The sequence below is a fragment of the Achromobacter sp. FW305-C-30-7 genome, from assembly GCF_058783105.1.
Genome location: NZ_JBYSYI010000001.1, coordinates 500668 through 726373 on the forward strand (window position 1 = coordinate 500668; position 225706 = coordinate 726373).

205 protein-coding genes and 5 tRNA genes (2 of these 210 running past the window's edge) are annotated in these 225706 nt (G+C 65.8%); 88 read left to right on the forward strand and 122 right to left on the reverse strand.

The features are described from left to right. The 5 genes from AC3WOB_RS02425 to AC3WOB_RS02445 form a co-directional block, all read right to left on the reverse strand. On the reverse strand, window positions 1-342 hold the beginning of the coding sequence (locus AC3WOB_RS02425; RefSeq protein WP_013396560.1) for a hypothetical protein. The gene continues 372 nt to the left of window position 1, outside the view; the window shows 342 of its 714 coding nt (coding positions 1-342); the start codon lies at window positions 340-342; its stop codon lies off the left edge, out of view. Between the two features lie 93 nt (window positions 343-435). Beyond that, entirely contained in the window at window positions 436-2175 is a 1740-nt protein-coding gene (locus AC3WOB_RS02430; protein ID WP_492274063.1) for an ABC transporter ATP-binding protein, read from the reverse strand. A gap of 112 nt (window positions 2176-2287) precedes the next feature. Then, a tRNA-Phe gene (locus AC3WOB_RS02435) sits at window positions 2288-2363 on the reverse strand. A gap of 35 nt (window positions 2364-2398) precedes the next feature. Then, window positions 2399-4888, reverse strand: a complete 2490-nt coding sequence (locus AC3WOB_RS02440) for a mechanosensitive ion channel family protein (protein ID WP_492274064.1) — start codon at window positions 4886-4888, stop codon at window positions 2399-2401. Between the two features lie 46 nt (window positions 4889-4934). Further along, entirely contained in the window at window positions 4935-5873 is a 939-nt protein-coding gene (locus AC3WOB_RS02445) for a LysR substrate-binding domain-containing protein (protein ID WP_492274065.1), read from the reverse strand. A 154-nt stretch (window positions 5874-6027) separates the two neighbouring features. Here AC3WOB_RS02445 and AC3WOB_RS02450 point away from each other — a divergent pair, with 154 nt between their 5' ends. Beyond that, window positions 6028-7062 (forward strand): Bug family tripartite tricarboxylate transporter substrate binding protein, encoded by a 1035-nt coding sequence (locus AC3WOB_RS02450; RefSeq protein WP_492274066.1) that lies wholly within the window; start codon window positions 6028-6030, stop codon window positions 7060-7062. Window positions 7063-7095: 33 nt separating this feature from the next. Further along, complete coding sequence (locus AC3WOB_RS02455; RefSeq protein ID WP_013396555.1) at window positions 7096-7728, forward strand: isochorismatase family protein; 633 nt, start codon at window positions 7096-7098, stop codon at window positions 7726-7728. Between the two features lie 108 nt (window positions 7729-7836). Here AC3WOB_RS02455 and AC3WOB_RS02460 read toward each other — a convergent pair. Beyond that, window positions 7837-7912 (reverse strand) — tRNA-Phe (locus AC3WOB_RS02460). A gap of 302 nt (window positions 7913-8214) precedes the next feature. On the opposite strand from AC3WOB_RS02460, the gene hemA reads away from it, so the two are divergent. From hemA to AC3WOB_RS02485, 5 genes are all read left to right on the forward strand, one after another. After that, window positions 8215-9489, forward strand: a complete 1275-nt coding sequence (gene hemA / locus AC3WOB_RS02465; protein ID WP_042796220.1) for a glutamyl-tRNA reductase — start codon at window positions 8215-8217, stop codon at window positions 9487-9489. A 90-nt stretch (window positions 9490-9579) separates the two neighbouring features. Further along, entirely contained in the window at window positions 9580-10662 is a 1083-nt protein-coding gene (gene prfA / locus AC3WOB_RS02470; RefSeq protein WP_013396553.1) for a peptide chain release factor 1, read from the forward strand. Between the two features lie 8 nt (window positions 10663-10670). Then, window positions 10671-11495: a peptide chain release factor N(5)-glutamine methyltransferase gene (gene prmC / locus AC3WOB_RS02475; RefSeq protein ID WP_492274067.1), complete on the forward strand. Its 825-nt coding sequence runs from the start codon at window positions 10671-10673 to the stop codon at window positions 11493-11495. 94 nt (window positions 11496-11589) lie between these two features. After that, window positions 11590-11916: a Grx4 family monothiol glutaredoxin gene (grxD, locus tag AC3WOB_RS02480; protein ID WP_041654416.1), complete on the forward strand. Its 327-nt coding sequence runs from the start codon at window positions 11590-11592 to the stop codon at window positions 11914-11916. A gap of 7 nt (window positions 11917-11923) precedes the next feature. Continuing rightward, window positions 11924-12487, forward strand: a complete 564-nt coding sequence (locus AC3WOB_RS02485) for a UbiX family flavin prenyltransferase (protein WP_013396550.1) — start codon at window positions 11924-11926, stop codon at window positions 12485-12487. A gap of 82 nt (window positions 12488-12569) precedes the next feature. Here AC3WOB_RS02485 and AC3WOB_RS02490 read toward each other — a convergent pair whose 3' ends face one another. The 6 genes from AC3WOB_RS02490 to AC3WOB_RS02515 are packed head-to-tail and all read right to left on the reverse strand — an operon-like array spanning window position 12570 to window position 16382. Further along, window positions 12570-13610, reverse strand: a complete 1041-nt coding sequence (locus tag AC3WOB_RS02490; RefSeq protein ID WP_492274068.1) for a cyclase family protein — start codon at window positions 13608-13610, stop codon at window positions 12570-12572. 5 nt (window positions 13611-13615) lie between these two features. Further along, window positions 13616-14395: a 3-oxoadipate enol-lactonase gene (pcaD, locus tag AC3WOB_RS02495; RefSeq protein ID WP_013396548.1), complete on the reverse strand. Its 780-nt coding sequence runs from the start codon at window positions 14393-14395 to the stop codon at window positions 13616-13618. Between the two features lie 19 nt (window positions 14396-14414). Next, window positions 14415-14711 (reverse strand): YciI family protein, encoded by a 297-nt coding sequence (locus tag AC3WOB_RS02500; protein WP_013396547.1) that lies wholly within the window; start codon window positions 14709-14711, stop codon window positions 14415-14417. Window positions 14712-14723: 12 nt separating this feature from the next. Next, the gene (gene catC, locus AC3WOB_RS02505) at window positions 14724-14999 is read right to left on the reverse strand and encodes a muconolactone Delta-isomerase (RefSeq protein ID WP_013396546.1); all 276 of its coding nucleotides are present in this window, start codon (window positions 14997-14999) and stop codon (window positions 14724-14726) included. 52 nt (window positions 15000-15051) lie between these two features. Continuing rightward, window positions 15052-15696, reverse strand: a complete 645-nt coding sequence (locus AC3WOB_RS02510; RefSeq protein WP_013396545.1) for a 3-oxoacid CoA-transferase subunit B — start codon at window positions 15694-15696, stop codon at window positions 15052-15054. Then, complete coding sequence (locus AC3WOB_RS02515; RefSeq protein ID WP_013396544.1) at window positions 15693-16382, reverse strand: 3-oxoacid CoA-transferase subunit A; 690 nt, start codon at window positions 16380-16382, stop codon at window positions 15693-15695. The genes AC3WOB_RS02510 and AC3WOB_RS02515 overlap by 4 nt, the downstream gene beginning before the upstream one ends. A gap of 145 nt (window positions 16383-16527) precedes the next feature. Here AC3WOB_RS02515 and AC3WOB_RS02520 point away from each other — a divergent pair, with 145 nt between their 5' ends. Further along, on the forward strand, window positions 16528-17310 hold the full coding sequence (locus tag AC3WOB_RS02520; protein WP_492274069.1) for an IclR family transcriptional regulator: 783 nt from the start codon (window positions 16528-16530) through the stop codon (window positions 17308-17310). A 47-nt stretch (window positions 17311-17357) separates the two neighbouring features. On the opposite strand, the gene AC3WOB_RS02525 is transcribed toward AC3WOB_RS02520, so the two are convergent. The 7 genes from AC3WOB_RS02525 to ppc form a co-directional block, all read right to left on the reverse strand. Next, window positions 17358-18086, reverse strand: coding sequence for an SDR family NAD(P)-dependent oxidoreductase (locus AC3WOB_RS02525; protein WP_492274070.1), 729 nt, complete (start codon window positions 18084-18086; stop codon window positions 17358-17360). 37 nt (window positions 18087-18123) lie between these two features. Then, on the reverse strand, window positions 18124-19464 hold the full coding sequence (locus AC3WOB_RS02530) for a short-chain fatty acid transporter (RefSeq protein ID WP_013396541.1): 1341 nt from the start codon (window positions 19462-19464) through the stop codon (window positions 18124-18126). A gap of 177 nt (window positions 19465-19641) precedes the next feature. Further along, complete coding sequence (locus tag AC3WOB_RS02535; protein ID WP_492274071.1) at window positions 19642-20577, reverse strand: 3-hydroxyacyl-CoA dehydrogenase family protein; 936 nt, start codon at window positions 20575-20577, stop codon at window positions 19642-19644. Between the two features lie 270 nt (window positions 20578-20847). After that, complete coding sequence (locus AC3WOB_RS02540) at window positions 20848-23229, reverse strand: TonB-dependent siderophore receptor (protein WP_492274072.1); 2382 nt, start codon at window positions 23227-23229, stop codon at window positions 20848-20850. 198 nt (window positions 23230-23427) lie between these two features. Then, window positions 23428-24429 carry a FecR domain-containing protein gene (locus AC3WOB_RS02545; RefSeq protein ID WP_492274073.1) on the reverse strand — a complete coding sequence of 334 codons (1002 nt, stop codon included), beginning with the start codon at window positions 24427-24429 and terminating at the stop codon, window positions 23428-23430. Window positions 24430-24435: 6 nt separating this feature from the next. Then, entirely contained in the window at window positions 24436-24957 is a 522-nt protein-coding gene (locus AC3WOB_RS02550; protein ID WP_013396537.1) for a sigma-70 family RNA polymerase sigma factor, read from the reverse strand. 97 nt (window positions 24958-25054) lie between these two features. Beyond that, window positions 25055-27904, reverse strand: a complete 2850-nt coding sequence (gene ppc / locus AC3WOB_RS02555; RefSeq protein ID WP_492274074.1) for a phosphoenolpyruvate carboxylase — start codon at window positions 27902-27904, stop codon at window positions 25055-25057. 222 nt (window positions 27905-28126) lie between these two features. On the opposite strand from ppc, the gene queC reads away from it, so the two are divergent. After that, a complete protein-coding gene (gene queC / locus AC3WOB_RS02560; protein WP_013396535.1) occupies window positions 28127-28846 on the forward strand; it encodes a 7-cyano-7-deazaguanine synthase QueC in 720 nt (239 codons plus the stop codon). 70 nt (window positions 28847-28916) lie between these two features. On the opposite strand, the gene AC3WOB_RS02565 is transcribed toward queC, so the two are convergent. Continuing rightward, a complete protein-coding gene (locus tag AC3WOB_RS02565) occupies window positions 28917-30107 on the reverse strand; it encodes an MFS transporter (protein ID WP_492274075.1) in 1191 nt (396 codons plus the stop codon). After that, window positions 30104-30649 (reverse strand): GNAT family N-acetyltransferase, encoded by a 546-nt coding sequence (locus tag AC3WOB_RS02570; RefSeq protein WP_492274076.1) that lies wholly within the window; start codon window positions 30647-30649, stop codon window positions 30104-30106. The genes AC3WOB_RS02565 and AC3WOB_RS02570 overlap by 4 nt, the downstream gene beginning before the upstream one ends. Before the next feature lie 114 nt (window positions 30650-30763). Between AC3WOB_RS02570 and AC3WOB_RS02575 the strand changes: the two genes are divergently transcribed. The 4 genes from AC3WOB_RS02575 (at window position 30764) to AC3WOB_RS02590 (ending at window position 35514) form a co-directional block, all read left to right on the forward strand. Next, window positions 30764-31654, forward strand: coding sequence for a LysR family transcriptional regulator (locus AC3WOB_RS02575; RefSeq protein ID WP_492274077.1), 891 nt, complete (start codon window positions 30764-30766; stop codon window positions 31652-31654). A gap of 62 nt (window positions 31655-31716) precedes the next feature. After that, a complete protein-coding gene (locus tag AC3WOB_RS02580) occupies window positions 31717-32544 on the forward strand; it encodes an AraC family transcriptional regulator (protein ID WP_492274078.1) in 828 nt (275 codons plus the stop codon). A 107-nt stretch (window positions 32545-32651) separates the two neighbouring features. Next, on the forward strand, window positions 32652-34520 hold the full coding sequence (ilvD, locus tag AC3WOB_RS02585) for a dihydroxy-acid dehydratase (protein WP_013396530.1): 1869 nt from the start codon (window positions 32652-32654) through the stop codon (window positions 34518-34520). Window positions 34521-34632: 112 nt separating this feature from the next. Next, window positions 34633-35514, forward strand: a complete 882-nt coding sequence (locus AC3WOB_RS02590; RefSeq protein WP_492274079.1) for a LysR substrate-binding domain-containing protein — start codon at window positions 34633-34635, stop codon at window positions 35512-35514. Between the two features lie 63 nt (window positions 35515-35577). Here AC3WOB_RS02590 and lpdA read toward each other — a convergent pair whose 3' ends face one another. The 11 genes from lpdA to AC3WOB_RS02645 form a co-directional block, all read right to left on the reverse strand. Continuing rightward, window positions 35578-36975 carry a dihydrolipoyl dehydrogenase gene (lpdA, locus tag AC3WOB_RS02595; RefSeq protein WP_492274080.1) on the reverse strand — a complete coding sequence of 466 codons (1398 nt, stop codon included), beginning with the start codon at window positions 36973-36975 and terminating at the stop codon, window positions 35578-35580. An 8-nt stretch (window positions 36976-36983) separates the two neighbouring features. After that, a complete protein-coding gene (locus AC3WOB_RS02600) occupies window positions 36984-38288 on the reverse strand; it encodes a pyruvate dehydrogenase complex dihydrolipoamide acetyltransferase (protein ID WP_492274081.1) in 1305 nt (434 codons plus the stop codon). Between the two features lie 10 nt (window positions 38289-38298). Then, on the reverse strand, window positions 38299-38790 hold the full coding sequence (locus AC3WOB_RS02605; protein ID WP_013396526.1) for a VOC family protein: 492 nt from the start codon (window positions 38788-38790) through the stop codon (window positions 38299-38301). Continuing rightward, window positions 38787-40970: an alpha-ketoacid dehydrogenase subunit alpha/beta gene (locus AC3WOB_RS02610; RefSeq protein WP_492274082.1), complete on the reverse strand. Its 2184-nt coding sequence runs from the start codon at window positions 40968-40970 to the stop codon at window positions 38787-38789. Before AC3WOB_RS02610 ends, AC3WOB_RS02605 begins: the two co-directional genes overlap by 4 nt. Window positions 40971-41005: 35 nt before the next feature. After that, complete coding sequence (locus tag AC3WOB_RS02615; RefSeq protein ID WP_492274083.1) at window positions 41006-41794, reverse strand: SDR family NAD(P)-dependent oxidoreductase; 789 nt, start codon at window positions 41792-41794, stop codon at window positions 41006-41008. Between the two features lie 34 nt (window positions 41795-41828). Further along, window positions 41829-42548, reverse strand: a complete 720-nt coding sequence (locus tag AC3WOB_RS02620; RefSeq protein ID WP_447062743.1) for an ABC transporter ATP-binding protein — start codon at window positions 42546-42548, stop codon at window positions 41829-41831. After that, window positions 42545-43297 (reverse strand): ABC transporter ATP-binding protein, encoded by a 753-nt coding sequence (locus AC3WOB_RS02625; RefSeq protein ID WP_492274084.1) that lies wholly within the window; start codon window positions 43295-43297, stop codon window positions 42545-42547. The genes AC3WOB_RS02620 and AC3WOB_RS02625 overlap by 4 nt, the downstream gene beginning before the upstream one ends. Beyond that, window positions 43294-44562, reverse strand: a complete 1269-nt coding sequence (locus AC3WOB_RS02630; protein ID WP_013396521.1) for a branched-chain amino acid ABC transporter permease — start codon at window positions 44560-44562, stop codon at window positions 43294-43296. The genes AC3WOB_RS02625 and AC3WOB_RS02630 overlap by 4 nt, the downstream gene beginning before the upstream one ends. Beyond that, complete coding sequence (locus tag AC3WOB_RS02635; RefSeq protein ID WP_492274085.1) at window positions 44559-45500, reverse strand: branched-chain amino acid ABC transporter permease; 942 nt, start codon at window positions 45498-45500, stop codon at window positions 44559-44561. The genes AC3WOB_RS02630 and AC3WOB_RS02635 overlap by 4 nt, the downstream gene beginning before the upstream one ends. Before the next feature lie 170 nt (window positions 45501-45670). Continuing rightward, the gene (locus AC3WOB_RS02640; protein ID WP_492274086.1) at window positions 45671-46906 is read right to left on the reverse strand and encodes a branched-chain amino acid ABC transporter substrate-binding protein; all 1236 of its coding nucleotides are present in this window, start codon (window positions 46904-46906) and stop codon (window positions 45671-45673) included. A 42-nt stretch (window positions 46907-46948) separates the two neighbouring features. Then, window positions 46949-47767: a shikimate dehydrogenase family protein gene (locus AC3WOB_RS02645; RefSeq protein WP_492274087.1), complete on the reverse strand. Its 819-nt coding sequence runs from the start codon at window positions 47765-47767 to the stop codon at window positions 46949-46951. Window positions 47768-48007: 240 nt separating this feature from the next. Between AC3WOB_RS02645 and AC3WOB_RS02650 the strand changes: the two genes are divergently transcribed. Together AC3WOB_RS02650 and AC3WOB_RS02655 are read left to right on the forward strand one after the other, a co-directional pair. Continuing rightward, the gene (locus tag AC3WOB_RS02650; RefSeq protein ID WP_013396517.1) at window positions 48008-48745 is read left to right on the forward strand and encodes an SDR family NAD(P)-dependent oxidoreductase; all 738 of its coding nucleotides are present in this window, start codon (window positions 48008-48010) and stop codon (window positions 48743-48745) included. A gap of 105 nt (window positions 48746-48850) precedes the next feature. Beyond that, a complete protein-coding gene (locus tag AC3WOB_RS02655) occupies window positions 48851-49597 on the forward strand; it encodes a FadR/GntR family transcriptional regulator (protein ID WP_013396516.1) in 747 nt (248 codons plus the stop codon). A gap of 32 nt (window positions 49598-49629) precedes the next feature. Here the strand turns inward: AC3WOB_RS02655 and AC3WOB_RS02660 are convergent, their stop codons facing one another. From AC3WOB_RS02660 to AC3WOB_RS02685, 6 genes are all read right to left on the reverse strand, one after another. Next, window positions 49630-50967, reverse strand: coding sequence for an NAD(P)H-dependent oxidoreductase (locus AC3WOB_RS02660; RefSeq protein WP_013396515.1), 1338 nt, complete (start codon window positions 50965-50967; stop codon window positions 49630-49632). A 71-nt stretch (window positions 50968-51038) separates the two neighbouring features. Continuing rightward, window positions 51039-51599 (reverse strand): 5'-3'-deoxyribonucleotidase, encoded by a 561-nt coding sequence (locus tag AC3WOB_RS02665; protein ID WP_492274088.1) that lies wholly within the window; start codon window positions 51597-51599, stop codon window positions 51039-51041. Window positions 51600-51645: 46 nt separating this feature from the next. Continuing rightward, the gene (thpR, locus tag AC3WOB_RS02670) at window positions 51646-52176 is read right to left on the reverse strand and encodes an RNA 2',3'-cyclic phosphodiesterase (protein ID WP_492274089.1); all 531 of its coding nucleotides are present in this window, start codon (window positions 52174-52176) and stop codon (window positions 51646-51648) included. A 46-nt stretch (window positions 52177-52222) separates the two neighbouring features. After that, a complete protein-coding gene (cheD, locus tag AC3WOB_RS02675) occupies window positions 52223-52969 on the reverse strand; it encodes a chemoreceptor glutamine deamidase CheD (protein ID WP_013396512.1) in 747 nt (248 codons plus the stop codon). 284 nt (window positions 52970-53253) lie between these two features. Further along, on the reverse strand, window positions 53254-54162 hold the full coding sequence (locus AC3WOB_RS02680) for a cell division protein FtsX (protein WP_492274090.1): 909 nt from the start codon (window positions 54160-54162) through the stop codon (window positions 53254-53256). Beyond that, window positions 54159-54914, reverse strand: coding sequence for a cell division ATP-binding protein FtsE (locus AC3WOB_RS02685; protein WP_013396510.1), 756 nt, complete (start codon window positions 54912-54914; stop codon window positions 54159-54161). Before AC3WOB_RS02685 ends, AC3WOB_RS02680 begins: the two co-directional genes overlap by 4 nt. A 289-nt stretch (window positions 54915-55203) precedes the next feature. Here AC3WOB_RS02685 and AC3WOB_RS02690 point away from each other — a divergent pair, with 289 nt between their 5' ends. The 9 genes from AC3WOB_RS02690 to AC3WOB_RS02730 all read left to right on the forward strand — a co-directional run bounded on the left by AC3WOB_RS02690 (window position 55204) and on the right by AC3WOB_RS02730 (window position 67242). After that, complete coding sequence (locus AC3WOB_RS02690; protein WP_013396509.1) at window positions 55204-56220, forward strand: amino acid ABC transporter substrate-binding protein; 1017 nt, start codon at window positions 55204-55206, stop codon at window positions 56218-56220. A gap of 131 nt (window positions 56221-56351) precedes the next feature. After that, window positions 56352-57542, forward strand: coding sequence for an amino acid ABC transporter permease (locus AC3WOB_RS02695; RefSeq protein WP_041654409.1), 1191 nt, complete (start codon window positions 56352-56354; stop codon window positions 57540-57542). 1 nt (window position 57543) lies between these two features. Continuing rightward, on the forward strand, window positions 57544-58644 hold the full coding sequence (locus tag AC3WOB_RS02700) for an amino acid ABC transporter permease (RefSeq protein ID WP_013396507.1): 1101 nt from the start codon (window positions 57544-57546) through the stop codon (window positions 58642-58644). A gap of 60 nt (window positions 58645-58704) precedes the next feature. Continuing rightward, window positions 58705-59445: an amino acid ABC transporter ATP-binding protein gene (locus AC3WOB_RS02705; protein ID WP_173144228.1), complete on the forward strand. Its 741-nt coding sequence runs from the start codon at window positions 58705-58707 to the stop codon at window positions 59443-59445. A 198-nt stretch (window positions 59446-59643) separates the two neighbouring features. Further along, the gene (locus AC3WOB_RS02710) at window positions 59644-61260 is read left to right on the forward strand and encodes an acyl-CoA carboxylase subunit beta (RefSeq protein WP_013396505.1); all 1617 of its coding nucleotides are present in this window, start codon (window positions 59644-59646) and stop codon (window positions 61258-61260) included. Between the two features lie 12 nt (window positions 61261-61272). Next, entirely contained in the window at window positions 61273-62442 is a 1170-nt protein-coding gene (locus tag AC3WOB_RS02715) for an acyl-CoA dehydrogenase family protein (RefSeq protein WP_013396504.1), read from the forward strand. 16 nt (window positions 62443-62458) lie between these two features. Further along, window positions 62459-64426, forward strand: a complete 1968-nt coding sequence (locus tag AC3WOB_RS02720; RefSeq protein WP_492274091.1) for an acetyl/propionyl/methylcrotonyl-CoA carboxylase subunit alpha — start codon at window positions 62459-62461, stop codon at window positions 64424-64426. Continuing rightward, on the forward strand, window positions 64423-66237 hold the full coding sequence (locus AC3WOB_RS02725) for an acyclic terpene utilization AtuA family protein (RefSeq protein WP_013396502.1): 1815 nt from the start codon (window positions 64423-64425) through the stop codon (window positions 66235-66237). The genes AC3WOB_RS02720 and AC3WOB_RS02725 overlap by 4 nt, the downstream gene beginning before the upstream one ends. 30 nt (window positions 66238-66267) lie before the next feature. Continuing rightward, window positions 66268-67242 (forward strand): Bug family tripartite tricarboxylate transporter substrate binding protein, encoded by a 975-nt coding sequence (locus AC3WOB_RS02730; RefSeq protein ID WP_492274092.1) that lies wholly within the window; start codon window positions 66268-66270, stop codon window positions 67240-67242. A 20-nt stretch (window positions 67243-67262) separates the two neighbouring features. Here the strand turns inward: AC3WOB_RS02730 and AC3WOB_RS02735 are convergent, their stop codons facing one another. Further along, entirely contained in the window at window positions 67263-68111 is an 849-nt protein-coding gene (locus AC3WOB_RS02735; protein ID WP_013396500.1) for a LysR family transcriptional regulator, read from the reverse strand. A gap of 95 nt (window positions 68112-68206) precedes the next feature. Between AC3WOB_RS02735 and AC3WOB_RS02740 the strand changes: the two genes are divergently transcribed. The 4 genes from AC3WOB_RS02740 to AC3WOB_RS02755 all read left to right on the forward strand — a co-directional run bounded on the left by AC3WOB_RS02740 (window position 68207) and on the right by AC3WOB_RS02755 (window position 72180). Then, window positions 68207-69430 carry a CaiB/BaiF CoA transferase family protein gene (locus AC3WOB_RS02740; protein WP_492274093.1) on the forward strand — a complete coding sequence of 408 codons (1224 nt, stop codon included), beginning with the start codon at window positions 68207-68209 and terminating at the stop codon, window positions 69428-69430. Between the two features lie 13 nt (window positions 69431-69443). Next, window positions 69444-70298 (forward strand): enoyl-CoA hydratase/isomerase family protein, encoded by an 855-nt coding sequence (locus AC3WOB_RS02745; protein ID WP_492274094.1) that lies wholly within the window; start codon window positions 69444-69446, stop codon window positions 70296-70298. An 82-nt stretch (window positions 70299-70380) separates the two neighbouring features. Then, window positions 70381-71397 (forward strand): Bug family tripartite tricarboxylate transporter substrate binding protein, encoded by a 1017-nt coding sequence (locus AC3WOB_RS02750; protein ID WP_492274095.1) that lies wholly within the window; start codon window positions 70381-70383, stop codon window positions 71395-71397. A gap of 411 nt (window positions 71398-71808) precedes the next feature. Then, a complete protein-coding gene (locus AC3WOB_RS02755; protein ID WP_492274096.1) occupies window positions 71809-72180 on the forward strand; it encodes a glyoxalase superfamily protein in 372 nt (123 codons plus the stop codon). Here AC3WOB_RS02755 and AC3WOB_RS02760 read toward each other — a convergent pair. The 12 genes from AC3WOB_RS02760 to gtdA all read right to left on the reverse strand — a co-directional run bounded on the left by AC3WOB_RS02760 (window position 72177) and on the right by gtdA (window position 83255). After that, window positions 72177-72869, reverse strand: a complete 693-nt coding sequence (locus AC3WOB_RS02760) for an ABC transporter ATP-binding protein (RefSeq protein ID WP_492274097.1) — start codon at window positions 72867-72869, stop codon at window positions 72177-72179. The two genes, AC3WOB_RS02755 and AC3WOB_RS02760, sit on opposite strands and share 4 nt — an antisense overlap. Beyond that, on the reverse strand, window positions 72869-73621 hold the full coding sequence (locus AC3WOB_RS02765; RefSeq protein WP_492274098.1) for an ABC transporter ATP-binding protein: 753 nt from the start codon (window positions 73619-73621) through the stop codon (window positions 72869-72871). Before AC3WOB_RS02765 ends, AC3WOB_RS02760 begins: the two co-directional genes overlap by 1 nt. Further along, window positions 73614-74582, reverse strand: coding sequence for a branched-chain amino acid ABC transporter permease (locus tag AC3WOB_RS02770; RefSeq protein ID WP_492274099.1), 969 nt, complete (start codon window positions 74580-74582; stop codon window positions 73614-73616). The genes AC3WOB_RS02765 and AC3WOB_RS02770 overlap by 8 nt, the downstream gene beginning before the upstream one ends. Window positions 74583-74593: 11 nt before the next feature. Continuing rightward, window positions 74594-75508, reverse strand: a complete 915-nt coding sequence (locus AC3WOB_RS02775; protein WP_013396492.1) for a branched-chain amino acid ABC transporter permease — start codon at window positions 75506-75508, stop codon at window positions 74594-74596. A gap of 67 nt (window positions 75509-75575) precedes the next feature. Then, window positions 75576-76751 carry an ABC transporter substrate-binding protein gene (locus tag AC3WOB_RS02780; RefSeq protein WP_492274100.1) on the reverse strand — a complete coding sequence of 392 codons (1176 nt, stop codon included), beginning with the start codon at window positions 76749-76751 and terminating at the stop codon, window positions 75576-75578. A 29-nt stretch (window positions 76752-76780) separates the two neighbouring features. Beyond that, complete coding sequence (locus AC3WOB_RS02785) at window positions 76781-77992, reverse strand: 3-hydroxybenzoate 6-monooxygenase (protein WP_492274101.1); 1212 nt, start codon at window positions 77990-77992, stop codon at window positions 76781-76783. Window positions 77993-78010: 18 nt separating this feature from the next. Next, entirely contained in the window at window positions 78011-79363 is a 1353-nt protein-coding gene (locus AC3WOB_RS02790; protein WP_492274102.1) for an FAD-dependent oxidoreductase, read from the reverse strand. 45 nt (window positions 79364-79408) lie between these two features. Further along, window positions 79409-80398, reverse strand: coding sequence for a Bug family tripartite tricarboxylate transporter substrate binding protein (locus AC3WOB_RS02795; protein WP_013396488.1), 990 nt, complete (start codon window positions 80396-80398; stop codon window positions 79409-79411). Then, complete coding sequence (locus AC3WOB_RS02800; protein WP_492274103.1) at window positions 80391-80774, reverse strand: chorismate mutase; 384 nt, start codon at window positions 80772-80774, stop codon at window positions 80391-80393. The genes AC3WOB_RS02795 and AC3WOB_RS02800 overlap by 8 nt, the downstream gene beginning before the upstream one ends. Beyond that, complete coding sequence (maiA, locus tag AC3WOB_RS02805) at window positions 80771-81409, reverse strand: maleylacetoacetate isomerase (protein ID WP_013396486.1); 639 nt, start codon at window positions 81407-81409, stop codon at window positions 80771-80773. The genes AC3WOB_RS02800 and maiA overlap by 4 nt, the downstream gene beginning before the upstream one ends. A 17-nt stretch (window positions 81410-81426) precedes the next feature. Continuing rightward, a complete protein-coding gene (locus tag AC3WOB_RS02810) occupies window positions 81427-82125 on the reverse strand; it encodes a fumarylacetoacetate hydrolase family protein (protein WP_013396485.1) in 699 nt (232 codons plus the stop codon). A 77-nt stretch (window positions 82126-82202) separates the two neighbouring features. Then, on the reverse strand, window positions 82203-83255 hold the full coding sequence (gtdA, locus tag AC3WOB_RS02815; protein ID WP_013396484.1) for a gentisate 1,2-dioxygenase: 1053 nt from the start codon (window positions 83253-83255) through the stop codon (window positions 82203-82205). Between the two features lie 167 nt (window positions 83256-83422). Here gtdA and AC3WOB_RS02820 point away from each other — a divergent pair, with 167 nt between their 5' ends. Both AC3WOB_RS02820 and AC3WOB_RS02825 read left to right on the forward strand, forming a co-directional pair. Further along, window positions 83423-84358 (forward strand): LysR substrate-binding domain-containing protein, encoded by a 936-nt coding sequence (locus AC3WOB_RS02820; RefSeq protein WP_013396483.1) that lies wholly within the window; start codon window positions 83423-83425, stop codon window positions 84356-84358. Further along, complete coding sequence (locus tag AC3WOB_RS02825) at window positions 84358-84903, forward strand: hypothetical protein (protein WP_492274104.1); 546 nt, start codon at window positions 84358-84360, stop codon at window positions 84901-84903. The genes AC3WOB_RS02820 and AC3WOB_RS02825 overlap by 1 nt, the downstream gene beginning before the upstream one ends. 512 nt (window positions 84904-85415) lie before the next feature. Here the strand turns inward: AC3WOB_RS02825 and AC3WOB_RS02830 are convergent. From AC3WOB_RS02830 to AC3WOB_RS02840, 3 genes are all read right to left on the reverse strand, one after another. Continuing rightward, window positions 85416-86894 carry an efflux transporter outer membrane subunit gene (locus AC3WOB_RS02830; protein WP_013396481.1) on the reverse strand — a complete coding sequence of 493 codons (1479 nt, stop codon included), beginning with the start codon at window positions 86892-86894 and terminating at the stop codon, window positions 85416-85418. 75 nt (window positions 86895-86969) lie between these two features. Further along, window positions 86970-90185, reverse strand: coding sequence for an efflux RND transporter permease subunit (locus AC3WOB_RS02835; protein ID WP_492274105.1), 3216 nt, complete (start codon window positions 90183-90185; stop codon window positions 86970-86972). Between the two features lie 25 nt (window positions 90186-90210). Continuing rightward, window positions 90211-91407, reverse strand: a complete 1197-nt coding sequence (locus tag AC3WOB_RS02840; protein WP_492274106.1) for an efflux RND transporter periplasmic adaptor subunit — start codon at window positions 91405-91407, stop codon at window positions 90211-90213. Between the two features lie 382 nt (window positions 91408-91789). Here AC3WOB_RS02840 and AC3WOB_RS02845 point away from each other — a divergent pair, with 382 nt between their 5' ends. The 3 genes from AC3WOB_RS02845 (at window position 91790) to AC3WOB_RS02855 (ending at window position 94884) form a co-directional block, all read left to right on the forward strand. Beyond that, the gene (locus AC3WOB_RS02845; protein WP_207468077.1) at window positions 91790-92857 is read left to right on the forward strand and encodes a LysR family transcriptional regulator; all 1068 of its coding nucleotides are present in this window, start codon (window positions 91790-91792) and stop codon (window positions 92855-92857) included. 153 nt (window positions 92858-93010) lie between these two features. After that, window positions 93011-94111: an AI-2E family transporter gene (locus AC3WOB_RS02850; protein WP_013396477.1), complete on the forward strand. Its 1101-nt coding sequence runs from the start codon at window positions 93011-93013 to the stop codon at window positions 94109-94111. A gap of 5 nt (window positions 94112-94116) precedes the next feature. Then, the gene (locus AC3WOB_RS02855; RefSeq protein WP_013396476.1) at window positions 94117-94884 is read left to right on the forward strand and encodes a phytanoyl-CoA dioxygenase family protein; all 768 of its coding nucleotides are present in this window, start codon (window positions 94117-94119) and stop codon (window positions 94882-94884) included. 2 nt (window positions 94885-94886) lie between these two features. Here AC3WOB_RS02855 and AC3WOB_RS02860 read toward each other — a convergent pair whose 3' ends face one another. Then, window positions 94887-96359, reverse strand: a complete 1473-nt coding sequence (locus tag AC3WOB_RS02860; RefSeq protein WP_049797873.1) for an MFS transporter — start codon at window positions 96357-96359, stop codon at window positions 94887-94889. Window positions 96360-96456: 97 nt separating this feature from the next. Here AC3WOB_RS02860 and AC3WOB_RS02865 point away from each other — a divergent pair, with 97 nt between their 5' ends. From AC3WOB_RS02865 to AC3WOB_RS02880, 4 genes are all read left to right on the forward strand, one after another. After that, entirely contained in the window at window positions 96457-97347 is an 891-nt protein-coding gene (locus tag AC3WOB_RS02865; RefSeq protein ID WP_492274107.1) for a helix-turn-helix transcriptional regulator, read from the forward strand. Window positions 97348-97438: 91 nt separating this feature from the next. Then, the gene (locus tag AC3WOB_RS02870; protein ID WP_492274108.1) at window positions 97439-98332 is read left to right on the forward strand and encodes a DMT family transporter; all 894 of its coding nucleotides are present in this window, start codon (window positions 97439-97441) and stop codon (window positions 98330-98332) included. Between the two features lie 77 nt (window positions 98333-98409). Continuing rightward, complete coding sequence (locus AC3WOB_RS02875; RefSeq protein ID WP_013396472.1) at window positions 98410-99171, forward strand: PadR family transcriptional regulator; 762 nt, start codon at window positions 98410-98412, stop codon at window positions 99169-99171. Between the two features lie 25 nt (window positions 99172-99196). Next, window positions 99197-100012 carry a siderophore-interacting protein gene (locus AC3WOB_RS02880; protein ID WP_013396471.1) on the forward strand — a complete coding sequence of 272 codons (816 nt, stop codon included), beginning with the start codon at window positions 99197-99199 and terminating at the stop codon, window positions 100010-100012. A gap of 40 nt (window positions 100013-100052) precedes the next feature. Here AC3WOB_RS02880 and AC3WOB_RS02885 read toward each other — a convergent pair whose 3' ends face one another. Next, window positions 100053-100931 carry a LysR family transcriptional regulator gene (locus AC3WOB_RS02885; protein ID WP_013396470.1) on the reverse strand — a complete coding sequence of 293 codons (879 nt, stop codon included), beginning with the start codon at window positions 100929-100931 and terminating at the stop codon, window positions 100053-100055. Window positions 100932-101034: 103 nt separating this feature from the next. Between AC3WOB_RS02885 and AC3WOB_RS02890 the strand changes: the two genes are divergently transcribed. Next, on the forward strand, window positions 101035-101895 hold the full coding sequence (locus AC3WOB_RS02890; protein ID WP_207468090.1) for an isocitrate lyase/PEP mutase family protein: 861 nt from the start codon (window positions 101035-101037) through the stop codon (window positions 101893-101895). A 10-nt stretch (window positions 101896-101905) separates the two neighbouring features. On the opposite strand, the gene AC3WOB_RS02895 is transcribed toward AC3WOB_RS02890, so the two are convergent. After that, window positions 101906-104782 carry a WG repeat-containing protein gene (locus AC3WOB_RS02895; protein WP_492274109.1) on the reverse strand — a complete coding sequence of 959 codons (2877 nt, stop codon included), beginning with the start codon at window positions 104780-104782 and terminating at the stop codon, window positions 101906-101908. Further along, on the reverse strand, window positions 104779-107913 hold the full coding sequence (locus tag AC3WOB_RS02900; RefSeq protein WP_492274110.1) for a WG repeat-containing protein: 3135 nt from the start codon (window positions 107911-107913) through the stop codon (window positions 104779-104781). Before AC3WOB_RS02900 ends, AC3WOB_RS02895 begins: the two co-directional genes overlap by 4 nt. A gap of 325 nt (window positions 107914-108238) precedes the next feature. On the opposite strand from AC3WOB_RS02900, the gene AC3WOB_RS02905 reads away from it, so the two are divergent. Beyond that, entirely contained in the window at window positions 108239-109480 is a 1242-nt protein-coding gene (locus tag AC3WOB_RS02905) for an MFS transporter (protein WP_492274111.1), read from the forward strand. Between the two features lie 7 nt (window positions 109481-109487). Here AC3WOB_RS02905 and AC3WOB_RS02910 read toward each other — a convergent pair whose 3' ends face one another. After that, a complete protein-coding gene (locus tag AC3WOB_RS02910) occupies window positions 109488-109868 on the reverse strand; it encodes a cupin domain-containing protein (RefSeq protein ID WP_492274112.1) in 381 nt (126 codons plus the stop codon). Between the two features lie 83 nt (window positions 109869-109951). Between AC3WOB_RS02910 and AC3WOB_RS02915 the strand changes: the two genes are divergently transcribed. The 4 genes from AC3WOB_RS02915 to AC3WOB_RS02930 all read left to right on the forward strand — a co-directional run bounded on the left by AC3WOB_RS02915 (window position 109952) and on the right by AC3WOB_RS02930 (window position 113366). After that, on the forward strand, window positions 109952-110176 hold the full coding sequence (locus tag AC3WOB_RS02915) for an Arm DNA-binding domain-containing protein (protein ID WP_013396464.1): 225 nt from the start codon (window positions 109952-109954) through the stop codon (window positions 110174-110176). A gap of 11 nt (window positions 110177-110187) precedes the next feature. Beyond that, on the forward strand, window positions 110188-110736 hold the full coding sequence (locus AC3WOB_RS02920) for an ureidoglycolate lyase (RefSeq protein WP_207468095.1): 549 nt from the start codon (window positions 110188-110190) through the stop codon (window positions 110734-110736). 103 nt (window positions 110737-110839) lie between these two features. Next, complete coding sequence (locus tag AC3WOB_RS02925) at window positions 110840-112339, forward strand: DUF1254 domain-containing protein (RefSeq protein WP_492274113.1); 1500 nt, start codon at window positions 110840-110842, stop codon at window positions 112337-112339. Window positions 112340-112436: 97 nt separating this feature from the next. Next, the gene (locus AC3WOB_RS02930; protein WP_492274114.1) at window positions 112437-113366 is read left to right on the forward strand and encodes a LysR family transcriptional regulator; all 930 of its coding nucleotides are present in this window, start codon (window positions 112437-112439) and stop codon (window positions 113364-113366) included. Window positions 113367-113375: 9 nt separating this feature from the next. Here AC3WOB_RS02930 and AC3WOB_RS02935 read toward each other — a convergent pair whose 3' ends face one another. From AC3WOB_RS02935 to kce, 3 genes are read right to left on the reverse strand one after another with little or no spacing between them, the layout of a single operon-like run. Continuing rightward, complete coding sequence (locus AC3WOB_RS02935) at window positions 113376-114194, reverse strand: SDR family oxidoreductase (protein ID WP_492274115.1); 819 nt, start codon at window positions 114192-114194, stop codon at window positions 113376-113378. Between the two features lie 22 nt (window positions 114195-114216). Further along, window positions 114217-115416: an ABC transporter substrate-binding protein gene (locus AC3WOB_RS02940; RefSeq protein ID WP_492274116.1), complete on the reverse strand. Its 1200-nt coding sequence runs from the start codon at window positions 115414-115416 to the stop codon at window positions 114217-114219. A gap of 29 nt (window positions 115417-115445) precedes the next feature. After that, complete coding sequence (kce, locus tag AC3WOB_RS02945) at window positions 115446-116381, reverse strand: 3,5-dioxohexanoate:acetyl-CoA acetone transferase (protein ID WP_207468101.1); 936 nt, start codon at window positions 116379-116381, stop codon at window positions 115446-115448. Between the two features lie 338 nt (window positions 116382-116719). Between kce and AC3WOB_RS02950 the strand changes: the two genes are divergently transcribed. From AC3WOB_RS02950 to AC3WOB_RS02965, 4 genes are all read left to right on the forward strand, one after another. Further along, a complete protein-coding gene (locus AC3WOB_RS02950; RefSeq protein ID WP_492274117.1) occupies window positions 116720-118228 on the forward strand; it encodes a xylulokinase in 1509 nt (502 codons plus the stop codon). 84 nt (window positions 118229-118312) lie between these two features. Then, entirely contained in the window at window positions 118313-119254 is a 942-nt protein-coding gene (locus AC3WOB_RS02955; RefSeq protein ID WP_492274118.1) for an ABC transporter permease, read from the forward strand. A 19-nt stretch (window positions 119255-119273) separates the two neighbouring features. Further along, window positions 119274-120236 carry a sugar ABC transporter substrate-binding protein gene (locus AC3WOB_RS02960; protein ID WP_492274119.1) on the forward strand — a complete coding sequence of 321 codons (963 nt, stop codon included), beginning with the start codon at window positions 119274-119276 and terminating at the stop codon, window positions 120234-120236. 12 nt (window positions 120237-120248) lie between these two features. Continuing rightward, entirely contained in the window at window positions 120249-120989 is a 741-nt protein-coding gene (locus tag AC3WOB_RS02965; RefSeq protein ID WP_013396454.1) for an ATP-binding cassette domain-containing protein, read from the forward strand. A gap of 85 nt (window positions 120990-121074) precedes the next feature. On the opposite strand, the gene AC3WOB_RS02970 is transcribed toward AC3WOB_RS02965, so the two are convergent. The 6 genes from AC3WOB_RS02970 to AC3WOB_RS02995 all read right to left on the reverse strand — a co-directional run bounded on the left by AC3WOB_RS02970 (window position 121075) and on the right by AC3WOB_RS02995 (window position 127308). After that, the gene (locus tag AC3WOB_RS02970) at window positions 121075-121356 is read right to left on the reverse strand and encodes a peptidylprolyl isomerase (protein ID WP_006385706.1); all 282 of its coding nucleotides are present in this window, start codon (window positions 121354-121356) and stop codon (window positions 121075-121077) included. 290 nt (window positions 121357-121646) lie between these two features. After that, on the reverse strand, window positions 121647-122180 hold the full coding sequence (locus AC3WOB_RS02975; RefSeq protein WP_492274120.1) for an HNH endonuclease: 534 nt from the start codon (window positions 122178-122180) through the stop codon (window positions 121647-121649). A gap of 178 nt (window positions 122181-122358) precedes the next feature. Continuing rightward, window positions 122359-124254 (reverse strand): DNA/RNA helicase domain-containing protein, encoded by a 1896-nt coding sequence (locus tag AC3WOB_RS02980; RefSeq protein ID WP_492274121.1) that lies wholly within the window; start codon window positions 124252-124254, stop codon window positions 122359-122361. Window positions 124255-124283: 29 nt separating this feature from the next. Then, entirely contained in the window at window positions 124284-124673 is a 390-nt protein-coding gene (locus AC3WOB_RS02985; RefSeq protein ID WP_437340749.1) for a nucleotide pyrophosphohydrolase, read from the reverse strand. A 203-nt stretch (window positions 124674-124876) separates the two neighbouring features. Continuing rightward, window positions 124877-126322: a M81 family metallopeptidase gene (locus AC3WOB_RS02990; protein WP_492274122.1), complete on the reverse strand. Its 1446-nt coding sequence runs from the start codon at window positions 126320-126322 to the stop codon at window positions 124877-124879. A gap of 11 nt (window positions 126323-126333) precedes the next feature. Then, window positions 126334-127308, reverse strand: coding sequence for a tripartite tricarboxylate transporter substrate binding protein (locus tag AC3WOB_RS02995; RefSeq protein WP_492274123.1), 975 nt, complete (start codon window positions 127306-127308; stop codon window positions 126334-126336). A 192-nt stretch (window positions 127309-127500) separates the two neighbouring features. On the opposite strand from AC3WOB_RS02995, the gene AC3WOB_RS03000 reads away from it, so the two are divergent. Beyond that, window positions 127501-128421, forward strand: coding sequence for a LysR family transcriptional regulator (locus AC3WOB_RS03000; protein WP_492274124.1), 921 nt, complete (start codon window positions 127501-127503; stop codon window positions 128419-128421). Between the two features lie 32 nt (window positions 128422-128453). Here the strand turns inward: AC3WOB_RS03000 and AC3WOB_RS03005 are convergent, their stop codons facing one another. Then, window positions 128454-129470 (reverse strand): amino acid ABC transporter substrate-binding protein, encoded by a 1017-nt coding sequence (locus AC3WOB_RS03005; RefSeq protein WP_492274125.1) that lies wholly within the window; start codon window positions 129468-129470, stop codon window positions 128454-128456. A gap of 140 nt (window positions 129471-129610) precedes the next feature. Between AC3WOB_RS03005 and AC3WOB_RS03010 the strand changes: the two genes are divergently transcribed. Then, the gene (locus AC3WOB_RS03010) at window positions 129611-130735 is read left to right on the forward strand and encodes an FUSC family protein (protein ID WP_492274126.1); all 1125 of its coding nucleotides are present in this window, start codon (window positions 129611-129613) and stop codon (window positions 130733-130735) included. Window positions 130736-130744: 9 nt separating this feature from the next. On the opposite strand, the gene AC3WOB_RS03015 is transcribed toward AC3WOB_RS03010, so the two are convergent. Together AC3WOB_RS03015 and AC3WOB_RS03020 are read right to left on the reverse strand one after the other, a co-directional pair. Next, a complete protein-coding gene (locus AC3WOB_RS03015; protein WP_492274127.1) occupies window positions 130745-131593 on the reverse strand; it encodes a DMT family transporter in 849 nt (282 codons plus the stop codon). Between the two features lie 122 nt (window positions 131594-131715). Beyond that, a complete protein-coding gene (locus tag AC3WOB_RS03020; RefSeq protein WP_492274128.1) occupies window positions 131716-132624 on the reverse strand; it encodes a LysR family transcriptional regulator in 909 nt (302 codons plus the stop codon). A gap of 95 nt (window positions 132625-132719) precedes the next feature. Here AC3WOB_RS03020 and gstA point away from each other — a divergent pair, with 95 nt between their 5' ends. Next, window positions 132720-133334, forward strand: coding sequence for a glutathione transferase GstA (gstA, locus tag AC3WOB_RS03025; protein ID WP_492274129.1), 615 nt, complete (start codon window positions 132720-132722; stop codon window positions 133332-133334). A gap of 104 nt (window positions 133335-133438) precedes the next feature. Further along, complete coding sequence (locus AC3WOB_RS03030; protein ID WP_492274130.1) at window positions 133439-134428, forward strand: Bug family tripartite tricarboxylate transporter substrate binding protein; 990 nt, start codon at window positions 133439-133441, stop codon at window positions 134426-134428. A 132-nt stretch (window positions 134429-134560) separates the two neighbouring features. On the opposite strand, the gene AC3WOB_RS03035 is transcribed toward AC3WOB_RS03030, so the two are convergent. Continuing rightward, the gene (locus tag AC3WOB_RS03035; protein ID WP_492274131.1) at window positions 134561-135388 is read right to left on the reverse strand and encodes a helix-turn-helix domain-containing protein; all 828 of its coding nucleotides are present in this window, start codon (window positions 135386-135388) and stop codon (window positions 134561-134563) included. A gap of 197 nt (window positions 135389-135585) precedes the next feature. Between AC3WOB_RS03035 and AC3WOB_RS03040 the strand changes: the two genes are divergently transcribed. Continuing rightward, window positions 135586-137010 (forward strand): cytochrome P450, encoded by a 1425-nt coding sequence (locus AC3WOB_RS03040; RefSeq protein ID WP_492274132.1) that lies wholly within the window; start codon window positions 135586-135588, stop codon window positions 137008-137010. Between the two features lie 326 nt (window positions 137011-137336). Here the strand turns inward: AC3WOB_RS03040 and AC3WOB_RS03045 are convergent, their stop codons facing one another. The 3 genes from AC3WOB_RS03045 to AC3WOB_RS03055 form a co-directional block, all read right to left on the reverse strand. Continuing rightward, window positions 137337-137966, reverse strand: a complete 630-nt coding sequence (locus AC3WOB_RS03045) for an HAD family hydrolase (protein WP_492274133.1) — start codon at window positions 137964-137966, stop codon at window positions 137337-137339. A 251-nt stretch (window positions 137967-138217) separates the two neighbouring features. Beyond that, window positions 138218-138302: transfer RNA gene (locus AC3WOB_RS03050), tRNA-Leu, on the reverse strand. Window positions 138303-138469: 167 nt separating this feature from the next. Beyond that, window positions 138470-139858, reverse strand: coding sequence for a uracil-xanthine permease family protein (locus AC3WOB_RS03055; RefSeq protein WP_013396438.1), 1389 nt, complete (start codon window positions 139856-139858; stop codon window positions 138470-138472). A gap of 172 nt (window positions 139859-140030) precedes the next feature. On the opposite strand from AC3WOB_RS03055, the gene AC3WOB_RS03060 reads away from it, so the two are divergent. The 4 genes from AC3WOB_RS03060 to AC3WOB_RS03075 all read left to right on the forward strand — a co-directional run bounded on the left by AC3WOB_RS03060 (window position 140031) and on the right by AC3WOB_RS03075 (window position 145300). Further along, complete coding sequence (locus AC3WOB_RS03060) at window positions 140031-141434, forward strand: DKNYY domain-containing protein (RefSeq protein WP_492274134.1); 1404 nt, start codon at window positions 140031-140033, stop codon at window positions 141432-141434. A gap of 172 nt (window positions 141435-141606) precedes the next feature. Continuing rightward, a complete protein-coding gene (gene htpG, locus AC3WOB_RS03065) occupies window positions 141607-143505 on the forward strand; it encodes a molecular chaperone HtpG (RefSeq protein WP_492274135.1) in 1899 nt (632 codons plus the stop codon). Between the two features lie 263 nt (window positions 143506-143768). Continuing rightward, window positions 143769-144038, forward strand: coding sequence for a helix-turn-helix domain-containing protein (locus AC3WOB_RS03070; RefSeq protein WP_207469482.1), 270 nt, complete (start codon window positions 143769-143771; stop codon window positions 144036-144038). Further along, the gene (locus tag AC3WOB_RS03075) at window positions 144035-145300 is read left to right on the forward strand and encodes a type II toxin-antitoxin system HipA family toxin (protein WP_492274136.1); all 1266 of its coding nucleotides are present in this window, start codon (window positions 144035-144037) and stop codon (window positions 145298-145300) included. Before AC3WOB_RS03070 ends, AC3WOB_RS03075 begins: the two co-directional genes overlap by 4 nt. Before the next feature lie 19 nt (window positions 145301-145319). Here the strand turns inward: AC3WOB_RS03075 and AC3WOB_RS03080 are convergent, their stop codons facing one another. From AC3WOB_RS03080 to AC3WOB_RS03105, 6 genes are all read right to left on the reverse strand, one after another. Further along, the gene (locus tag AC3WOB_RS03080; protein WP_492274137.1) at window positions 145320-147470 is read right to left on the reverse strand and encodes an acetate--CoA ligase family protein; all 2151 of its coding nucleotides are present in this window, start codon (window positions 147468-147470) and stop codon (window positions 145320-145322) included. A 17-nt stretch (window positions 147471-147487) separates the two neighbouring features. Beyond that, on the reverse strand, window positions 147488-148483 hold the full coding sequence (locus AC3WOB_RS03085) for an acrylyl-CoA reductase family protein (RefSeq protein WP_492274138.1): 996 nt from the start codon (window positions 148481-148483) through the stop codon (window positions 147488-147490). A gap of 18 nt (window positions 148484-148501) precedes the next feature. After that, window positions 148502-149671 (reverse strand): acyl-CoA dehydrogenase family protein, encoded by a 1170-nt coding sequence (locus AC3WOB_RS03090; RefSeq protein WP_492274139.1) that lies wholly within the window; start codon window positions 149669-149671, stop codon window positions 148502-148504. 3 nt (window positions 149672-149674) lie between these two features. After that, window positions 149675-150649 carry a tripartite tricarboxylate transporter substrate binding protein gene (locus AC3WOB_RS03095; RefSeq protein WP_492274140.1) on the reverse strand — a complete coding sequence of 325 codons (975 nt, stop codon included), beginning with the start codon at window positions 150647-150649 and terminating at the stop codon, window positions 149675-149677. 28 nt (window positions 150650-150677) lie between these two features. Continuing rightward, a complete protein-coding gene (locus tag AC3WOB_RS03100; protein WP_013396429.1) occupies window positions 150678-151661 on the reverse strand; it encodes a Bug family tripartite tricarboxylate transporter substrate binding protein in 984 nt (327 codons plus the stop codon). 63 nt (window positions 151662-151724) lie between these two features. After that, on the reverse strand, window positions 151725-152891 hold the full coding sequence (locus tag AC3WOB_RS03105) for an acyl-CoA dehydrogenase family protein (protein WP_013396428.1): 1167 nt from the start codon (window positions 152889-152891) through the stop codon (window positions 151725-151727). 193 nt (window positions 152892-153084) lie between these two features. Between AC3WOB_RS03105 and AC3WOB_RS03110 the strand changes: the two genes are divergently transcribed. The 3 genes from AC3WOB_RS03110 (at window position 153085) to AC3WOB_RS03120 (ending at window position 156036) form a co-directional block, all read left to right on the forward strand. Beyond that, window positions 153085-153882, forward strand: coding sequence for an IclR family transcriptional regulator (locus AC3WOB_RS03110; RefSeq protein ID WP_492274141.1), 798 nt, complete (start codon window positions 153085-153087; stop codon window positions 153880-153882). Next, window positions 153872-154645, forward strand: coding sequence for an IclR family transcriptional regulator (locus AC3WOB_RS03115; protein WP_492274142.1), 774 nt, complete (start codon window positions 153872-153874; stop codon window positions 154643-154645). Before AC3WOB_RS03110 ends, AC3WOB_RS03115 begins: the two co-directional genes overlap by 11 nt. Before the next feature lie 191 nt (window positions 154646-154836). Next, a complete protein-coding gene (locus AC3WOB_RS03120; RefSeq protein ID WP_492274143.1) occupies window positions 154837-156036 on the forward strand; it encodes an MFS transporter in 1200 nt (399 codons plus the stop codon). 77 nt (window positions 156037-156113) lie between these two features. Here the strand turns inward: AC3WOB_RS03120 and AC3WOB_RS03125 are convergent, their stop codons facing one another. From AC3WOB_RS03125 to AC3WOB_RS03140, 4 genes are read right to left on the reverse strand one after another with little or no spacing between them, the layout of a single operon-like run. Further along, window positions 156114-157424: an MFS transporter gene (locus tag AC3WOB_RS03125; RefSeq protein WP_492274144.1), complete on the reverse strand. Its 1311-nt coding sequence runs from the start codon at window positions 157422-157424 to the stop codon at window positions 156114-156116. 46 nt (window positions 157425-157470) lie between these two features. Continuing rightward, entirely contained in the window at window positions 157471-158619 is a 1149-nt protein-coding gene (gene dgoD / locus AC3WOB_RS03130) for a galactonate dehydratase (RefSeq protein ID WP_013396423.1), read from the reverse strand. Next, on the reverse strand, window positions 158616-159269 hold the full coding sequence (locus tag AC3WOB_RS03135) for a 2-dehydro-3-deoxy-6-phosphogalactonate aldolase (protein ID WP_492274145.1): 654 nt from the start codon (window positions 159267-159269) through the stop codon (window positions 158616-158618). The genes dgoD and AC3WOB_RS03135 overlap by 4 nt, the downstream gene beginning before the upstream one ends. Window positions 159270-159278: 9 nt before the next feature. Then, entirely contained in the window at window positions 159279-160280 is a 1002-nt protein-coding gene (locus AC3WOB_RS03140; RefSeq protein WP_492274146.1) for a 2-dehydro-3-deoxygalactonokinase, read from the reverse strand. Window positions 160281-160610: 330 nt separating this feature from the next. Here AC3WOB_RS03140 and AC3WOB_RS03145 point away from each other — a divergent pair, with 330 nt between their 5' ends. After that, window positions 160611-161429, forward strand: a complete 819-nt coding sequence (locus AC3WOB_RS03145) for an IclR family transcriptional regulator (RefSeq protein WP_492274606.1) — start codon at window positions 160611-160613, stop codon at window positions 161427-161429. Window positions 161430-161446: 17 nt separating this feature from the next. Here AC3WOB_RS03145 and AC3WOB_RS03150 read toward each other — a convergent pair whose 3' ends face one another. The 4 genes from AC3WOB_RS03150 to AC3WOB_RS03165 all read right to left on the reverse strand — a co-directional run bounded on the left by AC3WOB_RS03150 (window position 161447) and on the right by AC3WOB_RS03165 (window position 163843). Next, entirely contained in the window at window positions 161447-162067 is a 621-nt protein-coding gene (locus AC3WOB_RS03150; RefSeq protein ID WP_207469504.1) for a glutathione S-transferase family protein, read from the reverse strand. 17 nt (window positions 162068-162084) lie between these two features. Further along, window positions 162085-162663: a 1,6-anhydro-N-acetylmuramyl-L-alanine amidase AmpD gene (ampD, locus tag AC3WOB_RS03155; protein WP_013396418.1), complete on the reverse strand. Its 579-nt coding sequence runs from the start codon at window positions 162661-162663 to the stop codon at window positions 162085-162087. 72 nt (window positions 162664-162735) lie between these two features. Continuing rightward, complete coding sequence (locus AC3WOB_RS03160) at window positions 162736-162999, reverse strand: PP0621 family protein (protein WP_013396417.1); 264 nt, start codon at window positions 162997-162999, stop codon at window positions 162736-162738. Window position 163000: 1 nt separating this feature from the next. Beyond that, window positions 163001-163843, reverse strand: a complete 843-nt coding sequence (locus tag AC3WOB_RS03165) for a cytochrome C assembly family protein (RefSeq protein WP_013396416.1) — start codon at window positions 163841-163843, stop codon at window positions 163001-163003. Window positions 163844-163949: 106 nt separating this feature from the next. Here AC3WOB_RS03165 and ffh point away from each other — a divergent pair, with 106 nt between their 5' ends. Continuing rightward, window positions 163950-165353, forward strand: a complete 1404-nt coding sequence (gene ffh / locus AC3WOB_RS03170; RefSeq protein WP_492274147.1) for a signal recognition particle protein — start codon at window positions 163950-163952, stop codon at window positions 165351-165353. Window positions 165354-165587: 234 nt separating this feature from the next. On the opposite strand, the gene lysM is transcribed toward ffh, so the two are convergent. The 5 genes from lysM to trmB all read right to left on the reverse strand — a co-directional run bounded on the left by lysM (window position 165588) and on the right by trmB (window position 168653). Beyond that, window positions 165588-166034, reverse strand: coding sequence for a peptidoglycan-binding protein LysM (gene lysM / locus AC3WOB_RS03175; protein ID WP_013396414.1), 447 nt, complete (start codon window positions 166032-166034; stop codon window positions 165588-165590). Between the two features lie 42 nt (window positions 166035-166076). Further along, window positions 166077-166394, reverse strand: a complete 318-nt coding sequence (locus tag AC3WOB_RS03180) for a hypothetical protein (protein WP_013396413.1) — start codon at window positions 166392-166394, stop codon at window positions 166077-166079. A gap of 281 nt (window positions 166395-166675) precedes the next feature. Next, window positions 166676-166876, reverse strand: a complete 201-nt coding sequence (gene thiS / locus AC3WOB_RS03185) for a sulfur carrier protein ThiS (protein WP_013396412.1) — start codon at window positions 166874-166876, stop codon at window positions 166676-166678. 14 nt (window positions 166877-166890) lie between these two features. Then, the gene (pip, locus tag AC3WOB_RS03190) at window positions 166891-167829 is read right to left on the reverse strand and encodes a prolyl aminopeptidase (protein WP_492274148.1); all 939 of its coding nucleotides are present in this window, start codon (window positions 167827-167829) and stop codon (window positions 166891-166893) included. Next, window positions 167829-168653: a tRNA (guanosine(46)-N7)-methyltransferase TrmB gene (gene trmB, locus AC3WOB_RS03195; protein ID WP_492274149.1), complete on the reverse strand. Its 825-nt coding sequence runs from the start codon at window positions 168651-168653 to the stop codon at window positions 167829-167831. The genes pip and trmB overlap by 1 nt, the downstream gene beginning before the upstream one ends. Before the next feature lie 185 nt (window positions 168654-168838). On the opposite strand from trmB, the gene AC3WOB_RS03200 reads away from it, so the two are divergent. Continuing rightward, window positions 168839-168912: transfer RNA gene (locus AC3WOB_RS03200), tRNA-Gly, on the forward strand. A gap of 70 nt (window positions 168913-168982) precedes the next feature. On the opposite strand, the gene AC3WOB_RS03205 is transcribed toward AC3WOB_RS03200, so the two are convergent. Further along, entirely contained in the window at window positions 168983-169441 is a 459-nt protein-coding gene (locus AC3WOB_RS03205) for an Lrp/AsnC family transcriptional regulator (RefSeq protein ID WP_013396409.1), read from the reverse strand. Between the two features lie 180 nt (window positions 169442-169621). On the opposite strand from AC3WOB_RS03205, the gene AC3WOB_RS03210 reads away from it, so the two are divergent. From AC3WOB_RS03210 to AC3WOB_RS03230, 5 genes are all read left to right on the forward strand, one after another. Then, window positions 169622-170581: a LysR family transcriptional regulator gene (locus AC3WOB_RS03210; RefSeq protein WP_013396408.1), complete on the forward strand. Its 960-nt coding sequence runs from the start codon at window positions 169622-169624 to the stop codon at window positions 170579-170581. Window positions 170582-170795: 214 nt separating this feature from the next. Further along, complete coding sequence (gene metC / locus AC3WOB_RS03215; protein WP_492274607.1) at window positions 170796-172016, forward strand: cystathionine beta-lyase; 1221 nt, start codon at window positions 170796-170798, stop codon at window positions 172014-172016. 40 nt (window positions 172017-172056) lie between these two features. Continuing rightward, the gene (locus AC3WOB_RS03220; RefSeq protein WP_013396406.1) at window positions 172057-172992 is read left to right on the forward strand and encodes a 4-hydroxy-tetrahydrodipicolinate synthase family protein; all 936 of its coding nucleotides are present in this window, start codon (window positions 172057-172059) and stop codon (window positions 172990-172992) included. 130 nt (window positions 172993-173122) lie between these two features. Next, complete coding sequence (locus AC3WOB_RS03225; protein WP_013396405.1) at window positions 173123-173902, forward strand: SDR family NAD(P)-dependent oxidoreductase; 780 nt, start codon at window positions 173123-173125, stop codon at window positions 173900-173902. Window positions 173903-174010: 108 nt separating this feature from the next. Further along, window positions 174011-175030, forward strand: a complete 1020-nt coding sequence (locus AC3WOB_RS03230; RefSeq protein ID WP_492274150.1) for a Bug family tripartite tricarboxylate transporter substrate binding protein — start codon at window positions 174011-174013, stop codon at window positions 175028-175030. A gap of 84 nt (window positions 175031-175114) precedes the next feature. Here AC3WOB_RS03230 and AC3WOB_RS03235 read toward each other — a convergent pair whose 3' ends face one another. Continuing rightward, entirely contained in the window at window positions 175115-177433 is a 2319-nt protein-coding gene (locus AC3WOB_RS03235) for a molybdopterin-dependent oxidoreductase (RefSeq protein WP_492274151.1), read from the reverse strand. Window positions 177434-177684: 251 nt separating this feature from the next. On the opposite strand from AC3WOB_RS03235, the gene AC3WOB_RS03240 reads away from it, so the two are divergent. Next, a complete protein-coding gene (locus AC3WOB_RS03240) occupies window positions 177685-178941 on the forward strand; it encodes a D-amino acid dehydrogenase (protein WP_492274152.1) in 1257 nt (418 codons plus the stop codon). 69 nt (window positions 178942-179010) lie between these two features. On the opposite strand, the gene AC3WOB_RS03245 is transcribed toward AC3WOB_RS03240, so the two are convergent. The 3 genes from AC3WOB_RS03245 to AC3WOB_RS03255 form a co-directional block, all read right to left on the reverse strand. Beyond that, window positions 179011-179973, reverse strand: coding sequence for a bifunctional GNAT family N-acetyltransferase/nucleoside diphosphate kinase regulator (locus AC3WOB_RS03245; protein WP_492274153.1), 963 nt, complete (start codon window positions 179971-179973; stop codon window positions 179011-179013). Window positions 179974-180065: 92 nt separating this feature from the next. Then, complete coding sequence (locus AC3WOB_RS03250; RefSeq protein WP_492274154.1) at window positions 180066-180563, reverse strand: hypothetical protein; 498 nt, start codon at window positions 180561-180563, stop codon at window positions 180066-180068. Between the two features lie 202 nt (window positions 180564-180765). Next, window positions 180766-181830, reverse strand: coding sequence for a GlxA family transcriptional regulator (locus tag AC3WOB_RS03255; RefSeq protein ID WP_492274155.1), 1065 nt, complete (start codon window positions 181828-181830; stop codon window positions 180766-180768). A gap of 91 nt (window positions 181831-181921) precedes the next feature. Here AC3WOB_RS03255 and AC3WOB_RS03260 point away from each other — a divergent pair, with 91 nt between their 5' ends. From AC3WOB_RS03260 to AC3WOB_RS03290, 7 genes are all read left to right on the forward strand, one after another. After that, window positions 181922-182707 (forward strand): alpha/beta fold hydrolase, encoded by a 786-nt coding sequence (locus AC3WOB_RS03260; RefSeq protein WP_492274156.1) that lies wholly within the window; start codon window positions 181922-181924, stop codon window positions 182705-182707. Window positions 182708-182734: 27 nt separating this feature from the next. After that, on the forward strand, window positions 182735-183718 hold the full coding sequence (locus AC3WOB_RS03265; RefSeq protein WP_492274157.1) for a Bug family tripartite tricarboxylate transporter substrate binding protein: 984 nt from the start codon (window positions 182735-182737) through the stop codon (window positions 183716-183718). 167 nt (window positions 183719-183885) lie between these two features. After that, window positions 183886-184866 (forward strand): Bug family tripartite tricarboxylate transporter substrate binding protein, encoded by a 981-nt coding sequence (locus AC3WOB_RS03270; RefSeq protein WP_492274158.1) that lies wholly within the window; start codon window positions 183886-183888, stop codon window positions 184864-184866. Further along, on the forward strand, window positions 184863-186110 hold the full coding sequence (locus AC3WOB_RS03275; protein WP_492274159.1) for a CaiB/BaiF CoA transferase family protein: 1248 nt from the start codon (window positions 184863-184865) through the stop codon (window positions 186108-186110). The genes AC3WOB_RS03270 and AC3WOB_RS03275 overlap by 4 nt, the downstream gene beginning before the upstream one ends. Further along, window positions 186107-187270: an acyl-CoA dehydrogenase family protein gene (locus tag AC3WOB_RS03280; protein WP_492274160.1), complete on the forward strand. Its 1164-nt coding sequence runs from the start codon at window positions 186107-186109 to the stop codon at window positions 187268-187270. Before AC3WOB_RS03275 ends, AC3WOB_RS03280 begins: the two co-directional genes overlap by 4 nt. Before the next feature lie 11 nt (window positions 187271-187281). Beyond that, window positions 187282-188289: an acyl-CoA dehydrogenase family protein gene (locus AC3WOB_RS03285; protein ID WP_492274161.1), complete on the forward strand. Its 1008-nt coding sequence runs from the start codon at window positions 187282-187284 to the stop codon at window positions 188287-188289. A gap of 24 nt (window positions 188290-188313) precedes the next feature. Beyond that, entirely contained in the window at window positions 188314-189099 is a 786-nt protein-coding gene (locus AC3WOB_RS03290; RefSeq protein WP_492274162.1) for a crotonase/enoyl-CoA hydratase family protein, read from the forward strand. A gap of 57 nt (window positions 189100-189156) precedes the next feature. Here the strand turns inward: AC3WOB_RS03290 and AC3WOB_RS03295 are convergent, their stop codons facing one another. From AC3WOB_RS03295 to AC3WOB_RS03320, 6 genes are all read right to left on the reverse strand, one after another. Continuing rightward, window positions 189157-190482: a M20 metallopeptidase family protein gene (locus AC3WOB_RS03295; protein WP_492274163.1), complete on the reverse strand. Its 1326-nt coding sequence runs from the start codon at window positions 190480-190482 to the stop codon at window positions 189157-189159. 53 nt (window positions 190483-190535) lie between these two features. Then, window positions 190536-191738 carry an amino acid aminotransferase gene (locus tag AC3WOB_RS03300; protein ID WP_492274164.1) on the reverse strand — a complete coding sequence of 401 codons (1203 nt, stop codon included), beginning with the start codon at window positions 191736-191738 and terminating at the stop codon, window positions 190536-190538. A 44-nt stretch (window positions 191739-191782) separates the two neighbouring features. Next, on the reverse strand, window positions 191783-192694 hold the full coding sequence (locus AC3WOB_RS03305) for a fumarylacetoacetate hydrolase family protein (protein ID WP_492274165.1): 912 nt from the start codon (window positions 192692-192694) through the stop codon (window positions 191783-191785). A 40-nt stretch (window positions 192695-192734) separates the two neighbouring features. After that, the gene (locus AC3WOB_RS03310) at window positions 192735-193721 is read right to left on the reverse strand and encodes a Bug family tripartite tricarboxylate transporter substrate binding protein (protein WP_492274166.1); all 987 of its coding nucleotides are present in this window, start codon (window positions 193719-193721) and stop codon (window positions 192735-192737) included. A gap of 107 nt (window positions 193722-193828) precedes the next feature. Next, entirely contained in the window at window positions 193829-195400 is a 1572-nt protein-coding gene (locus AC3WOB_RS03315) for a diguanylate cyclase (RefSeq protein WP_492274167.1), read from the reverse strand. A 137-nt stretch (window positions 195401-195537) separates the two neighbouring features. After that, window positions 195538-196452 (reverse strand): LysR family transcriptional regulator, encoded by a 915-nt coding sequence (locus AC3WOB_RS03320; protein ID WP_492274168.1) that lies wholly within the window; start codon window positions 196450-196452, stop codon window positions 195538-195540. Between the two features lie 143 nt (window positions 196453-196595). Between AC3WOB_RS03320 and AC3WOB_RS03325 the strand changes: the two genes are divergently transcribed. Next, the gene (locus AC3WOB_RS03325; RefSeq protein WP_492274169.1) at window positions 196596-197615 is read left to right on the forward strand and encodes a Bug family tripartite tricarboxylate transporter substrate binding protein; all 1020 of its coding nucleotides are present in this window, start codon (window positions 196596-196598) and stop codon (window positions 197613-197615) included. Between the two features lie 10 nt (window positions 197616-197625). Continuing rightward, complete coding sequence (locus tag AC3WOB_RS03330) at window positions 197626-199230, forward strand: gamma-glutamyltransferase family protein (protein WP_492274170.1); 1605 nt, start codon at window positions 197626-197628, stop codon at window positions 199228-199230. A 162-nt stretch (window positions 199231-199392) separates the two neighbouring features. On the opposite strand, the gene AC3WOB_RS03335 is transcribed toward AC3WOB_RS03330, so the two are convergent. Next, window positions 199393-200079, reverse strand: coding sequence for a LytR/AlgR family response regulator transcription factor (locus AC3WOB_RS03335; RefSeq protein ID WP_492274171.1), 687 nt, complete (start codon window positions 200077-200079; stop codon window positions 199393-199395). Window positions 200080-200192: 113 nt separating this feature from the next. On the opposite strand from AC3WOB_RS03335, the gene AC3WOB_RS03340 reads away from it, so the two are divergent. After that, entirely contained in the window at window positions 200193-201272 is a 1080-nt protein-coding gene (locus tag AC3WOB_RS03340; RefSeq protein WP_492274172.1) for a sensor histidine kinase, read from the forward strand. 15 nt (window positions 201273-201287) lie between these two features. Here AC3WOB_RS03340 and AC3WOB_RS03345 read toward each other — a convergent pair whose 3' ends face one another. From AC3WOB_RS03345 to AC3WOB_RS03370, 6 genes are read right to left on the reverse strand one after another with little or no spacing between them, the layout of a single operon-like run. Further along, window positions 201288-201707, reverse strand: a complete 420-nt coding sequence (locus tag AC3WOB_RS03345; RefSeq protein ID WP_492274173.1) for an Lrp/AsnC family transcriptional regulator — start codon at window positions 201705-201707, stop codon at window positions 201288-201290. A gap of 14 nt (window positions 201708-201721) precedes the next feature. Beyond that, entirely contained in the window at window positions 201722-202462 is a 741-nt protein-coding gene (locus AC3WOB_RS03350) for a maleate cis-trans isomerase family protein (RefSeq protein WP_492274174.1), read from the reverse strand. Then, on the reverse strand, window positions 202459-203262 hold the full coding sequence (locus tag AC3WOB_RS03355; RefSeq protein WP_492274175.1) for an ABC transporter ATP-binding protein: 804 nt from the start codon (window positions 203260-203262) through the stop codon (window positions 202459-202461). Before AC3WOB_RS03355 ends, AC3WOB_RS03350 begins: the two co-directional genes overlap by 4 nt. Before the next feature lie 2 nt (window positions 203263-203264). Beyond that, complete coding sequence (locus AC3WOB_RS03360) at window positions 203265-204242, reverse strand: ABC transporter substrate-binding protein (protein ID WP_492274176.1); 978 nt, start codon at window positions 204240-204242, stop codon at window positions 203265-203267. A 23-nt stretch (window positions 204243-204265) separates the two neighbouring features. Then, a complete protein-coding gene (locus AC3WOB_RS03365; RefSeq protein ID WP_492274177.1) occupies window positions 204266-205021 on the reverse strand; it encodes an ABC transporter permease in 756 nt (251 codons plus the stop codon). Between the two features lie 57 nt (window positions 205022-205078). Then, window positions 205079-206239 (reverse strand): M24 family metallopeptidase, encoded by a 1161-nt coding sequence (locus tag AC3WOB_RS03370; RefSeq protein ID WP_492274178.1) that lies wholly within the window; start codon window positions 206237-206239, stop codon window positions 205079-205081. 104 nt (window positions 206240-206343) lie between these two features. Here AC3WOB_RS03370 and AC3WOB_RS03375 point away from each other — a divergent pair, with 104 nt between their 5' ends. Further along, window positions 206344-207234 (forward strand): LysR family transcriptional regulator, encoded by an 891-nt coding sequence (locus AC3WOB_RS03375; protein ID WP_492274179.1) that lies wholly within the window; start codon window positions 206344-206346, stop codon window positions 207232-207234. Between the two features lie 31 nt (window positions 207235-207265). Here AC3WOB_RS03375 and AC3WOB_RS03380 read toward each other — a convergent pair. After that, window positions 207266-207340: transfer RNA gene (locus AC3WOB_RS03380), tRNA-Cys, on the reverse strand. Window positions 207341-207508: 168 nt separating this feature from the next. On the opposite strand from AC3WOB_RS03380, the gene AC3WOB_RS03385 reads away from it, so the two are divergent. Both AC3WOB_RS03385 and ptsJ read left to right on the forward strand, forming a co-directional pair. Beyond that, window positions 207509-209773, forward strand: a complete 2265-nt coding sequence (locus tag AC3WOB_RS03385) for an Orn/Lys/Arg family decarboxylase (RefSeq protein ID WP_492274180.1) — start codon at window positions 207509-207511, stop codon at window positions 209771-209773. Between the two features lie 132 nt (window positions 209774-209905). Then, on the forward strand, window positions 209906-211201 hold the full coding sequence (gene ptsJ, locus AC3WOB_RS03390) for a MocR-like B6 salvage transcription factor PtsJ (RefSeq protein ID WP_492274181.1): 1296 nt from the start codon (window positions 209906-209908) through the stop codon (window positions 211199-211201). Between the two features lie 12 nt (window positions 211202-211213). On the opposite strand, the gene asd is transcribed toward ptsJ, so the two are convergent. From asd to AC3WOB_RS03405, 3 genes are all read right to left on the reverse strand, one after another. Next, the gene (gene asd / locus AC3WOB_RS03395) at window positions 211214-212062 is read right to left on the reverse strand and encodes an archaetidylserine decarboxylase (RefSeq protein WP_492274182.1); all 849 of its coding nucleotides are present in this window, start codon (window positions 212060-212062) and stop codon (window positions 211214-211216) included. 195 nt (window positions 212063-212257) lie between these two features. Beyond that, complete coding sequence (locus AC3WOB_RS03400; protein ID WP_492274183.1) at window positions 212258-212830, reverse strand: redoxin family protein; 573 nt, start codon at window positions 212828-212830, stop codon at window positions 212258-212260. 60 nt (window positions 212831-212890) lie between these two features. After that, window positions 212891-213436 carry a carboxymuconolactone decarboxylase family protein gene (locus AC3WOB_RS03405; RefSeq protein ID WP_492274184.1) on the reverse strand — a complete coding sequence of 182 codons (546 nt, stop codon included), beginning with the start codon at window positions 213434-213436 and terminating at the stop codon, window positions 212891-212893. Between the two features lie 122 nt (window positions 213437-213558). On the opposite strand from AC3WOB_RS03405, the gene AC3WOB_RS03410 reads away from it, so the two are divergent. The 4 genes from AC3WOB_RS03410 to AC3WOB_RS03425 all read left to right on the forward strand — a co-directional run bounded on the left by AC3WOB_RS03410 (window position 213559) and on the right by AC3WOB_RS03425 (window position 216365). Then, entirely contained in the window at window positions 213559-214425 is an 867-nt protein-coding gene (locus AC3WOB_RS03410; protein WP_492274185.1) for an AraC family transcriptional regulator, read from the forward strand. Window positions 214426-214537: 112 nt separating this feature from the next. Further along, window positions 214538-215380 (forward strand): YggS family pyridoxal phosphate-dependent enzyme, encoded by an 843-nt coding sequence (locus tag AC3WOB_RS03415; RefSeq protein ID WP_013396368.1) that lies wholly within the window; start codon window positions 214538-214540, stop codon window positions 215378-215380. A gap of 5 nt (window positions 215381-215385) precedes the next feature. Then, window positions 215386-215658, forward strand: a complete 273-nt coding sequence (locus AC3WOB_RS03420) for a hypothetical protein (RefSeq protein WP_013396367.1) — start codon at window positions 215386-215388, stop codon at window positions 215656-215658. An 11-nt stretch (window positions 215659-215669) separates the two neighbouring features. Further along, complete coding sequence (locus AC3WOB_RS03425; protein WP_492274186.1) at window positions 215670-216365, forward strand: glutamine amidotransferase; 696 nt, start codon at window positions 215670-215672, stop codon at window positions 216363-216365. A 12-nt stretch (window positions 216366-216377) separates the two neighbouring features. Here the strand turns inward: AC3WOB_RS03425 and AC3WOB_RS03430 are convergent, their stop codons facing one another. The 3 genes from AC3WOB_RS03430 to AC3WOB_RS03440 form a co-directional block, all read right to left on the reverse strand. Then, window positions 216378-217121, reverse strand: a complete 744-nt coding sequence (locus AC3WOB_RS03430) for a GntR family transcriptional regulator (protein ID WP_492274187.1) — start codon at window positions 217119-217121, stop codon at window positions 216378-216380. Window positions 217122-217154: 33 nt separating this feature from the next. Further along, on the reverse strand, window positions 217155-218132 hold the full coding sequence (locus AC3WOB_RS03435; protein WP_492274188.1) for a Bug family tripartite tricarboxylate transporter substrate binding protein: 978 nt from the start codon (window positions 218130-218132) through the stop codon (window positions 217155-217157). Window positions 218133-218239: 107 nt separating this feature from the next. After that, window positions 218240-218686, reverse strand: coding sequence for a cupin domain-containing protein (locus tag AC3WOB_RS03440; RefSeq protein ID WP_492274189.1), 447 nt, complete (start codon window positions 218684-218686; stop codon window positions 218240-218242). Window positions 218687-218860: 174 nt separating this feature from the next. On the opposite strand from AC3WOB_RS03440, the gene AC3WOB_RS03445 reads away from it, so the two are divergent. Further along, a complete protein-coding gene (locus AC3WOB_RS03445; protein ID WP_492274190.1) occupies window positions 218861-219742 on the forward strand; it encodes a dihydrodipicolinate synthase family protein in 882 nt (293 codons plus the stop codon). Continuing rightward, window positions 219739-220704: a Bug family tripartite tricarboxylate transporter substrate binding protein gene (locus tag AC3WOB_RS03450; RefSeq protein WP_492274191.1), complete on the forward strand. Its 966-nt coding sequence runs from the start codon at window positions 219739-219741 to the stop codon at window positions 220702-220704. Before AC3WOB_RS03445 ends, AC3WOB_RS03450 begins: the two co-directional genes overlap by 4 nt. 10 nt (window positions 220705-220714) lie before the next feature. Here AC3WOB_RS03450 and AC3WOB_RS03455 read toward each other — a convergent pair whose 3' ends face one another. Together AC3WOB_RS03455 and serC are read right to left on the reverse strand one after the other, a co-directional pair. Then, a complete protein-coding gene (locus AC3WOB_RS03455) occupies window positions 220715-221620 on the reverse strand; it encodes a LysR family transcriptional regulator (protein ID WP_492274192.1) in 906 nt (301 codons plus the stop codon). A gap of 54 nt (window positions 221621-221674) precedes the next feature. Then, on the reverse strand, window positions 221675-222757 hold the full coding sequence (gene serC / locus AC3WOB_RS03460; protein WP_492274193.1) for a 3-phosphoserine/phosphohydroxythreonine transaminase: 1083 nt from the start codon (window positions 222755-222757) through the stop codon (window positions 221675-221677). A gap of 131 nt (window positions 222758-222888) precedes the next feature. On the opposite strand from serC, the gene pdxR reads away from it, so the two are divergent. Continuing rightward, entirely contained in the window at window positions 222889-224385 is a 1497-nt protein-coding gene (gene pdxR, locus AC3WOB_RS03465; RefSeq protein WP_492274194.1) for a MocR-like pyridoxine biosynthesis transcription factor PdxR, read from the forward strand. 6 nt (window positions 224386-224391) lie between these two features. Here the strand turns inward: pdxR and AC3WOB_RS03470 are convergent, their stop codons facing one another. Next, a protein-coding gene (locus AC3WOB_RS03470) for a serine hydroxymethyltransferase (protein WP_492274195.1) crosses the window boundary here: on the reverse strand, window positions 224392-225706 show its 3' portion. 8 nt of this gene lie beyond the right edge of the window; the window shows 1315 of its 1323 coding nt (coding positions 9-1323); the start codon falls outside the window, past its right edge; it ends in the stop codon at window positions 224392-224394.

The window sequence follows — 225706 nt, forward strand, 5'->3', positions numbered from 1 at the left end:
GCCGGGCCAGAGGATCAGTTGCTTCAGTGGCGGCAGCGCTTCGTGCAGCAGCATCCACAGGATCACGCCGCCGAAGGCCGCGGACAGGAACGAGAACACCAGCAACTTGCCTTTCGCGGCCTTGAGTACCAGGGGGCCTGGATAGCGTGCCAGCAACGTCGAGGCTGAGCGCGACTCACGCTGGAGCAGTTGCGGCCATATCTGCAGGACCGCGGTCACGGCGCAGACGCCGAAGAACAGCGTGACGGGAATCCCCGCCTCGGCGCCGTCCCGGATCATTTGCGAGCCCAGGAAAACAAACACCACGCTGATCGTCAGGCAGACATAGGCCAACAGGTTCATCCGCTTGCGTCCGGGCTGGCGCTGCGCTGCGTGGGAGGTGGGCGGCTGAGTCATGGCTACGGAGTGTAGGGGCTTGGCTGACGGGGCTTTCTATCAAGGTTGATGCCGGGACAATACTTCATCGCGCGGCCCCGCATCCACCACGCGCCCGGCTTCCATCACTACGATGGTGTCGAAGCGGTTGAGCAGGCTGGGGCGGTGCACCGAGGCCACGATGCAAGCCGTCGGGAAGGCGGCGTACATGCGGTCGAACACCCGACCCTCCGCTTGCGGGTCAAGCGCGCTGGTGGGTTCGTCCAGCAGCAGCAAGGAACTGCCTTGCGCGGCCAGCGCGCCGCGCGACAGGGCCAGGCGTTGGCGTTGCCCGCCGGACAGATTGCTGCCGCGTTCATTCATCGGGCTGGCCAGGCCATCGGGCATGCGTTGCAGCACTTCGTCGAACACGCCGGTATGCACGGCGGCTTGCAGCGCCTGCGCATCGGCAGGTTCGCCGAAGGTGAGGTTCTCCTGCACGCTGGCTTCGAAGACTTCGGCCTCTTGCGGAATCAGCGTGGCCAGCGCGCGCAGTTCGGTCCAGTCCACGGGCTTGCCGTCGCGCAGCAGATCGCCCTGTTGCGGCGGATAGAGTCCGGCAAGGGTACGCAGCAGCGTGCTCTTGCCGCCGCCGCTGGCGCCGATCAGCGCGACGCGCGAACCGCGGCGCAACACCAGGTCGACGCCGTGCAGGCCGCCGCGTCCTTCGTCCGAGTAGCGCCAGGTGGCGCCGCGCAACTCCAGGGTCTGCCACGGCGCGTCGGGCTGGACCGCGGGGACGGCGGCTTCGGGATTGCCAGGGGCCTGCCAGATGGGCTCGGCGCTGCTGTAGTCGGTGTGCATGCGCGCGAAGCTCTGGAAGTTGGAGGCAATGGCGCTGACCACGGACGCGGCCTGCTGGGCGTACTGATAGATCATGAAGATAGTGCCCAGCAGCAGGGCTTGCCCGGGCTCGCGGTGCCGCAGCACATACTCCACCACGAGGATCCAGGTAAGGCACATGCCCGCCAGGTCGACTACGCACCACTTCACTTCGTTGATCCACAGGGCGCGGCGCAAGGGTTGCATGACCGCCTCCAGGCGGCGGCCCAGGATCTTGCGCGAGGCGGCTTGCAGCCGCAGGCCGATCACGGTGCCGGCATTGCTGACGAAGTCGAGCAGCGCGGCGACGTAGCGGCGTTCCTGGTCGTTTTCGGAACGGGCCAGCCGCATCAGCGCAAGGTCGAAGCGCAACGTGACGAGGGCGATAATCAGGTAACCGCTCACGGCGATGAGGCCGCTGACAGGCGACAGCAGGCTCAGCGCCACCAGAGGGCCGATGAAGTTCAAGGCGCTGTGCAGGTAGCCGTACATGCTGCGGGCGAAAGCCGACAGCGCGCGGCTGGATTGCAATACCCGATGCTGCAGGTCGCCGGAATGCCTGCCGTCGCGCCAGGTCAGCGGGGCGGCCGCGATGCGGGCATAGAGATCGTCGGCCTGCCGTTGGCGGACATGCACGCCTACGTTGCCTTCCAGGACGCGTCCCGGGCCGTGGAACACCCAGGACATCATGTAGCTGCCGACCAGGAACAGGATCCAGAGGCCGGCGGTGGACATGTCGTTTTGCTGCAAGGCGTTGATGGCGTGGGAGGCCAGCCAGGGCAGGGTCAGCTTGACCAACTGCGCGCCCGACAGCAGCGCGATGGCGCCCATCAGCTGCCGCCGCGCGCCGTCGGCATAGTGCCAGAGCGCGCGACACAGCACGAGCGCCGCGCGGCCCATGCCGATGGAGGAGGACGGGGAAGAGGAATCAGGCGTCATCGCGTGGAGGGGAAGTCAGGGGTGGCACGGCGTGACTATGCTATCCGACAAACGCCGCCGCGCACCAAAGCAAAAGGCCCCGCCAAAGGCGGGGCCAGCTGCTTGAATTCATTGGTGGCCTGGGGCGGAATCGAACCACCGACACAAGGATTTTCAATCCTCTGCTCTACCGACTGAGCTACCAGGCCAACGCGAAAGTCCGCCACTATACACAATATCCGCGTCATGTGGGAGGCGGCCCGCCATCCGGCGCGGCGCGGCGGGCTTGCGCGAGGACGGCGCAAGCTTCCGGAGAGATGCTGCGCAGGTGCAGGTCGGTCTGCGGATAGGGTATCCCGATGCCGGCCTGCGTCAGCGCCTCGTACATCCGCGACAACATGTCGCTGCGGATGGACATCCACTGGTCGAAGTCCGGCGTCCAGGCGCGGATGCTGAAATCCAGGGTGCTGGCGCCGAAGCCCATGAAGAGCGCGATGGGCGCCGGCTGGGTGGAGACGCCCAGGGTGCCACGCGCCACCGAGCCCAGCAGTTCGATGGCCTGCGCGGGGTCGGTGCCGTAGGCCAGGCCCAGGTTGATTTCGATGCGGCGGTTGCGGTCCAGCATGGTCCAGTTGGTCAGTTTTTCCGAAAGCAGGGTGCCGTTCGGGACCACCACGTCGGCCCCTTCAAAGGTCCTGATGCGGGTTGCGCGCATGCCGATCTCGCGCACCTGTCCGGAGGTCTCGCCGATTTCCACCACGTCGCCCGGCTGGATGGGACGTTCGAACATCAGGATCAGGCCGGACACGAAGTTGTTGACCACGTTCTGCAGGCCGAAGCCTATGCCCACGCCCAGGGCGCCGAGCACCAGGGCCAGTTGGCTGGTCCTGACGCCGGCGGCCGACAGCGCCACCGCCAGGCCCAGCAGCAGCACCGAGTAGTAGGTCAGTGAGGCGATGCTGTTGCCCACGCCGCGCGGCAGGGGCATGCGGGCCAGCACTTCGTCGTGCAGCACCAGGCGGATCGCCCGCGCGGCCCAGAACGCGATCACCACGGAGATTGCGAACACCAGGATGTTGCCCAGACTGATGGTGATGTCCCCGAGCGCCAGCGTGTACGACAGTACTTTCGTCGTGACGGCATAGGTGCCGCGCAGAATGCGGAAGCGGTCCATCGTGTAGAGGGTCCAGCCCACGACGGCGCTGGCCATCACCAGGCGGATCAGCAGTTGCACCAGGGGCGGGGCGTGCTCGCGCGCGATGCGGAAGCGCGACACGCCGGGCCGGGCCAGCAGCAGCTGCAGCAGGGTGACGATGATGGTGACTCCGGCGTAGAGCATCAGGCCGAAGTAGCCGCTGCTGATGACGGCGCTGGTCAGCATCTCGGCCATCGACAGGTTGCCGATCAGGTTGGAGACGCCGGCAATGGCCAGCAACGCCACGGCGACCCAGGCGCCGGCACGCACGGCCTTGTGCAGCCGGCTGGGCGCCTGGGCGTTGCCGCGGCGCTGGGCGCGGGCATGCAGCCAAAGCGCCGTTGCCAGGGCCAGCAGGGTGATGGCGAGGTTGTGCAGCCGGTACAGCGTTTCGCTGGCCAGGAAGAAAATGCCCAGCCGCTCCGCCAGATACAGGCCGGTGATGGCGTAGGGCCACAGATCCAGTTGCTCGCGCGCGGTCGGCGGCAGCAGGCGCAGCACGGGCACGACCGCCAGCAGCAGCGCGATCTGCAGCACGATCAGCGGCGCATCCGACTCCAGCAGCTGCACTCCCATCATGGCCAGCAGCAGCCAGGCGGACAGCGGGCGTCCCAGCACCCTTGCGGCCGTCTGGCTCATTTCACCGGCCCGGATCGCGTGGCGGCTGTGCCAGGCCAGCCAGAGCAGCAGCGGCAGCAGCACGACCTGCAGCACATGCAGGGCCAGCTGGTTGCCGGTGTCGGCCGCGGCGTACTGGCGGGCGAAGCGCAGTTCCATGTCCAGGCCGGAGCGTAGATAGGCCATCGCATCGCTGCGCGCGGTCGGCGTGAAGGTAGCCGCCCATAGCGGGGGCGCGTCCAGTTCAAGCAGGCGGGCGTCGATGTAGTTGATGGCATCGGCCACCGCGCGCTGCCCGGACTGGATGCGCTCTTCGACGGCGTTGGCGCGCTGGCCCAGCGCGATCTGGCGGCCCAGCGGCACGGACAGCGCTTGTTCGGCCCGGACCAGTTGGGCGATGACGGAGTCGATCCGGCCGGTCAGGGCCGGCGGCAGGTCGGCGGCGCCGGGCGCGGTCTTGAGAGACTGCCAGGCATCCCGGCGGCGCGCCAGTTCGGCGGCGTCGCCGGCATAGGCCGCGGTCGCCTGGCGCATGTCCTCCTGCCAGGCCGCGAAACGGCGCGCGTCGAACATCCAGTGCCGCTCCAGGCTTTCCAGCCGCATGATGGGCAGGCTGCGCAATTGGGCCGGCTGGAACTGCTGGAGCTTTTCGTCGACGGACCGGGAAATCGATTCCAGGCGCGGCGCCAGCAAGTCGGTGGGGTCGGCGCCGGTGACGCGCTCCATGACGCTTTCGGCGTAGCGGTGATCGGTGTCCGCTCGCAGCGGGATTTCCGCCACCAGGATAGCCTGGACCTGGGTGGAAACGGGGGCGGGGCGGGGCGGCGACGTCGCGGCGCTTTGCGCGTGCGCGGGGCCCAGCAGGCAGGCCAGCAGTGCAATCAGACCGAAAAGCGCTTTTGCTCTTGCTGTTGCGCGCATGTCGCGGCTCCGGTGGATGGATGCGGCGGGCTACGGGGAGGGCGTCTTACGATATCGCGGAAGGGCGGGCCAGGGAAAGGGGCGCGGGTATCGACTGCCTGGCCCATTGATGGAGCGCGGCGGCAAATCCCAGCACGACCTGGCGGTCTTCGTCGGATCGGCGCATGAGATAGACGCTGGACGAAATCTGCGGCATGTCTTTTTCATGTGCAAGTTCGCAGATCGCGACGGCATCGGCGCGCAGGCGTGCAATCGATTCGGGGACGATGGAGATCCCGAGTCCGGCGGCCACCAGATTGACCACGGCGGGCACTTCCACGACCTGTTGGACGATCTGCGGCTCGAAGCGCGAAAACAGGCAGGCCTGATACACCGAGTCGGCAAAGATGGACGACCCCAGGCGGAAGAACACGAAATCTTCGTCTTTCAATTCCTGCAGGCGCAGCCGCTTGCGGCGCGACAGCGGATGGCCTGGTGGCAGCACGACCACCGACGAGTCGTGCCATAGCAGCTCGGCGGCGAATGTCGGATCGTCAGGGATGCCGCGCGAGAGGCATAGATCCAGGCGCCTGTCCTGCAGCCCTGTCAGTTGATCGGACGGGGGCATTTCCTTCAAGGCCACGTCCACCTGCGGCCGCTCCTGTCGGAACTCGCGGATGAACTGGGGCAAGGTGCCGAGGAAGTGCGAGCCGGTCAAGCCCAGCGTCACGCACCCTTCCAGGCCCTGCGCCACGCGCTGTACCTGAAGCCTGGCCTCGTCCAGGCGATCCAGCACGGCGCGGACGTGGGGCAGCAGCACGCTGCCCGCTTCACTGAGCTGGACGCTTCTGCTGGTGCGTATGAAAAGACGGACGCCAAGGTCGTCCTCCAGATTGCTCAGTTGCTGGCTGAGCGGAGGTTGCGAAATGTGCAGCTTCCGGGCCGCTTTGGTAAAGCTCTGTTCTTCCGCAATCGCCGCAAAGTACCGAAGCTGCCGCAAGTCCATGGCTGGGCATCCCGTCCAATTTATCTGGAAACACTATAGATGATTCCTTAATTCGTATTGGACGATATCGATCTCGATGCCGAGAATTGCCATCAAATGATTCGCTCCAGGCAGCTGGACGCGGACGATAAACACAAAGAATGGGGAGCGGACAATGAACCTGGTTGTTTCAGTCGCGGCATGGAAGTTCCATTTCAACCCGAACAAACTGGTCAAGATGAAAAAGATACTGAGTTTCTCTGCGCTGATTCTCGCCCTGAGCCTTGCCCATGCTGGCGCCGTCCACGCGCAAGGCTATCCGTCGAAGGCCGTCACGGTCATCGTGCCGCACGGACCAGGAGGGGCCAACGATGCGGTCGCCCGGCCTTTTGCCCAAAAAATCGGCGAGCGTCTGCATCAGACCTTCGTGGTGGAGAACCGAGCGGGTGCGGGCGGCAATATCGGTATCGGCGTCTCGGCGCGCGGCAGCCAGGACGGCTACAACCTGCTGCTGACCGTGGGCAGCAGCTATACCATCAGCCCGTTCGTGTACAAGTCCGTGCCATTCGATCCCAAGAAGGACTTCGAGCCCATCGGCTTGGTGGCGACGGCGCCTTATGTCTTGGTCGTGAACCCGGAGCTGCCGGTAAAGACCGTGCAGGACCTGATTTCGTTGGCGAAAAGCAAGCCTGGCCAACTGCACATGGCCTCCGCGGGCAATGGCACGCTCGATCATCTGCTGGGCGAAATGTTCAAGCGGGCCGCCGGGGTCGACATGATGCACATTCCCTACAAGGGCGCCTCCGCCGCCAACACGGACATGGTGTCCGGCCGGGTGTCGGTGACTTTCACCAGCTGGCCCAGCGTCATGTCGTTCGTCCATGCCGGCAAGCTGCGCCTGATCGCGGTTGCATCGTCCGAGCGCTCATCGTTGCTGCCGGACGTGCCGACCATCGCGGAGACGGTGCCGGGCGTGGCGGCCATGTCGTGGTATGGCCTGTTCGCCCCGGCCGGCACCCCGGCGGACGTGGTCGCCACGCTGCGCCAGGAAACCTCGAGCGTGCTTGCGGACAAGTCGTTTCAAGCCAACTTGAAGGCCCAGGGGGCGGTAGCGGCGAATACCACGCCCGCTCAGTTCTCCGAGCTGATCGATACCGACCTGAAGACGTGGTCCGGAATCATCGAGCAGACCGGCGCCCGGATCGAGTGACCGCCGCCAAATTCTTTTGTTTTGGAGTTTTGCATGAGTAGCGCAGCGGAAAACTACAAGGGCGTATGGGGGCATCGAGTCGGGTTTGGCGACAAGGCGGCATTGCTACTCATCGACTTCGTGCAAGCCTATACGCTTGAAGAATCGCCCATGTTTGGCGCGGGCGTCGTGGCCGCGGTGGCGCATAGCGCGGAGATCCTGCGCGCGGCGCGGGATGCCGGAATGATGGTGATCCACACAACGATCACGCACCAATCCCACACGCTGGCCGACGCCGGCGCCTGGTATCGCAAGTCGCCCATCCTCGAACTGTTCAAACACGCGCCCTACAACGAGTTTTGCGGCGGCTTGGAACCCTTGCCCGGCGAGATCGTCCTGCACAAGCAGTACGCCAGCAGTTTCTTCGGCACCAGCCTTGCCAGTACGCTGACGGCTTCCAAGGTCGACACCCTGATCGTGCTGGGATGCTCCACCAGCGGCTGCGTGCGCGCGACGGCAGTGGATGGCGTGCAGCACGGCCTGAACGTGATCGTGGTGCGGGAGGGAGTGGGGGATCGCCATCCGGACCCGCATGAAGCCAATCTTTTCGATATCGACAGCAAGTATGGGGACGTGGTGTCCAAGCGGGCCGCACTCGAATTCATCCGCGCGCATCGGGCGGCGTAGGGGGGTCTGACTGCCGCCAGAATGCCGGGCGACGGACCGATATCGGCGACCAAAACAAAAAGCCCCGCCGTAGTGGATACGGGGCGGGGCTCGTTGCTTGAATCTTTTTGGTGGCCTGGGGCGGAATCGAACCACCGACACAAGGATTTTCAATCCTCTGCTCTACCGACTGAGCTACCAGGCCAACGAAGTCCGCAACTATACACAATTTTTGAGGCTTGCGCCAGTCGGGGGAGAAAATCTTGGATATCGCCTTGCCCTGCCGGATCGCCGCATGAATCCTGGGCCAAATTGTTGGGCGGATGGCACGAAAGGTGCGACCCAGGGTCGCGGCCCTGGGGTGAAATGGCCTGGGGATAACCCGCGGGGGTATAATGATTAGCGGTCTGACGCTGCTCCCAGGTTGAATTTCCCCTGCTTGCCGCGCCTCGTTCTTAGTGGCAGTACTTAACGCTTACGCGCGGATGGCCCGGCCATCCTTCCCACATGTCGGTAGCTGTCCTTGCCTTCGGTCTGAATCACACGTCCGCGCCGGTTTCGGTCCGCGAGCGTGTTTCCATGCCCGTCGATCTGGTGAAGCCCGCGCTGGAAGGCTTGCGTTCGGCGTTTGGCGGCTCGGTACGCGAAGCCGCCATCCTGTCCACCTGTAACCGCACCGAAATCTATTGCGCCGCTGACGGCCACGTGGCGGATCAACTGCCCGCCTGGCTGGCGGATTACAACCGCCTGGACGCCGGCACGCTGCGCCCGCATCTCTACCGCCATCACCAAGATGACGCCGTGCGCCACGCTTTCCGCGTGGCCAGCGGCCTGGATTCCATGGTGCTGGGCGAAACCCAGATCGTGGGCCAGATGAAGGACGCCGTGCGCGCCGCCGGCGAAGCCGGTTCGCTGGGCACCTTGCTGCACCAGATGTTCCAGCGCACCTTCTCGGTGGCCAAGGAAGTGCGGTCGCAGACCGCCATCGGCGCGCAGTCGGTGTCCATGGCCGCCGCCGCGGTGCGCCTGGCCGAGCGCGTGTTCGGCAATCTGGACCAGGCCCGCACGCTGTTCATCGGCGCGGGCGAAATGATCGAATTGTGCGCCACGCACTTCGCCGCGCAGCGTCCGCGCAGCATGGTGGTGGCCAATCGCACGGCCGAACGCGCCGAGGTCCTGGCCAACCGGTTCGCGGCCAGCACCATGAAGCTGTCGGACCTGACGGACCGCCTGTCCGAGTTCGACGTCATCGTTTCCTGTACGGCAAGCTCCCTGCCCATCCTCGGTTTGGGGATGGTGGAACGGGCCACGCGCCTGCGCCGCCACCGCCCCATGGTCATGATCGACCTGGCCGTGCCGCGCGACATCGAACCCGAAGTCGGCCGCCTGGACGACGTCTACCTGTATTCGGTGGATGACCTGGGCCGCCTGGTGCAGACCGGCACGGACGCGCGCCGCGCGGCCGTGGTGCAGGCCGAAGCCATCATCGAAACCCGCGTCCAGGGCTTCATGCACTGGATGCAGTCCCGCGAGGTGGTGCCCGTCATCCGCGACCTGCACCAGGCCGCCGAAGACGTCCGCAGCGCCGAGTTGGAACGCGCCCGCCGCCTGCTGGCGCGGGGCGAATCGCCGGAAGCCGTGCTCGAGCAGCTGGCCCACGGCCTGACGCAGAAGTACCTGCACGGCCCGCTGGCGGCGCTGAACCGCAGCGAAGGCGACGACCGCAAGCAGCTGCTTGCCTGGATGCCGCGCCTGTTCCCCGGCCGCGACTCCCGCCGTTAGCGATTCTGCCCCACGTCCCGCCTCCTGGCGGGCGTTCGTCTTTTGGGCGCCCGCTATCCGCTTTCCCGTTTTTCTTTTTGGTCATTCCCCATGAAATCTTCCATGCGCAGCCGGCTGGAGCACCTGTGTCACCGCCTCATTGAGGTCGACGCGCTGCTCGCCGAACCGGAAACCGCGTCCGACATGGACCGTTTTCGCAAGCTCTCGCGCGAACGCGCGGAACTGGAACCCGTGGTCGAGGCGTTCACCGCTTTCGCCCGCACGGAGGATGATCTGGCCGCGGCCCAGGAAATGCTGTCCGACCCGGATCTGAAGTCCATGGCCGAGGACGAGATCAAATCCGGCCGCGCCAAGCTCGAAGAGCTGGAAGCCGCGCTGCAATTGCTGCTGCTGCCGCGTGACCCCAATGACGGGCGCAGCCTGTTCCTGGAAATCCGCGCGGGCACGGGCGGCGACGAAAGCGCGCTGTTCTCGGGCGACCTGCTGCGCATGTACACGCGCTACGCTGAACAGCGCGGCTGGCGCGTGGAGCTGATGTCCGAGAGCGCGTCTGAACTGGGCGGCTACAAGGAAGTGATCGCGCGCATCGACGGCGACGGCGCCTATGGCCGCCTGAAGTTCGAATCCGGCGCGCACCGCGTGCAGCGCGTGCCCGCCACCGAGGCGCAGGGCCGCATCCATACCTCCGCGTGCACGGTGGCCATCATGGCCGAAGCGGACGAGATGTCGGAAATCGTCATCAACCCCAATGATTTGCGCATCGACACCTTCCGCGCCAGCGGCGCGGGCGGGCAGCACATCAACAAGACCGATTCGGCGGTGCGCATCACCCACTTGCCGACCGGGCTGGTGGTGGAATGCCAGGACGACCGCTCGCAGCACCGCAACAAGGACAAGGCCATGCAGGTGCTGGCCGCGCGCCTGAAAGACAAGGAAACCCGCGAACGGCAGAGCAAGGAAGCCGCCGAGCGCAAGAGCCTGATCGGCTCGGGCGACCGCTCCGAGCGCATCCGTACCTACAACTTTCCGCAAGGCCGCGTGACCGACCACCGCATCAACCTGACGCTGTACAAGCTGCAGCAGATCATGGAAGGCGATCTGGAAGAGTTGACCGGCGCGCTCATCGCCGAACACCAGGCCGAGCAGCTGGCGGCCCTGGGCGACGACATCTGAGCCCGGCCATGACGCCGCCCCAGCTGAAAAGCCTGCTGCTCGACACGCGCCTGCCCCGCCTGGAGGTGCGCATGCTGCTGGAGCACGTGCTGGCCAAGCCGCGCGCCTGGCTGCTGGCGCACGATACCGACCCTCTGCTGCCCGAGACCGCCGCCGCCTACGAAGCCCTGGCCCAGCGGCGCCTGGCCGGGGAGCCGATGGCCTACCTGCTGGGCCACCGCGAATTCATGGGTCACCGTTTCCGCGTGACCCCGGACGTGCTGATTCCGCGCCCGGATACCGAGGTGCTGGTGGAAACCGCGCTGGAATGCCTGGCCGGCCTGGCCGCGCCCGCAGTGCTGGACCTGGGCACGGGTAGCGGTGCGATCGCCATTTCCATTGCCCTGGCGCGCCGCGACGCGCGGGTGATGGCGTCCGACCTCAGCGCGGCCGCGCTGGCGGTCGCCGCCGCCAACGCCTGGGATCTGGCCGCGTCCGTGCGCCTGGTCGAAGGCAGCTGGTATGACGCCGTGCCTGCAGGCGAGGGTTTCGACCTGATCGTGTCCAATCCGCCCTATGTGGCCTGCGACGACCCGCACCTGGACCAGGGCGACGTGCGTTTCGAGCCGCGGGGGGCGTTGACCGACGGCGCGGGCGGGCTGGAAGACCTGGCTCGCATCGTCCAGGGCGCCGGCCGCCACCTGAAGCGGGGCGGCGCCCTGTGGCTGGAGCATGGCTGGGACCAGGCGCAAGCCGTGCGCGACCTGCTGGCCGCGGCCGGATTCCAGGACGTGCACAGCCGCCGGGACCTGGCCGGCATCGAACGTATTTCCGGCGGCCGGCTGCCCGCCTGAGCGCATTCCCGGCGGGACGCCCGGGGTATCCGGGCGAATTTTCCCGCTGTACCTATAATTGGCGTATTCCGTTATGCCTGTCCAAGAGACCACCATGAGCGACGTTCAAGAATTCATCCGCGAAACCGTGACCCAGCACCCCGTCGTGCTGTTCATGAAGGGCACCGCCCAATTCCCGCAATGCGGCTTTTCTGGCAAGGCCATTCAGATCCTGAAGGGCTGTGGCGTGAAGAAGCTGGTCACCGTCAATGTGCTGGAGGACGACGAAGTCCGCCAGGGCATCAAGGAGTTCTCCAGCTGGCCCACGATTCCGCAGCTGTACGTGGCTGGCGAGTTCATCGGCGGCTCGGACATCATGAACGAGATGAACGAATCCGGCGAACTGAAGACGCTGCTGGATCAATCCGGCGCAACGGCCTGATCAGCCCATGCGGCGACTGGTCATCGGCATCACGGGCGCCACGGGCGCCCTGTACGCGGTGCGCATGCTGCAGGCGTTGCGCGGCGTGGACGATGTCGAAACGCATCTGGTGGTGTCGGCATCCGGCGTGCTGAATATCAAGCACGAGCTGGACGTCGGCCGCCATGATGTCTATGCCCTGGCGGACCACGTGCACAGCGTGCGCGACGTGGGCGCCACCCTGGCCAGCGGCGCGTTCCAGACTGCGGGCATGGTGATCGTGCCATGCTCCATGCGCACGCTGGCAGCCGTGGCCCATGGCCTGTCGGATAACCTCATCACCCGCGCCGCCGACGTCACCCTCAAGGAACGCCGGCGTCTGGTAATGATGGTGCGCGAGACGCCGTTCAACCTGGCGCATCTGCGCAACATGACCGCCGTGACCGAAATGGGCGGCATCGTGTTTCCGCCGCTGCCCGCGTTCTACCACCGGCCCGCTTCCATTGAAGAGATGGTGGACCATACCGTGGCGCGCGTGCTGGAGATGTTCGATATCGTGGTGCCTGGCCCGCATTGGGAAGGCATGAAGTAACGATCGCCGCAGGACAAAAAAAGAGCTCCAAGTCTGGAGCTCTTTTCATTTGCGCGATAAGCGCTTGCGCGGTGCGCAGCAATCACACCGTCGCGATCGGCGTGACCGGCGACCCGATCGCATGCGGCAGGCGCAAGGGCGGCGCGGTCAGCATGAAGTGATGCCGGCCGTTGGCGTGCAGCCAGTCGGCCAGGTCCTTCAGGTACCAGAGTTCCGCCAGCGGCAGGCCCAGCTTGAACAGGCAATGGTGGTGCAGCGGCAGCATGGCGCGCGGGCCGGTCTTTTCGCGCGCGGGATAGGCTTCCACGGCGTAGTTGTCGGCGCAGATGGCGGCGATGCCGCTGTCGGTGATCCATTGCAGCAGCGCCTGGTCGGTGCCGTCCAGCGCCGCGCCGTAGGTGTGCAGCGTTTCGGCGTCGGGCGTGCCGTTCATGGCGACCACCGCTTCGGCATAGCCGGTGCGCAGCACCAGCATGTCGCCGGGTTCAACGCTGATGTTGTCGGCCTTCAGCACGTGCATCAGTTCCGCGTGGCCGATCAGCGTGCGGCCGGGGCCGTAGTGGCGGAACAGGTCCACCAGCACGCCGCGGCCCTGCATGCCTTTCTGGGCCAGGTTTTCCACGCCCAGCTTCAGCGCCGCGGACGGGCCGCCGCTGTTGCAGCCGCAGCCGGTATGGTCGCCGTCGGCCGGGCCGATGATGTCCACGCCGGCCTGGTAGCCGTTGTAGTAGCGCAGTTCGGGCTTGCCGTCGCCGTCGGCGTCGAACAAGGCGCCGACGTGGGCCAGCGCGTCCCATTGCGTCGAATACTGCATCGACAGCAGCACCTGGTCGTCGCTCAGCACGTCGACCGCGTCCGGGTTGACGTTGCGCAGCGGGAAGTTCAGGTACGGCGTGTCCGCCAGGCGCGTGGGGCTCAGCTGCGGCGGATGGCGGCGCGGGTTGAGCACGTTGCCGCCGGGCAGGTCCAGCGGCAGCGACAGGCAGAAGGTCTTGCCGGTGCGGATTTCGCGCGCGCCTTTCAGGACCTGTTCTTCGGTGATGAGGTTCAGGCGGCCGAGTTGGTCGTCGGGTCCGAAGTCGCCCCAGTTGGAGCCTTCGGGCCGGTTTTTCCAGCGCTGCATGCCGTTTACCCCTTCAGGAAGTCGACGACCGTGCGGGTGAAGACTTCCGGTTGCTCCCAGTTCGAGATATGGGAGGTGTTCATTTCAAAGTAGCGCGCGCCAGGTATGGCTGCGGCCAGCTCTTGGCCTTGGGCCGGCGTGGCGGCCAGATCGTGCGTGCTGCTGATGACCAGCGTGGGCGCCTTGATCGAGGCCACCTGTTCGCGGAAGTCGGCGTCGCGCAGCGCGGCGCAATTGCCCGAGTAGCCGGCGTCCGGCGTGCGGCGCAGCATGTCGATCAGCACCTGGGTCAGTCCCGGCTCGGCGGCGCGGTAGCTGTCGGTGAGCCAGCGTTCGACCAGCGTGGGCGCCATCTTTTCCAGGGTCTGTTCGGCGACCGCGGCGATGCGGGCGCTCCAGCCTTCGGCCGAGCCGATGCGCGCGGCGGTGTTGCACAGGATCAGCTTGTCCAGCAGCTCGGGACGCGCCAGCGCCAGCCACAGGCCGGTGGGGCCGCCCATCGACAGGCCGCAGAAGTGCGCGCGCTTGATGTTCAGATGCGCCAGCAATTCGGCGACGTCGTTGCCCAGCTGTTCGAAGCTGTATTCGCCTTCGGGGATGGACGATTTGCCGTGGCCGCGGGTGTCGTAGCGCAGCACACGGAAGTGCTTGCTCAGTTCGGGAATCTGGCGGGCCCACATGTCGGAGCAGGTGCCCAGCGAGTTGGAGAGCACCAGCACCGGCGCATCCGCGGGGCCATCGATGACGTAGTACAGCCGTGCCTGGCTGAGATCGGCGTAAGACATGTGGGTTTGTTCCTTGCGATTACAGATGGCAGACGCCGTCGAGGTAGGCCTTGCGCCAGCGCGTGATGGTCACGCGCTCGAACAGGCCGGCCAGGGAGAATGGGTCGGCATCGATGAACTGCTGCGCGGCTTCGCGCGTTTCCAGGGCGACGATGTACAGGCCGCCGCCGGCATCCTTGCCGTCGTCCTGCAGCTTGGCGCCGCAGGCCAGCAGCAGTTGCTTGTTCGTGTCCAGGTATTCCAGGTGCGCGGCGCGATGCTGCTGACGCACTTCCTGGTGGCCGGGCTTGTCGAAGGTTTCGATGATGTAGGGCATGGACTGCTCCTGTCAGATCGCCGAGGGGTGGCGCGCCAGCGCCGTGACGTTGATATCCATGTACGGGAACAGGGGCAGCGAGGACAGCAGCGCGTGCAGTTCATCGTTGCTTTCGACGTCGAAGATGCTGACGTTGGCGTAGCGGCCGGCCACGCGCCACAGGTTCTTCCACTTGCCGTCGCGTTGCAGCTGCTGCGCCAGGGCCTTTTCGTCGGCCTTCAGCTTGTCGGCGCGCTCGGCGGGCATGTCGACGGGAAGATTGACTTGCATTTGAACCATGAACAACATGATGACTCTCTCCTGTAAAGCCGCTCCGGCCCTGCCGGAGCGCGCACAAAACTCAGCGGGAAAACTTCAGCGGCAGGCCAGTCAGGCGCAGCAGCTCGTCGGCGGTGGTGTCGCCGAACATGTCGATGACGGTCACGCCGTCGGCGCGGATGTCGAACACCGCCACGTCCGTGTACACGCGCGACACGCAGCGCACGCCGGTCAGCGGATAGGTGCAGGCTTCGACCAGCTTGCTCTGGCCTTCGCGGGTCTGCAGTTCCATCATCACGAAGACGTCCTTGGCGCCGATGGCCAGGTCCATCGCACCGCCCACGGCGGGGATGGCGTCGGGCGCGCCGGTGTGCCAGTTGGCCAGGTCGCCGTGTTGCGACACCTGGAAGGCGCCCAGCACGCAGATGTCCAGATGGCCGCCGCGCATCATCGCGAAGGAGTCGGCGTGGTGGAAGAACGAGCAGCCGGGCAGTTCCGTCACGGGCTGCTTGCCGGCGTTGATCAGGTCGTAATCTTCCTCGCCCTTGGCGGGGGCGGGACCCATGCCCAGCATGCCGTTTTCGGTGTGCAGGATGACTTCGCGGTCGGCCGGCAGATGGTTGGCGACGAGCGTGGGCAGGCCGATGCCCAGGTTCACGTAGGCGCCTTCGGGAATGTCCTGCGCCACGCGGGCGGCGATCTGGTCGCGGGTCAGTTTGGTGCTCATTGCTGCTCCTTGGCGGCCGGGGTGGCTGCGATCTGCACGACGCGTTTGACGAAGATGCCGGGGGTCACGACGGTTTCGGGGTCCAGCTCGCCCAGTTCAACCACTTCGCGCACCTGCGCCACGGCTACGCGCGCGGCGCTCGCCATGATGGGGCCGAAGTTGCGGGCGGTCTTGCGATAGACCAGATTGCCCCAGCGGTCGCCGCGCTCGGCCTTGATGAGCGCGTAGTCGGCGTGCAGCGGATATTCCAGCACGTACTGGCGGCCGTTGATCTCGCGGATCTCCTTGCCGTCGGCCAGCGGCGTGCCGTAGCCGGTGGGCGTGAAGAACGCGCCGATGCCGGCGCCGGCCGCGCGGATGCGTTCGGCCAGGTTGCCCTGCGGCACGAGTTCCAGCTCGATCTTGCCGCTGCGGTACAGACCGTCGAAGATCTGCGAGTCCACCTGGCGCGGGAACGAACAGATGATCTTGCGCACGCGGTTGGCGCCCAGCAGGGCGGCCAGGCCGGTGGTGCCGTTGCCGGCGTTGTTGTTGATGATGACCAGGTCCTTGGCGCCCTGCTCGAGCAGGGCGTCGATCAGTTCCATGGGCTGGCCGGCAGTGCCGAAGCCGCCGATCATGACGGTGGCGCCGTCGGGTACGTCCGCCAGGGCGGCCGCCGCGCTTGCAACAAGCTTAGAAATCATGATGTTTGCTCATAGGTGGCGTGTCATAATTTGTTCTTAATTAGAACTTTCGTTCTTCTGAAGAACATCGTTTCATGGGGATAAGCCGAGCGTCAAGGCGAGCCGGCGCGGCGCAATCCCCATTTACTCTTTTTGCGGTAGACGGATGGCCGAGCAAGATACCCAGCAACCCAGCGACAGCTACGTGCAGTCCTTCGCGCGCGGCTTGTCCGTGATCCGGGCCTTTGGCCCCGACCGTTCGCAGATGACGTTGTCCGAGGTCGCCGCGGTGACCGGGCTGACTCGCGCCGGCGCGCGCCGCATCCTGCTGACGCTGGAGCACCTGGGCTACGTCACCGTCGACGACCGCAAGTTCGCGCTGACCCCGCGCATCCTGGAACTCGGCTACGCCTACCTGTCCGGCACGCCGCTGTGGAACCTGGCGTTGCCGTACATGGAAGAAGTGGCCGAGCAGACGCGGGAGTCGTGTTCCGTTTCGGTGCTGGAAGGCGCGGACATCGTCTACATCCTGCGCCTGTCCACGCACAAGGTCATGACCATCAACCTGGCCGTGGGCAGCCGCCTGCCGGCCTGGGTGACGTCGATGGGCCGCGTGCTGCTGGCGGGGCTGACGGAGGCGGAGTTGGACCGGGTGCTGGCGCTGAGCCAGATCCAGTCCTACACGCCGCACACCGTTACCGATATCGCCGAACTCAAGCGCGTGCTGGCTGGCGTGCGCGCCGACGGCTACGCCTGCGTCGCGCAGGAACTGGAACCGGGGCTGCAGTCGGTGGCCGTGCCCATCATGGACCGCAGCGGCCGCGTGATCGCCGCGATGAACGTCAGCGGCCATGCCAATCGCTTCACGCGCGAGGAGATGCTGGCGGCTTTCCTGCCGCCGTTGCGCCGCGCGGCCGACCAGATCAACCACGCCTTGCTGCGCCGCTAGGCGAGGCAGGGAGGGGAAGAGGGCGGCCGGGGTGCGCATGGCTGGCCTCAGATCGGCGCGACGCCCAGCGTCGTGCCGCCGCAGACATACAGCATCTGGCCGGTGACGAAGCCGTTGTCGGGAGACAGGAAGAACATCGCCGCGCGCGCCACGTCCTCGGGCGTGCCCAGGCGCTTGACCACGATGCTGTTGATGATGCGTTCAGTCTGCGGCGCGCCTGCAGGATTGCTCTTGGTGAACAGATCGGTGGCGATGGGGCCGGGACCGATGGCGTTGACGGTGATGCCGTCGCCGCCCAGTTCCATGGCCAGCGTGCGGGTCAGGCCCACCAGGCCGGCCTTGGTGGCCGAATAGACCACGCGGTCCGGCTTGCCCAGCGCGGCGCGCGACGACATGTTCACGATGCGGCCGAAGCCGGCCTCGCGCATGGCGGGCAGGGCGGCCTGCACCAGGATCAGCGCGGTGCGCAGATGCAGATTGACTACGTAGTCCAGGTCCGCCAGCGTGGCCGTGTCGGCCGTGCCGGGACGGGTGGCGCCAGCGTTGTTGACCAGGCCCACGATGTTGTAGGCCTCCGTCACTTCGCGGGCGACTTCCTGGGTGCGCGCTTCGTCGGTCAGGTCAGCCTGATATGACACCAGCCCCGCAGGCGGATTTTCGGGCAGCTTGTAGTCGATGTTGACGACCTTATGGCCCGCATCCAGCAGCATGCGGATAATCGCCGCTCCGATCCCGGCGCTGCCGCCGGTCACGAGATACGCAGTAGGTTTGCTCATATCAGTTCCCTTTTTCCAAAGTCAGCGCGTACGGGGCTCAATGCGTCAAGTAGCCCCAGAGCAGCACGGCGGTGATGTGGATCACGCCGACCCACAGCATCATGATGACGGTATAGCCCATCACGTCGCGCAGCTTGAGCTTGGACAACGCCAGCGCCGGCAGGATCCAGAAAGGCTGCACCAGGTCGTTCCAGGCGTTGCCCAGCATGACGGCCATGGTGGTCTGGTTCAGCGCGCTGCCGATTTCCTTGGCGGCGTCGATCATGAACGGACCCTGGATGACCCAGTGGCCGCCGGCCGACGGCGCGAAGAAGTTGATGACGAACGAACTGATCAGGCCCCAGAACGGCAGCGATTCGGGCGTGGCCACGTCGACGAACACTTGGGAGATCGTGGTGACCAGGCCGGAAGCGGCCATGATGGCCATGATGCCGGCGTAGAAGGGGTACTGCAGGATGATGCCGGAGATCGTCTTGATGCCTTCAGTCAGCTTGGCCACGTAGGCGGCCGGCGTGCCCAGCAGGATGATGCCCAGGAACAGGATGATGAAGTTGATCAGGTTCAGGTCCAGCGAGCCGCCGTCCATGAAGTGGAAGGTCACGTAGGCGATGCCCAGCGCGCCGATCAGCAGGCTCAGGATGCGGCTGTTGTTCAGCTTGGAGGCGATGGTGCCCTTTTCCAGCATGTCTTCGGCGGCGTTGGACGTGTTGGCGTCGCGATCGATGGCCGGGTCCACTTCAACGATCTTCTCGCCCTTCTTCGGGTGCAGCCAGGCATTGAGCAGCGGCAGCGTCACGATGATGACCAGGCTGGTGATCAGCATGGGCACCGAGAAAATGGTTTCCGACAGCGGGATGGTGCCCATCTGCTTGGCGGTGGGGTGGTTGGGCGTCGCCACCAGCACGGGAATACTGGCCGACAGGCCCAGGCCGTACATGGTGAAGCCGCTGTACGCGGCAGCGATGATCAGCGGGTAGTGCACGCCCTTGACCTTGAGCGCCAGCTTCTTGGCGACGATGCCGCCGATGACCAGGCCGAAGCCCCAGTTCAGGTAGCTGCCAATGCCGCCGACCAGCGTCGCCACGATGATGGCGGTATGCGGCTTGTGCACGTGGCTGACGATGCGGTTGAGCAGGCGGTCGGTGAGCGGCGCGGTGGCCAGCACATAGCCCATTGCCAGGATCACGGCCATCTGGGTCGTGAAGGCCAAGAGGCTCCAGAAGCCGTTGCCCCAGGCGCGGGTGATGTCGCCGATGCCCTTGCCTTCGACGCCCATGGCCAGCAGCACGGTGAGCAGGGTCAGCGCGATCGCGAAGACGAAGGGATCGGGCAGATACTTGCGCATCAGCTCGGTAAAGAATGAAGCCAGTTTATTCATGATGCTTCCTACAAACTCCGGTCAGGCTGTTTTTTCGCGTCTTGCGCCGCCCGGCGCCGGGTGTCGGCGGGGGCGGGTGGGACGATTGCTTTCTTTGTGTGGTTGGGCTTGTGGCCCGCTGGCGCTGGTGGCGGGAAGCCCCGCGCCTTATGTAGTGAATGCTTGCTGGCGGAACCGTCAGGAGCCGCTGGCCTTGCCGTTGAGCCACGCGGCCAGTTCGCCCAGCGCGGCGCTTTTCTCGCGCAGCACGCGTTCGCGGCGCTCGGGGCTCCAGGTGTAGAAACCCTGGCCGCTCTTGGCGCCGATCTGGCCGCTTTCGACCTTGCTCTTCAAGAGCTCGGAGGGGTCCGTGCGGTTTTCCAGGTCTTTGTAGAGATAGCTGGCGATCGCGTAGTGCACGTCGATGCCGTTCATGTCGCGCTGTTCCAGCGGACCCGACAGCGCCAGGCGGATGCCCAGGCTCCACTTGACCACTTCGTCGATGTCTTCCGCGCTGGCCACGCCTTTCTCCAGCAGCGAGATGGCCTCACGGGCCAGGGCGTGCTGGATGCGGTTGGCGATGAAGCCGGGGATATCCTGGCGCACCAGCACCGGGCGCTTGCCGGCATGACGCAACGTGGCCATGACCCGGGCGACGGTGTCTTCAGAAGTGCCGTCGTTGCGCACCACTTCCACCAGCGGAATCACGTCGGCGGGGGTGAAGAAATGGGTGCCCACGAAGCGGTCGCGGCGCACCACCGCGCTGGCGATGGCGTTGATGGACAGGCCGGAGGTGTTGGTGGCGAAGAGGGTGTGCGCCGGGCACAGGGAATCCAGCTTGGCGAAGATGCCGCGCTTGAGCTCCAGGTTTTCCGGCACGGCCTCGATGGCCAGGTCGCTGTTGCAAGCCGCTTCCAGCCCGGGCGCGACTTGAATGCGCTGCATCGCTTCCTGGACGTTGCCGGGAGCGTAGACATTCAGCTGGCGGTCTATGGTCTGCAGCGCGCGCTCCAGCGCGCCTTCCATCGGGTCGATCAGGACGACGTTCAATCCCTTCGAGGCGAACAGCGCGGCGATGCCGCTGCCCATGGCGCCTGCGCCGACGATGGCGAGATTCTTGAGGGGAGTATCCATGATGGTTCGCTCGGTGCTGACTGACACGCCGGGCTTGCGGGCGGCACGTGCGGAACCAGGGTGCTTTCTGTCTCTTCCGGAGTGCCTTCCTGTGCGCCTGGCCAGAAAAATCGTTTTGTTCTATATACGAACATTTGTGCGTATATAGAATTTCTGAAAGAGATAGTACTAAAAGTCGCGGGGGGCGGACAAATGGGGGATTTTTGGTGTCCGGCAGGTGGACGGAGGGCCGGCCCGGACTCTGGTGAGAGCGTGGGCCGGTCTCTTGCCTTACCAGCGATAGGAGGCGGTGCCTATCACCCGGCGCGGCTCGCCGTAGAAGCAGCCGTAGGTGCAGCTGCCGATATACGTCTTGTCGGTCAGGTTGGACGCGTTCAGCGCGAACTTCCACGGCCCCGTCGCGTAGCTGATCATGGCGTCGAACAGCGTGAAGGACGGCACCTCCACCGGCATGCCGTGCGCCATGCCGCGGGTGCTGCCCACATAGCGTATCCCCGCACCGATTCTCAGGCCCGGCAGGCCGAAGTCGCCGAAGCCGTAGTCGCCCCATAGCGAGAACTGGTTGTAGGGGACCGAATTCAGGCGCCTGCCTTCCTCGTCGGGCAGCAAGGGGCTGGCCTTGAGCGTGCGCGCGTCGGTGTAGGCGTAGGCGGCGATCAGGTTGGCATTGCGGCCGATGCGGGTGCGCGCTTCCAGTTCCAGGCCGCGGGTTCGCGCCTCGCCGGCCTGTATCTGGTAGGACGTGTCCAGGGGATCGGTCACGGTCATGTTCTTGCGGGTCAGTTGGTAGACCGCCGCCGAGAGCATGGTGTCCGAGCCCGCAGGCTGGTAGCGCAGGCCGGCTTCGTATTGCTGGCCGGTGGTGGGCTGGAAGCGGCTGCCCTGGCGGTCCTGGCCGCTGGTGGGCTCGAACGATTCGCTATAGCTCAGGAATGGCGCCAGCCCGTTGTCGGCCAGGTAGACCAGGCCAGCGCGGCCAGTGAAGGCCTTGCTCTTTTCGCCGTCCGCATATTTTTCGTCGGTGAAGAAGTTGCGTTCGTCGACCGTAACCCAATCCTGGCGCCCGCCCAGCAGAACCACCCATTTGTCGGCGATCTTGATCTGGTCCTGAAGGTAGATGCCCAGGCGCTTCATGTCGGTGATGGAGGAAGATCCGGGGAAGGGCGCGACGGGGCCCAGTGGCGCGCCGTAGACGGGATCGTAGAGGTCGATGTTGTTGTTGCTGCGGATATAGCGTTCGGTTTCGTGCTTGGGCAGCGAGTAATCGATGCCCGCCAGCAAGGTGTGGCGCACCATGCCGCTGCCCACTTCGTATTGCAAGGACGTATCGGAGATCAGCGCGGAGGAACGGTCCCAGCGCGGCATTGCCCCTCGGTCGGCGGTCCAGCGCTGGTCGGGCGCGAGTTGCCAGATGTCGGTGGAGTGATAGGTGCTGTCCGCATGGAAGTAGCGCGCGCTGTTGCGCAGTTTCAGCTGGCTGTTGAAGGCATGTTCGAACAGATAGCCGATCGAATAGCGCTCCATGTTGAATTTATCGAAGCCAGGCTCGCCGGTAAAGCGGTTGCGGGGAATCTTGCCGTTGACGTTGGGGAGCACCGTGCCTTGCGCCGGCAGGCCATAGACGTAGACGGTATGGTCCTTCTGGTACTCCGCAAGCAGTGTCAGCGAGGTGGCGGCGCTGGGCTGCCAGGTGATTGCAGGCGCGATATAAGTCCTGTCGTCGGGCACGTGGTCAATGAACGTATCGCTGTCGCGCAGCAGGGCGGTCAGGCGGTATGACCATTTGCCTTCCTCGTCCAGCGCCCCGCCGAAGTCGCCGGATATCTGCTTGCGGCTGTAGTTGCCCGCTTCCACGTTCAGTTCGCGCAGCGGCTCGATGGTGGGGCGTTTGCTTACCGTATTGATGATGCCGCCTGGAGATGCCGAACCGTAAAGAACGGACGATGCGCCCTTGAGGAACTCGATCCGCTCCAGCCCGTAGACCTCCTGCCGTCCGTTGTAGATGTTCACGGTGTACAGCATGCCGTCGCGATAGTAGTTGCCCAGATTGCTGCGGAAGCCTCGCAGGAACAGGCTGTCGGATGTGCGGTCCATGCCTTCGGCGCGGCTGACGCCCGCCACGTAGCCCAGCGCATCCTGAATGCTCTGCGACTTCAGCGTGTCGATTTCTTCCGCGCCCACGACCGAGATGGATTGTGGCGTTTCGATGATGGGCGTGTCGGTGCGGGTGCCGGCCGCGCTGAGCCGGGCGGTGTAGCCATGTAGCGGGCCGGTGGCGGTTTCCGCAGCCTGCGCGGTGACGGTCACCGCTTCGAGCGTGGTGGCGTCCTGGTGTGACGCCGGAGCGCGGCGCAGGGTGTAGCTGCCGTTGCTTTCCCGCAGGGCCTGCAGGCCTTGGCCGCGCAACAGTTCGGCGTAGCCTTCGCGCACCGAATAGCTGCCGGACAGGCCGTTGCTGTGCTTGCCATGCAGCAAGGTGGCGTCCATGCTCAGCTCGACGCCGGCTGCACTGGCATAGGCATTGAGCACCTGGCTCAGCGGGCCGCCGGGAATGTCGTAGCTGCGCCTGGCCTCGGCGCTTTGCGCCTGCGCGGCGGCGGGGGCGGCCGGGATGAAGCAGAGCGCTGCGCTGAACGACAGCGCCAGACGCATCAGACGGAGCGTTGCGGGGCGCGGCGTTGGCACTATTGACGCGTAGGTACGCGACGTGGAATGAGGATGACGGGACATGAGGCGATGCCTTGGGGTTCGTGCTGGAGAAGTAGGGGGTTCACCCTGTATCCCGAGCAAGAAGGCCGGATCCGCAATCGCCGCCTGAGAAAAGTTGTAACGGCCGCTGCCGGCTGGCCATCATTCAGCGGCCTGCACCGTCACCCAATATCGCGTCCGGTAGGTCACGGCCACCGGAAGAGCCCGCGTCAGGTTGTCCAACGCCCGGTCCGTGTCACGCACGGAAAAGACGCCGCTGACGAGCAGGCCCGCAACGTCGGGATCGCAGCGCAGCAGGCCCGGCCGATAGCGCGCCAGTTCGGCCAGGAATTCGTCCAGGCGCATGGCATCGGCCACCAGTATTCCGCGACTCCAGGCTGCCGCGCTTTCCGCCGCTGGGCTGGGAGCGGCGGCCCCGATCGCGGAAAAGCGCGAGCCCTGGCCGGCCTGAAGCAGGACCGCCCGGTCCGGCGCGCTGGCGGGACGGATTTCCACGGCGCCTTCGAATACGGCCACGCGGGACGTTTCGGCATCGTCCCTGACCGAGAACCGGGTTCCCAGCGCCTGGATGGAACCGTGCCGGCTGCGCACCCGGAACGGCCGGGGCATGGCGGCGGGATCCGGCGCGGTCGCAATCAATATCTCTCCGGCGCGCAGCACCACTAGGCGTTCGTCCTCGGAGAATCTCAGGTCGATGGCGGTGGCGGTCGACAGCGTCACGCTGGAGCCGTCCGGCAGGGTGATCGCCCGTATTTCCCCTGTGCCGCTGCGGTAGTCGGCCGTGGCGGCTTGCCAAGAGTCGGTGCCGCGCAAGACATAGCCCATGCCCGCGATCGTCGCGCCCAGCCCCAGCAGGCCAATCGCGCGGCGCCGTGAGGCGCTGGCCGGCCGCTGCCGCAAGGCGTGGCTTGCGGCCTGCGGCGATACGCTGCCAAGCTTGTCTTCGAACGCCTGCAGCCGTTGCCAGGCCAGTTCATGGTCCGCATGCTGCGCGCGCCAGCGGGTGCATGCGGCTTGGTCCGCAGGGTTTGCGTCGTCCGACCACAGGCGCGCCATCCATTCGGCCGCCTGCTGCACGATGCAAGGGTCGATGGCGCGATTGGGCGCCTGCGGCGTCGGCGGAATGGCGGGCGAGGCGGGCATGCGCGGTCAGCCGCCAGGAGCCGCGTGCTGGGCCAGGTAGCAGGCCACGAGCGCGGATGCCACGTACTTTTCCACCGACGATACCGACACGCCCAGCCGAGCCGCGATATCGCGGTAGCTCAGGCCGTCCAGCTTGCGCAAGAGCAGTGCTTCGCGAACCTTGGCCGGCAGGCTTTGCAGCACGGCGTCGATCTCGACCAGCGCCTGGACCGCCAGCGCGCGGGCCTCCTCCGATGGCGCAAACGCCCGCGGCAGGTGGGCCAGGGTTTCCAGATAGGCGGCCTCGAGCTGGCGGCGGCGGTAGAGGTCGATCACCAGGCCGTTCGCAACCTGCGCCAGGTGTTGGCGGGACTGGTGCGGCTCGGGCAGCCGGCCAGTATGCAGGATGCGCAGATACGTATCGTGCGCCAGATCCGCCGCGTCGAACGCATTGCCCAGCCTGCGGCGCAGCCAGCTTCTCAGCCAGCTGTGATGATCGGCATACAGGCCTTCGATGCCCTGCTGCGCTGCGGATTGGTTGGTCGACATGCGGGCCCCTGCAGCGCCCCGAGGCGGCAAAAATGGCGCGGGTTAAAGATGAGAATCGGACTCATTCTATACCGCGCGCCATTGTGCCAGCAATGCGCTAACCCGAGTTGCGCAGCCCCGCCGCAATCCCGTTGATGGTCAGGTGGATGGCGCGCTGCACGCGCTTGTCGACCTCGGCCTCGGGATGCTTCTGTGCCGCGCGGTGGCGGCGGATCAGATCGATCTGCAGGTAGTTGAGCGGATCGATGTAGGCGAAGCGCTCGCGCAGCGAGGCCTGCAGCGTGGGGTTGTCGGCCAGCAGCTCGCGCTGGGTCAGCAGCTTGAGCATGGCCAGCGTGCGGCCATGCTCGGCGCTGATGGCGCCGAAGATGCGTTCGCGCAAGCCGCGTTGCGGCACCAGCTGCGCGTAGCGCGCGGCAATCGCCAGGTCGGACTTGGCCAGCACCATTTCCATGTTGGACAGCAGCGTGCGGAACGCGGGCCAGTCGCGCGCCATTTCGCGCAGCTGGGCCAGGCGGCCGCGGCGCGAGCGGGGCGCATCGGGTGCGCCGGTTTCCAGATAGGCCTCGATGGCCGAGCCCATGCCGTACCAGCCGGTCAGCATCAGGCGGCATTGCGCCCAGGAAAAGCCCCAGGGGATGGCGCGCAGGTCTTCGATGTGCTGGCCCTTCTTGCGCGAGGCGGGCCGCGAGCCGATGTTCAGGCCGGCGATTTCGCTGATGGGCGTGGCGGCGAAGAAATAGTCGGCGAAGCGTGGGGTGTCGTAGACCAGGCCGCGGTAGGTGCGCTGCGCGGTATCCGACATGAACGACATGGCGGGGCCGTGCTGGGCCATGTGCGCGTCTTCCGCGCTGGTGGCCTCGGCGCGCGGCGCCAGGCTGGATTCCAGCACGGCGGCGACCAGGAGTTCCAGGTGCCAGCGGCCGACCTCGGCGTCCTTGTACTTGCTCTGGATGACTTCGCCCTGCTCGGTCAGGCGGATCTGGCCGGCCACGGTGCCTGGGGGCTGCGCCAGGATGGCATCGAAGCTGGAGCCGCCGCCGCGGCCCACCGAACCGCCGCGGCCGTGGAACAGGCGCAGGCGCACGTTGCGGGCCGAGAACACGTCGACCAGCGCGCGTTCGGCCTGGTACAGCGACCAGTTGGACGTGAGGAAGCCGCCGTCCTTGTTGCTGTCCGAATAGCCCAGCATGACTTCCTGCGCGCCGTTCTGCGCCAGCTTCACGCGCTGGCGGATTTCTGGCAGGTCCAGCCAGGCGGCCATGATGTCGGCGCCGCGTTCCAAGTCGGGGATGGTCTCGAACAGCGGCACGACCATCAGGCCGTCTTCGGGCTGGATGTCCTGGCCGGCGGGGGCGATGAGGCCGGCTTCCTTCTGCAGCACCATGACTTCGAGCAGGTCGCTCAGCGTTTCGGTGTGCGACACGATGGTCTGGCGCACGGCCTGCTTACCGTAGCGCGCGCGGCCGGCGGCGGCGGCGCGCAGCACCGCGAGTTCACGCGTGGTGTCTTCGCTGTAGGCGATCCAGGGCGAGGCCAGCGGACGCGCCTGCGCCAGTTCGGCGCGCAGCAGTTCGACGCGTTCCTCTTCGGTCAGCGCCAGGTAGTCCAGCGGCTTGCCGTTGCGCTGGGTGCCGGCGAGGGCGAACAGTTCGGCCAGCGCGCGCTCGTGCACGTCGGAGCTTTGGCGCAGGTCCACCGTGGCCAGATGGAAGCCGAACACTTCCACGGCCTGCTGCAGTCCTGCCAGGCGCAGCTTGCCGATGGGGGCGCCGTGGTGGGCGGCCAGCGAGGCGGCGATCACGGCCAGGTCTGCGGACAGTTCTTCCGGCCGTTCGTAGGCGCTGGCGGCGACGGTGCTGCGCCGCGCCAGGTTCTGGCCCGTCAGGCGCTGCGCGGTGGCGGCCAGGCGGGCGTAGACGCCGACCAGCGCGCGGCGGTACGGTTCGTCGCGGCGGTGGGGCGAGTCGTCGCCGCTGGCCTCGGCCAGCGCCAGCAGTTCGGCGTCGACGCCGATCAGCAGGGTGGTGACGGACAGTTCCGCGCCCAGCGCGTGGACCTCTTGCAGATAGTGCTCGAACAGCACGGTGGCCTGGCGCAGCAGCGCGCGTTCGAGGGTGCTGGCGTCGACGTTGGGGTTGCCGTCGCGGTCGCCGCCGATCCAGCTGCCCATGCGCAGGAACGGCTCCAGCGGCGCGGGCGGTGCGGCGAACGGTTTGGCGGATTCGCGGGTCAACAGCTTGGACAGGTCGCCGTACACGCGGGGTATGACTTGCAGGAAGGTGCTGCGGTAGTACGACAGCGCGTTCTCGATTTCGTCGGCGACCGTCAAGCGCGTGTAGCGCAGCATGCGGGTCTGCCACAGCGTGGCCACGCGGCCCAGCAGGGACGCGTCCAGGTCGGCCAGCTCGTCCGGGGTGAGGGTGCCCTCGCGCTGGATCAGCGCGGCGGCGATCTCGCGATGCACGTCCAGCGTGCTCTTGCGCTGCACTTCGGTGGGGTGCGCGGTCAGCACCGGCATCACGCAGGCCTCCGCCAGCAGGCGGCGGATGCGCGCCACGCCGACGCCCTGGCGGCCCAGGGTCTGCACGGCTTCGCGCAGGCTGCCGCGCTCCGGCGCGTCGCTGGCGATGGCGCGGGCGCGCTGACGGCGGTTCTGGTCGCGGTCTTCGGCGATATTGGAAAGATGCAGGAAGTAGCTGAAGGCGCGCGCCACCGAGTTGGGGTCGCTGCCTTGCAGGCGCTTGACGCGTTGTTCCAGCAGCTTGCCGTCGGCGTCGTTGCCTTCGCGACGGAATTTCACGGCCGTGCGGCGCAGGGTTTCGATGGTGTCGAAAACGCGTTTGCCCTCGCATTCTTCGATGACGGTGCCCAGTAATCGGCCTAACAGCCGGATATCGTGACGCAAGGGTTCTGCTGAATCGGACTGCGGGCGCATGGCATTCATCTGGCGGGGATCCGTCGAGGCTGCTGAGAGAGGGGAAGAGGCGGGAAAGAAGGGGCGTTGCAGGAAAACCGGAAAAAAGAATCAGGAAGATTTTACGCAGACTTTTAACGGCGACCGCCTGGGGCGCTTTAAAGTCCGCCAGCAGCGTGTTTACACTAAAGGCTGGCTGTTCCCTGTCCGTACAAGCCTGCCGTCCCTTCGTCTTTCCAGAAGCCCCCTTTTATGCAAAATCATCAACGTCGCGCGCTCGTGCTGTTTTCGGGCGGCCAGGATTCCACCACTTGCCTGGCCTGGGCGCTGGAGCGCTATGCCCATGTGGAAACCGTGGCGTTCGATTATGGCCAGCGGCACCACATCGAATTGAGCGCGCGCCTGAATGTGCTGCGCGACATCCGCAACAACTTTCCCGACTGGGCGCCGCGCCTGGGCGAGGACCATCTGCTGGACCTGAAGGTGCTGGGCCAGGTGGGCGACACCGCCATGACCAGCGACCGCGCCATCGAGATGCAGGCCAACGGCCTGCCCAATACCTTCGTGCCCGGCCGCAACCTGCTGTTCCTGACTTTGGCCGCCGCGCTGGGCTATCGCCGCCAGTTGGACGTGCTGGTGGGCGGCATGTGCGAAACCGATTTCTCCGGCTATCCCGATTGCCGCGACGACACCATCAAGGCGCAGCAGGTGGCGCTGGGCCTGGGCCTGGGGTCCAGGGTCACGATCGAGACGCCGCTGATGTGGATCGACAAGTCCGAAACCTGGGCGCTGGCGCATCAACTGGGCGGCGACGCGCTGGTGGAAACCATCGTCGAGGAAAGCCATACCTGCTACCTGGGCGAACGCGGCGCGCGCCATGACTGGGGCTATGGCTGCGGCGAATGCCCCGCCTGCAAGCTCAGGAAAATCGGCTGGGAAAAATGGGTGGTGGCTTCCGCCGCCGAAGGCTAGGACTCGGCGGCTCCGGGCACCGCGCGCCGTGGCGCGGCGGATACCGGGAGCGGATCGCGCGGCCGGCGCTTCAGGCGAATGCCGCGCGCGTCCTTCGTATGAACTTCCACCGCAGCGCGAACGCCGCCGCGCAGATCGCCGCGGCCAGTCCCAGCGACAGCGCCATCGCGCCGCGCGCGCCGTGGCTGTCCACGATGTAGGCATAGGCCACCGGCGAGGCGGCGGTGAGCAGGAAGCTGGGGATCAGCAGCGAGCCGACCAGCGTGCCATAGCTGCGGAAGTCGAACAGCGCCAGCGGCAAGGTGCCGCGGGTAATGGTCAAGAGGCCGTTGCAGGCGCCATAAAGCAGCGCATAGGCAGCGGTGGCGTAGAGGTTGCCGCCGGACAGCAGCGCTAGCAGAAAGCAAAGCGGCAAGATCGCGCACACCGCCAGCGTCAGCGTCAGCGGATGCAGGCGCGAGCCCAGCGCCACGTCGGCCAGGCGCGCCGCGAACTGGCCGACGCCCCACAGCGCCGCCACGCTGACCGCGGCGGCCGCGGCCAGGCCCAGGCCCGACAACAGCGAAATCAGATGGGCCGCATTGCCCGCTGCCAGGAAGTTGGTCAGCATCGCGATCAAGGCGTACAGTGCGCCCGCCAGCCGGCGCTCGGCGGCGTTGCGCGTGAGGCCGGCGGAAATCGGGTCCTTGCCGCCTGCTGCTGCGGTGTAGCGTTCGCGCGGCAGCGCCAGGTACAGCGGCACTGTGGCCAGCGCCAGGCCGGCATAGGCCAGCACCGCGCCGCGCCAGCCCAGCCAGCCTGACAGCGCATGGCCCACCGGCCACATCACCGTGGACGCGAGCCCGCCGAACAGCGTGATCTGCGACATGGGTCGGCGTGCCGAGGGGCCGGCCGCGCGCGCCAGCGAGGCGAAAGCCGCGTCGTACAGGCATAGCCGCATGCCCACGCCCAGCACGGCCCAGGCCAGGAAGTACAGAGGGATGCCGTGCGCCATCGACAGGCCCGCGCAGCCCAGCGCGCCCAGCACCGCGCCCACGGGCATGACGCGGTGGCCGCCCCAGCGGTCCACGGCCGCGCCGGCCAGCGGCGACACCATGGCCATCACTACGATGGCCGCTGAAAAACCGCCGTAGACCGTGGCGGCGTTCCAGCCCAGGTCGGCGGCGATGGCCGGCCCCAGGGCGCCGATCAGGTAATACATCACGCCCCAGCCGACCAGTTGCGTCAGCCCCAGGCAGACGATGGCGCGCGGCGCGATCACGGCCGTTGCGGCGGCGTGGCGTCGCCTTCGCCCAGCGCGCGCTGCATCAGCACGGTATCGCGCCATTCGCCATGCTTGTGTCCCACCGAGCGCAAGGTGCCGGCGGGATGGAAGCCCTGGCTGGCGTGCAGCGCCAGGGAAGCGGCGTTGCGGCTGTCGCCCACCACGGCCAGCATCTGGCGCCAGCCGGCGGCGGTGCAGCGCTCGATCAGCGCGGCCAGCAGCTTGCCGCCTATGCCCAGGCCGGAGCGGCCCGCCTTCACGTACACCGAGTCCTCCACCGTGTGCCGGTAGGCCGGGCGCGGGCGGTACGGGGTGACGTAGGCGTAGCCCACCACCTCGCCGTTGATCTCTGCGACCAGATACGGCATTTCCTTTTCCAGCACGGCGGCGCGGCGCTGGCGCATGTCCTGGATGGACGGCGGATCCAATTCGAACGAGGCCGCGCCGTGCTGCACATGGTGCGCGTAGATGGTCTTGATGGCGGGAAGATCGGCTTCCGCGCTGTCGCGGATGAGGATGGTGGGGGCGGGGGACGACATGAGCAGGCCGTGGCAATGGGAGTGAAGAAACAAGCCGCCAGTGTCGCGCAAGCTTATTTATTAATAAAGCTTTGGTCTATTATGATTTTCATAAATAAAACTTTGGATAGAGCGATGCGCGGCCTCAACCTGGACCATCTGCGCACCTTTGCGCTGGTGATCGAACTGGGCAGTTTTTCCGCCGCCGCGGAGCGGGGCGGCGTGACCCAGCCCGCCGTCAGCCTGCAGATCCGTCAGCTGGAGCGGCGCTTCGGCCTGAAATTGGTGGAACGCATCGGCCGCCGCGCCGGCCCGACCGCGGCCGGGCTGGAACTGCTGGAGCACGTGCGGGTCATCGACGCCGCGCTGGGGCAGGCGGAACTTGCCATGACCGCGCATGCGTCCCAGGTGTCCGGCCGGGTGCGCCTGGGCACCGGCGCCACCGCCTGCACCTATCTGCTGCCGCCTATCCTGGCTGACCTGCGGCGCCGCTTTCCCGCCTTGGACATCGTGGCGAGCACCGGCAACACAGCCGACATGCTGCGCGGACTGGAGAACAACACGCTGGACATCGGCCTGGTCACCTTGCCCGCGCCGGGACGCATGTTCCAGGTTACGCCGGTGCTGGAGGACGAGTTCGTGGCGATCTTTCCCGCCCGCGATGCGGCCGCCATTCCCGCCGCCGCCACGCCGCAGGCGCTGGCGCAGCTGCCGCTGGTGCTGTTCGAGCCCGGCGCGCGCACCCGCCGTCTGGTGGACGACTGGTTCGAGGAAGCCGGCGTGGCCGCCAAGCCCGTGATGGAACTGGGCAGCACCGAGGCCATGAAGGAGATCGTGGCCGCCGGCTTGGGCTGCGCCATCCTGCCCAGGCTGGCGGTGTCGGGCGCGGGCCGGCGCCAGGCGCTGGAAGTGCGGTCGCTTGCGCCACGGCTGTCGCGCAGCCTGGCCATCGTGCTGCGGCGGGACAAACCCCTCAGCCGGGGCCTGCGGCACTTGCAGGAGTCATTGCTGGCGCTGCGCGGGTGAAGTCCGGGTGTGGGTACACTGGCCAGACCATCCCACGCCATTTCAATCGCAATCGTCGCAAAATGGACAAGCCCGACCCCGCGGCCCGCACCCGCGCGCCCTATAAGCCCGCAGATCTGGACCTGTTTCCCTATGAATCCTCGCGCCGGCCCGTGGCCGGGCTGGCGGTGGACTACGAAGATGGCCACCGCGTCCGCCGCCACCGTCACCGCCGCGCCCAGCTGCTTTATGCGATCTCCGGCGTGATGGTGGTGGATACCGACGCCGGCATCTGGGTGGTGCCGCCCACGCGCGGCGTCTGGGTGCCGGCCTGGGTCTCGCACGGCCTGCGCATGAGCGGCGAGCCGCGCATGCGCACGGTCTTCGTGGAGCCGGGCGCGGCCGCCCATCTGCCGGCGGAATGTTGCGTGCTGTCGATTTCTCCCTTGCTGCGGGAGCTGATGGTGGCGGCGGCCGAAGTGCCGCTGGACTGGGCGCCCGACACGCGCGACGGCCGGCTGATGATGTTGCTGCTGGATGAGCTGCGCCAGGAGCCGGTGTTGCCGCTGCACCTGCCGCAGCCATCCGAGCCCCGCCTGGCCCGCATCTGCCGCGCCATCGTGCGCCATCCGGAACGCCAGGATGGCGCGGCCGACTGGGCGCGCGCGCTGGGGGTGGACCCGAAGACCGTGCACCGCCTGTTCCTGCGGCACACCGGCATGACCTTCGGCCGCTGGCGCCAGCAGGCGCGGCTCTTGGCGGCGATGGAGCGGCTGGCGCGCGGCGAGCGCGTGCTGGAGGTGGCGCTGGACCTGGGTTACGAAAGCCCCAGCGCCTTCGCAGCCATGTTCCGCAAGGCCGTGGGCGAGCCGCCCAGCGTCTTCGCGGCCCGCGGCATGGCGTCCGCCTGATGGCCGCTGCGGCGTCCCGGGCGCGGCCGGCGGACGGACGGGTCCGGAACCAGCGTATTATTTAACGTTTTGCCGCCTACGCTAACAGCTACAGCCCGAGACAAACCATGCCGCACTACCGCTCCCGCACATCGACCCACGGCCGCAATATGGCCGGCGCCCGCGCCCTGTGGCGCGCCACAGGCATGAAGGACGACGACTTCGGCAAGCCGATCATCGCGGTAGTGAACTCGTTCACGCAGTTCGTGCCGGGCCACGTGCACCTGCGCGACCTGGGGGCGCTGGTCGCCAAGGAAATCGAAGCCGCGGGCGGCGTCGCCAAGGAATTCAACACCATCGCCGTGGACGACGGCATCGCCATGGGCCACGGCGGCATGCTGTATTCGCTACCCTCGCGCGAACTGATCGCCGACTCGGTCGAATACATGGTCAACGCGCATTGCGCCGACGCCATGGTCTGCATCTCGAACTGCGACAAGATCACCCCGGGGATGCTGATGGCCGCCATGCGCCTGAACATCCCGGTGGTGTTCGTGTCGGGCGGCCCGATGGAAGCGGGCAAGGTCAAGTCGCCCACCGACGGCAAGGTCATCGCCAAGATCGACCTGATCGACGCCATGATCAAGGCCGCCGACCCCAAGGTGTCGGATGCCGAAGTGGCTGAAGTCGAACGCAGCGCCTGCCCGACCTGCGGCTCCTGTTCCGGCATGTTCACCGCCAACTCGATGAACTGTCTGACCGAAGCCATCGGCCTGGCCCTGCCGGGCAACGGCACCATCGTCGCCACGCACGCCTGGCGCAAGGGCTTGTTCGAGCAGGCCGGCCGCCTGGTGGTGGATCTGTGCCGCCGCTATTACCAGGAAGAGGACGAGTCGGTCCTGCCGCGCAGCATCGCCACCAAGAGCGCGTTCCAGAACGCCATGGCGCTGGACGTGGCCATGGGCGGTTCGACCAACACGGTGTTGCACCTGTTGGCCGCGGCGCAGGAAGCCGGCGTGGATTTCACCATGGCCGACATCGACCGCATTTCGCGCAAGGTGCCGTGCCTGTGCAAGGCGGCGCCCGCCACCGACAAGTACCACATCGAAGACGTGCATCGCGCCGGCGGCATCCTGGGCATCCTGGGTGAACTGGCGCGCGCGGACCTGCTGGACCTGTCCTGCGGCAACGTGCACAGCGGCACGCTGGGCAATGCGATCAAGCAATGGGACGTGGCCGGCGGCGCCGGAGAGGAAGCGCAAAAGTTCTACCGCGCGGCGCCTGGGGGCATCCCGACCACGGTGGCCTTCAGCCAGGACGCAACCTTCCTGACGCTGGACACCGACCGCAAGACCGGCTGCATCCGCAGCAAGGAAAGCGCCTATTCCAAGGACGGCGGCCTGGCCGTGCTGTACGGCAACCTGGCTGAGAAGGGCTGCATCGTGAAGACGGCCGGCGTGGACGAGTCGCAATGGGTCTTCACCGGCCGCGCGCGCGTCTTCGAAAGCCAGGACGACGCCGTGGAAGGCATTCTGGGCGACAAGATCGTCGCGGGCGACGTGGTGGTGATCCGCTACGAAGGCCCGAAGGGCGGCCCGGGCATGCAGGAAATGCTGTACCCCACGTCGTACCTGAAGTCCAAGGGCCTGGGCAAGACCTGCGCGCTGTTCACCGATGGCCGCTTCTCGGGCGGTTCGTCGGGCCTGGTGATCGGCCACGCTTCGCCGGAAGCGGCGGAAGGCGGCACGATCGGGCTGGTGGAAGAGGGCGATGTGATCGAGATCGATATCCCGAACCGCAAGATGCATCTGGCGGTGTCGGACGAGGAACTGGCGCGCCGCCGCGCGGCGATGGATGCTCGTGCTGATGGCTGGGAGCCGGTGGGACGCGAACGTGTCGTGTCGCAGGCGCTGCAGGCCTATGCGGCCCTGGCGACGTCGGCGGATCGCGGCGCGGTGCGGGATTTGTCGCAGCTGAAGCAGAAGGGCAAGCGCTGATTCTCGCTTGCTGATGCATGAGAAGGGCGGCGCTTTCAGGCGCCGCTTTTTTTTCGCTTCATTCAGGGCTGTTGCCCTCTATACAATCGATCCACAAACCAAGGAGCCAGCCATGTCCCTGAACTCAGACGCGCTGCGGCTCTTCCTGGGCGTAGTGGACGCGGGATCCCTCAGCGCCGCCGCAGAACTGCTGGGCCACACTGCCTCGGGCGTCAGCCGGGGCCTGTCGCGTCTGGAGGAAGAACTCGGCGTTACGCTGCTCAACCGCACCACCCGGCGCATGGACCTGACCGAAGAGGGCAAGCATTTTCTCCCCAAGGCCAGGCACATCGTCGCGTCGCTGGACGAAGCCGAGGACTGCATGCGCATGGTGCATCAGCGTCCGGCGGGCCGCTTGCGGGTGGATGCGTCGGTGCCGGTCATGCTGCATTGCGTGGTGCCGCTGGTGGCGGAGTTCCGGCGCGAGTATCCGGCGATCACGCTCGAGCTCACCAGCAATGACCGCATCGTCGACCTCATGGAACATCGCACCGACGTGGCGCTGCGCATGGGGCCGCTGACGGACTCCACCCTGCACGCGCGCCCGCTGCGGCCGTCGCCGCGCTGGGTGATGGCCAGTCCGGACTACATCGCCCGGCGCGGCGCGCCGGAGACGGTGGAGGATTTGGCCGCGCACGAGGTGCTGGGCTTCACCCAGCCCGAAAGCCTCAACGTCTGGCCCTTGCGCCACGCCGGCGGATCCAGCTATCTGGCGATGCCGACGCTGGCGACTTCCAGCGGCGAAACGCAGCGGCAACTGGCGGTGCGCGGCGTGGGCATCGCCTGCCTTTCCGACTTTGTGGTGCGCGAGGACGTCAAGGCCGGCAGGCTGGTGAAGTTGATGGAGGCCGCGCACACGGACTACCTGCAGCCCATGCACGCGGTGTATTACCGCAACACGCAGCTGTCGCGCCGTATAGCCTGTTTCCTGGACTTCCTGGCGGCGCGGATCTGAGTCCGCGCCGCGTGGCGGTTTGCGCCTGCGACCTGCGCAAGCAGGCCCCGGGGCAGGCAGGTCCTAGGCGTGCAAGGCGCGGCCAAACGCCGACAGCACCGATTCGTGCAGCGTTTCCGACAGGGTCGGGTGCGCGAATACCGTGTGCATCAGGTCTTCCTCGGTGGCCTCCAGCGAAGCCGCCACGCCGTAGCCCGTGATCAGCTCGGACGCTTCGGGGTGGATGATGTGCGCGCCCAGCAGCTCGCCGCTCTTGGCGTCGAACACCGTCTTCACCAGCCCCTGGTCCTCGCCCATGGCGATCGCCTTGCCGTTGCCGGCGAAGGTGAACTTGCCCACGCGGATGTCGCCGCCGGTCTTGGTGGCGTGTTCGCGGGCGCGGGCTTCGCTCATGCCGATGCTGGCGACCTGCGGATACGAATAGGTGCAGGCCGGAATGCGCAGCGGATCGATGGGATGCGCGGGCTTGCCGGCGATGGCTTCCACGCACAGCACGGCTTCGTGGCTGGCCTTGTGCGCAAGCCACGGCGCGCCGGCCACGTCGCCAATGGCGTAGACGCCGGGCTCGCCCGTGCGGCACAGGCCGTCGGTCACGATATGGGTCTTCTCGATTTTGACGCGGGTCTGCTCCAGGCCCAGGTTCTCGACGTTGCCGACGATGCCGGCGGCGACGATAACGCGGTCCACTTCCAGTTCGCTGCGCTTGCCTTGCTGATCCAGCGCCACTATCACGCCGGTTGCGGTCAACGAGGACGAAGTCACGGCGCACTGCGTCAGCACGCGTATGCCTTGCTTCTCGAAAGCCTTGCGAGCCAGCGCCGAGATTTCCGCGTCTTCCTGCGGCAGGATCTCCGCAGTCATGTCGATCAGCGTGACCTCCGCGCCCACGGCGCGGTAGAAACTGGCGAATTCCGCGCCGATGGCGCCGGCGCCCACCACCAGCAGCGACTTCGGGATCTCGGCCGGGACCAGCGCCTGGCGGTAGGCCCAGATCCGTTCGCCCAGGGGCAGCGCCGGCAGTTCGCGGGCGCGCGCGCCCGTGGCCAGGATGATGTGCTTGGCCGACAACGTGTTGCCGTTGTCCAGCGCCAGGCGGCCGCCGCCCGCCAGCTTGGCGCTGGCGGCGAACACGGTCACGCCGTTCTTCTTCATCAGGTGCGAGACGCCCTGGCCCAGGCGGCCCGCCACCTTGCGCGAACGCGCCACCATGGCGGCCAGGTCCGGGCGCGCTTCGCCCGCGCCCGCCACACCATAGTGAGCGGCCTCGCGGCAGGCGCGCAGCACGGTGGCGCTATGCAGCAGCGCCTTGGTGGGGATGCAGCCCCAGTTCAGGCAGATGCCGCCCAGTTCGGCGCGTTCCACCAGGGCGACCGACATGCCCAGTTGGGCCGCGCGGATGGCGGCGACGTAGCCGCCGGGGCCACCGCCCACCACGACGAGATCAAAGGTAGTCTTGGTCATGGCGGGGCTCACAACAGGATGCGCACGGGGTTTTCGATCAGCGTGCGGAAGGCGGCCAGCCAGCGCGCGCCCACCGCGCCGTCCACCACGCGGTGGTCTGCCGACAAGGTCACCGTCATGACGGTGGCGACGGCCAGTTGGCCTTCGCTGTCCACCACCGGGCGCTTCTCGGCCGCGCCCACCGCCAGGATGGCGGCCTGCGGGGGATTGATGATGGCAGCGAACTGGCTGATGCCGTACATGCCCAGGTTGCTCACGGTCAGCGAGCCGCCGGTGAATTCCTCGGGTTTCAGACGGTTGATCTTGGCGCGGCCGGCCAGTTCGACGATTTCACCCGCGATGGCGGACAAGGACTTCAGGTCCGCGTCGCGCACGATGGGCGTGACCAGGCCGCCATCGGTCGCCACCGCCACCGAGATGTCGGCGCCGGCGTGGTACTCGACGGCATCTTCATGCCAGCTGGCGTTCACTTCCGGCACTTCGCGCAGGGCCAGCGCCGCCGCGCGCACGATGAAGTCATTGACCGAGAGCTTTACCGAGCCGCCCTGGTTGGCTTGCGCGCGCAGGGCCAGCAGCGCGTCCATCCTGCAATCCACCGTCAGGTAGAAGTGCGGCACGTTCTGCTTGCTTTCCGTGAGGCGGCGGGCGATGGCGCGGCGCATGCCAGTGTGCGGGATGCGGCGTGCGGCTGGACGGCCGGCCAGCGGCGCGGTTGCGGCGGCCGGAGCGCGGTCGCGGGCCGCTTCCACGTCGCGGCGCACGATGCGGCCGTGCGGGCCGGTGCCGGTCACGCCCAGCAGGTCCACATGCCATTGCGCGGCCAGGCGGCGCGCCAGCGGGCTGGCGAACAGGCGTCCGCCAGGAACAGCTGCGGTGCCTGCGGCAGCGGGTGCCTGAGGCGCGGCTGCGGCGCTCGCAGAAGCCGAGGTGGCAGCGCTGCTGGCCGAAGCCAAAGCCGGGGCGGCGACAGGGGCCGGGCCAGCGCTGCCAGCAACAGCAGCCGCAGGTGTTGCCGCGGGCTGCGCGGCGCCGGCTACGGCCAGCGCGCAGTCGATAGCCGTAGCGTCTTCACCCTGGACCAGCAGCACGCCGATCACGGTGTTGACCGGCACCGAGGCCGCGCCGGCCTGGACCACGATGCGGCCCAGTACGCCGGCCTGCTCGGCATTGATTTCGACGATGGCCTTCTCGGTTTCGATTTCCGCCAGCGCCTCGCCCACGGCGACGGTGTCGCCTTCTTTCTTGAGCCACTGGTGCAGCGTGCCGCCCGAGGTGTCGGCCGCAACGGAGGGGAGCTTGATAAGGTGTGCCACGTTGTTCGTCCTATTCTGCGGCGCCGGCCAGGTCGGGCCGGTAGGTGGCGGGATCGTCGTATTCGACCAGTTCCAGCACATTGCCTTCGGGGTCGCGGAAGAACGCCAGCCAGGTGCCGGGGCGCACTTCCATCGGCGCCGGCTTGCTGTCGAACACCACGCCCTTCGCTTCCAGTCCGCGCACCACGCCGGGCAGGTCGCGCACGATGAAGGTCAGGTAAGTGGCGCCCTGGCGGTCCAGGATGGCCGCGCCGCGCGCGGCGGCCTCGGGCGCGGCGGCGGGCTGCAACAGCTTGATGCGTTCGCCATAGCTGGTCTGCAGCCGCGCCACGTCATAGCCGTGGCGTGTCAGACCGGTGGCCTGGGCCTTGTCGGCCGGCACGCTGACGCGGTTGACGAGTTTCAGGCCCACCACCTCGGTGTAGAAGGCCAGCAGCGCGTCCAGGTCGGCGCAGCAGATGCCAACTTCCATCGGCACGGTCATGTGCAGGGCTGTGCTCATGCCTGTTCTCCCATGTCGGCCAGCACGTCGGCCAGGCCGGCCATCACTTCCTCGGTATCGGCGAAGGCCGCGCGCTCCAGCACCTTGGAGATGCTGGGCGAGGCCTCGCCGCCGGTCACGCGCTTGACCGGCTGATCCAGCCAGTCGAAGTAGCGGCGCTGGATCTCGTCGGACAGCATGGCGCCGTAGGACGTGCCGCGCGCGCCTTGCTCCACGATCAGCACGTTGTTGGTCTTCATGATGCTGGCGCCGATGGTGTCCCAGTCCAGGCTGGCGCGGTCCAGCGTGCGCAGGTCGATGACCTCGGCGTCCACGCCCGCCGCTTCGGCGGCCTTGAGCGCGCGGCTGACCATGGACAGGTAGGTCAGGATGGTGACCTTGCCGCCCGCGCGGCGCACGCGAGCCTTGCCGAACGGAATGGCGTAGTCCAGGTCGTCGATCGGCACCTCGCCCGAGGACGCATACAGGTCGACGTGCTCGATCACCAGCACCGGGTCCTTGGAGGCCAGCGCGGTGTTCATCAGGCCCACGTATTCATAGGGAGTGGACGGCGCGACCACGCGCCAGCCGGGCGCGGTGGCGAAGATGCCAGCCGGATCCATGGAGTGCTGCGAGCCGTAGCCCGTGCCCATCGCGACCTTGGTGCGCAACACGAAGGGCACGTTGATGTCGCCGCCGAACATGTGGCGGGCCTTGCCGATCTGGTTGAAGATCTGGTCGGCCGCGACCCACATGAAGTCGGGGTACATGAATTCCACGATAGGCCGGTAGCGGCCGTCCATGGCCAGGCCGCCGCCCAGGCCGGCGAAGGCGTTCTCGGAAATGGGGGTGCCCAGCACGCGGTCGGGATACTTGTCCTTCAGGCCGCGGGTGGCGCCGTTGGTGCCGCCCTTCAGGCGGTGCACGTCTTCGCCCAGCACCACCACGCCGGCGTCGGTTTCCATGCGGCGGTCCAGCACGTCGGCCACCGCGTCCACGAACTTGCGCTCGGCGGACTGGCCGGCGTGGTCGGCGGCTTCCTGGTAGCGCAGGCCGGCCAGTTCCGAGCCGTCGCTGCGCAGGCCTACGTCGCGGAAGTCGGGACTGGGCCAGAGGTCGGCGCGCACGCGGCGCTTGCCGCCGTCGGCGGCTTCGGTCAGGCGGCCGGACACATCCTTCATCACGTCCTTGCAGCGCTGGCGCAGGGCGTCCACTTCGGCTTGCGTGATCAGCTTGCGGCCGATCATCTCTGTGGCGATCTTGTCCAGCGGATCGCGGCGGCGCCATTGCGATTCTTCATCCTTGCTGCGGTAGCCGAAGGCGCTACCGGGGAAGGGGCCGTTCTGGTGGAAAAAGCGGTACACGTCCACTTCGACGATGGTGGGACCGTTGCCGGCGCGCATGTGCGCCACGGCTTCGGACATGGCCAGGTGGACCGCCAGCGGATCCATGCCGTCCACCTTCCACGAGGGGATGTTGAAGGCCAGGCCGCGCGCCGACAGGCGCGGTTCGGCGGTGGACTCTTCCACCGTGGTGGACACGGCGTAGCGGTTGTTCTCGATGAAGAAGCACAGCGGCGTCTTCCAGGCCGCGGTCAGGTTCATGGTTTCCAGCACCGAGCCGATGTTCACCGCGCCGTCGCCGAAATAGGTCACGGCGACGCGGTCGGTGCCGGCGTGCTTGTGCGCCCAGCCCGCGCCGGCGGCCAGCGGCACGCCGCCGCCGACGATGGCGTTGGTGCCCAGCGCACCGGCTTCTAGCCAACGCAGGTGCATGCTGCCGCCGCGGCCGCGGCAATAGCCCTGGGCCAGGCCCATGATCTCGGCCAGCGTCTTCTGCAGGACCTCGTCGATGGCGGGCGTGAGCGGATTGCGCGGGTCCAGGCCCAGCGGCGCGACATGCTGCAGCGCCTTGGCCAGGAACTGGTGGTGGCCGCGGTGCGAACCGTTGATCTGGTCGCCGGCGCCCAGCGCCAGCACCGAGCCGACCGCGCCGCCTTCCTGGCCCACGGACGAATGCGCCGGGCCATGCACCAGGCCTTCGGCGGCCAGGTCCAGCACGGCCTCTTCAAAGGCGCGGATCCAGTGCAGCTGGGTCAGCATGGTGCCGAGCAGGGCGGGATCCGCCTGTTGCCAGTCCTTGGCGTCTACCGTCAGTTGCCGCCAGGGCGCCTGGGGCTCGAGCGGTTGGTGGGTGGCCATGAATGAATCTCCAGAGATGTGTATGTGTCTTGCGATTAGAGGTAGCTGTAGCGGCTCCAGCCGCCGTCGGCCACCAGGGTGTGTCCGTTGATGTAGCCGGCCTGGCGCGAGGCCAGGAACACCGCCAGGTCGGCCATTTCGGCCGGTTGCGCCAGGCGCCGCAGCGGCGTGCGCTGCTTGAGGCGTTCGGGGTCCAGGCGGCCGCGCGCGGCCAGGTCGCGCACCAGGTCCGTTTCCACGTAGCCCGGCGCCAACGCGTTGACGCGCACGCCCATCGGGCCCCATTCCACGGCCAGGGTCTCGGTCAGCAGCACCACCGCGCCCTTGGTGGCGCAGTAGGCGGCGCGGTCGGGCGCCGCCACCACGCCGTACATCGAGGCCAGGTTGATGATGGTGCCGACGCCGGCGGGCACCATGCGGCGGCCGGCGGCCTGGGCGCACAGGAACACGCCGGTCAGGTTGATGTCCACGGCGCGGCGCCATTCGTCCACGGTGACTTCCAGCGTGGGCTTGTTGGCCGAGACGCCCGCGTTATTGACCAGCACGTCGATGCGGCCCCAGGCCTGTTCGATCTGTGCGAAAGCCTGCTCGACGGCGTCAGCGTCGGTGACCGAGGCTTGCACGGCCAGCGCCTCGCCGCCCAGCGCGGCCAGGCCGGCGACGGCTTCATCCAGGGCGGCCGCGTCCATGTCCAGCAGCGCCACGCGCGCGCCTTGTCGCGCGAACGCCTGCGCCGTGGCCAGGCCTATGCCCTTGGCGCCGCCGGTGATGACGACGCTCTGGCCGCGCAGGTCGGGATGGATGACTTCGGGAGTTTGGTCCAAGATGTTTGCCTCTTAGCGATGTATTTGCCGGCGCTCAGACCGCCAGCCATTCCTGGACCACGTCCTGGCGCTCATGCAGCTGCGCGGGAGGTCCTTCGAAAACGATGCGGCCGTGGCCCATCACGCTGACGCGGGTGGAGACCTTCAGCGCGATGGTCAGCTTCTGTTCCACCAGCACCACGGACACGCCGCGCTTGTGGATGTCGCGGATCACGTCGGCGATCACTTCCACGATCTTCGGCGCCAGCCCTTCGGTGGGCTCGTCGATCAGCATGACCTTGGGGTTGCCCAAGAGCGAACGGCACATGGTCAGCATCTGCTGTTCGCCGCCGGACAGGTTGCCGGCCTTGGTGCCGCGGCGTTCCTTCAGGCGCGGGAAGTAGTCGAACATCTGCTCGGTCGACCAGTAGGGCGCGTCCTCGCGCTTGGGCTGCTCGCCCATGCGCAGGTTTTCGTCCACGGTCAGGTTGGCGAACACCTCGCGCTCTTCCGGCACGAAGCCCAGCCCGGCGCGGGCGATCTCGAAGGGGCGCTTGTTGGTGATGTCGCGGCCTTCAATGGCGATGCTGCCGCCGGTCACGTCCACCAGGCCCATGATGCTTTTCATGGTGGTGGAGCGGCCGGCGCCATTGCGGCCCAGCAGGCTCACGACTTCGCCGCGGCCCACGGTCAGGTCGATGCCGTGCAGGATGTGGCTCTTGCCGTAGTGGGCGTGCACGCCTTGCAGGCTCAGCAAGGGGGATTGCGTCGTCATACCGTTTCCTCTCCCAGGTAGGCTTCGCGCACACGGGCGTCGCCGCGGATGTCGGCCGGCGTGCCGGTGGCGAGGATTTCGCCGTAGACCAGCACGCTGATGCGGTCGGCCAGCGAGAACACCACCTGCATGTCATGCTCCACGATCAGCAGCGTGCAATCGCGGGTCACGTCCTTGATGAGTTCGACCGTGTAGTCCACCTCGTGCTGGGACATGCCCGCCATGGGCTCGTCCAGCAGGATGACCTTGGGGCGCGAGGCCAGCGTCATGCCGATTTCCAGCGAGCGCTGCTCCGAATAGTTCAGGTCGCCGGCGGCGGTGTCCTGCTTGGCGGTCAGGCGCACTTTTTCCAGCAGGCGGTCCACGTCTTCGTTGACGGCGCGGTTGCGGGCGATGGGACGCCAGAAGTTGTAGACCAGCCCATGCATGCGCAGCACCGCCAGCCGCAGGTTCTCGCGCACCGACAGGCGCGGGAACACGTTGGTGATCTGGAACGAGCGGGCCAGCCCCAGGCGGTTGATGCGTTCCGGCGGCAGGCCGCCGATAGAGCGCGCGCGCAGGCTGATGTCGCCCGACGTTGGCGCGAACGAGCCCGACATCAGGTGGAACAGGGTGGACTTGCCGGCGCCGTTCGGGCCGATGACGGCATGGCGCTCGCCGGCCTCGATCTTCAGGTTCACGCCGCGGATGATCTGTGCGTCGCCAAAGGACTTGCGCACGTCGGTCAGGGTCAGGATCTCGTGGCTCATTGTGCGGCCTCCAGCGCGGGAGCGGCTTGTTCGTCGTCGCGCCACAGGGCCAGCGCCCAGCGGCAGGCGGCCAGGCCCACGGCGAACAGCGCCAGCGGAATCAGCCAGGTCGATGGCGCCAGCGGCGCCCAGTCGTGGCCGAACAGCGGAATGTCGGGCCAGCCGGCCTCGGGGTTCATTGCCAACAGCGAGCGGTAGTCGCGGGCGAACATGCGTTGCAGCAGTTCCACCGTGAAAACCGTGGCGCAAGTCAGCAGCAGGCCGCCCGCCACCGAGACCGCCGCGCGCGGCAGCCAGTTGCCCAGGCCGCGTTCGCGCAGCGAGCGGGTGGCGCCCTGCACCAGGCCGACCAGGCCGTCCGGCACGAACAGCATCACCAGCACGAACAGGATGCCCTGGTACAGCAGCCAGGAGCGGGTGATATCGGCCAGCGTCTGCGACAGGAAGGTCAGGATGGAGGCGCCCAGCACCGGACCGAGGAAGGCGTTGACGCCGCCGATGTAGGCGAACAGCACCGCGTCGGTGGACAGCTTGACGTCGAACAGCACATAGTTGCCGGCCTCGATGTTCAGCGCCTGCAAGCCCCCGGCAATGCCGGCGAACATGGCCGACAGCGCGAACACCAGCGTCTTCAGCGTATGCGGGCGATAGCCCAGATAGCGCAGGCGGTTGGCGTTTTCACGCAGGCCCAGCGTCAAGCGGCCCAGCGGCGTGCGCGTCAGGCCATACAGCGCCGCCAGCGACACCAGCACCCAGGCCAGCACCAGGAAATAGACCTCGATGTCCGAACCGAAAGTAAAGCCCCAGGCCGGCATGCGCATGGCGGATACGCCCGCCTCGCCGCCGAACACGCCCTTGAGGTGCGGCGCCAACGCGTGCAGCAGTTCCGCCAGCGCCAGCGTGATCATGGCGAAGTACACGCCGGCGCGCATGGTGGCGAACCAGCCCGCTACCAGGCCGAACAGCAGGCCCGCCACGCCTCCAGCCAACGGCATCAAGGGCGTGGGCAGGAGTCCCGCACCGCCCAGCGCGTTCATGGCGTGGATGGTGGCGAAGGTGCCCACGCCGAAGTAGGCGGCGTGGCCGAAGGACAGCATGCCGCCCTGGCCGGCCAGCAGATTGAAGGCGCAGGCGAACAGCGCGGCGATCAGCATCTGCACCGCCGCCACCAGTTGGCCCGGGGGCAGCAGCCAGGGCAGCGCGCAGAGCGCGGCCACGCACAAGGCCAGGAGGAAGATTGTGGAAGCGCGGCGGGTCTGGCTCATGCCTGCTCTCCCTTCAGGCCCGAGGGCTTGACCAGCAACACCACCAGCATCAGCAGGAAGGGCAGGGTGGCCGCCAGGCTCGAGACCTTGACGGTCATCAGGCCGCCCACGCTCTCGGCCCATTCACCGGCGCCGAACAGGCCGAACAAGGACGCCAGGCTGGCGTCGATGCCCACCGAGAAAGAACTGATCAGGCCGATCAGCAGCGAGGCGATCATCGCGCCTTCGAGCGAGCCCAGGCCGCCCACCACCACCACCACGAACACCAGCACCCCCAATTCCAGCGCCATGTTCGGATTGGTGGTGTAGAAGGCGCCGGCCACCGCGCCGGCCAGGCCGGCCATGGCCGCGCCCACGCCGAACACGCTCATGAATACCAGCGGCACGTTATGGCCCAGCGCTTCAGCCATGCGCGGACGGTAGATGGCCGAGCGCACCACGATGCCCACGCGGGTGCGCGACAGCAGCAGATAGATCACGGCGAACATCGCCAGCGACACGCCGCCCATCAGCAGGCGGTAGAACGGATAATCCGCGTCGAACACGCGGAAGGCCGCGAAGTTGAGGAACTGCGGCACGCGGTAGTCGACCGGAAAGTCGCCGTAGAACAGCTTGATCAGCTCGGCCACAATGAAGGCCAGGCCAAAGGTCACCAGCAGTTCCTGCGCGTGGCCGAACTTGTGGACGCGGCGCAGGAAGTAGCGCTCCACGCCCATGCCGAGCACGCCGGCGATGACGGTGGCCAGGACCAGCGCGGCCCAGAAGCCGGTGACGGGCGTCAGGGTGTAGGCGGCATACGCGCCTATCATGTAGAACGAGGCGTGCGCGAAGTTGAGCACGCCCATCATGCCGAAAATCAGTGTCAGGCCTGCCGACACCATGAATAGCAGCAGGCCGTAAATCACGCCGTTCAACAGCGAGACGGTAAAGTATTCCATGTCCGCTCCAGGATTCTTGCGCTAAGACGACGGACGTCTTGCGAGCGAGTGCGCACCGAGGTTTTTCCGGCCCGCGCCGGGGGTGCGCTTATTGATCTGCGACGAAGGCTGATGAGGAAGCGCGTCCGGAGCGCCATGCGCAAGCTGGCGTCGGACGCGCTTGCGGCCCATCAGTTCGGCCGCTGCATCTTGCAGGTTGCCTGCGCCGGCGCCGACACCTCGGCCGCGGCCAGCACCTTGACCGGCTCGAAGCCCATGTCGGTGCCGTCGGCCTTGTACTTGGCGTTCTTGCCGACCTTGGACACCACCATGGGCAGCTGCACCTGGTGGTCTTCGGCGCGCATCGTGTAGGTGCCCAGCGACGAGGTGTAGGTGACCTTCTCCAGCGCGCCGGCCAGTTGCGGCACGGACAGCTTGCCGTCTTGCGGCTTGACCTGCTTGAGCGCCTCGCCCAGGAAGCGGATGCCGATCACGGTCTGCGGCTCGGTGTAGCTGGGGTAGTGGCCGGTCTTGGCCTTGTAGTCCTCGGCGAACTTGGCGCCTTCCTCGCCTGCGGCTTCGATGTTGTAGGGGTGGGCGATGTAGTGGCCCAGCGCGACCTCGCCGGCGTTGGCCAGGTTGCCCACCTGGTCCAGGAACACGGTGGCGAAGCGGACCTTCAGGCCTGCGGCCTGCGTGGCCTTCATCAACAGCAGCAGGTCGTTGGACCAGTTGCCGGTGATGACGGTGTCGGGATTGGACGAGCGGATGCGCGCGACGTAAGGCGCGAAGTCCTGGATCTTGTTGACTTCGTGCAGCGTCTTGCCGACCACTTCATAGCCGTACTGCTGGGCGAAGCGCTCGGTCGCGCCTTCCATGTCCTGGCCCCAGGAGTAGTTCTGGTTGATGGCGTACACGCGCTTGCCCAGCGTGCCGTCGGCCGACATGACGGAAGCCAGCGCCTTCACCCGCAAGTCGGCGTTGGTGGCGAAGCGGAAGTGATAGAAGTGGCACTTCTGGCCGGTCAGCTCCAAGGCTTCACCGCCTACGTTCAGGAACACGACCTCCTTGCCGGGGTTGCGCAGGTTGTGCTTGCGCACGTCTTCCGTCAACTGGCCGGAAATGGCCGACGACGAACCTTGCACCAGGATCTGCACGCCTTCGGCCGCTGCCGCGCGGAAGCGGTCGGAGGCGCCGACCGGGCCGCCCTGGTTGTCGAACTCGACCAGCTCCAGCGGCTGGCCGTTCCAGCCGCCGGCGGCGTTGATGCGGTCCAGCTCATATTTGACCGCGGCGCGGAAAATCAGGCCGGTCGAAGCCTGCGGGCCGGACAGCGTTTCGATCAGGCCGATCTTGACGGGCGCGGCCTGGGCCGATGCGGCGATGCCGGCCAGGCACAGCAGGCCGGTGGTGAAAGCCAATTTCATGCGTGTCTCCTCCGTGGGACGGGAGTGTGGTGAATTTGTGGATCAAGCACGCGCGCTGGCGGACAGGCGCGCCTCTTCTATGCCCAGGAAGCGGGCAATTTCGGCGATCTGTCCTTCCAGCATGTACAGGCCCGGATGCGTGCGGCAGCCGTGCGCGGCGGCGGTGCGCAGCAGGGGCGTGTCGACGCGGCTCATGACGGCGTCGGCGACGACGGTGCCGGCGGCAAGCGCGTCCAGCTGGAAGGGCAGGGGATCGGTGTCGTTCAGGCCCAGCGAGGTCGCGTTGATGGCGATGTCGCAGGCTTCGGGCGCGGCGCCGGCCACGCTGATGGCCAGGCCGGGGTATTGGCGGGCGAGATGGGCGGCAAAGGAGACCGCCTTGTCGGCGCTGCGGTTGTACAGGCGCAGGCTGGCGGGACAGGTGTCGGCGATGGCGCAGGCGATGGCCTTGCCCGCGCCGCCCAGGCCGGCCAGGTAGACATGGCGGCCGGCCGGATCGTGGCCCTGGCTGCGCAGGCCGGCAACGAAGCCCAGCCCGTCGAAGTTGCCGCCGGTGAGCACGCCGTCGCGCAGGCGCACCGCGTTGACCGCGCCGCTCAATTGGGCCGAGGGCGTCAGCGCGTCGCACAGGGCGGCGGCGTTCTCCTTGTGGGGCACCGTCACCACGATGCCGCCCAGGTTGGCCAGGCCGCGGATACCGGCGAACAGGCCGGGCAGGGCGTCGGGAGCGACGTGGAACGGCACCATGACCGCGTCCACGCCGCGCTCGCGCAGCAGGGCATTGAGCCGCTGGGGCGTCTTGACGTGCGCGATCGGGTCCGCCGCTATCGCGAAAACGGTAGTGCTGCCGGTGATTTCCACCTGATTGTCCCCTGCCTGGGCGGCGGCTTGCCGCCGTGTCGTTGCCGACTCTCTTGCCTGAAAGCGTCAGTTGCTTTACGCTTTCGGAATAAGTTGTCAGGCAACTTTATTAAGTTGTCCGATAAATCATAGGGCAAGCGTTTTTCCCGTGTCAAGCGGCCGTTTCGGGAGTCCAATCGGAATGTCCGCAGCGGCCGCAACGGCGCTCAGTTCGCGTAAGAGAGTGCTTCAGGAGACAGAATGATTTCGTTCGAAGGAAAGGTTGCCGCCATCACCGGCGCAGGCAATGGCATCGGTCTGGCGACGGCGCGGCTGATGGCGGCGCATGGCGCCCGGCTGGTGCTGACCGACATCGACAATGCGCGCCTGGAAGAGGTCGCGGCCGAACTGGACCCCAGTGGCCAGCGCGTCTACACGCGTGCGCTGGACGTGTCGGCGTCTGCCGATTGCGAACGCGTGTTTGAAGCCGCAGCCAAGCATTTCGGCGGGCTGGATCACCTGGTGCATTGCGCCGGCATCTACCCGGAGCAACTGGTCAAGGACACCAGCGACGAGGCCTGGCGCACGCTGATGCGCGTGAACCTGGACGGCACCTTCTATGTGTGCCGCGCCGCCCAGCGTCACTTGCGCCATGACGGCTCCATCGTGCTGCTGACCTCGCTGGCGGCCCAGCGCGGCAGCTATGCGCATGCGGCCTACTCGGCCTCCAAGGGCGCGGTGCAGAGCTTCACGCGCAGCCTGGCGCTGGAACTGGCGCCGCAGATCCGCGTGAACGCGGTGGCGCCGGGCATCATCGCCACCTCCATGACCCAGGACCTGATCGGGCAGAAGGGCGCGCAACTGCTGGAAAGCACGCCGCTGCGCCGCTACGGCACGGCCGAGGAAATCGCGGGTTCCATCGCTTTCCTGTGCTCGCCGCTGGCCGGCTTCGTCACGGGCGAGGTCATGCAGGTCAACGGCGGCATCTATATCGCGTAAAGTCCCAGGATGGCGCGGCCGTCCATGCCGTGGCCGGCCTGCCAGGCATTCCCATAAACAAGAGGCGGCGCGCCTGCGCCGCCCGCAAGTTTCCACCATTCGACCATGCAGCCCAACCAAGAACAGGATCCGCCGCGCGCCGCGCCCAAGAGTTCGCTTTCGGCGGCGCTGGGCGATGCGCTGGCCGAGCAGATCCGCCAGGGCGTGCTCGCGCCCGGCGATCGCCTGCCCACGGAAAAGCAGCTGACCGAAACCTATTCGGTCAGCCGCGCCGTCGTGCGCGAAGCGCTGGCGCGCCTGAAGTCCGAAGGCCTGATCACGTCGCAGCAAGGCAGCGGGGTGTTCGTCGACCCGAACTTCCAGAAGAACGCCTTCCGCATCGCCGCGCCCACGCCGGGCGACAACCAGGAGCTGGAACACATCCTGGAGCTGATGCTGTCCATTGAAGTCACTGCCGCGCGCTACGCCGCGCAGCGCCGCACCGACGCCGACCTGAAGAAGATGCGCCAGGCGCTGGTGGGCATGGAATATGCGCTGCTCAACGACAAGCTCGGCGACGAAGAGGACTACCAGTTCCACCATGCCATCGTGCAGGCCACCCACAACCCGCATCTGGTGGCCTTGAACGATTACCTGGAAGCCAATGTGCGCCGGGTCATCCGCAGCGCGCGCAACAATACGGCGCGCATGTATGCGGAACGCATGGCTGCGGTGCAGAGCGAGCATCAGGCGATCTTTGCGGCCATAGACGCGGGCGACCCGGATGCCGCCGGGCGCGCCGCCGACCGGCATTTGCGTAATGCCGCGGATCGCCTGCGCCTGTTCCAGGCGGAACGGCCGGCGCCGGTCTAAGGCGGTGGACCGATCCGCCGCGCGGGCGCACCCTAGGCGAAGGTCTGCTCCATTTCGCGGCGGAACTGCACCGCCGTGGAGCTATTGTCGTACTCCACGTCGCTCCAGCGGATCGCCTGCGATTGCCGCACCGGGTTCTTCAGCTTGACCTGGTGCGACAAACCCAGCGGCAGATAGCCCTCATCCACCGAATCGCGCGCCGGCATCAGCCGGCCGTATACCGTGTAGCCGCCTTCGCCGTCCAGGATCTGGCCGGCCGGCAGGTCGCGCTTGGCGGTGGCGACGACGTCGCCGTGCCAGCCAGCGGGCGCGCCGGTGGGTTCGCGCCGCAAGCCCACGCTGGCCACGCTGATGCCCAGTTCCAGGCCTATCAGGTGGTACGGCTTGTACATGGCGGTGTAGTTGCCGCTGGGGTCCGTGACCAGTCCATATTCCTTGAAGCAGCGGCGCACGTAGTCGCTGTCGGCGGCCAGGGTCACGTACACGCCCCAGCGCAGGTCGCGGAACACCGGGCGGCCGTCGCGTTCCAGGGACGAGATCACCTCGACCTGCCCGCGGTGGTGCAGGATGCCGCCGTTTTCGCGCGGACGCAGCACGCGCGCCAGGTCGTCCACGCCGCAGGGCGGAAAGTGCAGGCCGGAAGGCGAGGGCAGCAGCCCGGTGGCGTTGGAGACCGCAGCCATCTCGATGGCGCTCTTGGTGCCGTCCAGGAAGCTGTTGAACATCTGCGCGTTGAAGTCGCCCGCCGCGACCATTTCGGCGGTGAAGCCGTAATAGGGCCAGACGGTGTCCGGCGTCGAAGTATGGAACTCGGGCAGGTACTTGGTGCCCTTGCCCGCGGCCATGACCTCGAAGCCGCTGGCGCGGGCCCAGTCCACCATTTCGCAGATCAGGGCGGGCTGGTCGCCGTAGGCCAGCGAATAGACGATGCCGGCTTCGCGCGCGCGCCGCGCCAGCAACGGGCCGGCGAGCGCGTCGGCCTCGACGTTGACCATGATGATGTGCTTGCCGTATTCGCAGCAGGCCAGGACATGGCTGATGCCGGCGGCGGCCTGGCCGGTGGCGTCGATGACGATATCGACGTCGGGGCTGGCGATCACGGCGTGAGGATCGTCGCTGAAATAGACCTTGCCGTTCTTCAGCGCGTCATTGGTGCTGCTGGCGTTAAGTGCGCTGGCCGGCCAACCGACCCTGGTGAGCGCCGCGCGGGCGCGGTCGGGCGCCAGATCGGCCACGGCAACCAGCCGCATCCCCGGCGTGCGCGGGGCCTGGCTCATGAACATCGCGCCGAACTTTCCGGCGCCCAGCAATGCAACACGCAAAGGCTTGTGGTCGGCTTCTCGCTGCTTCAGCAGGCGGTGCAGATTCATGGTGCAGGCTCCTCCAGGGTGGGGGGTACAGCAACACAGAATAGTCCCAAATTACGGCAGCTGAACAGGACTCACTCATCTGCCGTATATAGCTCTCCGGCCAGCACGTTGCGCCAGTTCTGCCAGGTGATGCGGGGGCGGTCCGACACCTCGCGGTTGTAGGGGGCGTCGAACAGGATGTGCTTCCAGCGAGGCTTCACCGCGCCTTCGATCAGCGGCTTGTCGTCGATCAGCAGATGGCCATGCACCAGGGTCTTGTCCTTGGTCAGGATCAGCCGGTTGGTGGCGTCGCGTCCCAGGTGCTTTTCCACCCACAGGTATTTTTCCGCCACGCAGTTCTCGAACTGTGACAGGGGCGAGGAGCAGATGCGCACGTCCATGCCCAGCGCCAGCAGTTCCTTCACGGCGTCCAGCGCGCCGGGTACCGGCGGCAGGTCGCGGATGAAGCCGGGCGCCGTGTAGATGGCTTCGGCCATGCCGCGCAGCTCGGGGGCGTAGTCCTGGCGGATGTAGAAGGACTTGCGGTTCTCGAACGCCACGGGCGGGATGTCCGGATGGCGCGCGCGCCAGGCGTCGATGAAGGCGTGTTCGAAATCGGCGAGCACGCCGTCTTGGTCCAGCAGGATGATCATGGCGATCCCGGGGGGTGGCAACCGGCTGATTGTGCCAGAGGGGGCCTCAGGCGTTCTGCGGCCGCGACTGCGCCACGATGCGGTAGCGGCTGCCGCCCGATTGCGATTCCGATGCCACCAGCACCATGCGGTCGTAGCGCCAGGGCAGGGGAGCGGGCGTTTCGGCGGGCGGGCTGGCGTGTTCGATGTTGCGCAGCAGGGTGACGTGCGGGCGGAAGGGCTGGGGCGGCGCGGCCAGGCCGAAGCCCGACAGCCAAGACCAGAGTTCATCGTGGGCAGCCTGCAGGCCCGCGGGCGTGTCGCCAGGGCCGGCCCACAGGATGCGCTGGCGGCCGAAGACGCCGTAGCGGTCCAGGGTCATGTCCTCGGGCGCGAGACGCCGTTCGGGTGTGGCTGCGGCCAGCTCGTCGGCGAGCGCCGCGTCCACGGGTCCCAGGAACGCCAGGGTCAGGTGCAGGGTTTCCGTGCGCATGGCGCGTCCGCCGCAACCGGGCCGAGCCTGCTCTGCCCAGGCCGCGAGCTGGGCGGCCAGCGAGGGGGCAGGCCACAGGGCGAAGAACAGACGGACGGTGGACATGCGCCGATTGTAGGGGCGCATGCGGCGCAATGCGCGTCGGCGCGGTTCAGTCGCCGGCGGTCTCGGCGCGGCGCCGACGCGTCAGCGCGGTGTCGAAGCGTTCCACGCCGGGGCGGACCGGACGGTCGAAGCGTTCGACGCCGGGCCGGGCCGGGCGGTCGAAACGCTCCACGCCGGGCCGGGTGAAGCGCTCGACGCGCTGCGGGCTTTCGGTCTTGGCCTGCACGCTCTGGGCGGCCGCCTGTTCGCGCTTGGCGATGATTTCCTCGGCGCGCTGGTGGTGCGGCGCCATCTTGCGGACCATCACCCGGCCGTCGCGCGGGAAGTAGTTGATGCGGCGCGCGTGCACGTCGCCCAAGTCCTGCGCCTTGACGGGAATGCCTTCGGTCTTGAGATAGCTCAGCACGAACTGGCCGTTGCGTTCGCCGATGTTCATCTGCTGCATGGCGGACAGCACGGCGCCGCCGCCGAACACCTTGGCTTCGAGCCGGTCGCGCACTGCGCCGGCCTTCAGCAGTTCGTTGATCAGCACTTCCATGGCGAAGGCGCCGTAACGCATGGTGGCCGAGGCGGGCGACTGCATGTCGCCTTCCGGCAACATGAAATGGTTCATGCCGCCCACGCCCGTGATCGGGTCATGGATACAGGCGGCGACGCAAGACCCCAGGACGGTCGAGATCATCAGGTCTTCGTTGGTGACGTAGTACTCGTTGGGCAGTACTTTCACCGCCTGACACTGGAACGCGCTGTCGAAATAGTGGCGCGTCGCACGGGCTTCAAGACGGGCGGCCATGGGACTCGATTAAGGGCAAGAACAGCGATTTGGACACGAAGTTGGCAGCTCGAGACAGAAATGTATCAAAGTATGTAAGAAAATGTCGCTTTATTCTTGCATACTCAAGCTTCCAGCGGGTGAACGGCTGTGTAACCGACGCAGTAATGTGTCCTGTTTTTGCCGCCTGGCCCGTAGCCGGTCGCCCGCTGGCAGGCATGCAGGCATCCTACACAGGCGGGCGGAAGTCGTTCCCCGGATCACGGGGAGGAAGGGGCTTTATACGGAGCTTTAGGCGCCGCGCGTCAGAAGCGCGTGCTGCGGGTGACCGACCAGCGCGCCGACAGGGCGCCCAGGGCGGCCGAGGCGATCACCGCGCCGATCAGCACGGACGGGCCGGGCAGGTGCAGGGCGAACTCGGCCCCGTAGCTGCGGGCCAGGCCGACCAGGGCGTCGTTCAGCGGCGACAGCGCGACCGCCGCCACGCCTATGGCCAGCAGCGAAGCCACCGCGCCAGACAGCGCACCCAGGTACAGGAAGGGGCGCCGGACGAAGGATTCCGTGGCGCCCACCAGCCGGGCCACGCCGATTTCCTCGCGTTGCGAAAGCGCCTGCATGCGCACGGTGTTGAAGACGGTCGCCAGCACCACCACCGCCACGCAGGCGGCCAGGAAGCCCAAGCCGATGCGGGCAAAGCGCAGGATGGCCTCCAGGCGCTGCACCCAGGCGCTGTCCAGCTGCACCAGGTCGACATGGTTCCATTGCTTCCAGGACGCCGCCAGCTTGTCGGCCCGGCCGGCCAGGTTGTCGCCGTCGGCCAGCGTCACCACCACCGCGTCCGGCAGCGGGTTGCCCGGCAGTACGGCCAGCGCCTGCTGCCATGCGGGGTTGGCGCGCAGATCCGCCAGGGCGTCCTCGCGGCCCACCACGCGCACGGCGCGGATATCGTCCTTGTATTCGTCCTGGATGCGCTTGGCCACGTCCGCGGCGGCGCCCGAGGGGGCATCCACGCGCATGAAGACGGTGACTTCGGGGGTGACCGACATCTGGCGCGCCACCGGCTGGACCGAGACCAGGATGGCGCTGCCTAGCAGCGGCAAAGCCAGGGCCAGGGCCATGACCAGCAGGTTGGCCAGGGACGAGAACGGTTGCTTGATCAGGCGGCGCAGGGTGACCAGGAGCGCGTAGCGGTGTTGCCGCAGCCAGGCGTTCATGCGGACTCTCCCGGATAGGCCCGGCCGGGCGCGGCGCCCGGCTGCCCGGTGCCGGCTAGTCCTGCGCCAGTCTCAGGCTGGGCCGTTCCGGCGCCCTGGGAATCAGCGAACTTGCCCGGATCGATGCGCAAGGTGCGGGTGGCGTAGCGCGCCATGAGGTCCTGGTCGTGCGAGGCGATCAGCGTGGTCACGCCGACGCGGTTGAAATCGCGGAACACATTCATGATGCGCTGCGCGTTGTCGTGGTCGAGGTTGGCGGTGGGCTCGTCGGCGATCAGGATGGCGGGCCGGTTCACGATGGCCCGCGCGATCGCCAGGCGCTGCTGCTCGCCGCCGGACAGCTCGATCGGATTGAGGTCTTCCTTGCCGGACAGCCCCACCTTGTCCAGGGCGGCGCGGGCGCGCGCCGCGGCCGAGTTCCAGGCATGGCCCGTGACCGCCAGCGGCAGCATGACGTTTTCGAACGCGGTTCGGTCGAACAGCAGGTGCGTATCCTGCAAGATGACGCCCACGGCGCGGCGCAGGTACGGCCGGGCGCGGGCGGGCAGCTTGTCCAGCCGCTGGCCGTTGACCTGGATCGACCCCCGGCTGGCGGGCTCCAGCCCGCCGATCAGCTTGAGCAAAGTGGACTTGCCGGCGCCGGACGGCCCGGATACGAAAACGAATTCTCCCGCGCTCACGCGGAAGTTGATGTCGGCCAGGATATTGCGGCCGCGACCATATGATTTGAATACGTGCTGGAATTCGATCATGGCGGCTGTCAGATGAAGCCGCAATAGTAACTCGGGGACACTAAGGTGGCCTAAACCGCCCGGAGGAGGCGCGGATAAATCTTTACGCGCAAGGCGTCTGGCGGCGTTTGTCCTGGCGCAAAGAGCGTCCCTTTTTTGTCGGGAAACAGCGTTTCATTTCATCCAGTGTCCCTATATTTCAAGGGAATTCCCGGATGCGCCGCGAGTGGCGCGGACGCTACCATCCGCCCCATACGTGGACCCAACCCGGCCTGCGTGCGACTTCGCTTTATCCCACACGGAGAACACGATGAAAGTACTGAAACTCGCTGCTGTCGGCGCCGCCCTGTTTGCTGCATCCGCGGCCGCCAATGCGGGCGCAACCTTCGATAACGTCAAGAAAAAAGGGTTTGTCCAGTGCGGGGTTTCGACGGGCATTCCGGGGTTCTCCATCGCTGACAGCAAGGGCGAATACAAGGGCATCGACGTCGACCTGTGCCGCGCCATCGCCTCGACCATGTTCGGCGATGCCACCAAGGTCAAATTCACTCCGCTGAACACGCAGCAGCGCTTCACCGCCCTGCAATCCGGCGAAGTGGACGTCCTCACCCGCAACACCACCGTCACGCTGACGCGCGACACGACGCTGGGCCTGATCGGCGTGGGCGTGAACTACTACGACAGCCAGGGCGTCATGGTCTCCAAGGACCTGAACGTCAAGAGCGCCAAGGAACTGAACGGCGCCACCATCTGCGTGCAGCCCGGCACCACCACCGAACTGAACCTGGCCGACTGGTTCCGCGGCCAGAAGATCGAATTCAAGCCTGTCGTGATCGACAAGTACGACGAAATCATCCGCGCCTTCTCGGCCGGCCGCTGCGACGCCTTCACCACCGACAAGTCGCAACTGGCTTCCACCCGCACCACGCTCGAGAACCCGGACAAGTTCGTCATCCTGCCGGAAGACTTCTCCAAGGAGCCGCTGGGCCCCATGGTGCGCCAGGGCGACGAGCAATGGTTCAACATCGTGCGCTGGTCGCTCAACGCCATGCTCGAAGCCGAGGAATACGGCATCACCAAGGCCAACGTCGACGAAATGGCGAAGAGCCCCAACCCCAACATCCAGCGCATCCTGGGTGTGACCCCGGGCATGGGCAAGAACCTGGGCGTGGATGACAAGTGGGCCTACAACATCATCAAGAACGTGGGCAACTACGGTGAAAGCTTCGAAAACACGCTGGGCAAGAGCAGCGCAATGAAGCTGGAACGCGGTTTGAACGCTTCCTACAAGAATGGTGGCTTGATGTACGGCTGGCCGGTGCGCTAACACACGGCTGCCTGGAAAAACGGAGCCTGGTGCTCCGTTTTTCCTCTCCCGCCTTCGGGCGGGTGGCAGGAGTGGGTGGCGCGGCCTCGCCGGCTTCGCCGCCCGGTATTCCGACTTCTGTAGATTCACTCATGAATACTCCCAATAAAAGCGCGCCTGCATCGGCCCCTCCCCGGCGTCTGAACTGGAACGATCCCGGCGTACGCTCCGTGGTCTACCAGGTGCTGGCGCTGGCCGCGGTGGCCTGGGCCGTGTGGTTCCTGGTTTCAAACACGCTGCACAACCTGTCCGTGCGCAATATCGCCACGGGCTTCGGCTTCCTGCAACGCGAGGCCGGCTTCGCCATCGGCGAAACGCCCATCGCCTACAGCCCCTCCGACACCTACGGCCACGCCATCCTGGTGGGCCTGCTCAACACGCTGCGCGTGGCCGTCATCGGCATCGTGCTGGCGACGATTCTCGGCACGCTGATCGGCATCGGCCGCCTGTCCAAGAACTGGCTGGTCGCCAAGATCACGTCGGTCTATGTCGAAGTGATGCGCAACGTGCCGCTGCTGCTGCAGCTGTTCTTCTGGTACGCCCTGATCACGGAAAACATGCCGGGTCCGCGCCAGGCGCATAATCCGCTGCCAGGCGTGTTCATCTCCAACCGCGGCCTGAAGGTGCCGGGGCTGGAAGGCAATTCGCTGGACTGGATGCTGGGCGGTCTGGGCCTGGCCATCGTGGCGATCATCTTCCTGGGCCACTGGGGCAAGAAACGCCAGGAGGCGACTGGCCGGGTGTTCCCGCTGGGCCGCGCCGCCATCGGTTTGCTCATCGGCCTGCCCATCGTCGGCTGGCTGGCCAGCGGGGCCTCGCTGACCTTGGACATGCCGGTGCTCAAGGGCTTCAACTTCTCGGGCGGCCTGACCTTGTCGCCGGAGTTTGCCGCCTTGATGGCGGGCCTGGTGGTCTACACCTCGGCCTTCATCGCCGAAGTGGTGCGTTCGGGCATCCAGGCGGTCAATACTGGCCAGTGGGAAGCCGCCGGTTCGCTGGGCCTGCGCCGCAAGCAGGTGCTGCGCCTGGTGGTGCTGCCGCAGGCGCTGCGCGTGATCATTCCGCCGATGACCAGCCAGTACCTGAACCTGACCAAGAACAGTTCACTGGCCGTGGCCATCGGCTACCCCGACATCGTGTCGGTGGTGAACACCACACTGAACCAGACCGGCCAGGCCATCGAAGGCATTCTCATCATCATGGGCGCCTACCTCACGGTCAGCCTGTCGATTTCGATATTCATGAACTGGTACAACAAGCGCATCGCGCTGGTGGAGCGTTGATATGAGCAGCACTACGCATATCCCCGCCGAAGGGCTGCCGCCACCCAGCACCCATGTGGGTTTCTGGGCATGGCTCAAGTCGCGCCTGTTTTCGTCGCCGCTGAACATCCTCATCACGGTGTTGCTGGCCTGGTTCCTGCTGATGGCGGTGCCGGCGCTGGTGGAGTGGGCCTTCATCAAGGCGAACTTCTCCGCGACCAACGCGCAGGAGTGCCGCGCTTCCGGCGGCGCCTGCTGGGCGTTCATCATCGAGAAGCACCGGCTGATCCTGTTCGGCACCTATCCGTTCGACGAGCAATGGCGTCCGCTGATCGCAACCGTCATCCTGGTGGCGGTGATCGTCTGCAGCGGCATCCGCCGCTTCTGGAACTGGAAGCTTGCTGTCATCTGGACCGTGGGCCTGACGGCCGTGGCGCTCCTGATGTGGGGCGGCGTGTTCGGCCTGTCCTACGTGGAAAATGCACGCTGGGGCGGCCTGCCGCTGACGCTGATTTTGTCCACGTTCGGCATCGCCTTCGCCTTCCCCATCGGCGTGCTGCTGGCCTTGGGCCGGCGCTCCAAGATGCCGGCCATCAAGGCGCTGTGCGTCGTGTACATCGAGCTGATCCGCGGCGTGCCGCTGATCAGCCTGCTGTTCATGTCCTCGGTGATGCTGCCGCTGTTCCTGCCGGAAGGTTTCTCCATCGACAAGCTGCTGCGCGCGCAGATCGCGATCATCATGTTCGCGGCGGCGTACATCGCCGAAACCGTGCGCGGCGGCCTGCAGGCGATCCCTAAGGGCCAGTACGAGGGCGCGGATTCGCTGGGCCTGAACTACTGGCAGCAGATGCGCAAGATCATCCTGCCGCAGGCGCTGAAGATCGTCATTCCTCCGCTGGTCAGCATCTTCATCGCGCTGTTCAAGGACACCTCGCTGGTGGTGATCATCGGCATCTTCGACCTGACGCTGGCGGCCAAGGCGGCTTTGTCCGACGCGGCATGGCGCGGATTCGGGGTGGAGGCGTACCTGTTCATTTCGCTCATCTACTTCGTCTTCTGCTTCTCCATGTCCAAATACAGCCAGGCGCTGGAAAAACGCCTGGCCACGGGACACGCACGCTAGAACTTTGCAGCGCGTCCGCCTCGGGCGGGCGCGCACCGCGATACTTACGGGAGTACAGGCATGTCTGATGCCATCATCAAATTGCAGGACGTGAACAAGTGGTACGGCCAGTTCCACGTGCTGCGCAACATCAACCTGGACGTCGCGCCGGGTGAACGCATCGTGGTGTGCGGGCCGTCGGGTTCGGGCAAGTCCACCATGATCCGCTGCATCAACCGCCTGGAAGAGCACCAGAAGGGCCACATCATCGTGGACGGCACGGAGCTCACCAACGACCTCAAGCACATCGAGACCATCCGCAAGGACGTCGGCATGGTGTTCCAGCACTTCAACCTGTTCCCGCACCTGACGGTGCTGGAGAACCTGACGCTGGGCCCCATGTGGGTGCTGAAGAAGCCGCGCGCCGAAGCCGAGGCCACGGCCATGAAGTACCTGGAGCGCGTGCGCATCCCGGACCAGGCCAAGAAATTTCCCGGCCAGCTGTCGGGCGGCCAGCAGCAGCGCGTGGCGATCGCGCGTTCGCTGTGCATGAGCCCCAAGATCATGCTGTTCGATGAGCCGACTTCCGCGCTGGACCCGGAAATGGTCAAGGAAGTGCTGGACGTGATGGTCACGCTGGCCCAGGAAAGCGGCATGACCATGATCTGCGTGACCCACGAAATGGGCTTCGCGCGCAAGGTCGCCAATCGCGTCATCTTCATGGACCGCGGCGAGATCATCGAGCAGAACAGCCCGGACGAGTTCTTCGACAATCCGCAGAACGAGCGGACCAAGCTGTTCCTGAGCCAGATCCTGCACTGACTGCCGCTTGATTTTCCGAGAACCCGCCACCGATGTGGCGGGTTTTTTTTGCGCCGTCGCGGGCGCCGATACTTAAATGATTCTAATGTGTCCGCGGACGAGTTCTTGATTGTGCGGGCGCGTCGGGTACCCCATCATAGGTTCACGCGTCGGGTTTGCCGGACGCTCCCCGGAACCCGACATAAGGCGCTCGCAACCATGGCCGATCTGGAATCCCGCCTCGACAGGCAATCTCCCGCCTATCAGCGCAACCGCGAACAGATGCTGGCGCTGCTTTCGGAGTTGGCGCAGCTGGAGCAGCGGGCGGCGGACCGGTCGGCCCAGGCGGCGCCCGCATTCCGCAAGCGCGGCAAGCTGCTGCCGCGGGAGCGCCTGGCGGCGTTGATCGACCCTGGCAGCCCGTTCCTGGAATTGATGAAGCTGGCCGGCTATTGCGGCATCGAGGATCCGGATCCCGCCACCAGCGTGCCCGGTGCCGCCATCATCGCGGGCGTGGGGGTAGTGTGCGGCGTGCGCTGCATGATCGTTATCAATGACGCCGGCATCAGCGCGGGCGCCATGCAGGCCATGACGGCCCAGAAGGTCATGCGCTGTCAGGAGATCGCGCTGGCCAATCGCCTGCCTTTCATCCAGCTGGTGGAGAGCGCGGGCGGGAATCTGAAAAAGTACCGGGCGGAACGCTTCGTCCATGGCGGCGGCATGTTCTACAACCTGGCGAAACTATCCGCGGCGGGAATCCCAGTGGTCTCCCTGGTGCATGGATCGTCCACCGCGGGCGGGGCGTATCTGCCGGGTCTTTCCGACTACGTCGTGATGGTGCGCAATCAGGCGCATGCCTTCCTTGCCGGTCCGGCCCTGTTGCAAGCCGCCACGGGAGAGATCGCGACCGAAGAGGAACTGGGCGGGGCGGCGATGCATGCGGCGGTATCGGGGCTTGCCGATTACGTTGCCGAAAACGACCGCGAGGCCATCCTGCAGGTGCGCGACATCGTGAGCGCCTTCGGTTGGGCCGAGCGAGAAAGCACGGAAGCCGGCGCGCCGCCGCTGCACGACATCCAGGATCTGCTGGGCATCATGCCAGCCGACTACCGGATGCCGGTGGACATGCGGGAGGTCATTGCGCGGCTGGTCGATGGATCCGAGTTCCACGAATTCAAACGTGACTACGGCGTGGCCACGGTTTGCGGCTATGCGGCGCTGTGCGGCACGCCAATAGGCTTGCTCACCAACAATGGCCCTCTCGATACCGCAGGCTCGACCAAGGCCGCGCAGTTCATCCAGCTCTGTTCGCAACTGGGGCGGCCCATCGTGTTCCTGCAAAACATCACGGGCTTCGTGGTGGGCCGGGCGCACGAGGAGGCCGGGATGATCAAGCATGGCGCCAAGCTCATCCAGGCGCTGTCCAACGCTGACGTGCCGCGCCTGACCATACTTTGCGGCGCGTCCTTCGGCGCCGGCAACTACGGCATGTGCGGCCGCGCGTTCAAGCCGGACTTCCTGTTTTCATGGCCGAACGCCAGGACCGCCGTGATGGGGGGCGAGCAGGCCGCCATGACCATGCGGCGCGTTGCGGAAAACAGCGCCAGGCGGGCGGGTACCGAACCAGATCACGCCGGCCTGGAGGCGGAAAGCCAGGAAATCGTGCGGACATTCGAGTTGCAGTCTTCCGCCGTGCATACCAGCAGCCTGCTGCTGGATGACGGCGTGATAGACCCGCGCACCACCCGGGAAGTGCTGGAAGTAGCGCTGGCCGCATGCACGCGGTCGGCAAAACGCGACCTTCATCCGATCCAGTTCGGCGTCGCAAGATTCTAACGAGGAGATTCCATGTTTACCCATGAGCACATCGCGCTGCAGGATGGCGTACGCCAGTTGATCGGGCGGGAGATCAATCCCTACCTGGATCAATGGGAGGAAGAGCAGATATTCCCTGCCCATGAGGTCTTCAAGAAGCTGGGCCGGGCGGGCTTTCTGGGAGTGAACAAGCCCACGGAGTTCGGCGGCATGGGGCTGGATTATTCCTATGAAATCGCGTTCTGCGAGGCTATCGGCTCGGTGCGTGCCGGCGGCGTGGGCATGGCCATCGCGGTGCAGACCGACATGGCCACGCCGGCCCTGGCGCGCTTCGGCAACGATGCCGTGCGTGAACAGTTCCTGCGGCCCTCCATCGCCGGGGATTACGTGGCCTGCCTGGGCGTATCCGAAACCGGGGCTGGGTCGGACGTGGCTTCGCTGAAGACGACCGCCCGCAAGGATGGCGACGACTACGTGATCAGCGGTTCCAAGATGTGGATAACCAATGCTACCCAGGCCGACTGGATGTGTTTGCTGGCCAACACCAGCGACGACAAGCCGCACCGCAACAAGTCGCTGATCTGTCTTCCGCTGAAGCAGGAAAACGGCAAGCCGGTGCCTGGCGTCACGATGAACAAGATCAAGAAAGTGGGCATGTGGTCCTCGGACACCGCGCAGGTTTTCTTCGATGAAGTGCGCGTGCCGCAGCGCTACCGCATCGGGGAGGAAGGCATGGGCTTTACCTACCAGATGCGCCAATTCCAGGAAGAGCGCCTCAGCGGCGCGACCCGGCGCGTCACGGCCCTGGGCGATGTGATCAACGACACCATCGACTACACGCGCCAGCGCCTGGTCTTCGGTAAACCGCTGCTGGACAACCAGGCGGTGCATTTCCGGCTGGCGGAGCTGAAGACGGAAGTCGAGATGCTGCGCGCCATGGTCTATCGCGCGGCCCGCGTGCATATGGACGGCGGCGACATGACGGAGCTGGCATCAATGGCCAAACTCAAGGCGGGGCGCCTGTGCCGCGAGGTCACGGATTCGTGCCTGCAGTACTGGGGAGGCATGGGCTTTACCTGGGAAAACGCAGTGTCGCGCGCCTGGCGCGACCTGCGCCTGATTTCCATCGGCGGCGGCGCTGACGAGATCATGCTCACCATCATCTGCAAGCACATGGGCATCTTGCCCGCACGCGCGGCGTGACGCCGCAAAGGTGGACATGATGAGATTCGATACCTTGCTGGTGGCCAACCGCGGTGAGATCGCGTTGCGCGTGATCCGCGCGGCGCGCGCCTTGGGCCTGCGCACGGTCGCGGTGTACTCGGATGCCGACGCGGAATCACGCCATGTGCGTGAAGCCGACATGGCGGTGCACGTAGGCGCGGCGCCGGCTCAGGCGAGCTATCGCAATGTGGACGCCATTCTGCGCGCTTGCGCCGCCAGCGGCGCGCAGGCGGTGCATCCCGGTTACGGGTTTCTTTCAGAGAACGCCGACTTTGCCCGCGCGGTGACGCAAGCAGGGCTGACTTTCGTAGGGCCGTCGGCCGAGATGATCGCCTTGATGGGCAACAAGGCTCGCGCCAAGGAAGCGCTGCGGCACGCCGACGTGCCGACGGTGCCGGGTGCGCAAGGCATCGCGGATGACCGTGAACTGTCGGCGCGGGCGCGCGCCATAGGCTACCCGGTCTTGCTGAAGGCCGCGGCCGGCGGGGGCGGGCGCGGCATGCGCCTGGCGCAGGACGACACCGATCTGGCGCAGGCGCTGCCGTTGGCTCGCTCGGAAGCGCTGGGCGCCTTCGGCTCGGATGAACTGATCCTCGAAAAGGCGATCCAGGCGGCGCGCCACGTCGAGATCCAGGTGCTGTGCGATGAACACGGCAGCGTCGTGCATCTGGGCGAGCGCGACTGTTCGCTGCAACGGCGCTATCAGAAGCTGGTCGAGGAAAGCCCATCGCCCGCGGTGTCGCCGGAGCTGCGCGCACGCATGGGCGCCGTGGCGGTGCGTGCCTGCCAGGCGATCGGCTACGTCGGCGCAGGCACGCTGGAGTTCCTGCTGGACGAACAGGGCAATTTCTACTTCATGGAAATGAATACCCGGCTGCAGGTCGAGCACGGCGTGACCGAGCTGGTTACTGGCATCGATCTGGTGCAGTGGCAACTGAGGGTGGCGCAGGGCGAAATGCTGGATTTCCGGCAGGAGGATGTGCGCAGCCACGGCCATGCGATGGAGTTGAGGGTCTGCGCGGAGGATCCGGCCGCCGGCTTCATGCCGCAGGTCGGTTCGGTGCTCAGGTGGATCGAGCCCCCCGGCCTGCGCGTCGACACCGCGCTCGAGGACGGTCTGGAGGTCACGCCGTATTACGACTCCATGTTGGCCAAGTACCTGGTGTGGGGCGCAACGCGGGACGAGTGCATCGGTAAGCTGACGCGGGCCTGCGAAGCCGGGGGCTTGCTAGGGGTCCGTTCCAACCTGCATTTCCTGGCGCGGGCGATCAACCATCCGGATTTTCGCGACGGCGGCGTGGCGACGACCTTCGTGGGAGGCCAGGACATGGCGTCGGCGTATTGGCGGGCGGAGCCTTCGGCGCATGCGTTGGCCGCCGCGGCGCTCGCACTGGCGGATTGGCCCGCGGGAGGTGCCCGGCCGGGCCTGGCCGCGGCCGGTGACGTGGCCTTGGACGATACCTCGGACGGCAACTCGCGGTTGCTGCACATTGTGCAACAGGCGGATGGCGGCCTGTCGGTCCGGGCTTGGGAAGGGCATGTTGCCGAGGGCGAGTGCAGAGAGATCAGGATTGACGCTTTGCATCGCCGCGATGGCGAAATGGCGTTGGTCCTGGACGGCCTGCGCCGGAGCCTGCGGGTGGCCAAGGATGCGGCGGCCGCCGTGTGGGTGCAGGACGGCGCCAGCGTTTGGCGCTTCGTGCGCGCCACGCGCTTTGCCGGCCGCGAGGACCAGAGGGACGGGCACGCTCGGCTGTTGCGCGCGCCGATGAGCGGCAGGGTGATCAGTGTCGACGTCCGTGACGGAGACAGCGTGACGGCGCAGCAGACGGTGCTGGTGCTGGAGTCCATGAAGATGGAAATGTCTATCGCGGCAGGCGGCGCGGGCGTGGTGGCAAAGCTTGCCGTCACTGCCGGAGATCAGGTCAGTACTGGACAGGCATTGATGGAGGTGCAGCCATGAGCGCGAACGACAGCGAGAGCCGGACGCGGCGGCGCAAGGAGCCCGTGCATATCGGATGCGCATCGGGATTCTGGGGGGATTCCCAGATCGCGATTCCGCAGCTGCTGACGGCCGGCAAGCTGGATTACATCGTTTTCGATTATCTGGCGGAAACGACGATGTCGATCCTGCAACGGGCACGCATGCGCAGCCCAGAGCTGGGCTACGCCACCGACTTCGTCAGCGTACTGCGCCCGCATTTGCAGACCTTGCTGGCGCGCGGCGTGCGGCTGGTGTCGAACGCCGGCGGCTTGAACCCGCAGGCTTGCCGCGACGCCATCCTGGCTTTCGCCCGCGAACAGGGCCTGGCGCCGCGCATCGCCGTGGTCACTGGCGACGACGTGGCCGAGTTGCAGGCGGAGTTTACCGACGCCCAGGGCCGGCCCCTGCCTGGCCTGGACGGCTTCGGGCCGCTGTTGTCGGCCAATGCCTATCTCGGCGCCTATCCCATCGTTCAGGCGCTGGCGCAGGACGCCGATATCGTGATTACGGGGCGCGCGGTGGACAGCGCCAGCGTGCTCGGCATAGCGATACATGAGTTCGATTGGACCTACTCGGACTATGACCGCCTGGCACAGGCCAGCCTGGCCGGCCACCTGATCGAATGCGGTCCGCAGGCGACCGGCGGCCTCTTCACGGACTGGGAGTCGGTGCCGGATTGGGCGAACATAGGCTATCCGATCGTGGCGCTGGATTCGGGGGGCGGGTTCGACCTGACCAAGCCGCCGGCGACCGGAGGCCTGGTCAGCCGTGCCACGGTGGCCGAACAGCTGCTGTACGAGATCGGCGATCCCGCGGCGTACGAGCTTCCAGACGTGGTCTGCGACTTGCGGCAGGTGTCCATCCGCGAGACGGGACCGGACCGGGTGCGCGTGGAGGGCGCACGCGGACGCGCGCCGTCCACGCGCTACAAAATCACTGCCACCGGGCACGCCGGCTATCAGATCGGCATCATGATGGCGATCCGGGGGCCGCGGGCGCGCGCAAAGGCCTTGCGCACCGCGGAGGAATTGCTGCGGCGCACGCGCAAACTGCTGGCGTTGCACGGCTTGCCCGATTACGCCTCCACCGTGGTTGAGCTGCTCGGGGCCGAGGCCATGTATGGCGGCAATGCGCGCGCGAGCGACAGCCGCGAGGTGATTCTGCGCATCGCTGCCGCGCACGCCGAACGCAAGGGTCTGGAGTTCCTGCAGAAGGAGTCTGCTTCGGCCGGAACGTCGATGGGGCCGGGCACGCGCAGCCACTTCGGCGGCCGTTCCGATATCCAGGCCATCATCAAGACGGGATCGTTCTATATCGCCAAGCAGTGCGTGCCGATCTGGCTTCATTGCGGCGACGTCAATGCCGAGGTCGCCGTGCCCGAGAACGGCGAGGACGGCCCATTCCCGCAGCCTGGCCTTTCCCACCCTGTACCCGCTGCCGTCGCAAGCCCGGAGGGCGTCTTGCGGGTGCCGTTGGCGAGGCTGGCCTACGCCCGCAGCGGCGACAAGGGGGACGATTCGAACATAGGCGTGATCGCGCGTTCCGAGACGTACTGGCCGGTGTTGTTGCGCGAGCTGACCCCCGAGCGGGTGCGCGAGTATTTCAGCCATCTGGTGCAGGGCGAGGTGCTGCGTTTCGAGCTGCCGGGAACGGGGGCAGTCAATTTCGTGCTGCGGCGCGCGCTGGGCGGTGGAGGTTCGTCCAGCCTGCGCTCGGACCCCTTGGGCAAGTCGTACGCCCAGATGCTGCTGGACCTGGAAATTCCTTGTCCCGGCGAAATCCTGCGATAGCGGGAGTGAAAGGATGGGAGGAGACTACAAATGGAACAGACCCGCAGGGCATTCATGCAATTGGCCGGGGCCGGCGCTTTGCTGGCGGTGTGCGGCGCGGGCCGCGCGCAACCGCTGGACAAGACCGTCCACGTGACCGCGGCGTATGGCGCGGGCGGCGCGACCGACACCATCATCCGCTATGTGGCGGACCGGATCCGGGACAAGGTAGGGAGCCCGATCATCATCGAAAACCGCCCGGGCGCCGACGGCAATATTGCAGCCGAGTACGTGCTGCGGCAATCCGGCGACGGCTACAACCTGCTGGTGTCCGGACCGTCAACGCATGCGGCCAACGCCAGCATCTACAAGTCGCTGTCCTACGATCCGGAACGTGACTTCACTCCGCTCACGACGCTGGCGACCGCGCCGTACTTCCTGGTGGTCAATCCGCAGCGGGTACGGGCTGAAACCCTGTCGGCGTTTGTCGCCGCCGCGCGCGACGCCCAATCGAGCCTGAGCTTCGCCAGTGCGAACGTGGGTGGACGCATCGCGGGCGAGCGCTTTCGCGCGATGTCCGGCATCAAGGCGGTGAACATTCCGTACCGCGCCAGCACGCAAGCCATGACGGACCTGTTGGGCGGCCAGTACGACTTTTATTTCTGTGATGCGGTGACCGCGTCGCCGCAGATGCGCGCCGGCAAGATCCGCGCCCTGGCGGTGTCCACCGCGGCGCGGGTGCCCGCTTTCCCGGATGTGCCGACCGTGGCGGAACTTGGCTACGCCGGCTTTGACGTGTCGTCGTGGATTGCGATCTGGGCTGCGGCCGCTACGCCGCCAGAGGTTTCCAGGCGGCTGGCGGAATGGATCAACGGGGCTCTCGACAATCCGGAGGGACGGCAGTTCCTCACGGACCGGGGTTTGTTGCCGCAGCCCGGCTCACCCGAGATCCTGCGCGCGATCCAGCGTCGCGACACGGTGGAATGGGGCAAGGTGATCGTGGCGGCGGGTATGCGGCAGCCATAGCGTATACAGGCAGGTGGCGATCAGGGCGGGATGAAGAGTTCGCTGAGCTTGCGGGCGCCGTCCGGGCAGTCGCCGGCGCGCATGTAGAGATGGTAGCTGGCGGAGGGAAGCACGGGTAGGCCGAGCTCTTCCCCGACGACCTTGAGGCCGGGCGTGAGCATTTCGATGGTGCGCGGCGTGATGCCCAGGCCGGCCCGCAAGGCGGCGCGCACGCCGGCCAGTGTGGGCGTCTGGAACGCGTTGCGCCAAGGGCGGTTTTCCTGCTCCAGGCGATTCAGTGCCATACGTCGGAAGACGCAGGGCGAATCCACCAGCACCAGAGGCAAGGGGTGATTCTGTTGATGATGAAAATGTGTGCCGGATATCCACACCACAGGCGAGGTCCGGAACGTGATGCGGGGGAACTCGTCGAACTGTTCGAGTTCGAGCAGCAGGTCGATGTCGCCGCGCCGCAGCGCCGATGCCAGCCAGCGGCTGCGATTGACCTGAATCTCGATACGCATGCCGGGATAGGTGCGCGCGCACAGCGCCAGATAATCGGGCAGGATGGTATCGACGGCATCCGCGCAGACGCCGATGCGGGTGGGGGCCGCGAAGACGCTTTGATTCATGGCGCGGCAGGTTTCGTCATTGAGCGCCAACATGCGGCGCGCGTACTCGCGCAGGCGCACGCCCTCTTCGGTGAGGCGCTTGTGCCGCCCTACCCGCACCAGCAATTTGCAGTCCAGCAGCCGCTCGAGCCGCTGCATCTGTTGCGAGACCGCGGCCTGGGTGCGGAAGACCTGGTCGGCCGCGCCCGCGAAGTTCTCGCGGTCGGCCACCGCAAGAAAGGTCCTGAGCAAGCCTATGTCCAGATCGCGCACCACCATGAGGTTTCCTTGTGTGCCAGCGTACCCCGGCGATTATCCGGGCGCGCGGGTGCCGGGCACAAGTCCAGCCTTTCCCCAAGTCCATGGAGATTGCCGTGAATTCCGTCATCGATCCGAACCCATTGCACAAAGTGTATGAAGGTCTGCGCGTACTCGATCTGTCGCAGGGCATCGCGGGGCCTTATTGCGCGCAGATACTGGGCCAGATGGGCGCGCGAGTGACGAAGGTCGAGCCATTCCATGGCGACTGGGGGCGCAGCATGGGCGTGCCGCGCGCAGGCTTCAGCGCCATCGCGCTGGCTTTCAACCGCGGCAAGCGCAGTGTTGCCCTGGACGCGCAGACCGACGCTGGGCGGGATGTGCTGCACCGGCTGGCGGCGCGCGCCGACGTGGTGGTGCAGAGCTTCCGTCCCGGCGTGGCGGATCGCCTGGGCGTGGGCTACGCGACGCTGCGCGACATCAATCCGCGGCTGATCTACGCGTCGATCTCGGGCTTCGGCCTATCCGGTCCTTACGTCGATCGTCCCGGCACGGATTCCGTCGTACAGGCGCTCACGGGGCTGACCACCGCGAATTGCGACGGCGCGGGACTGCCTCAGCGGGTCAAGCCATTTGTCGGCGATCTGTCCTGCGGCGTCTATACCGCCAATGCGATCGGCGGTGCCCTGTTCGCGCGAGAGCGTGGGCAAGGGGGGACGCATATCGACGTCAGTCTGCTGGCGACCATGGCGGCATTGCAGAACAGTTCATTGATCGACCATGCCTTGCGTGGCGGGGAGCCGGCCACCAGCGTGACATATCCGCAAGGGATTTTCAGTACGGCAGACGGCTATGTGCTGGTGTTTGCGATGAACAACGCGATGTTCGCCGCGATTTGCCGGGTGATCGGGCGGGATGATTGGCTGAAGGACCCGCGCATGGACACGCCGCAGCACCGCATTCAGGTGGGGGACGAGATAAACGCCGGCGTGGCGCAGGCCTTGCGCCTGCGTTCTACCGCTCACTGGACGCAAAGCTTCCGCGAAAACGACATTCTGTATGGCGAGGTCAAGGACTACGACCAGTTCCAGGACGATGAACAGGTGCGCCATCTGGGCCTGGTCCAGACGCTCTGCCAGCCGGGACTAGGCGGCGTGCCATTTGTCGGCCTGCCGGGTGTGCGTCCGGGCGTTGGCGCGGCCGATGATCGGGTGCCAGCGGTGGGCGAAGATACGCACGCGGTGCTGCGGGAGCTGGAATACTCGGCCGCGGATATCGCGGCCCTGGCGCAGGACGGAATCATTCAGCAGGCGGCGGCTCCGGCCGTCGCGGCGTATTGAAGGAGCGGCAAACATGAATCTGGCGCAATCTGGCGTAGCAGCTGGCTCGCCGCTGTTGACCCGGCGGGACGGGGCCATTTTCCACATGGTTCTCAATCGGCCCGAGGCCCGCAATCCGCTGGGGGCCGAAATGGTCGAACGGCTGGAGGACGCGTTGAGTCAGGCCGAAGACGACTCGGCGGTCAGGGTCGTGGCGGTTAGCGCCGCAGGCCCGGCATTCAGTGCCGGGGGCAACCTGGGCAATATCGCGGATCGGATCGCGGCCAGCCCCGACGCTGATGGCCGGGACCCGATCGCCGCAGGCAATCGCCGTTACGGGCGTTTCCTGGAGCGGTTCGCGGGCAGTTCCAAGATCACCGTGGCCCTGGCGCAGGGAGCCGCCATGGGAGGCGGCGCCGGCCTGGTCTGCGCCGCCGATCTGGCGGTCGGCGTGCGCGATGCGCGTTTCGGCTTTCCGGAGGTATCGATCGGCCTGGTGCCGGCGCAGATCCTGCCTTTCGTTGCAGCCCGCGTCGGCCTGCAGGCGGCCCGCAGGATGATGTTGACCGGGGACCGCATAGACGCCGATGCGGCGCGTTCGATCGGCTTGCTGGACTATGTGTTCGACGCCGGGCCGAGCTGGGACGAAGGCATCGCGCAGGTGCTGCGGCGTTGCGTGGACGCCGCTCCGCGCGCTGCCGGCCAGACCAAGCGCATGCTGCGGGGCCTGTTCGGCCAGCAACGCTGGCACGAAGAGGAACTGGGCGCCTATCTGGACGCGGCGTCGCAGCACTTCGCCAGGCAATTGCGTACCGAGGCTGTCGAGGGCGTTGCGGCGGCCAAGGCCAGGCGGCGCCCGGACTGGGACGCGGTGCCGCCTGCCGGCTAGTGGGTGGTAGCGCCTTGTTACTTACTTGCCCGGCTGCGGTATGCTACGGACCGCGATCAATCCGAAGCGAGGAGAACAAATCATGACGCAGACCCCCCGCAGCGCTGTGCGCCGCGCCCTGTTGCAAGGCGCCGTGGCGCTGGCCGCCACCCTGCCTTTCGGCGCCCCGGCGCTGGCCCAGGCCACCGATTTCCCGACCAAGCCGCTGCGCTTCGTGGTGCCTTATCCGCCTGGCGGCCCGCTGGACACCATGGCCCGCATGCTGGCCGAGAAGGTGCGCGGTTCCCTGGGGCAACCGGTCATCGTGGAGAACCGTTCGGGCGCGGGCGGCAATATCGGCGCCGATCTGGTGGCCAAGGCGCCGGCCGACGGCTACACGCTGGTGATGGGCGCGGTCGCGACCCACGCCATCAATCCCTGGTTGTTCGCCAATCTGCCGTATGACCCGGTGAAGGATTTCGCGCCGGTGACCATCGTGGCTTCGGTGCCCAATGTGCTGGTGATGAACGTTGAGTTCGCCGAGAAGAACAAGATCGAGAAGCTGGCCGATCTGATCGACTACGCGAAGAAGAATCCGGGCAAGCTGAATTACGGTTCGGGCGGCAACGGCAGCGCGGGCCATCTGTCGGGCGAGCTGTTGAAGGCGCGCGCGGGGATCAATGTCGAGCACATTCCTTACCAGGGCGCGGCGCCTGCGCAGTTGGCGCTGCTGTCGGGTCAGTCGGATTTCATGTTCGACAACCTGGCGGCTTCGGCGCCCTTGATCAAGGACGGCAAGGTGAAGGCGTTGGCCGTGACGACTGCCAAGCGTTCGTCGCTGCTGGCGGATGTGCCTACGGTGGAGGAGTCGGGGATCAAGGGTTTTGACCTGGGGACCTGGTTCGGGGTGTTCACGACGGGCGGCACGCCGGCGCCGGTGGTGGCGAAGCTGAACAAGGCTTATGCGGATGCGATGCAGCAGGCGGATGTGAAGCAGCGTCTGCTGACGATGGGGTCTGAGGCTGCGCCGATGACGCCTGAGGCGTTTGGTGAATTTGTGAAGAGTGAGAAGGCGAAGTATCAGGAGATTGTGAAGATCTCGGGTGCTAGTTTGAATTGAGTTTGTTTGTTTTTGGGGCGTCTTGAGTTGCCTGTAGTCTTGGGTTCTTGAGACGCCCGTCGCGTCGGCGGCCTGCGGTGTGCGGGGCTGCGATTGCGGTCCGGAGCGTTCGCTCCGGACTTCCCCGTCGTCATCTTCGTCACCGCCTGCGGCGGTTCCTTCAGATTCCCTCGGGCTTATCGACGCCCCGCACACCGCAGGCCGCCGACGCGACGGGCTCTGGTGTTTGGATCATGACGTCCGCTGGGGCGGCCGGCGTGCTTAGGGTTCTTGCCGTCATTGTTTGGTGATGGCGGGTCTTGCGGGGCCCGCCCCAGGCCGGCCGCGCGGGCGGCCTTTTGGGGCTTACGCGATGTCTTGCGTCGTGATGTTGCTATGCTGATGGTCCTCCACCTATCGCCGAGGGCCGTCATGCACCTACAAGCTGCCATTCCCATCCTGCGCATCTTCTCCGTGGAGAAGGCGCGCGAGTTCTATCTGGATTTCCTGGGGTTCGAGTGGGACTGGGAGCATCGCTTCGAGCCTGGCATGCCGTTGTACGCACAAGTGCATCGCGGTGACCTAGTGCTGCACCTGAGCGAGCACCATGGCGATGCCACGCCGGGATCCGCGGTGTTCGTGCGGATGCGGGGCGTGGACGAGTTCCAGGCCGAGGTGAACGCCAAGGGCTATGGCTATATGCGGCCGGGCGTGGAAGAGATGCCGTGGGGGCGGGTGATGGATGTCATTGATCCGTTCGGCAATCGGCTGAGCTTCTGCGAATCGTCCGACCAGACGCCCTAGACGCCCAGGTAGCGCTGCGCCAGTTCCGGCTGCGCGGCGAGTTCCGCGGGGCTGCCTTGCCAGACGACGCGGCCTTTTTCGAGGACGTGGTGGCGGTCGACCAGGGTCGCCATTTCCTTCAGATTCTTGTCTATCACCAGGATGGTCTGGCCTTCTTCCTTCAGGCGGCGCAGGCAGTTCCAGATTTCCTGGCGGATGAGCGGCGCGAGGCCCTCGGTGGCTTCGTCCAGGATGAGCAGGCGCGGGTTGATGAGCAGGGCGCGGCCGACGGCCAGCATTTGCTGTTCGCCGCCGGACAGGGTGCGGGCGGATTGGGCGCGGCGTTCCTTCAGGCGGGGGAACAGGTCGAAGACACGGCCGACGTGCCAGCCGGCGCGGGTATTGCGGGCGGTGGCGATCAGGTTTTCTTCCACCGACAGCGAGCCAAAGACGCGGCGGCCCTCGGGTACCAGGCCTATGCCCAATTGGGCGATGCGGTGCGGGGCGTGGCCTTCTATGGGCTGGCCGTCGAGCAGGATGCTGCCGCCTTGCGTGGGCAGCATGCCCATGATGGTTTTCACGGTAGTGGTCTTGCCCATGCCGTTGCGCCCGATCAGGGATACGACCTGCCGTGTGGCGATGTCCAGGTCCACACCGAACAGCACTTTGCTGGCGCCGTAGCCGCCCTGCAGTTGTTTGACTTGCAGCATCAGTCCTCCTCGCCCAGATAGGCGGCGCGCACGTCGGGGTGATGGCGCACCTCGTCGGGCGTGCCGGTGTAGATGGTCTTGCCGTAGACCAGCACGGTGATGCGGTCGGCCAGGGCGAAGACGGCGTCCATGTCGTGTTCGACCAGCAGGATGGCGTAACGTCCCTTCAGCTCTTGCAGCAGCGCGGTCATGCGTTGTGATTCTTCGGCGCCCATGCCGGCCATGGGTTCGTCCAGCAACAGCAACGAGGCATCGAGCGATAGCGCCATCGCCAGTTCCAGCTGGCGCTTTTCGCCGTGCGCCAGTTCAGATACCCGCACGTGGGCGCGACCGCCCAGGCCGACGCGTTCCAGCGCCTCTCTGGCGGGCTGCCGCAGCTGGGGCTGGCGGCGGGCGTTTTTCCACAGATTGAAGCCGCCTGGGCTGTGCGCCTGCACTGCCATGGCGACATTGTCCTCGGCGGTGAAGGCGGGATAGAGCTGGCTGATCTGGAACGAGCGCGCCAGCCCGGCCGCGGGCCGCTTGTGGGCGGGCATGCGGGTGATGTCGTGGCCGTCCAGCAGGATGGCGCCCGCGTCGGGCAGGATTTCGCCGCTGATCTGCGACAGCAGCGTGGTCTTGCCCGCGCCGTTGGGGCCGATGAGCGCGTGCAGTTCGCCGGGGCGGACCTGCAGATTGACGCCCTGCGTCGCGCGCACGGCGCCGAAGGATTTCTGCAGCTCGCGGATTTCCAGCTTGGGGTGATCAGTCATGATGCTTGCCTCCCACCAGCCAGCCATAGACGCCGCGCTTGCCGAACAGCACCACCAGCACCAGCACGGGGCCCAGGATCAGCATCCAGTGTTCGGTCCAGGCGGTGGCGACCTGTTCCAGGCCCAGGTACACGGCCACGCCCAGTACCGGACCGAAGATCGAGCCCATCCCGCCCAGGATCACCATGGCCATGAGTTCGCCGGACTTCTGCCAGGCCGACATGTCGGGGCTGACGAAGAGCGCGTAGTTGGCCCACAGCGCACCCGCCAGGCCGGTACCCGCGGCCGACAGCACGAAGGCGGTGAGTCGGTAGCGCAGCGGCGCGAGGCCCAACCCGATGCTGCGCCGCGGGTTCTGCTTGATGCTCTGCAGCGCCATGCCGAAGGGCGAGTTGACGATGCGGCGGCATGCCAGCACCCAGGCCGTCATGAGCGCCAGGCAGACGTAGTAGAAGGTGATCGGACTGTTCATGTCCAGGCCGGGCAGGGTATTGCGCGCGTCGATGGACAGGCCGTCGTCGCCGCCATAGACCATCAGGCCGACCAGGATGAAGTACAGCATCTGCCCGAACGCCAGCGTGATCATGATGAACTGCACGCCCGAGGTGCGCAGCGACAGGAAGCCCACTACCAGGCCCGCCAGCGCGGCGCTGGCGACTGCCAGCGGCCACATCACCAGCGCGGCGTTGCTGCCGCTCCAGCCGAACAGCGTGTCGCCCTGGGCCAGGTGAAAGCCCGCGATGCCTATGACGTAGCCGCCCAGTCCGAAGAAGGCCGCATGGCCGAAGCTGACCATGGCGCCGTAGCCCAGGATCAGGTCCAGGCTGACGGCGGCGATGGCGTAGATGAGGAAGCGGGTCATCAGGTTGATCAGGAAGCTCTCTCCCGTGGCTGAGGCGATGGCCGGCACCAGGGCGAACAGCAGCAGTCCGATCGTGTTGACGATGATTTTTCTGGTCATGGATATCGTTCCTATCGCTGCGCCGGCACCAGGCCGCGCGGCTTGAACAGCAGCACGATGGCCATCAGGATGTAGATGCTGGCCGAGACCAGGCTGGAGCTTGCCGAATCCGACAGCTCGGGCGGCAGCAGCCGCGACATCCAGAACGGAATGTAGGCGCGGCCCAGCGCATCGGTCATGCCTATCATCAGCGAACCGACCAGCGCGCCGCGCACCGATCCCACGCCGCCCACCACGATGACCACGAAGGTGGTGATGAGGATGCGTTCGCCCATGCCGATTTCAACCGCCAGCAGCGGCGCCGCCATCACGCCCGCAAAGCCGCAGAGCAGGGCGCCCAGCGTGAAGATCAAGGTGAACAGACGCTGGATGTTCACGCCCAGCGCGTCGACCATTTCGCCGTCGTCGGCGCCGGCGCGCACCAGCATGCCGACGCGCGTGCGGGAGATCAGCAGCCACAGCCCCAACGCCACCAGCACGCCGGCGCCGATGAAGGCCAGCCGCATCAGGGGATAGTTCAGGCCTGGCAGGATCTCCACGGAACCCGACAGGAACGGCGGGATGTCCATGAAGGGCGGGCTGCGGCCGAACAGCACTGTGACCATCTCGTTGGTGAACAGCGTCAGGCCCAGCGTGGCCAGCACCTGGTCCAGGTGGTCGCGGCGGTACAGGTGGCGGATCACCAGCAGTTCCACCACCAGGCCATAAAGCGCCGCGCCCGCCAACGCCGCCAGCAACGCGGCAGCGAAGGACCCGGTAGCGGCGGCCGCGCTGGCGGCGCAGAACGCGCCGACCATGTAGAACGAGCCGTGCGTCAGGTTGATGACGTTCATGATGCCGAACACCAGCGTCAGGCCGGCTGACAACAGGAACAGCAAAGCGCTGTACTGCAGGCCGTTGAGGACCTGCTCCAGGAACATCAGCATGGGGACTCCTTGTGGAGTGAGCCGGCAGCCGGCGGACTGCGCGCAATCCGCCCGGCGCGGCGCGGACTTACATCTTGCAGTCGACGGCGTGCACGTCGGTGTGGTCGCGGGCGATGACCTTCAGGTTCTTGTAGACCAGCTTGCCGTCGGGGCCGGCTTCGATGTGCAGCAGGTACCAGTCCTGGATCGGGTGCTGGTTGGGGCCGAACTTGAACTTGCCGCGCACGCTGGGGAAATCGGCACGGCGCAGCGCGTTGCGGAAGTCGTCGGCGCGGCCAGTGATGTCGCCATTCACGGCTTTCAGCGCCGAGCCGATCAGGTTGGCGGTGTCGTAGGCCTGCGCCGCATAGGCGGTGGGCGCGCGGTTATAGGCTTTGGTGAAGGCGTCGACGAAGTGCTTGCTTTGCGGATTGTCCAGGTCCGCGCTCCACAGCGAGCTCAGGTAGAAGCCCTTGCCGGCGTTGCCGGTCGCGGCCAGCATGCGGTCATCCATCGAATAGATGGGCGTGATCATGCGGATCTTGTCGGCCAGGCCTGAGTTGGCGAATTGCTTGGTCAGATTGATGCCGGCGCCGCCCGGATGGAACTGGAAGATGGCGTCGGGATTGAGCGAGCGGATGCGAGCCAGCTCCACCGAAAAGTCGGCCTGCTCCAGCTTGGTGTAGATCTCGTCGGCGATCTCGCCCTTGTAGGTGCGCTTGAAGCCGGCGACGGCATCGCGTCCGGCCTGGTAGTTGGGCGCCATGATGACCACGCGCTTGGCGCCCAGTTCATTGGCGGCCAGGCCAGCGGTGTCGGCGTAGGAGTCGTTCTGGAACGCCACCGAGAAGTAGTTCGGGTTGCAGGCCTTGCCGGCATAGTTGGAGGGGCCTGCGTTCAGGCTGACGTAGAACGCGCCCGCGTTCAGCACGGTCGGGCCGACGGCCGCCATGACGTTGGAGAAGTTGATGCCGGTGAACAGCCGCACTCCGCCCTGCACCATCTTGTCGGCGATCTGCTTGGCGTTGGCGGGTTTGAGTGCGTCGTCCTCCACGCGCACATTGACTGGCACGCCGCCCAGCTTGCCGCCGCCTTCCTTTACGGCCAGCATGAAGGCGTCGCGCTCGTCTTCGCCGATGTAGCCGGCGGGCGTGGACAGGGTGCCGATGAAGCCGATGTCCACCGGCTTCTGTTGCGCGCCGGCCGCGAACGCGGTCAGCGCAAGCACGAGGGCGGTGCTGCCGCGGATTGCGGTTTTTCTCATGGTTGTCTCCTTTGGTGCCTGCATTTTTTCTATTGAGAGGATTGCCCCGCGAGGCAGTTTTCCACCTTCCAGCCGTACAGCCACTGCAACGCGTCGTAGAACTGGGACTGGCTGCGGCCGGTCCACAGCATGTTGCGCACGGTGCGTTCGACGCCCCGCGCGTGATACAGCCTGCCCATCTCCCGCGTCGACCACACCACGCGCGCGCTGCGCGGGATGCGGACGGATTCGTACAGGCGGAACGCGGCCTTCAGGTCGTGCCCGCAATGCTTCACGGCCTCGCCCAGCGTCACCGCGTCTTCCAGCGCCATGCAGGCGCCCTGGGCCATGTACTGCGTCATCGGATGCGCGGCATCGCCCAGGATGGTGACCCGGCCCTGGCCCCAGCGTTCCACGGGCTCGCGGTCGGCGGTGGCCCAGCGCTTCCAGGACGTGGGGCGGTCCAGCATCTGGTGCGGACGCGGGTGGATGCCCTGAAAGTAGGACAGCACCTCTTCCTTGCTGCCCTCGCGCACGCCCCATTCTTCCTGTTCGCGGCTATGGAAGGTCACCACCAGGTTGTATTGCTGGCCGCCGCGCAAGGGGTAGTGCACCAGATGGCAGTGCGGGCCGGCCCACAGCACGGGGGCGTTGATGCGAAGTTCCTCGGGCATGTTCTCGCGTTCGACCACGGCGCGGTACACCACGTGGCCGGTCACGCGCGCCGGGTCGCCCACCATGCGTTCGCGGATCACGGACTTCACGCCGTCCGCGCCCACCACTGCGTCGGCGCGGTAGCGGTTGCCCTGCGTGTCGACCACTTCCACGCCCTGGTCGTCCTGCGACATGGAGGCGATCTGGGTAGAGGTGCGGAAGCTGATCAGCGGATTCTGCTGCACGGCCTCCAGGATGGACAGGTGGATGTCGGCGCGATGGATCACGGCATAGGGGCCGCCGAAGCGCTCGCGGAAGGCCTCGCCGGTATCGATGCGCACCACCTCCTTGGCGTCGACCGCGTCCATCATGATGATGTGGTCGGTGAACACGGCGCGGCTGCGCGCGGTCTGGCCCACGCCCAGCGCGTCCAGCGCGGCGAAGGCATTGGGGCCGAGCTGGATGCCGGCGCCGATCTCGCCGATGTGGGCGGCCTGTTCCAGCAGCTGCACCGCGATGCCTTGCCGGGTCAGCGCAAGTGCGGCGGCCAGGCCGCCTATGCCGCCGCCCACCACGATCACCGATTTTCCTGTCTGCGTTGCGTTCATGTGTAGTCTCCGCGCCATTCAGTCCTGGCCGCCCAGGAACACGCCTTGCTTCACCAGTTGCGCCTGCAGGGCGGGGATGGGGACGTCGCCCGGCGCGATGCCGGCGCGCAGCGCCATCGCGGCGGCCGTGCCCGCCGCCTCGCCCATGACGAAGCAGCTGCCGCTGACGCGCGCGGCCGACTGGCCTTCGTGCGTCATGGAGGCGCAGCGTCCCGCTACCAGCACGTTGCCGGCCACGCCCGGTGCGCGCTTCGGCACCATCATGCGGAATGGCAGCTGGTTGTAGCCGCGCGATTCCGGGATCGGCGGCCAGAGCCATTGCACGTCGCCGGCCGTGTGCATTTCCAGTGGCCAGCCGTTGACGCCAATGCTGTCCGGAAAGTCGGCACAGCCCAGCACGTCGTCCTTGCTCAGCATGGCTTCGCCCACGATGCGGCGCGTCTCGCGTATGCCCAGCTGCGGGGCGATGTCCAGCACGTAGGCATTTTCGAAACCCGGCACCTTGGCGCGCAGGAAGGCCAGGTACTGCACGATCTGGCGACGGCCTTCGAGCTCGCCGGCGGACAGGGAATTGGCGTCGGTGCCGTCGGCCGCGCTGCCGTCGGCGTTGGCCAGCTGGGTCACGTTGACCCGCCATTCGTAGTCGTGCTTTTGCGGGCGCACGATGGCGCCGCGGCGCGGGAAGGTGAATTCGCCGCTGGCCGCGGCCTCGTCCATCAGCTGCGGGATGGCCTTCCAGGCTTCCTGGGCGCGGGCGCCGTCGACGTTGCCGACCTTGAACATCAGCGTGGGATAGAGCATGCCGCCGTGCTCGTCGCCCTTCTCGAAGGGCAGGCCGCCCCACTGCGCGATGTCGGCGTCGCCCGAGCAATCGATGAAGATCCGGGCGCGCACCGCGCAGCGGCCGGATTTGGTTTCCAGGAACAGCGCGTCGACGCTGCCGTCCGCGCCGCGTGCGACGCCGGTAGCCAGGGCATGGAACAGCACCTGTGCGCCGCTGGCCTGGACCAGACCGTCGGCGGCGCACTTGAAGGCCGAGATGTCGTAGGCCTGGGCGTGGATCTTGCCCAGGATCAGATGCGGATCGTTCAGCCCGTCCAGGGCGCGCATGCGGTCCAGCAATTCGTCCGTCATGCCGTGGACGACTTGCCGGATGTTGCCGCGGATGTTCGCATGCAAGCCGCAGAAGTTGGATACGCCGGCCGCCGTGCCCATGCCTCCCAGGAAGCCGTAGCGTTCCACCAGCAATACGCTGGCGCCGTTGCGCGCGGCGCTGGCGGCGGCCAACAGGCCGGCGGGGCCGCCGCCGAGCACGACGACGTCATACTCGCCATAGATCGGGACCTGGCGGGCGGGTTCGGTGATGAGCATCCGATGTTCTCCTTGCTTGGATTGCGCCGCGAGGCGGGCTGTGGGTTACTGGCCCTTGATGCCCAGCTTCTTGATCAGCGGCTCCCAGCGCTTGAGCTCGTCGTCCATGTAGGCGCGGAACTCGGCGGGCGTGGTGGCGGCGGGATCCATGAACTGCGCTTGCAGGCGCTTGGTGACCTCGGGGTCGCGGATGGCCTGGATCAGCGCATCGGACAGCTTCTTCTGGATGTCGGCCGGGACCTTGGATGAGATCACGAAGCCGATCCACGCCGAGCCTTCGATGCCTTGCACGCCGACTTCGGCCAGTGTCGGGATCTCGGGCAGCAGCGCGGAGCGCTTGGACGAGGTGACGGCCAGCGCCTTCAGGCGCCCATCCTTGACCATGGGCATCACGGCGATGGGCGGCAGCGCGGCGAACTGCGTGTCGCCGGACAGCAGCGAGGTCAGGGCGGCGGGCGACGAGGGATAGGGCACGTGGGTGGCGCGCGCGCCGGTCTGCTGCAGCATCAGTTCCACGGCCAGGTGCGACACCGTGCCGGCGCCGGTGGACGGGAAGTTGTACTTGTCCGAGTTCTTCTTCAGCGCGTCCAGCAATTGGCCGATGTTGGCGATGCCGGCGGAAGCGGGCACGACCAGCACGTTGGGCTGGTGCACGGCCAGCGTCAGCGGCGACAGGTCGGTCGCGGGCGCATAGGGCAGCTTGTCGAACAGCAACGTGTTGTTGACCAGCGGGCCGGTGATGGACACGCCGAAGGTGTAGCCGTCGGGCTTGGCATTGGCGATGGCATAGGTGCCGATATTGCCGCTGGCGCCCGGCTTGTTCTCGATGACGATGGTCTGGCCGAGGATGGCGCCGGCCTTCTCGCCGACGATGCGCGCCACCTGGTCGGGGCTGGAGCCAGGGCCGAAGGGCACGATGGCCTTGAGCGGCTGGGCCGGCCAGGCCTGGGCTTGCGCGGCTGCGAGCGGCGTCAGAGCGGCCAGTCCCAGGATCAGTGCATGGACAGCGATACGGCGCGCGCAGGGCTTATGCATGGGTGTCTCCGACATCCTTCATGGTGTTGAAGTAGTTTTGTTCGTTGGCGATGAAGGCCGCGACCATGGCGCGGTAGGTGGCGTCCACTACCTGGTCCAGGTTGGCGAAGCCCTGGTTGTGGCGCTCGGCCAGCAGCCGCGCTTTTTCGAAGACCTGTGCCTGGCGGGCAGGGGCGCTCACCTGGAAGGCGTCGCGCTTGAAGCGCGCGGCGTCCTTTACGTACATGGCGCGTTCGGCGATCAGTCGCACGATCTCGTCGTCCAGCCGGTCGATGTTGGCGCGCACGTCCGCCAGGTTGGCGCACAGCGGGCGGTAGGACGGATCGGTGTATTCGCGCAGCGGCGCGCCCTGGGTGTCGGGTTCCTGGTTGCTCACTTGGCGTAGTCCGGTTGCTGGGTGGGAGCGGCCTGCTGGAAGGCGGGCTGCGCGTTGCAGTGTTCGTACACGCGGAGTGCGCGTGGGTAGGCGGACAGGTCGCAACCCATGCGCTGGGCGTTCGCCACCTGCGGCACCAGGCAGCAGTCCGCCAGCGTGGGCGCGTCGCCGTAGCAGTAGGCGCCGTGGCCGTGGCGCACCAACAGCGCTTCCACGGCCGTCATGCCTTCGCGTATCCAGTGGTGGTACCAGGCGTTCTTCTGTTCCTCGCTGGCGCCCAGCACGTCCTGCAGATAGCGCAGGATGCGCATGTTGTTGACTGGATGGATGTCGCAGGAAATAGCGTCGGACAGCTCCAGCACGCGGGCGCGCTCCAGCGTGCCGGCCGGGATCAGGCGCGGTTCCGGATGGGTGGCGTCCAGGTAGTCGATGATGGCCAGCGACTGCGACAGTTGGGTGTCGCCGTCGATCAGCAGGGGCACTCCCGCGGAAGGATTCTTGGCCACATAGTCCGGGGCGCGCTGTTCCTGCTTGCGCAGGTTCACAGGCAGGTACTCGTAGGGCAGGCCCTTGAGCGCCAGCGCGATGCGCACGCGGTAGGAGGTGGAGCTGTTGAAAAAGCTGTGCAGTTGCATGCGGTTTCCTGGCAGGTTCACACCATCTGCACGCTGAGCGTGCCCAGGCCGTCCACGCCGCCGACCATCTTGTCGCCGCGCACCACCGGACCCACGCCTTCGGGCGTGCCGGTGTAGATCAGGTCGCCGGCTTCCAGGCGGAAGTACTTGGACAGGTAGGCGACGGTCTCGGCGACGGACCAGATCAGCTTGCCGATGTCGCTACGCTGCTTGTCGGTGCCATTGACCTGCAACCAGATGGCGGCCTGGTCGATGCCATTGACCGTAGCGGCGGGATACAAGGGTCCGATGGGGGCGCTCAGGTCAAAGGCCTTGCCCAGTTCCCAGGGCCTGCCGGCTTCGCGCATCTTCATCTGCAGGTCGCGACGGGTCATGTCCAGGCCCACGGCATAGCCCCATACGTGTTGCAGCGCTTGTTCAACGGGGATGTTGGCGCCGCCCTTGCCGATGGCGGCGACCAGTTCGATCTCATAGTGCAGATTGGCGGTCTCGGAAGGATAGGGCAGCGACAGCGTGCTGCCTTCGGCCACCGGCACCACGGCATCGGCCGGCTTGCAGAAGAAGAACGGCGGTTCGCGGTCCGGGTCGAAGCCCATTTCGCGGGCGTGGGCGGCATAGTTGCGGCCGACGCAATAGACGCGGCGCACGGGGAAGCTGTCCTGGCTGCCAGCGACAGGCACGGCGACGGGGGCGGCGGGATCGAAGACGAAAGACATGGGTCACCTTTGATGAATGCGGGGCGGAGCCTGGCATGGCCCCGGCCTGAAACGGAAGAAGAAGGAGAGCGCCGGCTTCAGCCGACGCGCGCTTCGCGCCACACGCCCAGCGCGTCCTGCACCGGGCGGTCGGAATAGCTGAACAGGGTGGCGTCGTCCAGCGCGGCCAGCTGCACGGGCTGCCAGGATGGGGCAACGAAGACGTCGCGTGGGCCGAAATGGAATTCCTGGTCGCCGATGCGGGCGGTGCCGCGGCCCTCGACCACGCTGTAGACGGTGGAGTCGGTGCTGCGGTACGTCTTGCCCTGGAAGCCGGCCGGCAGGAATTGCATGAAGGTCGCCATGGTCGGCATGGGATAGCCGCCGGTGGCCGGATTCAGGTAGCGCAGCTTCACGCCGTCCCAGGGGTCCAGTTCGCCATGGCGGTAGAGCTGGTCCAGCGCTTCGCGGCTGCGCTCGTAGGGGTAGTTGAAGATGGGCGAGGTGCCGCTGGCGGTCTGATGGCGCACGGGCGCCATGTTGTGGCCGTAGCGCGCCATGCTGTCGCCCTCGGGGCGGGTCACGGGCTGCGTGGCCGAGGGATAGTTTTCGGCGAAGCCCGCATCCAGGAAACGCAGCAGCGGGATGTCCAGGCCGTCCAGCCACACGACGGGTTCGCCGCCTTCGGCGGTCTCGGCGTTGCCATGGTCATGCCAGGTCCAGGACGGCGTGATGATGAAGTCGCCGGGGTGCATGGTGGTGCGCTCGCCGTTGACCGCGGTATAGGCGCCGCGGCCTTCGACGATGAAGCGCAGCGCTGACTGCGTGTGGCGGTGGCTGGGTGCGATCTCGCCAGGCAGGATCAGCTGCAGGCCGGCATACAGGCTCTGGGTGATGCTGGCCTGGCCGGGCAGGCCGGGATTCTCCAGGATGAGCACGCGCCGCACGGCTTCTTCCGCCGTGATCAACGAGCCGGACGCCATGACGTCGTCGCGCACGTCCTCGTACTTCCAGATGGCGGGGACGCAACGCGGCGCGGGCTCGCGCGGCACCAGGTTGTGCAACGACTCCCAGAGGGGGGCCATGTGCTTTCTGGCGATGCGTGCGTAATAGGCGGCGCGGTCGGCGCCGGGGGTGTGGCCGTCGGGCATGCTTGTCTCCGGAATGTCCGGCTGGCGCCGGCTTCGCGTGGCCGCCGCTAGGTTCGCGGCTGGTCCTGATATGGAGACGATTATGCGTAAGGAGCTATGTGTTTTGAAATGAAATTATCTTATTATCCATATCAATAAGAATATACATAGACGAGACGAGGGCCTGCATGGACTGGACCCACCGGTTGCGCCTGCGCAATCTGAAAATGCTGCTCAGCTTGGCCCAGACCCGCAACATCAGCCATTCGGCGGCGATGCTCAACACGACGCAGCCGGGTTTGTCCAAGTGGCTGAAGGATCTGGAAGACGATATCGGGCTGCCGCTGTTCGAACGGCACGCGCGCGGCTTGCGGCCCACGCCGCATGGCGACGTGCTGATCACGCATGCCCAGCGGGTGGAAGCGCAGCTGGACCGCGCCAGCGCGGACATGGCGGCGCTGCGCGAGGGCGGCGGCGGCCGGGTGGTGATAGGCGCATCGGGGGCGTCGGCGTCAGATACGGTGCCGCTGGCGGTGATGAAGCTGCTGGAACGCATGCCGCAGGCGCGGGTGAAGCTGGTGGAGGGCACGACCGATCTGCTGCTGGCGCAGTTGGCGCAGGGCGACCTGGACATTGTGGTGGGGCGTTCCGCGCCTGAGCATCACGATCCGGCCATCCGGTTCGAGGCCTTGTACCTGGAACCCATACACCTGGTGGCGCGGCCGCGCCATCCGCTGTTCGCGATCGAGCAGCCGTCATGGCCGGATCTGCTGTCCTACCGCTGGATCCTGTGGCCCAAGGGCACGCCCATCCGCAATGCGGTGGACGCGGCGCTGGCCGCGGCGGGGCAGGCGCCGCCGCCAGACCATGTCGAATCCAATTCGGTGACCATCAATCTCACGCTGATCAACAACAGCGACATGATCGGCGTGGCTTCGCATCGGGCGGCGCTGCGGTTTTCGCAGATGCGGGCGATGCGGATCATTCCGGTGCGTCTGTCGGGTTTCGGGTCGGTGGCGATGTACTGGCGCGAGGACGCGTTCAGGCCGATTGCGGTGGAGGAGGCGATGGCGGCGTTGCGGAACACGGTGGCGGAACATGCGCCTGGCGCGGCGAGGTCTTGATGGACGCGCCGCGAGCGGGGCTGAATGCGTTGATCGCGCAGTGCCGCAAGCTGGAGGCGGCGTTGCCGCAGCAGGACGGGCCAGCTATGTCGGCGGCGATGCATCGCTTCGTGGCGGAGATGGATGCGCGTCGCGCGCCGCCGGGGATGTGGTCGCCGCTGGTGTTGGCGGTGCTGGTGATGACGGGCGGGTTGGGCGTGGGGATAGGCGTGCTGAGCCTGTTGCTGCGCGTGGCTGGACCGGCGCTGGCGGCGTTTGCGCTGGTGCTGGTTTGCGCGGCGACGGCTTTGGCGTTGGCTATCGGCGTGGTGGCGTTCATGGGCGGGCACGCGTTCGGGCTGGTGGTGCTGAAGCGGCTGGCCTTGGGGTTGATCGCTGTCGGCTTTCTGGGGGTGATTGCCTGGACGCAGGGGGATGTGCGGGCTGTCGGGCCTGTGGTGGCTTTGCTGGCGGGGTTGGGGGCTTGGCTGGTGCTTAATAGCAATGGGTTTTATGTGTTTGCTGGGTATCAGATGGCTCGTCGGTATATGGAGCGTGGGGGGTGAGGGGGTTGTGGGGGCGTGTGGGCTCTTGAAGCGTTCGTTGCGTTCTTGTGGCGCCTGTTGCGTTTCTATGGCGTCTGTCGAGTTCTTGTGACGCCTGTCGAGTTCTTATGACGCCTGTCGCGTCGGTGGCCTGCGGGGCGCGGGGCAACGATTGCGGTCCGGAGCGTTCGCTCCGGACTGCCCCTGCCTCATCCTCGTCACCGCCTGCGGCGGCTCCTTCGGATTCCGTTGGGCTTATCGACGCCCCGCGCCCCGCAGGCCACCGACGCGACAGGCTCCGTCGGTTGAAATCTTCAGGGACGCTGGGGCGGGTGGCGTGCTTGGCGTTCTGGCCACGGATAGTGGGTGTTGGCGTGTCTTGCGGGGCCCGCCCCAAAAGGCCGCGCGGGCGGCCTTTTGGGGCATACGCTTTGGCTTGTTGTCGCGGTTGTGGTTGGTTGCCGTTGCAATTGCCTGCGCTTTTATTTTGCCCTTGCCCTTGCCCTTGCCCTTGCCCTTGCGGGCCTTGCTCTTTACTTGGCCGCCACCGTCTCTGGCGGCACCGGGTTCTCCCAGCCGCCGCCGATGGCGCGGATCAGGCCTACGGCGGAACGGGCTTGTTCGCCGTTCAGTTGTACCGAGACGCGCTGTTGCAGCAGCACGCTGCGGTCGGCTTCGATCACGTCGAGGAAGCTGATGGAGCCTTCGCGGTATTGCGTGTGCGAGAGTTTTGCGGCGCGGGCGGCAGCGTCGACGGCGGCGTCTTGCGCCTTGGTCTGGTCGGCCAGGATGCGCAGGTTGGCCAGGTTGTCTTCCACTTCGCGGAACGCGTTCAGCACGGTCTGGCGGTAGACGGCGACGTCCTCTTCGTAGACGGCGCGGGCGCGGTCCAGGCCGGCCTGGCGGCGGCCGCCGTCGAAGATGGGCATGGAGAGCGCGGCGCCGACCAGCGGGCCCAGCAGGAAGGTGCGGCTGGACCACTGGAACAGGTTGCCCAGGTCCGAGGACTCGTAGCCGAAGGCGCCGGTGATGTCCAGGCGCGGGAAGAAGGCGGACTTGGCCGCGCCCACGCGGGCGTTGGCGGCGGCCATGGCGCGTTCGGCGGCGGCGATGTCGGGGCGGCGTTCCAGCAGGGTGGACGGCAGGCCGGCCGGGATCGATAGCGCGACCTTTTGGATCGGCTGTGGGGGCATGGCGAAGTCCGCGGGGGCGCGGCCCAGCAGCACGGCCAGGGCGTGTTCGGAGGCGGCGCGGCGGCGGTCGATGCCCAGGGCTTCGGATTGTGCGCTGGCGAGTTCGGCCTTGGCGCGGGCCAGGTCGAGTTCGCTGATGTCGCCGGCGTCGTAGCGGCGCTGGATCAGTTGCAGGGTGTCGGTGCGCAGCTTGACCGTCTGGCGGTAGAGCTGCGATTCGGCGTCCTGTTCGCGCACCAGGAAGTAGGTGGTGGCGACGTCGGCCTGCAGGGCCAGCAGCACGGAGCGGTAGAGCGCTTCGCTTTGCTGGGCGTCGGCGCTGGCGGCGTCGTAGGTGGAGGCGACGCGGCCGAACAGGTCGGCTTCGTAGGACACGGCGCCTTGTGCCCGCCAGGTGGTGACCGGGCTGGTCGAGGTGCCGTCCGGCAAGCCTTGCGACACGGCCGAGGGGCGCTGGCGGTTGGGGCCGAAGGCGGCGTCCAGGTTGGGGAAGAAGCCGGCGCGGGCTTCGCGTTGCAGCGCGCGCGACTGAGTCAGGCGGGCGGCGGCGGCCTGCAGGTTCTGGTTGGCCTGCTGGGCTTCTTCCTGCAACTGGTTCAGGCCTTCGTCGCCGAATACCTTCCACCAGGCGCCGCGCAGCGCGTCTTCCGACGGCTCGGCGGTCTTCCAGGTGCCGGCTTCGGAGGCGGGCAGGGCGGCTTCCTTGAAGGCCGCGGGCACCGCGGCCGAGGGCCGTTCGTAGGTCGGGCCCACCGCGCAGCCGGCTAGCACGAGCAGGACGGCAAGCAGGGCGGAACCGCGGGTCAGTCTTTTGATCATGATAACTATTCTCTTGTGGGCGCCTCCCGCCGCGGGGGCGGGAGGCGCTGGCTATGCTTCTTCTGGTCTGCCGGCTCAGGTCTGGTGCTGCGTGGAGGGCGGTGCGTTCGGGTCCAGGTGCGGCACGCAGACCGGGGCTTCGTGCGGCGCGGCGGAGTGCAGCTTCTTGCCGCCCAGCGTGCGCAGCAGCACGTAGAACACCGGGGTCAGGAACAGGCCGAACAGGGTCACGCCCAGCATGCCGAAGAACACGGCGATACCCATGGCCTGGCGCATTTCAGAGCCTGCGCCCGAGGACAGCACCAGCGGTACCACGCCCATGATGAACGCGATGGACGTCATCAGGATGGGGCGCAGGCGCAGGCGGCTGGCCTCGATGGCGGCTTCCAGCGGGCTGCGGCCGTTCATTTCCAGTTCGCGGGCGAATTCCACGATCAGGATCGCGTTCTTCGCCGACAGCCCCACCAGCACCATCAAGCCGATCTGCGTGAAGATGTTGTTGTCGTTGCCGGTCAGGTAGACGCCCGTCAACGCGGCCAGGATGCTCATCGGCACGATCAGGATCACGGCCAGCGGCAGGGTCAGGCTTTCGTACAGGGCGGCCAATACCAGGAACACCAGCAGCACGCTGATCGGGAACACCCACAGGCCGGCGTTGCCCGCCAGGATCTGCTGGTAGGTCAGGTCGGTCCATTCCATCTTCATGCCGCGCGGCAGGGTCTCGGCGGCCACGCGTTCGGCCGCGGCCTGGGCCTGGTCGGACGAGTAGCCGGGCGCCGGACCGCCGTTGATGTCGGCGGCGGTGTAGCCGTTGTAGCGCACCACCATTTCCGGACCAAAGGTCTGGTTGACCGTGACCAGCGAGGACAGCGGCACCATTTCGCCGGCGGCGTTGCGGGTTTTCAGTTGCAGGATGTCGTCGGCGTGCGCGCGGAATTGCGCGTCGGCTTGCGCCCGCACCTGGAAGACGCGGCCGAAACGGTTGAAGTCGTTGACGTACATCGAGCCCAGGTAGATCTGCATGGTGTCGAACACTTCCGTCACCGGCACGCCCAGCTGCTTGGCCTTTACGCGGTCCAGGTCCACGTCCAGCTGCGGCACGTTGATTTCATAGCTGGAGAAGGCGGGACCCAGTTCCGGTGTCTGGCGCGCCTTTTCCAGGAAGGCTTGCTTGGCCTTGTCCAGTTCGGCGTAGCCGGCGGCGCCGCGGTCCTCGATCTGGAACTTGAAGCCGCCCAGCGTGCCCAGGCCCATCACGGGCGGGGGCGGGAACACGGCGATGAACGAGTCCTGGATGGCTGCGAACTTCTGGTTGAGCGAGCCCGCGATGGCGTCGCCTGACAGCGCCGCGCCCTTGCGTTCTTTGAAGGGCTTGAGCGTGACGAACACGATGCCGGCGCTGGAGCTGTTGGTGAAGCCGTTGATCGACAGGCCGGGGAAGGCGATGGTGCTCTGCACGCCGGGCTCCTTCAGGGCGATGTCGCTCATGCGGCGGATCACCGCTTCGGTGCGGTCCAGCGAGGCGCCGTTGGGCAGCTGCGTGAAGGCGATCAGGTACTGCTTGTCCTGCGCGGGCACGAAGCCGCCAGGCACCAGGTAGGAGACGCCGATGGTGGCGGCCACCAGCACGGCGTACACGCCCATGGCGCCGGCCTTGCGGCGGATCACGCTGGCCACGCCCGTGCCGTAGGACTCGGACGCGCGGCCGAACATATTGTTGAACCAGTTGAAGAAGCGGCCGAAGACGCGGTTCATGCCACGGGTCAGCCAGTCAGGCTTGTCGTGATGGCTCTTGAGCAGGATGGCCGACAGCGCGGGCGACAGGGTCAGCGAGTTGAAGGCCGAGATCACCGTCGAGATGGCGATGGTCATGGCGAACTGCTTGTAGAACTGGCCGGTCAGGCCCGTCATGAAGGCCAGCGGCACGAACACCGCGCACAGGGTCAGCGCGATGGCGATGATGGGGCCGCTGACTTCGCGCATGGCGCGGTAGGTCGCGTCGCGCGGACTCAAGCCCGCCGCGATGTTGCGCTCCACGTTTTCCACCACCACGATGGCGTCGTCCACCACGATGCCGATGGCCAGCACCATGCCGAACAGCGAGAGCGCGTTGATGGAATAGCCGAACATCAGCAGCAGCGCGAAGGTACCCACGATGGACACCGGCACCGCCAGCAGCGGGATGATCGACGCGCGCCAGGTCTGCAGGAACAGGATCACCACCAACACCACCAGGGCGATTGCTTCCAGCAGCGTGGTCACCACGGCTTCGATGCTGGCGCGCACGAATTGCGTGGGGTCGTATTCGATGCGGTATTCCACGCCGGGCGGGAAGTCCTGCTCCAGTTCGGCCATGGCGGCGCGCACCTGGCTGGACACGTCCAGCGCGTTGGCGCCGGGCGACTGCATGATGCCCATGCCGACGGCCTGCTTGTTGTCCAGCAGCGAGCGCAAGCCGTATTCCTGCGCGTCCAGTTCGACGCGGGCCACGTCCGACAGATAGGTCACGGCGCCGTCGGGCGAGGTCTTCAGGATGATGTCGCGGAATTCCTCTTCGCTTTGCAGGCGGCCGCGCGCATTGACGTTCAGCTGCAGCGGCACGTCGCCCAGCGTCGGGGACGCGCCGATGACGCCGGCGGCGACCTGCACGTTCTGCTCGCGGATGGCGTTGACGACCTCGGTGGCGGTCAGGCCGCGCTGGGCGACCTTTTGCGGGTCCAGCCAGACGCGCATGGAATAGTTGCCCGAGCCCCACACCGTCACTTCGCCCACGCCCGTGATGCGGGCCAGCCGGTCCTTGACGTTCAGGATGGCGTAGTTGCGCAGATAGGTGATGTCGTAGCGGTCATTGGGCGAGATCAGGTGCACCACCAGCGTCAGCGTGGGCGAGCTCTTGGCCGTGGTGACGCCCAGCCGCTGCACGTCCGGCGGCAGGCGCGGCAGCGCCTGCGACACGCGGTTCTGCACCAGCTGCTGGGCCTTGTCCGGATCCACGCCCAGCTTGAAGTTCACCGTCAGCGTCAGGTTGCCGTCGCTATTGGCTTGCGACTGCATGTACAGCATGTCCTCGACGCCGTTGATGGATTCCTCCAGCGGCGAGGCCACGGTTTCGGCGATGACCTTGGGGTTGGCGCCCGGATACTGCGCGCGCACGACCACGGACGGCGGCACCACTTCCGGGTATTCGGAGATGGGCAGCTGGAACATGGCCAGAAGGCCTGCCAGCAGCACCAGGACCGACAGCACGCCGGCGAAGATCGGCCGGTCGATGAAGAATTTCGAGATATTCATGAACGTTCTCGTTAGACGCGCCGGCTTAGTTCAGCGTGGCCGAGGCGGTCTTGACCGGGTTGCGTTGGGCCGCAACCATGGGGACGACGGTGGGGGTCACGGCATCGCCGGGACGGATGCGCTGCAGACCGTTGACGACGATGCGTTCGCCGGCGGCAAGGCCCGAATCGACCACGCGCAGGCCTTCCTGGTTGGCGCCCAGCTTGATCTGGCGGTAGACGGCGTGGTTCTTGTCGTCCAGCACCAGCACGTAGCGCTTGTCCTGGTCGGTGCCGATGGCTTTTTCGTCGATCAGCACGGCCTGGCGCGGGTCGCTGCCGCCCAGGCGGACGCGGGCATACAGGCCGGGCAGCAGCATGCCGTCGGCGTTGTCGAATTCGGCTCGCACGCGGATCGTGCCGGAGGTGGTGTCCAGGCGGTTGTCCACCGATTGCACGACACCGGTGCGCGAATAGCCTTCCTCGTTGGCCAGGCCCAGTTCCACCGGCACGGCGCCGCTGCGGCCGCTGCGCGCGGGGTTCACGTAGCGCAGGAAGGTCTGCTCGTCCACGTCGAACGAGGCGTACATCTTGGAGACCGACACCAGCCGGGTCAGCGGCACCGACGCGGCGCCGGCGGCCACCACGTTGCCCACGGTGACCTCGGCGCGCGACACGCGGCCGGCCACGGGGGCTTCGATGCGGGTGTAGCCGAGGTTCAGCTTGGCATAGTCCAGCGCCGCTTGCGCGCCCTGCAGGTTGGCGGCGGCTTCGCGCGCGGCGTTCTGCTTTTCCTCGAAATCGCGGCGAGCGATGGCGTTGTCGGTCAGCAGGCGCTGGCCGCGGGCCAGTTCGGTGGCGGTGTACGAGGCGCGGGCCTTCGCGGCGGTCAGCGCGGCGGCGGCGCGGTCCACTTCGGCGGCATAGGGGCGCGGATCGATGGTGAAGAGTACGTCGCCCTTCTTGACGATGCTGCCGTCCTGGAAATGCACGGCGGTGAGGGTGCCCGACACCAGGGGACGGATGTCGACGCGGTCGATGGCTTCCAGGCGGCCGGAGTAGCGCTGCCAATCCACGATGGTCTTGTTCAGCACCTCGGCTACCTCGACCGGGGGCGCGGCGGGGGCGGTCTGCGCCTGGGCGGCGTTGGCGCCGGCGGGAGCACGGAACAGGGCGTAACCGCCGCCGGCGGCGATGACGGCTGCAAAGACGGCGAGCACAGCAATACGATTGCGCGAAACCATGGTGTTTCCTTGAGAGATGATGGGGCGAAAGCGCGCTTGCCTGGGTGAGCCTGGGGGCGGGAGGCGGCTGTGGCGGTCTGGGCAGGCCTGCCCTCAGGATCCGGTGAAAATGCTGCGATGCAACATGTAATGCGGCTGCGCATTCCAGGCAAAGGCGCCTGGTTGGGCGGGTCTTTGCGGTTACCGGAATCTGAGGGTAGGCATGCCCTTTGACGGCGCCTGGCGGCAAGGGCACTTCAAGATGGTTTGCATTCTGAGCGGTTTAGGGGGGCGGATAAACCCGTATGTTTCGGCAACACTAGTCGTCAAGGTCGACTAATCAACGCCGAAAACGGGTTATGCTCCGTCCACACCGACTATTTCCCAAAAGGACACCGTCGCCATGGACCGTTTTCAGGCTATGCAGGTGTTTGTGCGCGTCGTCGACGCCAACAGCTTCACGCGGGCGGCCGACAGCCTCTCGCTGCCGCGCACCACCGTCACCACCATCATCCAGAACCTCGAACGCCTTTTGGGCGTGCGTCTGCTCAACCGAACCACGCGCCGTATCGGCCTGACGCCCGACGGCGCCGGCTATTACCAGCACTGCGTGCGCATCCTGGCGGACGTCGAGGAAACCGAGGCCTGCTTCCAGGAAGCGGCCCTGCGTCTGAAGGGCAGGCTGCGCATCGACGTGCCGACCTGCATCGGACGGCTGATCCTGATTCCCTCATTGTGTGATTTCCACGACAAATACCCTGACGTGGAGCTGGTGCTGGGCTTGGGCGACCGTCCGGTCGACATGGTGCAGGAGGCCGTGGATTGCGTGATCCGCGCCGGCGACCTGGAAGATTCCAGCCTGGTCGCGCGCCGTATCGGCACGCTGCAGACCGTGACCTGCGCATCCCCCACCTATGTGGCGCGCCACGGCCTGCCGCAGACCATCGACGAGCTGCGCGACCATCACGCCGTGCACTATTTTTCCAGCCGTACCGGCCGCAATTGCGCCTGGGACTTCAGGGTCGACGGCAAGCACCAGGAAGTGGAAATGAAGGGCGTGGTGTCGGTGAACGAGGCCGGCGCCTACCTGGACTGCGGGCTGAAGGGCTTCGGCCTGATCCAGACCGCCCGTTACATGGCGCTGCCGCACCTGCAATCGGGCGAGCTCATCGAAGTGCTGCCGCAATGGAAGCCCAGCCCCACCGCGATCTCGGTGCTGTACCCGCAAAGCCGCCAGTTGTCGCCCAAGGTGCGCGCCTTTGCCGACTGGACCGCCGAATTGTTCGCCAGCTGCCCGCTCTTGAGCGGCCGCGACGAGACCGATCCGGCGGCCGCCAACTGCGGCGTCTACGCGCGCCAGGTCAGCCAGGCGAACACCCTGGCGTCCACCGCGCCCAGGCCGGCGCTGGAGGAATACCTGCCGCCGCGCCGCCGCAGCGCGCGCGAAGAGGCTGCCGAGTACGCTCTGTAAGTAGTGTCTGGCACGGAGGGCGGATCCGCCCTCCGCCCAGGGGGACACGGGAAACCCCGTAGTAAATACAGGCCTTGTGTCCCTCGATTTGCATGAAACGTCTGTATAGTCCGACAGTCAAAGCCTACAACGCCCTTACTGTCGATCCGCTCCATGCAGCCTGTACTACCCGCTTACCTGATCGCCCGTTGGCTTTTGTTGCTCGTGCTGCTGGCGGGGGTGTACTTCCTTAGCGGTTTCCTGGTCCCCGCGCTCGCCGCACTCATCATCGGCCTGGCCAGCTGGCCCCTGTATCAACGTCTGGTCGCCCGCTGTGGCGGCCGCACCGCGCTGGCCGCCTCGCTGGCGCTGCTGGTGGTGATCGTGGTGCTGATCGTGCCGATGTCGCTGGCGCTGTCCTACGCCATCAAGGAAGCCAGCACCTTCTTCGCCTGGGCCATCGCGGCCAACCGCCATGGCGTGGACGTGCCCAACTGGATCACCTCCATGCCCGTGGTGGGCGAGCGCCTGGGCCAGTACTGGGAGGCCTATATCGGCCAGCCGCATGCGCTGGGCGCCCTGGTCGAGGCCGTCAGCGGCGAGCATCTGGGCAATATCTACCGCATGGTCCTGGCGGCCACGGGCAACGTGTTCCAGTTGTTGCTGACGGTGCTGTTCATGCTGATCACGCTGTTCTTCGTCTACAAGGACGGCATCCGCATGGTGGCCCAGCTGGACGTGCTGGGCGAACGCATCCTGCCTGCGCGCTGGCAGCGTTTTTCGCGCGTGGTGCCGGCCACCATCAACTCCACCGTCACCGGCATGGGGCTGATTGCCTTGGGCGAAGGCCTGGTGCTGGGCATCGCCTACTGGGTGGCGGGCGTGCCGTCGCCGGTGCTGCTGGGCGTGGTCACGGGCTTCATGGCGCTGATACCCGGCGGCGCGCCGCTGTCGTTCACCTTGGTGTCGCTGTATCTGGTGGGCTCGGGCCACTTGGTGGCGGGCATCGCCCTGATGGTCTGGGGCAGCGTGGAACTCTTCATCGTCGACAAGACCTTGCGCCCGCGGCTGGTGGGCGGGCCGGTCAAACTGCCTTTCCTGCCGACCTTTTTCGGCCTGGTGGGCGGCGTGAAAACCATGGGCATCGTCGGGCTGTTCGTAGGTCCCGTGCTGATGGCCCTGCTGGTGGCGGTGTGGCGCGAATGGGTGCACCATGAGGTACAGGAACGCGATGCCGCCCGTATTAATCCTCCCGCCCAACCCCCCGCAACCTGAATGCCATGTTGTTGCCTGATGATCAGATAGCCGTCCTGCGCGAGCAGGGCTTCGTGGTGGCGCGCCAGTTCGCCAGCCCGGAACAGGTGGCGGCGCTGCGCGCCGTCGCCGAACGCCATTTGCGCGAACACATCGCGCCCATCGAATACGAAGCCGACCTGCGCTACCCCGGCGCGCCCGAGTCGCGCGCCGCCGAAGGCGGGCAGACCGTGCGCCGCCTGCTGAGCGCCTACGCCCGCGATCCCTTGTTCGCGCAATGGGCCACCGATGCCCGCATCGGCCAGTGGCTGGGACGCTACTTCGGCGAAACGCCGGTGCTGTCCACCGTGCACCACAACTGCGTGATGACCAAGCGCCCGGCCTACGGCAGCCTGACGGGGTGGCACCAGGACATCCGCTACTGGTCGTTTTCCGACACGGATCTGGTTTCCACCTGGCTGGCGCTGGGCCCGGAAACCCGTGCCAACGGCGGCCTGTCGTTCATCCCAGGTTCGCACGCTGCCGCCTTTGCGCCTGAACAGTTCGACCCGCAGAAGTTCTTCCGGGACGACGCGCCCCAGAACGCCGAATGGATCGCGCGCGCGGTCTGTCCGGAATTGCAGGCAGGCGATGTGGTGTTCTTCCATTGCCGCACCCTGCACGCGGCCCAGGGCAACAGCAGCGACCGTGTGAAGCTGTCGCTGGTGCACACCTATCATCCGCAGTCCTGTCATCCGCTGCCGGGCACGCGCTCGGCCAGCCAGCCGGGCGTGCCGCTGGCTTCGGCGGTCTGAGTTCAGCGGGGATACTGGCCTGATCCAGCGTCGCGCGCGGGGCGCCCTAGCCACCAGAGCAGGGCCACCGCGATCAGTATCGCCGCGACGTTGAACTGCAGGGCGCTGGCGAAGGCCCGCGCATGGCTTTCGGCCTCGCCGGCATCGGCATAGGCGTCCAGCGTGCCGACAAACAGCATCCCCGCCGCCGACACGCCCAGCGCCGCGCCCACCTGCTGCAAGGTCGATACGACGCCCGCCGCCATGCCGGCATGGCGGTCTTCCACGAGGCCCAATGCCAGGTTCACCAGCGGCGTGTTGACGGCGCCTTGCGCGGCTCCCAACCACACCAGCGCCGGCAACAGCGACCACGGCGCGAGGCTGGCGCCGGCCGCGCCGACCTGCAGCATCAATGTCGCCGTGGCGCCGCCATACAGCAACGCGGCCAAGGCGATGGCGCGCGTGCCGAAACGTGCGACCAGCCGCGGCGCCCACATCGATCCCGCCACGAAGCCCAAGCTGGCGGGCGCGAAGATCAGGCCCGCCGTCAGCGCGTCCAGCCCGAAGCCTGTCTGCACCAGCAACGCGTAGCAAAGAAACATCGCGCTGGTGGTGGAATACACCAACATCACCAGCAGGCAGCCCGCCGCGAAGCGCGGCTGCGCCAGCAAGGCCATGTCGACCAGCGGCGCGCCGCCGCGGGCCGCGATGCGGCGCTGCATGCGCACGAACAGCGCCAGCGCGGCGACCGCCGCCACGCCGCAAGCCAGCGTCCACGCGGGCCAGTGCCGCGTCGGACCTTCGATCAGCGCCAGCAACAGCAGGGCCAGTCCCGTGCCCACCAGCGCCGCGCCAGGCCAGTCCATGTGCGCGCCCGAAGGCTCGCGCGATTCCGGAATGTGGCGGGCCAGCCGCCATGCCAGCAGGCCCAGCGGCACGTTGAGCAGGAAGATGCTGCGCCAGGCCAGGCCGAACAGGTCGGCGTGCACGATCCAGCCGCCCAGGACTTGTCCCGCGATGGCCGCCAGTCCCAGCGTCATGCCCAGCAGGCCGAAGGCGCGCCGCCGCTCGTGGCCCTGATAGCTGACGCGGATCAGCGCGTAGACCTGCGGAAACAGCATGGCCGCCGCCATGCCTTGCAGGACGCGCGCGGCGATCAGCGTGTCGGCCGTGGGGGCAACGCCGCACAGCGCCGAGGCCAGCGCGAACCCCGCCATGCCCAGCATGAACAGGCGCCGCCGGCCGTGGCGGTCGCCCAGCCGGCTGCCCGCGATCAGCAGCACGCCGTAGGCCAGTTCGTAGGCGGCGATGATGAAGCTGATCTGCGCGAAGCTGGCGGACAGGGTGGACTGCATGCTGGGGATGGCGACGTTCACCACGAACAGATCGAAGATCGTGATGAAGCCGCCCGACAGCAGCACGGCCAGGCCCAGGCGGCCCATGGCGGGTTGCGGAGCAGCTTGCAGGCCGGGGCAGGGGAGTGTGGAGGAAGTCATGGAAAGCGCCATCGAAACAAGATTGGGCGCTATTCTGGAGAGGCTTTTAGCCTTATACAATTTAGCTACTTATGCTATTACTGGGTGCAATAGACTCATGACCGCTACCGAAGCCCCGAAGCGCCTGGCGCGCACCCGCGCGGATCTGTCCGAGTTCCTGCGGCTGCGCCGCGAACGGCTCAGTCCCGCCGCAGTCGGGCTGCCTGCGGGAGGCCGCCGGCGCACACCGGGATTGCGTCGCGAGGAAGTCGCCGCGCTGGCCGGCGTGGGCTTGGCCTGGTACACCTGGTTCGAACAAGGCCGCAACATCAGCGTGTCGGCCGGGTTCCTGGAAAACCTGGCGCGCGTGTTGCAGCTGGACGCCGCCGAGCGTCGCCACTTGTACCTGCTGGCGCACCAGCGTCCGCCATCGGAACCGGGCCGCACCTGGTGCACAGTACCTGCGCAGGTCCGCCGCCTGATGGACGATCTGCCGGCGCGTCCCGCCTATATCCTCAACCTGCGCTGGGACGTGGTGGTGTGGAACGCGGCCGCGGACCGCGTGTTCAATTTTTCGGCGCAGGCGGAGGGCCGCAGGAACCTGCTGTGGATGCTGTTCGCCGACCCGGCGATGCGCGAACTGTTCGTGGACTGGCCGGCGCAAGCGCCCGCCATGCTGTCTACCTTCCGCCGCGATTTCGCCAGCGCGGGCCAGGCGCCGGATGTGGCGGAACTGGTCGACGAACTGGAATGCGTGTCGCCGGATTTCAAAACCTGGTGGCGCGAACACGATGTGCATGGGGCTTGTATGGGCCTGCGCAGCCTGTGCCTGCCGTCTTTGGGCGAGTTGGCGTTCGAGCATTCCACCTTATCGGTCGACGAGAGCCGGCATCTGCGGCTGGTGGTCTACGCGCCCGCGCCGGATGAAGCCAAGGCGGCGGCTTTCGAACGCTGGCTCATGAGCGGCGCGGCGACCGGATCCCAGCCCGCCCGTGGCACCAGGGAATAGGCGCGGCGTGGGTCTACGGCGCCGCGGCGGGCGGCTCCTATAGTCGGATCTGCTTCCTATTGCCACGTCCTCGCGGACGTCTCCGCCGCTCATGTCCACCGCCGCGCTTCCCCGCCGCCACGCCTTGCTGCTTTTGGTCGTGGTGGTGCTGGCCTGGGGCTTCACCTGGATCGTCAACAAGCAGCTGCTGCAATACATGACGCCCATCTGGGCAGCTGCCGCGCGCACCATTGTGGGCGCGGCAGCGTTGCTGGTGCTGGGCCTGGCGCTGCGCCGCGTGGCGTGGCCGGTCAAGGCCGACATACCAGTGATCCTCAGCGTCGGGCTGCTGCACATGGGCGCCTTCGCCGCGCTGGTCAGCCTGGGCATGCTGTATGTGCCGGCGGGCCGCTCTGCCGTGCTGGCCTACACCACGCCGCTGTGGGTAATGCCGGGCGCCTGGCTGTTCCTGGGAGAGTCCGTGGGCCGCGCCCGGCGCCTGGGCCTGACGCTGGGCCTGCTGGGCCTGGTCGTCATCTTCAATCCGCTGGGTTTCGACTGGGGTAGCCGCGATGCGCTGGTGGGTAACGGCCTGATCCTGCTGGCGGCGCTGTGCTGGGCAGCCAACATCGTCTACGTGCGCGCTCACCGTTGGGTGACGCCGCCATTCGAACTGGCGTTCTGGCAGGCCCTGCTGGCCTCCGCTGTGCTGTCGGCGGTGGCCTACACGACCGAAGGCGCGCCACAAATGGCGTGGAGCGCCGACCTCGCATGGCTGCTGGGCTATGCCGGCGTGTTCGGCATCGCGGTGGCGCACTGGGCTGCCGTGAATGTAAATCGTGCATTGCCGGCGGGCGTGACTTCCATCGGACTGTTGGGCGTGCCCGTGTTTGGTCTGCTGTGCTCGGCCGTGTTCCTGCATGAACCGGTCAGCGCCTCGCTGCTGGCGGGCATGGCCCTCATCGTGGGAGGCATCGCTGCAGGCGTGATCGAACGTCGCGCTTGACGACCGGACTATCGCAGATATATCGTAAGATATAGATCTTAAGATATAGATCTTGCGATAGACACCGGAGGTAAACCATGCGTGATGCCCAATTCCTTACCGCATTCGTGCGCCGTGCCCGCCAGAAGCCGGAGGGCCGCCACGATCATTCCCATCCCCATCATTCCCATGCGCACCATCGCCACCACGGTGAGGGCCATGGCCACCATCAGCGCCACGCTGGCGCGGGCGGCGACTGGTTCTCCGGTCCGGCCGACGAGCGCGGCGAGGGTGGCGGCTTCGGCGGCGGTTTCGGCGACGACGGGCGCGGCTGGACCCGCAGCCGCAAAGTCAGCGCCGACGACCTGCAGTTGATGCTGCTGGGCCTGCTGGAAAAAAATCCCAGCCACGGCTACGAACTGATCAAGGCGCTGGGCGCGCTCAGCAACGGCTTCTACACGCCCAGCCCCGGCATGGTCTATCCCGCGCTGACCTATCTGGAAGAGTTGGGCTACGCCACCGTCGAGCAAGAGGGCGCGAAGAAACGCTATCACCTGGCCGAGCCGGGCCGCGCGCACCTGGACGGCAACCGCGAACGCCTTGCGCTGATGTTCAACAAGCTCAAGCACGTGGCGCGCAAGATGGACTGGATGCGCCAGGCCTGGAGCGGCCAGCCGCGCACCGTCGGCCCGGAAGGCGAAGACACCGCCACGGGTTGGCTGCCGGAATTCGTGGCCGCGCGCCAGGCGCTCAAGCGCGCGCTGCTGGACCGCACCGACGCCTCGCCCCAAGAACAACGGCGCATCGCGGCCATCCTGGCCCGCGCCACCGCGGAAATCACGGACCCGAGCTGTTCCTGATTCCGATTCTTTTCCTGGAGTATCCATGACCCGCAACGACCTGAATGTCGAACGCGTCCGCCACGACCTGAAGATGCGCACGCTGACCGTGGCCAGCGTCGAACGCATTGCCGGCCTGCTGGCCCGCGTCACTTTCACCGGCGACGACCTGCAGGACTTCGTGTCCGCCTCGTTCGACGACCACGTGAAGCTGTTCTTTCCCGCCGATCCGTCCTTGCCGCCGGCGCTGCCGGTCGTAACCTCGGACGGCATCAAGTTCCCCGAGGACGCGCCCAAGCCCGCCGCGCGCGATTACACGCCGCGCCGTTTCGACACGGCGCGCAGGGAGCTGGACATCGATTTCGTGCTGCATGGCGACGGTCCCGCGTCCACCTGGGCGGAACAGGCCGAACCCGGCCAGCAACTGGGCATAGGCGGCCCGCGCGGTTCTTTCGTCGTGCCCAAGGGCTTTGACTGGCACGTGCTGATCGGCGACGAAACCGCCTTGCCCGCCATTGCCCGCCGCCTGGAAGAATTGCCGGCCACCGCGCAGGCGCTGGTGCTGATCGAAGTGCCGCAGGCCTCCAACGAGATTTCGCTGCCTACCCAGGCCCAGGCTTCCGTGCGCTGGCTGCATCGCAACGGCACCGCGCCGGGCTACAGCACTCTGCTGCTGGAAGCGGCGCGCGAACTGAAACTGCCGCCGGGCGAAGGCTATGCCTGGGTCGCCGCGGAATCCGCCGCCGCCAAGGCCTTGCGGGAAATCATGGTGGCGCAGCACGGCATCGACAAGAGCCGCATCCGCGCCGCCAGCTACTGGAAGCGCGGAGCGGTCGCCGTGCACGAGTCGCACGAAGGCTGAGTCCGGTCTCGATTCGTCGGCGGGCGCGGGGGCAAGGTCCTCAGTCGCCGGCCAAGGCCAGCAGATTGCGCACGCGTCCACCCGCACCCTGCTCGCGCACGGCCAGGCCCAGCACCGCGCGCGGCCAGTCCAGCGCGAAGGGGCGGTACACCACGCCGTCGGGCCGCAGATGGCGCAGCGATTCCGGCACGATGGCCACGCCCATGCCGGCGGCGACCAGGTTCACCGCTGACGACAGTTGCGGCGCGCGCTGGCCGATCTGCGGATTCAGCCCATGTTGGCGGCAGGCCGCCATGATGTCGGCGCTGAGCCCATAGCCGGACTTGCGCGAATACAGGATGAAGCGCTCCTGCTCCAGGTCGGCGGGCGCGAGCCGCTTGCGCCGCGCCAGCGGGTGGCCTAGCGGCAAGGCCACCACCAGCGGTTCTTCCGCCAGTTGCGTGAATGCCAGGCCGCCATCCAGCGCAAAGGGTGGACGCACAAAGGCCGCGTCGATGGCGCCGCTGCGCAGCTGCGCCACCAGCGTTTCGCTGTCGCCTTGCGACAGCGTCATCTCCACGTCCGGATACTGCTGCCGGTACTGTCGTATCAGTTCCGTCACCACGCCGCTGAAGGACGCAGATTCCGTGAACCCCAAGGTGAGCTCGCCGACTTCGCCGCGCGCGGCGCGCTGCGCGGTCAGCACGGCGGCCTGGGCGCGTTGCAGGATGTCCTGCGCGCAAACCAGGAAGGCGCGGCCGGCGTCGTTCAGCGCGACGCCGCGCCCCATACGGTCGAATAGCGGCGTGCCGACTTCCTGCTCCAGCTGGCGGATCTGCTGCGACAGCGGCGGCTGCGCCATGCCCAGCTGTTCCGCCGCGCGCGTGAAGTGCTGGGCCTCGGCGGTGGCGACGAAGTAACGCAGATGGCGCAGTTCCATATCTGTACTTTTAAAGTATTGATTATCAATTTTCCATATATTGGACATTCTATTGCGACGCGCCGATCATGCATACATCGACGACATCCGCAAAGGAATCCACATGACTGCCCCCATCAAACCCAGCACCCTGTTGCGCCAGCACCTGGCCCGCGACATCGTCGTGGCGCCCGGCGCCTATGACGGCATGTCGGCGCGGCTGGTGGCGGCCGCGGGCTTTTCCGCCGTCTACGCCAGCGGCGGCGCGATCGCGCGCGCGGCCGGCTATCCGGACATCGGGCTGCTCAGCTTTACCGAGGTCATGGACCGCGTGGAGAAGATCGTGGACGCCAGCGGCCTGCCGGTGGTGGCCGACGCCGACACCGGCTTCGGCGGGTCGGCCAATGTGGAGCGCACGGTGCGCATCATGGAACGCGCGGGCGTGGCGGCCTTCCACATCGAAGACCAGTCCTTTCCCAAGCGCTGCGGCCATCTGGACGACAAGAGCCTGGTGGATGCCGAAGAAATGTGCCGCAAAGTGCACATCGCGCGCCAAACATTGAGCGACCCCGACGCGCTGGTGATCGCGCGTACCGACGCCATCGCGGTCGAGGGTTTCGAGGCCGCGCTATCGCGTGCCGAGCGCTACCTGAAGGCGGGGGCGGACATGATCTTCGTGGAAGCGCCCGAGACGCTGGAGCAGATCCGCGCCATCGCCGAACGCCTGCCGGGCCTGAAGCTCATCAATATGTTCTACGGCGGCAAGACGCCGCTCACGCCGCTGGCCGACCTGGCGGCCATGGGCTACCGCCTGGCGATCATTCCGTCGGACCTGCAACGTGCCGCCATCCACGCCATGCAGGCCACGCTCGCGGCGATCAAGCAGACCGGCGACAGCAGCGCGCTGGCCGATCAGCTCACCAGCTTCAAGGAGCGGGAAGAGATCGTGCAGACGCGCCGCTATCTGGCGCTGGACGCGCAGTAGGCGCGCGGCGCTAGCGGGCGCAGCGGCTGGGCAGGCTCAGCGGCCACAGCCGCTGGTCGTGCGAGCCGTACAGCATGCGCACGCCGCATTCGATTTCCACGCGCGCCACCTGCTTGCCGGCGGGATCGATGATCATCGACTTCTCCAGCGTGGACACCACGGCGCGGCCATTGTGGAACGGCGCGACCGCCCGGTAGTCGGCGGCGATCACCAGCTTGCCCTGGGCGTCCACATAACCGTAGCCGCTGTCGATGCCGACCGGCGCCAGGCCTTCGCGCAGCAGGCCCAGCGCGTCGAACGCGGGCCCGACCAGTGCGCCCTTGCCGTCCACCGCGCGCATGCCCCGGTTGGACACGCGCGCCACGGCGCGTCCTTCGGAGTAGGCCGACGCAACGCCCTCGACGGAGAGCCGCTTCTTGCCGTCCAGGCCGGTGTAGTCGGTCATCTCCCGGTTGCCCGCGTAGTAGTGCCGCAGCAGCATGTCGGAGCCCAGCGGCCAGCGCCATTCGCCCGCCGGCAGCGTGGTCACGGTCTTGCCCTGGTCGTCGATCAGGCGCGGACCGTCTTCGCCCGTCAGCAGGGCGCGGGCCGGTTCGCCGCGGAAGGAGCCGGCGGTGGCGGCCAAAGGCGCGATCTGCCATTGCCCCTGGCTGTCCAGATAGCCGATGCGCGGTCCGCGCCGCAGCACCGTCCAGTCGCCCATGCGCAGGTAGTTCGCGTCCTCCATGTCCACCGCTTCCGAACCGTCCGGGGTGATGGTCCAGCGGTGCTTGTCGTCGCTGGCCGCGATTGCGCCGTCGCTATCCACGCCGACCGAGAGCTTGGGCCGGAAGGCGGTCAGCGCGCGGCCCTCGGCGTTGAAGACGGCGGCGGGACGCTCGTACTCATTCTCCTGCGGGCCGGCCTGGCGGAGCTTCCAGATGCGGGCGGTGATGCGTTCGGCGCTATGGTGGCTGGGAGCCACGATCCACTTGCCCTGCAGGTCGATGATGCCGACGCGATCTTGCCCCAGCGAGGCGATCGCCTGACCGTCCTGGAACAGGCCGATGTCCAGGAACGCGGGCGCGGCGAGCTCCTTGCCGGCGACGAAGTCGTACAAGCCCCAGGGCGAGCCCTCCGCCGCGGTCTTGAGGAAGCGGACCACGCCGGGGGCGACGATCTGCGCTTCGAAGAAGTCGCGCGGCAGGTCATAGGTCTTGCCGTCGCGGTCCAGCATGCGGCTCACGCCATCGGCGTACGCCGGCGCATAGCCGTGGCGGAAGGGTCCGATGTGCTGCTGCGCGGGCAGGTCCATGGGCTTGCCCATAGCATCCAGCAGCAGCAGGCCTGCGTCGGTCTGCGCGGCGTAGCGTAGTTGCTCCGCCTTGAGTCCCGCGGCTTCTGCCTCGGCTTGCGCGCCATAGTCATCCTCGGATCCATCCAGCGGGACGATGTTGCTCCAGGCCGGATCGGAGGCAATGCCGCCGTCGGCCAGCAGCAGGCCGGCGCCGCCCTCGTCGCACTGGCAGTGGTCCTGGGCCAACAGGCCCAGCGCGCTGCCGGGAATGTCCAGCGGCAGCTCCCTGAGCGAGCGGCTCTTGGCGGCCTCCACCGTTTCGGGCTTGAGCAGCGCGCGGCCCTCGTCGTCCAGCACGTTGAGCAGTTCGCCTTCCTGTTTGAAGACCCACAGCTTGCCCTGGCTGACCACCATCCTGCCGGTGTCCTTGAGCCAGGCGGGAGCCGTTCCGCCGTGCAGCCAGTTGCCCATCGGCGTCAAGAGGCCCACGGGTACGCGTTCCTCGTTCGAGAACAGCACATAGCCTTTCTGGTCTTCAGCCACGATCAGGCCCGCGCCCAGCGTCAGCGGCTCGGCGCGTCCCGGCACCAGCGCCATCTGTTTGTCGCCGGAGGGGTAGACGATGGCGTCGCCGTAGCGCTGCGATCCCTGCGCTTCGGCGGACTTGAGCGTAATGACGGGCTTGCCGTCGCTGTCCAGCACGGCATAGGAGCCTCGGCCGAGTTCGGCGCTCCAGAATGCCGGGGTCACGGGCATCATGCTGCGGTAGCCCTGGTCCGCGCCCACGGTCTTGCCATCCGCGTCCAGCAGCAGCGCCTCGCTTTCGCGATAGGCGACGGCCATCGAACCGTCTTCGCCCGGCACCGAAATATCCTGGTAGTCGGGTTCCAGCACCCACTTCCAGTCCCGGTCCACCAGGCCGTACCGGCCTTCCGCATTAATGGCGATGTACAGGCCGTTGCCATAGGACTTGACGAGGCTGACGCCGACGTCGTTGTAGCGGCGCTCGCCCGTGCTGGAGCGGTATTCCGGCTTGTACTCCACCGTCGCCAGCGCCGGCACGCCCGCGCCCAGATGCAGCGATTGCACGCCTTCGTCCATTGGTTCGCCCACCGGCTGGCCCTTGCGGTCGATCAGTAGGTAGCGGCCGTCCAGTATGGCCACGGTCAGGCCGATCTCGGCATAGTCCTGCACGGCGTCGTAGCGCGGCGGCACTGCCATCCGGCCTTTGGTATCGATGAAACCCCACTTGCCTTTCCATTTCACTGCGGCCAGGCCGTGGCTGAAGTCGCCCACCGCTTCGAAGATGGGCGAAATCGCCAGCCGGCCGTTCTGGTCCAGGAAGCCCCAGGCATGGCGGCGCAGCGACTGATCGCGTGGCACGCGGTCGATGTTCACCAGCGCGGACGGCAGCAGCACCGCGGCGCGCTGGTCCGCCAGCGCGCGGATGCAGCCGTTGGCGTAGGGGCTGACATCATCATCGACCGTGAGGCTGTAGGGCTTTTCCTCGATGCAGTATGAATTGCCGAACTGCGCATGCGCCGACAGGGACGCGCCCAGCGCGGCCAGGGCGCAGGCAAGGCGGGTGGTGCGTATCGCGCGTGACTTCATGGTTGTTTCGCTTTGGCGTTGTCGGGGGCGAGTTCGAACTTGTCGGCCACGGGGCAATCCATTTTCTGTTGCGGCCAGGTGATCCTGCCTTGGTCGTCCAGGATCGTCACGGTGTCGCACACCACGGTAAACGTGGCGATGGGCACGCCCTTGGTATCGATGTACTGCGTGTTCCGGCCCTGGTGGTTGCTGCGGACCAGCGCGCGTTCCTCGCTGAAGTTTCCTGCCCAGGTAAAGACGGGCGGGATGGCATAGCGTCCCGTCAGGTCGATGTAGCCAAATAGCTTGCCGGAATACTGCAGGCGGCGCGCCACGGCCAGGCCGTTGTTCAGCGGGCCCAGCGTGTCGAAGTGCGGTCCCACGATACGCTTGCCGCTGGCGTCGATGAAGCCGTTCCTGCCGTTGCCCGAGGCGTTGCGGTAGGTCGCCACGCCTTCGTTGGCATGGCGGTCTTCCACGCTATAGGTGCCATCGATGCGGGTGATCTCGCGGCCCTGCAGGTCCGTCATGACGCTGACCGAGTTTTCCGAATCATGGAACACGATGCGCTGCATGGAGGCCAGCGGCGAGCCGTCGCCCCGCTTGGGCAGCACGGTCTTGCCGTCCTGGTCGATCAAGCGGTAGCCGGACCCGGTGTAGGCGCGCGCCAGCCCCTCGGGCTGCGCGAAGAAGGGATTGAACTCGCCGTAGATGGCGGGAACCTTCAGGTTGCCGCGGGCATCGATGGCGCCTTCGCCGTCTTCGTGTTCGATGTAGAGCCAGTGCTGGTACAGCTCCTTGCGCTCGGCCCGGCTGTCGGATACGCGCGTGGCGCTGCCCTTGGCGTCGAACACCACGGTTCCGCCGCCTGCCAGCGTGCCCAGGTAGCGCCCGTCCTTCAATCGCTCTGGCTTGCCGGTCACAAGCTCGCTGGCTTTGCCGCTACGCAGGTTCACCAGGCGGTAGGTGGTGTCGAAAGAGCTGCGGGAGCGCTGTCCGGAGGCGTTGTCCTCGATCAGCATGAGGCCATTGCCCAGGTACTCCAGTTTGTACGAGCTTTCCTGTGTGGCGGGCACTACCCACTTGCCCTCGCGGTTCATCACGCCCCAGCGGTCCTGGTGCTGGACCTTGGTCCAGTCGTCCTCGAACTTCTCCATGCTTTCGTATACGGGCTTGACCGCCGGCGCGCCCCGGGCGACGTTCCAGATGCCCCAGCGGTTCTCGCGGTTTTCGTCCGGCGCGCGGTACTGGATAAGTTCGCCGTCGAAATTCATGGCGCCGTCCAGCACCTCGGTTGGAACTTGCGCGGCCTTGCCATGGGCGTCGATCACCACGCTGTCGTCGCTGCGGCTGCGAGCTCCGCCTGCCAGCGCGTAAGCGCCGCGGAACGGGCGGATGACGCTGTAGCGGGGCGGCACCGACCAGTTGCCGTCGCCATCGATGGCGCCATACTTGCCATTGACGGTGCGCACCGGCAATGGCATGGACGCGTCATAGCTGGAGATGTCCTCCCAGTCCGGATTGGTCACGATCTTGCCCTTGGACGTCAGGATGCCGAGAGGCTGCTTGTAGTCCAGGGGCTGCAACAGGGCCAGCGGCAAGCTGTCCGCGGTGGCGCGGCCGCGGGTCGACTCGCTGGCGGAAAAGGCTCTGATGTCGTAGTCCTGCAGGCGCGCGACGGTGTCGGCGTCCAGCAGCGGCTTGCCTTCGCGCGTATAGATCTGCAGCAGACCGCCGCCAGCATCGGGCGACGCATCGGCGCTCGTCGCTTCTGCTGCGGCGGCCCCGGTGATGTCCACCGCCGCCGTGGCTGCGTCCATCGCGGCGGGCGTGGCGATGTCGACCGCCACGGTCGCGGCTGCCGAGGCTTCGGTTGCCGCCGCGACTGCTTCTGCCGCGCTCGCGTCCTGCGAGGCGATCGTGGCATCGGCCGAGGCCTCGACTGCCTCTCCTGGTCCATCTTCGTCGGAGACTGCGGCAGTACCGGCGGCTGCGGCATCACCCGTCATTGCCGCGGCATCGGCTGCCGCTTCCGCTGCCGCTTCCGCTTCAGCCGCCATGTCCTCCGCGCGTGGCGCCAGCGCGGCGGTCACCCAAGCCTGTCCGTTGCTGATCTGCACCCGGCCATGGCGCGCGTCTATCTTGCGGAACTTGCCGGCGGGATCGATCAGCAGCACGGCCTCGTCATCGATCATGACGCGCCAGCCATCGCGTTCATCCAGGCCGATGTAATTGCCCTTGAAGGCATGCTGCACCCCTAGCTTGGCGTTCAGCAGCAGCGCCTTGCCCGCGCCTTTTTGCTTGACCAACCACAGCCCGGGCCCTGCCAACTGCACGTCCTCGTAGCGCTGCCCATGGATGGACTTGCCGCTGGCATTCACGAACTCCCAGCCTTGCTCGCGGTTCACCGCCAGCACATCCCCATCGCGCAACGCGGGTTGGCGGGCGCGCAGCACGTCCGGCGCGATCGCCCAGCGGGCCTGCTCGTCCAGCAGGCCCCACCAGCCGCCGTAGCGTGAATCGCGCAATTGGGCGGGCAGGTAGCCGCCGCTGGGCGCGGCCAGCGCCATGACGCCGGCGGGCAGCGTCGCCGCCTTGCCGGTCTCGGTGTTGAACAGGCGCGGCGGCATGGGCATTTCCATCGATGCCAGTTTCTGCCCGCGCTGGAAGCCCCAGGAGCGCGTGCCCAGCTCGAAGGTCTTGACCACCTTGCCGCTGCGGTCGATCAGCACGTCTTGCCCTTGCTCCTCGGCCAGCGCGGTGCCTTCGGCATTGAAACCCGTCGCTTCGGTAAAGCGCGGCTTGATGGCCCACTGCCCCTGCTTGTCGATATAGCCCCAGAGCCCGTCCTGGCTGGCGGCCGCCAGACCGTTCTGGAAGGATTTGACTTCCTGGAAAGCTGGCGCGATGGCCATGCGGCCTTGCTGGTTGAGATAGCCCCAGCGTCCCGAGTCGTCGTCGGCCGATCCCGTCAGTACGGCCGCCAAGCCCTCGTGGAAGGCCAGTTGGCATTCCAGGTCGGCGCCGTTGTATTCGTTGAGGCCGGGGGCACAGCGGTCCAGCCAGCCGGCCTGGGCCGCGCCGGGGATGGCGGGCAGGGCAGCCAGCGCCACGGCCAGCGCCAGCGGTTTGAGGGCGAGCGGGGTCTTCATCGTGCAGCAGCGCGGGTTGCAACCGCGCAAGCGTAAAGGCCGGGCTGGGCGTGCCACATGGTCGTATGCCTGCCAAGAAAGATGGGAAGGCAGCACTGTAACCAGCGGCAGCAGGCAATTAGGCGGTAAATGTAACTGTCGAAAACAAACCGTTAAAAACACGGCCATCCGAGCTTGCATGGCGCCGATTCTGGGCGCAGTCCTGACATTCCTGCAAAGCATGCAGCGGACAAAAAATAATCGGTTGATGCGCGCACGCGCCGGCCCTGTAATGGACGCCGGTGCCTGCCCGCACGGAGGCGACGATCCATAGCCGAGGTCCGCCATGCCCGTCCTGCGCAAGTCTTCCCTGGATGCCTCCCAACTATTGCTGCTGGTCCTGGCAGGCGGCGTCATCATGGGCCTGGCGCTGGGCGTGCGTCACGTGCAGGGCCTGTTCCTCCTGCCTGTCACGATGGACCGCGGCTGGAGCCGCGAGACCTTCGCCATGGCGCTGGCGGTGCAGAACCTGACCTGGGGCGTGGCCCAGCCCTTTACCGGCATGATTGCCGACCGCTACGGCTCGGCCAAGGTGATCGCGGGCGGACTGGTGTTCTATGCCCTGGGGCTGGCGGGCATGGCGCATGCCGCCACGCCCGCCGGGTTCCTGTGGACAGCGGGCGTGTGCATAGGCATCGCGCTGTCCGGCACCGCATTCGCCGTGATCTACGGCGCGCTCAGCCGGCTGGTGGCGCCTGAACGCCGCAGCTGGGCACTGGGCGTGGCGGGCGCCGTGGGCGGCCTGGGCCAGTTCACCATGGTGCCGGCCGCGCAATGGCTGATCAGCGGCTGGGGCTGGGTCGCGGCCCTGCTGTCGTTCGCGCTGGTGTTGCTCGTGCTGCTGCCCCTGGCGTTGCCGCTGCGCGAGTCTCCCGGCCGGGAGCAGGGTGTGGCGTCCGGCGAAGCAGGGCTGTCCATGTCCGCGGCCATACGCGAGGCCTTCGCCCAGCCCGGCTTCTGGCTGCTGAACCTGGGCTTCCTGGCCTGCGGCTTCCAGCTGGCCTTCATCGGCACGCACCTGCCCGCCTACCTGATGGACAAGGGCCTGCGCGCGTCCGACGCGGTGGCGGCGTTGGCCATCATTGCGCTGACCAACGTCATGGGCACCTACGTCTGCGGCGTCCTGGGCGGACGCCACCGCCGCAAGTACCTGCTGGCCGGCATCTATCTGCTGCGCACGGCCGCCATCGCGCTGTTCGTGCTGCTGCCGCTGTCGTCATGGACCGTGTACGTGTTCGCGGCGGTCATGGGCTTCGTCTGGCTGGGCACGGTGCCGCTCACCAACGGCTTGATATCCCAGGTGTTCGGCGTGCGCTACATCACGACCCTGTTCGGTTTCGTGTTCTTCGGCCACCAATTGGGATCCTTCCTGGGCGTGTGGCTGGGCGGGGTGGTGTTCGAGGCCACCGGCTCCTATGACCTGATCTGGCTGGGCGCGATGGCGCTGGGCGTGCTGTCGGCGGCGCTGCACTGGCCGATAGACGACCGCGAGATCCGGCGGGTCCATGCCGCGGCCGCGCCCGGCTGATGGCGGCTTACAGCGGCCGGTGCTGCGTGCCCGCGCCCATGGTGATGTGCAGCATGCGGCAGGAGCCGGCCACCTTGAGCGTGTGCCAGATGCCCTTGGGGACCACATAGGCATCGCCTGCCTGCATCCGCACGGCCTGTTCGCCTGTCGGCCATTCCAGCCGCAGTTCCGCCGCGCCCTCGATCAGGCGCAGGACCTCGTCGGCCTGCGGGTGCATTTCCCATTGCGGCCAGTCCGTCTCGAAGGAATATTCGGACACCAGCCAGCCGCGGCCGAATCTTTCCAGTTCCTCTTCCGACTGCGACCAGAAGGCGTTGCCGCCTTCGACGGCGGAGCAAGTACCCGAGGCGTCCAGCAGGAGATAGTGCGACGACAGATTGGTAGTCATGTTGCGCTTCCTGGCGTGAAGGATGTCGGGCCAGTGTAAAGCGATATCATGTGCATCTTCATCGGCTATAACAGGAGAGGGCGATGCGCCAGGGATTCGACGGGGTCAGGCCCGCATCCGAGTCTTCCATCGAGATCGGCTTCTTCCATGAAGGCCGGCATTGCGTGGAACGCATCCGGGCCAAGCCCACCGCCGCCAACCTCAAGCGCGCCGCCGACCGCCGGGCCGCCATCCTCGAGGCCATTGCGCGCGGCGAATTCGACTACGACGCCGAGTTTCCCAAGCGCGGCGGCGCGACCAAGCCATAACAGGGTTCCGCATGACGAGCGACAAGCAGCTGGACATCAACGATCTGACGCCGGACGCCTTCCGGGCCTACGGCTGGATGCTGGGCAAGCCCATGCCGGACGGCAACGGCGTGCCGTTGTTTTCCAACCCGGCCACCGACTTCTGGCAAGAGCATCTGTTCAACACGGGCGCGGGCGGGGACGCAGAGCTGTTGTGGGTCAACTACCGCAGCCAGTCCTTTGAGATCTCCAGCCTTGAAAAGCACCTGCTGACGCAGCAGGCCATCGTGCCGCTGACCGGCGAGATCATCCAGGTGGTGGCGCGCAGCGCGGCCGACGGCAGCCCCGATCTGGCCAGCCTGATGGCATTCCGCGTGCCGCAGGGGCAGGGCGTCTGCATGCGCCCGGGCTGCTGGCACGCCACGCGCGTGACGGATGAGGAAGTCACCTGCCTGATGCTGACCCGCCGGTCCACCACTGTAGACCTGATTCAGCACCTGACCACGGACGCCGCCGCCAGCGAAAGCGCGATCGTGGCGATTCCCCTGCAGCGGCTCGAAGGCCAGACCCAGGCGGCTTGAGCGCATCCGGGGAAATGTGCCAGAATTCCCCGGAAATTCCCGCCTCGCACGCGACGCTGCCTTCAGCGGGCGCCGCCAACATCACGCAGTGTTGGAGCAATGAATGCGCGACCGTCAGACTGGCATCGAGTTCTTGCGCGCGACCCGCCTGCTTCTTGCGGCACTGCTGATCGGCAGCGCGGCAGGATGCGCCATCCATTCGCAAGATTTCAGCGGCTCGCAATCGGTAGGCATCGACGGCGTCACGGCGCAACAGGCGCGCGGCATCGCCCGCGAAGCCTATCTCTACGGCACGCCCATGGTCGCCAGCTACCAGACCATGCATGCCTTCAGCATCGACAAGAGCAACCCCCAGTACAAGGGGCCGTTCAACACGGTCAACAACGTCGCGCGCGTCTTCACGCCCGAAGACACCGCCTTCGTCACGCCCAACGCCGACACGCCATACACGTTCGCGGTGCTGGACCTGCGCGCCGAACCCGTGGTCATCACCGTGCCTGCCATGGAGCCGCGCCGCTATTTCGTGCTGCAGCTGATGGACCTGTACACCTACAACTTCGCCTATATCGGCAGCCGCAGCACCGGCAATAACGGCGGCCGGTTCCTGGTCGCGGGCCCGCGCTGGAAGGGCAAGACGCCGGCCGGCATCACCAAGGTGATCAGGTCGGAAACCGACCTGGTCAACCTGGTCGGGCGCACCCAGCTCTTCAGCGCCGGCGATCTGCCCAACGTCAAGCGCATCCAGTCGCGCTACAAGATCCAGACCTTGTCGGCCTTCCGCAAGCAGCGCGCGCCCGCAGCGGCGCCGGCCGTGGACTGGATCGCACCGGAACCGCCCGCGCAGATGCGCAGTTCGCTGGAGTTCTACAACCAGCTTGCCTTCCTGCTGCAGTTTGCGCCGGCCCATTCTTCCGAGCAGTCATTGCGCGAACGCTTTGCCAGCATCGGCCTGGAACCCGGCCGGCAATTCGATTTCAACGGCATGAACCCCGCCTTGCGCCGCGCCTTGCAGGAAGGCATGCACGACGGCCAGAACGACATCGACAAGAACCGCGAGGCCCTGAACGGCAAGACCGACGGGCTGTTCGGCGACCGCAACACACTGAAGAACGATTACCTCGCGCGCGCCACCGGCACGCAGGTCGGCATCGGCGGCAACAGCCGCGAGGAAGCGCTCTATCCCGTGCTGGAGAACGACAGCACCGGCCAGCCGCTGGACGGCCGCAACAAGTACACCCTGCGCTTCGCGCCGCGCAGCTTGCCGCCAGTCAACGCGTTCTGGTCCATGACCATGTATCGCCTGCCCGAGCAGTTGCTGGCCCCCAATCCGCTCAAGCGCTATCTGATCAATTCCTCCATGCTGCCGTCGCTCAAGCGCGACCGCGACGGCGGCATCACGATCTACCTCCAGTCGGAGTCGCCGGGCAAGGGCAAGGAAACCAACTGGCTGCCCGCGCCGGCCGGGCCCTTCATGGTCACGCTGCGGTACTACTGGCCCAAGCCGGCGCTGCTGGAAGGCAAGTGGACTTCGCCGCAGATCGAACGCGCCAGGCAGGCGCCCCAGGCGCGCCCGGCGCCTTTCCCGCCCCAGGTTCGACACTAGAGGCCGTCTGGGCTACAAGAAGGCCTCGCGCAGGCCAGTCATCGCCATCCGGGCAGGCGCAGTCGGGTAGACGCCCACACAGGGAGCCTCGCGCCGCATGAAGCGCAATTTCAATATTCACGACCTGCGCATTTTCTACGCGGTAGTCATGACCGGATCGACCCGCCAGGCCGCGCAGTCCATGCATTTGACGCAGCCGGCGGTCAGCCACGCGATTTCCCGCCTGGAAGGCGCGACCGGCGTGCAACTGTTCGACCGGTCGCACAAAACCTTGCGCCCCACCGAGGCGGGCGAATACCTCTACAGCGAAGCGAAGTTCGTGCTGGACGAGCTGGTCCGCATCGACGAGGCCCTGCACAGCATCGAACAGTTCGGCGGGCGCGGCCTGCGCATCGCATCCTCGCCCGCGCTGGCGCTGGGCTACGCGCCCGATGCCGTGCGACGCTATCTGGACGTCAACGGCACCCGGCCTTTCTCCATCGATATCGAATCGTCCGTGCAGGCCATCAGCGCGGTCGAGACCATGCGCGCGGACTTCGGCCTGGGCGCGGTCGAGCGCGACAGCGCCCGGCTGGCATTCACGCCGTTCTTGCGCGCCGACGTCATGGCCATCGCGCATCGCGACCATCCCCTGGCGGCGCGCGACACCATTGCAGCGGCCGATATCCCGCCAGACACCTACGTAAAGCCCTTGTGGTCCGACTATGTGGTCGCACAGGGCGACATCGCGGATTCGCTGCTGCTGAGTTCCGGCATGCGGGCGCACATGTCGCTGCTGCCCGGCACGGTTCGGGCGGTCCAGGGCATCAGTTTGGTCAACGCTTTATCCGCGTGGGATATCGTGGCGGCCTATCCCGATCTGGTCGCCCGGCCGCTGGCTTCGCGGCAGTGGTTCGATTTCTATCTCATTACCCGCAAGGAGCCGCGCAACCAGGACCTGGCCGAGCGATTGCTTGACGCCTTGCGCGCCACGGCACAGGCGCGCCGCCAGGGCGTCTACGCGCAAACAGTCCAGCTGCTGGCGTAGGGCGCGGCCTCAGTCCGCCGGCGGCTGCCAGGGCAGCGATTGCAGGTCGCCGTCTATGCTGATCGCCTGGCCGCTGATAATTGCCCCGAACGGGCTGGCCAGGAACAGCGCCATATTGGCGATGTCCGCCGCCCGCACGAACTGCCGCAGGCTCACGCCGGACAGTTCCAGCTGGGTCTCCTCGGCTACCGTCAGACCCATGTTTTTCGCGCGCGCCTCGATCACGCGGTCAATGCGCGGCCCCGCCACCAGCCCGGGCAGCAGTGCGTTGACGCGGATGCCATGGCCGCCCAGCTCGATCGCCAGCGAACGGGTCAGCCCCACCACGCCCCATTTGGTCGCTGCGTAGGGCGTGCGCATGGGTATGCCCATGCGGCCTGCCACCGAGCTGATGTTGATGATGCTGCCGCCACCGGCAGCGCGTAGCGCCGGCAACGCATGCCGCACCGTGTGGAACTGCGATGCCAGATTGATGTCCAGCGTCGCGTCCAGTTCTTGCGGTTTGATGTCCGCGATACCCGCGGTCGGGCCGGCTATGCCGGCATTGTTGACCAGCACGTCCAGGCCGCCCAGCTGCGCCAGCGCTTCCTGCATGTAGCGGTCGATCTCGTCGCGCCGGCTCACGTCGGCGCGCGAGCTGGGGTAAGGGCAGGCCGCCAGCGCCTGTTCGTCCACGTCGCAGACGTGCACCTTGGCGCCGCGTTCGGCGAATGCGGCGGCGATCGCCGCGCCGATGCCGGCCGCGCCCGCGGTCACGATGACGCGTTTGCCGGAAAGATCCACCGGAAGCGCGGAAATGTCCGCCGGGGCAGCGTTCTTCACAGTCATGCCAGATCCTTGTGGTTGCGGTTCAGGGCTTCATCAGGCGGCAGGTCGATTCCGCGGGGGTGGTATAGACCTGGTCGCCAGGCACCCGGGCCACCAGCTTGTAGTAGTCCCAGGGCGCTTTGGATTCCGCCGGCGTCTTTACCTGCATCAGGAACATGTCGTGCACCATCAGGCCATCGGCGCGGATCTTGCCGTCCTTCACGAAGAAGTCATTCACCGGATTCGCCTTCAGCCATTTCATGACAGTATCGCCATCGGTGCTGTTGGTGGCTGCCACGGCCTTCAGGTATGTCGTGGCGGCGGAATAGTCGCCGGCCTGCAGCATCGAGGGCTTTTTCTTCATGGTGGCTTCGAAGCGCGAGGCCCACTTGCGCGAGGCGTCGTCCTGGTCCCAGTACCAGGCCGTGGTCAGGTACATGTTCTGCGCGGCCTGCAGGCCCAGCGCGTGGACGTCGGTGATCAGCACCAGCAGGCCGGCGATCTTCATCTTCGGCGTCAGGCCGAATTCATTGGCCGCCTTGACCGCATTGCTGGTGTCGCTGGCCGAGTTCGCCAGTCCCAGCACCGACGCGCCAGATGCCTGCGCCTGCAGGATGAAGGACGAGAAATCCGCCGCGTTCAGCGGATGCCTGACCCGCCCCTTGACGGCGCCGCCGTCGGCCTGCACCACGGCCGAAGCATCGCGCTCCAGCGCATGTCCGAAGGCGTGGTCCACGGTCAGGAAATACCAGTTCTTGTCGCCTTCCTTCATCATCGCGCGCGCCGTGCCGCGCGCCAGCGAGACCGTGTCGTAGACGTAGTGCACGGTGTAGGGCGTGCATTGTGAATTCGTCAGTTCGGAAGCGCCCGCGCTCACCACGAAGAACGGCGTCTTCTTTTCTTCGGCCACCTTCGCCATCGCCAGCGCCGCCGCCGAGTTCGCGCCAGCGATCAGCATGTTCACGCCTTTCTGATCCAGCCATTCACGCGCCCTGGATGATGCGATGTCGGCGCGATTCTGATGGTCCGCCACCAGCACCTCGACCTTCTTTCCTGCCACCACGCCGCCCAGGTCCGCCACGGCCATTTTGATCGCCTCGGCGCCACCAGGGCCGTCGGCGTCCGCCGACAGGCCGGACATATCGGTAATGAAGCCGATACGGATCACGCCGTCGTCGGCCTGCGCCGCGCCGGCCATTCCCAACAGCGCAGCCACCGCCGTCGCGCACAATGTTCTTTTCATGTCTCTCTCCCCACCGGATAGGATTTCGGTCAGAACGCGACGTTGTCGCGGCCCTTCAGTTGCAGCGTCTCGCGCGCCTCGTCGGGCGTGGCAATTTGCAGTGACAGGTCTTCCAGGATGCGGCGAATCCGCCGCACCTGGTCGGCATTCGAGCGCGCCAGCTCGCCCGGCCCGTCCCACAGCGAATCTTCCAGCCCCACGCGCACATTGCCGCCCATGGTCGCCGCCATCGTCGCCAGTGGCGTCTGTTTGCGTCCGGCGGCAAGTACCGACCAGATGTAGTCGTCACCGAACAGCCGGTCCGCAGTGCGCTTCATCATCATCACGTCTTCGGGATGCGTGCCGATGCCGCCGCGTATGCCGAACACGGACTGGATCAGGAATGGCGGCTTGAGCAGCTTGCGGTCCACGAAATGCGCCGCGGTGTACAGGTGTCCGATGTCGTAGCACTCGATCTCGAAGCGCGTGCCGTTGTCGCCGCACGAGGTCAGGATGTGTTCGATGTCCTTGAAGGTGTTCTTGAAGATCAGGTCGTTGCTGCCTTCCAGATAGGGGCGTTCCCAGGCGTGCTTGAATTCCTTGAAGCGCTCCAGCAGCTCGTACATGCCGAAGTTCATCGAGCCCATGTTCAGCGACGCGACCTCGGGCTTGAACTGCAGCGCAGGCGCCATGCGGTCGGCGATGGGCAGTACGGGAGAACCGCCAGTCGTGATGTTGATCACCACGTCCGAGCCATTCTTGATGCGCGGCAGGAACTGCGCGTACAACGCGGGATCCTGGGTCGGCTGCCCGGTATCGGGCTGGCGCGCATGCAGGTGCACGATGGCCGCCCCGGCCTGGGCGGCATCCAGCGCGGATTGCGCGATCTCATCGGGCGTGACGGGCAGATGCGGCGACATCGACGGCGTGTGGACCGATCCGGTGATGGCGCAGGTGATGATGACCTTGTTCCTGGACTGTTTCATGGGCCTCGGGCTGCGCGCTTGCGCATGCGGTTCTAGTGGTTTTCATGGCCCCGGCTGTCTCCTCCGGGTGTGGGCCATTCTGTCCCAGGCCCGCGGCCCGTGTCACCTGAACAGAAATAATCAATTGATAGGATTTCCGGTGCTGCGGTGCAGCGACGAAGGGGGCCGGCGCTGCGCGGGATTCCTGACAGGACTACAATTTGCCTATGCCGGAACGCCCGTTCCGACGGCCATCCGATCACGCAGAAGTCGCCTCCCATGCTTGATATCCAGACCCTCCGCCCGCTGCGGGCCATGCAGCCCGGGCGCGGCCAGATCCGCCTGATGCAGGTGCCGGCATGAGCTACGTCCTGGCGGTGGATCTCGGCGGCACGCGCTTTCGCGCCGCACTGGTGGACGCGCGCGGCGGCATCGCGCATTCGTGTTTCATCGACAGCCCGGCGCGCGCCAGCCTTGCCGCTCACTCCGGCTGGGACGAGATCGACGCCGACGCCTGGTGGGGCGGGCTGCAAGCCCTGGCCGATGCCCTGGCGGCGCAGGCGGAAGCCGCTTTCGATGCGGTGGAGGCCATTGCGATTTGCGGCGTCACGCGCACGCAGGTCTTCATCGACGCGCATGGTGCCGCCATCCGGCCTGCGATCACCTGGCGCGATACGCGCGCGGCGGCGGACGTAGGCGCGTGGCTCGCGTCCATGCCGTCTGCCCATCCCGAACATGCGCAGATCAACGCCTTTCATCCTTGGGCGCGCCTGGCCTGGCTGCTGCGCGCCGAGCCTCAGAATGCGGCTCGGGTGCGAGTGGTGCTGGAACCCAAGGACTATCTGAATTTCCGCCTGACCGGACGCGCCGTGAGCGACACCGTGTCGATGGCGCGGCTGGCGGCGGCCGCGACGGCAGCGCCTGAATGTGCCGATCTGCTGACGGCGGCGGGCGCCGATCCGGCCTGGGTACCGCGCCTGCTCGATCCGCTGGAGGTCGTCGGCGCCGTGCAGGCGGGCCTGCCGGGCGCGCTGGCGCGACTGTCTGGACGCCCCGTGGTGGCCTGCGCCAACGACACCTGGGCGGCCGTGGCCGGCCTGGGCGCCTTGCGGCCGGGCTATGCCTACAACATCTCCGGCACCACCGAAGTCTTCGGCGCCGTGGGCGCCGAGCCGGTGCAGGCGCAAGGCCTGATGACGGTGGACTGGGGCGGGGGCCATCACCAGATCGGCGGGCCGGGCCAGAACGGCGCGGACACGGTGGCGTGGCTCCTGCCCCTTTTAGGCCGCCTGGGCGACGAAGGCATGGCCGGCGTGGGCGAGGCCATGGACGCCTTGCTGGACGCGCCACGCGACCCGCAGCCGGCCCTGTTCCTGCCCTATCTGCAGGGCGAGCGGGTGCCTTACTGGGATCCGCATCTGCGCGGCGCCTTCCTCGGTTTGAACCGTCGCCACGGCCCCGGCGACCTGGCCTGGGCCGTGCTGGAAGGCGTGGCCTTCCTCAACCGCATCGTGCTGGAACGCGCCGAAAGCGCGCTGGGCGGCCCCGTCGGAGAAATCCGCTTCGGCGGCGGCGCGGCGTCCAATGCCCAGTGGTGCCAAGTCAAGGCGGACATCTGCGAACGTCCGCTGGTGGTCGGCCAGGCCGAGCAGCCTGGCGTTCTGGGCGCGGCGGTTGCCGCGTGGACGGGCGTGGGGCGCTACGGCAGCTTCGCGGCCGCCCAGGACGCGCTGGTGCGCGTGGCGCAACGCTACGAGCCGCAAGCCGAGCGGGCCCATGCCTATCGCCGCATGTACCACCAGTTCCGCGCCGCGGAAGCCGCGCTGGCGCCGGTATCGCGCGCGCTGGCCGGCATCGACATGGGCTGATGGCCCGGGTATAAACTACGACGCCATCAGCGGGGCGCAGCCATGCGCCCACATAACAAACAAAACGCAGCAAGGGTCGAGTCGATGCGCGGCATCCTGGAGAAGTACGGCACGGCAATCGCGGGATTGGTCCTGGTGGGCTTTTTCGCATTAGCGGCCCCGAATTTCGCGGCGCCCAACAATCTTCTGAACATCGCCAAGGAAACCAGTTTCCTGGCCATCATCGCCATCGGCTTCACGCTGGCGCTGGTCACGGCCGAACTGGATTTGTCCGTCGCGGACGTCGCCAGCCTGGCGGCCGTCGTCACTGGCGCCTTGGTGCATACCGGTCAGCCGGTGCTCCTGGCGATAGGCGCGGGCCTGGGCGTGGGCCTCTTGTGCGGGCTGGTGAATGGCGTCGCCGTCACGCGACTGCGCGTGCCTTCGCTTATCGCCACCCTGGGCATGGCCGCCATGGCGCGCGGCTTTGCCTTCATGCTGACCGACGGCGTGTCCTATGTGGGCCGCTGGCCCGCGGCCTTTACCGATCTGGCCCGTGGCAAGCCTTTCGGCATTCCCGCCCTGGTACTGTGGATGCTGGGCGCCGTGGTGCTGGCGTTCTTCCTGGTCAAGTGGACCCGCACAGGCGCCCGCATGACGGCCACCGGCGAGGCCGGCGAATCCGCGCGGCTGGCCGGCATCAACATCCGCGCCATGAAAAGCATGGGCCTGGCCCTGTCCGGCCTGTGCGCGGGCCTGGCGGCCGTGCTGCTCACGTCCAGCCTGTCGTCCGCCGCGCCCAATATGGCCGGCGACTACTTCCTGTATGCGATTGCCGCGGTGCTGCTGGGCATGACCATGTTCAATCCCGGCCACGCCAACATACCCGGCACGCTGGTTGCCGCGCTGATCCTGAAGGTGCTGGGCAACGGTCTGGTCCTCATGGGCGCGCCGTACTACGTGCAGGACATCGTCCTGGGCTTCATCATCATCGCGTCGGTCGCGGTGTCATCGGCCGTGCTGAAGAAAGCGGCTTTCAAATTCTGATCGGAAGGGGAAGATAACCATGCGTAAATCCTTGATGCGCAATCTGCTGTTGGCCGCGTTTTCCGTGCAGGCCCTGGCCATGGGCGCCGCCGCGCACGCCTTCGACGTGGGCGTGGTCGCGTTCCAGATGTCCTCGGAAACCCATGCCCGCGTCGCCAATGCCGCTGCCGAAGCCGCCCGCGCCAAAGGTTGGACGGTCACCCAGTTGAACGCTGAAGGGTCGCTACCCAAACTGGCCGAACAGCTCGACACCCTGGTCAACAAGAAGGTCGACGCCATCGTCATCGCCATGGGCAAGCCCGTCGAAACCGATGCGCAGCTGCAAGCCGCGAAAGAGAAAGGCATTCCCGTCGTCGGCGTGATGTCGGGCGTCAGCCCCCACATGCTGTTCGACGTCGAGGTCAACGAATACGCTACCGGCGCCCAGTCCGTGCTGTACCTGCTGGGCAAGATGGGCTACCAGGGCAACATTCTGTCCGCGCGCTTCGACGGCAACTCCGGCACCCGCATCCGCGGCAAGATGCTGGACGCCGTCCTGACTGAGAACACCGCGGTCAAGGACCTGGCCAAGTTCAGCATGGCCCGCACCCAGAGCTGGCGCGACGACGTGCGCAACGGCATGCAGGCGTTGCTGCTGCGTCACCAGGGCCAGTTCAAAGGCATCTGGGCCTCGTTCGACGGCCAGGCCTATGTCATCGACGATCTGCTGCAGGCCCAGGGCATGAAGAAGGGCGACATCACCCTGGTGTCCGTCGACGGCAGCCCGGAAACCTACCGCCGCATCGCTGATCCCAACAGCCTCATCACCGCCACCATGATGATTCCCTTCGAGCAAATGGGCACCAAGGCCATCTACGCCATCGACCGCATCGTCGTGAAGAAGGAGCCCAGGGAAACCATCGCCGCCGGCCCCTACCTGTTCATGGACTCGGTCCTGGTCGACGCCAGCAACGTCCAGAAATTCCTGCAACCCGCCAAGTAAGAGCCCGCAGCCATGACCGCCGCGTTGTCGCTACGCCAGATCAAGAAATCCTACGGCGCCGTCGAAGCCCTGAAAGGCGTGGACCTGGACGTGCCCCAGGGCAAGGTCATGGCCATCTGCGGCGACAACGGCGCGGGCAAGTCCACGCTCATCCGCATCATCTCCGGCGCGCAGGAACCCAGCGGCGGCGCGATGAGCCTGAACGGCAAACAGGTCGTGTTCGGCTCGCCCCACGACGCCCTGGTGCAAGGCATCGCCACCATCTACCAGGACCTGGCCCTGGCTCCGCGCCTGTCTATCTGGGAGAACATCTTCATGGGCGCCGAACTGGTGCGCCGCGTGGGTCCGCTCAGCATCCTGGACAAGCGCCGCATGGCCCAGGACGCGCGCGGTTACTTGCAGCGCCTGTCCGTGCCCATCGACGACATGGACCGGCCCGTGGAACGCATGTCCGGCGGCCAGCGCCAGGCCGTCGCCATCGCCCGCGCCCTGCGCTGGGACGCCCGCGTCGTCATCATGGACGAACCCACCGCCGCGCTGGGCGTCAAGGAAACCGCGCTGGTGCTGAACCTGGTGCGCAAACTGCGCGAGGAAGGCCGCACCGTCATCCTCATCAGCCACAACATGGCCGACGTGGTGGCGCTTGCGGACCGGGTCGCGATCCTGAAGAGCGGCGCCAAAGTCATCGAGCGCGACGTGGCCGGACTGGACGCGGATGCGCTGGCGCATATGGTGATGACGGGCAAGGAATAGATTCCTGGCTCGTCTTTCGAGCAGACAAAATAAGGCCGCCGCCAGACTCTTCTGGCGGCGGCCTTTTAGCGTGCAGCAGCGGGACTTAGTCCTTGCGGCTGGTCACTTCAACCAGGTGGTAGCCGAACTGCGTCTTCACCGGACCCTGGACTTCGCCGACCGGGGCGCTGAACACCACGGTGTCGAATTCCTTGACCATCTGGCCCGGACCAAACGTACCCAGGTTGCCGCCGTCGCGCGAGGACGGGCAGCTGGAGTTTTCCTTGGCCAGCTGAGCAAAGTCGGCGCCGTTTTCGATGGCGGTCTTCAGTTCGTTAGCCTTGGCTTCGGTGGAGACGAGGATGTGACGGGCGGAGGCTTGTGCCATTTGAGGGCTCCTTGCGGACTTGAATTGGGGAGGGGGAGAGTAACGCATTTGAGGGGATTACGCGGCTAGCGTACCTCAACTACGTTGTTCAACCGTGTAACACTTGAGCCGATGCGCACAGGATATGTGACATAACCTGACGTACTACGAGCCAAGTAGTCTGATCTTCTTTTGCAGTATTCAGTGGTCGGGGGTGGGCGGCCGATTTGAATCTTAGTGCCCTGTGCCTCTTGAGCAAGCTCACAATCGGGAATGGCGGAATTTCCTGCAGATAAAAAGCAGGCTATTTTTCACGCGTTGGTACGCACTAATTCTCGCAATTCTTGCATCGTAAGCCAGTCACGCCTGGCGTGAACGATGCGATGACAGTTTGCGCAGAGCAGGGCGAGGTCTTCAATATTGCTGCGGTGATCATCCGCTACGGTATGTAGTGGCTTCGTGTGGTGGGCATCGATCAGGCCCTCGCCTCTTGGTCCATAAACAGTACTGAAGTCAAAACCACAGGCTTCGCAGGCAAGCCGGCCATGTTTCTTGAGCGCTGCTTGCTTCGCTTTCCGGACCAGTTCCCTATTTCGTTCGCGATAGCGATGTAAGCGAGTCAGGATGCGGCCTTCGGGGGCGTCACAGGCTTCCTCGTCTTCCAAATCTAGAATGTCATCGCGGCTAGATCCTTTCCGGATAGCGTTGCTGACCTGAGCCAACTGGGCTGCATTCGAGGCAAAGAGATTCCATACGACAGATTCGTCCTTATTGCCTCGCGTCAAGCCCTTCTTTCCAGTATCAATGTACAAAGGGTCCAGGCGCCGAAAGTTCATCAGCTTCATATACACACCGTTGACATTGCGGTACGTATCAGACTTTGGTCGGCCTAGCGCTCCAGCCATTCTGTTCAACAATTTCGATAGCTCGATGACCTCAGGGCTTTCGTGTCCAGGCAGGGAGGACCGATGCTTCACGTAGAGGTCCAGGGCGAGGATCAGTTCGTCTCTTGACCAAGGTGGATTACGCATACTTGACCGTTCGCGATACTGTCTCGGAAGTGACGCCAATTCGCTGCCGAAAGTACTCTCTGGTTTCCTCGTCAGTACAGAAGACGTAGCATCCTTTCATGCCCCGCGTCATGAGAGTCCTGTACGTATTCTTGATAATTAGATCTACTTCCGCCTTGACATGAAGCCCTTCGGTTTTAAGACGGGTCTTGTAGCCACGGATTGACTTGTCGTGGCGATCGCGCGCCTCTGGCGTCGTAAAAATCGCGCCGTTACGCACGATCAGGTCTGGGCCGATGATGACGCCGATATAGTCGACTTCGAGCCCTTGGCACGTGTGAATGCACCCAACCTGCTCGATGGACTCTGGGGCAACGATCCAAAGACTACCGTCGGTGTCGAGGTTCCATTTCCGCTTGTAGCGTTGACCGATTTCAATGTCGAACGCCTTGGAATCCTTCTTGCTTCTCCAGGGCCAACAGTAGCCGGCGACGACACGTGCCTTATTTTGGAAGTTTTTGGCTTCAATAGCTGCGTGTAGTTCTTCCGCAGTGTCGAATACCTTGAACTCATATCCAGAGGTATCCAGAACTTCATTTGCGGTCGGGCGGACATCCAAGGTGTTATCCAACCAGGCCAGATACCCATCTGAGCCACTGCAACGAAATTGCGAGCTGAGTTGGTACTCTTCGACCGTCGCGCCTTTGGCTTCGGCGAAGTCTCGGATCGCGCGCTTGCTTCCGATATCGCTCAGCGTGACTCGTTGATCTTCGTCGATGAGGAAAATGGCGCAATTGGAAGCCTCGATCAGCTCCATCACTTGATTTTCGCCGAGGTTGCCGTATAGCCCACTCTTTTCGTTGAGGCGGTGGGCCTCATCCACGACGAGAAAGTCAAACTTATTCTTTTCAACTTCGAAAAAATTCCCAGATCCGGAAAACATGGTGCCGTACTTGCTGCGTGTGATTGAACCTGCGAGGCGGGATTCATACACTTTCCGGGGAGCTGCATTCTTTGATACGTACTTGCCAACCAAGCCAAGTCCAGTTAGTTGCACCAAGAGATTGATGGCGAGCACCGATTTTCCTGTTCCGGGTCCGCCTTCAATAATTACTACGCGGGGACGATCGGACGATGCCGTTCGGGCAGCCGCGAGAGCCGTCTCGTAGATTTCCTTTTGTTCATCAATCAGTACGAATTCGGGCTGAGCCTTGAGCAGCCCTGCGAGTGCCTCTGCGAGAGCTTTGGAGGGGCGTACTCGACCGTTAGCTAGTTCATGCAGTACGGCCTTTCCGTCACCACAACCAATATGGTCTTTGATGAATTGACGCAGGCGATTCCGCTCTTCCGAGCCCTTCAGAAAGAGGGGAGCCTTGGCTAGATATCCAGCGTAGTGGTCGGAATCGATGATTCCATCTTGGATGTAGTTGTGAAGATAGGCGCAGGGGAGAATCGAGATGCCGCCAGCGTAGACGGCTTCATTAAAGCCCTCCAGCAGCGTTGCGTAGGACCAGGCTTGATAGGAGGGATGCACCACCTCGCGTAATCCGCCTCCCAACAGCGTGGTTACCATGGCATCCTTCGTAGTGGCTGACGCGGTCTGCCATCGCTTCAGTTCAACGAGGATTGCGTTTTTTTTGCCAGTGCTGTCCTTGCCCGTCAGTGTTACGTCAATGCGCTTTCCTGATTGCGGGATATGTAGTTCCACAGCTACGCCGACGTCGTTAGGTATGGCCTCGTCGCGCAAGACTCTTGCGATATTTCCTAGAGATTCCTTCCAGGACTGAAACTCGCTATCTCGAACGGATCGTCCAGTCGCTGCCTTGTAGCGGCTCAGAATGACGTCTTCGATGTCATTGTGGTCGTTGTCGAACAAAAACTGTTTCTTGTCTGCTTCGTAAACGATCATTTTTTTTCCACCGCGAGTTGCGGCTCTTCTTAGAGTTCGTTGTATTTCTTGCTGGAGCCCTTGGCTTTCTCCGCCGGATACTTCTGCGCGTTCTTCAGTAGTTTCTGGGTGACGGCTTCGTTAAGGTCGACACCCAGCGCGGATGACAACCGAACCAAATAGAGCAGTACGTCCGCGAGCTCGTCCTTGACGGCTTCTGCGGTGGCGGGGTTCGTACCAGCGGCCTTTGAATCCGCTTCGGTCATCCATTGGAAGATTTCGGACAGCTCGCCGACCTCCCCGGTCAAAGCCATAACCAGATTTTTGGGGGAGTGGAACTGTTCCCAGTCGCGGTCCTTGGCGAACTTGTCTTGCGCTGCGCTGAGGCGTGCGATATCGATCAGGGGTTCGCCAGACTTTTGGTCGCTGATAGCCTTCACAGCCTTCCTTTAGTCCGATATTTGATCTAGGGACACATGTTACTCGGTCTTACCCGAGTTGAACGAAAGGAAAGCCAATACCGCTGGGTCTGAGGCTTTTGGACCGTCAGCTAGGGAAAGCGACTTTGATGTCGTAATGCAATTGGCGGACATTCCCAGGAGAACGCCCGCCAATATCCAGTCGGTATGTGTTGACCAGCTCTTTATGCGTCAATCGGCCATTTAGGCCTTTCCACCCGTCGATACACCAACCCCCTCAAATCCAACGCCGCCGACCCCGGCGCATCTGCAAACACCAAAGCCCGCGCCACCTTGGCGAACGACGCCTGGAAGTGCTGCGCCGACTTCACCACGATCAGCGCCTTCTCCTCCAGCCGGCAGCCGAGCTGGGTGAAGACATCGATATCCATGGCCTGGGCCCGTACCGTGATCAGCACAATCTCAACGCCATCCGCCTCGACCAAGGCGGAATTCCCTACGACAGCGGGCGATCCAGACAAGCCCGTCATGACCATGTCCGGCACCAGCGCCCTGACCGTGCACATCAGGTCCAGCGGTTCCCCTGACAGGGGGCTGATCTTGCCCCCAATGCGCAAGGGCAAGCGCGCGCCGACGCCAGCGCTGAAAGCTATGCGGACGGCGATGGGGTCCCACATGGGGCCTATCGCCACATTGCGCATGCCGCGTTCCAGCAGACGCCGCAGCAGGAAGGTTGAGTCGCCCGCGCCGCCGCCGCCGGGATTGTCGGCCGCATCGGCGATGACGACAGGCGTTGCGCCGTATGCCAGAGCCTGGTCGATGGCTTCGTCCGGTTTGGGATAGACAGGCGTCAACACTTCGCGCATGCCTATCAGCTCGTCAGCCAGACGCCGCGCCAGTTGCTGGGCGGCCGGGGCGTCACCATCGGCATAGACCAGCAGCTTGGTCCCCATGTCTGGCACGTCGCCCCAGGCGAAGCTGTGCACCACGGAAATGGAAAGGATGCCGTCTTTGCCCTCCAGCGCGCTGATGCGGTCGATGTAGCCGCGCGCTGGTTCCTGCAGCGTGCGGATGGTGACGACCATCCCGCAGTCAACGACGGCGGCGACAGGCGCGATACGGCGCTCGACGATGGCCGCGCAGAAGTCCACCAGTTCCAAAGCGCGTTCGCGGATGTCGGTGTGGGGATATTCCTTGTACGCGACCAGCATGTCGGCGTTGGCCACCATGGCCTCCGACAGGTGGCAGTGCGGATCCAGTTCCGCGCCCACCACGACTCCGGGGCCGACGATCTTGCGTATCCGCGTCAGCAGGTCGCCTTCGCAGTCTTCATAACCATCGGCCACCATGGCGCCGTGCAGGCCCAGCACCACCATGTCGACGGGCAGGGCCTGCTGCAGGTCGCGCAGCAGTTCATCACGCAGCGTTTCGTAAGCATGGCGGGTGGTGACGCCGCCGGGTTGGGCGCCGGCGGCCATGCCTTCGATCACGGTCCAGCCGTGTTGCGCGCCGCGCTGGCGCGCTGCCCACAGGGGGCCGCTGAAGATGGTCATCTCGGGAGGATGGGTGCCGGCGGGGTAATAGCCCCGGTCGGAAAAATCATCCAGCGAGGTGGGCAGCGGAGCGAACGTATTGGTCTCCGTCGACAGCGAACCGGTGAAAACGCGCATGGTACGAGTGCTTAGTCCGCGGTGGCGCCGGATGCCTTGACCACGTCGGCGTACTTGGCGATTTCGGAAGCGACGTGCTGGCGCAGCTCTTCAGTCGTGCCGCCGCCGGGCGTGGCGACCATGCCGGCGAGCTTTTCCTGGATGTCCTTCTCAGCCAGGATCGCGTTGACTTCCTTGTTCAGCTTTTCCACGATGCCCGCGGGCGTGCCGGCCGGCGTGAACAGCGCATACCAGGACGTCATCTCGTAACCCTTGACGGTGGCGTCGATGGTGGGGATCTCGGGCGCGAAGGGCTGGACGGTAGCGCTGGTGACGCCCAGTGCGCGCAGCTTGCCGCCCTGGATGAGCTGCATGACGGAAGGCGCGGTGTCGAACATCACCTGGATCCTGCCGGCCATCAGGTCGGTGAGGGCGGGCGCGCTGCCCTTGTATTGCACGTGCTCCATTTCCACGCCGGTCATCATCTTGAACAGTTCAGCCGACAGGCGGGTCGACGAGCCTGCGCCGGACGAGGCGAAGAAGATGTTCTTGGGGTTGGCCTTGGCGTAGGTGATGAACTCCTGCACGGTCTTGGCCGGCACGGTGTTGTTCACCACCATGATGTTGGGGAAGCGCGTCAGCAGCGCCACCGGCGCGAAGTCCTTCTGGAAGTCGAAGGACAGTTCCTTGTAGAGCGACACGTTGATGGTGCTGGCGTTCGAGCCCAGCAGGATGGTGTAGCCGTCGTTGGGCGAGCGCGCCACGGTGGCGGCGGCGATGTTGCTGGCGGCGCCGGGGCGGTTCTCGACCACGAAGGTCTGGCCCAGCTTGTCCGACAGGCGACCAGCGATCAGCCGCGCCACGGCGTCGGACGAGCCGCCAGGCGCATAGCCGACCACGACCTTGACGGGCTTGTTGGGGTAGGCGGCTTCCGGCGAGGCGAATGCGGCCTGTTGACTGAACACGCTCAGGGTTGCGGCAGCGAGGATCGAAGCGAAGAGTTTCATGCTTTAAGGCTCGAAATGGGCGTTACCTCGCATTGCCGCCGCCGCTGGTTTCCAGCTTGCGGCTCGCAACCGAGCGGATTTGAAAGTACGCGCATTATTCGCAATCGCAGCCCTGTAAATCAATGTAAGCTGAGAGGAAGTTTGTTGCTAAAAAGGCAACGATTTGAAGAAATCGTAGAAAAGGGGACAAGCATGGACGGAGGTTTGAGCGCGCGGCGCCTGCAATACTTCTTCGAGGCGGTGACGACCGGATCGGTGCGCGGCGCAGCCGAGCGCCTGGGCGTGGAACCCTCCATCGTCAGCCGCCAGATCCAGCTGTTGGAAACGGAGCTGGGCGTGGCGCTGCTGGAACGCAAGGGCCGCGGCATCGTGCCCACCGATATGGCCGCTATCGTGATGGATCACTGCCGCGACCGGCAGGCCAGCGAGCAGGCCCTGCGCGCCCGGCTGGACGAGGTCAACGGCTTGCAACGCGGCGATATCCAGATCGTCACCAGCGAGGGATTCGTGGATATCCTGATGAGCGGCGTGGTGGACGAATTCTGCCGACAGCATCCCGGCGTGCGGGTGTCGCTGAAGGTGGCAGGCGCTTCCGACGCGGTGCGCGCCGTGGTGCACGACGACGCACATATCGGCGTGGTGTTCGGCGCCCCGGCGGACCCTGGCATACGCGTGGTCCACACGCGCAATCATCCGCTGTGCGTGATCGCGTGGCCGGATCATCCGCTGGCGCGGCAACGCAAGCGGCCGACGCTGAAGGACGTGGCGAGCCATCCGATCGCGCTCATGGGGCCGGGGTTCGGTCTGCGCCAGTTGATCGAGATGGCCGAGCTCTCGGAGAACATCGTGCTGTCGCCCAGCTTCATCGCCAACTCGATCGTGACTTTGAAGCGCTACGTGGAAAGCCGGCTGGGGCTGACCTTCACGTCGGCGAATTCGGTGGTGAAAGAGGTCGCCAGGGGCGAGCTGGTGGCGTTGCGCACCACCAATCCCATCTTCGAGGCGGCGCAGACGCGGCTGATCGTGCGCGCCAATCGGCCGCTGACCAGTGCGGCAAGAGGGATGCTGGAAAGAATCCAGGCATCGCCGTTGTTCCACGGCGCGAAGCCGTAGCGGGCGATGCCTGGCAAGGTCTTGCTGCGTGCTTAGCGCACCGGCCAGCCGTACATCAGCCCGCCATCGCGGTAAGAAGCGTTCAGGCCGCGCGGCAGCTTCAGCGGGCTGCTGGGGCCCAGGTTCTTCTCAAAGCTCTCGCCGTAGTTGCCGATGTGCTTGATGATGTTGTAGGCCCACTTGTCATCCACGCCCAGGTTCTTGCCCATGCCCGGGGTCACGCCCAGCAGGCGCTGCACGTTGGGGTTAGTGCTCTTGAGCATTTCGTCGACGTTCTTGGACGTGATGCCGTATTCCTCGGCTTCCAGCATGGCGAACAGGGTCCAGCGGACCACGTTGAACCATTGCTCGTCGCCCTGGCGGACCATGGGGCCCAGCGGCTCCTTGGAGAAGTTCTCCGGCAGGATGTCGTACTTTTCCGGGTTCTCCAGGTTGCTGCGCGCCGCGGCCAGCTGCGACTTGTCGCCGGTGAAGGCATCGCAACGGCCCACCGCGAAGGCGCGGATGATCTCGTCCAGTCGTTCCACGACCACGGGCTTGAAGACGATGTTCTGTGAGCGGAACCAGTCGGCCAGGTTCAGTTCGGTGGTGGTGCCGGGCTGCACGCAGACCGTGGCGCCGTCCAGTTCCTTGGCGCTTTTCACGTTCAGGGACTTGTTCACCATGATGCCCTGGCTGTCGTAGTAGTTCACGGCCACGCCGATCAGGCCCAGCGTGGTGTCGCGGGTCAGCGAGAGCGTGGTGTTGCGGGGCAGGACGTCGACTTCGCCGGACTGCAGGGCAGTGAAGCGCTGCAGCGCGCTGACGGCCATGATCTTGGCCTTGGAGGCGTCGCCGAACATGGTGATGGCCAGCGCGCGGCACAGGTCCACGTCCAGGCCGATCCAGCCGCCCTTGCTGTCGTTCACCGAGAAGCCGGCAACGCCGGTGGACACGCCGCATTGGACGAAGCCCTTGTTCTTGACCGCCTCGAAAGTCGCGCCGGCGTGGGCGGTCAAGGACGAAATGAGTAAGGCGGTGCCTGCCGCGGCCAGTTTGAGTGCTTTCATGGATGTCTCCGCGCCGTACGGCGCATTTGTAGCGATCAGCCGAAGGCTGAGGTGCGGCGAATGGTAGCCAGCGGCATAAGGGGGGAGAATCAGGGAATTCCCGTTAAATCCGTCGAGCGGAATTTTCCACAGGCCCGTCCATGAACAAGAACGAAGAATCCTCCGGGCGCGGCCCCGCTGCATGGCGCGGCTACGCCTGGGCCAAGGCGCGCTTGCTGGGCGTGTGGCGTGAACTGATCCGGGTCAACGCCAGCGATAGGCCCTGGGAGATGCCCCTGGCCGCGGCCCTGTCGTCAGGGCTGCCCTTGCTGGTGGGCGCCTATTTCGGGCGTATGGATTACGGCCTGATGTCCAGCCTGGGCGGCATGGTGTTCCTGAGCCTGCCCAATTCCTCGTTGCAGCACCGCATGATGATGCTGCTGGCGGCGTCCTTCGGCATGGTGGCCTGCTATGCGGTGGGCGCGTTGACGCAGTTCTGGCCCACGGTAATGCTGTTGGCGCTGACCTTCATCGCCATGGTGGTGAACATGGTCTGCCGCTGCTACCGGCTGGGGCCGCCGGGCAGCCTGTTCTACATCATGGCAACCGCGATCGCGGCCTACACGCCGGGGAGCGTGCAGGAAATCCCCACACGCGTCGGCATGGTGGCCTTGGGTAGTCTGGTCGCATGCCTGGTGGCGTTTGTGTACTCCCTGCACATGACGCGGGTCGCGCCGCCGCCGCCCGAAACCGCGCTGCCCAAGCCCACTTTTGATTTCGTGGTCTACGACTCCGTCATCATCGGCCTGTTCGTGGGCGTGTCCCTGCTGGTGGCCGAACTGCTGCAATTGCCGCGGCCCTATTGGGTTCCTGTCAGCTGCCTGGCCATCATCCAGGGCGCGACATTGATGGCAGCCTGGAACCGCCAGCTGCACCGTATCCTGGGCACCGCCGTGGGCCTGTGCGTGGCATGGGCCTTGTTGAGCCTGCCGCTGAACGTATGGACCCTGAGCCTGGTGATGATGGCGCTGTCGTTCGGCATAGAAACGCTGGTGGTGCGCCACTATGCCAGCGCCGTGGTGCTGATCACGCCGCTGACGATCTTCCTGGCCGAGGCGCCGCACCTGGGCCAGGGCTATCCTGCGGCCGTCATCGAGGCGCGCTTCCTGGATACGGTGGTCGGTGCGTTTATCGGCGCCGTGGGTGCGGTGTTGCTGCATAACCAGCGCATCCGGCCGCGCTTGTCGCGCTGGATGCGGGCGGTGCTGCCCAGGCGCGTGAATTGAAGCGGACTGTCAGGCGGTCCGTTTCTTGACCAGCACCACTAGCGCAATACCCAGCAGGATCAGCACCGAAGCCGTCATCAGGATGGCGGTCACCGGCTCATCCAGGAACAGGGTGCCGCCGAACGCCGTCAGCACCGGCACGCTGAGCTGCACTGTCGCGGCGTGGGTCACTTTCAGCCCCTTGAGCGCCGCGTACCAGAAGACATAGCCCAGGCCCGACGTCACCGCGCCGGACGCCACGGCATACGCCACGCCCGCCGCGTCGTAGCCCACGCCCGAGGTCAGGCCATGCAGGAAGAACAGCAGCAGCGCGACCGGCGCGGCGCGGATGAAGTTGCCCGCCGTAGCGGACGCTGCGTCCCTGGCGCTGCGGCCCAGCAACGAATAGGCGCCCCAGGCGATGCCGGCCGCGATCATCAGCAAGGCGTGGAACAGCGGCGGTGCGCTGACGCTGGGCAGCATCAGGATCACCAGGCCGGCCACCGCCAGGCCTATGCCCAGCCCCTGCGTGATGCTCAGCCTCTCGCCGATGAAGAACCCATACAGGATCATGCTGATCTGGATCGACGCGAACAGCAGCAAGGCGCCAGTGCCCGCCGGGATCTGGGTGTAGGCATAGGCGAAGGCCAGGGCATAGGCCAGCAGCGCCGAGGCACCATTCCAATTACCTTCCAGCTGCCTCGTCGGCTTGCGCAAGCGCAACACAAGCCACAGCACCAACGCGCCGGAAGCGATGCGGATGGCGACAAAGGTGGCGGGGTCGATCGCGGTCTGCTTGAGCGCAAGGCGGCACAGCAGCGAGTTGCCGGCGAAGGCGAGCATGGAGAGCAGGGTGAGCGCGTACAGGCGGGGTGTCATGGCGCGGTGTTTCCCTTGGGCGGCGCTTCGGCGATCGTGTCCGGAAAAAGCGGGATGGAACGATGATCAGATCGTAGCGCGGAGTTTCGGCTGGCGGTTGGGATACACGCGAGCGATTCGTCTTAGCGAGTACGTACTTTGGCCGAAGCTTTTGAGCTAAGGGCGTGGGCGGCATGCTGCCACAGCGCGCCCACCGCCGCGGATTGCCGTCCGGCGGCGGAGCGCACCAGTCCGAACTCCCGGCGCGCCGCAGGGCTCAGCGGCAAGGCCCGCAACTGGCGCATGTCCGCAGGCAGCGTGGACTCGGGAACCACCGCGGCGCCCATGCCCTCCCGCACCAGCGCGCAGGCGCTGGCCCAATCGCGGACCGTGACGCGGATGTCGTTGAGCTCCAGCCCGGCCTTGCGGGCCAGGCTCAGGCCATTCACGGCGCAGCCGCCGGTCGCCAGAATGAACGGTTCATCGACCAGCTCGGCCAGTGCGATACCACGCGATGATGCGCGGCGGCTGAGCGCATGCGTGCCGGGCAGCAGCGCCATCCAGCGGTCGCGGCCCAGGATCAGGGCTTGCCTGTGCGTTGCGGGATTCATCACGACGCCCAGATCGATGGCGCCGCGCGACAGCCATTCCTCGACTTCTTCATCCGTGCCCTCCAAGGCCACCACTTCGATGCCGGGGTGACGCTGCCGGAAGCCGTGCAGGAGGGGCGGCAGCAGCGTCGAGATGACCGAGGGAAAGCTGCCCAGCCGGATGCGGCCCTGGCTCAGTCCCTGGCTGTCGTCGGCCAGTGCGCGGATGGACTCCAGGTGAGACAGCATCCCGCGGGCGTGATCGATGACCTGTTCGCCCAGCGCCGTTACCGCCACTTCCTTGCGGGAACGGGTGAAAACCTGGAGCCCCAGCGACGCTTCCAGTTGCGCGATGGCCTGGCTGGCGCCGGATTGGGTAATGCCCACGCGCTCGGCGGCGCGGGAAATGTTGCCTGTGTCGGCCGTCGCGACCAGCAAGCGCCAATGTCCCAGGTTCAACATATTAAGTAGCTGAGCTAATGATAGGAAAGTGGAGCATTAATTTTACCTGCGCCCGGCGGCGCGAGAGACTTCCCCGCTGTTCCCTCGGAGATGCCATGAAGCTCTATTACGCCCCGCATACCTGCTCGTTGTCGCCGCACATCGTGCTGCGTGAACTTGAATTGCCCTTTGAATTGGTCAGGGTGAACAACCAGACCAAGCAGACCGAGGACGGCCGCGATTTCCGCACGATCAACCCCAAAGGCTATGTCGCCGCGCTGGAGCTGGACGACGGCGACGTGCTCACGGAAGGGCCGGCCATCGTCCAGTATCTGGCTGACCTGCGGCCCGACATGAAGCTGGCGCCGCCCAATGGCACGCGCCAGCGCACGCGGCTGCAGGAATGGCTCAACTTCATAACCAGCGAGATCCACGCGGGTTCGGCGCCCCTGTTTCAGTCGGCCTTGCCCGAGGCCGCCAAGCTGCATTTCCGCGAACGGCTCTTCAAGCGCTTCGATTATCTGGACGGCATTCTGGCCGAGAGCGCCTATTTACTGGGCCAGCAATTCAGCGTGGCGGATGCCTATCTGTTTACGGTGATGGGGTGGTGCCGGTTCTTCGGGATTGAACTGGACCGTTGGCCGTTCCTGGCGGCGTATGCCACTCGTATTGGGGAGCGTCCGGCAGTGCTGGCGGCGCTGAGGGCGGAAGCGCAGGCCATCACGGTTTGAACGAAAGAAAGGCGCAAGACTGCAACTTCACTCGTTAAGTTGTAGTCTTGCGCCTTTCATCACATAACGTGGCCGCGCAGCGGCCGATCAAGGAGGAGAGAAATATGACGATGCTATCCGGCGCCAAACTGGGCAGGGCGGTATTGGGGATGACGCTGACTGCCGTGGCGTTTGCCGCATCGGTTTCCAATGCGCACGCGGATGACTATCCTACGCAGCCGATCAAGCTGATCGTGCCCTTTGCCGCCGGAGGCGGCAATGACGGGATCGCGCGCCTGCTGGGTCAGTTGCTGTCCGATGGCCTGAAACAGCCCGTGGTGGTGGAGAACCGCCCCGGCGCTGGCGGCAAGCTGGGCGTGGAGCAGGGCCTGAGGGCTGCGCCCGATGGCTACACCCTGACCTTGATTTCCAATAGCTATTCCGTCAATCCCAGCCTGTACAAGCTGCCGTTCGATCCGGTGGAGGACATGACGCCGATCGGCATGATCGCGCGCGCGCCTTTCTTCGTATCGGTCAATCCCGGCGTGCCGGCGGACAGCCTGGGTGATCTGGTGGCCCTGGCCAAGAAGAAACCGGGCGGCTTGACCTATGCCTCGTCCGGCACCGGCGGGATATCGCATCTGGCGATGGAGGCCTTCCTGAAGACGGCCGGTATCACCATGGTCCACATTCCCTACAAGGGGTCCGCGCCGGCGTTGACGGACACCGTCTCGGGCCAGGTCAACGTGATGCTGACCACGGCGGGCTCGACGCTGCCTTACCGCGAAGACAAGCGCCTGAAGGTGCTGGCAGTGACCTTGCCGCAGCGCGTGTCCTCGGCGCCGGATATCCCCACCGTGCGCGAGGCCGGCGTGCCGTACGACGTGACGGTGTGGTACGGCATCATCGCACCCAAGGGCGTGCCGCCGCAGGTGCAGGCCAAGCTCAACGCCGCGATCAATGCGGCGGTTGTCATGCCCGAGATGGCTGATCGGCTCAAGGCCACCGGGGAGGCAGCCGCGCCGGGCAGCCCGCAGGATTTTCGCGATCAGATCGTGAAGGAGATTTCTTTGTGGGGTGAGGTGGTGCGCGAGGCGGGCGTGACCGTTAATTGATTTCCTCTGCCGCTTGGGCCCCGGCCCAGGCGGCAGAGGGGCCGAAGATGCTTCTATGGTGTCGCCGATCATAAGTACTTCTTCGGGCTGGCACGCAATACCCTCGCAGAGGTATCGGTAGATACCGGCGTACTAGACCCAGAGTCGATAGATCCAGAACGATTCGTCCTCAACGAAGCGCCGAGCAAACTCGGCCGGAGGAAATCCAGTTATACGTTTTACTGCCCGACTTAGATGGGCTTGGTCTGCAAATCCTGCTTCCAGTGCAAAAGCAGCCCAATCCAGCCATTCAATAGACTCTTGACGATCTCGCGCTGCGAAGAAGGCTTTTTCAGTACCGACAAGTGACTGCCATTCGCGTAGAGATCGGCCGCTGAATGCTTTGATACGACGCTCGACCTGTCGAATGCCACGACTGCGTTGCCATTCATTTGCTTGGCGGGCTAGTCCGTCGACCCACTGACGGCCCGCCCCTCTCAAGATGTCTATTGTGGAGTGGCGTGGATGTGATGGCCGCCAGCGCGGTTCAAGATATCGTTCGATAATTTCCAGAGTAACTTGATCGTCATCGGAATTAACCAGAGCGTCAAGCATCTCAAACCAAGTCGATCCAAGTATCCGGCGGGCGCAAATAGCTCGGTCTTGAATCATGGATACATCTATCTGGAACAACTCCGTCGCCGTGCTTATAGGGAAGTAAATCATTCCGCCGCGGCCACTTCCCCTAGACCAGCTTACTGTCGGTCCTGACTGACTGCCAGAAATCAAGACATCGGTGTCAAAGCGTCGCCACTCAGTCCCATAGTCGTTTCGGGTCACAAGACCGAAGTCGGTGTTGCTGTACCAAGAGAGGCAGACGAACGGGGATGCGGGGAAATGCGAGAGGCGCTGTGCATCGCTAAGAGTGATACCACAGGTGTTTCGACTAACCACTGCCACAATGGCATCAGACAGTGCCATCGGTGCTGGATATAGTTGCGCCAGAGAGTCTTGTGTTCCGGTCGCTACGCGAGGGGCTCGATCAATGAGGGCAGGAACAAGGATCTGATTTGATTGGCAATCCATGGGTCTACGAGGCTGGGTGTGGAATCACTTCGGGACTTAAGATGTCGTTTCGATTCAAGACGTCTTGGGCAAATTGGCATGTAGTACTGCCTATGAAAAAAGATGCCCCCTCCTCATGTCCTTTCGAATCAACTGGTAAGTCTGATTCTCCCCTATCCCCGCGACAGTTTGAAGCGGGAGAGTGGCCTCCTGGCCCGTCATCAGGCGTCACAGGTTGGCGTCTGTCCAGAAAGATGTCTCACAACATGCTCGACACACTTTCTGAATGGAAACAGGCCTTTGGCAATGTGTTTCATCTGCGAATTTGGCCTGAGAATTTCATAGTTCTCACAGATCCGGAGTTGGCGCGTGAACTACTTGTGAATCACCACGATGCTCTAATTCGCTGGGAACGCGGCATTCGTGTCTTTGCAAAAGTGCACGGGCATAGTGTGATCATAGCTGAGGGTGAGAAGTGGATTCAGAAGCGCCAAGTCATGCAGCCGAACTTCACCCCTAGAACACTGCAAAGCACTGTTCCGTCCATCATTGGTGCAACGCGAGATGCACTTGATTCCTGGCCCCCCAATAATGATCTCTGGCCCATAGAGAGCGCGCTTACTTCATTGACCATGGACGCGATCATCCGAACAATGTTCTCCACCGAAGTTGGCGACGAGGCTAGGCAAGCGGAATGCGCTGTTCGTGTTTTGGGCAAGGTGGTAGATGCCGAATTCTTCTCGTTAGTAAATTGGCCCGACTGGGTGCCATGGAAACGAGGCAAGAGGCGGGCAATTCAAGAGTTGGATGAATTGATCGAGCGCCACATGAAAGAGAGGCTACAAGCACCTGAGGAAAGCTGGCCAGACGATTTGCTGTCCCGTCTGTTGCGTCTGCAACAGACCAATCCGTCCAATTGGTCGTACAAGGATATTCGCGATGAATGCATGACGACGTTCCTCGCCGGACATGAAACAACCGCGGCAACGCTAACTTGGTGGGCATGGTGCATGGCTTCGAATCCAACTATGCAGGAAAGGGCTCGGACTGAAGTTGCACAAGTGTTGCAGGGCGAAGCGCCTACGATGCAAGCACTCCCTGAACTGTTTTATCTGGCGCGAACACTGGAAGAAACGATGCGCCTATACCCTGCTGCACCAGCACTCATGACCCGTCGTGCTGTCAGGCCTGTGAGCTTGGGTCCATGGCAGTTTCCACAGCGCACGCTGTTTATGCTGCCCATACAGCTAATGCAGCGGGATTCAAGTTGGTTTACTGATCCACATGATTATTGGCCGGATCGGTTCAGTGAAGATCCAAGACGTGTACCGCGGGGCGCGTATGCGCCATTTGGGTTAGGCCCACGTGTGTGCCTCGGGCAGCATCTTGCAACGGCGGAAATGAAGGTAATGGCAGCCATGATCTTGCAGCGGTGGACATTGTCAATTCCCGCTGGCATGAAATCACCACGTCCAGTGCAACAGGTGGCACTCAGGCCGGATGAGCCGCTGCATCTCTCACTCAGATCAGTTCAGTAGCAGTTCATCCTGCGGCATTTCATCAACGCGACATGGGCCAGCCGTTCCGCCAGATCGCTTCGAGCTTGGTATTGCTCATGAAGTGTGGGAAGTCTGGGTGCCTGTATTCCCAAGGCCGGCGGACAATCTCTAGCGTGCCTTCTGCGAGGCGGTGGATAGTCAGCGGGCCGCGGCTTGGCCGGGCCCGTGAAGATTTGATGCCGGTTCGGGAATATCCGTTCCACGCAGTCCGTGGGTCCGGACTTGCACGATACGGCCGCACATGGGCACCTCCAGCAGGAGATCCGGGTCAGCTCAGACTACGCCGTTGACTCATAGGCTATTCATCAATAGCGAGCAGCCAGGATAGTCAGCACGTCATTCAGCGAATCCACCGATTCACTTGAACGCGTCGCCGTCGCGTGCCTGTCCAAGTGGTACCCATGCATGCCAAATTTCCGAGGCCCAACCATATCGGCTTCAATGGTGTCGCCGATCATAAGTACTTCTTCGGGCTGGCACGCAATACCATCGCAGAGGTATCGGTAGATTTCGGGCTGTGGCTTCACGGCGCCGGCTTCGTATGACCAGGCGCAAAAATCCGGTTGGACGGGCAGCAAATCCAGTACCGGAGGCCCATATGGCGCTGCGAGGTTGGAGCAAAGCGCTATTTTGATTCCTCGATCTTTCAAAGCGGAAAGAGTCGGGGCAGCATCAGCGAATAGCGTGATTGATTGGATTTCTTCAAGCAATTCGGCTTCCAGGGCGCGCATGTTCTCTTCGCTGACCATGCCGCCGAACAAGCTGGCTGTCTGTCTCAGGTCTATCGCATTGCTCATCGCCCGGACGCCGTCGTCGCTCTGGCGCCGGCGGCCCGCCTCATGCAGCAGGCGGACCAGCTTTCGGAACGGGCGGGTGGGCCGTTCTATGCGGACCAATGTTCCAAATACGTCGAATGCTACGGCCTTGATTGCCATCGAACCTCCAGCTTGTCAGAGTAGGCTTGCACTGCGCGGTCGGTAGTCGGAACCAACCTTGTTGCGAGGAAATTCTAGCGGCTGAATTTGGTCCAAGTCCCGCTATCGTCCGCCAGTGTGGGGCGTATACGTTGCACGTATTGGAGAGCGTCCGCGCGTGGAGCGTTGAAATGAACACGTGCGTAGGCCGCGTGCGGCATTTCGCCACGAAAAAAGCCGTTGACGGCGAACGTCAACGGCTTTTTGAATTCTGGTGCCCGGGGCCGGAATCGAACCGGCACGCCTTGCGGCGGGGGATTTTGAGTCCCCTGCGTCTACCAATTTCACCACCCGGGCTAGGAGGTCGCGGACACGTCCAGATGACGGTCGCGGGAGAAGCGAAGACGGCGATTATATGCGGTCTTTCATAAATTGTCAGGCGGCCTTGGACCGGACCTCTGTCAGGGAGCCGGTTCCACCCGCAGGCGGGGGCCAGAACCAGTTCCCTGAGGAGCCCGGCAGCCTTACCTTTTCTCAGGCAGGAACCAGTTCATCACCAGCGCGCAGATGCCGCCGGTGGCCACGCCCGACTCCAGCACGCTCTTCACGGCATGGGGCAGGTGCGACAGGATTTCCGGCACTTGCGACACGCCCAGGCCCAGGGCCAGGGACACGGCGATGATGAGCAGCGCGCGGCGGTCCAGGTGGATGCCGGCCAGGATGTTGATGCCGGACGCGGCGACCGCGCCGAACATGACCATGGCGGCGCCGCCGAGCACGGGTTCGGGCACGGCCTGCAGGATGCCGGCCACGGCCGGGAACAGGCCCAGCAGGATCAGCATGCCGGCGATCCACACGCCGACGTGGCGGCTGGCGATGCCGGTCAGCTGGATCACGCCATTGTTCTGCGCGAAGACCGAGCTGGGGAAGGTGTTGAACACGCCGGCCAAGAGCGAGTTCGCGCCGTTGACCAGGACGCCGCCCTTGATGCGCTGCATCCACAGCGGGCCTTCGACGGGCTGCTTGGAGACCTTGCTGGTGGCGGTGACGTCGCCGATGGCTTCCAGCGACGTGACCAGGTAGATGATCAGCATGGGCACGAACAGCGCCCAGGAGAAGCCCAGGCCGAAGTGCAGCGGCGTGGGGATCTGGAACAGGGCGGCTTCGCGGGCGCCGGTGAAGTCCAGGCGGCCCATGTAGGCGGCGGCGATGTAGCCGACGGCCAGCGCCAGCACCAGGGCGGTGCTGCGCACCCACACGACCGGCACGCGGTTCAGCAGGATGATGGTGCCCAGGACCAGGCCGGACAGGGTCAGGTTCTCGGCGCTGGCGAAGGTGCCGTTGCCCATGGCGCTGTAGCCGCCGCCCATGCTGATGAGGCCGACCTTGATCAGGGTCAGGCCGATCAGCAGCACGACGATGCCGGTGACCAGCGGGGTGATCAGGCGCTTGACGAAGGGCAGGATGCGGCTGATGCCCATTTCAACGAAGGAGCCGGCGATGACCACGCCGAAGATCGCGGCCATGACAGCTTCGACCGGGGTGCCTTGCTTGACCATGACCGAGCCGCCGGCGATCAGCGGGCCGACGAAGTTGAAGCTGGTGCCCTGCACGATGAGCAGGCCGGCGCCCAGGGGGCCGAAGCGCTTGCACTGGACGTAGGTGGCGATGCCGGAAATGACCAGCGACATGGACACGATCAGGGTGGTGTCGCGGCTGCTGACGCCCAGGGCCTGGCAGATCAGCAGGCCGGGGGTGACGATGGGAACCAGGATGGCCAGCAGGTGCTGCAGGGCGGCGACGAAGGCGACGGGAGGCGCGGGGCGATCGTCGGGACCGTAGACCAGGTCAGGGCTGGGGTCGGCGTCGGATGAGCCGTGGGGGGCGGGTTGGGTCAGGGAGGCGGGTTGCATGGCGGATGGGCCGGCCAGGGTCGGGGTAGGGGAGGAAAGTGCGGGATTTTAGCGGGGAAGGCTCCGCGGCGTCCGGGGACGGACCGGGAGTGGGCCGGAGACGGGACCGGGCTCGCTGCCGCTGGTTAGAATCCCTGGTCGCCAATCAAAGGCAGGTCAGCCCCGCCATTCCATGCAAAAACGCGTCAAATGGGCCGTGATCACGCTGGTCCTGATCATCGCCGCGCTGCCGATGTTCCTGCTGTTCTGGCTGATGGACGGCGACGATTTCGCGGCCGTCGACCGCGGGCAGTCCTACGGCAGCAGCATCTATAAGAATTATCAGGGCGGCGTTTACGCCGCCGTTCCCAGCAACGGCTATTACCGCATGGACGAGGCCGATCCGGCCAGTTTCGCGGCCTTCGATACCGGGGCTTTCGATGGCAGGCAGGCGGCCAGGGACCAGCGCCACGTGTATTGCGGCAACCAGGTCCTGCCGGGCATGAAGCCGGCGCCTGCGCGTTACCTGGGCAACAGTTATTTCAGCGATGGCGCGGTCACGTATTTCTGTTCGATGCACAGTGTGCGCAACGAGGAACTGGGCATGCTGGACGAGTTCTGGCAGAAGGTCCTGTACCAGGCGGATGCCGGCCCCAAGCCACAGACCTATCTGTATCCGTTCGTCGCGCTACCGGCCAGCGCCCGGTCCTACCGGCCGCTACTGGACCGCGAGCTGGCCACCGACGACGAACGTGTGTACTACCGGGGCCGCGAAATGCCGCAGGCAGAGCCGGCCTCGCTGCGCCGCCTGCCAGCGGGCAGGGATGGCGACGTGCGGTCCAGCGACGATTTCTTCGCCGATGGCCGCCGCGTCTATTTCCACGAGCAGTTGCTGCCGCTGTCGGACGATCCCGCGCTGTACACCTTCATGGTGGGCGACCTGTACCGCCAGCCCTATCTCCGTGATCCGCGCGACGGCATGGTGTACGTGGGCGCGCAGCCCTTCGACGCGGCGCATGCGCCGTACCGGCTGCTGAACGAGCAGGGGCGGCATGTGTACCACGCGCTGTTCGCGACCAAGGACGGTATCTATTTCTACAACACGCAGACGCGGCAGGTGGAACGGGCTGGAGACGATCCGTTGGCTTCGGACACATACACCGCCCTGTCGCCCTACGTGTACACGGACGGCAGGCAGACGTTGTTCCTGCAGGCGCAGGAAGCCTGGGCCCGCAACTCGCGGGGCAGCGGCGGAGGGCTGGTGTCCCGTTCCACGCTGATCAACCAGCTGACGGATGCGCCGGCTGGGGAATGGAACAAGCGCGGCGTGGTTTATCACAACTTCGGCACGGTCTGGCAGAAGGGAGAGAAACTCTATTACCTCGACGAGTTGGGCCCTTCGCAGCTGATTTTCCATTCGATCTATCAGATCCAGGACCGCAGCACGGCGGATTTCCTGCTGCGCTCGCAAGAGACGCGGCAGATCACGGCCGCCGACATTCGCAAGCTGATCCGGGCCGGCAAGCTGGCGGTGCCGCAGCATGAAACCGTGCTGGAGGCGAAAACACGCTACCGCAAGGTGTTCTCGATTTTCTGAGGCGCCGCCCCTCCCCGAAATGGGGGGCTACGACCGGCTGGGGGAATTTCCGCCCGCCCTTGAAAACACGCCATTGGCCCCCACATCAATAGGGTTTCCCGGCGGCCGCGCGGGCCAGATGTCCCGGCAGCCAATCAATGTCCCCAATTTACTTACCTAGCCACGTAGAACTATGAGCCAAACCGCCACGCCTTCCACGTCCGAAACCCTGGGGTTCCAGGCAGAGGTGAAGCAGCTGCTGCACCTGATGATCCATTCGCTGTACAGCAACAAGGAAATCTTCCTGCGCGAGCTGGTATCGAACGCATCGGACGCCTGCGACAAGCTGCGCTTCGAGGCCATCGACCAGCCCGAACTGCTGGAAGGCAATGGCGAACTGGCCATTACGGTCAGCTACGACAAGGCCGCGCGCACCATCACCATCTCCGACAACGGCATCGGCCTGTCGCGCGATGAGGCCGTGGCCAACCTGGGCACGATTGCGCGTTCCGGCACGCGGGAATTTTTCTCGCAGCTGACCGGCGACAAGCAAAAGGACGCGCAACTGATCGGCCAGTTCGGCGTGGGTTTCTATTCCTCGTTCATCGTGGCCGACAAGGTCACGGTGGTCAGCCGCCGCGCCGGCGCCACGGACGCGATCCAGTGGGAATCGGACGGCCAGGGCGAATTCACCATCGCCGCCGCTGAAAAAGCCACGCGCGGCACGGACGTCACGCTGCATCTGCGCGCTGACGAAGACGAATTGCTCAACGGCTGGAAGCTGCGCGAGATCCTGCGCCGCTATTCGGACCACATCTCCCTGCCCATCCGCATGGCCAAGGAAGAGTGGGACCAGGAGAAGGGCGAGCAGGTCAAGACCGAAGAACTGGAAACGGTGAACCAGGCCAACGCGCTGTGGGCCCGCAGCAAGTCCGACGTCACGGAAGAGCAGTACCGCGAGTTCTACAAGACGGTGTCGCACGATTACGACGACCCGCTGACCTGGACCCACAACCGCGTGGAAGGCCGCAGCGAATACACGCAGCTGCTGTACGTGCCCAAGCATGCGCCCATGGACATGTGGGACCGCGACGGCCGCCACGGCGTGAAGCTGTACGTGAAGCGCGTCTTCATCATGGACGATGCCGACCAGCTGCTGCCCTCATACCTGCGCTTCGTGCGCGGCGTGATCGATTCGGCGGACCTGCCGCTGAACGTGTCGCGTGAAATCCTGCAGGAAAGCCGCGACGTGCGCGCGATCCGCGAAGGTTCGGCCAAGCGCATCCTGTCGCTGCTGGAAGACATGGCGGAGAACAAGCCGGAAGACTACGCCACGTTCTGGTCGGAGTTCGGCCAGGTGCTGAAGGAAGGTGCGGGCGAGGACTCGGCCAACCTGGAACGCATCGCCAAGCTCATGCGCTTTGCGTCGACGCAGACGGGCGACCAGGCCCAGACCGTGTCCTTCGCCGACTACGTGTCGCGCATGAAGGAAGGCCAGGACAAGATCTACTACGTCACGGCGGATACCTTCGCCGCGGCCAGCAACAGCCCGCATCTGGAAATCTTCCGCAAGAAGGGCATTGAAGTCCTGCTGCTGTCGGACCGCGTGGACGAATGGATGCTGTCCTACCTGCGCGAATTCGACGGCAAGTCGCTGGTCTCGGTGGCCAAGGGCGGCCTGGACCTGGCCGAGCTGGCCGACGAGGAAGAAAAGAAGCACCAGGCCGAAGTGGCCGAGGACTTCAAGCCGCTGGTCGAGCGTCTGCAGAAGACGCTGGAAGATCAGGTCAAGGAAGTGCGCGTGACCCTGCGCCTGGTGGATTCGCCGGCTTGCGTGGTGGTGGGCCAGAACGAACTCAGCCCGCACCTGCTGCGCATGTTGAAGGCCGCCGGCCAGGAAGCCCCCAACGTCAAGCCGGTGCTGGAAATCAACCCCGAGCATCCGTTGCTGGCCCGCATCCGCGCCGCCGAAGATGGCGAGTTTGACCAGTGGGCGCGTCTGCTGCTGGATCAGGCGCTGCTGGCCGAAGGCGCGCAAATTGCCGACCCGGCTGCGTTCGTGAAGCGGCTGAATGCGTTGCTGCTGAAGTAAGCGGGACGCGTGCTTGAAGACGAAAAGGCGCCTTGGGCGCCTTTTTTTCGTCCGGGGCACCGCTCCATGGACGATGGCCACAAAATTACCGACCGGTAATTTTGTGTGAAAATCAGGCCTGGATCGAAAAAATTATTCCCGTCCGGTAATTTTTCGGGCTGAGAAAACCGTACTGCGGTAAATTTTTCCCGATCGGTAATTTTTTTGCCACGCCGATCATATTATTGCCCTAAAATTACCGAACGGTAATTTTGGAGGCGCTCATGCCCGCGAACGATATTCCTGCCGCGCTTGCAGGCGGGGCCGGCGTAACGATCCGCACCTCGACCGAACTGGGCGAGCTGGTGAAGGCCGTCCGGCGCTCGCAGGGTTTGCTGCAAGCTGACCTGGCCGGTCTGTCCGGCACCGGCAACCGCTATGTGGTGGATCTGGAGCGCGGCAAGCCCACGCTGCAATTGCAGAAGGTGCTGGACATGCTGGATCTGCTGGGCCTGGAAGTGCAGGTGGCGCCCAAGCGCCCGAGGCTGCCATGACCGCCGCCGATGCGCTGGACATCTATCACGCGGACCGCAAGGTCGGCCGCTTGTTCGACGAGCGGCCGTTGCGCTTCGTGTATGACGACGCCTGGCTGAATTGGGCTGGCGCGCACGCCATTTCGCCATCGGTGCCTTTGCGCAGCGGCGATCATGCGGACGATGCGGTGCATGCATTCTTTGAAAACCTGTTGCCCGAAGGGCATGTGCGCAAGTTCCTGCAGGTCAGCCGCCATGCCACCACGGTCTTCGGCCTGTTGCGCAGCGTGGGCGGGGACACCGCCAGTGGGTTGACCATATTGCCGCAAGGCGAGCGGCCCGCGCCGGCGCGCCACCGGCCTGCGACGTGGCAGGACGTGGCAGTGCGCTTGCAGGACGTGGTTGTACCCGCGTTGGCGGCTGAGAACGCCGAGGGCGCCCGCATTTCTCTGGCCGGGGCGCAAGACAAGCTCCTACTGACGGTCATGCCCGATGGTTCGCCGGCGATCCCCGAGGGGGCGGCGCCGTCCACGCATATTCTGAAGCCGGATATTCGCGGCCTGGACGGCGTTTGGTCGTCGGCCTTGAACGAGACGCTGGTCATGCAGCTGGCCGCCAGAATGGGCCTGGGCGTGGCGGAAGTCCGCTATCAGCCCGATACGCACGCATGCCTGATTACCCGGTATGACCGCAAGCCTGACGACAAGGGCGGCTTGCTGCGGCTTCATCAGTTGGATCTCTGCCAGCTGGCCGGCAAGCCGTCCGACGTGAAGTATGAGTCCGACGGCGGTCCATCGTTGCAGCAATGTCGGGAGTTGTTGGGAGGCATGGGCATCGGCGCCGCGGATTTGAAGCGTTTCCTGCAATGGATATTCTTCAACTTGTGCGTCGGCAACAACGATAGCCATGCCAAGAACCTGTCCGTGCTGCAGACGCCGGACGGCCTGTACCGGCTGGCTCCGTTTTATGACCTGATGTGCACGGGTATGTACTCCGGGCTGGCTCGCAATTTCGCGTTTGCGATTGGCGGCGAAATGAAGCCGGGCAGCATCGACGCGGAACATATCGCGGCCATGGCCAAGGAGTTGGGCTTTGCCCTGCGCTACGTCAGGGCGGTAGGGGAGTCCTTGGTGGTTGCGCTTCCCGCGGCATTGGACGAGGTGCAGGCAGGGCTGATGGCGCAGGTGTCGGAGGGCGCGGAGCGCACCCTGATCGAGCGCTTGGGGCGCTGGATCAAGGCCAACACCCGCAAGCATGCCAAGCGGTGGGCAATGGACGCGTAGCCGCTCGTGGCCGCATGGGTTAGACCGTCTGGGCAGTTCCCCCGGCCCGTATCACTACCGCATCCAGCGCCATGGCGCCTTGCCCCTCAGGTAGCGCCAGCAAGGGATTGATCTCCACCGAACTGAAGTCCGCGCTACGCGCGTGGGCGAAACGGGACAGAGCCGCCAGCGCGTCGGCCAGCGCATCGATGTCGCAAGGGGGCGCGCCGCGCGCGCCTTGCAGCAGCGCGTAGCCCTTGATCTCGCGGATCATCGCCATGGCCTCGTCGCGGCCGAAGGGCGCGAGGCGGAAGCTCACGTCCTTGAGCACTTCGACGAAGACGCCGCCCAACCCGAACATGACGACCGGGCCGAAGATCGGATCGCAATGCACGCCGGCGATGCATTCCACGCCCTTGGGCGCCATGGGGGCGACGAGCACGCGATCGATGCGGGCGTCGGGCCGGTGCTGGCGCACCGAGTCCATGATGTCGGCGTAGGCGCGCCGCACGGCGTCTTCGCCGCGGATATTGAGTTTCACGCCGCCCACGTCGCTCTTGTGCGTGATGTCGGGCGAGACCACCTTGAGCACCACGGCGACGCTATCGCCCGAGGCGTCGCGGCCGGTTGCGCTCATGGCGGCGACGGCCCGCACTGCGGCGTCGGCGTCGGTGGCCAGCGTGCAGGGAGAGGCGGGCAAGCCGGCTTGGCGCAGCAGCTCCATTGCCTGAACTTCGTTATAGGCGTCCAGCAGTGGCGGCGTGTCGGCTGACTGGGTTGCGCGATCTTCCTCAGCCTTGTCGTGATCCGGATTGGCCGCCAGCCCGGCCACCGCGCCTATCGTGCGGATGGCGGCGCTGGGATCGGGGAAAACCAGGCAGCCCAGCTGTTCCAGTTCGCGGCGGCGCGCGGGTGGGAACAGCGCGCTGATCGCCAGCGGCACGTCCGGATGGCGGGCCTGCATCTGCCGCGCGAAGGCTTCGAAGGTGGGCCACAGGATTTCGGATGATCCAGCGGCGGCCAGGAAGACGGCCAGGGCGTCATAGCGGCCATCGGCCAGCATGTCGTCGGCGGTGGCCAGCAGCAGCCCAGGTTCGGACACGGCCTGGCCGGTGACGTCCACCGGGTTGCGGCCGCTGGCGAAGGGCACGCGCTCCAGCAGCCGCGCTTGCGCGTCGGCGGCGGGCTCGGGCAGCGCCAGGCCGGTGTCGGCGGCTTCGTCGGCCATCAACGCGCCGACTCCGCCGGAGATGGTGAAAATGCCCAGACGCCGGCCTTGCGGCGGCCGTTTCCAGGTGTCCAGCGCGTAGCCCAGGTTGAAGAATTCCTCGATGGTGCGCGCGCGCAGAGCGCCGTACTGGCGGAATAGCGCGTCGTACACGGCGTCGTCGCCGGCCAGGGCAGCGGTGTGCGAAGCCGCGGCTTGCGCGCCGGCCTGGGTGCGGCCGATCTTGGTGACGACCACGGGCTTGCCCGCCGCGCGCGCCGCGGCCAGCGCGCGGCGCAGCTTGGCGCCGTCGCGGCAGCCTTCCATATAGGCCATGATGACGCGGGTATCGGCGTCGCGCGCCAGCCATTCGATGCAGTCGGCGACGTCGATGTCGGCCTCGTTGCCGGTGCTGATCCAGTGCGACAGGCCCAGGCCGCGTTCGCGCGCCATGCTGTAGGCATAGGCGCCGAACGCGCCGCTCTGCGACACCATGCCGATGCCGCCGGGGGCGACCACGCCGTTGGCCGGCGCGGGCGAGAAGGTGGCATAGACATTGCGCCGCACGTTCATGAAGCCCAGGCAATTGGGACCCAGCAGCCGGATGCCGCGCTCGCGCGCGATGGCGCAGAGTCGTTCCTGTTGCCCGGCGCCGTGTGCGCCGGTCTCGGAGAAGCCGGAGGTGAACACCACGGCCGCGCCGACCTGGCCGGGCCGGGCGCGCTCCAGCGCCTGCGCGGCGTGGGCGGCCGGCACGGCCAGGATGGCCAGGTCCACGTCCGCGTCCAGCGCGTCCAGGCCGGATATGGCGGGGAGCCCGGCGATGATGTCCGCGCGCGGGTTGACGGGAATGATGCGGCCGCCGTAGCCGTGCTGCAGCAGCAGGCTGATCGGCATCGCGCCGATCTTGCCCGGCGTGGCCGAGGCGCCGACGATGGCGATCGCTTGCGGATCGAAGAGGCGGGACAGGGAAGTGTCGGTCATGATGTGGCGATGAAGGATCAGGAGAAACGCACGACGCTGCGGCCGGTGCTGCCGCGTTCGAGCATGGCGGCTAGTGCCTGGGGCAGTTCGCGGGGTTCGATGACGCGCGCGATCAGGTCGAGATGCGCGGGGCGGTATTCGGCGGCAAGCTTGTTCCATACCTGGCGCCGCAGCGGCATGGGGCTGTTGGCGTTGATGCCCAGCAGTTTGACGCCGCGCAGGATGAAGGGGATGACCGAGGTGGGCAGTTCCGCCCCGCCCGCATTGCCGAAGGCGGCGGCCACGCCGTCCGGCTTCAGGCTGGCCAGGGCGTGCGCCAGCAGCGGGCCGCCCACGGAGTCGACCACGCCCGCCCAGCGCGCGCTCATGAGCGGCTTGATGCCGGCGGACAGGTCGGGCGGGGCCATCACCTCCTGCGCGCCCAATGAGCGCAGATAGTTCTCCGCATCCGGCTTGCCGGACATGGCGCAGACGCGGTAGCCGCGCTGGCTCAGGATGTCGATGGCGACGCCGGCAACGCCGCCGGTGGCGCCGGTGACCAGCACCTCGCCGTGCTCCGGCGTCAGTCCGCAGTGCTCCATCCAGTGCAGCGACAGCGCGGCGGTATAGCCCGCGGCGCCCAGCACGGCGGCGTCGCGCAGCCCGATGCCGGCGGGCAGCGGCAGCACCCAGTCATGGCGCACCCGCGCGTACTCGGCGTAGCCGCCGTCGCAATCCACGCCGATGCCGAAACCGTGCACCACCACTTCCTGGCCGGGCGCCAACGACGGGTCGGCGGAGTGCACCACGGTACCCGAGAGGTCGATGCCGCCGATGCGCGGATACTCGCGGACGATGCCGCCGCGCCCCGCCTGGGCCAGCGCATCCTTGTAGTTCAGGCCGGCATAGGCCACCTTGATGAGCGTGTCGCCCGCGGATAGCTGGTCCGCGGTCAGGGTGTCGTAGCGGCCTTGCGGGGGTTGGCCCGTTGCGCCCGCGTGCAGGCGGTAGGCCTGGAATTCGGGGTGTTCCATATTCGTCTCCTTGGGGGCTCAGGCTTGCGCCAGCAGCCGGCGCGCCAGCGTGGCGCGGTGCAGTTCATTGGCGCCGTCATAGATGCGGAAGGGGCGCATTTCCTGCCAGACCATGGCCACGGGCGTGTCGTCGGACAGGCCTGACGCGCCCATCATCTGCACGGCGCGGTCGGCCACGCGGTTCACGGCTTCGGATACGAAGACCTTGGCCATGGCGCTGTGCTGCTTCACCGACAGGCCTTCGTCCATGCGGCCGGCGCAGTCCAGCGTCATGAGGCGGGCGGCGTGCAGGTCGATGTGCGAATCCGCGACCATGGCCTGGATCTGCTGCAGGTCCGCCAGGCGCGAGCCGAAGGAGTCGCGCTGCACCACATAGGCTTGCGCCGTCTCCAGCGCGCGCCGCGCGCGGCCGATGTAGCGCATGCAATGCGACAGGCGGGCGGGTTCCAGCCGCAGCTGTGCATATTCCAGGCCACGGCCGGGCTCGCCCAGCACGGCCTCGTCGCCGACCTCGCAGTCCTGCAGCAAGATCTCGGCGTGGCCGCCGATCTGGTAGCCCGTGACCATGCCGATGTCGCGCACCACGCGATAGCCCGGCGTGTCGGCGGGCACCAGGAACAGCGTGACGCCGGCTTCCGCCCGCGCCAGCACCAGCGCGAAATCCGCGCCCACGCCGCCGCTGATGAATTGCTTGTGGCCGTTCAGCACCCAGCGCGCGCCGCGCCGCTCGGCGCGGGTACGCAGCATGGACGGATCGGAGCCGGCGCCGGGTGCGGGTTCGGTCATGGCGAAGCAGGCGCGCTGCTCGCCGCGCACCAGCGGCGCGAGGAAGCGTTCCTGTTGGGCAGGGTTGCCCAGGCGCAGCAGCGTCAGCATGTTGGGCTGGTCGGGCGCGGCGCAGTTCAGCGCGGCGGGCCCCAGGAATCCGCGTCCCGCTTCCTCCAGCACCTGCGCCAGCGCGCGCCAGCCCAGCCCCAGTCCGCCCCATTCCTCGGGCAGCTGCGGCGCATACAGGCCGGCCTCGCGGGCCTGGGTGCGCAAGCGGGCGACGCAGCTGTCCAGCGCCGCTACGTCGCGGGCGATGGCGGGGGACTCGGCCGGTATTGCGACCTCGTCCACGAAGCGGCGCACGCGTGCGCACAGGTCTTGCAGGGCGTCGCCGCCGGCATGTTCTTGCTTGGACTGCATGGTTTATTCCTCGATCTTCACGCCGGCCTGCTTGACCACGGCGCGCCATCTGTCGGTTTCGTCGACGATGTGCTGGCCGAAGGCTTCGGGCGTGCCGCCGGTGGCTTGCATGCCCAGCCCGGCGAAGTAGCTGCGCACTTCAGGATCGGCCAGCACGCTGTTGAGCTGCCGGTTTAGCAGGGCGATCACGTCCTTCGGCGTACGCGCCGGCGCCATCACGCCCCACCAGGACGAGGCCGCCAGCGGCACGCCCAGCTCGGCCAGCGTGGGTACGTCGGGCATCTCGGGATTACGCGCCTGCGCGGCAATGGCGACGGCCCGCAGGCGGCCGGCCTTGACCTGCGCAAGAACCGGCGCCAGATTGTCGAAGCTCAGCTGGACCTGTCCGCCGACCAGCGCGGTGGCGGCTTCGCTGCTGCCCTTGTAGGGAATATGCCGCAGCGCGATGCCGGTCTGGTGCGCGAACTGTTCGCCCGCCAGATGCGGAATGCTGCCGGTGCCGGCCGTGGCGTAGGTCAGGCCCTGCTGCTGCGCGGCGGCGCGCTTGAGGTCTTCCAGCGTGCGCCAGGGGCTGGCGGCCGGCAACAGCAGGTAGACCGGCACGTCCGTGGCCCACGCGACCGGCGCAAGATCCTTCTTCACGTCGTAGGGCAGCTTGGCGTACAGCACGCTATTGGTCGCCAGGTTGGCCGTGCCCATCAGCAAGGTATATCCGTCGGGCGCGGCGCTGGCGACATAGGCTGTGCCGATCTGCGTGGCGCCGCCGGGCTTGTTTTCGACCACCACGGGCTGGCCCAGCAAGGGCGCCAGCTTGCGGGCGATCATGCGCGCCGCGGTGTCGGTGCCGCCGCCGGCCGCATAGGGCACGATCAGGCGCACCGGCTTGTCGGGGTAGGCAGCGGCCTGCGCGTTCCCGGCCGTGGCCAGTATGGCGGCGGCCGCGCACAAGGCGTGCAGCGTTCGGATGAAGGATGGCATGGCAATCTCTCCGCGATGGACCGATGGACTATTGGATGCGGGTGCCGGTGGACTGCACCAGCTTGGCCCACCAGGCGGTTTCGTCCGCGATCTGCTTGGCGAATTCGGCCGGCGTGCTGGCCAGCGGTTCGGCGCCCAGCTCCTGGAAGCGCGCGCGCAACTGCGGGTCCTGCAGCGCCTTGACCACGGCCGCGTGCAGGCGCTCGATTACCGCCGGGTCGGTGCCGGCGGGCGCCATCAGGCCCTTCCAGGCCATCACCACAAAGCCCTTCTGGCCGGCCTCGTCGAAAGTGGGGATGTCGGGCGCGGCGGTGGCGCGCTGGTCGCTGGGCACGGCCAGCGCGCGCAGCCCGCCGGCCTTGACCTGCGGCAGCAGGGCCGGCATGTTGTCGATCATGAAATCGATGTGGCCGGCCACCAGGTCGGTGATGGCGGGGCCGGAGCCTTTGTATGGCACGTGCTCGGCCTGGATGCCAGTCTGCTGCTTGAGTAGTTCCCCGGCCAGCTGGGCGGGCGAGCCGTTGCCCGGCGAGCCGAAGGACAGCTTGCCGGGGTTGTTGCGCGCGTATTGCAGGAACTCCTGCAGCGTCTTCACCGGCATCGATTTCGTCACTACCATCAGGTTGTGCTCGCGCTCCAGGCAGGTGATGGGCGCCAGGTCCTTGGCCGGGTTGAACGGCATGTTGGCGTACAGGCTGGGATTGACGACCGTGGGTCCCGCCGCCGCCAGCAGCAGCGTGTAGCCGTCGGGTGCGGCGCGCGCCACGAAGTCGCCGCCGATGTTGCCGCCGGCGCCGGGCTTGTTCTCGACGATGACGGGCTGGCCCAGGATGGGGTGCAAGGCCTCGGCCAGCAGGCGTCCCAGGATGTCGGTCGAGCCGCCCGGCGCGAACGGCACGATCAGCCTCACGGGCTTGTCGGGGTAGGCGGCCGCGGCTTGCGGCGGCAGCGCGGCGCAGGTGAGGGCGGCGGCCATAGCGCCGATCCACTTCGGCAGGTGCTTGTGCAGCATGATGGAAGTCTCCTTTGGTTTGATGGGCCGCCGGCTTCTTGCGGCTGCGGTCCCGGTAGTGCCCTAGCGGCCGGGCGTGTAGCCCGCCTGGGTCAGCGTGTGGCGGGCGATATTCAATTGATGGATCTGGCTGGTGCCTTCGTACAGGCGGAACAGGCGCACGTCGCGGTAGAAGCGTTCGATGCCATGGTCGGCGATGTAGCCATAGCCGCCATGCATCTGCACGCAGCGGTCAGCCACGCGGCCGCACATTTCCGACGCGAAGTACTTGCAGATCGATGCATTCAGCGTCACGTCCGCGCCCGCGTCGCGTTCGCGGGCGGTTTGCAGCACCAGCGCGCGGGCGGCCTGGATCTCGGTCTGGCAATCGGCCAGCATGGCCTGGATCAGCTGGAAGTCCATCAGCGGCTTGCCGAATTGCTGGCGCTCGGCCACGAAGCGCAGCGTGTCGTCCAGCATGCGCATGGCCGGGCCTATGCACAGCGCCGCCAGATGGATGCGCTGCTTGTTCAGCACCTTCATGGCGGTCTTGAAGCCCAGGCCTTCCTGGCCGCCGATGATATTGGCAGCGGGCACGCGGCAGTCCTGGAAATGCACGGAGGACACGGGCGATCCGGCCTGGCCCATCTTGTCGTAGGGCTGGCCGGTGGACAGGCCCGGCGTGCCGCGCTCCACGATGAAGGCGGTGATGCCCTTGGCGCCGGGCGCTTGCGGATCGGTGCGCGCCATGACGGTGAACAGGCCCGCCAGCGGCGCATTGGTGATGAAGCACTTCTCGCCGTTCAGCACATAGTGGTCGCCGTCGCGCACGGCGGTGGTGCGCAGGGCGGTGGCGTCGGATCCCGCCTGCGGCTCGGTCAGGGCGAAGCAGCCGGTCAGTTCGCCGGACGCCAGCAACGGCAGGTAGCGGGTTTTCTGTGCATCGGTGCCGTCGGCCACCAGCGCTTCGGAACCGATGCCGGTATTGGTGCCGACCCGGGCGCGGAATGCCACCGAGCATTGCGACAGCTCCATGGCCGCCAGGATCAGCTCTTCGGTCGTCATGCCCGCGCCGCCGTATTGCTCCGGGATGGAGTAGCCGAACAGCCCTTGCGCGGCCATGCTGGCGACCAGGTCCTGCGGCACCTCGTCCAGGCGGGCGACCTCGGCTTCGCGCGGCGCCAGTTGCTCGCGCACGTAACGGCGCAGCGATTCGAGGAATTGCGGGAAACCGTCGGGGTCCCTGATCATGGCTAGTCTCCGTTTCATCATGGGCGCTGATGCGTGCCGCGCCGTGTTGAATCCAGGCTAGCAAAAGGCTGCGGGATTTGAGACAAGTGTTTCGATATCTTGAACGTGACGCGTGCTGGCAGGGCGACCGCTGCTCTATGATTCTCAGGAACGGGCCGCGCATTCCGCGCGTCCCGGGATCAGGATCGCGACTATGACCACCAGCCCGGGCGAGCGCCATGCCGACCCCGCCTTCGCCACCACGCTGGCGCACGGTTTGTCGGTGCTGCAGGCCTTCCGGCACGGCGAACCCGCGCTCAGCAACCGCGAACTGGCGGACCGCACCGGCCTGTCCAAGGCCACGATTTCACGGCTGACCACCACCCTGATGCAGCGCGGCCTGCTGCGCTACGACGCGGGCCTGCGCCGCTATCGGCTGGGTACCGCGGTGCTGTCGCTGAGCTATCCGCTTCTGGCCAGTATCAAGGTCCGGCAACTGGCGCGTCCGCTGATGAAGCGGCTGGCGGACGCCGCGGGCGGCTCGGCGTCGCTCGGCATGCATCACGGTCTGAACATGGTGTATGTGGAAACCTGCCGCGGCCATGACGCCGTGTCGTTCCGGCCGGACATCGGCGCTTTGCTGCCGCTGCTGCCTTCGGCCATGGGGCGCGCCTGGCTGGCGCAGGCGCCGGCCGACGAGGCCGAACCCGTGCTGGCGGCGCTGCGGCGCCAGGACCCGGCCGTGTGGCGCCGCCACGCGCCGGACTGGGAGCAGGCGCGCCGCGACTACGCCGAATACGGCTATTGCGTGGGGCAGGGCGATTGGCACTCGGACGTGCACGCGGTGGCGGTACCCATGCGTACGCGCGTCGACGGCCAGGCGCTGGTGTTCAATTGCGGCGTACCCGTCACGCGGCTGCGCCCGGGCGACCTGCGCGGCCGTATCGCGCCGCGCCTGTTGACGCTGGTGGCGCGCGTCGAAAAAATGCTGGAGCGTCAGCATGACGAGTGACCAGGACCGCGAATTCACCACCACGCTGGCGCGCGGCATCGATATCCTGGCCTGCTTCCGGGCTGACCGGCCGGTGCTGGCCAACAAGGACTTCGCGCAGCAGACCGGCCTGTCGCGTAGCGCCGTGGCGCGGCTGACCCACACGCTGGTCGAACTGGGTTTTTTGCAACGCGAGGGCGACCCGGCGCGCTACCGGCTGGGCGCCTCGGTGCTGGCGCTGAGCTATCCGCTGCTGGCCAGCATGCAGATCCGGCAGTTGGCGCGGCCGTTGATGAAGCAGTTGGCCGACCATGCGCGGGGCGCCGTGTCCCTGGTGGTGCGCGACCGCCTGCAGATGGTGTACGTGGAAACAGCAAGGTCCAACGAGGCCTTGCAAACCCGACCGGACATAGGTGCCTCGCTGCCCTTGCTGTCCAGCGCTGCCGGCAAGGCGTGGCTGGCGCGAGTCTCGGATGAAGAGCGGGCCGTCGTGCTGAACCAGCTGCGCGTGGCGGATGCACGCCACTACGAGACCCACGTTCCCAATCTGGCGGCCGCGCGCCGCGACCTGGAACGCAAGGGCTATTGCGGCAACAACCTGGAGTGGCGTCCGGACGCCTACGGCTTTGCCGCGCCGCTGGGGCGGCCTTACCAGTCGCTGCTGTATGTCTTCAATTGCGGCGTGCCGGCGGGCGACGGTCCTTACCGCGAGCGCGCGGCCGACATCGGCCCGCGGCTGGTCGCCTTGGCGCGCGAGACGGAAAGGCTGTTGGGGCTGGCCTAGCGTTCCTGGGGGCGTCCGGGATTCATGACTCCAAGTCAAAAGTGTTTCGCTGTTTCCTACCTTTTTCCGCAAGGATCGCAGCGGCATACTGGGCGCCTGCCTTCCGATCGGACCTTTCCCGCGCCCCGGCCATCCGCGCCGGCCCGCTCCCGAAACACCCCGGTCGGCGCAATCGAACCCAAGGAAACCACATGCATCCCCAGGACTCCCAGCCGGTGAAGGCCGGCCTGCCATTGTTGGCGCTCGCCGTCGGTGCCTTCGGCATCGGCGTGACCGAGTTTTCTCCCATGGGCCTGTTGCCCGTCATCGCCGAAGGGGTGGACGTGTCCATCCCCAGCGCCGGCATGTTGATCAGCGCCTACGCCATCGGCGTGATGGTAGGCGCGCCGCTGATGACGCTGGCCCTGTCGCGCTGGTCGCGCCGCAACGCGCTGCTGGTGTTGATGGCGATCTTCACGGTGGGTAACGTGCTTTCCGCGCTGGCGCCCAACTACACGACCCTGCTGCTGGCACGTCTGGTCACCAGCCTGAACCATGGCGCCTTCTTCGGCCTGGGTTCGCTGGTGGCCGCCAGCGTGGTGCCGCGCCACAAGCAGGCCAGCGCCGTTGCTACCATGTTCCTGGGGTTGACCATCGCCAACGTGGGCGGGGTGCCGGCCGCCACCTGGCTCGGGCAGGTCATCGGCTGGCGCATGTCATTCGCCGCGACCTCGGTACTGGGCCTGATCGCGATGCTGTCGCTGTGGTTCGCGCTGCCGGCGGGCGAGGCCGGACGCCGTCCCGACATCCGCCGCGAGCTGGCCGTGCTGAAAAGCCCGGTGGTGCTGGTGGCCTTGCTGACCACGGTGCTGGGCGCGGGCGCGATGTTCACGCTCTACACCTATGTGGCGCCGACCCTGGCCGAACTGACGGGCGCCTCGCCCAACTTCGTCACGGCGATGCTGGTGCTGATCGGCGTCGGTTTCACCATCGGCAATACGGTGGGCGGGCGCTTCGCCGACCGTTCGCTGGACGGCAGCCTGATCGCTTTCCTGGTGCTGATCATCGCGGATCTGCTGGCGTTCCCGTGGCTGGCGGCCACGCCGGTCGGCGCCGCCATTGCACTGCTGATCTTCGGCTTCGGCACATTCGCCGTGGTGCCGCCGCTGCAGATGCGTGTCATGCGCGCCGCCACCGACGCGCCGGGCCTGGCCTCGTCGGTGAACGTGGGCGCCTTCAACCTGGGCAACGCGGTGGGCGCGGCGGCTGGCGGGGGCGTGATCTCGGCGGGCATGGGCTATGCCGCGGTGCCCGTGATCGGCGCCCTGATCGCCGCGGCCGGCCTGGGCCTGGTGCTGTGGCAGCGCGCCAGCAACCAGCGCCAGCGGAAGCTGGCCATGCAAGGCTGCTGAGGCGGCGATGGACGCCAAGTAAAAAAGGGCGCCTGTGCATGCAGGCGCCCTTTTTCCATGCCGGGAAACCGGAACGATCAAGCCTCGATCCGCTCCACCTTTCCCACCAGCAGGATGTACGACAGCGCGCCCAGCAAGGCCAGCGACGACACATACACAATGGCCGGCGCGAAGCTGTCCTTGGTCACCAGGAAGCCGATCACAATGGGCGTGCAGATCGACGACAGATTGCCGACGAAGTTGAACACGCCGCCCGTCAGTCCCAACAGGCGTACGGGCGCCAGCGTCGACACCAGCGACCAAGTGATGGACGCCAGCCCGTTGCCGAAGAAAGCCACCGCCAGGAAGAAGATCACCCAGGGTGTGGAATCGGTGAAGTTCGCGCCGATCATCGAGGTGGAGATCAAGAGTCCCAGGATGATGGGCAGCTTGCGCGCCAGGCCGATGGTGGCGCCGCGGCGGATCAGAAAGTCGGACAGCACGCCCGAGCACAGCACGCCGACGAAGGCCGCCAGGAACGGCACCGACGCCAGAAAGCCGGACTTGATGAAGTCCATGCCGCGGTACTTCACCAGGTAGGTGGGGAACCAGGTCAGGAAGAACCACAGCGTGGAGGTCAGGCAGAACTGGCCCAGGTACACGCCCCACAGCTTGCGCTTGCTCATGACCAGGCCCAGGTCGTTCCAGTTGAAGGGGGCCTTCTTTTCCTTGACGCTGCGGTCCAGGTCGACCACCCCGCCGCCTTGCTGGATCAGCTCGATTTCCGCCGCATTGGCGCTCTTGAACTGGCGCGGCTCGCGGTAGATCATGAACCACAGCACGCCCCACACGATGCCCAGCAGCCCGGTGCTGACGAACACCATGTGCCAGCCGTAGTGGTGTTGCAGCCAGGCCAGCACCGGCGTCAGGAACGCCAGGCCGACGAACTGGCCCGAGGTATAGAAGCCGATGGCGGTGGCGCGTTCGCGTTCCGGGAACCAGGTGGTGACGACGCGGTTGTTGATCGGATAGGCCGGCGCTTCCAGCGCGCCCACGGCCAGGCGCAGCACGAACAGGATCACGAAGCTGCCGGCAAAGCCCATGAAGAACGTGGCCGCCGACCACAGGATCAGCGCGGCGGCGTACAGCACGCGCGGCGATACGCGGTCCACCAGCCAGCCGCCGGGGATCTGCATGGCGGCGTAGGTCCAGCCGAAGGCCGACAGGATCAGACCTTCATGCACCGTGTCCAGGCCGAACTCGTCCTTGAGCGCCGGCGCGGCGATGGACAGGTTGCTGCGGTCCAGGTAGTTGATGACGACGGTGATGAACAGCATCACCATGATGAGGTACCGGCTGCGCGTGGGGCGCTGGGCGCTCTGCAGGCCGGCGTGCGTGGCTGTGGACAAGGGCTGTCTCCTCTTTCTCTTTATCTATCGGCGGATGGCGGGCGGCTTACCATTCGGCGAAGCTGCCGTCGGCGTGGCGCCAGACCGGGTTGCGCCAGCGGTGGCCCACGGCGGCGCGTTCCTTCACGTATTCCTCGTTGACCTCGATGCCCAGGCCGGGGCCTTGCGGAATCGCGACCATGCCGTCTTCGTAGGCAAAGACTTCGCGATTGCTGACGTAGTCCAGCAGGTCGTTGGCGGCGTTGTAGTGGATGCCCAGGCTCTGTTCCTGGATGAAGGCGTTGTAGCAACCCGCGTCGATCTGCAGGCAGGTGGCCAGCGCGATCGGGCCCAGCGGGCAGTGCAGGGCCAGCGCCACGTCGTAGGCTTCGGCCATGGCCGCGATCTTGCGGGTTTCGGTGATGCCGCCGGCGTGCGAGGGATCGGGTTGGATGATGTCCACATAGCCTTCGGACAGCACGCGCTTGAAGTCCCAGCGCGAGAACAGGCGTTCGCCCAGCGCGATCGGGGTGGAGGTCAGCGGCGCCAGTTCCTTCAGCGCTTCGTAGTGTTCGCTCAGCACCGGCTCTTCGATGAACATGAGCTTGAACGGATCCAGCTCTTTCATCAGCACCTTGGCCATGGGCTTGTGCACGCGGCCGTGGAAGTCCACGCCTATGCCCACATTGGGGCCGACTGCGTCGCGCACGGCAGCCACGTTCTCCAGGCACTTCTCGACCTTGTCGAAGGAATCGATGTACTGCAGTTCTTCGGTGCCGTTCATCTTCACGGCGGTGAAACCGCGTTCCACGGCGCTCTTTGCGGCCGCGGCGGTGTCGGCGGGGCGGTCGCCGCCGATCCACGAGTACACGCGGATGCGGTCGCGCACGTTGCCGCCCAGCAGTTGCGATACCGGCACGCCCAGGTGCTTGCCCTTGATGTCCCACAGCGCCTGGTCGATCCCGGCCAGCGCGCTCATGTGGATGGCGCCGCCGCGGTAGAAGCCGCCGCGGTACAGCACGGTCCAGTGGTCTTCGATGTTGCGGGGGTCTTTGCCGATCAGGTAGTCGGACAGTTCCTCGACGGCGGCGGCCACCGAATGCGCGCGGCCTTCGACGACGGGCTCGCCCCAGCCGACGATGCCTTCGTCCGTTTCAATCTTCAGGAAGCACCACCGCGGCGGCACGATGTAGGTGGTGAGCTTGGTGATCTTCATGCTTGGGTCTCCTGGGCGGGATAGGCGCGTTGCCAGGCGGCGATGAATGCGCGCGCGTTCTGGCCGATGGCGGCGGCCGACAGGCCGGGTTTGTACAAGGCGGAGCCCAGGCCGAAGCCGCTGGCGCCCGCCTGGGCGTAAATGGCGATGTTGTCGGGCGTGATGCCGCCCACGGGCGCCAGCGCGATAGGCGGGCGCAGCACGGCGCGCCAGGCTTTCAGCACGGCGGGGCCGAGCTGCTCGGCCGGGAACATCTTCAGCACGTCGGCGCCTGCCGCCAGGGCCGCGTAGGCTTCGGTGGGCGTGGCCACGCCGGGGCAGGAGGCCATGCCTAGCGCTTTGGCCGCGCGGATCACGGCGGCGTCGCTGTGCGGCATGACGATCAGTTCGCCGCCTGCCTGCTGGACCCGGGCGCAGTCCTCGGGATCCAGCACGGTGCCGGCGCCGATCAGGCAGTCGGTGGGGAGCGCCGCGCGCATGGCGCGGATGCTGTCCAGCGGGTCGGGCGAATTCAGCGGCACTTCGATCAGGCGGAAGCCCGCGGCATAGAGTTCCAGCCCTATGGCTTCGGCCTCGGCGGGCGTGATGCCGCGCAGGATGGCGATCAGGCCGCAGTGGGCCATGGCGGTTTGCAGACCAGGATGGTTCATGTTCGGTTCCTATTCTTTGGAAGGCGAGGCGACCAGCCCGGCGCAGACGGCCAGGTGCCAGAGGCCGCGCTCGGTGGCGTTCTGCGCCTGCTCGGGCGTACCCAGGCCGTAGTGCTGCATGGCCTGGATGTAGCGGCGGCACAGCGCGGGATCGCCGCAGAGCACGATGCGGGGCAGTTCGCCCTGCTGTTGCAGCATGTCGGCCAGCGCCGCGATTTCATGGCCGATGAGCAGGCCCGACAGATAGTCGGCTTGCGACTCGGGCGCCAGCTCACCGGTCAGGCCGAGCGCGCGCGTGCTGAAGATGGTGGACAGCACGCCGGCGCGGCCGGCGGGCGCGCCGGCCACTTTCAGGCCGCGCTCGAAGGCGGCCATGTCGGCGCTGGCGGCGTCGGCCATGGTCCGGCCCAGGATGGTGTGGCCGCGCAGCGCGGCATAGACCTCGCCGGTCATGAAGGTGTCGAAGTGCGTGACGCGGCCGCGGCGGGCGCTGACCCACTTCGAATGCGTTCCGGGCAGGCCGATCAGGACGCTGTCGGCGCTGCGGGTCGCCTGGTCCGCCATCACGCCGACGACCTGGGTCTCTTCGCCGCGTATCACGTTGGGCAGGCCATGGCGCTGGATCAGGCCGGGCACGATATGCAGGGAAGTGCCAGCCTCGCGTTCGACCTTGGTCAGCAGCGTCCCGATGCGCTGCAGGTCGACGGGCACGTCCAGGTAGGCGGCTTCCTTCCAGCCCTGGGCGCTGCCGACCATGCCGCAGGCGATCACCGGCAGCTTGGGCTCGGCTCGCAGCCAGTCGCCGCAAGCTTGTTCGAAGGCCAGTTCGAAGCCCGACAAGGCGGTGGTGGCGGCGCCGTCCTGCAGCGGCTGCGGCAGGCGCATGATGCCCCAGGGCAGGTGGCGCGTGTCCAGCGTGCGGCCGGCGGCATCCAGCCGGTAGGCGCGCAGGGAGGAAGTACCCCAATCCAGCGCGATGAGCGCCGCGCGGGCGGGAGATCCGGTAGTCATCAGAAGCTGTCTCGTTTCCGGCCGCAAATCCGGCTGCGGACGCGCGGTGAGGCTGGCGCGGGGCAGAGGTTTTGCGGACCTTGTTGTCTGATGCCCGCAGGACGTTGGGAGCGCGCGGCGGGCGATGGGAAAAATTCTAGATCAGCGCTTGAAAAATCTCAAAATATAGAATTAAATCCCACATACAGGGAATAATGACTGGTGGTAGTCGATTCGCCATCCTGCGCCCTTTCTGGGGCACCGCCCGGAAAGCGCGCCTTTTCCCGGCATCCGGCCGCGATCTTGGCGGTTATGCTTGCACTCGTCCTCTTTGTCGCCGACCCCGTTTTCATGACCACCTTGCCGACTCCTGACCGCACGCCCACCTTGGATCCCGATGCCGCCGCGCCCGCAGGCACGCAGACGCTGATGCGTGGCCTGGCGGTGGTGCAGGCGGTGGCCACCGGCGCGCGCGACCTGAAGGAAATCTGCGCCCGCATCGGCGTGGCGCGCAGCACCACGCACCGCTTGGCCAGCTGCCTGGTGCAGGAGCGCTATCTGCGGTCCTTGCCTGGCGTGGGTTATGTGCTGGGGCCCAAGCTGATCGAACTGGGCTTCCAGGCGCGCGAGGCCTTCCCCATGGCGACGCTGGCGCGTCCCTACCTGGACGGCCTGGCGGAACAGACGGGCGACACCATCCATCTCGCCGTGCGCGACAACGACGAGGTCCTGTACCTGGAAAAGATCCCCGGCAAGAAGGGGCTGGAAATGCGCTCGCGCGTAGGGCACCGCATGCCGCTGGCCGCCACCGGCGTGGGCAAGGCGCTGCTGCTGGATACCGAAGAGCCGCAATGGAAGGCGCTGTACCGCGTCGGCGCGCCGGTGTCGTCGCGCGCGCCCGGCGGCAGCCAGACCTGGGAGATCTTCCGCGACCGCATGCGCGACTATGCCGCCAACGGCTATGCCTTCGACCTCGAAGACAACGAACCGTCGATCCGCTGCGTGGCGGCGCCGGTGCGCGACGCCTCCAGCGGCATCGTCGCCGCCATCAGCGTATCGAGCACGGTGCCCTACATGTCGCTGGAGCGCATGCGCGACATGGTCGCCGTCGTGCAGGGCGCGGCGGCGGGGATTTCAGCGGAACTGGGGTGGAAGGTGGACCGCGGCTGAGGCCGCGGCCCCGCGCCTTATTCCAGCGGCAGCGTCAGCACGCCCTGCGGGGCTGGACGCATCATGACGCGGCGATACCAGGCCGATAGCGCCGGCGTGTCGGGGCGCTCGATCGGCAATGCCAGCCAGCGGTGGGCGGAGCAGACCAGGGCGATGTCGCCCATGGTCAAGTGGCGCCCGGCGATGAACTCGCGGCCTTGCAGGGCCTGGTCCAGGATCAGGGCGCGCGCATTGGAACGCTTGACCGAGTTTTCAATCGCGGCCTGGTCGCGCTTGGCCTCGGGCGTGCGGATCAGGCCCAGGAAGGCCGGACCCATGACGCCCTGCCATTCGGTGGCTTGCCAGTCCATCCAGCGGTCGGCGTCCGCGCGCATGCACGCGTCTTCCGGCCACAGGCTGCCCGCGCCGTAGCGCGCAGCCAGGTAACGCACGATAGCGTTCGATTCCCACAGCACGAAGCCGCCGTCGTCGATGACGGGCACCGTCCGGTTGGGATTCAGCTTGGCGAACTCGGGCGTGTCGACCACGCCGAACGGGCCGCCGGCCTGCGTGAAGGAATGCGGCAGGGCCAGTTCGCGCACCGCCAGCATGACTTTCTGAACGTTGACGGAAGTCAGGCGTCCCCAGATCTTCAACATAACCATTCCTTGTAGTGTCAGACGGGCGGCAACTGCCGCCGTGCAAAGCCGCTGTCGCGCGCAAAGCGCGTCCAGTTGAAAGCGGGCCCGGGGTCGGTCTTGCGCCCCGGCGCGATGTGCTCGTGGCCCCAGGCGGCGGCAAGAGGATAGCGCGCGCGCAGCGCCGGCGTCAGCTTGCGCAGCGCCAGGTACTGCGGTTCGGCATAGGGCAGGGTATCCGTGCCTTCAAGCTCTATGCCGATGGAGAAGTCGTTGCAGCGTTCGCGGCCCGCATGGCGCGACACGCCTGCGTGCCAGGCGCGCTCGTCGGTGGCGACGAACTGGATGATGCTGCCGTCGCGGCGGATGAAGAAATGCGCCGACACGCGCAGGCCGCGCAGCCGTTCCAGCCAGGGATGCGACCCGTAGTCCAGCGTATTCAGGAACAGCCCGGCAACTTCAGGACCGCCGAATTGCCCGGGCGGCAGGCTGATGTTGTGCAGCACCAGCAGCGACACCTGCGCGCCGGCGGGGCGTGCGTCGCGGTTGGGGGAGGGCATGAGCGAAACACCCGGGGCCGGCGCCAGCCAGCCATGACGATCCAGAAGCAAGGCCATGGGAAGAGAGCATGCGTGTGGTTTCCAACACGCATTATGCCGTGCGGGGCGGCAAGCCTCTAATCGGGGGGCTCAGTGCCTGGCGGGACCCAGGCGCGCGTGTTCCGCGCTGCACCAGGTCTGGCCGTTCTGCTGCAAGGCCTCGGAGCGGGGCAGATGAATGCCGCAGTGGGCGCAGCGCACCATGGATTCCAGCGGTTTGGGTCCGCCCGCGCCAGTCTTGGCCTTTTTGGCGTCCTGCGCGCCGGCCTGGCGCGCGGCCGCCATGCGTCCGGCCAGGCGGGCCACGAACAGCACCAGGATGATCAGAACGATCCAGAACAGCAACTTGCCCACTTCAACCTCGATGCAGAATCATTTCCAGCACGAACCGGCTGCCGGTATAGGCCAGAATCAGGAACCCGAAACCCGTCAGCGTCCAGCGCAGAGCGACGCGGCCGCGCCAGCCCCAGATGTGGCGTCCGGCCAGCAGCACGCCGAAAGTCAGCCAGGACAGCAGGGTGAAGACGGTCTTGTGGTCGAACGGCAGGATCTTGCCCGTCAGCTTCATGGAAGCCACCGAACCGGTGCCCACGGCCAGCGTCAGTACGACGAAGCCGATCCAGATGATGCGGAACAGCAGCTGTTCCTGCACTAGCAGCGGCGGCTGGGAATCCAGCACTCGGCCGACGATGCTGCGTTCGGCGGGAGCTTCCAGCGGGCGATGCAGGTGGCGGTCCAGCAGCGCCATCATCATGGCGTGCAGCGCGGCGATGGTGATCAGGCCGTAGGCCGCCAGCGCGATCAGCAGATGGACGCGCAGCCAGGCGTCATTGGCATGGGGCACGAACTGCCCCTGCGGGAAGAGCGCGGCCAGGCCGCTGGCAAGGGTGGCGGCGGGCAGCAGCAGCAATTGCAGGCCGTCTATGCGCACCAGCAGGCTTTCCAGCCAGAACACCACCATGCCCAGCCAGATGGCCGCGGACAGGGCCAGCGCCCAGCCTATGAACAGGTGCTGGGCTCCCAACATCGATTGTTGCAGCCCGATTCCATGCAGAACCAGGGCTCCCAGCAGGCACAGACGGGCGATCTTGCCGGTCTGTTCTACGCCGCCGCCGCGGGCCAGGCGGATCCAAAGCGACCCTCCCAGCACTGCGTACGCCAAGGCAGCCGCCGTGTGAAATACAATGCCTAGTGACATAGAAACCGTTGTCTGGATGGGGCCTTGGGGCGCATGCCGCCCGAAAGCGCAGAATCCGCGCCTGCGGCCACCGTTCAATCAACTAGTTTAAGCGGAAACGCCTCTCATGCTCGATAACCTAACTCAACGCCTGTCGCGCGTCGTCAAGACGCTGCGAGGGGAAGCCCGCCTGACCGAGGCCAACACCCAGGAGATGCTGCGCGAAGTGCGCATGGCGCTGCTGGAAGCCGACGTGGCGCTGCCCGTCGTGCGCAAGTTCGTCGCGCGGGTGAAGGAAAAGGCGCTGGGCGAAGAAGTCGCCAGCAGCCTCAGCCCCGGCCAAGCCCTGGTGGGCGTGGTCCACAAGGAACTGACGTCCCTCATGGGCGGCGACCTGGGCGCCGACTCCGGCGAACTGTCGCTGGCCGTGCAGCCGCCTGCCGTCATCCTGATGGCCGGCCTGCAGGGCGCCGGCAAGACCACCACCACCGGCAAGCTGGCGCGCTGGCTCTCCGAAGGCCAGCACACCCAGCACGGCCGCAAGACCGGCAAGAAGAAAGTGCTGGTGGTGTCCGCCGACGTGTATCGCCCGGCCGCTATCGACCAGTTGAAGAGCGTGGCGGCGCAGGTGGGCGTGGACTTCCTGCCGTCCGACCCCAGCCAGAAGCCCGAGGACATCGCCCGTAACGCGGTGGACCACGCGCGCCGCCATCACTATGACGTGCTGATCCTGGACACGGCCGGCCGCCTGGGCATCGACGAGGCCATGATGCGCGAAATCCGCGCGCTGCATGACCTGGTCAAGCCGGTCGAAACGCTGTTCGTGGTTGACGCCATGCAGGGCCAGGATGCGGTCAACACCGCGCGCGCCTTCGCCGAAGCGCTGCCGCTGACCGGCGTGGTGCTGACCAAGCTGGACGGCGACGCCCGCGGCGGCGCGGCCCTGTCGGTGCGCCACGTCACCGGCAAGCCCCTGAAGTTCGTCGGCGTCTCGGAAAAGCTGGACGGCCTGGAGCCGTTCTACCCCGAGCGCATGGCGCAGCGCGTGCTGGGCATGGGCGACATCGTCTCGCTGGTCGAGCAGGCCCAGAAGAACATCGACATCGCCGAAGCCCAGAAGCTGGCCGCGAAGATCAAGTCGGGCAACAAGTTCGACCTGAACGACTTCCGCGACCAGCTCGGCCAGGTGAAGAAGCTGGGCGACATGGGCTCGCTGCTGGAAAAGCTGCCCGCGCAGTTCCAGCAGGCCGCAGGCCAGCTGCAGGGCGGGCAAGCTGAAAAACAGCTGCGCCGCACCGAAGGCATCCTGAATTCCATGACGGCGGCCGAACGCGCCAAGCCCGAACTCATCAAGGCCTCGCGCAAGCGCCGCATCGCGGCCGGTTCCGGCGTGCCGGTGCAAGAGGTCAACCGCCTGCTGGCGCAGTTCGAGCAGATGCAGGGCATGATGAAGCAAATGAAGAAGGGCGGCATGGCCAAGATGATGCGCGCCATGGGCGGCATGAAGGGAATGGGCCGCTTGATGAAGTGATGCCCCACGGCGCGCGCACTGCGTGCGCTTGCTGTGCCCCCCGCCGCACTCGCTTCGCTCGCTTGCTGCCCCCCAAGGGGGCGCTTTTTCCCCGGGGCGGCCCGGCGGGAAAAGACAAAAAAATGGCCAGACATTGCGTCTGGCCAAGTAATCGCGGCTAGCAGGGGGCGCCTGCCGCGATGCAAGCCGGAAAGCGCATGGGTGCTTTCCAGCTTGTCCGATTTCCGTCAGTGATCAGGACAGGGGCGGGATGCGCAGCACCTGGCCCGGGTAGATCTTGTCGGGGCTGGTCAGCATGGGCTTGTTGGCTTCGAAGATCAGGTTGTTCTTGGCGCCCTGGCCCTTGCCATACTGCGCTTCGGCAATCTTCCACAGGTTGTCGCCCTTCTGCACCGTGTACATCTTGGCTTCCGGCGCGGCCTGTTTCACCTTCAGTTGGTTGTCCACCTGGGCCACGCCCACGGTGTTGCCCAGCGCCAGAGTGATCTTCTCTGCCGCTTCCGTGCTGAGGGCCTCGCCCGCCACCGTGACCTTGTCGCCATCGACCGAGATCTGCAAGCCGTCGGCATTCAGGCCGTGCTTATCCAGCTCTTTCTTCAATTCGTCCGCCGTCGCGGCCTTGGCCTCGCTGGCGCCGAAGAGCTTTTCTCCAACGTCCTTGATGAAATTGAGCAGACCCATAGTGTTTCCTTTATCTATGTTGCGGTGAGAAAACCAGTGCCTTCAGGGCTTTTGGCCCATGAACATTTTGCGCACGATGCCGGCGATCAAGGTCAGTACGGCGCCACCCACGCCGCCGCCGACCACGCTGCTGGCGATCGCGGAAAGATCCAGTCCCGTATTGCTTGCTGCAACCGCGTCGGCTCCCGCGGTGATCATCGGGGCTAGCCAGGAACCGCCCGCCAGGCCGCCGATGGCGCCCGCGATGGTGTTGCCCAATGGACCCAGATTGAACTGCTGGAGCATCTTTCCCAAGCCATTGCCCCCGGCAGCGCCGGCGACAAGCTGGATGATCAGGTTGATGATGACTGCGGTGTTCATGATGCCTCCTCTGCCCATGAGGGCGATGTGCAACGCTAGAACAACTGCAAGACAAGAGTACGAAACCAGCAGGAACGATTATGACTCGCACATTCCCCGCGCGACGAGGGGTTAACGTGTAACAGGTTGCTAGCCTGTTGGCAGACTACGCAAGAATGCTGGTCAGTTTGCAGGGAACGCACCGCGGCGGGCCTAAACCGCATCCGGCGCGCGGCTTCATGCGACAAGGGCCGCTATCGCAGCGGCCCTTGTCTGTACAGCTTTTCAGTGCGGCGCTGGCGTCAGCCGCCGCCCACGGCCACGACGATCTCGATCTGGTCGCCGTCCGTCAACGCGGTCTGCTCATGTTGGCTCTTGGGCACGATTTCGCCGTTGCGTTCCACCGCCACGCGCTTGCCGGCATAGCCCAGGGCCTCCAGCAGTTCGTTCACGGTCGTGTCCAGCGGGAACTCCCGTGCGTCTCCGTTCAGGGTGATGTGCATGCAGGTCTCCTCAGTTATCGCGCATAGCCGTCGGTGGCCGCGATCAGCCGCGCCAACGTGCCGGGTTCGTCAAACGCATGGCCCGCGTCCGGGACCAGGTGGAATTCGGCCTCGGGCCAGGCGCGGTGCAGGTCCCAGGCGGTGCGCGCCGGCGTGCAGACGTCGTAGCGGCCCTGCACGATGGTGCCGGGTATGCCGCGCAGCTTATGCGCGTCGCGGAGCAATTGGCCTTCTTCCATGAAGCCGCGGTTCACGAAGTAGTGGTTCTCGATGCGGGCGAAAGCCAGCGCGGCGCGGTCGGCGGCATGGCTTTGCTGATGGCGCGGGCTGGGCAGCAGCGTGATGGTGCTGTCCTCCCACTTGCTCCAGGCCTTGGCTGCGCGCAACTGCTCCGCCGGATCATCACCCGTCAGACGCTTGTGATATGCCGCCACCAGATCGCCGCGCTCATCTTCCGGAATCGGCGCCAGGTACTCTTCCCAGCGGTCGGGGAACAGCCACGACGCGCCCTCTTGATAGAACCAGTGGATCTCCGAGCGGCGCAGGCTGAAGATGCCGCGCAGCACCAGCTCGCTGACGTGGGACACGTGCGTTTCCGCATAGGCCAGCGCCAGTGTCGACCCCCAGGAACCGCCGAACACCAGCCATTTTTCCGCGCCCATGACCTCGGAGCGCAGGCGCTCGATGTCGGACACCAGATCCCAGGTCGTGTTGTTCTCCAGGCTGGCATGGGGCAGCGAACGGCCGCAGCCGCGTTGATCGAACAGCAGCACGTTATAGCGCTGCGGATCGAACAGCTGGCGATGCACGGGCGAGCAGCCACTGCCGGGTCCGCCATGCAGGAACACGGCGGGCTTGCCCTGAGGATTGCCGCAGAGTTCCCAATAGATCTGGTGGCCGTCGCCAGTGTCCAGGGTGCCTTGGCGGTAGGGTTCGATGGGCGGGTATAGCATCAGGCGACTCGCTTGAAGATAAGGTCCCAGACGCCGTGGCCCAGGCGCAGGCCGCGGTTCTCGAATTTGGTGAGAGGGCGGTAATCAGGGCGCGGCGCGTAGCCGTCCGCGGTATTGGCAAGCTGCGGCTCGTTGCCCAGCACTTCCAGCATCTGCACCGCGTAGTCTTCCCAGTCGGTGGCGCAATGGATGTAGCCGCCCGGCGCGATGCGGCTGGCAAGCAGCGAAATGAACGCGGGCTGGATCAGGCGGCGCTTGTGGTGGCGCTTCTTGGGCCACGGATCGGGGAAATAGATATGCACGCCGGCCAGCGAATCGGGGGCGATCATGTCGCGCACCACTTCCACTGCGTCGTGCTGGATGATGCGCAGGTTCGGGATGCTGGAGTCTTCAATGCGGCGCAGCAGCGAGCCGACGCCGGCGTTGAACACCTCCACGCCCAGGAAGTTGTCGCCCGGACGCGCCAGCGCGATTTTCTCGGTGGTTTCGCCCATGCCGAAGCCGATCTCCAGCACCGTCGGCGCCTGCCGGCCGAAAGCGGCGGCGGGATCCAGGCGGCGCGGCGCATAGGGGATGGACCATTGGCCCATCAGGCGCTCCAGCGCCGCCAGCTGGCCCTGGGTGATGTGGCCGCGGCGATGCACGAAGCTGCGGATATGGGTCGCGCCGGGGCTGTTGGGGGCGTGCGCGGTACTGGCCAGCGCCGCCTGGGTTGTCGGGGAAACGGCGGCCTGCACGGCCTCGCCGCCAGGCGTCGCGGGGGTGCTTGCGGCAGCCGGGGCCGGGGCGGTCGCAGGGTTGTTTTCGGGGGTGTTCGTATTCATAGCCCGGATTGTAGTGGCAGGTCCGGCGCGCCGCTGTCGCCCAGATGCACTAAATTGGGGACATATTTAATCCGTGTAGGCCGAGGCCCGTCGGAGTACGGCGGCGGCAGGCATCCGGCAATGAAAAAAGGCGCGCTATAATCGCCGCCTCTGCTTCGGCTTTGCGCCGAGGGCACGACACCCGAGCGGGTGTAGTTCAATGGTAGAACGGCGGCTTCCCAAGCCTCAAGCGTGGGTTCGATTCCCATCACCCGCTCCAATACGCTCCACATCCAACCCGTCGCTTTGGGATGCCAATCCCTAGGGCAGGGGCTTGCCGCGCTTGCGAATCAAAGATGGTCCAGCGGCAACGCCGTGGTGTACTTGAGTTCCTCCATGGCAAAACTCGAACTGACGTCAAACAGTTCAGCGACCTGGATGAGCTTCTTGTAGACGAAGTCGAACCCCGCGATATCGGGCACCACCACCTTGAGAAGGTAGTCGGTGTCGCCGGTCATCCGATAGAACTCCATGACCTCGGGCATATCCTTGACGCCGAGCGAGAATTTTTCAAGCCAATTGAGGTCATGGCGATTCGTCTTTATCGAGACGAACACCGTCACGCCCAGCCCCGCCTTATTGTTGTCCAACAGGCAAACCTGGCGGCGAATCAGGCCGGACGCCTGCAAGTGCTGAATCCGCTTCCAGCACGCGGTCGGCGACAGGTGGACCTGTTCCGCGATTTCATTGTTCGAGAGGCGCGCATCTGTCTGAAGCAACGCGAGGATGCACCGATCTTTCTTGTCCATGGCTCACTCAACTTACCCTCCCTTTTGCGCGGCGAACATATCCAGGATGCCGGTGCTGCCGCGCGGTTCGGAGGCCAAACCTGAGGTCGATGTTATAGGCGGCCTCACCTCGGGGCGATACAATTCATCGAGCCAAACCTACAAGAAATTTTATATTTGAACCGGCAAGCCGGAGGCGCGATGCAAGAGGTGGACCTTACTCTCACGCAGACTTTTTTCCTCGTCGCACAGGAGGGGACCTATTCCGCCGCGGCGCGCCGGCTGAACATCACCTACCAGTCGGTGGCCAATCACATCCGGCGCCTCGAGCAGCGCGTCGGCGAGAAGCTGGTGATCGCTGGGCGCGGCGCCAAGTCGATCAAGCTCACGCCGCGCGGCACCAGCCTTTACCGGCTGCTGGCGCCGGAATTCGATGTCATGCTGACGCGCCTGGGCAGCCTGATCGATAAGGAGCGGCCAGTCATCCGTATCGGGATGCCGCACGCGATCTTCTACTACCTGCTGCCGCCGGTGCTGACGAAGTTTCGGCGGATGTATCCCAACGTCGAGATCGTTGGCTACGAAAAGGACGTTTCGCTGCCGGAACTGATACGCAACGGCTCGCTGGATGTCTGCTTGAGCGAGCGCTATTTTGGCGATACCGTGATTCCGCAACGCGTTATCTGCCACTATCAGCCGGCGCTGGCGTTCCCGTCGAACTGGCCCGCGCCAGCCGATGAAAAGGCGGTTCCGGAATGGGCGCTTGGACGGCCGCTGGTGACATATGAACCCGGCCAGATGCTCCGCAATATTGCACTGGACTATTTGTCGGTCGGCAACGAGCAGCCCAAGGTCGCGGTGTCTACCTCGACCAGCATGAGCGTCAAGCGTTGCGTCGATGAAGGGCTGGGCTTCGCATTGCTGCCCACCTGGTGCATCGACGAGTCGGATCGGCGCCTGAACTGCATCGCGCTTCCCAACGCGCCGAGGATTCCCATCTATTTCGGCGAAGCCATGTTCCTGAAATCGAATCCGTTTGTCCGTACGCTGCACAAGCTTTGCCTGGAGATTTTTCCCACCACCATCGAAGAACGCGCGGGCCGGTGGAGCTCGCTCAACGCAAGCAGGCCGAAACGCACGCGCTCCGCAGTGCGAAGCTGAGGCCTTTCTTCCGTGCCGGGCCTGACCCGGCATAGCCAGTCCGCCTGCGTCAGATTGTCAGGATTCGGCGGTGATTATTTTTCTCTTTTTGCCTCCGAAAGGGGTAAAAAATCGAAGAGTTTTCACCCACTATCCTCATAGACTTGATCACGTCATCAGTGGTCACCGACTTCCCGTGGAAGCGCTGGCCGTGCATCCACGGAGATTGAAGTTCATGAGGGAAAGCACTCAACTCGTCAGCGCAGGCCGGCATCCGGAACGTTTTGGTGGCCTGGTGAATACCCCCATCTGCAGGGCATCGACGATACTCGCGGGGAGCATGGCGGAATGGGAAGGCATGAAGCGCGCTCGCGCCGCGCAAGAGCCGGGCGCCACCACCTATGGCCGCTATGGGACCGCCACTACCCACGCGTTCGAGGAGGCCATGGCTGCCCTGGAAGGCGGCCACCGCTCGTTGGTCTTTCCCTCGGGCCTGGCGGCCATTGCCACGGCGCTCACCGCATTGCTCAAGGCCGGCGACCATATCCTGGTGTCGTATAGCGCCTATTCCCCGACCCGCTCTTTCCTCGATCGCGTGCTTAGCCGTTTCGGGGTCGACGTACAGGTCTACGACCCTGCTTGCGGCAAGAGCATTGAATCGCTCATGCGGCCCAATACACGTGTCGTATTTGTCGAATCGCCGGGTTCCGAAACACTCGAAATCCAGGACATTCCTGCCATCGCGGCAGTCGCGCACGCGCACGGCGCCTTCGTCGTCATGGACAATACCTGGGCCACGCCCTTGTTCTTCAAGGCCTTCGAGCATGGCGTCGATGTGTCCATCCACGCCGCGACCAAGTACATCGTGGGCCATTCGGATGCCATGCTAGGCGTGGTGACCTGCAACCAGGCCACCTGGCCCAAGGTCAAGGAAACGACGCAGGAAATGGGCCAGACGGCCAGCCCTGACGATATCTTCCTGGCGCTGCGCGGGCTGCGCACCTTGGGCGTGCGGCTGCAAAAGCATATGGCGTCGGGAATCCGCGTGGCCCAATGGCTGGAGCAGCAGGCCGAGGTCGAGGCCGTGGTGCATCCAGCGCTGCCGTCGCATCCGGGTCACGCCATCTGGAGGCGTGATTTCAAAGGGGCGAGCGGCCTATTCACAGTGGTCCTGCGCGCAAGCGATGACGAATCAGTGACCGCCTTTGTCGATACGCTGCATCATTTCGGAATCGGCGTGTCCTGGGGTGGATATGAGAGCCTGGCCATACCGTTCAGTCCGGGTAAGCACCACGGCGATCGCTGGCCTCACAAGGGCAAGGCTGTACGCATGCATGTGGGGCTGGAAGACCCGGAAGACCTGATCGCCGACCTGAAACAGGGTTTGGCTGCGATGGTTGCCTGCCAGGAGGCGCAGCAGCAAGATAATCGGAACGAAGTCGCCCGCTCGGCTTGAGCCTCACCCATTTTTGACTCGGCCATTATTGGAGATATACATGAGCAAGATGAAGATCACCGGGTCCTTCGTGGCCCTGATTACCCCGTTCAACAAGGACGGCAGCCCCGATTACGAAGCTTTCCGCGAGCTGCTGAAATTCCAGGAAGACAACGGCACCAGCGCCGTGCTCATCATGGGATCCACGGGCGAGGTTTCCATGCTGTCGCAAAAAGAGCGTCAGGACATCATCGTGGAAACCGCGAAGATGAAGACTGGCAAGATGAAGCTCTTCTATGGCTGCACCGGCAACAACACCGAGGCGACCATGGATTACCTGCGTTTTGCGAAGGCCAACGGCGCCGATGGCGCCATCCTGGCCGCGCCCGCCTACATCTGCGCCTCCGAATCGGACATCGAAAGCTATTTCCTCGAAATCGCCGACGCCACCGACCTGCCGCTGGGCATCTACAACAATCCGCCGCGCGTCAAGAGCGACCTGCACTGGGACCAGCTGCTGCGCATCTTCAAGCACCCGAACTACGTGGTCCACAAGGAATCCACCACGCGCGTGGGCCAGGTTGCGCAGGTGCTGTATGGCGCGCCCGACGTGTCCGTGATGTGCTGCGATTCGCCCAACCTGGGCCTGGTCGTGCCGACCATGAGCCTGGGCGGCCATGGCACGGCCAACATGACCGGCAATATTGCGCCGGCAGAGTTGACCGAGATTTCCCAGCCCTGGACGTCGCCCGAGGTCAGCTTCAGCTTCCGCGAGTCCTATTTGCGCAATCTGCAATTGCTGCACTACTCGTACTCGGCCATCAATCCCGTGGCCATCAAATCGCTGATGAAGGCCGTGGGCCTGCCGGCAGGCGAACTGCGCAAGCCGCTGCGCGCGCTGGAAGGGGAGCCCTTGCTCAAGGGCCTGCGCGCGGTCAAGGCGCTGGGCCTCGACAAGAAGTACGGCTGGAATTCGCTGCAGCTGAAGGCCGCGTGATCCGTTGCTGGACCAGTCCGGAAAGGACGTGCGTCGGAAGATTGTCCGCCCTGCGGCTTCCTGCTGACTGACCGCCTTTCCGGCCATTTCATGGCATGGCTCGGGCTGCGCCTTTGCAATAGGAAACGCTATGGATTTGGGAATTCGAGGCCGCCATGCGCTGGTTTTCGGCGGCAGCAAGGGAATGGGCCGCGCCTGCGCCCAACAGTTGGCGAGCGAAGGCGTCAACGTGACCATCGCGGCGCGCACGGAAAGCACGCTGGCCCAGGCAGCTGATGAAATCACGGCGGCCACGGGAACCCGGGTCCGCTATGCGGTTGCCAATATCACCACGGATGAAGGGCGGATGGCAGCGCTTTCGGTGTGCCCCGCGCCCGATATCCTGGTCAACAATGCGGACGGGGCGCCGCCCGGTGACTTTCGCCAGTGGACCCAGTCTGATTGGCATGCAGCCCTTGATGCCATGGCCCTCGGGCCGATCGACATGATCCGGCGGGTCGTTGACGGCATGATGGAACGCCGCTTCGGCCGCATTGTGAATATCGTTTCTCGCAGCGTCAAAACGCCGCAGCTTGAACTCGGGCTTTCCAACGGTGCGCGCTCCTGCCTGGTGGGTTTTGTTGCGGGCCTGGCCCGCCAGACGGTGCGGCACAACGTCACCATCAACAATTTGCTTCCAGGCGTCTTCGCCACTGATGCGCAGCGGCATCACATAGAAGGAATGCTGGAGCCAGGCGGCAAGAGTTTTGAACAGTTGTGGACGGAGCGCGGATCGAACAATCCTGCTGGACGCTACGGTGAGCCCGAGGAATTGGGCGCGCTTTGCGCATACATCTGTGCGGCCCAATCCGGCTATATATGCGGACAGAATATCTTAATAGACGGTGCCGCCTATCCAGGCACCTACTGATTCGCCTACGATCATCCCCGCTTTCCACACCCCCCTCCTTCATGGATTGCGGGTCCGGGGAGGGGAGCGGTACTCGTTGCCCAACCATTTTCAATGAGATCGTTCGTCATGCGTAATACCCCATTTAGTTCTCGCCGCTATTGCATGAAAGGTATTGCGGCCGTTGTCGGTGGCTTGGCCGTGCTGGGTTCGGTACAGGCGCAATCGAAGCCGGAAGCCTCCTATCCCAGCCGCCCGATTACCATCGTGGTGCCTCATCCTCCTGGCGGTTCTGTCGACGGCCTCGCCCGCATATTTGCCGTGAAGCTAGGCGAGGAACTGAAGCAATCGGTCATCATCGACAACAGGGCGGGGGCGTCCGGGATGGTGGGTGCAGGCGTGGTCGCGCGTTCAGCGGCAGATGGCTATACGCTGTACCTGAATGCCTCGATCCACAACATCAACCCGTTGCTTTATGGGAAGAAGATGACCTTCGACGCAGTGAAGGACTTCACTCCCATCAGCGGTCTCGCCCAGGGCGCATTGATATTCAGCGTGAACAACGATGTCCCTGCGAAGACCGTGCAGGAATTCGTCGGCGTGGTGAAGGCTGCTCCCAATAAATACAATTTTGCAACCACGGGCTTTGGCTCGGCGGGGCACCTCGCCATTGCGCAGTTCGCATATGAAGGCGGGCTTTCCGATCTGAAGATTCCGATCGTCCTCTATAAAGGCGGCGGTCCCGCCTTGACCGATTTGATCGGCGGGCAGGTTCACGCGCTGGCCGATCCGATGCTCTCCTCGCTGCCCATGGTCAAGTCAGGCAAGATACGTGCGTTGGCCGTAACTGGCGACAAGCGCAGCCCCTTGCTTCCGGACGTTCCGACGATGCGCGAAGCCGGGCTGAAGAGTTTCGAGTTTTATTCCTGGTACGGCTTGTGGGCGCCAGCCAAGTTGCCGGAGCCGATACTCAAGAAGTTGGAAGTCGCCACGCAGAAAGTCATGACGTCCGCCAGCATGAAGGAGCAACTCGATAACCTCGGCTTTGAAAGCTCCTACAGGAACAGCGCGGACTTCACGCAGTACATCCAGGCCGAAACGGACAAATACAGCGCCATCATCAAGCAGGCCAATATCACCGCGGACTGAGGCTATTTTCCATGAACCAGAGCGCCCCATCGAGGGGCGCTCTGAGCGCCGCGGCAACGGCGCGTCCGGCCTTGGACCAGATGGTTATGCGGCGCGATCCGATTTGACGATTGCCGGTATCTCCAGAGCCCGGACCAAAGGCGCAGCTTCTTCCCAACGCATCACCTCGACCAGCGCGGACTGGGCGCTGCTTCCCTGAGTTAAGCGGGAAGTGCCCACGTCGATGGTCAGCACGTTGGGGTTGCCGTGTATCTCCAGATTCGCGTCGGCAGCGTCAAACCATGCTCCCGTAGGCAGGGCCACCACGCCAGGCTTGAGGTCGGCGTCGATAACCGCGGTTGCAAGGCACGCGCCGCGGTCGTTGTAGACCTTGACGAGATCATGTTGGCCGATGCGCCGCGCTTGCGCATCCGACGGCGAGATGCGCAGCGCTTCCCGGCCATTAATCTTGAGATCCACCGATGTCTTGCCGCCATCCATTTGGGAATGGAGCTTGCCAGCGGGCTGCGGGGTGAGCAGGTGCAGCGGCCACCGGGCTGCCTTGGGTGATCCAAGCCACTCGTCCGGCGTCAGCCAGCAGGGGTGGGGCGGACAGTCGGCATAACCGAATCCGGCGATTTTCTTGGAATACAGCTCGATGCGACCCGACGGCGTACGCAGCGGGTTTCCCTGGGGATCGCGACGGAACTCTTCGAACAGCACAAATGGTCTTTCAGGCTCGGGTATGTCCACGAAGCCCCGGCTCCAGAAAGCGTCGAACTCAGGGGCCATATAGCCACTGTCGCGCCATTCCTTAGCCATGGCTTCGTAGATATGCCGCACCCACTCCATCTCGCCACGGCCTTCGGTAAAACCATGTTCATAGCCGCCCAGCGCGGCCAGTTCCCGGTATATGTCGAAGTCATTGCGGCTGGAGCCGATCGGCGCCAGGGCCTGGTGCATGGCGAATACGTGGCGATCCCGGGTCGATCCGCCGATGTCATTTCTTTCCAGCGTGGTGGTCGCCGGCAGCACGATGTCCGAGCGGCGCGCCATGGGCGTCCACCAAATCTCGTGAGCAACTATCGTTTGCGGCCGGCTCCATGCGCGGCTGAATCGATTCAGGTCTTGCTGATGATGGAAGGGATTGCCGCCGGCCCAGTACACCATCTTGATGTCCGGATAAGTACCTTCGCGCCCATTGAATTCGTAGCGCTGGCCAGGATGCAGCAGCATGTCGGTGACCCGGGCAACAGGAATCACCGAGCCGGTCGGATTGCGCCCCGATTCCATGGCGGGCCCCGCAATCTCCATGCGCGGGTTTCCGGCTCCATTCATGGAGGCATGTCCAAATGCAAAGCCCCCGCCGGGCAGCCCGATATGCCCCAACGCAGCGGCAAGCGCAATGCTTGCCCAGTACGGCTGTTCGCCGCGATGAGCGCGTTGCAATGACCATGCGCAAGTCAGCATGGTGCGAACGTTGCGTGCCTGGCGCGCGAGCGCGCGGATCGTCTCGGCCGGGACATCGCAGATCGCCTGGGCCCATTCGGGCGTCTTGGGGGTTCCGTCTGTCTTGCCTTCGAGATAGTCGCGCAAGGCCGGAAATCCAACGCAATGGAGCTGGAGGAACTCCTCGTCCTGGATGCCATCGGCGATCAGCGCCTGCATCATTGCCAGCATCAGGGCGGCGTCCGTGTTGGGACGAATGGGAATCCAGCGCGCGCGCACGCCGGCAGGAACATCCCCCCTGGTTGGGCTGATGACCACGAGCTCCATGCCCGCCGCCACCGCCCGTTCGAGCTGCCCGGGCACGGGATGGTCGCCGGCGCCGCCTGACGTGATCTGAGTGTTGCGTAACGGCATGCCGCCGAATGCGATCAATAGCCGCGTATGGCTCGTGACACTGTTCCAGTCTGTCACACGGCCGGTCACCGGCGTATAGGTGCCGATCACATGGGGCAGCAGGAACTGTGCAGTGCCCCAGCTGTAGTTCCCCGCCTGATTCGTAAAGCCGCCGCCGGCATTCAAGAACCGGTGCGTCTGGGTGCGTGCATGGTGCAAGCGGCCCGCCGATGACCAGCCATATGAGCCACCAAAGATGGCCTCGCTGCCATGCTCCGTCCTCACGCGCTGGAGTTCCGAATGGACCGCTGCAAGGGCTTCGTCCCAACTGACCTCGACGTAGTCGTCACGTCCGCGCTCGCTCCCGTCGCACAAGTGCCGATCGCGCAGCCATCCCTTCCGGATAGCTGGCCGATTCACCCGTAGCGGCGAGTGGACCATGGCAGGCATCGATTGCAGGATGCCCGAGGGCGCGCTGTCATGGGCGAACGGCTCGCAATCGATCAGCCGGCCGCCTTGTGTGACCGCGGTGAAGGCGCCCCAGTGTGAGAGCGAGGGGAAGCGGCGAATCTGTTCAGTCATGATTTGACGAGGTTCTGGCCCAGGGCTCGCGCATTTCGAGGATCCGGACCGATTGCGGATATTCAACGCGCCATTAATGCTAACAACACCGCCGGTGAATTTTCTTTCCATTCGCGCGGATTGGCGTCAGAACAATGAAATAAATTTCACTTCGGCACCCTTTATTCTTGAATCCGGTCAGGCGCGACGCCGCCGGTTTTCGCCTTCCGACTACGCCCCAGATATCACGATAGACCCAGACAACCACGCCCATGAAAGTTCTCATCCTCGGATCCGGCGTAGTCGGTGCCGCAACGGCCTACTATCTCTGCCGCGAAGGCCACGAAGTCGAAGTCATAGAGCGCCACTCGGCGGCAGGAATGGAAACAAGCTTCGGCAATGCGGGTGGTTTGTGTCCGAGCTTTGCAGCGCCATGGGCCGCGCCGGGAATGCCGATCAAGGTATTGAAGATGGCGTTGAAGGCCGATGCTCCGGTGCGCTTTTCGCTTTGGCCGGAATTTGAAAGGCTACGTTGGACCAGGCGATGGCTGATGGAATGCAATGCGCCGCGATTTCGCGTCAACAAACTGCGCATGCAGCGCGTGGCCCACTATAGCCTCGCTTGTCTGAAACAGCTTATGGCCGAAACGCAGATAGCGTTCGATTTTCATGCGGGCGGCGTGTTGCAGCTATTCCAGACCGAAGCGGAGTGCCAGTACGGCAATATTGCCGCCAGCGCATTGAAGGAATTCGGCATTCCCCACGGCGTGTTGAACGGACGCGATGCGCTGGCGATCGAGCCAGCCTTGCGAGACGCCACCGCCAAGATCGCGGGCGGCCTTCATTTGCCGTCCGATGCCTCCGGCGATAGCCACATTTTCTGCCAGGCATTGACCGCCTGGCTTCAGCGTGCAGGCGTGAAGTTCCGCTTCGACACCGATGTGCGGCGATTGCTGCATGAGGGCGGTCGGGTGGTGGGCGCCGAGTCCTCAGGCGGCGTACTGAAGGCCGATGCCACGGTTGTCGCCTTGGGCAACCAGGCTCCGGCATTGCTTGCGCCGCTGGGGATCAAGCTTCCCATCTATCCGCTCAAGGGCTATTCCATTACCGCGCGGGTGACCCATGCTGATCAAGCGCCCAATATGTCGGTCATGGATGAACACAATAAGGTAATGATTTCCCGACTGGGCAACAGAATCCGCGCGGCGGGCATGGCCGAACTGGTTGGCCACGACTTGTCATTGAAGGCAGGCCGCAAGGATGTGCTGGTCCGAGCGGTGCGTAGCCTGTTCCCAAATGGAATCGACTACGCGAACGCCACGTTTTGGGCGGGCCTGCGCCCCATGACACCGGATGGTCCCCCCATACTCGGAATCTCTGGTTGGGACGGGCTGTTTCTCAATAGCGGCCATGGCTCGAACGGCTGGACCCAGGCTTGCGGAACCTCCCGAGTCGTCGCGGATCTGGTGTGCGGTCGCAAGCCTGAAATCGACCTCGAGGGACTCACGATTGAGCGCTTTCGTCGGTAGCATGCCGATTCAACGCTGGCACTTTCCGGTTCAATCGAGGACCTGCGCGGCTGAGCGGCGAATACCGGTCTACAGGTGGAAATCGCCCGCGGCTTCCGGCTGGTAAAGCACTTTCCTGATCCCGATCCGGCGAGTCCGGTCCGAAATCCTCCAGTCGATGGCATCCCCCTCCTGATAGCCCAGGATGGCGGCGCCGACGTCGGAACACACGGAAAACTTTCCGGCGCTGCTGTCTGCGTCTTCAGGGTAGACCAGGGCCACTTCCATTTCTTCACCGTCCAGCTGCAGCAAGGCCCTGGAGTTCATCGTGACCACGTTCCGCGCCACCTGCTGCGGCGTGACGACGATGGCTCGCTCAAGCTCGTGCTCGAGTTCGACAATAGTCGGCCCCTGTTCGAGTTCTATCAGACTCTTGAGCCGGGCCTTGTCGATTTCCGTGATGTAGATATCAGTGGAGTCGCCAACGGCGCCTTCGCGCAAGAGCCGGAGATAGCGCCCCGCAGTCATGGAAAATGACTTCAGCGTCGGCGTTTCGCTTTCAAGCAGAAAGCCGGTGCGCAGAAAGGTCTTCAGCGAGCGCGCGTTGTCCGGGTGGATCTTGGCGATGAGCTTCTGGGCCCGCATATCGAGGAAGGCCAGTTTCATGCCTTCGCGGATCGTGCTGGCGCCGAGGTTCCGACCCCAGTTGTCGCAGTCTCCGATGACTAGGACGATCTCGCAGTCCGTGCCGGTCTTGACGAGGCGGACAAAGCCCACCGGGACGTCGTGCCGGTCATAGGCCATGAAGAACCGGCCACCCTGGTTGAACAGATGGGTCAGGATCGGCAGCTGAGTCCGATCGATGGCTTGCTCGATGAAGCGGGAAACATGGCGCGAATCGCTCAGGTAGCAGGTCACGCGCTCATCTTCCAACCAATCCATCAGCGTCAGCGCGTGTGTCCGGGTAATTTCCGGGCACAACGAAATGAAAGGCTTGTTCATCTTCACCACACTAATTTGTAAAGGATGAAAGCCCTTCATGGCGATGGCCATGACGGTTCTTTCGGCAAACCGCGCATTTTAGGACGGAATGCGGATGGATGCAGGACAGGCCGGAATGGCTGTCGCTGGTAAAGCCGGGGGCTTCAGATGGAATAAACCCTGCGCCGGCGCATGATCCATTGCCAGGAATCCACGAACAGCTTTCCCGACGCGGAAAAAGCGATCAGCACGGCCACGCCGGCAAGCGTGGGCCATTCCTGCGCCCAGGAATGCTCGAACACCAGGACGACGAGCAGGTGCCCCAGCGCGGCCATCAATGGCGCGCCTACTATCCATCCCGCGAGAAACCAACGGTCGTAACGGGTAAAGACCTTCGCGAAACTGAGGTGATAGGCCACACGTGCGACGTAATAGGACAACACCAGAGTCAGGAAAATGAGCGCGATGCCGGCTAGCGTAAAGTCTTCGGATACGCTGACCTTGTGCCAGCCTTGAAGTATCGGGTCGCCGATCAGGATCCATTGGCTGACGGGCGGATCGAAGTGCGCGATCGGAACGATCCCGACACTGCGTGCAAGCCACGCCAATCCGTGGAAGCAATACCAGGAAAAGGTGATCGAAGCCGCCCCGCCGAGGAGCATACGCAGCCTATGGCTAGCCACCGCTGAAACTCCCATAGTGTTCAAGGTTCCCTGAGTATTCCACGTGCAGTCCCGGCCTTCTCAGTAGTCGGTTTTCGTCGTGGCACGCGCTACGTATTCTTGCATGCCACATTGCCGTCCAGGACTCGACATGCGACTTCCGGAACTTGCCGAGGCCAAAAGTTCCGCTCTCGCGGGACCCTTAATCCTCGCTCCCATACCGCTCCATCTTCCACCGCGCCCGCGGCCCCCGCTGCGTGTACTCGCGCCGGTAATCCGCCGGCGTCAGGCCGAACTTGCGCTTGAAGGCGCGGCGGAAGGCCGCGACATCCAGATAGCCGCAGTCATTGGCAATGTCCTCCACCGAGCGCAGCGTCACTTCCAGCCACATCTGGCTTTTCCGCATCCGTATGTCAGTGAGGAACTCATGAGGCGTGATCGTCAGATGCATCCGGAACAGGCGCGCCAGGGTTCTTTCGCTGACGGCCGCATGCTGCGCGGCGTCGCCGATCGTCACCGCTTCCTGTGCATGCGCCAGCAGCCATTGCGCCGCACGATATAGCGGGCTGTCGCGCGTGAGGCCGCTGACTTTCTCGATCGGCAGCGTCGAGGCGATGAACTGCCGCGCGGGATCGAAGACAAGCTTATCGCGCGACGCGCCGGCCAGTCCGGCGATCCCAGTGCGTTCCATCAGCTCAAGCACGCAGTCATAGGCCAATGAAGGCGTCCCGGCCAGCAGGATGCGCTCGTTGGCCCAGACAATCGGATCGTTGGCGATGGCCAGGTCCGGATGGGCGCGCGCGAAGCCCGACTGGTACGCCCACTGCACCGGCGCCTGCATCTTGTCCAGGACGCCTGCCGCCGCAACCAGCCAGACGCCGGTGCCGATCGCGCAAACGTAGCGCCCGTCCGCCACCGCGCCGCGGATTTCGCGCAGCACCGCTTCGTTGCTTGCCACGCTGGCGCGCAACTGAGGCACTGAAACCGTTTCCAGCGGCGGCACCAAGATGGCGCGCTCCATTGCCCGATCCGGCGCGCCCGGCGGCATGAAGCACAGGTGTTCGGCCTCCGGTTCCTGCGCCGCCATCAAAGGGTCGTAAACGCAGGACCAGGTCACGACATGCCCGGAGGACTGCCCGCTACGGCTGCGGGCGATGCCGTTCGCGGTGCGGAAAGTATCTATCGCGGCATGGACGGGGCCGTTCAACCTGCCGGCAGGCTGCAGCAGGTCTACATGCAGAGGGTAGTTGTCTGGAGCGGCACCCATGATGTCTGTTTGGAGCGCGGTCTTTCCGCAGAGGATCGAACAAAATCAACACGCAAATATTAGATCAACCGACCCCTCCGAGGAGCCTTTCGTGCCTTACGCCATCGCACCCGACGACACCCGCATCTACTACGAAACCTATGGCGACGGCGCGCCCGTCCTATTCATCCATGGAGGCGGCGGCAACACCATATGCTGGTATCAGCAGGTGCCGTTCTTCGCCAGGAACTACAAGGTCATCGTGATGGACCTGAGGGGGTTCAAGAATTCTCCCTGCGCCCCGGAGCGCAACCATCCGCGCCATTACCCCGTCGACGTGCTGGCCATACTGGATCAGGAAGGCATAGGCAAGGTAAACCTCGTGTGCCAGTCGCTGGGTGCATGGGCCGGGCTGCCGCTGGCCGTGAAGCACCCCGGGCGCGTCCAGACGCTCTTCATCAGCGGTTCGCCGACGCCGGCCTATTCACCCGAGACCTGGGAAATCCTGCGCAAGGCCGGCAAGACCTTCGATGACGGCCGCCACGACCTGCGCAGCAAGAGCATCGGCTGGAACCGCAAGAACGTCGAAGCCCGGCCCGAGATGCTGCATCTGTACGGTTGCATCAAGGCACTCAATCCCAAGGGCTTCCTGGCGCTGACCATGCAGGCCGACGACGTCAAGATCCATCCTGTCGAGTTCGAGGGCTACCGCGTGCCGACCTTGATGACGGGGGGAAGCCACGACGATTTTCTCACGCCGGAAAGCCACCATCTGGTCGCGAGACTGCTGCCAAGCAGCCAGAAATACACCTTTGAAGACTCGGGCCACTCTCCGTACTTCGAAACGCCGGACGAATTCAATCGCGTGGTGCTTGAGTTCCTGGACGCGCACAACTAGCTCCCGATGCTGCAAGGAGGAGACAAAATGACTGCCATTAAAAGAACATTGGGATTCGGGCTGGCATGCGCCATGGCGCTGGCTAGCGTCGGCGCCATGGCGCAAGCCGGCTACCCGAACCGGCCTATCCGCTGGATCGTTCCCTCTCCCGCGGGCGCGCCTATCGACGCCATCGGACGCAAGCTGGGCGAACTGATGTCGGCGCAACTCGGCGCGCCCATCGTGATCGAAAACAAGCCCGGCGCCGGCAGCACCATCGGTGCGACTGAAGTCGCGCGCGCCAAGCCGGACGGCTATACCTTGATGCTGAGCGTGGGCGACGCGCTCATCTCTTCGGTCGTCACCATGAAGGTGCCTTACGACCCGCAGCGAGACTTCACCTTGATCAGCAAGATTGCCGCCTCCGGTCCGGTGCTCATCGCCAACAAGACGATGCAAGCCAGCGATCTGACTGGGGCGGTCGAGGAAGCGCGGGCAGCACAGATTCCCCTGGCCTATGGGTCATACGGCCCAGGCTCATACCCGCAACTGATCATGGAGAGCCTGGCCAGGCAGTCTTCGGCAACGTTCATCGAAGTCCCATACAAGGGTTCGCCGCCGGCAATGACCGATCTGCTGGGCGGGCAGTTGGCGTTTACCTTCACTTCCACCAGCATTGCCGCGCCCATGATCGCGGACGGCAAGGTCAAGGCCATCGCTGTCATCGGCGACAGGCGCTCGGCGCTGCTGCCGGAGGTCCAGACCTTCGCCGAAGCGGGATACGACGCCTTCATATTCAAGAACAAGGCCTGGGTCGGCTTGAGCGGCCCGGCAGGCATGCCCGCGGATGTGGTGCAAAAGCTCGCGACGGCCGCGCAGCAGGTGGTGCGCGATCCGGAGTTCGGCAAGTATCTGGCAAACATCGGTTTTGATGCCGTAGGCAATTCGCCGGAGGAATTCCTGCGGGAGTACCGGGAGGAATATGCGGTGGTGCCAAGGCTGATCAAGGAGCTTGGCGTGACGGCGCATTGATCATCGGACGCCCTCCGGATATCTGGGTCTGCTGATATAGATTCAATATCGAATATCAAATTCTTAATATTAGACAGACCCATCAAGCACGCCTAAAGTCATCCACTGGACCACCAGGCCAGGACCGCCGCCTAGAGCGGCCGGCCTTCCACCCAAAGGAGACTTCCATGCTGCACCGCAGACAAATGCTGACGGCCGTGTTGGCTGCCGCGTTGCTTGGCGCCGCCGGCCATCAGGCCGTGGCGCAGGCCGAAACCTTCCCCTCCCGTCCGATCAAGTTCGTCGTGCCGTTCGGCCCGGGCAGCGGCACCGATACCTCGGCCCGCTACTTCGCTCGTCAGCTGCAGGAACTGACCGGGCAGCCTGTGGTAGTGGAGAACAAACCGGGCGCCAATGGCTTCATCGCGGTGAAGAACGCGCTGTCCGCGCCGGCGGACGGCTATACGGTTTTCATCGGCAGCAATTCGACGCTGGCGGTCAATGCGGCGCTGTTCAAGACGCTGCCCTATGACCCCGTCAAGGATTTCGCGCCGCTGACCATGATGATGCGCTCGCCCGCCATGCTGGCCGTCAGCCCCCAGGCGTCGTACAGCACCTTGAAGGACCTGATCGCCTATGCCCAGGCCAATCCGGGCAAGGTGAATTTCGGCGCCGGTTCGGCGGGCTATCAACTGATGGGTGAATTGCTGAATGACAGCGCCAGCCTGAAGACGGTCCATGTGCCGTTCAAGGGCGCAGGCGACGCCATCATGGCGGTGGCCGCGGGCACGGTGGACTACACCTTCGCCGAAGTCACCGCGGTGCAGGAGCTGGCCAAGGACGGCCGCGTGAAGGTGGTAGCGGTGGCGTCGGATCAGCGTGTCGGGACTTCGCCCGACGTGCCGACGGCGGCAGAGGCCGGCTTGCCGGGATTCGAGGCCTATACCTGGGTCGGCGCGATGGTCAGCGCCAAGACGCCGGCCGAGCAGACCGAGCGCCTGGCCGAGCTGTTCACCCGCATCTCCAAGATGCCCGAAACCCGCGCCTTCTATGAACGCCTGGGCGCCACGCCGATGACGGGCGGCCCCTCGCAGATGCGCGAATTCCAGCAGAAGGAGATCGCGCTCTGGCAGCGCATCGTCAAGAAGGCGAACGTTCCCCAACAATGAAGGAAGAGGCGGCCATGACGGCACCAGCCCTGCAGAATGTGAAGGTACTCGATCTGTCGCGCGTGCTGGCCGGCCCCTGGGCCGCCCAGACGCTGGGCGACCTGGGCGCCGAAGTGATCAAGGTGGAGCGGCCGGGGACGGGCGACGACACCCGCGCCTGGGGGCCGCCCTACGTGACCGATCCGGCCGGACAGTCCACCGGCGAGTCCGCCTATTACATGTGCGCCAATCGCAACAAGCAGTCGGTCAGCATCGATTTCACCAAGCCGGAGGGGCAGGAGCTGGTGCGGCGGCTGGCGCAGCAATGCGACGTGCTGATCGAGAACTTCAAGACCGGCGGACTTGCGCAGTACGGGCTGGACTACGCCGCGCTGAGCCAGCTGAATCCCAGGCTGGTGTATTGCTCGGTCACGGGCTTTGGCCAGGATGGTCCGTATGCGCAGCGCGCGGGCTACGACTTCCTGATTCAAGGCATGGGTGGCCTGATGAGCATTACGGGCCACCCCGACGGCATGCCCGGCGGCGGGCCCATGAAAGTGGGCGTGGCGCTGACCGATATTCTGACGGGGCTGTACGCCAGCACCGCCATCCTGGCAGCGCTGCAGGCGCGTGAGCACACCGGGCGCGGCCAGCATATCGATCTGGCCCTGCTGGACGTGGGCGTTGCCTGCCTGGGCAACCAGGCCATGAACTACCTGTACGGCCAGCAGGCGCCGCGTCGCATGGGCAATGCGCATCCCAATACCCTGCCTTATCAGGATTTTCCGACGGCGGACGGGCACATGATCCTGGCCGTGGGCAACGATGGACAATTCGCGCGGCTGTGCGTCGCCATCGAACGGCCGCAGTGGGCCGAGGACGAGCGCTTTGCGCGCAATGCGGCGCGGATCGCGCATCGCGATGCGTTGATCGAAGGCTTGCGCGCCATCACCGTCACCCGCAGCACGCGCGAGTGGATCGATCTGCTGGAACAGCATGGCGTGCCTTGCGGCCCCATCAATACCGTTGCGGACGTGTTTGAGGATCCCCAGGTCCAGGCGCGTGGCCTGAAGATGAGCATGCAGCACCCGCAGGCCGGTGAAGTGCCGCTGGTTGCGAGCCCCATCCGCCTGTCGGATACGCCGGTGAGCTACCGCCACGCGCCGCCGCAGTTGGGCCAGCATACCGATGCCGTCCTGGCCCGTATTCTGGGCCTGAGCGCGGACACCCTGCATACGCATCGAACCAATGGAGTCCTGGGATGAGCAGCCTGAATTCACTTGCCTTGCCGCTGACGCGCATTCCGCCCGAAGACGAGGCCTTGCGCCCCGCCGTCCGCGCTTTCCTCCAGGAGGCCGTGCGCGACATGCCGGCGCATATCCGGGCGCGTTCCTGGGGCGGCTACGACACCGCCTTCAGCCGCAGTGTCGGCGAGCGCGGCTGGATCGGCCTGACCCTGCCGCGCGAGTATGGCGGCGGCGGACGCAGCGCCTTCGCGCGTTATGTGCTGGTGGAAGAGTTCCTCAACGCTGGCGCGCCGGTCGGGTCGCACTGGATCGCGGACCGGCAGAGCGCACCGCTCATTCTCAAGTACGGCACGGAAGCGCAGAAGCGCTTCCATGTTCCTCGCATCTGCCGCGGCGAGTCTTTCTTCTGCATAGGCATGAGCGAACCGAACTCCGGGTCGGACCTGGCCAGCGTGCGCACGCGCGCCATGCCGAACGACCGCGGCTGGCTGCTCAATGGGCAGAAGATCTGGACTACCAACGCCCATCACTGCCAGTACATGATCGCCCTGGTGCGCACCTCGGGCGGGCCGGAGGACCGGCACAAGGGCCTGTCCCAGGTCATCGTCGACCTGTCCCTGCCCGGCGTGACGGTTCGGCCTATCGAGGACCTGTCGGGCGACAGCCACTTTTGCGAAGTGTTCTTCGATAACGTACAGCTAGGCGCTGATGCGCTGGTGGGCGCCGAAGGGCAGGGCTGGGAGCAGGTGACGGCGGAACTGGCGTTCGAGCGCAGCGGTCCGGAACGGCTGTACTCCAGCATCGTGCTGTTCGATCAATGGCTGGATTATGCGCGCCTGCCGGCCAATCGCACGCCCTCGGCCCAGCGGCTGGCCGGCAAGGTGTTGGGCCAACTGACGCCGCTGCGGGCCATGTCGGTATCGGTGCAGGAGAAACTGACGCGCGGCGCCAGCCCCATCGTGGAGGCGGCGCTGGTCAAGGAACTGGGCACCACGCTGGAGCAGATGATCCCGGCCTGGATCGCGGAAGATCTGTACTCGCGCGAGGTGGAGGACATACCGGTGGAATTGCTGATGACGCTGAAGTACGTGACGGAGGCCTCACCCTCGTTCTCCTTGCGGGGCGGCACCCGCGAGATCTTGCGCGGCATGATCGCGCGCGGCCTGGGCCTGCGTTGAAGGAGCATGACATGAGCGATAACGATCTGTACGCCGATGCTGCGCGCCAGGTGTTGGCGGACCATTGCACGCCGCAGGCGGTGCGCGATATCGAGGAGGGCGGCGATTCGGCTCGCGGGCTCTGGCAGCAGTTGGAGGCCGCCGGCCTGGCCGATGCGCTGCTCGGCGAAGACGACGGTGGCTCCGGGTTGAACCTGGACCAGGTGTTCGGTGTGCTGGAGCAGTGCGGGGCGCACGCGCTGCCCTTGTTGCTGGGCGAAACCATGATCGCACGAGCGCTGCTGCCTGCCACGCAGCGGCCGGCAGGCAGCATCGCCTTGGCGCGCGGCCAGCAACAGGCCGACGGCGCTTGGCTGTGCGCGCTGGTGCGTGGCGGCCGGGTGGCCGACAGCGTGCTGGTGCAGGCTGACGGCGTCTGGCGCCTGCTGGACGCCGGGCAGGCGCGACAGGATCCGCACGTGCTTGCGCTGGACGCGGCCATGCGCTGGGAACCGGCGCAGGTCGAGGCAGCGCCGCTCGTAGCGATCGACGCTGCCATCGACATCCGGACCTTGCAGGCCTGCGTGGTCGCGCCGCAGATGGCCGGCGCGCTGGGCAGCGTGCTGGAACGGACCTTGCAGTACGCCAATGAGCGCCAGCAGTTCGGCCGACCCATCGGCAAGTTCCAGGCGATCCAGCATCAGCTGGCCGTCATGAGCGAGCATGTCTGCGCTGCGCGCATGGCGGCGCAGCTGGGTTGCCATGCCGAGGGCGTGGCGCCTGACCGGCTGCGGGTAGCGGTCGCCAAGGCGCGTTGCAGCGAGGCGGCGCTGGTGGTGGCCGAGTTGGCGCATGCGGTGCACGGCGCCATCGGCTTTACGGAAGAATACGATTTGCAGCTCTACACGCGCCGCCTGCATGCCTGGCGCCAGACCGCAGGCAGCGAAGCGTACTGGCAGGACGTGGCCGGAGAGGCGCTGTTCGCGCACGCAGGGCCGACTCTGGACCTGGTGCGCGCGATTACCGATGTTCCGGCATAAGCCCGGGTTACAGGAGATTCTGGCATGGCCTTTTTGCAGATAGAACGCGACGGCGGCATCGTCGTCGCCACCATGAACCAGCCGGAAACACGCAATGCGCTGACCGGCAACACCGCCATTGAAGAGATCGTGCAGCTGTGCGCCGACATACGGCAGGACGCAGACGTGAAGGTACTGATCCTGACGGCCGCGGGACCTATCTTCAGCTCGGGCGGCAACGTCAAGGACATGCGCCGCTTCTTCGACGACGCGCTGACGCCAGAGCGGATCTGTGAAGAATATCGCCAGGGCATCCAGCGCATTCCGCTCGCATTGCATGGCCTGGACGTGCCCGTCATCTGCGCCGTCAACGGCCCGGCCATCGGCGCCGGCCTGGATATCGCCTGCATGTGCGACATCCGCATCGCCGCCGATACGGCCACCTTCGCCGAGAGCTTCGTGCGCGTCGGCATCGTGCCGGGTGATGGCGGCGCGTGGTTGCTGCCGCGCGCGGTGGGCATGGCCCGGGCTAGCGAAATGGCTTACACCGGCGAGGCCATCAGCGCGCAGGATGCGCTGGCCTTCGGTCTGGTCAGCCGGGTGGTGCCCGCGGCGGAACTGCTGCCGACCGCCAAGACGCTTGCCGCGAAGATAGCCGCCAATCCGGGCGGCGTCATGCGCATGACCAAGCGTTTGCTGCGCGAAGGCCAGCAAAGTAGCTTGGCATCCTTGCTGGAACTGTCCGCCAGCTATCAGGCCCTAGCCCATAAGACCGCCGAACACCGCGAGGCGGTCACCGCCTTCATTGAGAAGCGCGCGCCGCGGTTTTGAGTGGCGGCACGGTCGTTGGCGTGACGTGTCGGCAGTCCAGGGCTTGGGGCGTCCTTCCTACTGCTTGTCCATATACGTCAGCGCGGAAGCCACCAACGCCCGCACGCCAACGCGCAGCGCGCTTTCATCAATGGCGAATTCCGGTGAATGGTTGGGCGCGCCGCCCTTGTCGCCATAAGGCGAGGCATTGATGAACCAGAAGACCGAAGGCACTTTGCCGCTGACGCCATAGGCGCCGAAGTCCTCGCTGCCGGTCGATGGCGCCGGCATTTCGACGGCCTTGCCGGCCCCGGCTGCCGCCTGCCATGCTGGTATCAGGCTGCGAGTCAGCGCTTTGTCGTTGTCGACGACCTCGTAGCCCGTGTATATGTCGACCTTGGATTTCAGGCCATAGGCTTGCGCAATATGCTCGGTTCGCGTGCGGATGGCCTCGTGCACGATGCCTTGGTTCCGCGATGACAGGGAGCGCACGGTGCCTGCCAGTTCAGCGTTCTCCGGCAGGATGTTCGGGCGCCGCCCGCTTTGCAGCATGCCGATGGACAGCACGGTGACGCCGTCCGATTGATCCACCTTGCTGCTGGTGATGCCTTGCAGCGCCAGGGTCAGTTCGGCTGCCGGCACAAGCGCCGGATTGGCGGTCCATGGTCTGCCGCCGTGACCACCCTTGCCATGCAGCGAGATTTCGAAGCGGTCGCCGCTGGCCATGGTGGGTCCGGCCCGATAGGCGATGGTGCCAGTTGGGGCGCCGGCGCCTATGTGCTGGCCGAAGACCACATCCACTTTGGGATTCTCCAGCACGCCCTCCGCGATCATGGCCTTCGCGCCGCTGGGCTCTTTGTCGGGCCCCCATTCCTCGGCCGGCTGGAACAGGAAGACGATGGTGCCGGGCAGTTCCTCGCGCATGGCCGACAAGGCGCGGGCCGCGCCCAGCAACATCGCCACGTGAGTGTCATGGCCGCAGGCATGCGACACGGACACCTGCTCCCCGCGCCAGGTGGCCTTGGCTTGGGAGCGGAACGGCAGATCATTGCGTTCCTCGACGGGCAGGGCGTCCATGTCGGCGCGCAGCGCCACCACGGGCCCCGGCTTGCCGCCCTTGAGCACGGCCTTTATTCCAGTGCGCGCTATCCCGGTCTCGATGGTGATGCCGGGCATGGCGCGCAAGGCGTCGGCGATGTACTTCGCCGTTTCGGTCTCCTGATACGACAGTTCCGGATGCTGGTGGATGTGGCGCCGCCATGCGATCACGTCAGGCTCGGTCTGGTCGGCCCGTTGCAGGCCGTTCTGCAGCAGGTCGGCGCCGGAGGCGGCGACGGGCGAGGCCAGGACCATGCCTAGCGTCATTCCGAAACTTGCGGCGAGAAGCCGGGAGGGTGCGGTCATGCCTTGCTCCAATCGAATGGTCGCCTCGGGCCCCGGGGCGATGGGAAGAATGCTCAGCTTCGCGCGCAGGCCGCGATGGCGCGTGCGACGTGATCGATATTGCCGTCGGTCAGGCCGGCGACGCAGAGCCTGCCGGACTTCAGCAGGTACACGGCATGCTCGCGGCGCAGCGATTCCACCTGCTGAGGACTGAGCCGCATGTAGCTGAACAGTCCTTGCTGCCGCTCGATATAGTTCCAGGCATCGGGGGCGCCGGTCAGTTGCGCCAGTGCGTTGGACAGGCGCGCGCGCAGGCCCACAAGCCGTACGCGCATCTGTTCAAGCTCTTCGGCCCAGAGTTGCCGCAGCGCGGGATCGTTCAGGACGGAAGCAACCAGCGCGGCGCCAAAAGTGGGAGGCGTTGAGTAATTGCTGCGTATCAGCAGCTTGAGCTGGCCCAGCGCGCGGTCCGCGGCGGCCGCGTCGTGGCACACGATATTCAGGGCGCCGCAGCGTTCGCCATACAGGGAGAAATTCTTGGAGAAAGAGCTGGCGATCAAACACTCCACGCCGGCGCGCGCCATCGCCCGGATGGGCTCGGCGTCCGCGTCCAGGCCGAGTCCGAATCCTTGATAGGCCAGGTCGAAAAACGGAATCAGGCCCTGGCGCGCAAACAGTTCGGTCAGCGCCTGCCACTGGTCTGGAGACAGGTCCACGCCCGTGGGGTTGTGGCAGCTGGCGTGCAACACGACGATGGAGCCGGCAGGCAGGGCTTGCAACGCGTCATGCATCTGCGCGAAGCGGACAGTGGCGGTCGCGGCGTCGTAGTAGGGGTACTCATGCACCGTGAAGCCCGCCTGGCGAAAGATCTGGTCGTGGTTCTCCCAGGTCGGATCGCTGACCCAGACCGCTGCTTCGGGGCAGGTACGGCGCAGCAGGTCGGCGCCGAGCCTCAAGGCGCCAGTGCCGCCCACACTTTGCGCCGTCACCACGCGCGCCGGCGCCGGGCCGTCGGCGCCGAGAACCAGCGATCTGGCGGCGTCACGGTATGACGCCGAACCGGGAATGGGCAGGTAGGGATGCGGCTTTCCCGCCTGGATGAGCGCTGCACGCGCCTGGCGCACGGCGCGCATGACGGGGATGCTGCCGTCCGCGTCAAAGTAGGTGCCGATGCTGAGACTGACCTTATGGGGCGCGGGGTCGTTCTGGAAGGCTTCAACCAGGGCGAAGATCGTGTCGCCGGCCGCAGCGGGCAGGGGAGAGAATAGAGACTGCATGGAACTGCCTCATGAGGAAGATGCGGCCGTGGCCGGCCAGGATTTCAGCGCGATGCCTGAATCTGCACCGCCAGGGTGCCGATGCCCTCGATCGTTGCGCTGATTTCGTCGCCGATCTTCAGGAAAGTGCCTTGTGGCGCGCCCACGCCGGCGGGGGTGCCGGTCAGCACCAGGTCGCCGGGCTCCAGCGTCATGATGCGGCTCAGGGTCACCAGCTGTTCGCGGATGTCGAAGACCATGCCGCTGCTGCGGGCGTCTTGCTTGAGCTGGCCATTGACGCTGAGCTTCATGCCCAGGTCCATGGGGTCGGGGATGAAGGTTGCGGGCACCAGCCTGGGGCCGAGCGGACAGCTGGTGTCATGCGCCTTGCCTGCCACCCAATCCAGCTTGTAGAAGGTGTCGGGCGCCTTATTGAGGTCACGCGCCGACATGTCGACGGCTACCGTGTACGCCGCCACATGGTGGAGCGCGTCTTCCAGGCTCACGTTCCTGGCTGTCTTGCCTATCACCAGCGCCAGCTCGATTTCCCAGTCCAGGCGTTGGCAGCCTATGGGCATGTGTACCGTCGCGCCCTCGCCGACCACGGCCTGGCGGGGCGGCTTGAAGAAGAAAAACAGACGCTGCGCGGATTTGTCCGCGGCATTCGGCACATTCATTTCCGCCAGGTGATCATGGTAGTTGGCCCCGGCGCAGAGCACCTTGCCGGGATACTGCAGCGGCGCCAGGTGGCGGACCGGCCCGGCGACTTCGTGGCCCGCGAGCGCGGCGCGGCGCGCGGCCGCCAGTTCCAGCAGCGCCAGCGAACGCGGCCAGTCCTCGAAGAGGTCCCGCACGGATGCATCCAGCGCCGGCAGGTCCAGCACCCGCGCGCAAGCGGCCAGCGGATAGTGGCTGCCATCGATCTCCAGGCAGGCGACGGGGCGGGAGGCGACGTCGAGAGTGGTCAATGCAAACATGGGTATTGATCCGGTGATAAGGGAGAGAGAGAGGCGGCGCTCAGTCGATCACGAAGCCTGACTGAGCCACCGTATCGCGCCATTGATCGAGTTGTTCGCGCGCCAGCGCATCGACCGCTTCCGGCGTGCCGCCGGCCGGCCGCATGCCCAGCTCGGCGACGCGCCTGGCCACGTCGGGCAGGGCGAGGATTTCGTTCACGGCCGTGTTCAGTTTGTGGATGACCGGCTCCGGCGTGCCGGCCGGCGCATACAGCCCCGCCCAGCCCGAGGTCTCCAACTCGCCCAGCCCCAGCTCGCGCATGGTCGGGGTTTGCGGCAGCGCCGGTTCGCGCTGCGCGCTGAAAGTCGCCAGGACGCGCAGCTTGCCCGCCTGTGCCAACGGGACCACTTCGCCCGCGTCCATCACAATGGCATTGATATGGCCGCCCAGCAGCGCTGTGACGGCGTCCTTGCCGCCCTTGAAGGCGATGTGCTCAAGCGGCGTGTCCAGACGCTTGGCCAGCGATACGCCCAGGAAATGCTGCAGGCTGCCGGTGCCGGATGTGCCGTAGAACGTCTTGCCCGGATTCTGTCTGGTCCAGGTTTGGAATTCCTGGAACGAGGTGATGGGACTGTCCGCCGCGACGGCGAGCACGATGTCCCAGCTCACCAGCTGTGTGACAGGCTTGAGGTCGGTGAAGGGGTCGTAGCTGAGCTGGCGGAACAGGTGCGGGTAGAGGAAGATGGCCACGCCCGGCGCCACCAGCAGACTGTTGCCATCGGGCGCCGCGCTCTTTACCGCCTGGATGGCGATGCGCGTCTGCGCGCCGGGGCGGTTCTCCACCACCACGGGCCGGTCCAGATGGCTGGGAAGCTTCTCCGCCACGATCCTGGCGATGGTGTCGAACGATCCGCCGGCGGGCAGGCCGACAACGAGCTTGGCGGGCTGCTGCTGCGCATGGCTCGCGGCCGCCATGAACAGGCCGGCCAGCGCCAGGTACTTGAGTCGGGTGATAAAGGAGGTCCCACCAGGCATGGCTGTCTTCATCTTGTCTCCACGGTCTTTTTATTTGAGTTGACCCTGGCCAGGATTGTAGATGCCTGGTGAAAACCGTCTGATGAAGATTCGTCATCGGGTGAAAACCAATAGGAATTTTAATTCCGCGTATCTTCGGGACTGGCTTCCACGGCCGACCATGCTTCCACCCGATCGCGCCCCGAATGCTTCGCCCGGTACAAAGCCTGATCGGCCTTGGCTAGGACTTTGTCGATGTCGGGATCATCGGACGGCCATAGCGCGATGCCGATGGAGACCGTGACTTGTCCCACTCCTTGCGGCATGACCTGGCTTGCCGTCGCCGCCCGGATGCGTTCGGCCACCTTCCCCGCGGTGTCGCGCGAGGCGTCCGGCATCAGGATCAGGAACTCTTCGCCGCCGACGCGGCACGGCGCGTCCTCCGCCCGGATGCAGGTCCTGAGGATGCCGGCCAGCGCGATCAGCACCTGATCGCCGGCCGCATGCCCGAAGGTGTCGTTCACGCGCTTGAAGTGATCCAGGTCCAGCGCGAGCGCGGCGAAAGGCTGTTGCGTCCGCTGCAGCGCGGCGACTTGCAGCGCCAGGCCTCTTCGATTGATGAGGCCCGTCATCGGGTCGGTGATGGTGTCGGAACTCAGCTTGTCGATGCGCCTGGTCTGGGAATTCTGGCTCATGGTTACCGCGTTTCTGAGCCGTGCCGCCTCGTAGTACCAGCTCTTGATCTTGCCGAGGTCGCCGGCCGAGGCGCCGGGCTGGTCCCGTTCGATGACCTGCGCCAGTTCTTCCAGGGGCCTGGAGATCCAGCGGCCCAACAGGTAGATGAGCAGGAACATGAGCAGGCCCACCGGCAGGGCGTAGAGCACGATCCTGCTGGTCAGGCTCTGTAGCGGGCGCAGCGTTTCGTCCAGGGGACGTTGCGCCACCACGCCCCAGCCGCCATTCTTGAGCGCGGCGTATCCGGCCAGCAGGAGCGTGCCGCGGGTGTTGACCACGGGCATCGCGCCGGTCTCGCCCCGCAGCACCGCCTCGACCGCCGCGTTGCTCCTTTCGCTGGTGCCGATGCGTTCCTTGTCCTTGTGATAGATGATGTTCCCGTTGCCATCGATGACATACAGGTAGGAGCCGTCGCGGTAGAAATGATCGCCCACCAGCTTGTCGAATTCATTTCCTTGCCGCAGGGGCAGGGCGGTGATGATGGTTCCGGCATAAGCGCCCTTGGCATCCAGGTAGGGCTCTGAAAAAGCCAAAATCAGATGACCCGCCATGCCCACATAGGGCGTCGATATCTGTCCCGCCAATCTTTGTGGGCCAGTGACCGATTGCTGCCGAACCAGCGTCTTGCCTTCAAAGCCCGGATTTTCTGGAACGGTGGCCAGGACGGTGCCGTTCCTGTCGGTAATGGCGGCAGTCATGGCCCCGTCTGTCTGGTGGACGAGGCGCGCGAGTTCGTCCTCCAGGGCGGACTTGGATCCGACCAGGCCAGGCGCGCGTTCGGCAGAGAGGACCAGCTGCCGCTGTATGGATTCGATGTAAAGGTCGGTGACCTCGGCCAGCTTGACCGCGTAGGCCCGGTTGGCCTCCAGAGTATTGGCGATGAGCTGTTCGCGCTGGACCAGGTAGGCCGCGTACAGCGTGTTGGCGAAGGCAATGATTCCGCTGGCGAGCGCCAGCACGGTGATCAGCCGGCGCAACTTCAGTCTGGGCATCGCTGCAGGGATCAATGCGGAGCTCCTTCAATAATTCTCTGACCATTGAATCGGGGCCTGCTGCGCCCGGCCATGCCTGCGCGCGCGTAGAGCATTCAGTTTTGCGGCTAGCCTGCGGCAAGTCAAGAATCGCGTGGATGCTGGCTTGCGGATAGCGCCTCGATCAGGTGCTGGATGAATGCGCCCGTCGCCTCGGGCAGTCGGGCATGGCCGGCAGTCTGCACCTGCAGCGTGCGTTCGGCGAACATGGCTTGCTGCAACGCCACGGCTACCAGCGCACCACTGCGCAGGGGCTCGGCGAGCGTGATTTCGCCAGCCAGCGTGACAGCATGGCCGGCTTCGACGATGGCGCGGATGACCGATGACGAGTTGCTGGAATAGGCGACATCGAAGGGCGGCCCGTCGCTTCCGGCTGCTGAATTGTCGAACAGCAGGCGCACGGTGGTGCCGGAGTCCGTCAGCGCGATCGGGTAGCGGCGCAGGTCGTCCAGCGACACGCTGGCGCGCCTGGCCAGCGGATGGCTTGGGACCATGATGGCGCGCACGGGCGAGACGATTTCGTAGCGCACTGCGATGCCGCTGCCGGCATTCAGGCTGAAGGCCAGGCCCAGATCGATGCTGCCGTCGCGCAGGCGTTGCGTCACCACGCCGGGCGACGCAATGTGCACCTGGAACGCGACCTCGGGGTGCAGGGCGCGGTAGGCGCCCAGGATGGGTGGTAGCACGTTGCGCGCCACGGCCTCGTTGGACCCTATGCGGATGGTGGTCAGTTCAGCGCGACGCAGGCTGCGGATATCGCGCAGCACGTGTTCGGCATCCATGGCGACACGGCGCACATAGTCGGCCAGCATTTCACCGGCCCGGGTCAGTTCCATGCCGTGCGGGCGGCGCTCGAACAGGGCAGCGCCACAGTCGTCCTCCAGTTTGGCGACTTGCCGGCTGATTGCCGAGGGCGCTACGTGCAAGGTTGCGGCGGCGTCCTTGATGCTGCCTGCGCGTACGACTTCGAGGAAATAGCGGTGCGCGGCACTCAGCATATGATGATTCTCAAAATAGCAATTGGCATGCTAATTATTGATATTGATTGCCTCAAAAGCAATTCATAGAATGGGCCGACCAGGGCCGTCAGGACGCAAGGGCAACAGACCCGGCCGGCGGCTCTTCAACCAAGGGGAATCGCATGGCTAATGTTGTTTGCAAATCGGGCCGCGCCGTCACGCGCCTGCAAGGACTGGGCTTTTTGAAAGGTACCTTTGCCGCGCTTGCGCTGTCGGCGGCGGCGGGAGCGGGGGCGGCGGATTTCCCGCAGCGTTCGCTTCAACTGATCCTGTCATTCCCGCCCGGCGGCGCCACCGACGTCCTGGCGCGCGAGCTGAGCCAGAAGCTGGGAGACACGCTGGGCCAGTCCGTGGTGGTGTTGAACCGGCCCGGTGCGGGCGGTTTGATCGGCATGCAGGCAGCCGCGCGTTCCGAGGCCGACGGTTACACGCTGTATATCTCGTCGGTGATGTCCAATTCCATCTACGAGGCCCTCAACGGCAAGCAGCAGGTGTCGCTGGACGGTGATTTCGAGGCGGTGGGCGCGATAGCGAGCGCCCCGCACATCCTGGTCACGCCGGCGACGCTGGGCATCAAGGACTATGCCAGCCTGGTGGCCTATCTGAAGGCGGCGCCGGGCAAGTACAACTACGCGTCGATGGGCGCGGGCACGCTGTCGAACCTGGAGGGCGAGATCTTCAAGGAGCAGGCGGGCGTGGATGCCTTGCAGATCCCGTACAAGGGCAGCAGCCAGGCCTTGCCCGAGGTGATTTCGGGCGCGTCGGTCTTCATGTTCGACAGCGTGACCAGCTCGCTGCCGCACAAGCAGGGTGGCCGCATCGACGTGTTGGGCGTGGCTTCCGCCAAGCGCCTGCCCGTCATGCCTGACGTGCCCACGCTCAAGGAGCTAGGCGTGCAGGGCCTGGAGGCCGAGAACCTGTTCGCGCTGATGGCGCCCAAGGGGACCCCCAAGGACAGGCTGGACGTCGTGGCGCGCGCGCTGGCCAAGGCGCAGACCGATGCCGGATTCCGCAAGGCCATCGAGGCCCAGGGCTTTCAGATCAGCGAGATCCCGGCCCAGACCCTGCCGCGGTTCATCCTGGACCAGCAGGCATTCTGGCGCGACAAGGTCAAGGCCTTGAACATCACCGCAGGCAAATGATCGGACTCCCATGCCCATATCCAACGATCCCTTCTGGCAGCTTCCCTACCCATCGCAACGCATGCCGGTGCTGGCGGACAACGTAGTCAGCACGTCGCAGCCCTTGGCCAGCTCAGCCGGCCTGCAGATGTACGCGCGCGGCGGCAACGCGATCGACGCGGCGCTGGCTACCGCCATTGCGCTGACGGTCGTGGAGCCGTGCATGAACGGCATAGGCGGCGACATGTTTGCGATCGTCTGGCATAACGGCCGCCTGCATGGGCTGAACGCTTCCGGGCGCGCGCCAGCCGCCTGGGAGACGGCCAGGTTCGCGCATCTGGACGGCATGGATCCTATCGGCTGGGGCAGCGTGACGGTGCCCGGCGTCGTATCCGGCTGGCGCGCGATCTGGGAGAAATTCGGTTCGCTGCCGTTCGAGGACCTGTTCGAGCCCGCGATACGTTATGCGCGGGACGGCTACCTGGTCTCACCCACGGTGCATCGCCAGTGGCAGAAACAAGTGCCGCGCCTGAGCGGGCAGCCGGGCTTCGCCGAGTCCTTTGCGCCAGGCGGCCGCGCGCCCCTGCCGGGAGAACGCTTCCGCAGTCCGGGCCAGGCCGCCACGCTGGAGAGCATCGCCCGCAGCAAGGGCGAAAGCTTCTACCGCGGCGAACTGGCCGCGGCGATCGCAGCCCATGCGCGCAACACGGGCGGCTACATCACCGAGGCCGACATGGCGAGCCACACGGCAGACTGGGTGGAGCCGATAGGCATGCGCTACCGCGACCTGGAACTGTTCGAGATCGGTCCCAATGGCCAGGGTATCGGCGCATTGATGGCCCTGGGCATGCTGGAACACTTCGACCTGGCGGGCTGGGGCCGCGACAGCGGCCGCGCGCTGCACTTGCAGATCGAAGCCATGCGGCTGGCCTTCGCCGACCTGTACGAGCACGTCGGGGATCCGGCCCACATGAAAGTGTCCAGTGCACAGCTGCTGGATCCCGCCTATCTGGCCGAAAGAGCCAAGCTGATCGATCCGGGCCGGGCGGGCGACCCGCGGCCCGGCAATCCGCACAGCGGCGGTACGGTGTATCTGACCGCCGCCGACAGGCATGGCACCATGGTGTCGTTCATCCAGTCCAACTTCAAGGGATTCGGTTCCGGCGTGGTGGTGCCGGGAACGGGCATCGCCATGCAGAACCGGGGCTGGGGCTTTTCCACGAAGGCTGGGCATCCCAATGTGGTGGCACCGGGCAAGCGGCCGTTCCACACCATCATTCCCGGTTTCTTGATGAAGGGTGGGCAGCCCTTGATGAGCTTTGGCTTGATGGGCGGTTCCATGCAGGCGCAGGGTCATCTTCAAGTCACCAGCCGGCTGGCCGATTTCGGCCAGAACCCGCAGGCTGCCAGCGACGCGCCGCGCTGGCGCATCAAGGACGACAACGTCGGCGTGGCGGTGGAATGGAATTGCCCGCCCGAAGCCATCGAGCAACTGCGCGCCTTCGGCCACAAGGTAGACGTGGCGCCGCGCTTCGATCTGGAGTTCGGCAGCGCGCAGATGGCCATGCGGCTGGAGCAAGGGGGGTATCTGGCCGCGTCGGACCATCGTAAGGACGGCTACCCGACAGGCTATTGAAGCCGCTCGCCGGGCCGCCATTTGGTCGAGGCAAACACGCGTTTCGTCGAAAAAGGCGTGATGTCTCCCCAGTCGCCGACGACAATCGGCTCGTTTCCGATTTGAGTCGGCGCGGCTGAGCGGCCCAACCCCGGCGCCGGCCCGAAGGCCGCGCCGTGCGCGTCAGCGCATAGCCACCGCGCGCCGCAGCCGCTGCGTAGCGACCCGGCCCAATACGACGGAAGCGACGCCGTTGTTGAACGCCACCTCAGTCTGGGCGCCGGGAAGCTGCGATAGATGGGAGACATGCTCCAGATTCATGATGACGGACCGGGACAGGGCGCAGAAGGGCGGGCAGGGCAACTGGGCCGCCAGGCGCTTGAAGGTGATATGCATCAGCTCGTTCGCATGGCTGGCGCTGCAAAGCAGCACGTAGTCGCCCTGGGCCTGCGCCAGGGTCAGTTCATGGACCTTGATGAGCCTGGTGCCGTTACGCGTGCGCAGCGTCAGGTGGCCGCTGGCGCGCGGGCGCAGCCTTGCCAGCGTCTGTTCCAGCCGGTCCGGCCGCACGGGCTTGAGCAGATAATCGGCGGCCTGGACGTCGAAGGCGCGGGCCGCGTAATCGCTGTGCGCCGTGACGAAGACGACGGCGGGCGGGGCGTCCAGTTCGTTCAGCAGATCGAAGCCGGTGCCGGCAGTCAGTTCGATGTCCAGGAACAGGGCATCGGGACGATGCTCGCGGATCAGGGCCCCCGCCTGTTCAAGGGTGGCAGCTTCGCCCGCGACCAGGACGTCGCCCGAGGCTTCGAGCAGCCGGCGCAAGTAGCGCCGCGCCGGGGCTTCATCGTCGATGACAAGCACGCGCAGCATTTTCCTCCTTGGCGCCGTGGTGTGGCGGGTATAGTCGTTCGGTCTGGCACGCGGGTAAATATAAGGCCTATGCAGTTTCCAGAGAACCCTTTGCCCCTCCGGAGGGCGTGTCCATGAAGTTCATTCCCATCAGCCAGGGCTTGAGTCCGGGCGAGTCGTCGCTCGGCTTCTGGCGGGCGCAGACCTTGGGGTGGCTGTTTCTGGCGGTGGTGGGCTTTTTCATCCGGCTGGCGATATTCGCCAATGCCAATGCGGCCTTCTGGCTGACGGTGGCGCTGGAGCCGCTGGCATACGTCCTGACCAGCGCGGCGGCCGTGCTGCATGGCCGCCGTGCGGGCAAGGGCGATCCGCCCCTGTTGGTGCTGGTCTGTGCGGTACTGTTCTGCCTGACCGCCTCGGCCCTGCTGGCGTCGATCGCCTACGGCATTCACGGCCTATTCCTGCCCGGCGCGATCCGGGTGCTGCCGGGTAACCAATACCGGCTGGGTTTTCTCTACTACATGGGCATGCTCTCGATCTGGACGCTGATCTATTTCGGAGTCTCGGCCGAGCTGAGCGCGCGCACCGAGCGCCTGTCGAAGATGAAGGCGGAAACGCGCTCTCTGAAGCTGGAACTCGAACATCTGCAAATGCAGATCGAACCGCACTTCCTGTTCAACTCGCTCAACACCATCGTGGCCGAGATCGCCGAACGTCCCGCTATTGCGGAGGAAATGACTCGCAGCCTGGCTGAGTACCTGCGCTATTCGCTGGACCGGCGCGGGCGCGGCCTGCCCAGGTTGGAAGAGGAGATCGAGGCCGCCGAGGCTTACGTGCGCATACAGGCGTTGCGTTTCGACAAGCAACTGGAACTGCGCTGCCAGATCGATCCGGCCACGCTGGACGTCTGCCTACCGCACATGACGCTGCAGGGGCTGGTGGAAAACGCGATCAAGCATGGCATGCGTTCGGAACATGGGCATTTCCCGATCGGCATACGCACGCGCTTGCAGGGCGAGGAATTGCTCATTGAAGTGGATAATCCCGGCCGGCTGCACGCGCCCTTCGACCTGGCCAAGGGCGGGAGCGGACTGGGGAATCTGTGCCGACGTCTGGCGCTGAGGTATCCGGACAGGCACGAATTCCTGCTGGAGCAGCGGGGGGAAAGAACCGTCGCACAGATCCGGCTGCGCGGCGCTCCCGAGCCGGCCTAGCGCGCGGGGCCGTGATTAGCGGTAGGTCGCAAGCAGGATGCTGGTTTCGGTGGCGGCGATGCCTTTGATCAGCCGCACGCGCTCCAGCACCTTGGACAGGTCTGCCGTGGAGTCGGCGCGTATTTCGGCCAGCAGGTCCCAGCGGCCGTTGGTGTCGTGCAGTTGTTCGATGCTGGGTTCGCCCAGCAGGTTGGCCAACACGGCGCGCGTCTGGTTGCCGTCCACGGTAATGCCCATCCAGGCGCGCAGGCCGCCCTGATCGGAGTCGGGACGCAGCTTCAGCGTGTAGCCGGCAATGACGCCTTCGTCTTCCAGCTTGCGCAAGCGGTTGGAGACCGTGCCGCGCGACACGCCCGCCTTGCTGGCCAGGACGGCCAGCGTCGTGCGCGCGTCGCGCCGCAGGATGCCGATCAAGCGGGTATCGATTTCATCCATGGCGAATCCATATTTCAATGTTCCCGGAACAGCCGGCCGTAGCCATCCATCCGGTCGCCGATCCCCGCCAGCCGCAGGCAATGCCACATGCTGGCTTGATTGCTGCCGATGACGGGCTTGCCCAGCGTTTCCTCCAGGCGTTGGATGACGGCGGTGGAGCGCAGCGCGCCGCAGCTGATGAAGACGGCGTCCGCATCGGGCCGGTCCACGGCGCAGGCGAATTCGTACAGATAGTCGGGCGAGACGCGGTTCATGGTTTCGTCATCGGGCAGTGCCAGGCCCTGCAGCGAGACGACTTCGTGGCCCGCGCCTTCGAAGTAGGCGCGCTCGAGCGCGTTGACCGCGTCGTCGTACGCGGTCGCAATGGCCAGGCGGCGGGCGCCGACCGCGGCCAGCGCCGCCGCGACGCCATCCAGCAGCGTGGTCGCGGTCGAGCCGGGGCGGGCCTGCGCCAGCAGCGTGCGCACTTTGTCGTTGCCGATCACGAAGCTGCCGGCGGTGCAGTTGTAGCAGAGCACGTCGATATCGCGGCGTCCCGGAACCAGGCTGTCCAGGGCCTGGCGCAACCCGCCTTCCATGGCGGCCAGGCTTTGCACGGTGCAGGCCGTCGCCATCGGCACGCGGCCGAAGCTCAGGCCCACGCCCTCGGGCGCCATGGCGTGCATTTCCCCTTCGGTCAGGCCGGCGTTGGCCACGCACAGGAAGGCGATGCGCGCCCGGGGGTAGGGACCAGCGTCGTAGCGGATGGAATTCATTCCGTCATCCCTGCCGCATCGAAGCACTCGCGTATGGCGGTGGTCGCCTTGACGAAGTTGGGATGGCCGACCATGGTGTAGTCGCGCGGCCGCGGCAGGTCGATGTCGACCGATAGCGCCACGCGGCCCGGGCGCTTGCTCATCACCACCACGCGGTCGGACAGGAACACCGCCTCCGAGATGCTGTGGGTAATGAACATGACGGTCTTTTTGCTTTCCAGCCAGACCCGTTGCAGCTCCAGGTTCATGGCTTCGCGCGTCATGGCGTCCAGGGCGCCGAAGGGCTCGTCCATCAGCAGGATGTCGGGGTTGTGGATAAGCGCGCGGCACAGCGCCACGCGCTGCTGCATGCCGCCGGACAGCTGGTGCGGCAGGCATTGCTCAAAGCCTTCCAGCCCGCTGAGCTTGATCAGTTCGCGCAGCCGGGCGTCGTAGCGCGCCGCGGGCAGCTTGCGCATCTCCAGTTGCAGCGAGATGTTCTTGGTGACGTCGCGCCACGGCAATAGCGCCGCGCGCTGGAACACGATGCCCACGTTGGCGCCGGGTTCCGTCACACGCTCGCCCAGCACGCGGATCTCGCCGGCGGAGGGAGGCGTCAGGCCGGCGACCGCCCGCATCAGCGTGCTCTTGCCGCAGCCGGACGGGCCGAGCACGGACAGGAACTGGCCTTCGGGTATAGCGAGGTCGATGCCGTCGACCGCGACGTAGGAGCCGAAACGCTGGACCATGCCGCGGATGTCGATGGCGGTATCGGGCGCGTCCGCTTCCGGGGCGAGCGCCAGGGCTGCGTGGTGTGCCATGTCTATTCCCTGTTGTAGTCGTTGGTGTAGAGCGCGCTGGTCGGGAGTGGGCTGGCGATCTGGTTCGACTGTACGAACTGGTCGACCATGGCCTGCCAGTCTTTTTCCGAAGAGACGCCGAACGGCAGCCCTTTGGTATTGGGCGTGCCGGCTGCCTGCAACGAGAGCTGCAGCTGGCGCACCAGTTGGTCGCGGTTGCGCGCTTGTTCCGGCCGCTGGCGCACCAGGGCGTCGACCGAGGCGGCGGGGTCGGCCTGGGCCGCCTCGTAGGCCTTGCGCGTGGCGCGCAGGAAGCGGCGTGCGGTGTCGGGGTTGGCCGCCAGCCATTTGGTATTGGCCGCCAGTCCTCCTTCCAGCGCGTTGACGCCGAAGTCGGCATAGAAGAAGTAATGCACCTTGGCGCCCTGCGCTTCCAGCGGGGGGATATGGAAGTAGGTCACGCCGGTGATGGCGTCCGCGCGCCGTTGCAGGAACAGGGCGGTCTTGGTGCCCACGGCCGGCGCGATGACATTGATCTTCTTCTGGTCCACGCCGTTCAGGGCGGCCAGCACCGGGAACATCTGCGCCGTCGATTCGGACGCGCTCATGCCCAGCACTTTTCCTTCCAGGTCCTTGGGCGCGCGCACCGGTGCGTCCGCATGGCTGATGATGACCATGGGGGAGCGCTGGTGCACGGCGAAAACGGCTTTCAGCGGCATGCCCGCGGCGACGCCCTTGAGCATGGTGCCGTAATCCATGAAGCCGATGGGATCGATGCCTTGCGCCACCAGTTTGGCGGTATTGCTGGAGCCGCTGCCTTCGCCGATGCTCAGGTCTATGCCTTCGGCTTTGTAGAGGCCTTTGTCTATGCCGTAGTACAGCGGCGCGTGCGTGCCGTAGATGCTGTAGTCCAGGCGCAGGCTCAATTTCTCTTGTGCGTTGGCTGCGCCTGCGGCCAGCAGGCAGGCCAGGGTCCAGCCAAGTCGGGTCGTGAGTTTCATGATGGTGTCTCCGGAGGGCGGGGTCAGGCAGAGGGCAGGGCGTCGCTGCGCACGCTGATGTGCCAGGGGATCAGGAAGCGTTCGGAAAACTCGACCAGGTAGTAGAAGACCAGGCCGATGAGCATGAGCGCGACCAGCACGGCGAACAACAGCGTGGTGTCCAGGTTGGCGTTGGCCGACAGCAGCACGTAGCCCAGGCCGCTTTCGGCGCCCACCCATTCGCCCACCACCGCGCCCACCGTGGCGAAGGCGATGGCGACCTTCAGGCCGGAGAAGATCTGCGGCAGCGCGTATGGCAGCCGGATGCGCAGAAAGGTCCGCAGGGCGCCTGCCCGCATCGAACGGGCCAGGTCGTTGAGGTCCGCGTCCACCGAACGCATGCCCGCCACCGTGCTGACCACGATGGGGAAGAAAGCCACCGAGAATGCGATCAGGATCTTGGGAAACAGGCCCAGGCCGAACCAGATGATGATGAGCGGCGCGACCGCTACCTTGGGAAACGCCTGCGAGACCACCAGTAGCGGCATGATGGCGCGCTCCAGCGGGCGCGACCACACCAGCAGGATGCCCAGCGGTATGCCGACCGCGATGCTCAGCAGAAAGCCGCCCAGCGTTTCGACGGACGTGACCCAGCTGTGATGGCCCAGGAACGCCGAGTCCGTCCACAGACGTTCGAGCACGCTCAGCGGCGGAGGCAGCAGATAGGCCGGCAGGCCGAACAGCGGTATCGAGACGTGCCACAACAGCAGCACCCCGATGACCGCGATGGTTGGATACATCCAGTTCTTCAACACGGCAATTCCCCTTGTATGTTGTTGGCGCGCCGGTTTTGGTGGTCAGGCGTCGATTTCGATCAGCTCACGCGGGTAGCGGGTGAGCACCTCGCAGCCGTCCTCGGAGACGGCCACGCTTTCGCTGGCCATGAAGCCGCCTTCAGGCATGAACAGCGATGGCACGAGGTGGAAGGTCATGCCCGGTTCCAGCACGGTGGGGTCGCCCGGGCGCAACGCCAGGAAGCGTCCCTCGGCCCAATTGGGCGGGAAGCCGATGCCTATGCCATAGGCCGTGCGGTGATCGAAGTAATGCGCCAGCCCGGCGCGTTCGAATACCGCCCGGCAGGCCTGGTCCACCTGGGCGGACGTGACGCCGGGGCGGATGGCGTCGATGGTGGCGTCCAGCGCGGCGATGACGGTGCCGGCCAGGAACCGCTGCCGCTCGGTGGCGCGTCCCACGACGCAATTGCGCGAGATCATGGCGTGATAGCGGTTGATGTTGGCCGCGGCCTCCAGGAACACCAGATCGCCCTGCTTGAGCTCGCGGCGCTGCCAGGTGGTGAAGCAGACGCCGCTGGCGCGGCCCACGGCCACCAACGGCACGCGGGTGTATTCGCTTCCGGCCTTGGTGGCGCCGTGCAGCATGGCGGCGGCGAGGTCGTTCTCGGTGGCGCCCACGGCGATCGCACGCACGGCCGCGTCAATGCCGGCGACCGCCGCATCCGCCGCCTGGCGCATGAATCCCAGCTGCGCCGCGGTCTTGATCTTGCGCGCCTCTTCCATCGGCCCTTGCCAGTCGGCCAGGCGTACGCCCAGACGCGCCTGCAACTGCTTGTAGGCGGCCACGCTGAGGTAGCCGGAGGTCGTTTCCAGGCCGATGCGGCCGCGGGGCAGGATGTCTCGCAAGTAGCCCGCCAGCACCTCGACCGGGTCGCTGATGTCATCGATCGCGACAAAGCGCGCGATGTTGCGGTTGCCGGTCGCCACGGCGTGGTTGACCTGGCGCGAGACCATGGCGATGCTGCCGTCGGCCGTGACCACCAGGCACTGGAACGTGAAGTAGCCAATGGAACGGTAGCCGGTCAGCCAGTAGATGTTCTCGGGGTCGAACAGGATGGCCGCCGACAGGCCCTGGGCCTGGATGTCCCGCGCAAGCAGCGCGAGGTTCGCGGCATAGACGTCCGGGCCGAACGGCAATTCCATGGGTGCATAGTTTTCCGACACGATGGGTCCTGGATGAAAGTCGAGCGATCATCCTAGGAACAATCTACATAACTGCCTAATACCAATAATTGCCATGTCTATAGCTAAATAGTTATAGTCGTCGCATGAACGTGCGAGAGATAGAAATCTTCAGGGCGGTAATGCGGGAAGGCTCGGTGTCGCGGGCGGCGCAGGTGCTGCTGATTTCGCAGCCTGCCGCCAGCAAGTACATCGCCCAGCTGGAGCGCCGCGTGGGCGTGGCCCTGTTCGTGCGCAAGGGCGGGCGTCTGCTGCCCACGCCGGAAGGCAGGGCGCTGTATGGCCAGGTCGACCGGCTTTTTTCCGGCCTTTCGCAGTTGGACAGCTTCATCAAGGACCTGGGTAGCGAAAAACAGGGCCACCTGACCGTCGCGTCCTTGCCGCTGCTGTCCCTGACCGTCATGCCGGACGTGCTCGCCAGCTTCATGGCCGACCGCCCCAATATTTCCGTGGCCTTGCAGACACGCAGTTCGGCGCGCATCGTCGAATGGGTGGCTGCGCGTCAGGTGGACATGGGTGTGTGCTTCTACGGGGGGCAGCATCCGGGCGTCGTGGCCGAGCCGCTGGTCAGCTTGCAGCTGTATTGCGCCATTCCCCCAGGCGACCCGCTGGAAAAGTTCGACACCATACGCGTGGAGCAACTGGCCGGCCGCGATCTCATCATCTACGACAACCTGGATCACACCCGCTTCTGGCTGGAAGCGCTGCTGGAGCAGCAGAAGGTTTATGCGCGGCGGCGTGTGCAGGTGTTCTGGACCTCGGTGGCGATGGAACTGGTGATGCGCGGCGTGGGCATTGCACTGGTCGACCGGCTGACCGCCGCGCGCATCCCGGGCGGACTGGATCAACTGCGGCCGCTGGAGCCGGGCGCCTCGTTCGATCTCAGCCTGGTATGGCCCGAGCATTGGCCGTCGTCAGTCATCGCGCTGTCCTTCGCGGACGCATTGCGGGAACACCTGCGCGATCACTCGGTCTAGTGCGGCCGGCCCCCGCCCCTAGCCAGGAAAGTGGAGGCGCGGGCTGGAATCGAACCAACCTATGCGGATTTGCAATCCTGCTGCATAGCCACTCTGCCACCGCGCCAATTGTTTTGTCCTAAGACATATATAATTGTGTTCGAGGACAAAATAAATTGCAAGCGTCCGACGCGGACGGACTGCTGTTTCGCGCGGCCACCGGTAAGCGGGGCCGCGTGGCTGTCCTTGCCACCGGGCCGCCATGGGGGCGGCCCGGGTTTGACCGAGGACAGCAATGCAGTTCCAGTTTCCCATCGTCATCATCGACGAGGACTTCCGTTCGGAAAACACCTCCGGCCTGAGCATCCGGGTATTGGCCGAGGCCATCAGGGCCGAGGGCTTCGATGTGCTGGGCACGACCAGCTACGGCGATCTCAGCCTGTTCGCGCAGCAGCAAAGCCGCGCCAGCGCCTTCATCCTGTCCATCGACGACGAGGAACTGGCGCACGGCGAGGGCGTGGCGCCGGCATTGCTGGCCTTGCGGGAATTCATCAGCGAAGTGCGGCGGCGCAACGCCGATGTGCCGATCTACGTCTACGGCGAAACCAAGACCGCGCGGCACATTCCGAACGACATCCTGCGTGAACTGCAGGGCGTGATCCACATGTACGAGGACACGCCGGAATTCGTGGCGCGGCACCTGATCCGCGAGGCCCGGGCCTACCTGGAAGGCGTCAAGCCGCCATTCCTGAAAGCCTTGCTGGACTACGCCGAGGACGGCTCCTATTCCTGGCATTGTCCGGGGCATTCCGGCGGGGTGGCGTTCCTGAAGAGTCCAGTCGGCCAGATGTTCCACCAGTTCTTTGGCGAGAACATGCTGCGCGCGGACGTCTGCAATGCGGTGGAGGAACTGGGCCAGCTGTTGGACCACAACGGCGCCATCGGCGCGAGCGAGCGCAACGCGGCGCGCATCTTCAATGCGGATCACTGCTACTTCGTGACGAATGGAACCAGTACCAGCAACAAGATCGTGTGGCATCACATGGTGGCGCCGGGAGATGTGGTGCTGGTGGACCGCAATTGCCACAAGTCGATTTTGCACAGCATCGTCATGACGGGAGCCGTTCCCGTTTTCCTGCGCCCCACGCGCAACCATTTCGGCATCATCGGCCCGATTCCGCGCAGCGAGTTCGAAGTCGAGACCATCCGTGAGAAGATCCGCGCGCATCCGCTGCTCAAGCACCTGGACGCCGACGAGGTCCGACCGCGCGTGATGGCGCTGACGCAGTCCACCTACGACGGCATCATCTACGAAACCGAGACGATCAAGGCCGCGCTGGACGGCTATGTGGACGCCTTGCACTTCGACGAGGCCTGGATGCCGCACGCGGTGTTCCATCCGTTCTATGGCGCCTACCACTGCATGGGCAAGCAGCGTGCGCGGCCCACGGAATCCCTGGTGTTCTCCACGCAGTCCACGCATAAACTGCTGGCCGGCATCAGCCAGGCCAGCCACGTGCTGGCGCAGGACTCCATGACGCGGCAGCTGGACCGGCACCTCTTCAACGAGTCTTATCTGATGCACACCAGCACCAGTCCGCAGTACGCCATCATCGCCAGCTGCGACGTCGCCGCGGCCATGATGGAGCCGCCTGGCGGCACGGTGCTGGTGGAGGAGAGCATCGCCGAGGCGCTGGATTTCCGGCGTGCGATGCAAGAGGTCGGCACGCATTTTGCCGCCGGCGACTGGTGGTTCAAGGTCTGGGGACCCGAGACGCTGGCGCCGGAGGGCATAGGCTCGCCCGAGGACTGGATCATCCGCGCTGGCGACGGCGACACGTCATGGCACGGCTTCGGGCCGCTGGCCGACGGCTTCAACATGCTGGATCCGATCAAGTCCACCATCGTGACGCCCGGGCTGGACCTGGACGGCAACTTCGCGGACAGCGGCATTCCGGCCTCCATCGTCACCAAGTTCCTGGCCGAACATGGCGTGATCGTGGAGAAGACCGGCCTGTACAGCTTTTTCATCATGTTCACGATAGGCATCACCAAGGGCCGCTGGAGTTCGCTGCTGACCGCGTTGCAGCAGTTCAAGGATGACTACGAGCGCAACCAGCCCATGTGGCGTCTGCTGCCGGAGTTCTGCCGCAAGTTCCCCCGCTACGAGAGCATGGGCCTGCGCGACCTGTGCCAGCACGTGCATGCGACCTATGCGCAGCATGACATTGCCCGGTTGACCACGGACATGTACCTGACCGACGTCATCCCCGCGATGAAGCCCTGCGACGCCTACGCCTGCATCGCGCAGCGGCGCACCGAGAGGGTGGAGATCGATCATCTGGAAGGCCGCATCACCACCAGCCTGATCACGCCTTATCCCCCGGGCATACCCGTTTTGGTCCCGGGCGAGGTATTCAACCGGACCATCGTCGACTACCTGAAGTTCTCCCGCGAACTGAGCCGGGAATGTCCGGGGTTCGGCACGGACATCCATGGTTTCGTCGAGTTGCGCGACGCGGACGGAAACCTGCGCTATTACGTGGATTGCGTGCGGTAAGCCCGCTTTATGCGGACGGGGAATCCGTGTCAAACTTACGCGGGGATGGCCAGGCCGGGAGTCGGTCACCCTGATTGACTTGACGCAGCCCGGCCGCTGTCCGTGCCAGGAACGGGATTGTCTTAGGACTCTATGAAAATACAAGGAAAGACCGCCGCAGAGATCTTCGATTGCGTGCGCGCGATGGCGCAGTCGGGGCAGTTGCCGCCGGGCCAGGCGCTGCCGCCGGTGCGGGATCTGGCGGTCGAACTGGATATCAACCGCAATACTGTCGCCGCCGCCTACAAGCGGCTGGTGACGGCAGGCATCGCCCTGACCCAGGGCCGCCTGGGCACCATCATCCGCGACCAGTCCGCCCCTGGGGAACAGGAAGGCGCGCTGTCGGACTCGCCGCTGGCGGACCTGGCCAGCGGCAATCCAAACCCGGCCTGGCTGCCGGACCTGAGCGCGGCCCTCGCCATCCGGCCTTATCAACCGCGGCTGTACGGCGAGCCCACCGTCAATGCCGGGCTGGAAAGCTATGCCCGCGTCTGGTTCGCGCCGGACTGCCCGGCGCCCTTCGAGATCAACCTGACCCATGGGGCGGTGGACGCCATCGAGCGGCTGCTCAGTTCGCACCTGGTGGCCGGCGATAAGGTGGCGGTCGAGAACCCATGCTTCCTGAGCAGCATCAACATGCTGCGCATCGCCGGCCTGCAGGCGCTGGGCGTGCCCGTCGACGCGGAAGGCATGCAGGCGGTAGCTCTGGAGGCGACGCTGGCCAAGGGCGCGCAGGCCGTCATCCTGACGCCGCGGGCCCACAACCCCACAGGCTGCAGCCTGAGCGAAAAGCGGGCGAAAGCGCTGGCGCGGGTGCTGGCCAGGTATCCCCACGCCATGGTCATCGTGGACGATCACTACGCCTTGCTGTCGGGCAAGGCGTACCACTCGGTGCTGCCGTCCGGCGCGCAGCGGTGGGCCCTGGTGCGCTCGTTCTCCAAGACCTTGGGGCCCGACGTGCGCCTGGCGATGGTGGCCAGCGATCCCGCGACGTCGCGGCAACTGCGGCTGCGGCTGGCTTCCGGCACCAGCTGGGTCAGCCATCTGCTGCAAGACATGGTCGAGGTCACGCTGGGCCGGCCCGAGGTCGCCAAGCAGATGGCGCTGGCCCGCAAGGATTATGCACAGCGCCGCAAGGCCCTGGAGAACGCCTTGCTGGATCAGGGCGTGGCGTACGCGGCGGACGGTGACGGCCTCAACCTCTGGGTGCCGTTGGATACCGATGACCAGGCGGTCGCGCTGGCCCTGGCCCATCGCGGCTGGCTGGTGCGCCATGGCGATGCCTTCGGGGTCCAGGAACCGGTCCGTGGCCTGCGCATCACCATCTCGGCGATCGAGCCTGGCCAGTGCCGCAAGCTGGCGCGGGATATCCGGGAAAGCATGGGCTAGCCGCTACCGGCTTCAACGCTGGTCGGCCATGGCTTGTCCCAGCTTGACCGTCCGCCCCGTTTTCCAATCTGGATGGAAGCGCCAGGCGCTGCCGGGCATCAGCACTACCACGGTCGAACCCAACTCGAAGTGCCCCATCTCGGCGCCTTGCGGCAAGCGCAAGGGCGCCACCAGGCTGCCGTAGTCCCACTGCTGGATGCGCCGGCCGTGCGGCGCCACCAGGCCATGCCAGGTCGTGGCGATGCTGCCGACGATGGCGGCTCCCACCAGCACCATGGCGTAGACGCCATGGTGGGGATGCTCGAACCAGCACACCAGCCGTTCGTTGCGCGCCAGCAAGCCGTCCATGCCTTGCACGATCTCCGGCTTGACGGAGTAGAGCGTCCCCGGCACATGGCGCATGCCCAGCAGCCGCCCCTCGCAAGGCATGTGCACGCGGTGGTAATCGCGCGGACTCAGATAGATCGTGCTGAACCAGCCGCCGCCCAGTGCCCGCGCCAGATCCGCGTCGCCCAGCAGCGCAGCCGCGCTGTACTGTCGCCGCTTGGCCTGTATCAGTTGCCCCAGGCTGATACGGCCGAACTGGCTCACGATGCCATCCGCGGGGCTGGACCAGTCCGCATCGGCCAGCTTGCGGGCGCCCGGCTTCAAGGCCCGGGTGAAGAAGGCATTGAAATTGCCATAAGCCCTTGGGTCGGGGTGCAGGGCCTCGTCGAGATCGATGCCATACCACTTGGCGTAGCCGCGGATCAGCGGCTGGGCCACCCAGGCTTGGCGGCATGAGGCCAGCCGGCCGGCGCAGCGTGTCAGCCAGAGCTTAGGTGCGACGCGCTGGAACATCAGGGAAAGAGACGTAGACATGAAGCTCGTGGTTGCCGCGGACGCGATGCTCAGGCGGTAGGGCGCCTATTGTCCTGAAATATTATTTATTATGGCATAGGACAAACAGGGCGCTCGCATCGATTGCTTGTCGAGAGGTGGCTGCCATCACATCATGGCTACCCTACACAGCCCGCGTGTGGCAGCCTTGGCACTGCGCGCCCGGATAGCAGGCTCCTACCGCTGGACCGGCGCGGGGCAACTCGCCGCGTCGCACTCCTGGCGGGTGGATTCAGCGGGTGCAGCGGCGTTGGCGAGAGAGGCATCGTCCTCGGCCAGCAACCCGCCGATGGCGGCCCCAAGAGTCAGGTCGTCGATGCGGCCGAAGTGCTGCAGGCGCACGCGTCCCTGGCGGTCCAGCAGGACCAGGCTGGGCGTGCCGCGCAGCCCGTAGGCTTGCATGGTCATTGGGATGGCGCCGGACGCGGCGGGGCGGTCGATGCCGATGGGAAAGCTCCATCGATACTCGTGATTGAAGGCACGCAGCGCGGCCGGACTCATCACGTCGTGGTGTTCGAAAACGGTATGCAGGCCGATGACCGCGACATCCTTGCCGCGGAACAGCCTGTGCACGCGTTCGGCTTGCGGCAACCCATGCGACAGGCACCCAGGGCACAGCATCTGGAATGCGTGCAGCAGCACGACCTTGCCGCGCAGCGCGGCGAGTTCGATGGGGCTGTCCGCATTCAGCCATTCGTCCACCAGCAAGGGCGGGGGCATTGCGTCGGCCATGTTGTCGGATCGGGACATCTGAAGGCTCCTGTGGCGTGGCGGGCGGGGCGGTCTCGCCCCGCCCGCATGGCGGCTGGATCAGGCGGCCCGGCGCAGCTTCACGGCCGGGAAGTCCACCGGCACGGCAAAGGCCACGTTGACGTAGTTGGTGAACAGGTTGAGCGCGACGTGCGCCAGGATTTCGACGATCTCCTGGTCGCTGTAGCCTGCCGCGCGCACGGCCTGCACGTCGGCTTCGCTCACTTGCCCACGCGCTTCCACCAGTTTCAGCGCGAAGCGCAGCGCCGCCGCGGTCCTGGGATCGGCGGCCTCGCCGCCTTGGGCGGCCGACATTTCTTCGGCGCTGGCGCCGGCCTTGCGGCCCAGGGCCGTGTGGGCCGCAAGGCAGTATTCGCAAGCATTGCGGTCGGCCACGGCGACTGCGATCTGCTCGCCGAGCTTGGCCGGGATCACGCCGCCGCCCAAGGCGCCGAAAGCGCCCCACATGCTCTGCAGCGCCGCCGGCGAATTGGCGACGGCCTTGAACATGTTCGGCGTGGCGCCAAAGGCGCCGTGGATTTGCGTGAGCAGCGTCTTGCGGTCGGCACTGGCGCTGCTGGCATCGATAAGAGGAACTCGGGACATGTCGGTAACTCCTGGAAAAGAAAAAAAGGCCGCCGGTCTTGGACGGGGTGGAGAAATCGTACGTAGAATGTCTGGACGCAAGGTGTTTTTCAATCCATAAAAATTGTCTTATCGTCCAATCTATGAGCGATTCTGTTCCTCCCCAAGTTGACCGGCTGTCGGCGTTGCTGGACCGTTTCCGGGTGCGTGCCACGCTGTTCCACACGGGCGCGCTATGCGGCACCCAGGCCTTCGAAGCCGTGCCGGGGCGCGGCTTTCTGCACGTGTTGCGCCGCGGCGAGATGGAAGTGCGGCATCGCCCGGGAGAGACCGCCACGCCGCGCCTGCGCCTGTCCGAGCCGACGCTGCTGTTCTATCCGCGCGCCGTGCATCACGAGTTCGTGAATCCTCCCCGGGACGGTTCGGACTTCACCTGTGCGGCGCTGGACTTCGATGGCGGCGAACGCAATCCCATCGTGCAGTCGCTGCCGTCCGTGGTGCGGATCCCGCTGGACGCGGTCGAAGGCTTGCGGCCCGCGCTGGATCTGTTGTTTGCCGAGGCCGATCACGTGCGCTGCGGCTCGCGCCTGCTGGCAGACCGCCTGTTCGAGGTGGTGCTGATCCAGCTGCTCAGATGGATACTCGACCATCCGGAGGAGGTCGGCGTGACCAGCGGCCTGGTGATGGGCCTGTCGGATCCGCGCCTGGCCAGGGCGCTGGTGGCGCTGCATCGTTCGCCTTATGAAGACTGGTCCCTGGCCAGAATGGCAGCGATGGCCGGCATGTCGCGCAGCGCATTCGCGGCGGCCTTCAAGGACGCCACCGGCGCCACGCCCGCCGCCTACCTGACCGACTGGCGCTTGAGCCTGGCGGCGTCCATGATGCGATCCGGCCGAGCGGTCAAGCTGGTGGCCGCGGAATTGGGATTCGCCAGCGCTTCCTCGCTGTCCAAGGCGTTCCGGCAGCGTATGGGCGTTTCACCGCGCGAATGGCTGGCCGCCAACGCCTAGCAGTGGCCGGCAAGCGCCGGCGCCATCGTGATAATATTGACCTATGACAAAACTGCGGGCGGCATAAGCGTTGTGGAAAACGCCGGCCGCCACTCCTACGCGAGGTTCAGGCATGAGCGAGCAAGGCCCAGGGCAAGACAACGGCACCCAGACACAGCACGACCAGCATGGCCGCTGGCCGCAGGCGCAGTCGGTCGAGGATTTCCGCCGCAATCTGGCCGCGGTCAACGGACGAATTGCCGATGCGGCCCTGCGCGCCGGCCGTGATCCGGCGACGGTACGCCTGCTGCCCGTGAGCAAGACCGTGGAAGAGGCGCGCATCCGGCTGGCCTACGAGGCCGGCTGCCGCTACCTCGGCGAGAACAAGCTGCAGGAAGTGTCCCGGAAATGGGAAGCCATGGCGGACCTGACCGATTTGAGATGGTCGGTCATCGGCCACCTGCAGACCAACAAGGCCAAGCTCGTGGCCCGCTATGCGGCAGAGTTCCAGGCGCTCGACAGCCTGCGAGTGGCCGAAGCGCTGGACCGCCGGTTGCAGGCGGAAGGCCGCCAGCTTGATGTGTTCGTGCAGGTCAATACCTCCGGCGAGGCCAGCAAGTACGGACTGCAGCCGGAGGAGACGGCGGCCTTCCTGCGCGAACTGCCCGCGTTTTCGGGGCTGCGGGTGCGCGGCCTGATGACCCTGGCGCTGTTCTCGGCCGAAGCGGCGCGCGTGCGCGAGTGCTTCGTACTGCTGCGCACGCTGCGCGATCAGCTGCGCCAGGAAGCGCCCGCGGGGATAGGCCTGGATGAATTGTCCATGGGCATGTCCGGTGACTACGAGATCGCCATCGAGGAAGGCGCCACCGTGGTCCGTGTCGGACAGGCCATCTTCGGTGCGCGCAACACGCCCGATTCCTATTACTGGCCTACCGGCAACAGCGCGGAATCGCGCGAGTCCGACGGCCAGGAGTAGCGCGCATGCCGGTGTATCGACTCATCATCAAACGCGACGGCCGCCTGATCGGCCATTTCGAATCCACCGCCGCGTCGGCGCTAGACGACAGCCGCGACATCGCGGCACGCCTGCCGGCCAAGGACGGCTATCAGCTCAGCCTGTTGGTCGCGGATGGCGAGCGGCGCCTGCTGGAAAGCACGCCGCAAGGCATCCGGCTACTGGCTTCGGAAAACGTGTTCGTCTCAACCCCCGAAGGCTTGCTGGGCGGATTGGACCGCCATCCGAGCCCGCAATAGGAGTATCCGGAATGAGCCTTACCGCATTGGCGATCCGCCACGTGCCCTTCGAAGACCTGGGCATCCTGGCGCCGGTCCTGGCAGAGCGTGGCTACAGCGTGCGATACCTGGAAGCGGGCGTCGACACCATCGACGCCGCCACCCTCGGCAATGCCGACCTCGTCGTGATCCTGGGCGGCCCCATAGGCGTCTATGAAACCGGGCGCTATCCCTTCCTGGAGCAGGAACTGCGCGCCATTGCGCACCGGCTGCGCCAGGACAAGCCGACGCTGGGCATCTGCCTGGGTGCGCAGCTCATGGCGGCGGCGCTGGGCGCGGAGGTCGCGTCCACCGGACGCGCCGAGATCGGCTATGCGCCGCTGACGCTCACGCCGCAAGGGCAGGATTCCGTGCTGAGCGTGGTTCAGGACGTGCCCGTGCTGCATTGGCACGGGGACCAGTTCGCCATTCCCGAGGGCGCGGCGCGTCTGGCCGAAACGCCGGGTTTTCCAAACCAGGCGTACGCGCTGGGGCCCCGGATACTGGGCCTGCAGTTTCACCTGGAAGCGGATTCCACGCAGATCGAGCGCTGGCTGATCGGACATGCCTGCGAACTGAGCCTGCGGCAGATCGATCCGGCCGTCATCCGCGAGGATGCCCGGCTTTACGGCCCCGAGCTCGAACGTCGCGCGCGTGCGGCGATGGAGCGATGGTTGGACGGGATCTGAGGCAGTACTGCGCTATCTCGGTCGCTTGCGCCCCTCCGGGCGCTTTTGCAGCCAATCCACCACGAACTCTCCCGACTCATGGATATGCGAACGCATGGCAGCGCGCGAGGCGTCGGCGTCGCGCGCGGTCAGCGCCTGGACGATGGCTGCATGGTGTTCGATATTTTTCTTCATGCGAGCCTCGTACATGCCCAGCACGGTCATATTGAGGATGTTCTTGGTGTAGTCAGTGTGCAGGTCCTTGATGATGCGTTCCAGCGACGCATTGCCGGCGGCGCGGAAGATCAGGGCGTGGAATTCCTGGTTCTTGATGACCCAGTGTTGCATGGGCGCGGCAGCCTGACGCGGGGTGGCCCCGTCGCCCGCGTTGACCTCGGCGTATAGCGCGCCGACGGCCTGCGCGCATTCGGCGTGGGTGGCCTGCAGCCTTTGCAGGTCGGCGTCGGAAATCCAGCGCGCCGCAAGCTCGGCCGCCATGCCTTCCAGTTCGCCGCGCAGCCAGTAGTTGGCGCCGATGTCCTTGATGGTCGGCGCCACCACCGTGGCGCCGTAGCGCGGCTGCTGCACGATCAGGCCCTTGGTCTCCAGCTGCCGGAACGCTTCGCGCACCGGTGTGCGGCTGACGTCGTATTCTTCCGCCAGCGTCTCTTGCCGCAGCTTCTGCCCGGGCGCATAGGCGCCATTGAAGATCTTTGCGGAGATCGACTCCACCAGGTGCTGCACCAGTTCTTCCGCGGCGGGATATGTGCGATCCATGGCCTGACTCCCACGTCCTTGACGGTTATGTGGCTATTTTCCGGCGTCCGCGGAGAATACCCGCCGCCACTTTTTTTGCTCCTGGAGCATGCGTTCCAGGAAGACTTGCGATCCCGTGGGCATGGGCTGGCTGCCTTGCGCATACAGCTGCGCCATGCCCTCGCTCAGTGCCACCGCCTGCATGGCGCGTTCCAGCTTTTCGAGTATGTCCTTGGGCGTCGCGGCAGGCGCGACCAGTCCCGATATCGAGCCTACATCGAAATCGCCGCCCAGGGTCTCGCGGGCGGCGGGAACGTCCGGCAGATTCGACACCCGCTGTGCCGAGGTTACGCCCAGCGCTCGCATCTTGCCGGACTGGATGAACGGGCCGACCACCACGGTCTCGACCGCTGTCACGTCCACCACGCCGGAGAGCAGGGCGGTGGCCGCCTCGGCGCCGCTCTTGTAGGGTACGTGCATGAGCGTGGCGCTGGTTTGCTGCTGCATCAGGGCGAACACCTGGTGGATCGAGGTGCCTTGTCCCGAGCTGGCGTAGGAGACCGCGTCGGGCCGGCTGCGGGCGCGGGCGACCAATGCTGGCAGGTCCTGGATCGGCGAGGCTTCCGGCACGACCAGGGCCAGCGGCGTGTTGGCGATCATGGACACGTAGGCGAAATCCTTGAGCGCGTCGTAGTTCAGCTGCTTGTGGATGAGAGGATTGACCGCGACCATGCCGTTGGTGATCACCATCAGCGTATAGCCGTCGGGCTTGGCCCGGGCCACGATGTCGGCGGCGATATTCCCGCCCGCGCCGGGCTTGTTTTCCACGACTACCGGCTTGCCGAGCTCGGTTTGCAGCTGCCTGGCTACCGTGCGCGCTGTGAGATCGGTGATGCCGCCGGCGCCGAAGGGCACGACCAGCGTGATGGGCCGCTCGGGCCAGGCGCCGGCGGCCTGGGACGGGCTGGCCAGCGTGAGCGGCAGCGAAAGCGTCAACGACGCGAGGCAGGCGCGCAGAAAGGGGGCGTGCATGATGTTTGTCTCCTTGGAATTTTCTATTTCTTTGTGTGCAGGCCCGGCAGGGCGGGCCTGCCGCGGACGGCGGCGAGTGGCGGCGGCTGTCCGTGGAACCGCGGATATCAGTGTTCGAGGTCCTGCTCGGTGATCGCGGGCGGTTCGCCCTGGATGTTCATGCGGCCGTCGTACACCGGCCGCCCGCCGGTTGTTGGTCCCTGGTACTGGACGAAGAACAAGGTGCCGCCTGTCTCGGTGCTGAGCGCTTCTTCGATGTGCGGGTCCGGATGGAACACCACGGTGCCCGGGCCGTACATCTTTCCGCCCATGTTGAATTCCCCTTCGATCACGTACCAGACCTGGGCGAAATCGTGTTTGTGCAGGCGGAAGCCCGCACCCGGCTCATAGCGCAGAAAGCCGGCATTGGGCTCGGTGGGGCGTTCTGCCCGCGTGTGGAAGAGGAACTTCGTCTTGTTCTTGAACCGGCCCATCTCCCACTCCATGTCCTCCGGCCTGCGGTACTCAGGCATGTGGTGGGTCTGCGTCTGTTCCGGCACGACGTTGTTGCTCATGGCTTGCTCCTTGGTGAATTGGCCGGGAAAGTCTATCGGCCTTGCGCGGGAATTACTGGATACAAGATTCGCCTGCCGGCAGCGCGGGCGGGAGATATCAGGCGCCCAGGAAATAGGTATTGGACCGCTCTGCGCGGCCTCCCTAGACTGCAAGCCGTCATGGAGAAGCGAGCTATGCATTTGAAGGGAATCATCGGCTACCTGCTGACGCCTTGCGATGAGCGCGGGCGGGTGGACCACGCGCTGTTGGAAGCGCACGTCGAACGGCTGATCGACGAGGGCGTGCATGCCTTGGCGCCCCTGGGCAGCGTCGGCTGCCTGCCCTACCTGGATGATGGCGAACGCGAGGCCGTCATCGACACCGTCATCGGCGCGGCGCGCGGGCGTCTGCCCGTGCTGGCGGGCGTGTCCAGCCTGAGCACGGCCAGCACCGTGCGCCATGCGCGCTACGCCGAACGCGCGGGCGCCGCGGCCTTGCAGCTATTGCCCAGCACCTACTGGAAACTTACCCAGGATGAAATCCACGCCTACTACCGCGAGGTCTGCGAGTCGGTCTCCACGCCGGTAATGGTCTACAACAACCCGTTCACCACGGGCATGGACCTGCCCGTCGAGTTCCTGGCCCGGCTGGCGGAGCTTCCCAACGTCACCATGATCAAGGAAAGCAGCCCCGACCCCACCAAGATCGCGAGGCTGCGTGCGGCCTGCCCGGCCCGCACGGCCGTGTACATCGGCCTGAACTGCATGGCGCGCACCGGATTCGCGGAGGGCGCGGCGGGCTGGTGCACGGCGTCGGCCAACGTCAGCGCGTCCTACGCCTTGAACCTCTATCGCTGCGCCATGGCCGGCGACGCGCGCGGCGCCGACGAATGGTTTGGCCGGCAGATCGATCTGTTGAATTTCCTCATGGACCATGGCCTGCCCAGGACTGTCGCGGCGGGCCTGCAATTGCGCGGCTTCGACAGCGGACGCCTGCGCGCGCCCTTGGCGCCGTTGACGGCCGACCTGCAGCAACAACTTCTAGAAATTCTCAAGAAAATGGAGATAGCCGGATGAACAAGGGATTGCGCCGCTGCATGGCGGCTTTGCTAGGTGTGATGCTGCCGGCCGCCGCGGCCTGGGCGGGCCCGTATCCAGACCAGCCCATACGCCTGATCGTGCCGTTCGGCGCCGGTGGTGTGACCGACACCACGGCGCGGGTGTTCGCCGAAGGGCTCACGCGGGAGCTGGGCCAGCCGGTCGTGGTGGAGAACCGCGGCGGCGCGGGCGGCTCGATCGCCGCAGGCGCAGTGGCGAAGTCGCCGGCCGATGGCTACACGCTGCTGGTGATCACCAATGGCATGGTCGCCGTCAACCCGCTGATCTACAAGAAGCTGCCCTACGACCCGAACAAGGACTTCACCTACGTTGCCATGCTGGCGAATACACCCACGGTCTTGGCCGTGGGCGTGGACAGCCCATATGCGTCGTTGCCGGAAATCATCAAGGCCGCGTCGGTCCAGGCCGACAAGATCGCGTTTTCCACGGCGGGCGAGGGCTCCGACAACTACCAGGTCCTGGAGCTGCTGCAACAGGCGACAGGGGTGAGGATGCTGCACGTGCCCTACAAGAGCGGATCGGAATCCATGACAGCGGTGATGAGCCGCAACACGGATTTGACGGCCGTTTCCGCCGTCACCGCGGTGGGTTTCGTCGAGGCGAAGCAGATTCGTCCCTACGCGGTGACCTCGTCGCGCCGCCTGGCCAACCTGCCCGACATCCCTACGGTCAAGGAAGTGCTGGGCAAGGAGGTGGAAGGCGGGTCCCTGTCAGGCATTGCCGTTCCCAAAGGCACGCCGGCCGATGTCGTCGCGCGCTTGAACACAGCCATCGCCGCAGTCGCCAAGAGCCCGTCGGTGCAGGACAAGATCTACGCGCGAGGCAGCGAACCCGTGGACGCCAGCCAGGCAGCGTTCGAGCAGAGAGTCGTCGCCGAACAGCAGAAGTGGGCGGGCATTCTTTCCCGTCCGCAGCAGTAAGTCCGGGGTTTCAGGGCGCTTGCGCGCCCAGCACCTCGCGCGCCGTCTCGATGAACCAACGAACGGCGGGGTTCACGGACTGGGCGGGCGCCGCCAGCGCCATGGCATAGGTCAGCGGTTCGCCCGCCACGTCCGCGAGGTCCACGTAGGCCACGTTGTCGATGGCGATCCTGCGCAGTGCCGACGGAACGATGGCGACCCCCAGGCCGCCGGCGATGAGCGGCAAGCTGATGAGGGCGTGGGACGACTCCTGCAAGACCCGCGGATGAAATCCGGCCCGCTGGCAGGCCGCGACGATTTCGCCGGTGAAGCCGGGACTGTCCGAATGCGCCAGGGTTACCAGGGCGTCGTCCGTCAGGTCCGAGAGCCTGGCGCTTTTCATGCCGGCCAGTCGATGGCCCGCCGGCACGGCCAGCACCAGCCGTTCTCGCGGCAAGGGGGTGATCGTGATGCCTGGCACGCCGGAAGCGGACGGAACCAGGAATGCCGCGTCCAGTTCGCCGCGCTGCAACCCCGCCAGAATGCCGACGGTGCTGCCGCTGGTCAGGCGCAGCCGTATGTGCGGAAAGCGCTGCGCGAATTCAGGCAGGATGCGCGGGAGCAGGTTCAAGGCGGCGCTGGGCACCGCGCACACGCGCAGGGCGCCCATGCGCCCCTCTGCCGCGTCGCGCGCGGTTTGCAGCGCGGCGTCGGCGCCTTCCAGCAGGCGCTTGGCTTCGCCCAGGAAGGCCCCGCCGGCGACGGTGAGACGCACGCCCAGGCGGTCGCGTTCAAACAGGTCCGCGCCGATCTCGGTTTCGAGCCGCTTGATGGCGACGCTGAGCGGCGGCTGGGTCATGTGCAGCCGCGCGGCGGCCTTGCGATAGTTCAATTCCGTCGCCAGGACGACGAACTGTCTGAGCTGCCTGAAATCCATGCTGGTTTCCCCGTGTTTTATATCGGCATGGCCGACGCGCGGCGCAAGCCGGCATCAGCCGTGCGTGCGCAGGAAGTCTGTCATGAAATCGGCCAGCGCGGCCGTTGCCGGCAGATCGACCGCGTTATAGAGACTGGCCCGGATGCCGCCGGTATGGGAATGGCCCTTCAGCCCCATCAGCCCGGCGTTCTCGGCCTGGCGCAGAAACAGGGGTTCCAGGGAGGAATCGGCCAGGAAGAACGGCACGTTATTGATCGAACGGAATTCCGGCAGGACCTTGTTGAGGTAAAAGCCGTCGCTGGCGTCGATGGCGCGGTACAGCAGCCAGGCCTTGGCCTGGTTGGCCTGGTGGATGCGCTCTATCCCGCCGCTCCGGCGGATCCAGCGCAGCGTCAGTCCGGTCAGGTACCAGGAAAACGTGGCGGGCGTGTTGAGCATGGAGTCCGCCCGCGCTGCTTGCGCATAGTTCAGCACGTCGGGCGTGATGGGCAGCGCGCTGTCCAGCAGGGCCTCGTCCACCACCACCACCGTGACGCCGGCCGGTCCCATGTTCTTTTGCGCGGCGGCGTAGATCAGGCCGTGCCGGGATACGTCGATGGGCTTCGACAACAGGCTGGAGCAGGCATCGCATACCAGCGGAACGGATGCGTCCGGCGCGGCCGCGAATTGCAGGCCATGCACCGTCTCGTTTTCCGTGTAGTGCAGATAGGCGGCGTCCGGATCGAGCCGCCATTCGCCGGGGGCGGGCACGCGGTCGAAGCCGGACGCCTCGCTGCTGGCGGCCACGCGCACCTCGCAATAGCGTCGGGCCGCCTCGATGGCCTTGCCGGACCAGAGCCCGGTGTGCAGGTAGTCCGCCGACGTCTTGCCGCGCAGCAGGTTCATCGGCACCTGCGAGAACTGCAGCGTAGCGCCGCCTTGCAGGAACAGCACCTTGTAGCGGTCGGGAATCCGCAGGATGGCCCGCAGGTCCAGTTCGGCCTGGCGGGCGATATCGATGAATACGCGCGAGCGGTGGCTGATTTCCATCACCGACATGCCGGTTCCCGCGAAATCGAAGAACTCGTCGTGCGCTTCCTGCAGCACTTCCAGCGGCAGCGCGGCCGGGCCGGCGCTGAAGTTGTAAGACCTTGCCATGTTTCCTGATCCTGCCCCGCCATGCGCGGGCTCTTGCAATGTTGCGCCCGCGTCTGCCGAGGCGAACGGAAGAGTCTACGGATAGAATGGCCGGGCCGGACAGGCCAGTTTTCCTACTGTGAGCAGACCGCATGGCAAAGACATTCGAGCTGGATACGCTGAAGATGCGCATGAACGATGCGGAACTCCAGCGGCTGGACCTGCATCAGCGTATTCAGCGGGCGCTGCGCGCCCTGATCCTGGACGGCGCGCTGGGGCCTGGTCTCAGGCTGCCCGCCACTCGCGGCCTGGCGAAGTCGCTGGGGGTGGCGCGCGACACGGTGGAAAATGCCTACGTGCAGTTGCACCGTGACGGCTATATCGTGCGCCGCGAGGGCTCGGGCAGCTATGTGTCCGAGACGGTCGGCACCGAGCTGCGAGGCGCCGCACGCAGGCGGGCCAAGCGGGATCAGCGGTCGGCCGTGGCGCAGCCCGGGGTGGGCCTGAGCCGGCGCGGACGCATGATCCTGGACAGCGGCGGCGTCGCGGATCAACAGGTCATCAAGGCGTTCGCCACGGGCTTGCCGGAAACCCGCACGTTTCCCACCGATGTCTGGGAACGGCTGCAACGCCAGGTCCTGAAGGACTACCGCGCCCATGTGTTGCTGCACGGAGACCCGCAGGGCGCCGAACCGCTGCGCCGCGCCATTGCCGCCTACCTGAACCTGGAACGCGGCGCCAAGGTCTTGCCCGAACAGGTCCTGGTACTGAGCAGCACCCGCCAGGCCCTGTTCCTGTGCGCGCAATTGCTTGCGGACGCCGGCAAGCCCATCCTGATGGAGAACCCCGGCTACTTCGGCGCCCGCAAGGCCTTTGAATCCGCGGAGACGCGCATCGCGCCTATCGACGTCGACGCGCAGGGCATACGCCTGGACCTGCTGCGCGCGGACCGCAGCGGCGCCAATTGCGTGTACGTGACGCCGTCGCACCAGTACCCCACCGGCGTGACGCTGTCGCTCGAACGCAGGCTGGACCTGATCAACTGGGCCGCGGAACACGGCAAGTGGATCATCGAGGACGACTACGACAGCGAATTCCATTACGACGGCGTGCCCACCGCCTGCGTGCAGGGCCTGGACCTGCATCAGCGCACCATCTACCTGGGCACGTTCAGCAAGACGCTGTATCCAGGGCTCAGGATGGGATACATGGCGTTGCCGCCTGATCTGGTCGACGCCTTTGCCCGCGCGCGCAGCATCATGGACGGACATACTCCGCAGATCCTGCAGCTGACGCTGGCGCGCTTCATGGATGACGGCCATTACAACTCGCACGTGCGGGCCATGCGCAAGCTGTATGCCGGCCGCCGGCAGGTGCTGCTGGATTCCCTGGGCAAGCACCTGGGCGGCATTGTGCAGGCTGTCAGGCCTCCCGGCGGCTTGCAGATCCCGTGTCTGCTCGAACGCGGCTGGTCCGAGGAAAAGACCATCCGCCAGGCCGAGGCCGCCGGCCTGCGCCTGCCCGGATTGAGCAGGCTGTACGCAGGCGAGTACAAACAGCAGGGCTGGCTGCTGGGCTATGCCTCTCTGACAGCCTACGAAATCGAAGCCGCCGTGCTGCGGCTGTCGAACACGCTGAGGCAAGCCTAGAACAACTCAGTAGGGCAGGGGGAAGCGCTTGGCCAGCCCGGCCACACCCTCGCGGATGGCGCTTTCCGTGCGGGCGTCGACGGCCCCGGCGCGCACGCCGCCCAGCAGGGCCAGGATCATGTCGCCGATCTCCTGGAATTCAGCCGGACCCATGCCGCGGGATGTGCAGGCGGCGCTGCCCACGCGTATGCCGGAGGTGACGGCGGGCTTGGCGGCGTCGTTGGGAACGGCGTTCTTGTTCAGGGTGATGCCCACCTGTTCCAGGGCTTGTTCCGCCGTGTTGCCGGCCAGTCCCCAGGGCCGCAGGTCGACCACACCAAGGTGGCAATCGGTGCCGCCCGACACGATGGAAAGCCCGCCTTCCGCCAGCCGGCGGCACAGGACACGGGCGTTCTCGACCACCGCGTGGGCATAGGTCCGGAACGCGGGCTGCAGCGCCTCGCCCAGGGCCACGGCCTTGGCGGCGATGATGTGCATCAGCGGACCGCCTTGCAGGCCGGGGAAGACTGCCGAATCGATCTTGCGGGCGAGTTCGGCGTCGTTGGTCAGGATCATGCCGCCGCGCGGGCCGCGCAGCGTCTTGTGCGTGGTGGTGGTGGTGACATGCGCGTGCGGCACCGGCGAGGGATACGCTTCGGCTGCGGCCAATCCGGCAAAATGTGCCATGTCCGCCATGAAGATCGCGCCCACGTCGTCGGCGATGGCGCGAAAGCGCGCGAAGTCCAGCGTGCGCGAGTAGGCCGAGCCGCCGGCGATGATGAGCTTGGGCCTTTCCTGACGCGCAATGCGCTCGACCTCATCCATGTCGACCAGATGCGTGGCCGCATCGACGCCATAACTCAACGCCTGCAGCCAGCGTCCCGACATGTTGACCTTGGAGCCGTGGGTCAGGTGGCCGCCTGCCTTCAGGTCCAGGCCGAGGATCTTGTCCCCCGGCGCCAGCAGCGCCAGATAGACTGCCTGGTTCGCCTGGCTGCCGGAGTGGGGCTGCACGTTGGCGTAGCGGGCGCCGAACAGGCGCGTGGCGCGCTCGATGGCGATCTTCTCGGCCATGTCGGCGTTGACGCAGCCGCCATAGTAGCGGCGGCCGGGGTAGCCCTCGGCATACTTGTTCGTCAGCACCGAGCCCTGGACTTCCAGCACCGCGCGGCTGACGAAGTTCTCGGAGGCGATCAGTTCGATCGAGTGCATCTGGCGGCGCCGTTCGGCGTCGATGGCGCCCCATATGCCGGGATCGGCTTGTGACAGGGGCAGGGCGCTGATGGCAGGCAGCGCGAGGCTGTCGGGCGGGGCAATGTTCGTCACGGAGGTTCCTGGTTGG

Bases quoted from the DNA above. Each gene is read 5' to 3' on its own strand.
- AC3WOB_RS02570 (WP_492274076.1), bottom strand. From the start codon at position 30,649: ATGTCGTCCCCCGCCCCCACCATCCTCATCCGCGACAGCGCGGAAGCC.
- AC3WOB_RS03320 (WP_492274168.1), bottom strand. From the start codon at position 196,452: ATGCTGAGTGCCGCGCACCGCTATTTCCTCGAAGTCGTACGCGCAGGC.
- AC3WOB_RS03230 (WP_492274150.1), top strand. From the start codon at position 174,011: ATGCGTAATACCCCATTTAGTTCTCGCCGCTATTGCATGAAAGGTATT.
- trmB (WP_492274149.1), bottom strand. From the start codon at position 168,653: ATGAATACGAACACCCCCGAAAACAACCCTGCGACCGCCCCGGCCCCG.
- AC3WOB_RS02820 (WP_013396483.1), top strand. From the start codon at position 83,423: ATGGACTGGACCCACCGGTTGCGCCTGCGCAATCTGAAAATGCTGCTC.
- AC3WOB_RS03435 (WP_492274188.1), bottom strand. From the start codon at position 218,132: ATGCACGCCCCCTTTCTGCGCGCCTGCCTCGCGTCGTTGACGCTTTCG.
- AC3WOB_RS02850 (WP_013396477.1), top strand. From the start codon at position 93,011: ATGCAGCCTGTACTACCCGCTTACCTGATCGCCCGTTGGCTTTTGTTG.
- AC3WOB_RS02830 (WP_013396481.1), bottom strand. From the start codon at position 86,894: ATGATCAAAAGACTGACCCGCGGTTCCGCCCTGCTTGCCGTCCTGCTC.
- AC3WOB_RS03360 (WP_492274176.1), bottom strand. From the start codon at position 204,242: ATGAAACTCACGACCCGACTTGGCTGGACCCTGGCCTGCCTGCTGGCC.
- AC3WOB_RS03040 (WP_492274132.1), top strand. From the start codon at position 135,586: ATGAAAAAAGATGCCCCCTCCTCATGTCCTTTCGAATCAACTGGTAAG.
- AC3WOB_RS02825 (WP_492274104.1), top strand. From the start codon at position 84,358: ATGGACGCGCCGCGAGCGGGGCTGAATGCGTTGATCGCGCAGTGCCGC.
- AC3WOB_RS03365 (WP_492274177.1), bottom strand. From the start codon at position 205,021: ATGTATCCAACCATCGCGGTCATCGGGGTGCTGCTGTTGTGGCACGTC.
- AC3WOB_RS03020 (WP_492274128.1), bottom strand. From the start codon at position 132,624: ATGTTGAACCTGGGACATTGGCGCTTGCTGGTCGCGACGGCCGACACA.
- AC3WOB_RS03235 (WP_492274151.1), bottom strand. From the start codon at position 177,433: ATGACTGAACAGATTCGCCGCTTCCCCTCGCTCTCACACTGGGGCGCC.
- AC3WOB_RS02915 (WP_013396464.1), top strand. From the start codon at position 109,952: ATGCGCCAGGGATTCGACGGGGTCAGGCCCGCATCCGAGTCTTCCATC.
- AC3WOB_RS03355 (WP_492274175.1), bottom strand. From the start codon at position 203,262: ATGGCACACCACGCAGCCCTGGCGCTCGCCCCGGAAGCGGACGCGCCC.
- thiS (WP_013396412.1), bottom strand. From the start codon at position 166,876: ATGCACATCACCCTGAACGGAGACGCACGGGAGTTCCCGCTGGACACG.
- kce (WP_207468101.1), bottom strand. From the start codon at position 116,381: ATGAAACAGTCCAGGAACAAGGTCATCATCACCTGCGCCATCACCGGA.
- prfA (WP_013396553.1), top strand. From the start codon at position 9,580: ATGAAATCTTCCATGCGCAGCCGGCTGGAGCACCTGTGTCACCGCCTC.
- thpR (WP_492274089.1), bottom strand. From the start codon at position 52,176: ATGTCCACCGTCCGTCTGTTCTTCGCCCTGTGGCCTGCCCCCTCGCTG.
- AC3WOB_RS03255 (WP_492274155.1), bottom strand. From the start codon at position 181,830: ATGGGTGCCGCTCCAGACAACTACCCTCTGCATGTAGACCTGCTGCAG.
- AC3WOB_RS02905 (WP_492274111.1), top strand. From the start codon at position 108,239: ATGCCCGTCCTGCGCAAGTCTTCCCTGGATGCCTCCCAACTATTGCTG.
- AC3WOB_RS03005 (WP_492274125.1), bottom strand. From the start codon at position 129,470: ATGAAAGCACTCAAACTGGCCGCGGCAGGCACCGCCTTACTCATTTCG.
- catC (WP_013396546.1), bottom strand. From the start codon at position 14,999: ATGTTGTTCATGGTTCAAATGCAAGTCAATCTTCCCGTCGACATGCCC.
- AC3WOB_RS02515 (WP_013396544.1), bottom strand. From the start codon at position 16,382: ATGATTTCTAAGCTTGTTGCAAGCGCGGCGGCCGCCCTGGCGGACGTA.
- AC3WOB_RS03080 (WP_492274137.1), bottom strand. From the start codon at position 147,470: ATGACCGACACTTCCCTGTCCCGCCTCTTCGATCCGCAAGCGATCGCC.
- AC3WOB_RS02895 (WP_492274109.1), bottom strand. From the start codon at position 104,782: ATGAAGTCACGCGCGATACGCACCACCCGCCTTGCCTGCGCCCTGGCC.
- AC3WOB_RS02790 (WP_492274102.1), bottom strand. From the start codon at position 79,363: ATGCTCATCACCGAACCCGCCCGCCAGGTCCCGATCTATGGCGAGTAT.
- AC3WOB_RS03375 (WP_492274179.1), top strand. From the start codon at position 206,344: ATGAACGTGCGAGAGATAGAAATCTTCAGGGCGGTAATGCGGGAAGGC.
- AC3WOB_RS03280 (WP_492274160.1), top strand. From the start codon at position 186,107: ATGAGCAGCCTGAATTCACTTGCCTTGCCGCTGACGCGCATTCCGCCC.
- AC3WOB_RS03445 (WP_492274190.1), top strand. From the start codon at position 218,861: ATGCATTTGAAGGGAATCATCGGCTACCTGCTGACGCCTTGCGATGAG.
- AC3WOB_RS03275 (WP_492274159.1), top strand. From the start codon at position 184,863: ATGAAGGAAGAGGCGGCCATGACGGCACCAGCCCTGCAGAATGTGAAG.
- AC3WOB_RS03015 (WP_492274127.1), bottom strand. From the start codon at position 131,593: ATGACACCCCGCCTGTACGCGCTCACCCTGCTCTCCATGCTCGCCTTC.
- gtdA (WP_013396484.1), bottom strand. From the start codon at position 83,255: ATGCCCGACGGCCACACCCCCGGCGCCGACCGCGCCGCCTATTACGCA.
- AC3WOB_RS02550 (WP_013396537.1), bottom strand. From the start codon at position 24,957: ATGTCGACCAACCAATCCGCAGCGCAGCAGGGCATCGAAGGCCTGTAT.
- AC3WOB_RS02910 (WP_492274112.1), bottom strand. From the start codon at position 109,868: ATGACTACCAATCTGTCGTCGCACTATCTCCTGCTGGACGCCTCGGGT.
- queC (WP_013396535.1), top strand. From the start codon at position 28,127: ATGCAAAATCATCAACGTCGCGCGCTCGTGCTGTTTTCGGGCGGCCAG.
- AC3WOB_RS02880 (WP_013396471.1), top strand. From the start codon at position 99,197: ATGACCCGCAACGACCTGAATGTCGAACGCGTCCGCCACGACCTGAAG.
- AC3WOB_RS02955 (WP_492274118.1), top strand. From the start codon at position 118,313: ATGCGCGGCATCCTGGAGAAGTACGGCACGGCAATCGCGGGATTGGTC.
- AC3WOB_RS02930 (WP_492274114.1), top strand. From the start codon at position 112,437: ATGAAGCGCAATTTCAATATTCACGACCTGCGCATTTTCTACGCGGTA.
- AC3WOB_RS02500 (WP_013396547.1), bottom strand. From the start codon at position 14,711: ATGCCCTACATCATCGAAACCTTCGACAAGCCCGGCCACCAGGAAGTG.
- AC3WOB_RS02760 (WP_492274097.1), bottom strand. From the start codon at position 72,869: ATGCTGCAAGTCAAACAACTGCAGGGCGGCTACGGCGCCAGCAAAGTG.
- AC3WOB_RS02530 (WP_013396541.1), bottom strand. From the start codon at position 19,464: ATGAATAAACTGGCTTCATTCTTTACCGAGCTGATGCGCAAGTATCTG.
- AC3WOB_RS02775 (WP_013396492.1), bottom strand. From the start codon at position 75,508: ATGCTGATGTTCCTGGAGCAGGTCCTCAACGGCCTGCAGTACAGCGCT.
- AC3WOB_RS03075 (WP_492274136.1), top strand. From the start codon at position 144,035: ATGACCGCCGCCGATGCGCTGGACATCTATCACGCGGACCGCAAGGTC.
- AC3WOB_RS03450 (WP_492274191.1), top strand. From the start codon at position 219,739: ATGAACAAGGGATTGCGCCGCTGCATGGCGGCTTTGCTAGGTGTGATG.
- AC3WOB_RS02485 (WP_013396550.1), top strand. From the start codon at position 11,924: ATGCGGCGACTGGTCATCGGCATCACGGGCGCCACGGGCGCCCTGTAC.
- AC3WOB_RS02780 (WP_492274100.1), bottom strand. From the start codon at position 76,751: ATGAGAAAAACCGCAATCCGCGGCAGCACCGCCCTCGTGCTTGCGCTG.
- AC3WOB_RS02720 (WP_492274091.1), top strand. From the start codon at position 62,459: ATGATGAGATTCGATACCTTGCTGGTGGCCAACCGCGGTGAGATCGCG.
- ppc (WP_492274074.1), bottom strand. From the start codon at position 27,904: ATGAATGCCATGCGCCCGCAGTCCGATTCAGCAGAACCCTTGCGTCAC.
- AC3WOB_RS03335 (WP_492274171.1), bottom strand. From the start codon at position 200,079: ATGCTGCGCGTGCTTGTCATCGACGATGAAGCCCCGGCGCGGCGCTAC.
- AC3WOB_RS02920 (WP_207468095.1), top strand. From the start codon at position 110,188: ATGACGAGCGACAAGCAGCTGGACATCAACGATCTGACGCCGGACGCC.
- AC3WOB_RS02655 (WP_013396516.1), top strand. From the start codon at position 48,851: ATGCAGCCCAACCAAGAACAGGATCCGCCGCGCGCCGCGCCCAAGAGT.
- AC3WOB_RS03145 (WP_492274606.1), top strand. From the start codon at position 160,611: ATGACCACCTTGCCGACTCCTGACCGCACGCCCACCTTGGATCCCGAT.
- AC3WOB_RS02795 (WP_013396488.1), bottom strand. From the start codon at position 80,398: ATGCATAAGCCCTGCGCGCGCCGTATCGCTGTCCATGCACTGATCCTG.
- AC3WOB_RS02975 (WP_492274120.1), bottom strand. From the start codon at position 122,180: ATGAAGCTGATGAACTTTCGGCGCCTGGACCCTTTGTACATTGATACT.
- ampD (WP_013396418.1), bottom strand. From the start codon at position 162,663: ATGGCCTTGCTTCTGGATCGTCATGGCTGGCTGGCGCCGGCCCCGGGT.
- AC3WOB_RS03440 (WP_492274189.1), bottom strand. From the start codon at position 218,686: ATGAGCAACAACGTCGTGCCGGAACAGACGCAGACCCACCACATGCCT.
- AC3WOB_RS03010 (WP_492274126.1), top strand. From the start codon at position 129,611: ATGAACAAGAACGAAGAATCCTCCGGGCGCGGCCCCGCTGCATGGCGC.
- AC3WOB_RS03060 (WP_492274134.1), top strand. From the start codon at position 140,031: ATGCAAAAACGCGTCAAATGGGCCGTGATCACGCTGGTCCTGATCATC.
- AC3WOB_RS02685 (WP_013396510.1), bottom strand. From the start codon at position 54,914: ATGATCGAATTCCAGCACGTATTCAAATCATATGGTCGCGGCCGCAAT.
- AC3WOB_RS03290 (WP_492274162.1), top strand. From the start codon at position 188,314: ATGGCCTTTTTGCAGATAGAACGCGACGGCGGCATCGTCGTCGCCACC.
- prmC (WP_492274067.1), top strand. From the start codon at position 10,671: ATGACGCCGCCCCAGCTGAAAAGCCTGCTGCTCGACACGCGCCTGCCC.
- AC3WOB_RS02700 (WP_013396507.1), top strand. From the start codon at position 57,544: ATGAGCAGCACTACGCATATCCCCGCCGAAGGGCTGCCGCCACCCAGC.
- AC3WOB_RS03210 (WP_013396408.1), top strand. From the start codon at position 169,622: ATGCAAGAGGTGGACCTTACTCTCACGCAGACTTTTTTCCTCGTCGCA.
- AC3WOB_RS03095 (WP_492274140.1), bottom strand. From the start codon at position 150,649: ATGCCATCCTTCATCCGAACGCTGCACGCCTTGTGCGCGGCCGCCGCC.
- AC3WOB_RS02640 (WP_492274086.1), bottom strand. From the start codon at position 46,906: ATGAAATTGGCTTTCACCACCGGCCTGCTGTGCCTGGCCGGCATCGCC.
- AC3WOB_RS02590 (WP_492274079.1), top strand. From the start codon at position 34,633: ATGTCCCTGAACTCAGACGCGCTGCGGCTCTTCCTGGGCGTAGTGGAC.
- AC3WOB_RS02845 (WP_207468077.1), top strand. From the start codon at position 91,790: ATGGACCGTTTTCAGGCTATGCAGGTGTTTGTGCGCGTCGTCGACGCC.
- pcaD (WP_013396548.1), bottom strand. From the start codon at position 14,395: ATGTCTTACGCCGATCTCAGCCAGGCACGGCTGTACTACGTCATCGAT.
- asd (WP_492274182.1), bottom strand. From the start codon at position 212,062: ATGTCTACGTCTCTTTCCCTGATGTTCCAGCGCGTCGCACCTAAGCTC.
- AC3WOB_RS02890 (WP_207468090.1), top strand. From the start codon at position 101,035: ATGACTGCCCCCATCAAACCCAGCACCCTGTTGCGCCAGCACCTGGCC.
- AC3WOB_RS03270 (WP_492274158.1), top strand. From the start codon at position 183,886: ATGCTGCACCGCAGACAAATGCTGACGGCCGTGTTGGCTGCCGCGTTG.
- AC3WOB_RS02885 (WP_013396470.1), bottom strand. From the start codon at position 100,931: ATGGAACTGCGCCATCTGCGTTACTTCGTCGCCACCGCCGAGGCCCAG.
- AC3WOB_RS02965 (WP_013396454.1), top strand. From the start codon at position 120,249: ATGACCGCCGCGTTGTCGCTACGCCAGATCAAGAAATCCTACGGCGCC.
- AC3WOB_RS02695 (WP_041654409.1), top strand. From the start codon at position 56,352: ATGAATACTCCCAATAAAAGCGCGCCTGCATCGGCCCCTCCCCGGCGT.
- AC3WOB_RS03135 (WP_492274145.1), bottom strand. From the start codon at position 159,269: ATGAACCATCCTGGTCTGCAAACCGCCATGGCCCACTGCGGCCTGATC.
- ilvD (WP_013396530.1), top strand. From the start codon at position 32,652: ATGCCGCACTACCGCTCCCGCACATCGACCCACGGCCGCAATATGGCC.
- AC3WOB_RS02630 (WP_013396521.1), bottom strand. From the start codon at position 44,562: ATGAGCCAGACCCGCCGCGCTTCCACAATCTTCCTCCTGGCCTTGTGC.
- AC3WOB_RS02755 (WP_492274096.1), top strand. From the start codon at position 71,809: ATGCACCTACAAGCTGCCATTCCCATCCTGCGCATCTTCTCCGTGGAG.
- AC3WOB_RS03285 (WP_492274161.1), top strand. From the start codon at position 187,282: ATGAGCGATAACGATCTGTACGCCGATGCTGCGCGCCAGGTGTTGGCG.
- AC3WOB_RS03240 (WP_492274152.1), top strand. From the start codon at position 177,685: ATGAAAGTTCTCATCCTCGGATCCGGCGTAGTCGGTGCCGCAACGGCC.
- AC3WOB_RS02900 (WP_492274110.1), bottom strand. From the start codon at position 107,913: ATGAAGACCCCGCTCGCCCTCAAACCGCTGGCGCTGGCCGTGGCGCTG.
- AC3WOB_RS03120 (WP_492274143.1), top strand. From the start codon at position 154,837: ATGCATCCCCAGGACTCCCAGCCGGTGAAGGCCGGCCTGCCATTGTTG.
- AC3WOB_RS02445 (WP_492274065.1), bottom strand. From the start codon at position 5,873: ATGGACTTGCGGCAGCTTCGGTACTTTGCGGCGATTGCGGAAGAACAG.
- AC3WOB_RS03165 (WP_013396416.1), bottom strand. From the start codon at position 163,843: ATGTCACTAGGCATTGTATTTCACACGGCGGCTGCCTTGGCGTACGCA.
- AC3WOB_RS02580 (WP_492274078.1), top strand. From the start codon at position 31,717: ATGGACAAGCCCGACCCCGCGGCCCGCACCCGCGCGCCCTATAAGCCC.
- AC3WOB_RS02535 (WP_492274071.1), bottom strand. From the start codon at position 20,577: ATGGATACTCCCCTCAAGAATCTCGCCATCGTCGGCGCAGGCGCCATG.
- gstA (WP_492274129.1), top strand. From the start codon at position 132,720: ATGAAGCTCTATTACGCCCCGCATACCTGCTCGTTGTCGCCGCACATC.
- AC3WOB_RS02870 (WP_492274108.1), top strand. From the start codon at position 97,439: ATGTCCACCGCCGCGCTTCCCCGCCGCCACGCCTTGCTGCTTTTGGTC.
- AC3WOB_RS02540 (WP_492274072.1), bottom strand. From the start codon at position 23,229: ATGCGTCTGGCGCTGTCGTTCAGCGCAGCGCTCTGCTTCATCCCGGCC.
- AC3WOB_RS02980 (WP_492274121.1), bottom strand. From the start codon at position 124,254: ATGATCGTTTACGAAGCAGACAAGAAACAGTTTTTGTTCGACAACGAC.
- lpdA (WP_492274080.1), bottom strand. From the start codon at position 36,975: ATGACCAAGACTACCTTTGATCTCGTCGTGGTGGGCGGTGGCCCCGGC.
- AC3WOB_RS02785 (WP_492274101.1), bottom strand. From the start codon at position 77,992: ATGAACGCAACGCAGACAGGAAAATCGGTGATCGTGGTGGGCGGCGGC.
- AC3WOB_RS02430 (WP_492274063.1), bottom strand. From the start codon at position 2,175: ATGACGCCTGATTCCTCTTCCCCGTCCTCCTCCATCGGCATGGGCCGC.
- hemA (WP_042796220.1), top strand. From the start codon at position 8,215: ATGTCGGTAGCTGTCCTTGCCTTCGGTCTGAATCACACGTCCGCGCCG.
- AC3WOB_RS03030 (WP_492274130.1), top strand. From the start codon at position 133,439: ATGACGATGCTATCCGGCGCCAAACTGGGCAGGGCGGTATTGGGGATG.
- AC3WOB_RS02855 (WP_013396476.1), top strand. From the start codon at position 94,117: ATGTTGTTGCCTGATGATCAGATAGCCGTCCTGCGCGAGCAGGGCTTC.
- ffh (WP_492274147.1), top strand. From the start codon at position 163,950: ATGCTCGATAACCTAACTCAACGCCTGTCGCGCGTCGTCAAGACGCTG.
- AC3WOB_RS02650 (WP_013396517.1), top strand. From the start codon at position 48,008: ATGATTTCGTTCGAAGGAAAGGTTGCCGCCATCACCGGCGCAGGCAAT.
- AC3WOB_RS03420 (WP_013396367.1), top strand. From the start codon at position 215,386: ATGCCGGTGTATCGACTCATCATCAAACGCGACGGCCGCCTGATCGGC.
- AC3WOB_RS02835 (WP_492274105.1), bottom strand. From the start codon at position 90,185: ATGAATATCTCGAAATTCTTCATCGACCGGCCGATCTTCGCCGGCGTG.
- AC3WOB_RS03035 (WP_492274131.1), bottom strand. From the start codon at position 135,388: ATGGCACTGTCTGATGCCATTGTGGCAGTGGTTAGTCGAAACACCTGT.
- AC3WOB_RS03220 (WP_013396406.1), top strand. From the start codon at position 172,057: ATGAGCAAGATGAAGATCACCGGGTCCTTCGTGGCCCTGATTACCCCG.
- AC3WOB_RS03115 (WP_492274142.1), top strand. From the start codon at position 153,872: ATGACGAGTGACCAGGACCGCGAATTCACCACCACGCTGGCGCGCGGC.
- AC3WOB_RS02765 (WP_492274098.1), bottom strand. From the start codon at position 73,621: ATGACTGATCACCCCAAGCTGGAAATCCGCGAGCTGCAGAAATCCTTC.
- AC3WOB_RS03070 (WP_207469482.1), top strand. From the start codon at position 143,769: ATGCCCGCGAACGATATTCCTGCCGCGCTTGCAGGCGGGGCCGGCGTA.
- AC3WOB_RS02960 (WP_492274119.1), top strand. From the start codon at position 119,274: ATGCGTAAATCCTTGATGCGCAATCTGCTGTTGGCCGCGTTTTCCGTG.
- AC3WOB_RS03415 (WP_013396368.1), top strand. From the start codon at position 214,538: ATGAGCGAGCAAGGCCCAGGGCAAGACAACGGCACCCAGACACAGCAC.
- AC3WOB_RS02665 (WP_492274088.1), bottom strand. From the start codon at position 51,599: ATGATCATCCTGCTGGACCAAGACGGCGTGCTCGCCGATTTCGAACAC.
- pdxR (WP_492274194.1), top strand. From the start codon at position 222,889: ATGGCAAAGACATTCGAGCTGGATACGCTGAAGATGCGCATGAACGAT.
- pip (WP_492274148.1), bottom strand. From the start codon at position 167,829: ATGCTATACCCGCCCATCGAACCCTACCGCCAAGGCACCCTGGACACT.
- AC3WOB_RS02940 (WP_492274116.1), bottom strand. From the start codon at position 115,416: ATGAAAAGAACATTGTGCGCGACGGCGGTGGCTGCGCTGTTGGGAATG.
- AC3WOB_RS02545 (WP_492274073.1), bottom strand. From the start codon at position 24,429: ATGCCCGCCTCGCCCGCCATTCCGCCGACGCCGCAGGCGCCCAATCGC.
- AC3WOB_RS02770 (WP_492274099.1), bottom strand. From the start codon at position 74,582: ATGACCAGAAAAATCATCGTCAACACGATCGGACTGCTGCTGTTCGCC.
- AC3WOB_RS02605 (WP_013396526.1), bottom strand. From the start codon at position 38,790: ATGAGCACAGCCCTGCACATGACCGTGCCGATGGAAGTTGGCATCTGC.
- AC3WOB_RS02735 (WP_013396500.1), bottom strand. From the start codon at position 68,111: ATGGTGGTGCGCGATCTGGACATAGGCTTGCTCAGGACCTTTCTTGCG.
- AC3WOB_RS02525 (WP_492274070.1), bottom strand. From the start codon at position 18,086: ATGAGCAAACCTACTGCGTATCTCGTGACCGGCGGCAGCGCCGGGATC.
- AC3WOB_RS03425 (WP_492274186.1), top strand. From the start codon at position 215,670: ATGAGCCTTACCGCATTGGCGATCCGCCACGTGCCCTTCGAAGACCTG.
- AC3WOB_RS03180 (WP_013396413.1), bottom strand. From the start codon at position 166,394: ATGAACACCGCAGTCATCATCAACCTGATCATCCAGCTTGTCGCCGGC.
- AC3WOB_RS03250 (WP_492274154.1), bottom strand. From the start codon at position 180,563: ATGCTCCTCGGCGGGGCGGCTTCGATCACCTTTTCCTGGTATTGCTTC.
- dgoD (WP_013396423.1), bottom strand. From the start codon at position 158,619: ATGAAGATCACCAAGCTCACCACCTACATCGTGCCGCCGCGGTGGTGC.
- AC3WOB_RS03245 (WP_492274153.1), bottom strand. From the start codon at position 179,973: ATGGCCATCGCCATGAAGGGCTTTCATCCTTTACAAATTAGTGTGGTG.
- AC3WOB_RS02925 (WP_492274113.1), top strand. From the start codon at position 110,840: ATGCGCGACCGTCAGACTGGCATCGAGTTCTTGCGCGCGACCCGCCTG.
- AC3WOB_RS02705 (WP_173144228.1), top strand. From the start codon at position 58,705: ATGTCTGATGCCATCATCAAATTGCAGGACGTGAACAAGTGGTACGGC.
- AC3WOB_RS03090 (WP_492274139.1), bottom strand. From the start codon at position 149,671: ATGCAGTCCAAGCAAGAACATGCCGGCGGCGACGCCCTGCAAGACCTG.
- AC3WOB_RS03055 (WP_013396438.1), bottom strand. From the start codon at position 139,858: ATGCAACCCGCCTCCCTGACCCAACCCGCCCCCCACGGCTCATCCGAC.
- cheD (WP_013396512.1), bottom strand. From the start codon at position 52,969: ATGGCCGCCCGTCTTGAAGCCCGTGCGACGCGCCACTATTTCGACAGC.
- AC3WOB_RS03325 (WP_492274169.1), top strand. From the start codon at position 196,596: ATGGCTAATGTTGTTTGCAAATCGGGCCGCGCCGTCACGCGCCTGCAA.
- AC3WOB_RS02455 (WP_013396555.1), top strand. From the start codon at position 7,096: ATGAGTAGCGCAGCGGAAAACTACAAGGGCGTATGGGGGCATCGAGTC.
- AC3WOB_RS02865 (WP_492274107.1), top strand. From the start codon at position 96,457: ATGACCGCTACCGAAGCCCCGAAGCGCCTGGCGCGCACCCGCGCGGAT.
- AC3WOB_RS02660 (WP_013396515.1), bottom strand. From the start codon at position 50,967: ATGAATCTGCACCGCCTGCTGAAGCAGCGAGAAGCCGACCACAAGCCT.
- AC3WOB_RS02690 (WP_013396509.1), top strand. From the start codon at position 55,204: ATGAAAGTACTGAAACTCGCTGCTGTCGGCGCCGCCCTGTTTGCTGCA.
- AC3WOB_RS03400 (WP_492274183.1), bottom strand. From the start codon at position 212,830: ATGTCCCGATCCGACAACATGGCCGACGCAATGCCCCCGCCCTTGCTG.
- AC3WOB_RS02680 (WP_492274090.1), bottom strand. From the start codon at position 54,162: ATGAACGCCTGGCTGCGGCAACACCGCTACGCGCTCCTGGTCACCCTG.
- AC3WOB_RS03310 (WP_492274166.1), bottom strand. From the start codon at position 193,721: ATGAAGACAGCCATGCCTGGTGGGACCTCCTTTATCACCCGACTCAAG.
- maiA (WP_013396486.1), bottom strand. From the start codon at position 81,409: ATGCAACTGCACAGCTTTTTCAACAGCTCCACCTCCTACCGCGTGCGC.
- AC3WOB_RS03100 (WP_013396429.1), bottom strand. From the start codon at position 151,661: ATGCTGCACAAGCACCTGCCGAAGTGGATCGGCGCTATGGCCGCCGCC.
- AC3WOB_RS02745 (WP_492274094.1), top strand. From the start codon at position 69,444: ATGAATCTGGCGCAATCTGGCGTAGCAGCTGGCTCGCCGCTGTTGACC.
- AC3WOB_RS02810 (WP_013396485.1), bottom strand. From the start codon at position 82,125: ATGTCTTTCGTCTTCGATCCCGCCGCCCCCGTCGCCGTGCCTGTCGCT.
- AC3WOB_RS02730 (WP_492274092.1), top strand. From the start codon at position 66,268: ATGGAACAGACCCGCAGGGCATTCATGCAATTGGCCGGGGCCGGCGCT.
- AC3WOB_RS03455 (WP_492274192.1), bottom strand. From the start codon at position 221,620: ATGGATTTCAGGCAGCTCAGACAGTTCGTCGTCCTGGCGACGGAATTG.
- AC3WOB_RS03430 (WP_492274187.1), bottom strand. From the start codon at position 217,121: ATGGATCGCACATATCCCGCCGCGGAAGAACTGGTGCAGCACCTGGTG.
- AC3WOB_RS02860 (WP_049797873.1), bottom strand. From the start codon at position 96,359: ATGACTTCCTCCACACTCCCCTGCCCCGGCCTGCAAGCTGCTCCGCAA.
- AC3WOB_RS03150 (WP_207469504.1), bottom strand. From the start codon at position 162,067: ATGTTGAAGATCTGGGGACGCCTGACTTCCGTCAACGTTCAGAAAGTC.
- AC3WOB_RS03105 (WP_013396428.1), bottom strand. From the start codon at position 152,891: ATGATCAGGGACCCCGACGGTTTCCCGCAATTCCTCGAATCGCTGCGC.
- AC3WOB_RS02840 (WP_492274106.1), bottom strand. From the start codon at position 91,407: ATGGTTTCGCGCAATCGTATTGCTGTGCTCGCCGTCTTTGCAGCCGTC.
- AC3WOB_RS03045 (WP_492274133.1), bottom strand. From the start codon at position 137,966: ATGGCAATCAAGGCCGTAGCATTCGACGTATTTGGAACATTGGTCCGC.
- AC3WOB_RS03405 (WP_492274184.1), bottom strand. From the start codon at position 213,436: ATGTCCCGAGTTCCTCTTATCGATGCCAGCAGCGCCAGTGCCGACCGC.
- AC3WOB_RS02510 (WP_013396545.1), bottom strand. From the start codon at position 15,696: ATGAGCACCAAACTGACCCGCGACCAGATCGCCGCCCGCGTGGCGCAG.
- AC3WOB_RS02970 (WP_006385706.1), bottom strand. From the start codon at position 121,356: ATGGCACAAGCCTCCGCCCGTCACATCCTCGTCTCCACCGAAGCCAAG.
- AC3WOB_RS03300 (WP_492274164.1), bottom strand. From the start codon at position 191,738: ATGCAGTCTCTATTCTCTCCCCTGCCCGCTGCGGCCGGCGACACGATC.
- AC3WOB_RS03410 (WP_492274185.1), top strand. From the start codon at position 213,559: ATGAGCGATTCTGTTCCTCCCCAAGTTGACCGGCTGTCGGCGTTGCTG.
- AC3WOB_RS02575 (WP_492274077.1), top strand. From the start codon at position 30,764: ATGCGCGGCCTCAACCTGGACCATCTGCGCACCTTTGCGCTGGTGATC.
- AC3WOB_RS02990 (WP_492274122.1), bottom strand. From the start codon at position 126,322: ATGCGCGTTTTCACCGGTTCGCTGTCGACGGAGACCAATACGTTCGCT.
- AC3WOB_RS03330 (WP_492274170.1), top strand. From the start codon at position 197,626: ATGCCCATATCCAACGATCCCTTCTGGCAGCTTCCCTACCCATCGCAA.
- AC3WOB_RS02440 (WP_492274064.1), bottom strand. From the start codon at position 4,888: ATGCGCGCAACAGCAAGAGCAAAAGCGCTTTTCGGTCTGATTGCACTG.
- AC3WOB_RS02520 (WP_492274069.1), top strand. From the start codon at position 16,528: ATGGCCGAGCAAGATACCCAGCAACCCAGCGACAGCTACGTGCAGTCC.
- AC3WOB_RS02750 (WP_492274095.1), top strand. From the start codon at position 70,381: ATGACGCAGACCCCCCGCAGCGCTGTGCGCCGCGCCCTGTTGCAAGGC.
- serC (WP_492274193.1), bottom strand. From the start codon at position 222,757: ATGGCAAGGTCTTACAACTTCAGCGCCGGCCCGGCCGCGCTGCCGCTG.
- AC3WOB_RS03265 (WP_492274157.1), top strand. From the start codon at position 182,735: ATGACTGCCATTAAAAGAACATTGGGATTCGGGCTGGCATGCGCCATG.
- AC3WOB_RS02725 (WP_013396502.1), top strand. From the start codon at position 64,423: ATGAGCGCGAACGACAGCGAGAGCCGGACGCGGCGGCGCAAGGAGCCC.
- AC3WOB_RS03305 (WP_492274165.1), bottom strand. From the start codon at position 192,694: ATGTTTGCATTGACCACTCTCGACGTCGCCTCCCGCCCCGTCGCCTGC.
- AC3WOB_RS03000 (WP_492274124.1), top strand. From the start codon at position 127,501: ATGGACGGAGGTTTGAGCGCGCGGCGCCTGCAATACTTCTTCGAGGCG.
- AC3WOB_RS03085 (WP_492274138.1), bottom strand. From the start codon at position 148,483: ATGGAACACCCCGAATTCCAGGCCTACCGCCTGCACGCGGGCGCAACG.
- AC3WOB_RS03385 (WP_492274180.1), top strand. From the start codon at position 207,509: ATGCAGTTCCAGTTTCCCATCGTCATCATCGACGAGGACTTCCGTTCG.
- AC3WOB_RS02635 (WP_492274085.1), bottom strand. From the start codon at position 45,500: ATGGAATACTTTACCGTCTCGCTGTTGAACGGCGTGATTTACGGCCTG.
- AC3WOB_RS02950 (WP_492274117.1), top strand. From the start codon at position 116,720: ATGAGCTACGTCCTGGCGGTGGATCTCGGCGGCACGCGCTTTCGCGCC.
- AC3WOB_RS02715 (WP_013396504.1), top strand. From the start codon at position 61,273: ATGTTTACCCATGAGCACATCGCGCTGCAGGATGGCGTACGCCAGTTG.
- AC3WOB_RS03340 (WP_492274172.1), top strand. From the start codon at position 200,193: ATGAAGTTCATTCCCATCAGCCAGGGCTTGAGTCCGGGCGAGTCGTCG.
- AC3WOB_RS02995 (WP_492274123.1), bottom strand. From the start codon at position 127,308: ATGAAACTCTTCGCTTCGATCCTCGCTGCCGCAACCCTGAGCGTGTTC.
- AC3WOB_RS02875 (WP_013396472.1), top strand. From the start codon at position 98,410: ATGCGTGATGCCCAATTCCTTACCGCATTCGTGCGCCGTGCCCGCCAG.
- AC3WOB_RS03350 (WP_492274174.1), bottom strand. From the start codon at position 202,462: ATGAATTCCATCCGCTACGACGCTGGTCCCTACCCCCGGGCGCGCATC.
- AC3WOB_RS02490 (WP_492274068.1), bottom strand. From the start codon at position 13,610: ATGCAGCGCTGGAAAAACCGGCCCGAAGGCTCCAACTGGGGCGACTTC.
- AC3WOB_RS03225 (WP_013396405.1), top strand. From the start codon at position 173,123: ATGGATTTGGGAATTCGAGGCCGCCATGCGCTGGTTTTCGGCGGCAGC.
- metC (WP_492274607.1), top strand. From the start codon at position 170,796: ATGAGGGAAAGCACTCAACTCGTCAGCGCAGGCCGGCATCCGGAACGT.
- AC3WOB_RS02935 (WP_492274115.1), bottom strand. From the start codon at position 114,194: ATGACTGTGAAGAACGCTGCCCCGGCGGACATTTCCGCGCTTCCGGTG.
- AC3WOB_RS03205 (WP_013396409.1), bottom strand. From the start codon at position 169,441: ATGGACAAGAAAGATCGGTGCATCCTCGCGTTGCTTCAGACAGATGCG.
- AC3WOB_RS03295 (WP_492274163.1), bottom strand. From the start codon at position 190,482: ATGACCGCACCCTCCCGGCTTCTCGCCGCAAGTTTCGGAATGACGCTA.
- AC3WOB_RS02625 (WP_492274084.1), bottom strand. From the start codon at position 43,297: ATGAGCCACGAGATCCTGACCCTGACCGACGTGCGCAAGTCCTTTGGC.
- AC3WOB_RS03140 (WP_492274146.1), bottom strand. From the start codon at position 160,280: ATGACTACCGGATCTCCCGCCCGCGCGGCGCTCATCGCGCTGGATTGG.
- AC3WOB_RS02620 (WP_447062743.1), bottom strand. From the start codon at position 42,548: ATGACGACGCAATCCCCCTTGCTGAGCCTGCAAGGCGTGCACGCCCAC.
- ptsJ (WP_492274181.1), top strand. From the start codon at position 209,906: ATGAAAATACAAGGAAAGACCGCCGCAGAGATCTTCGATTGCGTGCGC.
- lysM (WP_013396414.1), bottom strand. From the start codon at position 166,034: ATGGGTCTGCTCAATTTCATCAAGGACGTTGGAGAAAAGCTCTTCGGC.
- grxD (WP_041654416.1), top strand. From the start codon at position 11,590: ATGAGCGACGTTCAAGAATTCATCCGCGAAACCGTGACCCAGCACCCC.
- AC3WOB_RS02610 (WP_492274082.1), bottom strand. From the start codon at position 40,970: ATGGCCACCCACCAACCGCTCGAGCCCCAGGCGCCCTGGCGGCAACTG.
- AC3WOB_RS02450 (WP_492274066.1), top strand. From the start codon at position 6,028: ATGAACCTGGTTGTTTCAGTCGCGGCATGGAAGTTCCATTTCAACCCG.
- htpG (WP_492274135.1), top strand. From the start codon at position 141,607: ATGAGCCAAACCGCCACGCCTTCCACGTCCGAAACCCTGGGGTTCCAG.
- AC3WOB_RS02710 (WP_013396505.1), top strand. From the start codon at position 59,644: ATGGCCGATCTGGAATCCCGCCTCGACAGGCAATCTCCCGCCTATCAG.
- AC3WOB_RS03345 (WP_492274173.1), bottom strand. From the start codon at position 201,707: ATGGATGAAATCGATACCCGCTTGATCGGCATCCTGCGGCGCGACGCG.
- AC3WOB_RS03110 (WP_492274141.1), top strand. From the start codon at position 153,085: ATGACCACCAGCCCGGGCGAGCGCCATGCCGACCCCGCCTTCGCCACC.